At 33.8% G+C, this 230,686-nt stretch carries 198 protein-coding genes, 11 tRNA genes, 1 rRNA gene, 6 pseudogenes, 1 riboswitch and 1 other annotated feature (1 of these 218 cut by a window edge); of the genes and pseudogenes, 177 read left to right on the forward strand and 39 right to left on the reverse strand.

Annotation, left to right across the window (positions count from 1 at the left end):
- Window positions 1-11 precede the first annotated feature (11 nt).
- From rrf to BN2667_RS00070, 13 genes are all read left to right on the forward strand, one after another.
- Window positions 12-129: ribosomal RNA gene (gene rrf / locus BN2667_RS00010) — 5S ribosomal RNA — on the forward strand.
- Between the two features lie 35 nt (window positions 130-164).
- Window positions 165-239, forward strand: a tRNA-Asn gene (locus BN2667_RS00015).
- 8 nt (window positions 240-247) lie between these two features.
- Window positions 248-336, forward strand: a tRNA-Leu gene (locus tag BN2667_RS00020).
- A gap of 3 nt (window positions 337-339) precedes the next feature.
- Window positions 340-416: transfer RNA gene (locus BN2667_RS00025), tRNA-Met, on the forward strand.
- 150 nt (window positions 417-566) lie between these two features.
- A tRNA-Met gene (locus BN2667_RS00030) sits at window positions 567-643 on the forward strand.
- Window positions 644-647: 4 nt separating this feature from the next.
- Window positions 648-722 (forward strand) — tRNA-Glu (locus tag BN2667_RS00035).
- 4 nt (window positions 723-726) lie between these two features.
- Window positions 727-802, forward strand: a tRNA-Val gene (locus BN2667_RS00040).
- Between the two features lie 14 nt (window positions 803-816).
- Window positions 817-893 (forward strand) — tRNA-Asp (locus tag BN2667_RS00045).
- Between the two features lie 96 nt (window positions 894-989).
- Window positions 990-1,065, forward strand: a tRNA-Thr gene (locus BN2667_RS00050).
- Between the two features lie 5 nt (window positions 1,066-1,070).
- Window positions 1,071-1,145: transfer RNA gene (locus BN2667_RS00055), tRNA-Gly, on the forward strand.
- 91 nt (window positions 1,146-1,236) lie between these two features.
- Window positions 1,237-1,313, forward strand: a tRNA-Arg gene (locus tag BN2667_RS00060).
- 122 nt (window positions 1,314-1,435) lie between these two features.
- A complete protein-coding gene (locus tag BN2667_RS00065; protein WP_054251319.1) occupies window positions 1,436-4,633 on the forward strand; it encodes an InlB B-repeat-containing protein in 3,198 nt (1,065 codons plus the stop codon).
- Between the two features lie 200 nt (window positions 4,634-4,833).
- Entirely contained in the window at window positions 4,834-6,288 is a 1,455-nt protein-coding gene (locus BN2667_RS00070) for a stalk domain-containing protein (RefSeq protein ID WP_054251320.1), read from the forward strand.
- A gap of 57 nt (window positions 6,289-6,345) precedes the next feature.
- On the opposite strand, the gene BN2667_RS00075 is transcribed toward BN2667_RS00070, so the two are convergent.
- On the reverse strand, window positions 6,346-6,939 hold the full coding sequence (locus tag BN2667_RS00075) for a hypothetical protein (protein WP_054251321.1): 594 nt from the start codon (window positions 6,937-6,939) through the stop codon (window positions 6,346-6,348).
- A 197-nt stretch (window positions 6,940-7,136) separates the two neighbouring features.
- On the opposite strand from BN2667_RS00075, the gene fusA reads away from it, so the two are divergent.
- Both fusA and BN2667_RS00085 read left to right on the forward strand, forming a co-directional pair.
- On the forward strand, window positions 7,137-9,197 hold the full coding sequence (gene fusA / locus BN2667_RS00080; RefSeq protein WP_054251322.1) for an elongation factor G: 2,061 nt from the start codon (window positions 7,137-7,139) through the stop codon (window positions 9,195-9,197).
- Window positions 9,198-9,311: 114 nt separating this feature from the next.
- Entirely contained in the window at window positions 9,312-9,935 is a 624-nt protein-coding gene (locus BN2667_RS00085; protein ID WP_054251323.1) for a formate/nitrite transporter family protein, read from the forward strand.
- A gap of 77 nt (window positions 9,936-10,012) precedes the next feature.
- Here the strand turns inward: BN2667_RS00085 and BN2667_RS09060 are convergent, their stop codons facing one another.
- From BN2667_RS09060 to BN2667_RS00095, 3 genes are read right to left on the reverse strand one after another with little or no spacing between them, the layout of a single operon-like run.
- Window positions 10,013-10,174, reverse strand: coding sequence for a FeoB-associated Cys-rich membrane protein (locus tag BN2667_RS09060; RefSeq protein WP_082380129.1), 162 nt, complete (start codon window positions 10,172-10,174; stop codon window positions 10,013-10,015).
- A gap of 9 nt (window positions 10,175-10,183) precedes the next feature.
- On the reverse strand, window positions 10,184-12,301 hold the full coding sequence (feoB, locus tag BN2667_RS00090; protein ID WP_054251324.1) for a ferrous iron transport protein B: 2,118 nt from the start codon (window positions 12,299-12,301) through the stop codon (window positions 10,184-10,186).
- On the reverse strand, window positions 12,298-12,534 hold the full coding sequence (locus tag BN2667_RS00095; protein WP_054251325.1) for a FeoA family protein: 237 nt from the start codon (window positions 12,532-12,534) through the stop codon (window positions 12,298-12,300). The genes feoB and BN2667_RS00095 overlap by 4 nt, the downstream gene beginning before the upstream one ends.
- A 238-nt stretch (window positions 12,535-12,772) precedes the next feature.
- Here BN2667_RS00095 and BN2667_RS00100 point away from each other — a divergent pair, with 238 nt between their 5' ends.
- The 55 genes and pseudogenes from BN2667_RS00100 (at window position 12,773) to BN2667_RS00335 (ending at window position 79,772) form a co-directional block, all read left to right on the forward strand.
- Window positions 12,773-14,398 carry an exo-beta-N-acetylmuramidase NamZ domain-containing protein gene (locus tag BN2667_RS00100; protein WP_054251326.1) on the forward strand — a complete coding sequence of 542 codons (1,626 nt, stop codon included), beginning with the start codon at window positions 12,773-12,775 and terminating at the stop codon, window positions 14,396-14,398.
- A gap of 222 nt (window positions 14,399-14,620) precedes the next feature.
- Window positions 14,621-16,246, forward strand: a complete 1,626-nt coding sequence (locus BN2667_RS00105; RefSeq protein ID WP_054251327.1) for a potassium/proton antiporter — start codon at window positions 14,621-14,623, stop codon at window positions 16,244-16,246.
- A 29-nt stretch (window positions 16,247-16,275) separates the two neighbouring features.
- A complete protein-coding gene (gene pheS / locus BN2667_RS00110; protein ID WP_054251328.1) occupies window positions 16,276-17,298 on the forward strand; it encodes a phenylalanine--tRNA ligase subunit alpha in 1,023 nt (340 codons plus the stop codon).
- A 9-nt stretch (window positions 17,299-17,307) separates the two neighbouring features.
- Window positions 17,308-19,698: a phenylalanine--tRNA ligase subunit beta gene (gene pheT, locus BN2667_RS00115; RefSeq protein ID WP_054251329.1), complete on the forward strand. Its 2,391-nt coding sequence runs from the start codon at window positions 17,308-17,310 to the stop codon at window positions 19,696-19,698.
- A gap of 48 nt (window positions 19,699-19,746) precedes the next feature.
- A complete protein-coding gene (locus BN2667_RS00120; RefSeq protein WP_054251330.1) occupies window positions 19,747-20,331 on the forward strand; it encodes a cell division protein ZapA in 585 nt (194 codons plus the stop codon).
- Entirely contained in the window at window positions 20,321-22,660 is a 2,340-nt protein-coding gene (locus BN2667_RS00125) for a U32 family peptidase (RefSeq protein ID WP_054251331.1), read from the forward strand. The genes BN2667_RS00120 and BN2667_RS00125 overlap by 11 nt, the downstream gene beginning before the upstream one ends.
- Window positions 22,660-25,038, forward strand: a complete 2,379-nt coding sequence (locus BN2667_RS00130; RefSeq protein WP_054251332.1) for an endonuclease MutS2 — start codon at window positions 22,660-22,662, stop codon at window positions 25,036-25,038. Before BN2667_RS00125 ends, BN2667_RS00130 begins: the two co-directional genes overlap by 1 nt.
- 9 nt (window positions 25,039-25,047) lie before the next feature.
- Complete coding sequence (locus tag BN2667_RS00135; protein WP_054251333.1) at window positions 25,048-25,875, forward strand: CvfB family protein; 828 nt, start codon at window positions 25,048-25,050, stop codon at window positions 25,873-25,875.
- A 105-nt stretch (window positions 25,876-25,980) separates the two neighbouring features.
- Window positions 25,981-26,841, forward strand: coding sequence for a L,D-transpeptidase family protein (locus tag BN2667_RS00140; RefSeq protein ID WP_054251334.1), 861 nt, complete (start codon window positions 25,981-25,983; stop codon window positions 26,839-26,841).
- A gap of 289 nt (window positions 26,842-27,130) precedes the next feature.
- Window positions 27,131-28,438 carry a 23S rRNA (uracil(1939)-C(5))-methyltransferase RlmD gene (gene rlmD, locus BN2667_RS00145; RefSeq protein WP_278308128.1) on the forward strand — a complete coding sequence of 436 codons (1,308 nt, stop codon included), beginning with the start codon at window positions 27,131-27,133 and terminating at the stop codon, window positions 28,436-28,438.
- 228 nt (window positions 28,439-28,666) lie between these two features.
- Window positions 28,667-29,440 (forward strand): replication initiator protein A, encoded by a 774-nt coding sequence (locus BN2667_RS00150; RefSeq protein ID WP_054251336.1) that lies wholly within the window; start codon window positions 28,667-28,669, stop codon window positions 29,438-29,440.
- Entirely contained in the window at window positions 29,437-30,264 is an 828-nt protein-coding gene (locus tag BN2667_RS00155) for an ATP-binding protein (protein WP_054251337.1), read from the forward strand. Before BN2667_RS00150 ends, BN2667_RS00155 begins: the two co-directional genes overlap by 4 nt.
- A complete protein-coding gene (locus tag BN2667_RS00160; protein ID WP_054251338.1) occupies window positions 30,257-30,742 on the forward strand; it encodes a PcfB family protein in 486 nt (161 codons plus the stop codon). Before BN2667_RS00155 ends, BN2667_RS00160 begins: the two co-directional genes overlap by 8 nt.
- On the forward strand, window positions 30,739-31,473 hold the full coding sequence (locus BN2667_RS00165; RefSeq protein WP_054251339.1) for a phage antirepressor KilAC domain-containing protein: 735 nt from the start codon (window positions 30,739-30,741) through the stop codon (window positions 31,471-31,473). The genes BN2667_RS00160 and BN2667_RS00165 overlap by 4 nt, the downstream gene beginning before the upstream one ends.
- Complete coding sequence (locus tag BN2667_RS00170; RefSeq protein ID WP_054251340.1) at window positions 31,466-33,262, forward strand: VirD4-like conjugal transfer protein, CD1115 family; 1,797 nt, start codon at window positions 31,466-31,468, stop codon at window positions 33,260-33,262. Before BN2667_RS00165 ends, BN2667_RS00170 begins: the two co-directional genes overlap by 8 nt.
- Before the next feature lie 18 nt (window positions 33,263-33,280).
- On the forward strand, window positions 33,281-33,556 hold the full coding sequence (locus BN2667_RS00175; RefSeq protein WP_054251341.1) for a hypothetical protein: 276 nt from the start codon (window positions 33,281-33,283) through the stop codon (window positions 33,554-33,556).
- 189 nt (window positions 33,557-33,745) lie between these two features.
- The gene (locus tag BN2667_RS00180; protein WP_004827261.1) at window positions 33,746-34,057 is read left to right on the forward strand and encodes a hypothetical protein; all 312 of its coding nucleotides are present in this window, start codon (window positions 33,746-33,748) and stop codon (window positions 34,055-34,057) included.
- A gap of 1 nt (window position 34,058) precedes the next feature.
- Window positions 34,059-34,187: pseudogene (locus tag BN2667_RS09065) on the forward strand (Maff2 family mobile element protein); the annotation flags it as partial.
- A gap of 716 nt (window positions 34,188-34,903) precedes the next feature.
- A complete protein-coding gene (ltrA, locus tag BN2667_RS00185; RefSeq protein ID WP_461786636.1) occupies window positions 34,904-36,772 on the forward strand; it encodes a group II intron reverse transcriptase/maturase in 1,869 nt (622 codons plus the stop codon).
- A gap of 151 nt (window positions 36,773-36,923) precedes the next feature.
- Window positions 36,924-37,022: pseudogene (locus tag BN2667_RS09070) on the forward strand (Maff2 family mobile element protein); the annotation flags it as partial.
- A gap of 187 nt (window positions 37,023-37,209) precedes the next feature.
- Entirely contained in the window at window positions 37,210-37,896 is a 687-nt protein-coding gene (locus tag BN2667_RS00190; RefSeq protein WP_461786638.1) for a VirB6/TrbL-like conjugal transfer protein, CD1112 family, read from the forward strand.
- Window positions 37,897-37,905: 9 nt separating this feature from the next.
- Window positions 37,906-38,196 carry a hypothetical protein gene (locus tag BN2667_RS00195; protein WP_047211601.1) on the forward strand — a complete coding sequence of 97 codons (291 nt, stop codon included), beginning with the start codon at window positions 37,906-37,908 and terminating at the stop codon, window positions 38,194-38,196.
- 1 nt (window position 38,197) lies between these two features.
- Entirely contained in the window at window positions 38,198-38,608 is a 411-nt protein-coding gene (locus BN2667_RS00200) for a PrgI family protein (protein WP_053308424.1), read from the forward strand.
- Window positions 38,520-40,922, forward strand: a complete 2,403-nt coding sequence (locus BN2667_RS00205) for a VirB4-like conjugal transfer ATPase, CD1110 family (protein ID WP_461786639.1) — start codon at window positions 38,520-38,522, stop codon at window positions 40,920-40,922. The genes BN2667_RS00200 and BN2667_RS00205 overlap by 89 nt, the downstream gene beginning before the upstream one ends.
- A 7-nt stretch (window positions 40,923-40,929) precedes the next feature.
- On the forward strand, window positions 40,930-43,509 hold the full coding sequence (locus tag BN2667_RS00210) for a C40 family peptidase (protein ID WP_054251343.1): 2,580 nt from the start codon (window positions 40,930-40,932) through the stop codon (window positions 43,507-43,509).
- 14 nt (window positions 43,510-43,523) lie between these two features.
- Complete coding sequence (locus BN2667_RS00215; protein ID WP_054251344.1) at window positions 43,524-43,763, forward strand: hypothetical protein; 240 nt, start codon at window positions 43,524-43,526, stop codon at window positions 43,761-43,763.
- Window positions 43,750-45,333: a copper amine oxidase N-terminal domain-containing protein gene (locus BN2667_RS00220; RefSeq protein ID WP_054251345.1), complete on the forward strand. Its 1,584-nt coding sequence runs from the start codon at window positions 43,750-43,752 to the stop codon at window positions 45,331-45,333. The genes BN2667_RS00215 and BN2667_RS00220 overlap by 14 nt, the downstream gene beginning before the upstream one ends.
- Window positions 45,334-45,347: 14 nt before the next feature.
- Window positions 45,348-46,211 (forward strand): CD1107 family mobile element protein, encoded by an 864-nt coding sequence (locus BN2667_RS00225; RefSeq protein WP_054251346.1) that lies wholly within the window; start codon window positions 45,348-45,350, stop codon window positions 46,209-46,211.
- A 73-nt stretch (window positions 46,212-46,284) separates the two neighbouring features.
- The gene (locus BN2667_RS00230; RefSeq protein ID WP_054251347.1) at window positions 46,285-46,896 is read left to right on the forward strand and encodes a DUF6088 family protein; all 612 of its coding nucleotides are present in this window, start codon (window positions 46,285-46,287) and stop codon (window positions 46,894-46,896) included.
- Complete coding sequence (locus tag BN2667_RS00235; RefSeq protein ID WP_002841134.1) at window positions 46,889-47,872, forward strand: nucleotidyl transferase AbiEii/AbiGii toxin family protein; 984 nt, start codon at window positions 46,889-46,891, stop codon at window positions 47,870-47,872. The genes BN2667_RS00230 and BN2667_RS00235 overlap by 8 nt, the downstream gene beginning before the upstream one ends.
- Before the next feature lie 91 nt (window positions 47,873-47,963).
- Window positions 47,964-49,685 (forward strand): DNA topoisomerase III, encoded by a 1,722-nt coding sequence (gene topB / locus BN2667_RS00240; RefSeq protein ID WP_054251348.1) that lies wholly within the window; start codon window positions 47,964-47,966, stop codon window positions 49,683-49,685.
- Window positions 49,678-50,643 carry a DNA cytosine methyltransferase gene (locus BN2667_RS00245; protein WP_054251349.1) on the forward strand — a complete coding sequence of 322 codons (966 nt, stop codon included), beginning with the start codon at window positions 49,678-49,680 and terminating at the stop codon, window positions 50,641-50,643. Before topB ends, BN2667_RS00245 begins: the two co-directional genes overlap by 8 nt.
- Window positions 50,630-56,926 (forward strand): helicase-related protein, encoded by a 6,297-nt coding sequence (locus BN2667_RS09490; RefSeq protein WP_054251350.1) that lies wholly within the window; start codon window positions 50,630-50,632, stop codon window positions 56,924-56,926. The genes BN2667_RS00245 and BN2667_RS09490 overlap by 14 nt, the downstream gene beginning before the upstream one ends.
- A gap of 556 nt (window positions 56,927-57,482) precedes the next feature.
- Entirely contained in the window at window positions 57,483-57,752 is a 270-nt protein-coding gene (locus BN2667_RS09645; protein ID WP_461786637.1) for a reverse transcriptase N-terminal domain-containing protein, read from the forward strand.
- Between the two features lie 6 nt (window positions 57,753-57,758).
- Window positions 57,759-59,153, forward strand: a complete 1,395-nt coding sequence (gene ltrA / locus BN2667_RS00255) for a group II intron reverse transcriptase/maturase (protein WP_461786640.1) — start codon at window positions 57,759-57,761, stop codon at window positions 59,151-59,153.
- Window positions 59,154-59,286: 133 nt separating this feature from the next.
- On the forward strand, window positions 59,287-60,615 hold the full coding sequence (locus BN2667_RS00260) for a hypothetical protein (protein WP_054251351.1): 1,329 nt from the start codon (window positions 59,287-59,289) through the stop codon (window positions 60,613-60,615).
- 43 nt (window positions 60,616-60,658) lie between these two features.
- Window positions 60,659-61,315, forward strand: coding sequence for a hypothetical protein (locus tag BN2667_RS00265; protein ID WP_054251352.1), 657 nt, complete (start codon window positions 60,659-60,661; stop codon window positions 61,313-61,315).
- 117 nt (window positions 61,316-61,432) lie between these two features.
- Entirely contained in the window at window positions 61,433-61,558 is a 126-nt protein-coding gene (locus BN2667_RS09080) for a hypothetical protein (protein WP_341436196.1), read from the forward strand.
- A gap of 121 nt (window positions 61,559-61,679) precedes the next feature.
- On the forward strand, window positions 61,680-61,871 hold the full coding sequence (locus tag BN2667_RS00270) for a helix-turn-helix transcriptional regulator (RefSeq protein WP_054251353.1): 192 nt from the start codon (window positions 61,680-61,682) through the stop codon (window positions 61,869-61,871).
- Window positions 61,872-62,370: 499 nt separating this feature from the next.
- A complete protein-coding gene (locus tag BN2667_RS00275) occupies window positions 62,371-62,556 on the forward strand; it encodes a hypothetical protein (protein WP_054251354.1) in 186 nt (61 codons plus the stop codon).
- Window positions 62,557-62,730: 174 nt separating this feature from the next.
- Window positions 62,731-62,898, forward strand: coding sequence for a hypothetical protein (locus tag BN2667_RS09280; RefSeq protein WP_154664281.1), 168 nt, complete (start codon window positions 62,731-62,733; stop codon window positions 62,896-62,898).
- Between the two features lie 113 nt (window positions 62,899-63,011).
- Window positions 63,012-64,361 carry a PapB family radical SAM/SPASM ranthipeptide maturase gene (papB, locus tag BN2667_RS00280; protein WP_054251355.1) on the forward strand — a complete coding sequence of 450 codons (1,350 nt, stop codon included), beginning with the start codon at window positions 63,012-63,014 and terminating at the stop codon, window positions 64,359-64,361.
- 402 nt (window positions 64,362-64,763) lie between these two features.
- On the forward strand, window positions 64,764-64,937 hold the full coding sequence (locus tag BN2667_RS09085) for a S41 family peptidase (protein ID WP_082380134.1): 174 nt from the start codon (window positions 64,764-64,766) through the stop codon (window positions 64,935-64,937).
- Between the two features lie 224 nt (window positions 64,938-65,161).
- The gene (locus tag BN2667_RS00285) at window positions 65,162-65,866 is read left to right on the forward strand and encodes an ABC transporter ATP-binding protein (protein WP_054251356.1); all 705 of its coding nucleotides are present in this window, start codon (window positions 65,162-65,164) and stop codon (window positions 65,864-65,866) included.
- A gap of 1 nt (window position 65,867) precedes the next feature.
- Complete coding sequence (locus BN2667_RS00290) at window positions 65,868-67,787, forward strand: ABC transporter permease (RefSeq protein WP_062551387.1); 1,920 nt, start codon at window positions 65,868-65,870, stop codon at window positions 67,785-67,787.
- Window positions 67,788-67,802: 15 nt separating this feature from the next.
- Window positions 67,803-69,443: an ATP-binding cassette domain-containing protein gene (locus BN2667_RS00295; RefSeq protein WP_054251358.1), complete on the forward strand. Its 1,641-nt coding sequence runs from the start codon at window positions 67,803-67,805 to the stop codon at window positions 69,441-69,443.
- A gap of 248 nt (window positions 69,444-69,691) precedes the next feature.
- Window positions 69,692-69,814: a hypothetical protein gene (locus BN2667_RS09530; protein ID WP_268258892.1), complete on the forward strand. Its 123-nt coding sequence runs from the start codon at window positions 69,692-69,694 to the stop codon at window positions 69,812-69,814.
- Between the two features lie 344 nt (window positions 69,815-70,158).
- Window positions 70,159-71,799, forward strand: a complete 1,641-nt coding sequence (locus BN2667_RS00305) for an ABC transporter ATP-binding protein (RefSeq protein WP_054251359.1) — start codon at window positions 70,159-70,161, stop codon at window positions 71,797-71,799.
- Between the two features lie 16 nt (window positions 71,800-71,815).
- The gene (locus BN2667_RS00310) at window positions 71,816-72,826 is read left to right on the forward strand and encodes a radical SAM/SPASM domain-containing protein (RefSeq protein WP_054251360.1); all 1,011 of its coding nucleotides are present in this window, start codon (window positions 71,816-71,818) and stop codon (window positions 72,824-72,826) included.
- Window positions 72,823-74,022 carry a radical SAM/SPASM domain-containing protein gene (locus BN2667_RS00315; RefSeq protein WP_054251361.1) on the forward strand — a complete coding sequence of 400 codons (1,200 nt, stop codon included), beginning with the start codon at window positions 72,823-72,825 and terminating at the stop codon, window positions 74,020-74,022. Before BN2667_RS00310 ends, BN2667_RS00315 begins: the two co-directional genes overlap by 4 nt.
- 65 nt (window positions 74,023-74,087) lie before the next feature.
- Complete coding sequence (locus BN2667_RS09285; protein ID WP_154664279.1) at window positions 74,088-74,252, forward strand: hypothetical protein; 165 nt, start codon at window positions 74,088-74,090, stop codon at window positions 74,250-74,252.
- A 71-nt stretch (window positions 74,253-74,323) separates the two neighbouring features.
- A complete protein-coding gene (locus BN2667_RS00320; protein ID WP_054251362.1) occupies window positions 74,324-75,265 on the forward strand; it encodes a S8/S53 family peptidase in 942 nt (313 codons plus the stop codon).
- Window positions 75,258-76,481 carry a radical SAM/SPASM domain-containing protein gene (locus BN2667_RS00325; RefSeq protein ID WP_054251363.1) on the forward strand — a complete coding sequence of 408 codons (1,224 nt, stop codon included), beginning with the start codon at window positions 75,258-75,260 and terminating at the stop codon, window positions 76,479-76,481. The genes BN2667_RS00320 and BN2667_RS00325 overlap by 8 nt, the downstream gene beginning before the upstream one ends.
- 111 nt (window positions 76,482-76,592) lie before the next feature.
- The gene (locus BN2667_RS00330) at window positions 76,593-77,258 is read left to right on the forward strand and encodes an ABC transporter ATP-binding protein (protein WP_054251364.1); all 666 of its coding nucleotides are present in this window, start codon (window positions 76,593-76,595) and stop codon (window positions 77,256-77,258) included.
- Between the two features lie 12 nt (window positions 77,259-77,270).
- The gene (locus tag BN2667_RS00335; protein ID WP_054251365.1) at window positions 77,271-79,772 is read left to right on the forward strand and encodes an ABC transporter permease; all 2,502 of its coding nucleotides are present in this window, start codon (window positions 77,271-77,273) and stop codon (window positions 79,770-79,772) included.
- Between the two features lie 240 nt (window positions 79,773-80,012).
- On the opposite strand, the gene BN2667_RS00340 is transcribed toward BN2667_RS00335, so the two are convergent.
- The 6 genes from BN2667_RS00340 to BN2667_RS00365 all read right to left on the reverse strand — a co-directional run bounded on the left by BN2667_RS00340 (window position 80,013) and on the right by BN2667_RS00365 (window position 84,396).
- Window positions 80,013-81,344, reverse strand: a complete 1,332-nt coding sequence (locus BN2667_RS00340; RefSeq protein WP_054252129.1) for a relaxase/mobilization nuclease domain-containing protein — start codon at window positions 81,342-81,344, stop codon at window positions 80,013-80,015.
- Window position 81,345: 1 nt separating this feature from the next.
- A complete protein-coding gene (locus tag BN2667_RS00345; protein WP_054251366.1) occupies window positions 81,346-81,702 on the reverse strand; it encodes a plasmid mobilization protein in 357 nt (118 codons plus the stop codon).
- A gap of 169 nt (window positions 81,703-81,871) precedes the next feature.
- A complete protein-coding gene (locus BN2667_RS00350) occupies window positions 81,872-82,954 on the reverse strand; it encodes a virulence RhuM family protein (protein WP_054251367.1) in 1,083 nt (360 codons plus the stop codon).
- Window positions 82,947-83,429, reverse strand: coding sequence for a ligand-gated ion channel (locus tag BN2667_RS00355; RefSeq protein ID WP_054251368.1), 483 nt, complete (start codon window positions 83,427-83,429; stop codon window positions 82,947-82,949). The genes BN2667_RS00350 and BN2667_RS00355 overlap by 8 nt, the downstream gene beginning before the upstream one ends.
- 8 nt (window positions 83,430-83,437) lie before the next feature.
- A complete protein-coding gene (locus BN2667_RS00360) occupies window positions 83,438-83,986 on the reverse strand; it encodes an ImmA/IrrE family metallo-endopeptidase (RefSeq protein ID WP_054251369.1) in 549 nt (182 codons plus the stop codon).
- Between the two features lie 8 nt (window positions 83,987-83,994).
- Window positions 83,995-84,396, reverse strand: coding sequence for a helix-turn-helix domain-containing protein (locus BN2667_RS00365; protein WP_004026815.1), 402 nt, complete (start codon window positions 84,394-84,396; stop codon window positions 83,995-83,997).
- A gap of 158 nt (window positions 84,397-84,554) precedes the next feature.
- Here BN2667_RS00365 and BN2667_RS00370 point away from each other — a divergent pair, with 158 nt between their 5' ends.
- From BN2667_RS00370 to BN2667_RS00450, 16 genes and pseudogenes are all read left to right on the forward strand, one after another.
- Window positions 84,555-85,106, forward strand: a complete 552-nt coding sequence (locus BN2667_RS00370) for a hypothetical protein (RefSeq protein WP_242848700.1) — start codon at window positions 84,555-84,557, stop codon at window positions 85,104-85,106.
- Between the two features lie 269 nt (window positions 85,107-85,375).
- Entirely contained in the window at window positions 85,376-85,786 is a 411-nt protein-coding gene (locus BN2667_RS00375) for a sigma-70 family RNA polymerase sigma factor (protein WP_054251370.1), read from the forward strand.
- 736 nt (window positions 85,787-86,522) lie between these two features.
- On the forward strand, window positions 86,523-88,343 hold the full coding sequence (locus BN2667_RS00380) for a recombinase family protein (protein WP_054251371.1): 1,821 nt from the start codon (window positions 86,523-86,525) through the stop codon (window positions 88,341-88,343).
- Window positions 88,291-88,581 carry a hypothetical protein gene (locus BN2667_RS00385; protein WP_002846220.1) on the forward strand — a complete coding sequence of 97 codons (291 nt, stop codon included), beginning with the start codon at window positions 88,291-88,293 and terminating at the stop codon, window positions 88,579-88,581. The genes BN2667_RS00380 and BN2667_RS00385 overlap by 53 nt, the downstream gene beginning before the upstream one ends.
- A gap of 357 nt (window positions 88,582-88,938) precedes the next feature.
- Window positions 88,939-89,886 (forward strand): annotated as a pseudogene (locus tag BN2667_RS09495) (IS3 family transposase); the annotation flags it as partial.
- Between the two features lie 383 nt (window positions 89,887-90,269).
- The gene (locus BN2667_RS00400; RefSeq protein WP_002846217.1) at window positions 90,270-90,764 is read left to right on the forward strand and encodes a Csac_0668 family 2Fe-2S cluster-binding (seleno)protein; all 495 of its coding nucleotides are present in this window, start codon (window positions 90,270-90,272) and stop codon (window positions 90,762-90,764) included.
- Between the two features lie 231 nt (window positions 90,765-90,995).
- On the forward strand, window positions 90,996-91,655 hold the full coding sequence (locus tag BN2667_RS00405; protein ID WP_054251372.1) for an SIMPL domain-containing protein: 660 nt from the start codon (window positions 90,996-90,998) through the stop codon (window positions 91,653-91,655).
- A 481-nt stretch (window positions 91,656-92,136) separates the two neighbouring features.
- A complete protein-coding gene (locus BN2667_RS00410) occupies window positions 92,137-92,418 on the forward strand; it encodes an ArsR/SmtB family transcription factor (RefSeq protein WP_054251373.1) in 282 nt (93 codons plus the stop codon).
- A 96-nt stretch (window positions 92,419-92,514) separates the two neighbouring features.
- Window positions 92,515-92,883: an arsenite efflux transporter metallochaperone ArsD gene (arsD, locus tag BN2667_RS00415; protein ID WP_054251374.1), complete on the forward strand. Its 369-nt coding sequence runs from the start codon at window positions 92,515-92,517 to the stop codon at window positions 92,881-92,883.
- Between the two features lie 12 nt (window positions 92,884-92,895).
- Window positions 92,896-94,626, forward strand: a complete 1,731-nt coding sequence (gene arsA, locus BN2667_RS00420) for an arsenical pump-driving ATPase (protein WP_054251375.1) — start codon at window positions 92,896-92,898, stop codon at window positions 94,624-94,626.
- An 8-nt stretch (window positions 94,627-94,634) separates the two neighbouring features.
- Window positions 94,635-95,038 (forward strand): annotated as a pseudogene (locus BN2667_RS00425) (arsenate reductase ArsC).
- Window positions 95,039-95,040: 2 nt separating this feature from the next.
- Window positions 95,041-96,081 (forward strand): ACR3 family arsenite efflux transporter, encoded by a 1,041-nt coding sequence (gene arsB, locus BN2667_RS00430; RefSeq protein ID WP_054251376.1) that lies wholly within the window; start codon window positions 95,041-95,043, stop codon window positions 96,079-96,081.
- A gap of 523 nt (window positions 96,082-96,604) precedes the next feature.
- The gene (locus tag BN2667_RS00435) at window positions 96,605-97,501 is read left to right on the forward strand and encodes a DNA-binding protein (RefSeq protein ID WP_054251377.1); all 897 of its coding nucleotides are present in this window, start codon (window positions 96,605-96,607) and stop codon (window positions 97,499-97,501) included.
- A gap of 626 nt (window positions 97,502-98,127) precedes the next feature.
- Complete coding sequence (locus tag BN2667_RS00440; protein ID WP_054251378.1) at window positions 98,128-98,814, forward strand: Crp/Fnr family transcriptional regulator; 687 nt, start codon at window positions 98,128-98,130, stop codon at window positions 98,812-98,814.
- A gap of 76 nt (window positions 98,815-98,890) precedes the next feature.
- Window positions 98,891-99,592, forward strand: coding sequence for a DUF542 domain-containing protein (locus tag BN2667_RS00445; RefSeq protein WP_054251379.1), 702 nt, complete (start codon window positions 98,891-98,893; stop codon window positions 99,590-99,592).
- Window positions 99,592-100,803, forward strand: coding sequence for an oxygen-binding di-iron domain-containing protein (locus tag BN2667_RS00450; RefSeq protein ID WP_054251380.1), 1,212 nt, complete (start codon window positions 99,592-99,594; stop codon window positions 100,801-100,803). The genes BN2667_RS00445 and BN2667_RS00450 overlap by 1 nt, the downstream gene beginning before the upstream one ends.
- A gap of 230 nt (window positions 100,804-101,033) precedes the next feature.
- Here the strand turns inward: BN2667_RS00450 and BN2667_RS00455 are convergent, their stop codons facing one another.
- The 4 genes from BN2667_RS00455 to BN2667_RS00470 form a co-directional block, all read right to left on the reverse strand.
- A complete protein-coding gene (locus BN2667_RS00455) occupies window positions 101,034-102,467 on the reverse strand; it encodes a M20/M25/M40 family metallo-hydrolase (protein WP_054251381.1) in 1,434 nt (477 codons plus the stop codon).
- Between the two features lie 9 nt (window positions 102,468-102,476).
- A complete protein-coding gene (locus tag BN2667_RS00460; protein ID WP_054251382.1) occupies window positions 102,477-103,130 on the reverse strand; it encodes a hypothetical protein in 654 nt (217 codons plus the stop codon).
- Between the two features lies 1 nt (window position 103,131).
- Complete coding sequence (locus BN2667_RS00465) at window positions 103,132-103,857, reverse strand: DUF5058 family protein (protein WP_054251383.1); 726 nt, start codon at window positions 103,855-103,857, stop codon at window positions 103,132-103,134.
- A 164-nt stretch (window positions 103,858-104,021) separates the two neighbouring features.
- Window positions 104,022-104,384 carry a DUF488 domain-containing protein gene (locus BN2667_RS00470; protein ID WP_054251384.1) on the reverse strand — a complete coding sequence of 121 codons (363 nt, stop codon included), beginning with the start codon at window positions 104,382-104,384 and terminating at the stop codon, window positions 104,022-104,024.
- Between the two features lie 143 nt (window positions 104,385-104,527).
- On the opposite strand from BN2667_RS00470, the gene BN2667_RS00475 reads away from it, so the two are divergent.
- The 15 genes from BN2667_RS00475 (at window position 104,528) to BN2667_RS00540 (ending at window position 119,390) form a co-directional block, all read left to right on the forward strand.
- Window positions 104,528-105,181, forward strand: coding sequence for a cupin domain-containing protein (locus tag BN2667_RS00475; RefSeq protein ID WP_054251385.1), 654 nt, complete (start codon window positions 104,528-104,530; stop codon window positions 105,179-105,181).
- 15 nt (window positions 105,182-105,196) lie between these two features.
- A complete protein-coding gene (locus tag BN2667_RS00480) occupies window positions 105,197-105,388 on the forward strand; it encodes a ferredoxin (RefSeq protein ID WP_411913846.1) in 192 nt (63 codons plus the stop codon).
- A 182-nt stretch (window positions 105,389-105,570) separates the two neighbouring features.
- Window positions 105,571-106,125 carry an RNA polymerase sigma factor gene (locus tag BN2667_RS00485; RefSeq protein WP_054251386.1) on the forward strand — a complete coding sequence of 185 codons (555 nt, stop codon included), beginning with the start codon at window positions 105,571-105,573 and terminating at the stop codon, window positions 106,123-106,125.
- The gene (locus BN2667_RS00490) at window positions 106,118-107,203 is read left to right on the forward strand and encodes a DUF4367 domain-containing protein (protein WP_054251387.1); all 1,086 of its coding nucleotides are present in this window, start codon (window positions 106,118-106,120) and stop codon (window positions 107,201-107,203) included. Before BN2667_RS00485 ends, BN2667_RS00490 begins: the two co-directional genes overlap by 8 nt.
- A 66-nt stretch (window positions 107,204-107,269) precedes the next feature.
- On the forward strand, window positions 107,270-107,458 hold the full coding sequence (locus tag BN2667_RS00495; RefSeq protein ID WP_054251388.1) for a hypothetical protein: 189 nt from the start codon (window positions 107,270-107,272) through the stop codon (window positions 107,456-107,458).
- Between the two features lie 84 nt (window positions 107,459-107,542).
- Window positions 107,543-108,571 carry a hypothetical protein gene (locus BN2667_RS00500; RefSeq protein WP_054251389.1) on the forward strand — a complete coding sequence of 343 codons (1,029 nt, stop codon included), beginning with the start codon at window positions 107,543-107,545 and terminating at the stop codon, window positions 108,569-108,571.
- 365 nt (window positions 108,572-108,936) lie between these two features.
- Window positions 108,937-110,352 carry an ABC-2 transporter permease gene (locus BN2667_RS00505; RefSeq protein WP_162200272.1) on the forward strand — a complete coding sequence of 472 codons (1,416 nt, stop codon included), beginning with the start codon at window positions 108,937-108,939 and terminating at the stop codon, window positions 110,350-110,352.
- 17 nt (window positions 110,353-110,369) lie between these two features.
- Window positions 110,370-111,029, forward strand: a complete 660-nt coding sequence (locus BN2667_RS00510) for an ABC transporter ATP-binding protein (protein ID WP_054251391.1) — start codon at window positions 110,370-110,372, stop codon at window positions 111,027-111,029.
- A gap of 4 nt (window positions 111,030-111,033) precedes the next feature.
- Window positions 111,034-111,744 (forward strand): hypothetical protein, encoded by a 711-nt coding sequence (locus BN2667_RS00515; protein WP_054251392.1) that lies wholly within the window; start codon window positions 111,034-111,036, stop codon window positions 111,742-111,744.
- Window positions 111,745-112,053: 309 nt separating this feature from the next.
- Window positions 112,054-113,685, forward strand: a complete 1,632-nt coding sequence (locus BN2667_RS00520) for a DNA/RNA helicase domain-containing protein (RefSeq protein WP_054251393.1) — start codon at window positions 112,054-112,056, stop codon at window positions 113,683-113,685.
- Between the two features lie 252 nt (window positions 113,686-113,937).
- Window positions 113,938-114,126 (forward strand): hypothetical protein, encoded by a 189-nt coding sequence (locus BN2667_RS09290; RefSeq protein ID WP_154865129.1) that lies wholly within the window; start codon window positions 113,938-113,940, stop codon window positions 114,124-114,126.
- Between the two features lie 32 nt (window positions 114,127-114,158).
- Complete coding sequence (locus BN2667_RS00525; protein ID WP_054251394.1) at window positions 114,159-114,779, forward strand: hypothetical protein; 621 nt, start codon at window positions 114,159-114,161, stop codon at window positions 114,777-114,779.
- 78 nt (window positions 114,780-114,857) lie between these two features.
- A complete protein-coding gene (locus BN2667_RS00530) occupies window positions 114,858-115,886 on the forward strand; it encodes a hypothetical protein (protein ID WP_054251395.1) in 1,029 nt (342 codons plus the stop codon).
- 250 nt (window positions 115,887-116,136) lie between these two features.
- Window positions 116,137-117,735 (forward strand): ribosomal protection-like ABC-F family protein, encoded by a 1,599-nt coding sequence (gene abc-f / locus BN2667_RS00535; RefSeq protein ID WP_054251396.1) that lies wholly within the window; start codon window positions 116,137-116,139, stop codon window positions 117,733-117,735.
- A 134-nt stretch (window positions 117,736-117,869) separates the two neighbouring features.
- Window positions 117,870-119,390 carry a hypothetical protein gene (locus tag BN2667_RS00540; RefSeq protein ID WP_054251397.1) on the forward strand — a complete coding sequence of 507 codons (1,521 nt, stop codon included), beginning with the start codon at window positions 117,870-117,872 and terminating at the stop codon, window positions 119,388-119,390.
- Between the two features lie 166 nt (window positions 119,391-119,556).
- Here BN2667_RS00540 and BN2667_RS00545 read toward each other — a convergent pair whose 3' ends face one another.
- Window positions 119,557-121,572 (reverse strand): S-layer homology domain-containing protein, encoded by a 2,016-nt coding sequence (locus tag BN2667_RS00545; RefSeq protein ID WP_054251398.1) that lies wholly within the window; start codon window positions 121,570-121,572, stop codon window positions 119,557-119,559.
- A 286-nt stretch (window positions 121,573-121,858) separates the two neighbouring features.
- On the opposite strand from BN2667_RS00545, the gene BN2667_RS00550 reads away from it, so the two are divergent.
- From BN2667_RS00550 to BN2667_RS00595, 10 genes are all read left to right on the forward strand, one after another.
- A complete protein-coding gene (locus BN2667_RS00550) occupies window positions 121,859-122,074 on the forward strand; it encodes a cation transporter (protein ID WP_054251399.1) in 216 nt (71 codons plus the stop codon).
- A gap of 34 nt (window positions 122,075-122,108) precedes the next feature.
- A complete protein-coding gene (locus BN2667_RS00555) occupies window positions 122,109-123,917 on the forward strand; it encodes a heavy metal translocating P-type ATPase (RefSeq protein ID WP_242848701.1) in 1,809 nt (602 codons plus the stop codon).
- Window positions 123,918-124,010: 93 nt separating this feature from the next.
- Window positions 124,011-124,430, forward strand: coding sequence for a PPC domain-containing DNA-binding protein (locus BN2667_RS00560; protein ID WP_054251400.1), 420 nt, complete (start codon window positions 124,011-124,013; stop codon window positions 124,428-124,430).
- Between the two features lies 1 nt (window position 124,431).
- Window positions 124,432-125,526, forward strand: a complete 1,095-nt coding sequence (msrB, locus tag BN2667_RS00565; RefSeq protein ID WP_082380145.1) for a peptide-methionine (R)-S-oxide reductase MsrB — start codon at window positions 124,432-124,434, stop codon at window positions 125,524-125,526.
- 115 nt (window positions 125,527-125,641) lie between these two features.
- Entirely contained in the window at window positions 125,642-126,619 is a 978-nt protein-coding gene (locus tag BN2667_RS00570; RefSeq protein ID WP_054251401.1) for an AIR synthase family protein, read from the forward strand.
- 92 nt (window positions 126,620-126,711) lie between these two features.
- Window positions 126,712-128,619 carry an N-acetylmuramoyl-L-alanine amidase family protein gene (locus BN2667_RS00575; protein WP_054251402.1) on the forward strand — a complete coding sequence of 636 codons (1,908 nt, stop codon included), beginning with the start codon at window positions 126,712-126,714 and terminating at the stop codon, window positions 128,617-128,619.
- 107 nt (window positions 128,620-128,726) lie between these two features.
- A riboswitch (FMN riboswitch) is annotated at window positions 128,727-128,849 on the forward strand.
- Window positions 128,850-128,918: 69 nt separating this feature from the next.
- A complete protein-coding gene (locus tag BN2667_RS00580; protein ID WP_054251403.1) occupies window positions 128,919-129,515 on the forward strand; it encodes an ECF transporter S component in 597 nt (198 codons plus the stop codon).
- A gap of 132 nt (window positions 129,516-129,647) precedes the next feature.
- Window positions 129,648-129,872 carry a Veg family protein gene (locus tag BN2667_RS00585; RefSeq protein ID WP_054251404.1) on the forward strand — a complete coding sequence of 75 codons (225 nt, stop codon included), beginning with the start codon at window positions 129,648-129,650 and terminating at the stop codon, window positions 129,870-129,872.
- Between the two features lie 197 nt (window positions 129,873-130,069).
- Window positions 130,070-131,449, forward strand: a complete 1,380-nt coding sequence (mgtE, locus tag BN2667_RS00590; protein ID WP_054251405.1) for a magnesium transporter — start codon at window positions 130,070-130,072, stop codon at window positions 131,447-131,449.
- 149 nt (window positions 131,450-131,598) lie between these two features.
- Window positions 131,599-133,371 carry an LTA synthase family protein gene (locus tag BN2667_RS00595; RefSeq protein ID WP_054251406.1) on the forward strand — a complete coding sequence of 591 codons (1,773 nt, stop codon included), beginning with the start codon at window positions 131,599-131,601 and terminating at the stop codon, window positions 133,369-133,371.
- 93 nt (window positions 133,372-133,464) lie between these two features.
- Here BN2667_RS00595 and BN2667_RS00600 read toward each other — a convergent pair whose 3' ends face one another.
- Together BN2667_RS00600 and BN2667_RS00605 are read right to left on the reverse strand one after the other, a co-directional pair.
- On the reverse strand, window positions 133,465-134,193 hold the full coding sequence (locus BN2667_RS00600; RefSeq protein WP_054251407.1) for a TIGR03915 family putative DNA repair protein: 729 nt from the start codon (window positions 134,191-134,193) through the stop codon (window positions 133,465-133,467).
- 1 nt (window position 134,194) lies between these two features.
- A complete protein-coding gene (locus tag BN2667_RS00605) occupies window positions 134,195-135,430 on the reverse strand; it encodes a putative DNA modification/repair radical SAM protein (protein WP_054251408.1) in 1,236 nt (411 codons plus the stop codon).
- A 137-nt stretch (window positions 135,431-135,567) separates the two neighbouring features.
- On the opposite strand from BN2667_RS00605, the gene BN2667_RS00610 reads away from it, so the two are divergent.
- The 4 genes from BN2667_RS00610 to BN2667_RS00625 are packed head-to-tail and all read left to right on the forward strand — an operon-like array spanning window position 135,568 to window position 139,767.
- Window positions 135,568-136,539, forward strand: coding sequence for a 5-bromo-4-chloroindolyl phosphate hydrolysis family protein (locus BN2667_RS00610; protein WP_054251409.1), 972 nt, complete (start codon window positions 135,568-135,570; stop codon window positions 136,537-136,539).
- Window positions 136,540-136,548: 9 nt separating this feature from the next.
- Window positions 136,549-137,739, forward strand: coding sequence for a toxic anion resistance protein (locus tag BN2667_RS00615; RefSeq protein WP_054251410.1), 1,191 nt, complete (start codon window positions 136,549-136,551; stop codon window positions 137,737-137,739).
- A 1-nt stretch (window position 137,740) separates the two neighbouring features.
- Window positions 137,741-138,385, forward strand: coding sequence for a phosphatase PAP2 family protein (locus BN2667_RS00620; RefSeq protein WP_054251411.1), 645 nt, complete (start codon window positions 137,741-137,743; stop codon window positions 138,383-138,385).
- Window positions 138,386-138,405: 20 nt separating this feature from the next.
- A complete protein-coding gene (locus tag BN2667_RS00625) occupies window positions 138,406-139,767 on the forward strand; it encodes a hemolysin family protein (RefSeq protein ID WP_054251412.1) in 1,362 nt (453 codons plus the stop codon).
- A gap of 63 nt (window positions 139,768-139,830) precedes the next feature.
- Here the strand turns inward: BN2667_RS00625 and BN2667_RS00630 are convergent, their stop codons facing one another.
- Together BN2667_RS00630 and BN2667_RS00635 are read right to left on the reverse strand one after the other, a co-directional pair.
- Window positions 139,831-141,024, reverse strand: a complete 1,194-nt coding sequence (locus BN2667_RS00630) for a carboxylate--amine ligase (protein ID WP_054251413.1) — start codon at window positions 141,022-141,024, stop codon at window positions 139,831-139,833.
- Window positions 141,025-141,035: 11 nt separating this feature from the next.
- Window positions 141,036-141,668, reverse strand: a complete 633-nt coding sequence (locus tag BN2667_RS00635; RefSeq protein WP_054251414.1) for a M48 family metallopeptidase — start codon at window positions 141,666-141,668, stop codon at window positions 141,036-141,038.
- 217 nt (window positions 141,669-141,885) lie between these two features.
- Between BN2667_RS00635 and BN2667_RS00640 the strand changes: the two genes are divergently transcribed.
- The 8 genes and pseudogenes from BN2667_RS00640 to pflA all read left to right on the forward strand — a co-directional run bounded on the left by BN2667_RS00640 (window position 141,886) and on the right by pflA (window position 151,443).
- Complete coding sequence (locus BN2667_RS00640) at window positions 141,886-142,242, forward strand: DUF2089 domain-containing protein (RefSeq protein ID WP_054251415.1); 357 nt, start codon at window positions 141,886-141,888, stop codon at window positions 142,240-142,242.
- A 14-nt stretch (window positions 142,243-142,256) separates the two neighbouring features.
- Window positions 142,257-142,547, forward strand: a complete 291-nt coding sequence (locus BN2667_RS00645) for an SHOCT-like domain-containing protein (RefSeq protein ID WP_054251416.1) — start codon at window positions 142,257-142,259, stop codon at window positions 142,545-142,547.
- Window positions 142,548-142,556: 9 nt separating this feature from the next.
- A complete protein-coding gene (locus tag BN2667_RS00650) occupies window positions 142,557-143,624 on the forward strand; it encodes a DUF4097 family beta strand repeat-containing protein (protein ID WP_054251417.1) in 1,068 nt (355 codons plus the stop codon).
- Window positions 143,625-144,019: 395 nt separating this feature from the next.
- Window positions 144,020-144,502, forward strand: a pseudogene (tnpA, locus tag BN2667_RS00655) (IS200/IS605 family transposase).
- 224 nt (window positions 144,503-144,726) lie between these two features.
- A complete protein-coding gene (locus BN2667_RS00660; protein WP_054251418.1) occupies window positions 144,727-146,322 on the forward strand; it encodes a serpin family protein in 1,596 nt (531 codons plus the stop codon).
- Between the two features lie 90 nt (window positions 146,323-146,412).
- A complete protein-coding gene (glsA, locus tag BN2667_RS00665) occupies window positions 146,413-147,333 on the forward strand; it encodes a glutaminase A (protein ID WP_054251419.1) in 921 nt (306 codons plus the stop codon).
- Between the two features lie 220 nt (window positions 147,334-147,553).
- Window positions 147,554-149,830, forward strand: coding sequence for a formate C-acetyltransferase (gene pflB, locus BN2667_RS00670; RefSeq protein WP_082380147.1), 2,277 nt, complete (start codon window positions 147,554-147,556; stop codon window positions 149,828-149,830).
- A gap of 98 nt (window positions 149,831-149,928) precedes the next feature.
- Window positions 149,929-151,443, forward strand: coding sequence for a pyruvate formate-lyase-activating protein (pflA, locus tag BN2667_RS00675; protein ID WP_054251420.1), 1,515 nt, complete (start codon window positions 149,929-149,931; stop codon window positions 151,441-151,443).
- Between the two features lie 135 nt (window positions 151,444-151,578).
- On the opposite strand, the gene BN2667_RS00680 is transcribed toward pflA, so the two are convergent.
- Window positions 151,579-152,646: an S-layer homology domain-containing protein gene (locus tag BN2667_RS00680; protein WP_054251421.1), complete on the reverse strand. Its 1,068-nt coding sequence runs from the start codon at window positions 152,644-152,646 to the stop codon at window positions 151,579-151,581.
- 233 nt (window positions 152,647-152,879) lie between these two features.
- Between BN2667_RS00680 and BN2667_RS00685 the strand changes: the two genes are divergently transcribed.
- Window positions 152,880-153,131, forward strand: a complete 252-nt coding sequence (locus BN2667_RS00685; RefSeq protein WP_054251422.1) for a hypothetical protein — start codon at window positions 152,880-152,882, stop codon at window positions 153,129-153,131.
- A gap of 123 nt (window positions 153,132-153,254) precedes the next feature.
- Here BN2667_RS00685 and BN2667_RS00690 read toward each other — a convergent pair whose 3' ends face one another.
- The 6 genes from BN2667_RS00690 to BN2667_RS00715 form a co-directional block, all read right to left on the reverse strand.
- Window positions 153,255-154,541, reverse strand: coding sequence for a bifunctional folylpolyglutamate synthase/dihydrofolate synthase (locus BN2667_RS00690; RefSeq protein ID WP_054251423.1), 1,287 nt, complete (start codon window positions 154,539-154,541; stop codon window positions 153,255-153,257).
- A gap of 62 nt (window positions 154,542-154,603) precedes the next feature.
- Window positions 154,604-155,110 carry a M15 family metallopeptidase gene (locus BN2667_RS00695; RefSeq protein WP_054251424.1) on the reverse strand — a complete coding sequence of 169 codons (507 nt, stop codon included), beginning with the start codon at window positions 155,108-155,110 and terminating at the stop codon, window positions 154,604-154,606.
- A gap of 59 nt (window positions 155,111-155,169) precedes the next feature.
- Window positions 155,170-157,716: an ABC transporter permease gene (locus BN2667_RS00700; RefSeq protein ID WP_054251425.1), complete on the reverse strand. Its 2,547-nt coding sequence runs from the start codon at window positions 157,714-157,716 to the stop codon at window positions 155,170-155,172.
- Complete coding sequence (locus tag BN2667_RS00705) at window positions 157,713-158,393, reverse strand: ABC transporter ATP-binding protein (protein ID WP_054251426.1); 681 nt, start codon at window positions 158,391-158,393, stop codon at window positions 157,713-157,715. Before BN2667_RS00705 ends, BN2667_RS00700 begins: the two co-directional genes overlap by 4 nt.
- Window positions 158,394-158,473: 80 nt before the next feature.
- Window positions 158,474-159,511, reverse strand: a complete 1,038-nt coding sequence (locus BN2667_RS00710) for a sensor histidine kinase (RefSeq protein ID WP_054251427.1) — start codon at window positions 159,509-159,511, stop codon at window positions 158,474-158,476.
- Window positions 159,501-160,166, reverse strand: coding sequence for a response regulator transcription factor (locus BN2667_RS00715; RefSeq protein ID WP_054251428.1), 666 nt, complete (start codon window positions 160,164-160,166; stop codon window positions 159,501-159,503). The genes BN2667_RS00710 and BN2667_RS00715 overlap by 11 nt, the downstream gene beginning before the upstream one ends.
- Before the next feature lie 184 nt (window positions 160,167-160,350).
- On the opposite strand from BN2667_RS00715, the gene BN2667_RS00720 reads away from it, so the two are divergent.
- The 7 genes from BN2667_RS00720 to BN2667_RS00750 all read left to right on the forward strand — a co-directional run bounded on the left by BN2667_RS00720 (window position 160,351) and on the right by BN2667_RS00750 (window position 167,376).
- Window positions 160,351-160,665: a hypothetical protein gene (locus BN2667_RS00720; protein ID WP_054251429.1), complete on the forward strand. Its 315-nt coding sequence runs from the start codon at window positions 160,351-160,353 to the stop codon at window positions 160,663-160,665.
- The gene (locus BN2667_RS00725) at window positions 160,665-160,910 is read left to right on the forward strand and encodes a hypothetical protein (protein WP_054251430.1); all 246 of its coding nucleotides are present in this window, start codon (window positions 160,665-160,667) and stop codon (window positions 160,908-160,910) included. Before BN2667_RS00720 ends, BN2667_RS00725 begins: the two co-directional genes overlap by 1 nt.
- A 55-nt stretch (window positions 160,911-160,965) precedes the next feature.
- Window positions 160,966-161,439 carry a VanZ family protein gene (locus BN2667_RS00730; RefSeq protein ID WP_278308117.1) on the forward strand — a complete coding sequence of 158 codons (474 nt, stop codon included), beginning with the start codon at window positions 160,966-160,968 and terminating at the stop codon, window positions 161,437-161,439.
- A gap of 170 nt (window positions 161,440-161,609) precedes the next feature.
- On the forward strand, window positions 161,610-162,800 hold the full coding sequence (locus BN2667_RS00735) for an ArsR/SmtB family transcription factor (protein WP_054251432.1): 1,191 nt from the start codon (window positions 161,610-161,612) through the stop codon (window positions 162,798-162,800).
- Window positions 162,793-164,673, forward strand: a complete 1,881-nt coding sequence (locus BN2667_RS00740; protein WP_054251433.1) for an ABC transporter ATP-binding protein — start codon at window positions 162,793-162,795, stop codon at window positions 164,671-164,673. Before BN2667_RS00735 ends, BN2667_RS00740 begins: the two co-directional genes overlap by 8 nt.
- Window positions 164,663-166,450: an ABC transporter ATP-binding protein gene (locus BN2667_RS00745; protein WP_054251434.1), complete on the forward strand. Its 1,788-nt coding sequence runs from the start codon at window positions 164,663-164,665 to the stop codon at window positions 166,448-166,450. Before BN2667_RS00740 ends, BN2667_RS00745 begins: the two co-directional genes overlap by 11 nt.
- A 44-nt stretch (window positions 166,451-166,494) precedes the next feature.
- Window positions 166,495-167,376 (forward strand): hypothetical protein, encoded by an 882-nt coding sequence (locus tag BN2667_RS00750; RefSeq protein WP_054251435.1) that lies wholly within the window; start codon window positions 166,495-166,497, stop codon window positions 167,374-167,376.
- An 89-nt stretch (window positions 167,377-167,465) separates the two neighbouring features.
- Here BN2667_RS00750 and BN2667_RS00755 read toward each other — a convergent pair whose 3' ends face one another.
- From BN2667_RS00755 to BN2667_RS00765, 3 genes are all read right to left on the reverse strand, one after another.
- Window positions 167,466-168,158: an RDD family protein gene (locus tag BN2667_RS00755; RefSeq protein ID WP_054251436.1), complete on the reverse strand. Its 693-nt coding sequence runs from the start codon at window positions 168,156-168,158 to the stop codon at window positions 167,466-167,468.
- The gene (gene sppA / locus BN2667_RS00760) at window positions 168,158-169,177 is read right to left on the reverse strand and encodes a signal peptide peptidase SppA (protein ID WP_054251437.1); all 1,020 of its coding nucleotides are present in this window, start codon (window positions 169,175-169,177) and stop codon (window positions 168,158-168,160) included. Before sppA ends, BN2667_RS00755 begins: the two co-directional genes overlap by 1 nt.
- A 63-nt stretch (window positions 169,178-169,240) precedes the next feature.
- On the reverse strand, window positions 169,241-170,470 hold the full coding sequence (locus tag BN2667_RS00765; protein WP_054251438.1) for an MFS transporter: 1,230 nt from the start codon (window positions 170,468-170,470) through the stop codon (window positions 169,241-169,243).
- Between the two features lie 90 nt (window positions 170,471-170,560).
- Between BN2667_RS00765 and BN2667_RS00770 the strand changes: the two genes are divergently transcribed.
- From BN2667_RS00770 to BN2667_RS00810, 9 genes are all read left to right on the forward strand, one after another.
- A complete protein-coding gene (locus tag BN2667_RS00770) occupies window positions 170,561-171,265 on the forward strand; it encodes a response regulator (RefSeq protein ID WP_054251439.1) in 705 nt (234 codons plus the stop codon).
- Window positions 171,266-171,267: 2 nt separating this feature from the next.
- Complete coding sequence (locus tag BN2667_RS00775) at window positions 171,268-173,073, forward strand: sensor histidine kinase (RefSeq protein WP_054251440.1); 1,806 nt, start codon at window positions 171,268-171,270, stop codon at window positions 173,071-173,073.
- A complete protein-coding gene (locus BN2667_RS00780; protein ID WP_054251441.1) occupies window positions 173,063-174,436 on the forward strand; it encodes a hypothetical protein in 1,374 nt (457 codons plus the stop codon). The genes BN2667_RS00775 and BN2667_RS00780 overlap by 11 nt, the downstream gene beginning before the upstream one ends.
- 511 nt (window positions 174,437-174,947) lie before the next feature.
- Complete coding sequence (locus BN2667_RS00785) at window positions 174,948-175,151, forward strand: type II toxin-antitoxin system HicA family toxin (protein ID WP_054251442.1); 204 nt, start codon at window positions 174,948-174,950, stop codon at window positions 175,149-175,151.
- A gap of 28 nt (window positions 175,152-175,179) precedes the next feature.
- On the forward strand, window positions 175,180-175,578 hold the full coding sequence (locus BN2667_RS00790) for a type II toxin-antitoxin system HicB family antitoxin (protein ID WP_054251443.1): 399 nt from the start codon (window positions 175,180-175,182) through the stop codon (window positions 175,576-175,578).
- Between the two features lie 59 nt (window positions 175,579-175,637).
- Complete coding sequence (gene yycI / locus BN2667_RS00795; RefSeq protein ID WP_054251444.1) at window positions 175,638-176,471, forward strand: two-component system regulatory protein YycI; 834 nt, start codon at window positions 175,638-175,640, stop codon at window positions 176,469-176,471.
- Window positions 176,472-177,013: 542 nt separating this feature from the next.
- Window positions 177,014-177,469 (forward strand): type III toxin-antitoxin system TenpIN family toxin, encoded by a 456-nt coding sequence (tenpIN, locus tag BN2667_RS00800; RefSeq protein WP_054251445.1) that lies wholly within the window; start codon window positions 177,014-177,016, stop codon window positions 177,467-177,469.
- Between the two features lie 776 nt (window positions 177,470-178,245).
- On the forward strand, window positions 178,246-180,453 hold the full coding sequence (locus BN2667_RS00805; protein WP_054251446.1) for a hypothetical protein: 2,208 nt from the start codon (window positions 178,246-178,248) through the stop codon (window positions 180,451-180,453).
- 1,121 nt (window positions 180,454-181,574) lie between these two features.
- Complete coding sequence (locus BN2667_RS00810; protein ID WP_054251447.1) at window positions 181,575-181,853, forward strand: hypothetical protein; 279 nt, start codon at window positions 181,575-181,577, stop codon at window positions 181,851-181,853.
- 122 nt (window positions 181,854-181,975) lie between these two features.
- Here BN2667_RS00810 and BN2667_RS00815 read toward each other — a convergent pair whose 3' ends face one another.
- Window positions 181,976-182,446: a peptidoglycan recognition protein family protein gene (locus BN2667_RS00815; protein WP_054251448.1), complete on the reverse strand. Its 471-nt coding sequence runs from the start codon at window positions 182,444-182,446 to the stop codon at window positions 181,976-181,978.
- Window positions 182,447-183,519: 1,073 nt separating this feature from the next.
- Window positions 183,520-184,038 carry a sigma-70 family RNA polymerase sigma factor gene (locus BN2667_RS00820; protein ID WP_054251449.1) on the reverse strand — a complete coding sequence of 173 codons (519 nt, stop codon included), beginning with the start codon at window positions 184,036-184,038 and terminating at the stop codon, window positions 183,520-183,522.
- A gap of 843 nt (window positions 184,039-184,881) precedes the next feature.
- Here BN2667_RS00820 and BN2667_RS00825 point away from each other — a divergent pair.
- The 7 genes from BN2667_RS00825 to aac(6') all read left to right on the forward strand — a co-directional run bounded on the left by BN2667_RS00825 (window position 184,882) and on the right by aac(6') (window position 193,276).
- Window positions 184,882-185,100: a DUF1659 domain-containing protein gene (locus BN2667_RS00825; protein WP_054251450.1), complete on the forward strand. Its 219-nt coding sequence runs from the start codon at window positions 184,882-184,884 to the stop codon at window positions 185,098-185,100.
- A 32-nt stretch (window positions 185,101-185,132) separates the two neighbouring features.
- A complete protein-coding gene (locus BN2667_RS00830; RefSeq protein WP_054251451.1) occupies window positions 185,133-185,345 on the forward strand; it encodes a DUF2922 domain-containing protein in 213 nt (70 codons plus the stop codon).
- Between the two features lie 11 nt (window positions 185,346-185,356).
- Window positions 185,357-185,503, forward strand: a complete 147-nt coding sequence (locus BN2667_RS09105; protein ID WP_082380150.1) for a YvrJ family protein — start codon at window positions 185,357-185,359, stop codon at window positions 185,501-185,503.
- Between the two features lie 159 nt (window positions 185,504-185,662).
- Window positions 185,663-186,112, forward strand: coding sequence for an IS200/IS605 family transposase (gene tnpA, locus BN2667_RS00835; protein WP_154865147.1), 450 nt, complete (start codon window positions 185,663-185,665; stop codon window positions 186,110-186,112).
- 1,072 nt (window positions 186,113-187,184) lie between these two features.
- Window positions 187,185-187,664, forward strand: coding sequence for a hypothetical protein (locus BN2667_RS00840; protein ID WP_054251453.1), 480 nt, complete (start codon window positions 187,185-187,187; stop codon window positions 187,662-187,664).
- A gap of 1,329 nt (window positions 187,665-188,993) precedes the next feature.
- Window positions 188,994-192,707, forward strand: a complete 3,714-nt coding sequence (locus BN2667_RS00845; RefSeq protein WP_054251454.1) for an InlB B-repeat-containing protein — start codon at window positions 188,994-188,996, stop codon at window positions 192,705-192,707.
- A gap of 131 nt (window positions 192,708-192,838) precedes the next feature.
- Window positions 192,839-193,276, forward strand: a complete 438-nt coding sequence (gene aac(6'), locus BN2667_RS00850; protein ID WP_054251455.1) for an aminoglycoside 6'-N-acetyltransferase — start codon at window positions 192,839-192,841, stop codon at window positions 193,274-193,276.
- 36 nt (window positions 193,277-193,312) lie between these two features.
- Here aac(6') and BN2667_RS00855 read toward each other — a convergent pair whose 3' ends face one another.
- Window positions 193,313-193,876 carry a TetR/AcrR family transcriptional regulator gene (locus BN2667_RS00855; RefSeq protein ID WP_054251456.1) on the reverse strand — a complete coding sequence of 188 codons (564 nt, stop codon included), beginning with the start codon at window positions 193,874-193,876 and terminating at the stop codon, window positions 193,313-193,315.
- A gap of 148 nt (window positions 193,877-194,024) precedes the next feature.
- Between BN2667_RS00855 and BN2667_RS00860 the strand changes: the two genes are divergently transcribed.
- Window positions 194,025-194,930 carry a DMT family transporter gene (locus tag BN2667_RS00860; RefSeq protein WP_054251457.1) on the forward strand — a complete coding sequence of 302 codons (906 nt, stop codon included), beginning with the start codon at window positions 194,025-194,027 and terminating at the stop codon, window positions 194,928-194,930.
- 244 nt (window positions 194,931-195,174) lie between these two features.
- Window positions 195,175-195,702: an NADH-quinone oxidoreductase subunit NuoE family protein gene (locus tag BN2667_RS00865; RefSeq protein WP_202903546.1), complete on the forward strand. Its 528-nt coding sequence runs from the start codon at window positions 195,175-195,177 to the stop codon at window positions 195,700-195,702.
- Window positions 195,703-195,743: 41 nt separating this feature from the next.
- Here BN2667_RS00865 and BN2667_RS00870 read toward each other — a convergent pair whose 3' ends face one another.
- Together BN2667_RS00870 and BN2667_RS00875 are read right to left on the reverse strand one after the other, a co-directional pair.
- Window positions 195,744-197,114: an NAD(P)/FAD-dependent oxidoreductase gene (locus BN2667_RS00870; RefSeq protein WP_054251459.1), complete on the reverse strand. Its 1,371-nt coding sequence runs from the start codon at window positions 197,112-197,114 to the stop codon at window positions 195,744-195,746.
- Window positions 197,115-197,211: 97 nt separating this feature from the next.
- A complete protein-coding gene (locus tag BN2667_RS00875; RefSeq protein WP_054251460.1) occupies window positions 197,212-198,165 on the reverse strand; it encodes an NAD(P)-dependent oxidoreductase in 954 nt (317 codons plus the stop codon).
- Between the two features lie 105 nt (window positions 198,166-198,270).
- Between BN2667_RS00875 and BN2667_RS00880 the strand changes: the two genes are divergently transcribed.
- The 3 genes from BN2667_RS00880 (at window position 198,271) to BN2667_RS00890 (ending at window position 201,637) form a co-directional block, all read left to right on the forward strand.
- Window positions 198,271-199,242, forward strand: coding sequence for a CYTH domain-containing protein (locus BN2667_RS00880; protein WP_082380151.1), 972 nt, complete (start codon window positions 198,271-198,273; stop codon window positions 199,240-199,242).
- A 105-nt stretch (window positions 199,243-199,347) separates the two neighbouring features.
- Window positions 199,348-199,570, forward strand: a binding site (T-box leader).
- Between the two features lie 74 nt (window positions 199,571-199,644).
- A complete protein-coding gene (gene brnQ, locus BN2667_RS00885) occupies window positions 199,645-200,982 on the forward strand; it encodes a branched-chain amino acid transport system II carrier protein (protein WP_054251462.1) in 1,338 nt (445 codons plus the stop codon).
- 70 nt (window positions 200,983-201,052) lie between these two features.
- Window positions 201,053-201,637, forward strand: a complete 585-nt coding sequence (locus BN2667_RS00890; RefSeq protein WP_054251463.1) for a histidine phosphatase family protein — start codon at window positions 201,053-201,055, stop codon at window positions 201,635-201,637.
- Between the two features lie 59 nt (window positions 201,638-201,696).
- Here the strand turns inward: BN2667_RS00890 and BN2667_RS00895 are convergent, their stop codons facing one another.
- Together BN2667_RS00895 and BN2667_RS00900 are read right to left on the reverse strand one after the other, a co-directional pair.
- Window positions 201,697-203,040 (reverse strand): sodium-dependent transporter, encoded by a 1,344-nt coding sequence (locus tag BN2667_RS00895; RefSeq protein ID WP_054251464.1) that lies wholly within the window; start codon window positions 203,038-203,040, stop codon window positions 201,697-201,699.
- A gap of 81 nt (window positions 203,041-203,121) precedes the next feature.
- Window positions 203,122-204,768, reverse strand: coding sequence for a tryptophanase (locus tag BN2667_RS00900; protein WP_054251465.1), 1,647 nt, complete (start codon window positions 204,766-204,768; stop codon window positions 203,122-203,124).
- 365 nt (window positions 204,769-205,133) lie between these two features.
- On the opposite strand from BN2667_RS00900, the gene BN2667_RS00905 reads away from it, so the two are divergent.
- The 11 genes from BN2667_RS00905 to BN2667_RS00950 all read left to right on the forward strand — a co-directional run bounded on the left by BN2667_RS00905 (window position 205,134) and on the right by BN2667_RS00950 (window position 213,782).
- Complete coding sequence (locus BN2667_RS00905; protein ID WP_054251466.1) at window positions 205,134-206,252, forward strand: ABC transporter substrate-binding protein; 1,119 nt, start codon at window positions 205,134-205,136, stop codon at window positions 206,250-206,252.
- A 110-nt stretch (window positions 206,253-206,362) separates the two neighbouring features.
- Window positions 206,363-208,015, forward strand: coding sequence for an ABC transporter permease (locus BN2667_RS00910; RefSeq protein WP_054251467.1), 1,653 nt, complete (start codon window positions 206,363-206,365; stop codon window positions 208,013-208,015).
- Window positions 208,005-208,967: an ABC transporter ATP-binding protein gene (locus BN2667_RS00915; RefSeq protein ID WP_054251468.1), complete on the forward strand. Its 963-nt coding sequence runs from the start codon at window positions 208,005-208,007 to the stop codon at window positions 208,965-208,967. The genes BN2667_RS00910 and BN2667_RS00915 overlap by 11 nt, the downstream gene beginning before the upstream one ends.
- Window positions 208,930-210,132: a glycosyltransferase family 4 protein gene (locus BN2667_RS00920; RefSeq protein WP_054251469.1), complete on the forward strand. Its 1,203-nt coding sequence runs from the start codon at window positions 208,930-208,932 to the stop codon at window positions 210,130-210,132. The genes BN2667_RS00915 and BN2667_RS00920 overlap by 38 nt, the downstream gene beginning before the upstream one ends.
- 258 nt (window positions 210,133-210,390) lie before the next feature.
- Window positions 210,391-211,545, forward strand: a complete 1,155-nt coding sequence (locus BN2667_RS00925; RefSeq protein ID WP_054251470.1) for an aminotransferase class V-fold PLP-dependent enzyme — start codon at window positions 210,391-210,393, stop codon at window positions 211,543-211,545.
- Complete coding sequence (gene yedE, locus BN2667_RS00930; protein WP_054251471.1) at window positions 211,546-212,646, forward strand: YedE family putative selenium transporter; 1,101 nt, start codon at window positions 211,546-211,548, stop codon at window positions 212,644-212,646.
- A gap of 12 nt (window positions 212,647-212,658) precedes the next feature.
- Window positions 212,659-212,862, forward strand: coding sequence for a sulfurtransferase TusA family protein (locus tag BN2667_RS00935; RefSeq protein ID WP_054251472.1), 204 nt, complete (start codon window positions 212,659-212,661; stop codon window positions 212,860-212,862).
- Entirely contained in the window at window positions 212,862-213,083 is a 222-nt protein-coding gene (locus BN2667_RS00940) for a putative Se/S carrier protein (RefSeq protein WP_054251473.1), read from the forward strand. The genes BN2667_RS00935 and BN2667_RS00940 overlap by 1 nt, the downstream gene beginning before the upstream one ends.
- Window positions 213,084-213,230: 147 nt before the next feature.
- The gene (locus BN2667_RS09535; protein WP_278308119.1) at window positions 213,231-213,356 is read left to right on the forward strand and encodes a hypothetical protein; all 126 of its coding nucleotides are present in this window, start codon (window positions 213,231-213,233) and stop codon (window positions 213,354-213,356) included.
- Between the two features lies 1 nt (window position 213,357).
- The gene (locus BN2667_RS00945) at window positions 213,358-213,552 is read left to right on the forward strand and encodes a hypothetical protein (RefSeq protein ID WP_054251474.1); all 195 of its coding nucleotides are present in this window, start codon (window positions 213,358-213,360) and stop codon (window positions 213,550-213,552) included.
- A 23-nt stretch (window positions 213,553-213,575) separates the two neighbouring features.
- Window positions 213,576-213,782, forward strand: coding sequence for a hypothetical protein (locus tag BN2667_RS00950; protein ID WP_054251475.1), 207 nt, complete (start codon window positions 213,576-213,578; stop codon window positions 213,780-213,782).
- A gap of 109 nt (window positions 213,783-213,891) precedes the next feature.
- On the opposite strand, the gene BN2667_RS00955 is transcribed toward BN2667_RS00950, so the two are convergent.
- Window positions 213,892-213,968 (reverse strand) — tRNA-Arg (locus BN2667_RS00955).
- 157 nt (window positions 213,969-214,125) lie between these two features.
- On the opposite strand from BN2667_RS00955, the gene BN2667_RS00960 reads away from it, so the two are divergent.
- Entirely contained in the window at window positions 214,126-215,937 is a 1,812-nt protein-coding gene (locus BN2667_RS00960; protein WP_054251476.1) for a DUF2207 domain-containing protein, read from the forward strand.
- Between the two features lie 18 nt (window positions 215,938-215,955).
- A complete protein-coding gene (locus BN2667_RS00965; RefSeq protein WP_054251477.1) occupies window positions 215,956-216,495 on the forward strand; it encodes a LemA family protein in 540 nt (179 codons plus the stop codon).
- Window positions 216,496-216,539: 44 nt separating this feature from the next.
- Here BN2667_RS00965 and BN2667_RS00970 read toward each other — a convergent pair whose 3' ends face one another.
- Complete coding sequence (locus BN2667_RS00970) at window positions 216,540-217,532, reverse strand: copper amine oxidase N-terminal domain-containing protein (RefSeq protein ID WP_054251478.1); 993 nt, start codon at window positions 217,530-217,532, stop codon at window positions 216,540-216,542.
- A 160-nt stretch (window positions 217,533-217,692) separates the two neighbouring features.
- On the opposite strand from BN2667_RS00970, the gene BN2667_RS00975 reads away from it, so the two are divergent.
- From BN2667_RS00975 to BN2667_RS01020, 11 genes and pseudogenes are all read left to right on the forward strand, one after another.
- On the forward strand, window positions 217,693-219,888 hold the full coding sequence (locus BN2667_RS00975) for an S-layer homology domain-containing protein (RefSeq protein ID WP_054251479.1): 2,196 nt from the start codon (window positions 217,693-217,695) through the stop codon (window positions 219,886-219,888).
- Between the two features lie 27 nt (window positions 219,889-219,915).
- Window positions 219,916-220,734 (forward strand): energy-coupling factor transporter ATPase, encoded by an 819-nt coding sequence (locus tag BN2667_RS00980; protein ID WP_054251480.1) that lies wholly within the window; start codon window positions 219,916-219,918, stop codon window positions 220,732-220,734.
- Window positions 220,728-221,591, forward strand: a complete 864-nt coding sequence (locus BN2667_RS00985) for an energy-coupling factor transporter ATPase (RefSeq protein ID WP_202903547.1) — start codon at window positions 220,728-220,730, stop codon at window positions 221,589-221,591. The genes BN2667_RS00980 and BN2667_RS00985 overlap by 7 nt, the downstream gene beginning before the upstream one ends.
- Window positions 221,584-222,384 carry an energy-coupling factor transporter transmembrane component T family protein gene (locus BN2667_RS00990; RefSeq protein ID WP_054251482.1) on the forward strand — a complete coding sequence of 267 codons (801 nt, stop codon included), beginning with the start codon at window positions 221,584-221,586 and terminating at the stop codon, window positions 222,382-222,384. The genes BN2667_RS00985 and BN2667_RS00990 overlap by 8 nt, the downstream gene beginning before the upstream one ends.
- The gene (gene truA, locus BN2667_RS00995) at window positions 222,381-223,145 is read left to right on the forward strand and encodes a tRNA pseudouridine(38-40) synthase TruA (protein WP_202903548.1); all 765 of its coding nucleotides are present in this window, start codon (window positions 222,381-222,383) and stop codon (window positions 223,143-223,145) included. Before BN2667_RS00990 ends, truA begins: the two co-directional genes overlap by 4 nt.
- Window positions 223,146-223,175: 30 nt before the next feature.
- On the forward strand, window positions 223,176-224,084 hold the full coding sequence (locus tag BN2667_RS01000) for a TMEM165/GDT1 family protein (RefSeq protein ID WP_054251483.1): 909 nt from the start codon (window positions 223,176-223,178) through the stop codon (window positions 224,082-224,084).
- Window positions 224,081-224,518: an HAD hydrolase-like protein gene (locus BN2667_RS01005; RefSeq protein ID WP_054251484.1), complete on the forward strand. Its 438-nt coding sequence runs from the start codon at window positions 224,081-224,083 to the stop codon at window positions 224,516-224,518. The genes BN2667_RS01000 and BN2667_RS01005 overlap by 4 nt, the downstream gene beginning before the upstream one ends.
- 11 nt (window positions 224,519-224,529) lie before the next feature.
- Window positions 224,530-224,811 (forward strand): annotated as a pseudogene (locus BN2667_RS09540) (HAD-IA family hydrolase); the annotation flags it as partial.
- Window positions 224,804-225,235: a PaaI family thioesterase gene (locus BN2667_RS01010; protein ID WP_054251485.1), complete on the forward strand. Its 432-nt coding sequence runs from the start codon at window positions 224,804-224,806 to the stop codon at window positions 225,233-225,235. The pseudogene BN2667_RS09540 and the gene BN2667_RS01010, both read left to right, overlap by 8 nt.
- A gap of 147 nt (window positions 225,236-225,382) precedes the next feature.
- Entirely contained in the window at window positions 225,383-225,745 is a 363-nt protein-coding gene (locus tag BN2667_RS01015; protein WP_054251486.1) for a BlaI/MecI/CopY family transcriptional regulator, read from the forward strand.
- Window position 225,746: 1 nt separating this feature from the next.
- Window positions 225,747-228,263, forward strand: a complete 2,517-nt coding sequence (locus tag BN2667_RS01020) for a M56 family metallopeptidase (protein WP_054251487.1) — start codon at window positions 225,747-225,749, stop codon at window positions 228,261-228,263.
- Between the two features lie 63 nt (window positions 228,264-228,326).
- On the opposite strand, the gene hcp is transcribed toward BN2667_RS01020, so the two are convergent.
- Window positions 228,327-229,913, reverse strand: a complete 1,587-nt coding sequence (hcp, locus tag BN2667_RS01025; RefSeq protein WP_202903549.1) for a hydroxylamine reductase — start codon at window positions 229,911-229,913, stop codon at window positions 228,327-228,329.
- 107 nt (window positions 229,914-230,020) lie between these two features.
- Here hcp and BN2667_RS01030 point away from each other — a divergent pair, with 107 nt between their 5' ends.
- Window positions 230,021-230,686, forward strand: partial view of a Crp/Fnr family transcriptional regulator gene (locus BN2667_RS01030; protein ID WP_054251488.1) — the 5' portion only. Its footprint extends 12 nt past the window's final position; the window shows 666 of its 678 coding nt (coding positions 1-666); its start codon is at window positions 230,021-230,023; the stop codon falls past the right edge of the window.

Here is a 230,686-nt window from a genome sequence, read left to right on the forward strand (position 1 = left end):
TAGCAAGGTAAAGTGGTGATAAAAGAAAAAGGGAAAGACCTGTATCCATACCGAAAACAGAAGTTGAAGCCTTTTAACGCTGAAAGTACTAGTTTGGAGACGAACTGGGAGGATAGGAAGTTGCCAGTAAAGGCTTTTAAGAAAGACTTAAAAGCCTACATAATTCTTAGGTAGCTCAACGGTGGAGCAACCGGCTGTTAACCGGTAGGTTGTGGGTTCGAGTCCCACCCTGAGAGCCATAAAAGAGGCCGGGGTGGCGGAACTGGCAGACGCACAGGACTTAAAATCCTGCGGTGGTAAAACATCGTGCCGGTTCGATTCCGGCCCTCGGCACCAAATCGCGGGATGGAGCAGTTTGGAAGCTCGTCGGGCTCATAACCCGGAGGTCGTAGGTTCAAATCCTACTCCCGCATCCATTTAAATCAGAAGATCCTCAGGCGTAAGTCTGGGAATTTATTTGATATAGGAGTAAATTTGGTTTTACCTAATAACTAGTTGGAGTTAGAACTTTGACTATTAGACTAAAAAGACTATGAGACCAAAATAAACTAATTAATAATAAATATGGCGGTGTAGCTCAGTTGGCTAGAGCATGCGGTTCATACCCGCAGTGTCAGCAGTTCAAATCTGTTCACCGCTACCATAAAGGCCCCATGGTCAAGCGGTTAAGACACCACCCTTTCACGGTGGTATCTCGGGTTCGAATCCCGATGGGGTCACCAAGAGGGGAGTATAGCTCAGTTGGGAGAGCGCCTGCCTTACAAGCAGGATGTCATAGGTTCGAGTCCTATTACTCCCACCATAAGATTTATTAATGGCCTGGTAGTTCAGCTGGTTAGAATGCTAGCCTGTCACGCTAGAGGTCGAGGGTTCGAGTCCCTTCCAGGTCGCCAATTTTATTAAACAAAATAATAATGGTATCGAACGAAGTTCGATTATAAAAACAGAATATATTACTTAAACAAAAATAATTTCAATTAACTACATAAGCTGGTGTAGCTCAATTGGTAGAGCAACTGACTTGTAATCAGTAGGTTGGGGGTTCAAGTCCTCTCACCAGCTCCAAAGATGCGGAAATGGCTCAGTGGTAGAGCATCGCCTTGCCAAGGCGAGGGTCGCGAGTTCGAATCTCGTTTTCCGCTCCAAATAAAGAAAAAGACTTAAAGTATTTTAAGTCTTTTTTCTTTTTAAAAAGCCTCACTTATGATATAATATCTTTACAAAATCTTAATATGTGTACCTTTAGCTCAGCTGGATAGAGCGTTTGGCTACGGACCAAAAAGTCGGGGGTTCGAATCCTCTAAGGTACGCCACTAATAGACCATTCATTTGGTCTATTTTTTTATCTAATCTTTACATAAAACAAATGGTCCTTAAAAATAAAGTGTTATACTAGTTTTGTCAGAAAAAATAAAAAATTTTAGGAGGAAAAAAATTGAACAAAAAACTTATTTCATTTTTGCTAGCTTTTATAATTTTATTTACTAGCTTACAACCAGTTATGGCCTTAAGCTCAGACAATTATAAAATAAAATGGCTAGTAGACAATAATTACGTAGAAGGAAGAGGAGAAGAGGGCTTAGAATTAGATAAAGCCATTACCAGGGCAGAAATAACAAAAATGCTAGTAGTAATGGAAGGTCAAAGAGCAAAAGCAAAAGACTTAGAAAAAACTCCATCTAATTTTACAGATGTAAAAATAGACCACTGGGCTAACGGCTATATAAACCTTGCCTATGACAAGGGCTATATTAAAGGCTATGAAGACCAAAGCTTTAGACCAGAAAACCAAATTACTTACGAAGAAATAATAACCATTTTAGCCAGACTACACCCAAAATTCAAGGAAAGTTTTAGCCTAGGAGATGACTGGTCAAAAGACTTTATTAACTTTGCAAGAGAAAATGGAATTTTAAGAGACATAGATCTGGAAGGGGCCTATAAGGAAATTGCTATAAGACAAAAGGCCTTTGAATTAATATACAACCTTTATCACAGTATAGACCAAGAAAACAAAATAGTTGTTGAAAATAAAAAACCAGCAAAGTCTACAGATAATAGCTGGTGGGATTGGGGCTTATTTTTAATTCCACCAATTAAAGAAGAAGAGACAAGACCAGTAGAGTCAACAACTTATTATGAAGTTAGATTTTATACAGACGGGAACCTTTATGCAAGAAGATCTGTAAAAGAAGGAGACCAAGTAAATAAGCCGTCAAATCCATCTAAAACAGGATATAGTTTTATAGGATGGATAGATGACCAAGGTAGAGCCTTTGATTTTTCTACTAAAATATATAGGGATCAAAAGCTTTATGGCCAATTTATAGAAGATAAAATTGAAGAACCAAGTGAACCAAGAAATATTTCAATAGACCCAATAGGTCCAAGGACCTTTGAAGATGGATCTGAAGTTACCATCCCTCTATTTGTAAGAGATAAAAACGGCTTAAAAGTAAAGGCAGAACTAGAAGTAGAAGGCCAGCCACAAGGCCTAAACCTAGAAGGCGAAGCCTTAAGAGGAACCCTAGCTCCACTAACTTGGGAAGAAGGCGAAAGTGAAAGAGTCTTCAATATAAAAGTTACAGCAACTTATGAAGGAGCTGAAACTAGTGAAGAATTTACCCTTACAATTACAAGAGCAGAAGAAAGCGAACCTCAAGTCACAAAACTAAAGTTTCAACTTGACTCATATGAGCTTCCGCTAGTAGATTCAAAAACAGCCATAGTATTTGTAGAGCCAACAGATATAGAAGTTACCTTTGAGTTAGAAAATAAAGAATTAGCAAAATTAGAAGAAATAACAAGTGGCAATATTGGACGAAGGATTCTGCCACTAAAATCAGGAACAACAAAACTAGTAGCCAAGGCGGGAGATAAGATTTCTGAAGCAACTATAATAATAAATCCAGTGAGAGTACACTTTCAAGCAAATGGTGGTGTTTTTGCAGATGGAAGTGACAAGTTAATAGTAAATTCAGACTTTGAAAAAATAAATGCACCAGAAGAGCCAACAAGAGAAGGATATAAATTTGCAGGCTGGTATTTAGATGATAAATTCCAAAAAGAATTTGATCTAAATGTAAGTAAGGATATGCAATTTTACAAAGATGCAAAAAAGGCCTTTACCTATGTCTATGCAAAATGGGAAGAAGCTAAGAATGATAAAATTACTGGAAAAGTTAGTTTCTTTGTAAAAAATGAAAACCCTGATGAAAAATTAGTAAGTTCAATAAAACTAGTTGCTACAGCGGACAATAAGGAATATATATTTACAGAAAACCCTTATAACGAGCACTCTAAAAATAACCCTTTCACCTATAAGAAAGAAGGAGATAATGCTCTTCAATCAGGTCAGTATAACTTAATAATTGAGGGATTAAAAGAAAACGACAAAGTCAGTTTTAAAAATGTATCTAACAACAATAAGTCAACAATAGAAATTAATCCAAATCCAGGAAAAGGGTCTGACCAATTTTTAGTGACAATTAACTTTGATCAAAAAGGAGACAGAATTACTAGATTTATTGAAATTGAAAGAGCAGAAGATCCAGTAGAAGAAGGCCTAGTAAGTGGAAAGTATGTTTTAGTAGATGAAAAAGGCCAAGTGCCAGGAACTTTAGAAGGAACTTGGGTTACTAGGTCAACTGCAGATCCAGACCCAAGTACAATGACTTCATCTATTATGACCCTAGAAATAAGTGGAGACCAAGTAAAAATAAAGGACTCAAAGGGAAATTATTTGGCTCCAAAGGGCGGAAATAAAAATGGAATTAAGGCTGGAGACTACAGCTGGAAACTTGTAAAAAATGAAGATGACACAATTTCCTTCCTTGGCCAAGGCGCTGACACTGTAGTATTTGCCAATAATACAGGAGACAATGGCAGTGGTTATAGGGCCTACAAGACTAGTACAGTAAATAACTATCCTGATACCTATCCAAGCAAATTTAATTTATATAAAATAGGTGGAGCTTCAGGCGAGGAAGATCCAAAACCAGATCCAGAAGAAGAAAATCCAAGTGAACCAACTACTAGCGTAGACCCACTAATAGATGAAAACTTAGACTTAAGCATAAATCCAGCTGATGTAAAATTTGAAAATGGCAAGCTAACAATTTATAATCAAGAAGAAGGAATGAACTTGGCTGTAGAGCTACCAACAGGAAAGATCTTAACAAAAAATGTTCCTTCCCATGGAAGATGGTCACCACTTCAAGGAACCTTCCCAATTTATCCAGGAGACAAAATAAAAGTCTTTAGATATGAAGGAAATGTTAGAGGTCCAGAAGTTGAAATTACTGTAGAAGGTCAAGGAGATAAGAGACCAGCAGACCAAGTTTTAAGATATGGCAGACAACACTTCGCCTTTATACCAACAGCTAGGGACACAAGAATAGCCTACAGTACAGAGCCTTTCTTTACAGTAGAACTAGAAAAACCAGATGGAAGCTTTATAAATGTAGTTGCAACCACTCTAGGTCAAGCAAATTTTGACGGCCTAGTCCTAAAGGCAGGAGACACTTATAAGGTAAGGATTTTTGATAGAAATGGAAAACTAGTAGACCTAGCTGATTCAAATTTATTTATAGATCCTAGCAAAAATCAAAGTTCAATTAGAGTTTATAAATAATTAAATACAAGAAAAAGATGGATTAGAGAAAGTTCTAGTCCATTTTTTTATAAAAGACTTATAAAATCCTTTCAGAAAAATTTTATAAAAATTTTGTAAAAAAATCACTTTTTTTAAAATAATGGTTAAAAGTAACAACTTTGTGATATAATTATTTTAATGAAAGCTGTTGCTTAGAAAATCATTTTAGGAGGGAGCATATGAAAAAAAGAGTTTTTGTTTATCTTTTAGCTATTTTAATGGTACTTACTGTTTTTAACGGCTTTGCTTATGCTGAAGAAGTTAATGAAGAAGAAGTTCCAGTAGTTGAAGATAACAGTGAAGAAGTAGAAGGCCTTGAGCTTTCTGATGAAAACATTGAAGATGCTGTTGAAGCTAGATATTATTATGGGAGAGAATTTTCTAATATTTCTGTTAGCAGATATTATGTAAGTGGTTATACTGATCCAAACGCAACAGTAAATCTTTACTGTTCAGCTGGAAATTATATAGCTTCTGCTCAAGCTGATAGTGATGGATATTTCTCTATCTATTATCCTAATGATCTTTATTATAATTACTATGATCTTGAAGGTGCATATTTAACTTCAACAAATGGAACTAGCAGGTCTATATATTCATCAGACCTTGACTGGGATTATTGGGATGGTAGATACTATGATTGGTATGACTGGAGATACAGAGATTCTGATTATGGTTACTACGATTCTTATGGCAACTGGCACTACTATGACTGGTATTTAAATGATAGATATGGATGCTGGAAGGATGGATCTTGGTGCTGGTATGACAGGTACAATAATCCAGACTTTGGTTATTGGGAAAATGGCAAATGGTACTACTATGACTGGTATTACAATAGCGACTATGGTTACTGGAAAGACGGAACTTGGTATTGGTATAACTGGTACAATGATGATGACTACGGCTACTGGAGAGATGGCAGATGGTATTGGTACGACAGATACATCTACAATCCAGTTGCAAGTGAAGCCGCTGGCGGAACAGACTATGTAAGAGGCTACGGAGCTGGACCTTATGGGGATGTAATTGTACGTGACTATAATGACAACTTCCTTGGTTCAACTACTGCAAACTCTGATGGAACTTTCTTTGTAGAAACAAACAGGTCCCTTGTTCCTGGCGAAACTTTAAAAGTAACAACATCTTATAGAAATAGACTTAACGACTATACAACTATAACCGTTTCAGGTTCTTCTAGAACATTTACAAACAATAATTACACAAATGTATTTACAATAGGTTCAAAAACTTATACAAGTGTAGTTAATGGCGTAAAAGAAACTAAGACTATGGATGTTTCGCCTTATACTGAAAATGGAAAGACCATGCTCCCACTAAGGTACATTGCAGATTCACTAGGCTATGAAGTAACCTATGACAATAATACTAAAAATGCTGTATTTATCAAAGGTTCATCAGCTATAGTAATAAATCTTTATTCTAAAGACTTTACAGTTGATGGAAAAACCTATAGCCTATCAACTGAACCTAAGACAGTAAACGGAAGAATTATGCTTCCTGTTTCTGAAATAGCTAAGGCCCTAGAACTTGATTCTGGAAATCTTGGATCAGGCAAGGCAATAGAATGGGATAATTTAAACAAACAAGTTATAATTTCTACAAGAAGATAAATTTAGACAAAAAAATATCCTTAAGGCATTTAAGTCCTTGAGGATATTTTTTTGCTTTTATTCACCAGTTCTATCAAAAATTTCTGCACCGTCAGAAATAAGTAAGATTACTGTTGTGTTGTCACTTGGATCTAAAATCTGAAGTTCGATTCCAGGCTCTAAAAATTCTGTCAAACTTAAAGAACTTTCTTTTAATTTGTACTTAAAGTTTTCCCAAAACTGATTAAAGTCTTCCTTAACTTCTTCGCTTTCTCTGTCTAAAACAAGGTTTTTATAGTCTTCCTTTAAGCTAAAAGAATAGGCCTTATTGTCTTTGTCAAGAGAAACTACTGCATAGGTTTCGTAGTCTTTTTGAAGTTTTTCTTCTTCATCAAGTAAGCGCTTGTTAAGGTCATCTTCTTGGCTTTGGTTTAGGCCAGGGCCACTTTCAAGAGCAGGATCTGCTACATTTCCAACAACTTGGTTTTCGCCGACAGTTTGGTTCTCGATTTGGACATTTGAGCCAGTTTCTGTTTCTTTATCGTTAGTTTTCTTCTTGCTGCACCTAGTAATAATTATTGTGACAAGCAAAACTAAGATTAAAAGGGCTATTAGTCTTCTCATCATATAAACTCTTTTCATTTCAGCTCTGGATCTTCTTTTGTTAGGCATAGTGATGACCTCCTTATTAAAATTTATTATACCATAGATTAGGGAAAATTTGGCCTTCCAAAAAAACATTTCAGTATTTATTCAAATAAATTTCTAAAAAGATAAAAGTTTAAAAAAATCGTTTTCATAAATCTAGAAAATATGTTATACTTAAAGCAGTATTAATTTTTAAATAAGAAATGAAAGGTGGAAGTAATATGAAAGTTTATACAACTGACAAAATTAGAAACGTCGCTTTAGTTGGCCATAGTGGATGTGGTAAAACCAACCTAACAGAAGCTATGCTTTATCAAACTGGAGCAACTAAGAGAATGGGAAATGTCAGTTCAAAAAACACTATGTCTGACTTCTCTAAAGAAGAGATTCAAAGACAATCATCTATAGGAACATCAGTTATACCAATAGAATGGAGAGACAAAAAATTAAATATTATCGACGCTCCAGGCTATTTAGACTTTGTTGGAGAAGTGTATGCATCTTTAAGAGCAGCTGAATCTGCAATTTTAGTAATAGATGCAACTAGCGGAGTTGAAGTAGGTACTGAACTTGTTTGGAAGTACTGTGAAGAAATCGGCCTACCAAGAATGATCTTCGTCAACAAAATAGATGGTGAAAACGTAAACTTTAGAAAGCTAATGGAATCAATTGAAGAAAACTTCGGTAAGAAAGTTGTTCCATTTGCTACACCAATTGGCGAAGGCGAAAGTTTTGAAGGTGTTACAGATATTATTTTCCAAAAGGGCTACAAGTACGAAAACGGATCTCCTGTAGAAATCGAATTAAATCACGACCAATTAAAGGCTACTGAAAGAATTTATGAAGAAATTACAGAAATCATAGCTGAATCTGACGAAGACCTATTAAATAAATTCTTTGAAGGAGAAACCTTTACTAGAGAAGAAATCCTAAGAGGTGTAACTCTTGCAGTAACCCAAGGTGATGCTGTTCCTCTAATAGTTGGATCAGGAGAAAAAGCTATAGGAATTGATATCTTATTAAATATGATTTCTAACTTCCTACCAGCCCCTAACCATCCAGAAGCCCACTTAGGCTTTAGGGTAGAATCAGGAGAAGCTAGAAAAGTTGACGCAAACGAAGCATTTTCAGCAGTTGTCTTTAAGACTATAACTGACCCATTTGTTGGCAAGATTTCAATTTTTAAAGTAACTTCTGGAAAAATTACTAAGGACACAGAATTTTATAACTCAAGCAAGGACGCAGTAGAAAAAATGGGCGGACTTTTTGTCCTTAGAGGTAAAGAACAACTTCCAGTTGACGAAATCCTAGCAGGAGATATTGGAGCAACAACAAAACTTGTAAAGACCCAAACTGGAGATACAATTTCTGACAAGAATAACAAGATTGTCTACAAGAGATTAAAATACCCACAAGCAAATCTCTTCTATGCAATTGAACCAGTCTCTAAGGGAGACGAAGAAAAAATTTCATCTTCACTTACAAAACTTCAAGAAGAAGACCCATCTTTTGTTATAAACAGAAATTCAGAAACCAAACAGCTTACAATTGGTGGTCAAGGATCAGTTCAACTTCAAGTTATTCTTGACAAACTTAAAAATAACTTTGGCGTAGAAGTAAAAGTTGTGCCATTTATAGTTCCATACAGGGAAACAATTACTAAGACTGTAGAAGTTCAAGGTAAGCACAAGAAACAATCTGGTGGAGCAGGCCAATACGGCGATGTTTGGATTAGATTTGAACCAGCAACAGAAGAATTTATCTTTGACGAAGAAGTGTTTGGTGGATCAGTTCCTAAAAACTACTTCCCAGCAGTTGAAAAAGGTCTAGAAGAAGCTAAAGAACACGGAATCCTAGCAGGCTTCCCAGTTGTAAACTTTAAGGCAGTTTTATACGATGGATCCTACCACGATGTAGACTCAAACGAAATGTCCTTTAAACTAGCATCTCACCTTGCCTTTAAAAACGGTATGGAACAAGCAAACCCAGTTTTACTTGAACCAATAATGAAGGTTGAAATTTCTATTCCTGATTCATATCTTGGAGATGTAATGGGAGATATAAACAAGAGAAGAGGAAGAATCCTAGGCATGGACCAACAAGCTGATGGATCTCAACTAATTTTTGCTGAAGCACCACAAGCAGAAATGTTTGAATACTCAATTGACCTAAGGGCTATGACCCAAGGTAGAGGAAACTTCTCTATGGAATTTGCTAGATATGAACAAGTTCCACACGAAGTTCAAGATGATATAATAGCAGAAGCAAAAAAAGAAGCATAGTATAAAAATAACCCTGGAAGGAAAAATCTTTTCAGGGTTTATTTTTTATAAGTTTAAATTATTTATAAAATTTGATACAATAGAATCCAGTGTAAAAAGATTGGAGAATTTAAAATGAAAAAATACAAGGACTTTATTTATTCAATTATGGCAGGCACCTTTATTGCCCTAGGAGGAGTTGTCTTTTTAATGATAGATAATAAATACCTAGGATCATTAATGTTTGCCGTTGGACTTTTTGGAGTTTGTACTCTAGGTTATAACCTCTTTACAGGCAAAGTCGGCTATTTCTTTTATAATGAGAAAAAGTCTTATACAAAATTTCTACTAAAGGTCCTTATAGGAAACGCCCTTGGAGCAATACTAATAGCCTTCCTTTTATCCTTAAGTAGAAATGGAGAATTTTTACAAGAAAAGGCCCTGACTTTAGTAAATACAAAATTAAACGACACTTATTTAAGTTTATTTGTCCTAGGAATAATGTGTAACATCTTCGTCGTCTTTGGAGTAGAAGAATACAAGACAAACCCCCACGACCTTGGAAAATATTTAGGCATAATTTTTGCAGTAATGGTCTTTATCCTAGCAGGCTTTGAACACTCTGTTGCAGATATTTTTTATTTCGCCATGGCAGGAGTTTGGACCCTAGATGGATTTTTGAGAATTTTAGTTATAGTTTTAGGAAATGCAGTTGGCGGCCTTTTAGTCCCAAGTGTAAGATTATTAGAAAGAGAATAGAAAGAATCAAACTTATCAGCTAAAAATCAACACAAGACCAAAAAAAACCAGAGACATTAAAATCTCTGGTTTTATTTTTATTTACATGCACTTCCTTCCTTGTAGCTGTGACATGTCCCTGCTGATGGGCAGGATCCACAGCCGCAAGGGCTTACGCCTTTTTTCTTATTTTTTCTAATTTTCAAATATGCCAAAATGGCAACTAGGACAACTAGTCCAATTACTATATAATCTCCCATTTTTCACCTCTACTTTTTATACTTTGACGGTTTAAAAATCAGATACAGGTAAATAACTAAAATTACTCCAGCTACTCCTGTCCAAAAATTTGGTGCTTGGCCGTCTATTAGAACTCTAGCAAACTGATAAATCATTAGGCTCATAGTATAGGAAAATACTAAAATGTAGCCTAGGGCAAAGCGAGTCCATTTTCTATCATTCATTTCTTGTCTAATTGCTCCAACTGCAGCAAAACATGGAATTGTCAATTGGTTAAAAAACATAAAGGCAAGCATTGAAGCTGTTGTGAAATAGTCTTTTACAAAGTCAGTAAGAGCGCCAGTGTTAGTTTCAATATCTCCAAGCTTTGCTATAATTCCAAAGGTTGAAACTACAACTTCCTTGGCGACAAGGCCTAAAATTGTAGCGACTGCAGCCAGCCAATCTCCAAAACCAAGAGGGCTAAAGAACCACTGAATTTTTTTGCCAACAAAGGCTAAAATTGAGTCAGTTTCAGATGACCCAAAGGGCTCGAATTTAAAGTTTATTGTAATATTAGTAGTTAGCCAAACAAAAATTGAGGCTAAAAGTATTATTGTTCCAGCATTAAAGACAAAGGCCTTGACCCTGGTCCAAGTTGATCTAAAGACATTATAGGCTGAAGGCAGGTGATATTCTGGTAGCTCCATTATAAAAGGTGCTTCATCTCCTTGAAATCTTTCAGTCTTTTTTAAAATCAGGCCAGTAATAATTACTGCAACAATTCCGCCGAAATACCAAACAGGTCCAAACCACCAGGCTCCGCCCCAAATTGCTGCAAACATGGCGATAATATCTGTTTTAGCTCCACATGGCATCATTGATGCAACTGTTATAGTCATCCTTCTATCGGCGTCATTTTCTATAGTTCTAGTTGCCATAATTCCAGGAACTGAACAACCTGTTCCAACTAAAATTGGAATAAAGGATTTACCTGACAGACCAAATTTTCTAAAAACTCTATCTAGGATAAAGGCAATTCTAGACATATAGCCAATATCTTCAAGGATTGCAATAAAGATAAATAATGAAGCAATAACTGGTAGGAAACCTAAAACTCCAGCAACACCAGCAAAAACTCCATCCATAACTAGGGAGTGAACCATTTCAGAAGTCCCAAGATTAGTTAGAAGTTCATCTAATTTTCCGCCAATAATTTCTCCAAAGAGGACGTCATTAGTCCAGTCAGTTACATCTCCACCGACAACAGAAATTGCCAGATAATAAACTAGGGTCATAACTACTAAGAAAATTGGAATTGAAAATATTTTACTGGTAACTATCTTGTCTACTTTGTCAGAAAAAGTTAGGCCCTGGCGGCCTTTTTTTACAGACGAAGATGTAAGCCTAGTTACAAAATCATACCTGCCATCTGTTATAATTCCTTCAACGTCGTCATCGAAAAATTTTTCAGCATCAGCCCTAAGCTTGTCAATTTTAGATTTCTGTTCAGGACTTAGCTTTAATTCTTCAATTACTTGTTTGTCATTTTCAAAAACTTTTACAGCCTTCCACCTTCTGGCCCTGTCTTCGTTAAGACTTGGAATTAGGTCTTCAACTTTTTGTATATAGGTTTCAAGATCTTTAGGGAAGGATTTGATTTCTGGGAAAATCTTGTTTTCTAAGGCAGCATTTTTAGAAATTTCTACTAGCAGGTCTATGTTTTCGTTTTTTAAGGCAGAAACTTCTACAACCTTACAATTTAATTCTTTTTCAATTTTTTCTATGTCAATGTAGTCTTTGTTTTTCCTAACTAAGTCCATCATGTTAAGGGCAATAATTAGGGGAATCCCAAGTTCTGACAACTGGGTAGATAAGTACAAATTTCTTTCGATATTAGATCCGTCAACGACATTTATAATTGCATCAGGCTTGTCGTGGACTAAAAAATCTCTGGCCACAACTTCTTCTAAGGTATAAGGAGACAGGGAATAAATTCCAGGAAGGTCTGTTAGAACAACCTCGCCATCTTTTTTACATCTTCCTTCTTTCTTTTCAACTGTAACTCCAGGCCAGTTTCCAACGTATTGGTGGCTGCCTGTTAGGGCGTTGAAAAGTGTAGTTTTGCCAGAGTTTGGATTTCCAGCTAAGGCAATATTAATTGTCATTGGGCCTTCACCTCTTCGACTTCAATATTCATAGCATCAGCTCTACGCATACTAAGTTCGTAGTTTCTAACATTTATTTGAATTGGGTCGCCAAAGGGAGCAGACTTTCTTACAAAAACTTCAACTCTCTTTGTTAGGCCCATGTCCATAATCCTTCTCTTCAAAGGACCAGAACCGTGAATCTTTACGATTCTATAGGTTTTTCCAACCTTGCCATCTTTTAATGTATTCATAAAAGCTCCTTTATTTAAAATATATTTGATAAATATCGACCAAAATTTTAGCCAAATACTAAATGATTATCTCTATCAATTATTTTAAATTATACAGTAGGTAAGGAAGGATTTCAATAATTATTATCAAAAACTTTGTGAAATTTTTGTAAAGACTTCCTTACCAACAAAAATGTCTTGTAATAGGAACTTAATTAAAAATCCATCAGCCTCTGCTATAATAAAAACAGGTGATACTATGAAAAAGAAAATTTTAATTTTACTAATGATTTTGATGAGTCTAATGCCGACAAAAACTTTTGCCAAGGGGGAGGTCCAAGGACTAAAAAGTCCCCAAGACCTTTATATAAACAAGCAAAGGACAGATTTAAAAGGCTACAACATTAAGGACCATAACTACTACAGGCTAAGAGACCTGGCAAGTCTATTAAAAATCCACGACCTAAACTTTTCTCTTTGGGGAGATGATAAGAGAATAATTATAAGCTTAGACGAAACTTATGAAGACGCTAAAAACCAAGGAATAATTTTAAAGGAAGACAAGGCTCAGGCCCTAGAAAAGGAAATGACCTTAAAGTTAATTAAAAACGGCAAGGCAGAAAACTACCAGGTCAAGGCCTATAACATTGACGGCTACAATTACTTTAAGCTTAGGGACATAGGAAAATATCTAAACTACGATGTAGACTATGACGAGAAAAATAACTTGGCCATGATCTTTACAAATGTAATTACAGTAAAGGTTCCATCTAACAAGAAGATTGTCTTAGGAAATGAAAGATTATTAGAAGAATATTCTCATCTCATTGACGGAAAAAACCTAGGCCTAATTACCAACCAAACAGGCCTAGATTCAAAAAACGTAAGAACAGTAGACAAACTCTATAACTATGACAAGGCCAAACTTCTTGCGATTTATTCTCCAGAACACGGCCTTGATGGCAAGCACCAAGCAGGCAAGTATGTAGAATCTTATATAGATGAAGACTTAAATCTGCCAGTTTATTCTCTTTATGGAAAAACTAGAAAACCAAGTCCAGAAATGCTAGCAGGCATTGACGTACTTATCTTCGACATTCAAGACATTGGATCTAGGACCTACACCTATATTTCAACTTTAAACTATGCTATGAAGGCAGCCAAAGAAGCAGGCATCCCTCTTTTAGTCTTAGACAGACCAAACCCTGTCGGTGGACAAATTGTAGAAGGCTTTGTCCTAAAAGAAGACTATGAGACCTTTGTAGGAGTAGACGAACTGCCAATGGCCCATGGAATGACAGTTGGAGAACTGGCAAAATTTTTTAACAGAAAGATTTCTGCCGATATTAAAGTTATTGAAATGCAAGGCTACAAGAGGTCAATGATCTGGAAGGATACAGGTCTTCCTTTTGCCCAAACTAGTCCAAACATTCCAAATTTAGAATCTGCCTTTAACTATATGGCAGCAGGAATTGGTGACGGAACTGGCCTAGGCCAAGGAGACAAGTTTACTTGGGTTGGAGCCAAGGGCTTAGACTCAAATGACTTTGCTAGGATTTTAAATTCTTATGACCTTCCAGGAATTAGATTTGTTGGAGAAGATAAAAAGGACAAGGGTGGAGTTAGATTAGTAATTACTGATTACTACACTTATAATCCACAAAAAACTGGAACTTATATTCTAGCAACAGCCAATCTTCTTGGAGCTATAAATATTCCAGAAGAAGTAAATGGCAAGGTCCCAATGTTTGAAAAAATCCACGGAGGAAAAATGATGGGTCAGGCCCTAAAAGACAAACTAAGGCCTCAAGAAATAGTAGACCTTTATCAAAAGGACCTAAGAGACTTTATGGTTGAAAGAGAAAAATATTTAATTTATAAATAAAATTCAAGGCAGGGGGGACCCTGTCTTTTTTTAATTCAACTTGCTAGTGACATAAGTCTTAAAAAAACTTTTTATATTAAAGGAAAAAAATTCTACTGAAAAAGTTTTTATTATATTTAAAATTCTTTAAGACTTTTTACTAGAACTTTATTATTAGACTAACTATTTGGCCCGTTTTCTGTTATAATAATAAGGATATCAGTCTTAGAAAAAGGATATTTTATGGATTTATTTATTGTAGGCTTAATTTTATTTTTGGCAATTTTCGCCATTAAATTTTCAAACAAATCGGGGATTCCAGCCTTACTTATTTTTATTGTATTTGGAATTACCTTTTCCTTTTTAGGTTTTGACTTTAACAACTACTATATAGCAGACAAGTTTGCGTCCCTTTCCCTAATGGTTATAATTTTCCAAGGGGGCTTTTCTACTAAGTGGAAGATGGCAAGACCAGTAGCAAGAGAAGCTATAATAATGAGCTTTGCAGGTACAATTGTAACAGCTCTTTTAACTGGACTTTTTTGCCACTATGTATTTAAGTTTTCTATGCTAGAGGCCATGCTTTTAGGATCAGTTATTGCATCAACAGACTTTGCCTCTGTTTCAAATATTTTAAGGTCGCAAAATCTAAACTTAAAGTATTCAACAGCTCCACTTTTAGAGCTAGAATCAGGATCAAACGACCCGACAGCCTATACTTTAACTATGATTTTTCTCTCCCTACTTTTAGGAGATAATATTTCTGTGCCTATAACAATTTTGGCCCAAATTATTTTAGGTCTTTTAGTTGGCTTTGGCATTGCCTTTGCCTTTATGAAAATTGTTAGAGTCACTAAATTTGACGGCGATGGACTTTTTATAATATTTCTAGCAGCTACAGCCCTTTTTACTTTTTCTTTTGCAAATCTAATTAAGGGCAACGGCTACCTGGCAGTTTATGTCTTTGGGATTTATGTTGGCAACCAACAATTTAAAGGAAAGAGAGAGTCGGTGTTTTTCTTAGACGGCATAACAAGTCTACTGCAAATTGGCCTTTTCTTTATGCTAGGCCTACTTTCAAATGTAGACGACCTTATAGCAAATCTTCCAATGGCCTTGGCAGTTTGTCTCTTTATGTTATTTGTTGCCAGACCTCTTGCAACCTTTGGCCTTCTAGCTCCTTTTAAGGGACCGAAAAGCCAAAAGCTTATGATTTCTCTGGCAGGCATTAGAGGAGCTGCGGCAATTGCCTTTGCAATTTTAGTTATAAATTCTGGTGTAGATTTAAATATGGACATCTACCATATAGTCTTTGGAGTTTGTGTAATTTCTGCCCTTATTCAAGGCTCAGTTATGCCAACTGTTTCCAGAAAATTAGATATACTTGATCCAAATGACACAGTCTTTAAAAACTTTAACGACTACCAAGATAAAAGCGAAATTGGCTTTATCCAAACAGTAATTAAACCTGGATCTAAGTGGATTAACCAACCAGTTTCTACCTTGAACCTAGCCTTTAACGTTATCGTTGCAAAAATTGTCAGAGACGGTAAGACCATTGTTCCTAGAGGGTCAACAGTTTTAAAAGAGCACGACTTAGTTGTAATTGGCGGTGAGGTTTACTTTGATAAGGCATCAGACGAGTTAGTTGAGCTGACTCTGGCCAACTCTCATCCTTGGGTAGACAAGTTAGTCAAAGACATTGACCTGGCAGACGACCAGCTAATAATTATGGTCCAAACCAAGGACAATGAAATTATTGTTCCTACAGGAAACACTAGGCTTTCTGAAGGAGACACCCTAGTTACTATAAAATCCCACGAGGAAACCAGACGACTTAAAAAATTAGAAAAGATAAAAAACAAATAGATTTAGTCTAGATAAATATTGGAGGGACTATGAAAGAGCTATTAAATCAGTTGAGAAGTGAATTTATTGAAAGATTAAATGCCATTGAAGATACTGAGGACCTAGAAGAACTTAGGGTCAAGTATCTAGGCAAAAAAGGCCTAATGACAGAGGCCTTAAAGGGCATGGGCAAACTTTCTAAGGAAGAAAGACCTGTTATTGGAAAATTGGCCAACGAAATTTCAGATGAAATGAAAGAGGCCCTTGTTGAGAGAAAGGAAAAATTCCAAGAAGCCCTTTTAAGAGAAAGGCTTAAGAGAGAAATTATTGACATTTCCCTAGAAAAAGAAGACATTGACCTAGGCCACGACCATCCTCTTATTAAGACCATGGACGAGCTAGAAGATCTTTTTGTGTCTATGGGCTTTAAAATTATTGCAGGACCTGAAATTGAATCAGTTGAAAATAACTTCGACCTATTAAATTCACCTGAAGACCACCCATCAAGAGACATGAGCGACACCTTTTATATAGACGAAAAAACCCTACTTAGGACCCACACATCTCCAGTACAAATTCGTACAATGAAGGAGTACGGGGCGCCAATAAAAATGGTTTCAGCTGGAAGGACCTTTAGGTTTGATGATGTAGACGACACCCACTCACCAATGTTCCACCAAATGGAAGGCCTAGTTGTTGGAGAAAATATTTCCATGGCCGACCTTATTGGAACCCTAGAAATTTTTATCAAGGAATTTTTAGGAGCAGATATGAAAACCAGGTACAGGCCTCACTACTTCCCATTTACTGAACCATCAGTTGAAGTAGACGTTACCTGCCACTCTTGTCACGGCAAGGGCTGTCCTGCCTGTGGAGGAACTGGCTGGTCTATGGAGCTTTTAGGAGCTGGCATGGTCCATCCAAAAGTTTTAGAAAATTGTGGTATTGACTCTGAAAAGTACACAGGTTTTGCCTTTGGCTTTGGAGTAGACAGAATTACAATGGTAAAATATGGAATTCCAAATATTAGATTGTTATTTGAAAATGACAATAGGTTTTTAGAACAGTTTTAGGAGGCAAAAATGTTACTGGCAATTAATTGGCTAAAAGATTATGTAGATATAGATGTAGACTCAAGAGAGCTAGCTGACAAACTTACAGACTCTGGCTCCCATGTTGAGTCAATAGTAAATAGGGCAGAAGGACTTTCTGGCCTAGTAACAGGAAAAATTTTAGAGATAAATCCTCATCCCAATGCTGACAAATTAGTAATTTGTAAAATCGACACAGGCTTTATGGAAGAAACTATAGTAACTGGAGCCCCAAATGTAGCAGAGGGCCAAGTTGTTATAGTGGCAAAAGTTGGAGCCAAACTTCCTGGCGGCATGGAAATTAAACCAACAGACTTTAGAGGCGTGACTTCCTACGGCATGCTTTGTTCCCTAGGCGAATTGGGCTTTGAAAATTCTGTAATTCCAAAAGAATATAGGGATGGTATCTTCGTCTTTGATGAGGGAACTGAGGTTGGCCAAGATGTTATAAAACTTCTAGGCCTTGATGGCGACGTCTTAGATATAGAAATTACACCAAACAGACCAGACTGTCTGTCAGTTGTTGGTATGGCTAGAGAAGCAAAGGCTGCTCTAAAGAAAGACTTAAAAGACCCATCAATTGAAATTAAATCAGAAGAAGGACAAATCTCAGACTATTTAAAAAACGTGACTATAGAATCAGACAAGTGCAAGAGATACTATTCTAGAGTTTTAAAAGATGTAAAAATTGGCCCATCACCCCAATGGATGCAAAACAATTTAATGGCAGCAGGAGTTAGACCAATAAACAACATGGTAGACATAACCAACTACGTAATGTTAGAACTGGGAATTCCAATGCACGCCTTTGACCTAGCAGATTTAAGGGGCAGAGAAATTATAGTTAAAGATGCCAAGGACGGAGAAGAATTTACAAGCCTAGACGGCCAAGTTAGAAAACTAAACTCAGACGACTTAGTTATAGCTGACGGAGAGGGAACCATTGGCATAGCTGGAGTTATGGGCGGCCTTGACTCAGAAGTTAAAGAGTCAACTGAAGTTGTTGTCCTAGAAGGGGCAAACTTTTCAGGTCCATCAATTAGGCACACATCAAAAAGACTAGGCCTAAGAACAGAAGCATCTTCAAGGTTTGAAAAAGGCCTAGACCCAGAACTTGCAAGATTCGCAGTTGAAAGAGCCTGTAAACTAGCAGAAGAAATTGGCGCAGCAAAAGTTGTTGCTGGCCACTATGATGTATACGAGGACCAAGTAGAAGAAAAGTTCATAACTTTAAGAGTAGACAGGTGCCAAAAACTTTTAGGCGTCGACATCTCTAAGGAAAAGATGATTGAATACTTAGCGGCTTTAGACCTAGAAGTAGAGGACCAAGGAGACAAGTTAGTCTGCAAGGTTCCATCTTTTAGAAATGACCTAAACATTGAAGCTGACCTAATAGAAGAAGTCGGCAGACTTTATGGCCTAAATAACATTAAGCCAACAGAAATTTATACAACAATGACCAGAGGCTCAAAACCTCACTTTATGGAAGTTTCTTCTAAGGTAAAAGAAGCATTAAAGGCCTTTGGCTACAACGAAATCTTAACCTACTCCTTTATTTCACCAAGGACCTACGACAGGTTAATGATTCCAGAAAAGGACCCAAGAAGAGACAATGTAAAAATTCTAAATCCCCTAGGCGAAGAATTTTCTGTAATGAGGACAACCCTACTTGGAAATATTTTAGATGTAATTTCTAGAAATCAAAATAGAAATATTGAAGCTATGAAGGCCTACGAAATAGGAAACACCTTCTCTAAAAAATTAGACAAGGACAAGATTCCAACAGAAGGACTAAAGTTAGTTATGGCCCTTTATGGCAAGGAAGACTTTTACTACTTTAAAGAGTCTTTAGAAAAGGCCCTAAGAGCAGTAGGAATTCATGACTTTAGCTTTAAGAGAGAGACAGAAAACACCATTTACCACCCAGGTAGGTGTGCAAATATTTATATAGGCGAAGACTTCCTAGGAACTTTTGGAGAAATCCACCCACAAGTTATGAAAAACTTTGAAATTAAGGGTAGAACTGTAGCTGGAGAATTTGATTTTGAGCTTATTGTTAAAAACTCTAAAGATAAAATTACCTTTAAGCCTCTGCCAAAATTCCCAACATCTGACAGGGACCTAGCAATAATTGTTGACGAAGCTGTTATGGTTTCTGAAATTAAAGACCTGGCTGTAAAAAACGCAGGAGACTTACTAGAGTCCTTCCAAGTCTTTGATATTTACACAGGATCTCAAATTGACCCAGGCAAAAAATCAATAGCCTTTAACTTGAAATTTAGGTCCTATGAGAGAACCTTAACTGACAAAGAAGTAAATGAAAAAATGGAAAAAATTGTTCAAGCATTAGAGTCTGAACTTAATGCTACATTGAGAGATTAGAACTGAGGCAGGCTTTATAGTCTGCCTTTTTTACAAGGAGCTGATTCCATGGTTGAAAATAATAAAATTCGCGTAGAAATTGACGGCATAAACTTTACCGTATCTGGCAACGCTGACGAAAAATATGTAAGAGGCCTAGCTGACTTTATAAACAATGCCATAGCAGAAAATGAAAAATCAAAACCTTATCTTTCTAAGTTAGAAGGAATAATACTACTTTCATTAAACTTAAAAGACCAGCTAGAAAAAGAAAAGGCCAAGTATGTGGACCTAGAAAGCTCAATGGACTCGTCTTATCAGGCGGAAAATCTGAAAAAAATATCAATCCTAGAAAGTCAAATTGAAAGTCTCAAGAAGGACCTTAGAGACAGGGACATTGATATAAAAGACTATAAGAGCCAGGCCCAAACCTTTGATAGAAGGCTGGCAGGCAAGGACAAAATCATTGAAGATTTAGAAGGAAAACTTGCAGAGCAAAAAGAAAAATACGATTCATATATTGAAGACTATGACCTGATGAAAAACAAGTTGGAAATCCAAGAATCACTAAACTACGACAGAAACAAGGAAATTATTACCCTAAAAAACAACATTAGGGCCTTAAAGGAGGAAATTTCAAGGCTTGAAAAATAAAATGGAATTACTAGCGCCTGCAGGATCGATGGAGGCCTTTATAGCAGCAGTACAAAATGGAGCAGACGGAGTTTATCTAGGAGGCAAGGCTTTTTCAGCCAGGGCCTCAGCTAGCAACTTTTCTAAGGAAGACTTGGAAGAGGTAGTTTCTTATGGCCATTTTCGTGGAGTAAAAATTTATCTGACCTTAAACACCCTTCTGGACCAAGTTGAAGTTAAAGAGGCCTTAGACTATGTTTCTTTTGTCTACTCTATAGGCATTGACGGCCTAATTGTCCAAGACTTGGGACTTGCCAAGTTAGTGATAGAAAACTTTCCAGACTTTGACCTTCACGCCTCAACTCAAATGACAATAAACTCCCTTGAAGGGGCCAAACTTTTAGAAGACTTAGGCTTTAAGAGAATTGTCTTAGCTAGAGAAACTCCCCTTGAAGAAATAAAATTAATAAAAGAGAAAACCCAAGTTGAAATTGAAGTCTTCGGCCACGGAGCCCTTTGTGTCGCCTATTCAGGCCAGTGCTATATGTCATCAATGATAGGGGGCAGGTCAGGCAACAGAGGCAGGTGCGCCCAACCTTGTCGCAAGGCCTATAAGGTCATCAGACCAGATGGAAAAATTTTAAAAGACCAAAGGACCTACCTCCTTTCGCCAAAAGACCTTTACACTTTAGAAGACGTTGGGGAACTTATGGAAATTGGTGTGGACTCTTTAAAGCTAGAAGGCAGAATGAAAAGACCAGACTATGTTGCCAGTGTGACTAAGGCCTATCGCAAGGCCATTGACGGAAAGTCTATAAAAGGCGAGAAAGAAAAACTTAGTCAAGCCTTTAACAGGGGCTTTACTAGAGGAAGACTTTTTGACGACTTTGGCAGAGACTTTGCCGACGACTCAAGGCCAGACAACAGAGGCATTGAAGTTGGAAGAGTTTTAAGGGCCAAGAAAAATTCAGTTGACCTAGACCTTTACGATGACTTAGACTCAGAAGACCTATTAGAATTTATGACAAAGTCTGGCAGAAAGACTTTGACCCTAGGAGACTCTTATAAAAAAGGCAAGGCCAGCCTAAGGACTAACTTTACTGCCTTAGAAAATACAGAAGTTAGAAGAATTATAAAAGCCAAAGACGTTGAAGCAGCAAAAGCATCCTACCAAGTAGACAGCTACCAAAAGCCAATAGATTTTTATTTTCAAGGCAAAGTTGGAGAATTTCCAATCTTAAAGGCAACCTGCGAGAACTATGAGGCGAAAGTCCAAGGGGACAAGGAAATCCAAGGAGCGAAAAACGCCCCATTAAGCCAAGAAGCTCTTATAGATCAATTAGAAAAACTTGGAGAAACAGATTTTTATTTAGGAGCAGTTTCCATAGACATAGACGATAATATTTTTATGCCCCTAAGCCAAATTAATAGCTTAAGAAGGGAAGTTGCTAAAAACCTTAGGGAGCAAATAGACGCAAGTTTAAAAAGACCAGTGAGGAAAATTTCTTTAGAAGAAAAAACTTTTCAAAGACCTGATGAAGAAATAAAATTTGCCCTTGGCTTTGAAGATAAAAATACTTTTGAAAAATTAAAATCCTGGGATCAAATCGACAGGTTTTATTTGAGATTTTTAGACGAAAAAATATATAAGGCCATAAGAGATGCAGGCAAGGAAGTTTATTTTAGGCCAGGAAAAATTCTCTACCATGGGGACCTTGAAAGATTAAAAGACCAAGTAAATCAACTTCCTTTGACAGGTATTTTAGCTGACAACCTAGGTCATATTGAAGCCTTTAAGTCCCATAAAATAATTGGAGATCTTGGTTTAAATATTTTTAACTCCTACGGCCTAGACTTTTTAAAGGACTTAAAAATTGACGATTGTATTGTCTCTTCAGAATTGACCTTGGACCAAATTTCTGCTATTAGAAAACATACAGATGCAAAAATCCAAGGCCTAGCCTATGGATTTCCAAGGGTTATGACCATGGACCACTGCCCTTTTTCTCTTATAAAAAATTGTGGCAAAGATAGGAAGTGCCAGACTTGTAATTTTAGGGCAGGCTATAAAATTCGCGACCAAATTAACGTAGACTTTAGGACTAAGAGAGAATCCGACAAGTCAATAATTTATAATTCCTATCCAATTTCTATGGTAGACCAGCTTCCAGCTATGAAAAAGGCAGGCCTAGATTATTTAGTCTTAGACTTTTCCTTTGAAGAAAATCCAAATGAAATAGTCGATGCCTTTGTTCAGGCTAGAGACGGAAAGACCACAGACTTAAACGAGAAACTAAAAGACCAGTGGACCAATATAACTTATGGCCACTATTTTAGAGGAGTAGAATAATGTACGACAAATCCTTAAAGACACTAGAATATGAAAAGATAATTGACCTTTTAGCAGAAGAAGCTGAGGCCAGTTTGACTAAAGATTTTATAAAATCCATAAAGCCTTCATCTTCCTTTGACCAAGTTGTAGACTGGATTGAAGAAACAGACGAGGCCTTTAGGCTTTTAATAAAAATGGGCAATCCACCACTTTATGGAGTAAAAGACATTCACAATGAAGTGAAAAGAGCCCAAATGGGAGGCAGCCTTAGTCCAGAGGGACTTTTAAAAATCGCCGAGACCCTAAGGTGCGCCCACGGCCTTCAGGAGTATTTTCTAGACACAGAAGAAAATGACGAAGACTCCTATCCTTTAGTCAAAGATCTTATTTACAATCTTTCATATTTTGAATATATAGAAAAAGATATTTACAAGGCCATAATTTCAGAAGACGAAATTTCTGACGACGCCTCGCCAAAACTTAGGACTATTAGAATAGAAAAAAAGAGAAAGGCTGAAGGCATAAAGTCAAAATTAAACTCAATGATAACTTCAGAGACCAACAAGCGCTATCTTCAAGACTCAATTTATACTATGAGAGACGGCCGCTATGTTGTGCCAGTAAAGAGAGAGTTTAAGGCAGAAGTTCCAGGGATGGTCCACGACATGTCCTCGTCTGGAGCCACACTTTTTGTAGAGCCAATGGCCATAGTTGAACTCAACAACCAAATTAGAGAACTAGACCTAGATGAACAAAGAGAAATCGAGAGAATCCTAAGAGTTCTTTCAGAAAAAGTTGCTGACAAGGGTAGGGAACTTTCTAAAAATGAAGGCATCTTAAAGAAAATGGACTTTATCTTTGCCAAAGGCAAACTCGCCCTTAGACAAAATGCCTCAAAGCCACTTTTAAATGCTGAAGGAATCATAAATTTAAAAAAGGCCAGACACCCACTTTTAGATCCTCAAAGTGTTGTGCCAATTGATATTTTTATAGGCGAAGACTTTGACACCCTAGTTGTAACTGGACCAAACACTGGAGGAAAGACAGTTTCTTTAAAGACTGTAGGTCTTTTAACAGCCATGGCCCAAAGTGGACTCTTCATTCCAGCAGGAGAAAACTCCCAGCTGGCAGTTTTTAAAAATATTTACGCAGACATTGGAGACGAGCAGTCAATTGAACAGTCTCTGTCTACATTTTCATCCCACATGGTAAATATTGTAGACATTTTAGACCGCTTTGAAGACAACTCACTTTTATTATTTGACGAACTTGGTGCAGGAACAGACCCAACAGAAGGATCGGTTTTAGCCATAGCAATTTTAGAAAATCTTAGAAGAAAAGACGTAAGAACTATAGCAACAACCCACTACAACCAACTAAAGGTTTACGCAATGACAACTCCAGGAGTCCAAAATGCCTCTATGGAATTTGATATAGAAAGCCTAAGCCCAACCTTTAGACTTTTAATTGGCATTCCTGGAAAATCAAATGCCTTTGAAATTTCTAGACGTCTAGGACTTGGTGAAGAAATAATTTCATCAGCCAAGGACCTAGTTGAAGCAGAAAACATTCAATTTGAAGACATGCTTGGAGAAATTGAAAAGAATAAGGAGATTATCGAAAGAGAAAGACAAGAAGTAGAAATCTCCAGGGCTGAAACAAAGAGACTAGAAGAAAAAGCCCAGGCCTACAAGGACAAAACTGAAGACATGAGAGAGGATCTTTTAGACCAGGCAAGGCGCGAAGCCAGAGAAATAATTAGGCAGGCCAAAGACGAGGCTAAACTTGTAATAGACGAGATCAAAGAAATATCTAAAAACCTAGACTCAGACTCAGCCAGACGCCTAGGCCAGGCCACAGAAATGCTAAGGCAAAGCGAGAAAAAATTAAACGAAAAAATTGGCTCAGACTTTTTAAAACTAGAAGATGAAAAAACTTCCCAGGACTTAAAGGTCGGCGACTCAGTTGCCATTCCGTCTTTGAGACAAGAAGGAGTTATCCTAACAGACGAAGATGCAGATGGAAAAGTCATGGTCCAAGTTGGCATAATGAAAATGTCTCTACCAAAGGCAACCCTTGTCCCAATTCAAGGCCAGGCCAAGTCAACTTCTGAAGAAAAGACCAAAAAAATCTATTCAGCCAAGGCCAAATATATAAAAAAAGAAATTGACCTTAGGGGCATGAATGTAGAAGACGCCATCTTTAAATTAGACAAGTACCTAGACGATGCCTATCTTTCAGGCTTAAAAACAGTAGAAGTAATTCACGGTAAAGGAACAGGAGCCTTGAGAGAAGGCTTGCAGCCGTATTTTAAAAAGCACAGGCACATAAAGAAAACCAGGTACGGCAACCTTGATGAAGGTGGAGACGGAGTAACCATAGTAGAATTAAAATAGGAGAAGATAATGATACAAATCGGACAAAGACAAAAGCTAAGGGTCCACCACTTTACCAGTGAGGGAGCTTATCTTTATGACGGCAAGGACCCAAACACTCTGGCACTTTTAGAAGAAAACTTAGACAAGTCTATAAAAAAAGAAGACACAGTCCTCGCCTTTGTATACAAGGACAAGGGCAGGCTTTGGGCCAGCAGAAAAAAACCATATTTAGAGCTGGGACAAATTGGCCTATTAAGAGTAGTAGCCAAGACAAAAATCGGAGCCTTTATGGACCTAGGTTTAGATAAAGACGTCTTACTTCCTTTTTCAGAAACTCTGGGCCAAGTTCACGAAGGCCAGTACTATTTAGTTAGACTTTATTTAGACAAGACTAATAGACTTGCGCTAACAATGAAGATTAAAGACTATTTAGAAAAGTCAGCTCCCTATAAAAAAGACGACTTAGTAGAGGGAACAATTTATTCCATCCACAAGGACCATGGAATTTTCATAGCAGTAGACGAAAAGTACGATTCCCTTGTTCCAAAAGAAGAAGCTAAGGGTATCTACCAAGTAGGCGAAACTCTTGCAGCCAAAGTTAGATCAGTAAATGCAGACGGCAGACTAGTCCTTAGCTTTGATAATGAGGCCCACTTTCAAATTGACGAAGATGCAGAAAGACTTTTAGACCTTTTAGAAGACAATGATGGGATTTTAGAAATTGGAGACAAGTCAAGGCCAGATGAAATAAAAAAACTTACAGGCATGTCCAAGTCAGAATTTAAAAGGGCAGCAGGCAAACTTTACAAGGAAAGAGAAATCAAAATCTATCCAGAAAAAATTGTCTTAATTTAAAATTTATAACAATTATTAATTTTAAAATTTAACTAAATTGTAACTGTTTTTAATGGGGCATTTGTTATTATAGACTAAGACAATAAAAATTTTGGGGGGGAAAAGATGATAAAAAAGTTAAGAAAAATATTAATTTTAGCCATGGCTTTTACCATCTTGATTTTTAATAAACCAGTCAAAGCAGAAAAGTTTCAAAGAGAAAACAGCTTTGTAAATGCCAAGGGAGCAGAAAGAGTTGCAGAAATTAAGAGGTTCCAAGCCAAACACAATATAGCAGTCACAGGAAAATTAGACAAGCTAACAAAAAATATGTTAAATGATCCTGACTACCAAGAATACGACAATGTAAAAAACCCACCAACCAAGGGCAAGTGGATAGTGGTAAACAAAAGTAAGAAAATCCTAACTCTTTATAATGGAGACAAAGTGGTAAATAAATACCCAGTAGCCCTAGGAACATCAAAAACCCCAACTCCATCAGCCAAGGCAACTATAACAAATCTTACAAAAAATCCAGCTTGGGGAGGAATGGGTGGAAAATATACACCAAGGGTAGCAGATGATCCATTAAATCCCCTTGGAGAAAGATGGATGGGCCTAAAAATTCCTGGAATGACAGGCTATGGCATCCACGGAACCATTAGACCTTGGGAAATTGGTGGCTATGTATCAAATGGCTGTATTAGAATGTTTAACTACGACATTGAAACCTATGTATTTCCACTAATGAAAAAGGGAAGCCCAGTTTGGTTGGGAACAGATGCAGAACTAAAAGAATGGGGAGTTTCCCAATATGTAGACAAAATTTCCAATAACCAAACAAAAGAAAAGCCAGCTGCAGACAAGGGCCAAGCAAAAGTTGAAATTACACCAACTACACAAGGAGCCCAAACAGACGAAGAAGTAAAGAAAATAATAGAAAACTTTGTACCAAGTCCAGGATCAATAATAATTCCAGGCAGGTAAAAGCAATTTAGACTCAGGAGAAAAACTTCTGAGTCTTTTTTTATTTTTGAGATGTGGAAGATTGGGGATATTCGAAGCCCTAGTTCAAATCGCCACCTTGAGCCGCAAAGTGTGGGGACATTGCTTTAGCCGTGTCCCCTTTTATCGCGAAAGACTGAAGATTGATTGGCAAGAATTCGACGACCTCTTTAGCTGTGTCCCCGTTGAAATGACTTAGCAAAAAACTTAAGGGTCTGTCCCTTGTGGACTGCCCCTATTTTATCAGCAAAAACTTTTTTTAAAAGAAAAAATAAGCTATAATAAACAAAAAGCAAGAGAAAATGGAGATAAAATGAAAACAAGAATAACAGACCTAAGCCACGACGGCAGAGGCATAGGCCAAGTAGACGGAAAAATAATCTTTGTCCAAGGAGCCTATCCAGGAGAAGAGGTAGAGGTTAAAATCACAAAAACTAAAAAAAATTACCTAGAAGGAAGGGCCACAGAGATTTTAAAAAAATCAGCTGACAGAATAGAATCAGTCTGCCCAGACTTCTACCACTGTAACGGCTGTCAATATTGCGACTACACCTACCAGGCCCAGCTAGACTCAAAAGTAGCTAGACTAAAGACAAACCTAAAAAAATTTGCAGGTCTAGAAGTAGAAGATATAAAAATCCATCCAATGGAAAATTATAAGAACTACAGAAATCACGTCCAACTAAAAGTCAAAGACGGAAAAATTGGCTATGTAGACAAGGAAAACTTTTCAGTCTTTGAAGCAAAGGCCTGCCTAGTTTGGCCAGAAAAAACTCCTGAACTTATAGAAGTTTTAAAAACTCTGCCAGACCTTGATAGAATTAATTTAATAGGCCTAAGAGAAAATTATAAAGGCGACCTAATGGTAATTTTAGTAAGTAAAGACGAGAAAAAAATAAAGATTGAAGACCAGCTTGCAGACCTAAAAGCCCTAGGAGTCAGCCACATTTACCAAAACATAAACTCAAACCCAAGATTCCACTACGGCAGAAAATCAAAAGTCCTCTACGGCGACGGCCCTTTTAAAGAAGAAATATTAAAAAACACCTTTAACCTATCTCCAACATCCTTTTTCCAAGTAAACAGGACCCAGGCAGAAGTCCTTTACAAAATCGGCATAGAAAATTTAGATCTAAAATCCACAGACAAGGTCCTAGAACTTTACTCAGGCATAGGAACAATATCTATGGGACTTGCAAAAGAAGCAGCCTACGTTCTCGGAATAGAATACAACCCTGAGGCAGTGAAAGATGCAAAAACAAACGCAAAACTTAACGGCCTAGACAACTTAGACTTTAAATCAGGAAGAGCAGAAGACTTATTAGATAAAGTATCATCTGACTTTAATAAAACTCTCCTAGACCCAGCCCGAGCAGGCGCCGACAAAAAAGTCCTAGAAAAAATTTTAGAAATCGCCCCAGAAAAAATCTCCTACATCTCCTGCGATCCAGCAACCTTGTGTCGTGATTTAGGAATTTTAATAAAAGACGGATCATATAAAGTCGATAAGGTGGAAATTGTGGATATGTTTCCTTTAAGTAGCCATGTGGAGACTATAGCGTTGATACAAAAGATGTAAATTTAGAAATCCTGCATTTTAAGCAGTTTTATAAGCATTTTGTCTTCGATAAAGATGAAGAAGGATACGTCAAAAAGACCCAAAAAAACTACATGGACGTAAGAGTAGTTTTACAACTGGTATGAGGAGACACAAAGAAAATATAATAAGAGAAAACCCATTTTACACTTTCTACAAGAGTAGCTTAAATAAGGCTGCTCTTTTTTATTTTAAAGAAAGGAGGTAGGGATGAATTTTGATTATTTTTATAATAGGCAATCTGAAATGTATAACTTCATTAGGTTACCTATGGTATTAATGGAAGATGAGATTTTTGAGAGCATTTCTATTGAAGCTAAAGTTTTGTATTCATATATGCTTAATCGAATGGGTATTTCATATAAAAATGGCTGGATAGATGAAGATGGAAAAGTCTTTATTTACTACACAATTGAAAGTATAAAAGATCAATTTAATTGTGCGAGTGAAAAAGCAAATAAATTAATAGCTGAGCTTGATATTAAATCAGGGATAGGACTGATTGAAAAGAAAAGACAAGGACTTGGAAAGCCTAACAGAATCTATGTTAAAGACTTTATGAGCATATTTAATAATACGAAATTTAAAAATCAAGAAGTTCGAAAAACAAAATTCCAGAAGTTCGATAATCGAAATTCAAGAGATTCGAATAACGAAAGTCAAGATTTTCGAAAATCGGAAGGTAACTATAACAATATTAGTAATAATGAGTTAAGAAATAATGATTTTAGTAAGGGACAAAAGCCTTATGGAATATATAAAAATATATTTTTGACTGATGAAGAATACAAGGACTTAACAAATGAGTTAGGAAGCAGAATTAGTGAGTACATTGATAGATTATCATCTTACATGAAAGCAAATAACAGAGTTTATCAAGATCACAAGGCAACGATAATCAATTGGTATCTTAATGATCAGGCAAAAAATATTAATGACAAATCAACAAGAAAAATGAATTACGATATAGGAGAGAGTTTATGATAAGCTTAAAAGATTTTGTATTAAGAGAAAATGATATTGAAAGGAATGGACATATTTATTGTAAGGAATGTGGTAAAAGAGTCGATGGAGAATTACTTGACATTGGATTTACAAAGTTTATTCCAAGAATTAAATGTGAATGTGAAATAAAAAGAGATAAGGAAAATGAAGAAAGAGAAATATTAACGAGAATATCATCGCTAAAAAGAGATTGTTTTTCATCGCCAAACCAACACCAATATACTTTTGAGAGATTCTTAAATGAAGAAGGTCAATCTTACAAGGTTGCCTATAATTATGCTAAAAATTTTGAGCAAATGAAGGAAGACAATGTTGGACTTTTATTTTATGGAGATGTTGGCAGTGGAAAGACTTATCTTGCTTGTTCTATTGCAAATGAATTAATTGAAAGAGAACAAGTTAAAGTTAAGATTATGAATTTATCTCAGGTTATAAATCAAATACAAAAATCTGCATTTAAGCTAGATTCAAATGAAATTATAAATAAGCTATCTAATATTCCTTTGTTAATATTAGATGATCTTGGAATTGAAAGGGATACATCTTATGCAAGAGAACAAGTATATAACATTATAAACTCAAGATACTTAAAGGGTAGGCCGACAATTTTTACTACAAACTTATCATTGGAAATTATTCAAAATCCAAACATTGACCTTGAGTATCAGAGAATATATTCAAGAATACTTGAAATGACAATACCAGTTAAAGTTACGGGAGAAGATTTTAGAAGAAAAATCCATCAAGAGAAGTTAAGAAAATACAAAGAGTTACTTTTATATGGAGGTGGAATAGATGATTAATGAAGAAGTATCTAGGTCGAGTCTTAATCTTGAAGTAAGGCTTGCAAAAGCAACAAGTAAAACAATTCTTGATGCCTTAAAGAAAGTACACAAGCAAATAGAAGAACAAGGAGGCTTGAAAAATGTAATAAAAAATAATGGAGAAGAAGTAAAGCTAAAGGATATGGTTAAAAAGGGACAGTTAGAAGAAATTAATCTAAAGGATTCTGAGTTAAAAGAACTAAAGAAAATTTTAAATAAACACGGAGTGAAGTTTTCTGTTATGAAAGATAAGGAAACTGGTAACCACTCTGTGTTTTTTCAATCTAAGGATATAAAAGTAATGGAACATGCCTTTAAAAAAGCAGTTAAGACTTCTGAAAGAAAAGCCGATAGAAAAGATTCAATAACGAAGACTATAAATAAGTTTAAAGATATGGCTAAGGACAACATTAGTAAAGATAAAGTTAAAAATAAACATAAGGAGCAAAGCTTATGATAAGTAATTTAAAAACATTTGAAAATAAGAATTTTGGGAAACTCACTGTTATAGAAAAAGACGGTGAGTTTTTCTTTATAGCAAATGAAGTAGCAACTATGCTAGGATATGTCAATCCAAGAAAAGCTGTTTATGACCATGTAGATGAAGAAGATAAGGGTGTAACGAAATGGAACACCCCTGGAGGAATACAGAATATTTCAATAATTAACGAATCAGGATTGTATTCACTTATCCTCTCATCAAAACTACCACAAGCAAAAATATTCAAAGCTTGGGTAACTAGAGAAGTCTTACCAAGTATTAGAAAGAATGGAGGATATATATTAGGGCAAGAAAAGAAAACTAATGAAGATCTACTTGCAGATGCAATTCTGGTAGCCAATAGAATTATTGCCGAAAGAGAAGAAGAGATTGAAGAATTAAGACCAAAAGCAGATTATTATGACAAATTAGTAGATTATAACCTACTTACAAACTTTAGAAATACTGCCAAGGAGTTAGGAATACCACAAAATCAGTTTATAAGTTTTTTAATGGATAAGGGATTAATTTATAGAGATAAGAAAAAGAAACTCTTACCTTATGCAGATAAGAACAAGGGATATTTTGAAGTAAAAGAATGGGTTGATCCACTAGGTACACTTGTAGGCATACAAACATTTATAACACCAAAAGGAAGACACTACCTACTAATTTTATTAGATAGCGAAGGTTTCTACGATGAATAAGGTATTAGAAGCCATTCTTTCTGATATTAAAAACTTAATTAAAATAGACAACCCAAAGAAATTTATATTATCAAACATTCCCTATTTATCCTTTTTCTACATTGGAAATATTTTTTCTAAGCACATCAATTCTTATGTAGGAGGAGATATTATTGATAGAATAATGGTGGGAATTTCTGACATAGGAACTTTATCTTATATACCAAGCCTTAATCCAAGGGACTTATTAGTAGGTATTTCAGTTGCTGCCATTGTTAAGCTAATAGTATATAGCAAAGGTAAAAACAAAAAGAAATATAGGCAAGGCAAGGAATATGGATCTGCAAGATGGGGAGAAAGTAAGGATATTGCTCCATACATTGACCCTAAGTTTGAAAACAATGTTCTTATAACTAATACCGAAAGACTAACAATGAACTCAAGACCTAAAAACCCTAAATATGCTAGAAATAAAAATGTATTAGTAATAGGTGGTTCTGGATCAGGTAAAACAAGATTTTATGTAAAGCCAAATCTAATGCAAATGCACTCTTCCTATGTAGTAACAGACCCTAAAGGCACGCTTGTGTTAGAGTGTGGGAAAATGCTTTATGAAAATGGATATGACATAAAGATATTAAACACAATAAACTTTAAAAAATCTATGAAATACAATCCATTTGCTTATTTGAGAAGTGAAAAAGATATTTTAAAGCTTGTCAAAACTATAATTGCTAACACCAAGGGAGATGGAGAAAAGGCAGGAGAAGATTTCTGGGTAAAGGCTGAAAAGTTATATTACACTGCCCTCATCGGTTATATCTATTATGAAGCACCAGAAGAAGAAAAGAACTTTAAGACACTTTTGGATATGATTGACGCAAGTGAGGTTAGAGAAGATGACGAAACCTATATGAACCCAATTGATAGGCTTTTTGAAGCTCTTGAAAAGAAAGACCCAAGTCATTTTGCAGTTAAGCAATATAAGAAATATAAGCTGGCAGCAGGAAAAACTGCTAAGTCAATTCTAATATCTTGTGGAGCAAGACTTGCACCTTTTGATATAAGAGAGCTTAGAGAACTAATGAGCGAAGATGAATTAGAACTCGATAAAATTGGAGATAGGAAAACTGCTCTATTCGTAATAATATCAGATACTGACGATACTTTTAACTTTGTAGTTTCAATAATGTATTCTCAATTATTTAACCTACTATGTGATAAGGCAGATGATGTGTATGGTGGAAGACTTCCAGTTCATGTAAGATGTCTACTTGATGAGTTTGCAAATATAGGCTTAATTCCTAAATTTGAAAAATTAATAGCGACAATTCGTTCAAGAGAAATATCAGCAAGTATAATACTGCAAGCACAATCTCAATTAAAAGCAATTTATAAAGACCATGCAGATACAATAGTTGGTAACTGTGACTCTACACTCTTTCTAGGAGGAAAAGAAAAAACAACAGTAAAAGAATTATCAGAAACCTTAGGAAAAGAAACCATAGACCTATATAACACATCAGAAACAAGATCCAACCAAAAATCTTTTGGTCTAAATTACCAAAAAACTGGTAAGGAACTTATGAGCCAAGATGAAATAACTGTAATGGATGGTGGTAAGTGTATATACCAACTAAGAGGAGTAAGACCTTTCTTATCTGATAAATTTGATATTACAAAGCATAAGAATTATAAGTTATTAGAAGATTATGATAAGAAAAACTTGTTTGATGTTGAAGAGTATCTAACAAATAGAGATAAGGTAAAGTTAAAATCAAGTTATAAGATAAATAGGTTAAACATTTGAGTTTATGGAGAAAGCAAAATGTGCGAAAATAGAAAATCATCTTTAATTATATTAAATATAAATGGTGAGCAGTTTATTTTAGAAAGTGATACAGAACTCACAAGGGATAAGAAAAATTATATTGAAGCAATATGTGAGACAATGTACGATGAAAGTAATGAATGGTATGAAGATATATATGATATGTCCCCATATGATATAGCTGAGCTATTTGAAAAAACAGTAAAAGAAGAAGTAGGAATAACTGTTACATTTAAAGCGATAGACCTTGAAGTATCGATTTTAGAAGAATAGAAATAAAGTGTTGATAGGCGATAGAAATTAAAAACTCTATCGTCTTTTTTATACTCAAAATCAGGAGGTTAAGATGGTAAGGATAAGAAGTCCTACTTAAAAAAATTTAATATATAGGACATTTAGCGATTGAAATATAAGTTCAGTCGCTTTTTTAATTGAAATTTTTAGATTAAGGAGAAGAAATTAATGGATAGAGAAATGATAAATATTAATGCAAATTTAGTTAAGGAAGCTGAATTTTCAGAATTTGAAAAGGATGGAGAAAATGTTCAAGTAGCAAATTTTGCTCTTGTTAAAAATTATGGAAAGGGCAAAGAATATACAAATTGCTCAGTATATGGAGAAAAGGTAGAAATTGTAAAAGAATTTGAAAAAGGGGATCTAATCCATGTCTTTGGATATTTCAAAGAAAACAAAAAAGGAGATAAGGTCTACAAGAATTTTATAGTTAAATCACTAAACAAAATAGAAAATAAGAAAGAAAACGAGGAGGAATAATATGGAATTTTTTACAGCTGGAGTTGGAGTTTTAAAGACACTTGTAACTGCAATTGGTGCAGGTTTAGGAGCATGGGGAGTTATTAACTTAATGGAAGGTTATGGTAATGATAACCGTGCGACACGTTCATAAGTGAAAAGCTTATGCACTAAGTCGAAGGACTGAAAGTTCAAAACTTAGGAGAACTGGCAATCTGATAGGTAGAATGACGGGGTAACGCCCTGAAATGCCTACACTGATACTCCGATTGGCAATGAATATTAGACTATTTCATTGTCAAAAGCTCGGTGAAGTCGGCAGAGAGTAGCCGTAAGACTGATATTAACATCAGACACGAAAGCTGTTCAGAGGTGGACGGTGCTACCTATATGTCGGGTGTCGAATACGCATGGTGAGAATGTGTATACCAAAGTACTGACGTACTTCCGAATGTAAGGGTCTAAACGTTTGAATTTGCCTAACGGCAATTCCCATCAAAGATGGGGTGTTTGTGGATGAGTAAGAATGGTTGTTATGAAAATCCATATATCGTTACAGGCGATATGGTGAAAACTAAACACAGGCTTAGAGGAAGAACCTAAACGTATTCAAAGATAAGATTGTCGGAACGTGGTAAGCCAAGAGCATGGAAGCAGTCTAATGCTAATGAAGTGTTGAATGGGAAAATGACTGAAAAAAACAGCATATAACTATTCTTTATCTCGGTGAAAGTGGTGGCACAGTACCTATGAAGCGAAAATAATAAGTTCGTGGAGGGATAGCCACCAGTCACAGGAAAGTACAAGAACTGAAATTAAGACAAACACAGCTTCGAGTATGACAAAGAAAATCAAATCCGAAAGGAGATGGTGACTGTGTCCACTTCGAAACAAACACTGAAACAAAACAAAATCCGTTATACGGAATACTATGACTTGCAAAAAGTCCTTGATGATTTATATGAAGATAGCGGTAATAATAAAGTATTTTCAAATTTAATGGAGTTGATAACTTCAAGAGAAAATATTAAACTTGCCTATCGTAGTATAAAAGGGAACAAAGGAAGTCATACGGCTGGGGTAGATGGCAGAACAATAAAACATCTATCAAGGCTAAATGAAGAAGAATACATTTCTCTCATACAAAAACAGTTTCATTGGTATAAGCCACGCCCTGTAAAGAGAGTGGAAATGCGAAAGCCTAATGGGAAAATTAGACCTTTAGGAATACCAACTATTGTAGATAGAATTGTACAACAATGTATCTTGCAAATATTAGAGCCGATATGTGAAGCCAAGTTTCATGACAGTTCCTATGGGTTTCGACCTAACAGGAGTACGGAACACGCTATTGCAGAATGTGCAAGACTAATGCAGATACAGCACTTACACTATGTAGTCGATATTGATATACAAGGATTTTTCGATAACGTATATCATGCAAAGCTCATAAGGCAGCTTTGGAATTTAGGAATCCATGACAAAAAGTTACTTTGTATCATTAAGGAAATGCTTAAAGCAGACATAGTTATGCCCGATAAAAAGGTAATTACACCAACAAAGGGAACACCACAAGGCGGAATATTATCACCGCTACTATCTAATGTAGTCTTGAACGAATTAGATTGGTGGGTTTCATCTCAATGGCTGACAATGCCTACGCATTATCCATATAAACAGAGAACGAACAGTCAAGGAACAGAGATAAAAAGCCATACTTACAGAGCTTTAAGAACAAGCAACCTAAAAGAAATATACATTGTAAGGTATGCTGATGATTTTAAGATATTTTGCCGTAATTACTACGATGCAAAAAGAACCTATCAGGCAGTTACAAAATGGTTGCAAGACCGATTAAAACTAAATGTGAGTGAAGAAAAATCTAAAATAACAAATCTAAAACAAAGGTATTCGGAGTTCTTAGGATTTAAGCTTAAGGTTAAACCAAAAGGCAAAAAGTTTGTTGTACAGTCGCATATAAGTGATAAGGCACTGAAAAATGCAAAAGAAAATATTTCTAAATGTGTTGCGGATATAAAAAGACCTGCAAACAAAAAGGAACAGTACAAAGCAATAGCCAAGTATAATGCCACTGTTTCAGGCTTGCATAATTACTACCAAATAGCAACAAATGTAAGTTTGGACTTTGCTAAAATAGCCTTTCACATTAAAAAGCAGATGAACAACAGACTTGATATTAAAACCAGTGGAACGCTAAACAAAGGATTTATCAAAGAAAAATATGGAAAAAGTAAACAAATTCGCTTCCTTAATGGACATCCGCTAATTCCAGCTGGATATATTAGGACAAAGGACGCAAAACACAAGAAAAAGGTTGTAAATAAATACACTGTAAAGGGCAGAGCTTTTATTCATAAAAATCTGCAAATTGATGTAGATACACTTGTTTGGTTGATGAGACATCCTGTACTTGATAAGAGTATAGAGTTTGCAGACAACAGAATCTCGCTCTTTGCAGCTCAATATGGCAGATGTGAGGTAACAGGTGTAAAACTTACACCAAACGATATACATTGCCATCACAAGATACCGCTTGAACAAGGCGGTACAGACAGTTATAGCAACTTAATTCTTGTTACAGAAGCAGTTCATATACTTATCCATGCAACAAAAGAAGATACAATCCAAAAATATATAAAAGAGCTTGGCTTAACGGTCAAGCAGATCGAGAAATGTAATAAGCTTAGAAAAATGGCAGGATTGCCACTAATTTAGAAAAAAATAATTTGTTACGAAGTGTGTAAGTCTTAGTTAAAACGTGAAAATCTTTCTTGTGATGGAACGCCGTGTGCGGTGAAAGTCGCATGCACGGTGTGAAGTGGGGGAAAATCCGGAGATAACATCAAAGGATTACCTATCACTATCTGGTGCTAAATCCCAAGGTATTAAGCAGCTTATGGCTGGTGGAGGAATTGTACTAATCGGTATTAAATTAATTCCACTACTTGCAAATGTTTTAAATTAGGAGAAAGTCTATGTTTGGTATCTTTGACAAGCTAACTGAATTTTTTAAGGATATGCTACTCGGAGGTATCAAAGCAAATCTTGAGTCCATGTTCTTAGATAGAACAGACTAGGTATGAGTGAGTGCAACTGATGTTGTTAAGCAGCCAATGGGGTAGAATGTAGAAGTATAAAACTTCATAAAAACCATTAATGAGAGTGTTATTGTTCCAATAGCAGGTCTTATTATAACAGCAGTATTATGTATTGAACTCATAAATATGGTTATGCAAAAAAATAATATGCATGATACAGATACTTTTGAGTTTTTCAAATACATTATAAAGATGTTTATAGCAGTCTACCTTGCAAGCCATGCCTTTGAATTTTCAATGGCAGTCTTTGATGTGGCACAAAATCTTGTAAACAAAGCGGCAGGGGTAATCACTACTTCTGCCACTGTTTCAGGAGATCAGATAGTTGCAATGGTTGATACATTAAAAGAAAAAGAAATAGGTGAGCTTTTAATGATATTAGTTGAAACAAGCCTAGTGAGGATTGCAATTCAATGTATATCTTTAACTATTACCTTAATAGTATATGGGCGTATGTTTGAAATATATGTCTACTCATCAGTATCATCCATACCATTTGCGACTATGGGAAATAAAGAATGGGGTCAGATTGGAACAAATTATATCAAGGGACTTTTTGCCTTGGGACTACAAGGTTTGTTTTTGATGATATGTTTAGGTATCTACACCGTTTTAATAAGAACGGTACAGGTTACAGATATCCACGCAAGCTTGTTTAGTATATTAGGATATGCTCTATTACTTGGACTTATGATGTTTAAGAGTGGAACAGTTGCAAAAAGTATTATGAATACGCACTAGGAGGAATAAATGTTAAAAAAGAAAAATTGTGCTTTATTGGGACTTGGGATTTTATTGGGAGGAACTTATGAAATCTTAAAAGAGAAAAAAAGAAATGAAGAGATTAGAAACTTAAAGAAGAGAATAAACAGACTCGGAAGATGTCACAATGAATTTGTTATGTATCAAGGAGAATACAATGACAGAAATGAAGAAAAACAAGAAGAATTAGAAGAAAGAATTAGCTACCTAGAAGAAGAAACAACATCTAATTATGACCATATACTTGAACTTTCCAAAGAAGAAGTAGAGGGAGATTAAAATGGCGTATGTACCAATACCAAAAGATTTGGACAAGATTAAAACAAAGGTTGCCTTTAACTTAACTAAAAGACAACTTATAGGTTTTTCTGTGGCAGGACTAATTGGCATACCAACCTATTTATTTATGAAGAAATATCTACCTAATGATGTTTCAATCATTGTAATGCTAATAGTAACCCTGCCGATCTTTTTTATAACCTTATATGAAAAAGACACTTTAACTTTTGAAAAGTATTTTAGATTTTTCTATCTTCATAAGTTTTATCAACCAACTAAGAGAATAAGAAAGGAGGCATACCTTGAAGCAAAGAAAAAAGCAAATCAGCGACTTAAATCTAAGGGAAAAACAATTAAAAAAAGACAGAAAGGAAGTAAGAAGGCTAAAAACAAAGAAAGAACCAACAAATAGTCTACTAAGTGTACTTTTAAAGAAAGAGAAAAAGAGATTTACTGTTGAGGATACAATTCCCTATATAAGAATGTTACCAGAGGGCATTTGCCAGTTAGATGAAAAAAATTATTCAAAGACAATTTCATTTCAAGATATAAATTACCAGTTGGCATTGGAAGAAGACAGAGATTTAATCTTTAACCAATTTGCCAACTTTTTAAATTCTTTTGATCCAAGTGTCCACATTGAACTTTCATATGTAAATCAATTAGGAAGAAATAGAGACCTACAAGATGCAATTAAAATTGCTGATAAGGGAGACTTCTATGACGATGTAAGAAAAGAGTTTAGGGAGATGTTAAAGCTTCAACTTGCAAAGGGCAATAACGGACTTAAAAAGATGAAGTATATAACCTTTACCACAGAAGCCGATAACCTAGAGCAAGCAAGAGCAAAGTTAAATAGACTTGAAGTAGATATTTTATCTAACTTTAAATCTATGGGAGTAAGAGCAGAAAGCCTTGATGGCGAAGAAAGATTAAGACTTGTTCACGATATGTTAAATCCAGACAAAAACTTTAATTTTTCATATAAAGATTTGAAGAAGAAAGAGTCTACAAAATCACATATAACTCCCAATATATTTAATTTTGCACCAGCAAATAATTTAAAATTTGGGAAATTCATCGGAGCAGTAAGCCATTTTCAAATACTTGCGAGTGAGTTATCAGATAGAATGTTATCTGAGTTTTTAGATATTGATGACAATATTTATGTAGCTTTTCATATAGATGTAGTTGAACAAGCAGAAGCTATTAAACTCATTAAGAGAAAAAACACAGACCTAGACAGAATGAAAATTGAAGAACAAAAGAAAGCAGTACGTGCTGGATATGATATGGATATTATTCCATCAGATATAAATACTTTTGGAGCTGATGTTAAGTCCATGTTATCTGACTTACAAAATAGAGATGAAAGGCTCTTTGTAGTTACCATAGTAATGATGAATTTTGCTAGGACTAATCAAAAATTAGAAAACACTATTGCACAAATCTCATCGATTGCAAACAGACATAATTGTCAGGTGAAAAGATTATCTCATCAACAAGAGCAAGGACTTGTTTCTGTCTTACCTTTAGGAGTTAATCAAGTCGAAATAAAAAGATTTTTAACTTCATCATCAACGGCAGTCTTTATGCCTTTTACAACAGAAGAATTATTTATTGATTCAGCAAATTCCTTGTATTATGGCTTAAACGCTCTTAGCCAAAACTTGATTATGGCAGATAGGAAGAAACTAAAGAACCCTAACGGACTAATATTAGGTACACCAGGTTCTGGTAAATCTTTCTCGGCAAAGAGAGAGATGGCAAATGCAATTCTTGTAACAGATGATGATGTAATTATTTGTGATCCTGAAGGCGAGTATTCAAATCTTGTAAAACAGTTTAATGGAGAAGTTATTAAAGTTTCAGCAAAATCAAAGGACTACCTAAATCCACTAGATATTAATATGAACTATGGAGATGGGGACGCGCCTTTAAAGGATAAGGCAAACTTCATAATGTCCATGCTTGAACTTGTAGTAGGAGGATCTGGTCTTACTGCTGCAGAAAAATCTGTTATAGATAGGTGTTTACCAAAGATATATCAAAAATATTTTGAAGACCCAAAACCAGAAAATATGCCAATATTAGGAGATTTATACGATATGCTCCTATCTCAAGAAGAGGGAGTTGGTAGGAAGCTCGCAACAGAAATGGAAATTTATGTTAAAGGAAGTCTTAATGTCTTTAATAATAGGTCAAATGTTGATCTAAATAGGCAATTGCTCTGCTTTGATATAAAAGAGCTAGGAACACAACTTAAAAAAATAGGTATGCTTGTAATTCAAGACCAGGTTTGGAACAAGGTTTCCTTAAATAGAGGAAGCAAGTCCACAAGATACTATATAGACGAGTTCCACCTTTTATTAAAAGATCCACAAACTGCTTCATATTCAGTAGAAATCTGGAAAAGATTTAGAAAATGGGGTGGTATTCCAACAGGCATAACTCAAAACGTAAAAGACCTTTTAACAAGTCAGGAAATTGAAAATATCTTTGATAATACAGACTTTGTTCTAATGTTAAATCAAGCATCTGGAGATAGAGATATTCTTGCTAAGAAATTAAAAATATCGCCTTATCAGTTAAACTATATTACTAATTCAAACGCAGGGGAGGGACTATTATTCTTTGGAAATACTATTGTTCCCTTTATAGATAAATTCCCTAAAGACACTATGCTATATAAGCTAATGACAACTAAACCAGAAGAAGCTAAGTAGGTGTGATATGGATAAAAAACTAAAAAAAGATTTTCAAAAGAAAATTATACGAAATAGGGACGCTCCTGAAAAGAATATTGATAGTAAACTTGTTCATTCAGATGATTATACCAATAAGATAATTAAAACTAAGGATAGGTTCGGAGATAAAATTTCAGAAAAAGAATCTAAACTTATTCATGAGAATGTATTAGCTAAAGATCAAAAACAAGATAAACTAAAAGATTTTCAGAAGGCTAAAAACAAGGAAAGAATTAGAAAAGAAGTTTTAGATAATAAGGATACGGCTGAAGAAACAAAACAAGCTAATCTTGAAATAAGGACAGATGAAAGCTTTAAACTTGATGCAGAGTTAGATGTAGACTTCAAAAAAGTAAATTTTGACAGTGAAAACAGTAGAAATATTAATTCTAATAAACTAACAACAGATGATATTTCAGCTAACGCTCAACCAATAAGCAATAAGAAGCCATCAAGTAAAAGACAAGTTCTTAAAAATTATGAGGATAAACTTATCCATAGTAAGGATAAATTCCAAGACAAAATCAACGATAAAGAGTCTAAGCGAATCCATACAAGCGAAGATAAACCTATCGAAGCAAAGAAAAGCAATAGAATATATAGAAAAGATAAGCTTGTTAAAGATGAAGTAAGCAAGAACGAGAGTAATACTAATATCGATAAAAAGCAAAAGCAGAAACTTTATCAAGAAAAAAAGTTTAGAGATAAGGAAAAAATTTCTAATGAAATAGATATAGAAAAAAAGCTAAGTGAAGTTAATACAGATAAGAATTTTGATAATCCTGATCTTAAAGACAATAATCAAGAATTTATAAAAGATGAAAAGGAAACAAGCCTTAAATCTTCAGAACAAAAGAAAGTTAACAAAAAGAAGACTTACTACAAAAGAAAAAATTATGAAAGTGATAAATTCACTCGAAAGAAAATTGATGACTTAAAAAATGAATCTAAGAAAGGTACAAAGAAAGATTCTAAGAAAGCACAAGATGTTAAAGACTTTATCTCAGATAAAAAGATTGGAGAGCTTGAAAAGTCTAAAAGCAAGCTAAAGGATAATATCCTAAAAAACAAAACTAAAGGAAGTCTATCTTCTGGGGTTTTATTATCTGGAGCTAAGTCTTCAGAGTTAGTGAGAGATTATCTAAGTTCAGGATCTGACAATACTGGTGTAGAATCTGGAGAAAAGGCCGCTAATGTAAGTTCTAAACTCCAGCATGGAATAAGGAAGTATAAGTTAGACAAAAAGAAAAAGTCCTTAAAAAGGCTATCTAAACTCGATAAGAAAATAAAAAAGAGAAAAAGCAAGTTGGAGTTTAAAAGTGGCTTGGAAGATCTAAAAAAGTCAGAATCATATATAAAGAAAAATAGATTTAAGAAGTTTTACCAGAGAAAACAAATGAAGAGCATGATAGCTAAAAAGCACGAAACAAGACTGGTCGATAGAGTTAAAAAAGCTATTTTAAGTTTAGGTAAGGCTTCTAAAGAGCTAATAGTAAGAAAAAGCAAGATGGTTCTATTTCTAGTAATAGGACTAGGTCTTATGCTATCAATCATGATTGGTGGTGGAAGTGTTGGTATGAGTGGACTAAGCAACTCAGTAAACTCAGTAATGACAACAACATACCTATCACAAGATACAGTTTTAAGTGAAGTTAATCAAGAGTTTTCATCAATGGAGTATGACCTACAATCACAGATCGAAAGTGTAAAAGCAAGTCATCCTGGATATGACGAATATATCATAAATAAAGAAGGAGAAATTGGTCATAATACCCATGAACTTTTATCCTATATAACTTCAAGATGTGGAGAAGTAAAATCAGCATCTGAAGTAAAAGGAATTTTAAAGGAACTTTTCGATAAGATGTATAAGCTTGATTTTAAGGAAGAAATTGAAATTAGAACAAGAACAGTAGCAAGAACAAGATATGATAGTCGTGGTAATCCTTATACTAGCTATGAAAAAGAAGAGTACGAATATAAAAAGTTAATTGTAACTTTAAAGAAAAAAGAAATGGATGAAGTTGTTAGGGAAATATTTAAAGATTATCCAGACAATGTAGTTCATTATGAAGCTCTTCTTGAAGCTAAGGGGAATATGGGAGATGTTTTTGGATCAGGTAATGGCGACTTAGGAGAAATAGTAGACAATCCAAACTTTGGAAATCCTGGTCTTGCTTTTGATTCTGAAACTGCCAAAGCTTTATTTAATGAAGCAGAAAAACATATAGGCAAAAGATATGTGTTTGGAGCAAGTGGACCATCTAACTTTGACTGTTCAGGTTTTGTATGTTGGTCATTTACAAAGTCTGGTGTAAAGAGTATGCCAAGAACAACTGCATGGAGAATATACAAAGACTATTGTAATCCAGTAAGTCCAAGTGAAGCTCAACCTGGAGATATTATATTTTTTCACTCAACATATAACAGTGGAACACCAATATCTCACGTAGGAATATACGCAGGTAATGGAATGATGATTCACGCAGGAGATCCAATTCAATACACATCAATAAATTCAAAATATTGGAAATCACACTTTTATGGTTTTGGAAGACCAAGATAGAAAGGAGATATTATGTGAATAGAAAACTTATTAGTATTAGGAACAAAAAGAAAAAAATAGAAGAGAAATTAAACGATTTAAATGCAAAATATAAGGAAATTTGCGATGAAGAAATACAAGTTGAAAATGAAGAAATCATTGTAACTCTTAGGAGGAACAATATTAGCTTGGAAGAATTAATGGAGAAAATTAATGATAGAAAAAGAGAAGAAAAATTAAAAGAAAAGGAGAACATTCATAATGAAGAAATTTAATACGAACAGACTAAGAGCCTTTTTTATGGCTCTTTTATTAGTTTTAACATCAACCTCAACTACTAATGTACTAGCTAAAGCTGATGATACAGATGGCAGTAAAAAAGTGATAGAAAGTTCTATTAGTAAAATTAGTGATTTAGAAAATCAGATCAAAGACTTAAATGATAAGAAACAAGAAGACCAATCAAAGATAGATGAATTAAAGGAAAAGTTAGAATCTTGCAAAGATAATGGGGAGAAACTAAAACAAGAAAAAGCTAAGCTAGAAGAAGAGATTAGAGATAAAGACAATAAGATAGCTCAATTGAATAAAGAAATTGAGGATCTTAAAAACTCTAACAATGATGAACTAGTAGCAGAAATTACTCAGCTTAAAGATGAATTAAAAAGATTACAAGATGAAAATGAAAAACTAAAAGAAGATTATTCATCTACAAAATGGGAGTTAGAAGCTGAGAAAGAGAATACCGATAAAAACGAAAATAAAATCAAAGAAATGCAAGAAAAGCTCGAGTCTTTAGAAGGAGAACTTGCAAAGAAGACTAAAGAAATTGAGGATAAAGACAATAGAATTAAGGACTTAGAAAAAGCCCTTGATGAAAAAGATACTAAGATAAAAGACCTAGAGTCTAAAAAGAAAGAGATAGAAAAGACTAAGTCAGAATGCTGTAAGAAAATTGAAGAGCTTCAAAAGGCTATTGATAGTTTAAAAGAATCTTCTGAAAAGACTAAAAAAGAATTAGAAGATAAGATTAAAGAACTAGAAGAAAAACAAAAATCTTCTGATGAAGAAATTAAAAAGCTAAAAAAAGAGTTAGATAAGAAAATTGAAGAAGCAAAGAAGTTAATCGAGGAAGCAAATAAAAAATCGAAAGAAGAACTTGAAAAGCAAGCTAAAGATGAAAAAGATAAAAATCTAAATCAAGACTTATCTAAAAAATTAGATGAACTTCTAAAACTCCAAAAAGAAAACAAAGAAAAGAAAGAAGATAAGAAATCTCAAGATAAGAAGTGGGATGAACTTTTGAAAGCTGATGACAAGAATATCCTAAATCAATTTGATCTTAACAAGATGAAAGAGCAAGAGGAACAACATGACAAAAAACAAGTTAAAGATGAAAAAGAATTTGCAGTTTTTCAAGTAGACAAAAACTTCTATAACATTATCAACAAAGATGGTAAGACAACAGTCTATATGGATGTAAAAGCTTATGTAGATCAAGGAAGAACTATGATTCCAGTAAGATATATTGCTTATACTCTAGGTTTTAATGTTGAGTATGACAACTCTACTCGTGAAGCTATTTTCTCAAATAAAGAGAATAATATCTTAGCTAAAAAGACATTAAGACTAAATATTGATACTGGTATTATGAAAGATTCAGATGGAAAGGTCTACAACTCAGATGTTAAGCCAGTGATTATAAATGGAAGAATTCATGCTTCAATTTCAAATATTGCTAAAGCTTTTGGAGCAAGTCATGGAGATATTAAAGATGGTAAAAACCAAACAATAGAATGGGATAATGCTAGAAAAGCAGTCTATGTATTTAAAAATGTAAAATAAGAAAGGATAGAAAAATGAATAAGAGCATTAAACGAGGAGTAGCCATAGCGTTACTCCTTTTTACATTTACAGTACCAGCAACTACATTTGCGATGACAAATGAAGGACAAATAGAGAATCAAAAGGAATCAATCTATGAACCACAAAAAGAAGAATTTGAAAAAATATTGAAAGATGATGTTTTTACACCGTCAAAAGAAGAAATTCCTTATCAAGATGTTCCAAGAATACCAGGAAATACAAGTGAAGCAAATAAGCCTTCAAATAATCCTCCTAAGAAAACACCACTTGTAAAAGGTGGTAATACTAAGGCAGTAAATAATCTTGCGACTGGGGAAAATAAGGCAAGAGGTTCAGTAATTGAAAATGTAGATAGGAATGGAAAAGATATTACACCAAGTGGAGATACAGAAAAAGATAAAGAAAATCCAGTAGATGTTAGACAATTTTTAACATTTCAAACTAAAAGTGGAAAAACTATGCACCTAATAGTGGATCACTCATCAAATCAAGATAATGTAAGATTATTAACAGAAGTAGGAGAGCAAGACCTACTTAATATGATTGAATCAGAAGATAAAAATACTATAAAGGTTGAAGAGCCTAAGAAAGAAGAAGTAAAAAAAGAAGAACCTAAAACTGTTCCAGTAAAAGAAGAAAAGAAAAGCGGGATAGGCTCATTTTTAATTGTTGCACTTGTAATTGGAGGAGTTATAGGAGCAGGATATTATTTTAAGGTAGTCAAAGCCAAGGAAGATAAAATGTTGGAAGACTTTGAAGAAGATGATGAGGATTATATTAGTGAGTCAGAAGATGAATCTGATGATGAAGAAAGTCATGAAGAATCTTTAGATGATGAAGACGATGAACTATTATAAGGATATTAAATTTAAGTACAATTGAATTTTTGTCACGGATATGATACAATATCCGTGACAAAGGAGAATTGTAATGAGTTCATATATGGAAATAATATCAGATAAAATAAATGATTTTGACTCACATAAAGTGTTTTTTGCAAATGACTTTTTAGATATTGCATCTAATGCTACGGTTAGACAGATATTAAAAAGATTAGCAGATGAAAGAAAAATTCAGCGTATCATTGATGGTTTCTATTACAATCCAAGATACAGTGAATTAATTGGAGAGTACGAAGCAGTATCAATTCACGAGTTAGCACTTGCCATAGCAAGAAAATACAATTGGAATATTGCACCATATAATAGTACAGCCTTAAACTTATTAGGACTTTCTACACAAGTTCCAACTCACTATAAATATATATCTAGTGGAAGATACAAAGAATATAAAATCGGAGATACCATTTTAGAGTTTAAAAAAGTAAATCCAGGAGAAATTGCCAATATGTCTTTGAAGACAGCGACAGTTATTCAAGCAATTAAGTCTTTAGGTAAAGAAAATATAACCAACGAAGTTATACAAAAGATAAGAGAAAACTTAAGTGAAAAAGAAAGAAAAGACTTAATGAATGAGTCAAAATCAGTTCCATCATGGATATATGAAGTGATAAGAGAAATTTCTGAGGGCAAAAATGAATAAGTTTTATATAGAAAACAAAGAAGACTTAAGAGTTTTAATAGTCAATACTGCAAGAAAGAAAAATATATCTGAAGCAGTCATTGAAAAAGACTATTGGGTTACTTTTATCTTAGATTATCTATTTAATGAAAATAAATGGAAAGAATATTTAACCTTTAAGGGTGGCACATCACTTTCAAAATGTTTTGGACTCATTGAAAGATTTTCTGAAGATATAGATCTAATCTTAGATTGGCGATTATTAGGATATGAAGAAAGAGAACCATGGATTGAAAGGTCAAATACCAAGCAAGATAAATTCAATAAAGAAGTTAACGAAAATACAGAACTGTTTTTAAGAGATGAATTTTTGAAAATTTTAGAACAAGATTTAAAGAGCGTAGACTTTGAATTTTCAATAGATAAAATAGATCCACAAACAATTCTGTGTAAATATCCTAAAATCTTTGAATCTAATTATTTGACACAAAATATAAGGCTTGAAATAGGAAGCCTTGCAGCATGGACACCTGCAATCGATGTTGAAATATTACCAATAATTAGTGAAGCATATCCAAATGTATTTAAAGAAAAAACTAATATAAGAACAGTCTCAGCAGAGAGAACCTTTTGGGAAAAGGCAACTATACTTCATCATGAAGCGAATAGACCAGAAGCTTCTCCTATGCCCCATAGGTATGCAAGACACTTTTATGACTTATATAAAATAGCAAATTCAGATTTTAAAAACAAAGCCTTAGAGGATAAAGAATTACTAAAGAAAGTGACTGAATTTAAAATGAAATTCTACCCTAGAAAGTGGGCAAGGTATGAAGATGCATTAAATGGTAGATTGAAGTTAGTTCCAAGAGAGTTTCGATTTTCTGAAATAGAAAAAGATTATAAGGCTATGGAAGAAATGATATATGGAGAATATCCAAAATTTGATGAAATTATAAAAGTTCTTAAAGAACTAGAAAAAGAAATTAATAAGTAATAGAATTCTCCCGAAAATAATACGATATTCGGGAGAAATACTTTGAGCGAGAGATAAATCTTTCGCTCTTTTTTTATTTATGGAGGTATTAATGAAGTTAGTAATAGCAGAGAAACCAAGTGTAGCAGTTACAATTGCAAAAGTAATTGGAGCAAGAACAAGAAAAAACGGATATTATGAGGGAGGTGGATACATTGTTTCCTGGTGTGTAGGTCATTTAATTCAAATGGCAAGTCCAGAAAGACACGACGAAAAATGGAAGAAATGGACAATAGACACTCTTCCTATAATTCCAGAAGAATATATTTATGAAGTATCTAAAAGCACTAAGAAACAATATGGAGTTTTAAAGAAACTTTTAAACGATAAGAACATCGACACAGTTATAAATGCTTGTGATGCTGGAAGAGAGGGAGAACTTATGTTTAGGCTCGTATATAAACAAGCTAAAAGTAAGAAGAAGATTCAAAGACTTAGGATATCTTCAATGGAAAACAAGGCTATTGAAGATGGATTTAGAAATCTTAAAGACGGAGAAAACTTTGAAGAATTATATAGATCAGGAAGTGCAAGAGCAATTCCGTATTGGCTGGTGGGAGTGACTCTAACTCGGCTTTATTCTTGCATTTACAAGGAAACACATTCAGTTGGTAGAGTACAAACACCAACTTTATATCTAATAGCTAAAAGGGATAGTGAAATAAACCTATTTAAGAAGCAAAAATATTATACAGTTGACCTATCTTATGGAGAATTAAAACTTGTATCTGATAGGATTGATAAAATTGAAGTTGCAGAGCAACTTTTAAATCTACTAGAAGATGAAATAGTTATTACAGAGGTAGAAGATAAAGAAATAAGCACAAAACCAGATAAGCCTTATGATCTCACTACCTTACAAAGAGAAGCAAATAAATATTTTGGATATTCAGCAAAAGATACTTTAAACCTGGCACAAAGTTTGTATGAAAAGAAGCTAATCACATACCCAAGAACAGATAGTAGGTATTTAACCGATGATATGGTTACTACTATGAAAGAATTATTGGAAGGACTTGAAGAAGATTTTAAAATCAATGAATCAAACTTTAAGTCTATTTTTAATTCATCTAAAGTTACAGACCACTATGCAATTATTCCTACTATATCAGGTATTGGAAAAGCCAAAGATTTAACTGATAAAGAAAGTAAAATCTATAATCTAATTAAGGATAAATTACTTGCTTCATGTTCGGATAACTTAAAGGAATCTAGTAGAAAAATCAGATATGAATATGATAAATTTAACTTCAATGCAAGTGGCAAGACTATAATCGATGAAGGTTATACCAAGTATCTAAAGAGCTATGGAAAAGAAAAACAAAAAAATGAATTACCAGATATAAAGACTGGAGATAAAATTAAGCTAACTTCTAAAAATATATCGGAGAAATTCACCAAAGCCCCAAGTCATTATAATGAAGATACACTTTTAAAGACTATGGAGAATGCAGGAGTAGAATCTTTGGATAAAGCTATAGAAGTAGAAAGAAAAGGCTTAGGAACACCAGCTACAAGAGCAGGAATTATCGAAAATCTTATCCATAAGGATCTTATAAGAAGAGATAAGAAAAATCTACTTGTAACAGAAAAAGGCAATAGACTTGTATCGATTGTAGAGGATAAGTTTAAATCAGCAGAAACAACATCTGAATGGGAAATGAAACTTGCAAAGATTAGCTCTGGCGAAGTTGATAAAGAAGACTTTTTAAGAGAAATAGAAGATAGTATAAAGGAGCTTGTAGATAGGTACAAGAATAATCTAAATGAATAAGGTAAAAATATTAGAGCTTTTCGGCGGCATAGGTGCTATTAGAAAGGCTTTTATTAATTTAAAGATACCTTATGAAGTTGTTGATTATGTAGAAATAGATAAGGCTTGTGTTAAATCATATAATGAACTTTATGGAGAAGATTATAAGCCAAAATCAGTAGTAGGATATAAAGTACCTAATGAGAATATAGACTTAATAATGCATGGAAGTCCTTGCCAAGACTTTTCAAGAATTGGAAAAAAGCAGGGAGGAGTGAAAAACTCAGGCACTAGATCAAGCTTACTATTTGAAACAATTAGAATAATCAAAGAAATGAAAGATAAACCTAAATGGATAATTTGGGAAAATGTAAAGGGAGTCCTTGATAGAAATATGAGGGACTCCTTTTTTATTTATCTAAAAGAGCTAGAAAACCTTGGATATGAAAGCAAATATGAAATCTTAAATGCAATGGACTTTGGGATACCTCAAAAAAGAGAAAGGATATTTGTTGTTTCATGTCTTGGAGCAAATAACTTTTCTTTTAATAAATTGGAGAGGAAAGAAACTAGACCACTAAGTGAATTTTTAGAAAAGGATGTAAGTGAACTTTACACAATGACTCAACCTTATATGCTCAAATTTTTAAATAAAGGCATAGATAATACTTTTAGAGGGCGACTCAAAGTAATTAAAGATTTTTCTTATACTATTTCTACAAAACAAATGAGAGTACCCAATTCTGGAATAATAGATATTGGAAATGGTCAGTATAGGTATTTAACAGAAAGAGAATGCCTAAGACTAATGGGTTTTGATGATAGTGATATTAACAAACTAGAAGAAGCACATCCAAGAAGAAAAAATTGTGCCTCAAGCAAACTATATAAGCAGGCCGGCAATTCTATTGTGGTTGATGTTTTAATGGCTATTATAAAAGAAATTCATAGAATGGAGGTAGAAAATGCAAGTAAATGATTTTAAGAATATACAAGAAACTATAAAGTATGAAGTTTTGCAAGATGAAAAAGAATATTTAAAACTCTTAAAAGCTATAGGTAATAATCAGAAATATGATTTTTCCAGCCAACTAAGTATATACAACAAAGAACCTGAAGCTAGAGCTTGTGCGACATTTGATATGTGGAAGAAATATTTTGGCAGAGTTGTTATGAGAAGTCAAAAGGGTATTCCAATTTTAGTTGGAAGTGATGTAAATCAAAGAATTTCATATATTTTTGATATTAGTCAGACCACATCAATGGATAGGAATATTAATGAGGTTAGCTTATGGCAGTTTGACCATGAAAACCATAACGAGGCTTTAAAAGAAATAATAAGAGATTCTTCATTTGAGGCTAGTGATTCACTAAACGAAAACATATTTTCTTTAAGTCGAATTTATGGAGATGAATATATTAACTTGGCTCTTGCTGATTTGAGAATAGATATAGAGGATAGACTTAGTTTTGAAAAGTTTATGAGAGACTCAATATCCTATGCGGTAGCTAATAGGTTTAATACAGTCTATCCTATGGATATGGAAAATTTAAAAAATAATTTTTCTAGGATTAATACAATTTCTTTAGAACAGATAGGTCTTGTAATATCAAGGGTTAGCGAAGATATTATAGATAGAACAATAGAAAAATCTAAGGAAATGGATCGAGCTAGGCTGCTGACAGAAAGGGCCGGTGGCGACTATAATAGAGATATAGAAAATATAAATGAAGATAGAGGAGGTCAAGATGATTTATATAGACGAGATGATAGGTCAACAAGTAGAGATGGACGAGTTTTCACAGATGGAAGCGACAGAGGAAATAGCAATGAAGATCGAAGAGAAAACCTTGGACATGATGGAGAAGGATCTGGAATTTATGGAGAAATTTCCGAATCCGACATACGCAGTTCTAAGACTATCTTATCTAGTAGGGAGCGAGGACATGGAGAACTGGAAGAAACTGCAGGAAATGTACGAGGAGAAAACACTTTTGAACCATATGAAGGAAATTCAGAATCAGGCAGTGGACTTTATCAAGAGAGAAAAAGTCAAAATGATGAAAGCACAAGGATTGACAGAGAAGATGATGAGAGAGAATCCACAGGAATACCAAGGACAGATGAACAACTTGATGGCAACAGTGAAGAGAATAGCAATCAAGGAATACGTGGAAGCTTAGAAAATGAAATAAGCCAAGAAAAGGAAGCTGATGAAGCTTCTTTTTTTGATGGCAACGACATTGAAAAAAGAAAAGACTACTGGATTGTAGAATTTAATGAAAACCACGAATTAGTTCCCGATTATAGTGGGCAGATAGTAACTAAAGACTTAATCAATATCCTAAGACAAAAGGATATAGATGTTAAAGACCATAATCAAACTCATGGAGAAAATGAATTTGGAGAAATGACTGATGATTATATCGGATATTTCAAATTCTATTTTGACCACTATGTAGACGGAGAAGTTGTCGAGCATTATAGGATTGACCTTGGTGATGGTGAAGAAGTAAATGAGCGTGAATTTTCATATTTAGAAGAACAAGTTGCACTAAGCGAGGAAAAATCTTTACAAGAAGAAGTTAAGGAAAATATAGAGCCTAAATTTAAGATAGGTGATCAGGTTAGATATAAAGGTAAGGACTTTACTATTACAGATTTTGATGAACTAAGTGGAGGACTTAAAACTGTCACTATCAGAGATAATATGGAATATATGGGAGGTATGATTAGGGGTTCGGAAGTAATTCCATATAGAAACGATTCATACCTTGAAGAAATCTTTGAAAATCTAAGTCAAACATCAGAAAAACTAGCAGTAAAAGTTGGAAAAGAATTTATTTTAGAAGATGAGAATACCTTTGATGGAATTAACTTAATTGAAACTGGAACTAAAGTAGAAGTTAATGGAGAACAATATCCTTTATTTAAGGGTGAAACATTTGAAGAAAGTAGGAAAATTGATGACCTTTTAGATAGTGGAAATTATGAGATATACAAATTATCTGAACATGAAAATCAAATTGGAACAGAAGTAGAGCAAGAAAGCTTTATTGATAACTACAATCCTGAAATTGACCAAATGATGGATAGGTATGATGTCCCAAGGGAAGCAGCCGAAAACTTATTGAGGGGTAAAGAGGATTTAAAAAATCTAGGCTATGAACCTAATAAGGAAAGGCTAAGCTTTGCTAGAAATTATGACTTGAAAAATCATATCTACTCAGAATACCTAACACCATCAGAAAAGCTAGATAAAAATATAAAAGCTATTAAAATGCTAAAAAGACTTGAAAATGAAAACAGGAGTCCAAGAGAGTATGAACAAGCCTATCTTGCTGACTATCTAGGTTGGGGAGGTCTTGCCGATGTCTTTGATGAAGAAAAGGGAGGTCAATGGCTCGAAGCAAGAAATATTTTAAAAGAAAATCTAACAAATGAAGAGTATTTGAATGCTAAAGAGTCTACTTTAACATCCTTTTATACACATAGAGAGGTAATGGATGGAATATATAAGACTCTAACAGATATGGGTTTTAAGATTGGGAATATCCTTGAACCATCTGCAGGGGTCGGTAATTTTATTGGTAATATGCCAAGTGAAATAAAAGGCTCTAAAGTATATGGAGTAGAAAAAGATAGTCTAAGCGGAAGAATAGCAAGAGAACTTTATCCTGAAGCTAATATTCAAATTAAAGGCTTTGAAGAAACAAACTTCTCAAATAACTTTTTCGATTTAGTTATAGGAAATGTTCCCTTTGGAGATTTTAAAGTTAACGATCGTGAATATAACAGAAATAACTTTCTGATTCACGATTATTTTTTTGCAAAGTCAATAGATAAGGTTAGGAATGGAGGAATTATTGCCTTCATAACTTCATCTGGAACTATGGATAAAAAAGATGAATCTGTTAGAAAATATATTAATGCAAGATGTGAGTTTTTAGGAGCTATGAGGCTTCCTAATACAACATTTAAAGGACTTGCTGGTACAGAAGTTACTTCAGATATTATTTTTCTAAAGAAGAGAGACTCAGTTATAGAAAGAGATGACGATTGGATTCATCTAGGAACTGATAAAAAGGGTTTAACTTACAATAAATATTTTGTAGATAATCCTCAAATGGTATTAGGGGATATGAAAGAAGTATCTGGAAGATTTGGAAATACAATTACTTGTGATGAAAAAGAAGACGAAAAGTTAAAAGATTTAATGGATCTTGCAAGTAAGGAAATATCTTCAAATTCAAAATATGAAGAGGTCGAACTATTGGAAGATGAAGAATTAAGTCTTCCAGCGACAGATGATGTTAAGAATTTTTCCTATACCATTATTGATGAAGAGGTCTACCTAAGAGAAAACTCAGTCTTAATTAAGCAGAATATATCAGATAAAAATAAAGAAAAGATAAAAGATTATCTTGATGTAATGAATGCTTTGAAAGATGTAATAGAAAAACAAAAGGACGATTTTTCTGATGAAGAAATAAAAGAGTCACAAGCAAAGTTAAATGAAGTCTATGATAACTTTTCAAAGAAACATGGCTTTATTAACTCCTTATCAAACACTAGAGCCTTAAAGGAAGACTCAAACTTTCCTTTGGTATCATCAATAGAAATACTTGATGATGAGGATAATTTCAAAGCTAAGAGTGATATATTTTCAAAAAGAACAATAACAAAGGCAAAAGTAGTAGACCATGTAGATACTTCCCTTGAAGCCTTAGTCTTATCAGTTTCACAAAAGGGATATGTAGACTTTGAATATATGGAATCTATAACAAGTAAAGATAGGAACACCTTAATTGGTGAGCTTGAGGGCGAGATATTTTTAGATATTAAGGATACAGACCTAATAAATAACAGAATGCCCTTTGAAAACTTTAACAATGATGATCCCTTTCATTTTTCATATGTATCAGCTGATGAATATTTAAGTGGCAATATTAGAGAAAAGATTGGTTACCTCAATTCATATATCGGAGAAATTGAAAATGTAATAGATTTAGCACCTTCTGAAAAGAAAGACACATTATTAAACGAGTTAGGCAAACTCAAATATCAAAGAGAAAAATTACAAGAAGTTATGCCTGAAGAACTCACTGCTTCTGATATAAATGTAAGGTTAGGAGCAACCTGGATACCTCAAAAAGATATAGAAGACTTTACTTTTAACCTTTTAAAAACACCAGGTTATGATAGGTGGAATATAAATGTTAGGTTCTCGCCACACTCAAGTGAATGGAATATTGAGGGTAAAAGTGTTGACTCAACTAATGACCTTGCTAACATGACTTATGGTACAAGTAGAGTGAATGCCTATAAGCTAATTGAAAATGCCCTTAATCTAAAAGATACAAAGGTATTTGACCAAGTAATAAATGATGATGGTTCTAAGACTTCTGTATTAAACAAAAAAGAAACTATGCTTGCAAGTCAAAAGCAAGAACTGATTAAAGAAGAATTTAAGAATTGGATATTTGAAGATCCTGATAGAAGATATAGGCTAGAAAAGATTTATAATGAAAAATTCAACTCAATTAGAAATAGAGAATTTGATGGTTCTAACTTAACATTTGATGGAATGAATACAGAAATCAGACTTCGAGAGCATCAAAAAAACGCCATAGCAAGAACTCTTTATGGTGGAAATACACTACTTGCCCATGTAGTAGGAGCAGGAAAAACTTTTGAAATGGTAGCTTCTGCTATGGAATCTAAAAAGTTAGGACTTGCAAGTAAATCATTATTTGTAGTTCCTAACCATCTAACTACTCAAATTGGTAGGGAGTTTATGCAATTATATCCGTCAGCAAACATTATGGTGGCCGATAAAAAAGACTTTCAACCGAAAAATAGAAAAAGATTTATTGGAAGGATTGCAACAGGAGAATATGACGCAGTCATCATAGGACACTCTCAATTTGAAAAAATACCAATGTCTAAGGAATACCAAGTTAGACATATACAAGACCAAATAGACGATATAGTTTCCTTTATTGATGAGAACAAAAGAAATAGAGGGGAAAATTTCACAGTAAAACAACTGGAAAAGACAAAGAAGAAACTCTTGGTAAGACTTGAAAAACTAACTGATGACTTTAAAAAAGATGATGTAATAACCTTTGAAGAACTAGGAGTAGATAAGTTATTTATAGACGAAGCTCATAATTACAAAAACCTATTTTTGCATACAAAGATGAGAAATGTTGCGGGTATCGGTCAGAGTGAAGCCTTTAAGTCTTCGGATATGTATATGAAATGTAGGTATATGGATGAAATGACAGATGGAAAGGGAGTTGTATTTGCTACTGGTACACCAATATCAAATTCAATGACAGAGCTTTATACCATGCAAAGATACCTTCAATATGACGATTTAAAGGCAAGAGGATTAGAACATTTTGACGCTTGGGCTTCTACTTTTGGAGAAACAGAAAACACCTTTGAGTTATCTCCAGAAGGTACTGGATATAGGCAAAAGACAAGATTTTCAAAGTTTTATAATTTGCCAGAGTTGATGTCTATGTTTAAAGAAGTAGCAGATATAAAGACTTCAGATATGTTAAATTTGCCAGTACCAGAAGCAAATTTTGAAGTTATTAAAACAAAACCTACTGAGGAACAAAAAGAAATATTAGAAGCCATTTCAGAAAGAGCTGATGCGGTTAGAAATAACCAAGTAGAGCCAACAGAAGATAATATGCTAAAGATTACAAATGATGGCAAAAAACTTGCCCTAGACCAAAGATTAATAAACCCACTACTTCCCGATGATCCTAATTCAAAGGTTAATGTATGCGTTAAAAATATCTTTTCGATCTGGGATAAGACAAAAGAAAATTCATCGACCCAATTAGTATTTTCGGATATGTCCACACCAAAAGGAGATGGAGAATTTAATATCTATGATGATATTAGAAATAAGCTAGTGAATATGGGAATACCTAAAGAAGAAATAGCCTTTATTCACGAAGCAGATACAGACAAACAAAAAGATGAATTGTTCTCTAAGGTAAGAAGAGGAGAAGTAAGAGTATTATTAGGCTCTACTCAAAAAATGGGAGCAGGTACAAATGTACAAAATAAGCTAATAGCCTTACACGATTTAGACGTCCCTTGGAGACCGTCTGACCTAGAGCAAAGAAGTGGTAGAATTGTTCGTCAAGGTAATGAAAATGATAAAGTCAATATCTTTAGATATGTAACAGAGAATACATTTGATTCTTATTTGTGGGTGCGACATGAAGTCGCTTAATTTAACTGTTTGGCAAAATGACCAAACCAACTGTTCCGTTAGTTGAGCCGAGTATCGACTGCACTTAGGTGTGGTAAGCCGATATTAAAGTAGCCCTACTTGAGGTAAAACCGTGAGGGAATACCGAAACTGCTAGCAACAAGGTGGTTAGGGAGCGAGGCTTGATAATATGGCTAACATATGTGAACTACTGATAAATGTCGTTAAGGCGAACAGGCTAAAGTTGCTGATAAGCCTGAACAAAATGGTGTGTAGTCGGATAATTCTTTCCACAGTGGGATTACACGGACAAAAAGACACAGGCTGAGAGGAAGAACCTAAACGTATTCAAAGATAAGATTGTCGAAACATGGTAAGCCTGGACTATTGACATACGGCAATGCAAATAGGAAGAGATGCTGATAATGGTGCAGGAAAAGGAGAATGGAAAAAGCGAATGCCATCTTGTAATGAGATGGATAGGGGTTCAAAATTTGCCCTAACTTGAAAGAGTGCAGACTTCCATTTGGTTTTTAATCACAAGAGAACTTGTAGAATTTTTGAAAGGAGAAAGCAAATGAACAGTAAAATGTGTGCTACTACTAACAGAGCTAAAAACTGGGAAAGTATAGATTTTTCTCTAGCAGAAAGCTATGTTAAAAAACTACAAATGCGTATTGTGAAAGCGTGGAAAATGAGTAAATATGGAAAGGTAAAATCTTTACAACATTTACTCACAACTTCATTTTATGCAAAAGCCTTGGCTATTAAGAGGGTAACTGAAAATCAAGGCAAGAAAACAAGTGGTGTAGATGGCGAATTATGGCTAACACCACAGGACAGGTAGAAGGCGATAGAAAAGTTAAAGTTAAGAGGATATAAACCTAAGCCTCTTAAAAGAGTGTATATACCAAAGAAAAATGGCAAGAAAAGACCTCTCAGCATTCCTACAATGACAGATAGAGCAATGCAAACCCTATATAAATTTGCACTTGAACCCATAGCAGAAACTACTGCTGACCCTAATTCTTATGGATTTAGGGCAAAAAGATGTACACAAGATGCTATCGAGCAGTGTTTTACATCACTTAATAAAAAGAAATCTGCAAAATGGGTACTTGAGGGAGATATAAAAGGTTGTTTTGATAATATAAGTCATGAATGGATATTAAATAATATCCCAATGAACAAGAAATTATTAAAACTTTGGCTTGAGTGTGGATATATAGAAAAACAAAAACTATTTCCAACAGAAACAGGAAGTCCCCAAGGCTCTCCAATATCACCTATTATTTCCAATATGGTATTAGATGGTTTAGAAAAAGCAATCAAAGAGAAATACCATAGAAGAACAGTAAATAAGAAAACATATTTCCCAAAGGTTAACTTTGTTAGATATGCAGATGATTTCATCGTTACAGGGGAAAGTGCAGAATTACTTGAAAATGGTGTAAAGCCAATCATTGTAAAATTCTTGGCTGAAAGAGGTTTAGAATTATCAGAGGAAAAGACACTCATAACACACATAAATGACGGTTTTGATTTTCTTGGAGTTAATATTAGGATGTATAAAGATAAGTTGCTTACAAAACCATCTGATAAGAACTTTAAGGCTATTGTCGATAAAATCAGACGAATCATAAAAGATAATCCGTCAATGAAACAAGAAATTTTGATTAGAAAATTAAATCCAATCATTATAGGTTGGGTAAACTATCAGAAATATAATGTTTCATCTAAAACCTTTGAAAAACTTGATTATGAAATATATAAAAGCTTGTGGACCTGGTGCGTTCGTAGACACCCAAAGAAAGGTAGAAAATGGATAGCTAAGAAATACTTCCATACCATTGGAAATAGAACCTGGACTTTCAGTGTAGCAACTGGCGACAGAATGGAAAATGGCGAGAAATACTATCTTCGTCTTAAATATGCTACAGACACTGATATTAAAAGATTTACCAAAATACAAGCTGAAGCAAATCCATTTGATGAAAATTGGCAAATATACTTTGAAGAAAGAGAAGAGTTAAAAATACGAAACGAACTTAAAGGACGTACAGTTATAAATAGACTGTATAAAACGCAAAATGGAATATGCCCTGTTTGTGGAGAGAAAATAACTATTGATACAGACTTTAGAGTACATCAAACAATTCAAAATAATATTACTCTTAAAACTTTAGTACACCCTTGGTGTCATAGAAAATTGCATATAGATGATGAAGAAAACACGCTGGCTCTTTAATTAGGGCTTATAAAAACTTGAGCCGTGTGAGGGGAAACTCTCATGCACGGTTCTTAGAGGGGAAAGGGATAGTAATATCCCCGACCTACTCGACCAGACAATAGAGAATAAGCAGAAATTCATATCCCAAATTATGACAAGCAAGACGCCTGTGCGTGTTGCAGAAGATGTTGATGAAGCAAGCCTATCTTATTCAGAAATTAAGGCTTTAGCCACTGGAAATCCTTTAATTAAAGAAAAAATGGATTTAGATAACGAAGTTACAAAACTAAAAATGCTGGAAGCAAACTACAAGTCTAATAAATATAAGCTTGAAGATAAGGTAAATAAAATTTATCCTCAAAGTATTTTAAAAACTGAAATGGAAATACAAGCAGTTAAAGAAGATATTGCAAGTGTTGAGAAATTAGGAGAAGGAGATAGTAAATTTACTTCAATCAGTCTTGGTGCAGATAAAATTTTAGATAAGAAAGAAGCTGGAGAGAAGCTATTAGAAGAAATAAAAAAAGTAAAGATAAATGATAGCAAGGTCATTGGTAAATATAGAAATTTAGACTTACAAGTTTCATATAACTTTATGACTAATACTCATACCTTTAAACTCCTAGGAAAAGCAGAATATTTCGGAGAGCTTTCAAACTCTACTGATGGTAATATAACAAGACTTGATAATGCCATTGAAAAAATGCCTTCAAGACTTGAAAGATTAAATCAAAACCTTGAAAACTATAAAGAATCTTTAGAAAATGCCAAAGTAGAATTGCCAAAACCATTTGAAAAAGCAGATGAGTTAAGAGATAAGACACTAAGACTAGCTGAGATTAATAAACTTTTAGATATGGGAGAAGTCGAAGAATTAGAAAACCACTCACCATTATTAGAAGATTTAAAGAGGGCGATAGTCGATTATTCTAACTATGAGTTTTCAGAATCTAATAGCTATGAAGACTTCAACAAACTATACCCTGATTTAAGCCATATAGGACTTGCCTATACAGAAACACCAGATGGTAAGCACTCTATTCAATATGAGGTGAATTTGGAAGAAAAAACATGGACTCAGTATGTAGATAATGTTGCTATTAGAACAGAATCTTTTGTAGAAGAAGATATATCTAATTCACAAGCTCTTAAAGATATGACTGAAGCCATAAAGATGTCAAGTTTTGATGATTTGGTATCAGTAGATGAAGAAGATTTAAAACAAGCCTTAGGCTTAGAAATAGATGATGACGGAAACTTCTATGATCCACTAGCAAAAGATCTTGACAATGATGGAATACCAGATAGGTATGACAATGATTTTAAAGATAGTGATTACTTTGAATCAACTTATGATGTAGAGGATAATCTTCACGCAAGGGAAGAAAAACCATCAATATTGGGACAAATATCAAAATTTAAATCAGAAGAAGAAAAAGATAAAAATCAAGAAAAAAGTGAAAAAGGACAAGAACGATAAAGGAGGGCGAAAGGCTCTCCTTATTTAGTACAAGGAGGAAATTATGGAATACAAAGATATTAGAGAAAATTTAGAAGAAATGATGAATGATAACTACAAGGATTTTATAAAAGCACTTGTGAGCATAGAAAAAGGTGTTACTGATGAAAAGGCACTTGAAGAAGTCTACGTTTTATATATGAACAATGACACAACAGGTCTACTAAGTGATGACTTTGACTATATGATTGATGATATGAAAGAACAAGGCAAGATTATTGAAAATGTCAGTGATATTGAAGAAAAAGACGATCTTATAAATCTCGTGGGTAATATAGCTGGAAAAGTAGAAAATCTAGAAAGAGAAAATGCTAATGGAGAAAAGTTCAAGGTAAGCAACTTTTCAATTGTTTCAAAAGATGACGATGGGAATAAAATTTATACCAATTGTTCAGCATATGGAGATAAGACAAAAGATTTAGAGAATCTAAAAAAAGGAGATTTTGTTAAAATATTTGGTCAAGTAAAAACAAGCATTGACAACAACGGAAAGGAACATAAAAATGTCCGTATTTTATCTTCTAAGCTCTTAAAAGCAAAAGAACAAGTAAAGAGTCAAGACAAGGATAAAAAGTCCATATTAGGGCAAATAAAAAGCTTTAAGACAGATGACAAAACTAAGTCAACTAAGAAAGAACATAGCAAAGGTGAAGAGAGGTAAATATCGGCAGTTTTGATCTGAACCCATCCATCCTTATTCCGGATTTTTGGGTTCAGGTCATTTGGACTAAAAGTATTTGATGAGAATGGAAAGATTGTTTTTCCAGTTGGAAAAACAATCGATGAGTTAGCTAGAGAAGTTATCCGAGGTGATTGGGGTAATGGAGAAGAAAGGAAAAAAAGACCCACAAATGCTGGATATGATTATCATGCTGTTCAGAGAAGATTGAATCAACTATTATAATTCTATAGATAATAAGAAATCTATATGATAATTAAGAAATCAAAGAAACTATTATTGACATTATCGATAATAAAAGTTATACTACAGTATCATAACTTTTAATTAAAAAGAGGTATTATTTATGGGTAATAACATAAAAACTATAAGAAAACAGAAAAATATGACACAAAATGATTTAGCAAAAGCAGTTGGAGTAACTAGACAATATATAGGTGATATTGAAAATTTCAAAAAAACCCCCACTATAAAAGTTGCTTTTGATTGTGCAAAGGTTCTAGATGTTGAAGTTAAAGACTTATTTTATTATTTATAATTCCAATTGTTATTATATAATAAAATTAATATTGATGTATAGAAATTTTAATGAAAATGTAATTAATGCTATCTGATATGCAAGCTTGTATAATTCACTTTCTTTACTTGAAAATAAATCGTGACCCTTGATTCGTGTATGATTCAAGGGTTTTTAACATGCAAAAAAAGATTTTTAAATTTAACTGAAAACATAGAGAAAAGCAGGGGAAAAAGATTCTTTATACTTAAATGCAACTATAGTTGCATTATGCTAAGAAGTATTATATAATAATCATAGAGGAGTGGAAGTGACTAGATAAAATCAGACGTTTGTATTGAAAGTTTTATTTTGATATATCTATTTTTATTAGTGTAGTTGATTATATTTAAATTTAATTTATTTTAAGCTGATGTAGGAAAGGTTAATTTGATATATTCTAGTTATGATAACGTCATTAGGGGTGATATTAATCACGAAAATATGATTTTCTTGAAGATTATATTATTGAGAACAAGTATTGAAAAAGACTTGGAAAACTTTTGCTATAGATGGAAGATATTTTTTCTATGGCTTAGAAACTGGAAAAATTTTAGAATGTTTTCTAGATGAATATAAAATGCTAAAAGATTTGCCAAGCCTCAAAGATTTAAATCAGCTGGAGTCTTTATTTTCAAAGTATGAAAATGAAAAATACAGTACATAAGTAAGTTAGAACGATGGATTTCAATTTCATCGTTGCAAGAGACAGTATAATGAACCGAAGAATTAGACGAATGTTGTAGTAAAGTTTTTTAAAAAAGCAAGGTTTAGTATTAGCGGGATATTGAGGTCTTATCAAAAGACTTTAATATAAATCAAACAAAAAGGAGGAACGGAAATGATTAAAGCAATTAATGAAGTAGCAGAAAAAGGTTATTGGGCAGATGCGAATGCTGGAAACTCAAATATTGATTCAAAGGATATATGTGAATTCTGTGACACTCGTGACAGTTGCACTCTGTGTGATTCAGAATGGTGTTGGCCTTTAGTTAAAGACTGGGTGTAAACAATAATTAGCATTATGAAACTAATTATTTGAGTAACCGAATATAGGAGAGAAATCCTCTCCTATATTTTTATGTTCTATTCTAATAAATTAAACTATATAGGAGTTATGATATGAAAACATTAAAAGTAAAAACTCATAGACTCATTAAAAATAACGGTAAAAATTATATTTTTATATCTGATACAGCATCTCTGTTTGAAATAGATGACTATGTTAAGAATATGATTAATGAGTCAGATGCATTATTTGCTTATGATAGCGATTCTGAAAAAGATCAGGAAATTATGCAAATTTTGGATAAAGCAGGATTTTTTACTGATTCTTTTAAAGAGCCAGATTGGAAATCTAAAATTAATAAGTCACAACCTTCAGCATTAGTTTTAATGTTATCTCAGGATTGCAATCTGAGATGTAATTATTGTTATGCAGGTGATGGAGAATATTGCAACAAAGGTCTAATGAAAGAATCTACTGCTAAAATGGCGATTGATTATGCTTTTGATAACTTTACCACAGACAGAATATCAATCATTTTGTTTGGAGGAGAACCTCTTTTAAACAAAAATTTATTTAAATTTTGCGTGGAGTATTCTAAGAAAAAAGCTGAGAAGTTAGGGAAGGAAGTAGGTTTTAGTACTACTACAAATGCAACTCTTTTAAATACGGAGATCGCTAAATTTATAATCGAGAATAAATTCAGTGTAACCATCAGCATAGATGGTGATGCAAAAACACATAATCGAAATAGATTCTATGCTAATAAAGAGGGAACATATGATGATGTAGTGTATAATGTAAAAAACTATTTGGGATTTAAAAATGTAGCTGCAAGAGCGACTCTTACAAAATACAATCCAAAAATAAAAGATGTATACGAGCATCTTTATGGATTGGGATTTAGATCGATTCATATCTCCCCATCCATTGAATTTATGGATAAAGATGCTTATGATAAGTTAATTATTAGTTACTTGGAACTTATTGATACCTTTGAGAAGAAACTTAAGTCAAAAGACTATGATTATTGCTTAAGGATGTCTAATATTATGGCATTTCTTAACAGATTGAATAGAGGTGGACTTAGAAGAAAGTTTTGTGGGGCATGCAATAATATGCTGACAGTCGATATTGACGGATCATTCCATGGATGCCATAGATTTGTTGCTGCACCAGAATTGAGTTACGGAAATATTATGAATCATAATGTTATTGAAGATGATAGAAAAAATGGAATGATTGAAGCTCTGATACAAACTCATGATACGGTTTGCCGAGAGTGTTGGATATCAAGTATATGTGGAGGCGGATGTCCTGCAGAGAATATGTCTTCGAATAAAGATTTAAAAAGACCTTATGATTTAACGTGCAATTATTTGAAAAGTATTATGCCTAAAATAATAGAACTATATATCGGATTAAGTAGTGAGGAGAAGCGAATTTTCTTTTATTATGAAAAATAGTAGGTGTTCTAATATGTATAGCACAATATTAAAAACGATAAAATGAAATTGGCTGTATAGTGATGAGTATGATTATGAAACAGATATATCTGCAATATTTTATGGCATAAATAGAAGAGATAAATATGCAATAATCATTAAAGTACATAAGTATGATAATGAAAGTAATAGAACTAATGTAAAATTTAATATAGTGAATAATTCACTATATAATAGAATTAAATATATAAACCAGAGTTATATTGATGAACTAAGTGAAAATATAGAAAACCATAATAGTATATCCAGTATAATTCTAGATTCAAGGAATTGTATAGGTGGCAATTTCATGCAAACAATTTGCATGATGGATATTTTTTATGGAAGATATAAATTTAGTCTTATAAAAAAGAGGGTACAGACTTGCCTTCTAAAAATCATGATAGCAAATTTTCTAGAATTGTATTATTAGTTGGAAAAGGAATTATTTCTGCAGCTGATCCTGTAACAGGAATAAGAGTGAACAATAATAAAAAAGTTGTTATAGGTACTGAAAGCACCTTTGGTAAAAATACTGTTCAAAAAACTTTGCATTAGGAATATAATGCTATATATGAACTTAGCGTTTCAAAATTTGAATTTGAGAGCATCATATCTAGTGGAAACGGTTTTAACCTAAATATAATAGGTAATAGATTTATTCAGGGAGACTATATAGAATTAAACAATATTTCAAATTATTGTATTTCTGACATTAGTATTAACATTATAAAAAATATGTGGAGTTAAATTTTATAACTACGGGATTTGGAGGAAGAAATATGATTCGATTAGAAAACGTAAGCAAATCATACGCCGATAAGATGATTTTGGAAAATATTAATTTCGAGGTTGAACAAGGAGATCGAGTAGTTATCTTAGGGAAGAGCGGTAGTGGTAAGACAACGCTTTTAAATATTATAGCAACGATAGATTCTAATTATTCCGGGAATGTTTATCTTTTTAATAACTATTTGAGAAAATTAAAAAATTCTGATATAGCTGAGTTGCGTAGAGATCAATTAGGGTTTATCTTTCAAGATTTTGGACTATTGGAGAATTTTAATATTGAAGAAAACATATTATTACCAAGTAGAAGTGCTGGAAAGGATATTAAAAAAGATGAATATTTTAACAAACTTATAGATGTGTTAAATATCGAGAATTTATTAAAAAGGTATCCATCAGAATTATCTGGTGGAGAAAAGCAGAGAGCTGCTATTGCAAGAGCGATTATAAAAAAACCAAAATTAGTGGTAGCTGATGAAATTACATCTGCACTTGATATTTATACATCTAAGGAGCTCATTATCTATCTAGATGATGTCGTTACAAAATTTAATATAACTTTATTAATGGTAACACATGATCTTGAAGTTGCTAGAGTATGTAATAAAGTATATTTTATTAGACATGGACATCTTATAGAATTAGATAATTTAAACAGTGCAGAAAAACTATTTTATCAAGAGAGTAATGAGGGATAATATGATAGGGCAAGGAGGTAATAAAAATTATCATTATATGTTTAGTATGTCGTTAATTTTTATGTTCTTTTATGCTGTCTTAATTTTGAGCAATAGTGAAGGAATATACGAATTGGCAGAAAATATGGAAAATATGAAAGTATTCTTTTCAGTTATATTTGTTGTTTCATTTCTTGTAACAATTAAATTTGCCATTGATGGAATAACACAAGTCATTATAAGGGAAAGAGAAAAATTAGGTATATATTCTTTAGCCGGAAATAGAATTGCCTTTTTGGCTCGTATGATAAACGTCAACTTATTAGAAAGTTTTTTTATTGCATCAATTATCGGTGTGATTTTAGGTACTATATATAGTCATTGTATTGTCATACTTTTAGAATTAATATTTGAAATATCTAATATAGAGATAGATATAATAGGATTTAAAACTTTTACGGAGTATATTTTACTGCTGCTTATGATTTTGTGTACTAACTATTTGGTTGCATATATTATTTTAAAGAGAAAGGATGTTAAGGATTTAATATATTATGAAAATATTTTAAAGGTTGAAGATTCGATTTTAAGAGACAACAATCTTTTTAGATACTCCGTTATTACAGCTGGAATACTAGCTTTAACAGTTTTTTTTATTTTTTTAATTACAAAAAATATACAATATGATATTACAATATATTATATTATGGCGAGCTTAATATCTTGTTCTTTTCTTATATATAGATTAACCAAGATGATTATTTTAACAAGATTAAATAAAAATGTAAAATTTTCATCTAAAAATTTTTTTAAATATGTTTTTTCGCAAGAAGTTATACGAAATTGGAAAAAATATTACAGGAATCAGTGCTTATCAACGACGATTCTTTGTTTATCGTGCTTATTTTTATTTGGTTCATTGACGATTGGATATTCATATAAAGAAAATATAGCTAAAGAAGCCCCATTTGATCTGGCTGTATCAGTAGATGCCAAGAGTGTCGACTTTAGTAATGTGAAAGATAAAATTGATTTTAATAACGTAAATTATAAGATTGAATACAAGGTATACTCAAACGAAGATTTAAAAAAATATAATTTACCTACACAGTGTATAAAATTAAGCGATTATAATTATTTACGTAAAATGTTGAATAAAGACCCAATCAATTTATCTGATTATCAATACTTAGTGCAAGTAGAGGATATGATTATTGAAAAAAGGATAAAGGATGAAGTTAAAAATAATCAAATTAGCATCAATAACAAAGACTTTTATATGGCTGAAAGTATTCAAAATTTTCCATTTCTACAATGTAATATAAATGGAAAATTTGAGTTATTAGTATTTAATGATGAAGTAATTAATGACATGCAACTTCCTGTAAAGAGGAATGTTATGATGGTAAGTTTCAAAAATCAGCCGAAAGCTCAATTAAAAAATGAACTATATAAGACTTTAAATTCTTCAACTAATTTAGTCATGGATAATGAAAAAGAGCATATAACAATTAAAGTTGTCTTGAAAGAGTGGAGTAGACTAAATGGTCTGGTTGGGTTATCGATATTAACTATTTTTGGAGTTTTTATGGCGTCGATTTTGATATTGATCGCTATTAATAATATCGCTTTTTATAGCATTAAAAATTTAGACAAAATCTATATAGAAAATAAAATATATTTTGATTTAGGATGGAGTCTTGAACAGATTAGTCAATATAATGCGTTTAGGAACAAGGCGTTCTTTATAAATGCTACCGAAATGATATTGCTAAGTTTGGTTACTGGGACTGTATCAATGTATTATTTTACAAATCAATATTTAGATAATGATATGTACATATTTGCATTTGCTACGATTTCATTGTTATTATATTTGTTAATCATGTTTGTATATAATATAAGTCTAAATAGAATTTTATGTAACAAAATATATGAGTAGAGTAGGGAGTAGCTAATGTTTGTTGATATAATAAAAGAATTTAAAAAATTTAAAAAAGAGCAAATATTATGCTTTTTGTTTTCCTTTATAAATATCGCATTAATGTTATTGCTCCCATATACCTTAAAAATGATAGTTGATAAAGGTATAGCTGCTAAAAATCAAGAGGTCTTATTAACTTGGACTGCTTTGTATATTATTATGGTCTTTTTTCAACATATTTTTGAGTATTTAGCTAATATAAATAGGGTTAAATTAAAGAAAGAGTATTTGATAAATAAAAGAACGCTTATACTAAACAGAATTAAGAATATTCAAGGGAACGTTCTAAAAGACTACAGCACGGGTAAGATAGTTAATATCATTAGTGATGATTTAGAACAAATAGGTGCATCATTTACAACTATCTTTTTTGAACTTTTTAAAAATGTTTTAATGGGTTCTATAGCGGCTATATTTTTATTTAGAATGAACACTCTACTTTTTATGGCTGTTATACTATTACAGCTTGTGATAGTATCTATTAACAATAAGCTATCTCGTAAAGTGCAAGATAAGACAAAAGTTTTTATTAAACAAAAAGATACAAATAAACAGGTTTTATATGATTTTATTAGCGATATTGAAAATATTGTATTATCAAATGAATGTGAATATTATGCTAAGCGTTCATTGAAAGAGGAGATATGTACACAAAATAAATTTATTGATGCTATGAATTTATCATTTTTAAATGCGTTTTCTGGAAAATTTGTTAGTGCTATTTCACAGATTATTATTTGGTTTATTGGTGGGATTCTCGTTATAAAATCACTTATGTCATTTGGAGAAATTATAGCTTTTATGTCGTATTCTTCTATGCTTTTAGGACCTATTTTAGGATTAACTAATATGAATTATGAAATTAGGTCTACTCTCATTTCTTTAGAGAGAGTAAACAATTTTGAACTTGCACTAGATAATTCCATAAATGCAAAAGAACAAATTCATACTGTTGAAACAATTGATTATAATAGTGTTAAGTTCAACTATGGTGAGTCAAAAAATATACTAAATAATATAAACTTACATTTTCAAAAAGGAAAAAAATACGGTATCATTGGGAAAAGTGGTACAGGAAAAACTACTCTATTGAAGCTTCTATTAGGGTTCTGGAATGCAGAAGATGGAGAACTTAGAGTGAATAATATAAATATAAAATATATAGATAAATTTTCGATAAGAGATAGAATTTCACTTGTCACACAAGAAATTATTATCCCTAAAGTCAGCATTAAATCATATCTAACGCTTGATAATAATGTTGAAGAAAGAATAATCTATAAAGTTTTGGATGATGTTAATTTACTCAGTAAAATAAATCAATTAGATAACGGAATTAATTCGGTTATAGGATCAGAGTTTTCTATGTCAGTTGGAGAAAAACAAAGATTATGTTTGGCAAAGGCATTACTTAAAGATAAGGATGTATTGATATTAGACGAGTTTACATCTAATATGGATATGGTTAATGAAGAAGAAATTATTAAGAATATTGTTACTAAATTCAATAACAAAATAATCATAGTAATTACACATAGATTTAAAGTTTTAGAATATTGCGATATTGTTTATGAAAGTAAAGGAGATTATTTTGATATGATTTCATATAAATAATAAATTAATAGGAGATGTTCATCCTATGTGTAAGATTATTTTTAGTTAAAACTTGGATAATAAAATTAAGCTAGACATATTTAAATGATAAAAATTAAAGATTTAAGTAAGCATACAAGCATATCAGAATCTTGTATGCTTATTTATTTTACTCAAAATTACCCAACTTGTCCTAAGGAATATAGAGGAAAGAAAATTAAGGTAAAAAATAGATCTGATTTCTTTGCCTGTGATATAGGAGGTGGAGTATGAAAGTAAAAAAGCTTGAAGGTAGACAAGAAATTATAAAGACTGAATATTTGGAAAGAGATTTAAAGGCAGAGCTTAATTTCTATCTATCGGATAAATTCATTCAAGATCTCTTTTTTTAGATGAAATTAGCCTTGAAGAATATAGGAAAATTAGAAGAGAAAACAATAAAAAATTCAGACCGATTCTAAATCTATATAATAAAATATGTAAGATTTACCTGAATAAGATTTTTTATAGCATCTTAAACTAGGTTACATAATTTATAATATTATTACTAAAAGTCGTATCTTTTTAATTTACAATAGAAATTAATATTTGCATGTTTACGGGGAAAAGTGATAAACTAATAGTAACAAAGTATGTTTAAAGCTATGTTAAAGATTTGAAAAATTAAATTTGATTTATTAAGTTTTGGTGGATATAGGCTCTATATGTAAATATGTTTTGTAAGGAGGGTATTTATTTGAGAACTTTTATAAAAAAAATATCAAAAATTGTAAATATAGATAAAAAGGAGTACTTATATAATCAATTATTATGTTTTTTTTGTCTTATAACGTATACTGCTTCTTCTATTATTTTCCCGAGTTTTTTAAGTAAAATTGTTGATATTGGTATTGCTAAAAACGATTTTCATGCTATTTTAAAATATTCTTTAGAAATGTTGTTATGTGGTGTTATCATGGTAATTTTTTATTACTATCAGAGAGTATTTTTTTTCAGATTTGGAAATAAAATTGTTTTAGATACAAGAAAAAAAATATATGAAAAATTATGTAATGTGAACATTTTTTTTTGGAACAAACATAAAGTCGGTGATATTTTAACTATTCTTGATAGTGATTTAGATAAATTACAGGAACTTTTGACTTCAAATATAAGTGAGTTAATTGTAAACTTGATTTTGGCGATAGGAATAGCTTCATATATAATAATATTAAATATAAAAATAGGTGTATTTGTTATTGCTTTAGCTGTAATTTTTGCTATAATTCAGAAATTGATTTCCAATAAAAGTAAAGAAGAAATGAGAATCTTTAGAGAAATAATAGGGGATTTCAACTCATATAGTACTGAAACCATTAATAATATGATGTCTTTACAGATGACTGGTAAAGTAAGCTATATAAAAAAAACATATTCTAATAAGTGTAATATATTATCATTGAGAGGGTTACGACTTACAAAAATTTTAAGTATGGTAAGTGTTACTGGGACATCTTTTAATATACTAGCTATTATTTTAGTATTATTTATTGGCGCTTTAGATGTTTCTGATGGCTTACTTTCTGTTGGTTTGCTTTTCAGTATGACAATATATGTCCAACGATTATATTCTCCGATTGTAACTCTTGGGAATCTCTTTGTCAAAATTAGAAATTTTTCTCCGATTCTTGAAAACATATACGATTTGGTTTCTAATGAGAACATAATTGTTCAAGGTTCTTATAAATCGCAACTTCCTTTAACAGGGAAAATCGAATTTAAAAAAGTATCGTTTTCATATAACGGTGAAGATTATGTTATTAAAAATTTTTCTGAGCATTTGAACCCAGGAGATATAGTTGGAATTGTAGGAGAGAATGGAAGCGGAAAGACAACAATATGCAGACTTTTAACCAAGTTATGTGATGTTACTGAAGGTTCAATTGAACTAGATGGTATAAACTTAAATGATATAGAAACTGATTATTTACGAACACAAATAGGAGTCATGACTCAAGATAGTTTCATACTAACTGAGGAATTCAATGAATTTTTAAATAATAAACAAAATGCAATTTTACTTCAAAAATATATAAACTCAATGAACTTTTCTAACTCAGGTATTAATATAACAGAGTCTGGATTTGAGATCAAAGAGAATAAGTTAAACATATCTGGTGGAGAGGCAAAAAAATTAGCTTTATATAAATTGTATTTAGAGAACAAACCTATCTGTATATTGGATGAACCTACAGCTTTTCTAGATTCTGTCAGTGAAGAGATTATGATTGATTTTATAAATAACTATTTCAAGGGAAAGACTCTTATTATAATAACACATAAACCAGAGATTTTACGTTTATGTACGAAGATTTTAAAGTTAACTGAAAAATCATGAGTGGAGGTATAAGTCTATGAAATTAAGTATTTGGGTAACAAGATCTTGCAATATGGATTGTGATTATTGCTATGAACAAGATAATTTACGAGATGATATATTTATTAATGAGTATGAGTATATTGAAAAATGTATTGATTTCATTAATACAACATGCCACAAGACAAATAGTAATAAATTATTTATTAAATTTTTTGGTGGAGAACCTTTACTTAAATATCCATTTATATATAAATTTATTAAAAAATTAGATAATGAAATATTACCAGGTATTAGGATTTTTTACTCAATTACGACCAATGGTACTTTAATGACAAATGAGATCATTGCTTGGTTTAAAGATAATGACATAGAGTGTGCTTTAAGTATAGACGGAAATAAATCGGTATATGAGTCCAATAGACATTATAAAAATGGAAAATCTTCATGGGGAACTGTTGATGAACTAATACCCAAGGTTGTGGATAATGGTCTAAAATTATCTGCACGCATGACTTATAATTCTAAAACCGTTGATTCATTATATAGTAGTTTGATGTACTTAATTAATCGAGGATTTACAGTATTAAAAGCCATACCTGATTACTTTGATGATAATTGGGATGATAATCAAATACCAATACTTGAGGAACAAATTAGATTGATTTATAAATTTAAATATGAGAATCAACATATACGTATTAATTTGGATGACGATGACTTATTTATTGGTAGAAAGGGTTGTGCTGGCGGATATAGTATGTTTAGCTTAGATAGAAATGGTGACATTTATCCATGTACATATATTGTAGGTACTCCTAAATTTATTATTGGAAACATTTTTGATAATTGTGAAATCCCATTAAATTATACAGATGGAACACAAATTCATAGAAAAGGTTGTGATGGATGTAAGTATTACAAATGTTGTAAAAGTTCCGGTTGTTTGTATGGGAATTATAAGCTTTCAGGTCAATTCGATAAAGTTAATAACTTTTTTTGTTCATATAGAAAAATATTGTATAGCATAAAGGAGAGAGGAGTATGATCAATTATGATAATTTAGTAATTTCGAAATATGCAAAGACTTTATATTGGAAAAATTTATGTATTATTGGTAATATAGCGGTGGATGGGCGTTGGATAAAGATTCCAAAGTCAGTATTGATAGACAGTATTAACAAATTAGAATTTACGGATTCTTCCCAATCACTTGATGAAGTAACTAGAAAAGTCTTTGATAAATTATATGAAATTCATGTTCTTATAGAAAAAAATAAAATTGAAGATGAAGAAAAGAATTTACTTAGACCTCAAAATGTAACTATTGAATTGACAACACTATGTAATCTAAAATGTAAACATTGTTCTTACAGCTTTGGTGGAAATAATTATAAAGAGATGTGCATTAGTACAGTTATTGGTTTGGCTAAATGGTGTTCAGAAAATGGTGTCCAGCGTATAATTTTAACTGGTGGAGAGCCTTTTTGTAGAACTGATATATTTGAAATATTGGAAGGTATTCGCTCTTTTTATAGTGGTTCACTAGAAATAATGACAAATGGAACATTGATAGATAAGTCTGATATTCCATTTATTATAGAAAATGTAAATCGATTACATATAAGTTTGGATGGATATGATGAAGTAAGTGTATCTTCTATTAGAGGTCAATATGTTTTTGAAAAAATTATTACTCTAATTAATAATTTACATTCAAATAACTTTAAGGATATTTCCTTATCGTGTGTAGATACTGGTGATCAAGAGAAAATAACACATTTTTATGAACTAACTAAACGATTAAATGTTCATCCAGTGGTTCGTAAACTAAATTTAAAGGGGAAAGCTAATGAGAACTTCAAATATAAAAACGCTGAGTCAATCGAGTTAAGTTCTTTAAATGGAACTAATATGAAGTCTATATGTCATCATAGTTACTCTTCATTATTTGTGAATACAAATGGCGAAGTGTTTCCATGTGCTGCATTGAGAGAAATCGAATATATCATTGGGAAGTTTTTAGTAAGAGAAAATAAGTTCGAATTTATGTTAGATTCATTAGTTCCGATTATCGACACTATAGAAGATTGTTCATCGTGTCCTGTCAGATATTTTTGCTCTACCCCTTGTATTTCACAAAATGATGTGATATACTTAAATAAAGAATATAGAATGGAACGTTGCAAAAAATTATATGAAAAATTAATTACCATTGTATGGGATAATGTTGATGTGAGATAGCAGTTGGTCGCTATTTTACATAGATTCGTAGTATGTTTTGAAAATATCTTTAAGGAGGTTTATTTATGAAAGAACAAAACACTAATACTAAGGATACTTGTAAGGTTGAAGAACTTGACATCGAGATTAAAGGATATGGCTGTGACGATGATTGTCAAGAATTCTTTGAAAAGACAGCTGGATATAATTGTGGATGGAAACCAACAGATAACACAAGTCCATTATGGTAAAATTGGGAAAACAATAAAAGGGAGGATGGATTATCCTCCCTTTTATTGTATTATTAAACAGGATTAAATTCATGAATAAATTAAAAATAGCTGTGTTAGATAGTGGATTTGATTTTCACAGACAATTGCAAAATCCAATAGTTTATAGTAATAGTTTTTCGAGCGAATTATCACCTATAGATAAAAATGGACATGGAACATGCATTATAACATTAATTGATTCGATTGGGACTAATATAGAAATCTATAATATGGCAATTTTAGACAAAAATAGGGAAGGTAATCTTTGTTCGCTTAAGGGTGCATTAAAAGAATCTATTAAAAAGGATGTTAATATAGTAAATCTAAGTTTAGGAATAGAGAATATGTCCGTTGATTCGGAATTAGAAGGTATTCTATTAGAATGTTGCAGAAAGAAAATAATTCTTGTAACAACCACTTCTAATCGTGGAAAGTTCAACTATTTAGCACAATACAAAGATATACTTAGTATTCAAAGAAGAAATCATAACCGTGTAAATAATGATCTACTTAAATTAAACCCTGCGGCTTTTTTTGTAGATAATATACCAAGGGTTGTTCCGTGGATAAATGGAACTTATAAATTAAGTGGTGCAAATAGTTTTTTGACACCATTCCTTATAAAAAATTTATATCAAATTAATAAATCAAAAAATGATCTAGAAGAAAGTTACAAAGTGTTACTAAAGTTGCAACCATCAAGTATTTTAAGACTCTCACCTAAACAGTTAGAAATCAAAAGGGATTGTTTAATTGATAAATCACTTTATAAAAGAATGATATCCAATTCGATTATTACAGATATGTATAATAGTGATGGTAAATTGATTATCGAAAATGCTACAAGTGAAAATGTCACAAGGTTAGTTAAGCTTATCAATTCTATAACCAAATTAAATTATATTAATAATTTAATTTGGTTATCAGATATTATGTTTATAGAAAATTTAACAAACAAATTATTGAGTATAAAGGAGGATAGTTATGGATGATAAAATTCGACTTGATGACGTAGCATTTTCTGACTATACGAGGATCATTATTAAGAATGACTATATTGTTATAGGAGATATACTTAGAAGTGGGCTTTGGATTAAAATACCTGTTGAAGATTATTACTATATAAAGCCATATATAGGAATAGTTGATGGGTATAAAAAATTGATGAATAGTTTGGAATCAGTAGAATACAAAGTTTATTATACGAAACTATTGAGGGTTCTTGCAAAGATAAAGGTTTTGGTAAATAAAGAATTTAAAAAAAGAGAAGTTTTTATTAAGGACTTGTCATTAGAATTAACAACGGCATGCAATTTGAGGTGCAAACATTGTTCTGGAATGTATGGGAGTAAAGAAAATGAATTTTTATCTAATTCTCATTTAAAAAGCATAATAAATTGGGCAAATACTAAGCAAATAAATTCGCTAACGCTTACAGGAGGGGAAATTTTTTGTATTGAAGATATATATGAAAAATTGAAATACATTCGTAATAATTTTAATGGGAATATAAGTATTATTACTAATGCGACATTATTCTCGGAAGAAAAAGTAAGTGTTTTAACAGAATGTGTCGATGAAATAAATATAAGTTTAGATGGATATGACAAGCAAAGCGTAGATTTTATACGTGGAAAAGGTACTTTTACCAAAGTTATGGGTTCTATAAAACAATTACAGTTAAATAGTTTTTATAACATTACATTGTCTATGATTTTGACAAGTGATAATAGTATTCACATAGATAAATTTAAAAAACTATGCAAAAAAATGAATGTAAGACCTATAACTAGAATATTAGCTATTAAAGGTCGTGCTATAGAAAATTATGATTTTTTAATTTCGGAAAGCAATAAAGGTGCAGAAGATAATATCTTAAAGCATATAAATATGTTATCAATGTGTAATGCAGGATTTTCTATGATTTCTATTACTGCAAGTGGCGCTGTAACGTTATGTGCATCTACTGAAGATAGCAATATAGTTTTAGGAAATTATAATGATTTAGATATGATTTCAAAGAATATTAGTCATATACAACAAACTTGTATTGTTGATAAAATTTCACCATGTAAGTTTTGTGATGTGCGTTATTTTTGTTCTTCTAAATGTTATTCAACAAATATTAATATTTTTACTAATCCCTATTTACGAAAACAAAGATGTATAAAATATAGAGAAAAGTTACAAAAATATGTTTGGGGATGATTTAATTCTATTTGGAATATGAAAATAAATATTTTATAATAATGTGTCATTAATAACTTTTAAATAGATTTAATTTATAGTGTTTGTATATTAGAAGGGAGAGATTTTAATATGAGCATATTGGAAACTATAAATTTAAAAAAATATTTTGGAAAGGAACCCAATATTACAAAGGCATTAGATGGGATTTCTCTTTCAGTAGGAGAAGGTGAATTTGTTGCTATTATTGGAACTTCTGGAAGTGGAAAATCCACTTTTTTGAATATGATGGGTGGTTTAGACAAACCAACTTCTGGAAAAGTACTGGTAGATGGAAAAGACCTTTCTACACTAAAAGATGAAGAGTTGACTATTTTTCGCAGAAAGAATATTGGATTTATCTTTCAAAATTATAATCTTGTTCCGGTTCTAAATGTATATGAAAATATTGTTTTACCAGTAGAATTAGATGGAAAAGCAGTAGATAGTAATTTTATGGACGAAGTAATAGAAATGCTAGGTTTAAAAAACAAACTTCAAAATATGCCAAATAACCTTTCAGGAGGTCAGCAACAAAGAGTTGCAATAGCTAGAGCTCTTGTAACAAATCCTAAAATTATCTTGGCGGATGAACCTACTGGAAATCTTGATAGCAAGACTAGTAATGATTTTTTAGAACTTTTAAAACTATCGAGTAGAAAATTTCATCAAACTATAGTTATGATTACACATGATATGGATATTTCAGAGCTAGCGGATCGAACTATTCGTATTGAAGATGGAAAAATTTCTAGTTAAGGAGAATTGTATATGAAAAACTTTTTTTCTGATAATAATTCTTATATTAAACTTCTAGCTAAAAAAAGTTACAATGCTAATAAGAAGAGGAATTTATTTGTAGTATTAGCTTTGATGCTGACAACTTTTATGATTACTTCTATATTCAGTTTGGGATTTAGTTATTTTGAAACATTAAAGAAGCAACAAATTAGATATATGGGGACAACTGCAGATGCAGCTATAACCAATATTACAAAAACACAAGAAGAAGAATTAAATAGTTCAGGATTGATATCTATAATGGGAATTAGTCAGAGATTAGGAAATATTGATGCGACAGAAAATAAAGATATAAAACTTGGACTTACGTATATAGATAAAGAAGAATGGGAGAAACATAGAAAACCCACAGTTTCCAATATTACTGGTTCATATCCAGAGGAAGAGAATGAGGTTATGTGTCCTATTTGGGCATTAAATGAATTGGGAATTAATAATCCTAAGATAGGAATGAAGATTACCTTACCATATAGGATATCAAAAATTAATAAAGTTTTTAATAAAGATTTTATACTTTCAGGCTATTATAATGATTATACAACTACTCGTGTGGGGAAACGTGGTTCAGTATATGTATCAAAAATTTTCGCTGACAAAATTGACCTACCTTTTGAAGATAGAACTAGTGCAATGATTACTTTTAATGGAGACGAGAAAGCTGAGCATTCTCTTGAAAAATTAAAATCTGAAATTGATTTTTCAGAAAAACAATCTTTTCAAATTGTACCATCAAAACAAGGAGATAATTTTTCTATAGTTCTTTCCTGTGTTGCTTTAATATTTATCATAATGGTAAGTGGATATTTATTAATATACAATATACTCTATATTTCAATTTCAAGGGATACAAGATTTTATGGACAACTTAAAACAATTGGCTTTACTAAAAAACAAATAAAAAAGGTTGTAAAATGGCAAATATTAAGATTGTCCAGTATTGGTATCCCCATAGGTCTTTTATTAGGATGTTTTGTTTCGCTATTTGTAGTTCCATTTGCTATGAGGATGCTGTCTTCTAGCAATGCTGAATTAGGAACAAAAATCTCTTTTTCTCCTATTATATTTATTGGAGCTGGAATATTTGCGTTGTTAACTGCAATAATTGGAAGTATGAAACCAGCTAGAGTTGCTGGGAAAGTGTCTCCTATAACTGCGTCTCGATATATAGACAAGACTATAAAGACACCTGATAAAAGAAGGAGTCATCAAATAAAATTATCTAGAATGGCATTTAGAAATATTTTTAGGAATCCTAAAAGTGCAATGCTTACTTTTGGATCATTGTTTTTAGGTTTGACAATGTTTCTAATATCCACTGGACTTTTATCAAGCTTAAATCCTAAAAACTTTGTAAGTGAATGGGGAGAAAGTGATTATGCATTGACCTACAGTATTCATGAAGAGAGTGAGCTACTAACATCTGAAATGGCAGAAAAAATAAAAGAAATTAAGGGTGTTAAAAATGTCAGATTGACATATGCATCTTCAAAAATAAAAATTCCTGTTATATATGACCAAAAGGTTTTTGGAAAATATATTGAATCTTTAGATAGTGTATCTGGACTTGACTTTTCAGATCCAAAAAATGTAAAGAAATATACTGATAATTTTTTCAGTGGCGTTTATGGCATTGATGAGAAATATGTTAAAGAGCTTAATGAAACACTTAAGAACCCAATTGATCTAAAAGCATTTGAAAATGGTGAAATTGTTTTATTATCTTCTATGACAGATAATAATGGCAATCCACTAATCTCTCAAGGGGAATCAATAACTATAGTTGGAGAAGATGATAAAAAGCATACTCTAACTGTTGCTAATGGATTTTTGGATGCAGATTTTCAAAGTGGAAGGGGGATTGAAAGAGGAACTGCCCCAAATTTATATATTAGCCAGCAGGCACTAAAAAAATTTTTTCCTAATACAAAAATATTTAGGATAGCATTTGATATAGACGAAGGAGTTGATAATAAGCAAATTGATGATAAACTACAAAAAATCATATCTTCATCTCAAGTTAATATTCAATCCAGATATGAAAAGTATAAAGAAATTGAACAATATTTATTCACTTCACGAGTTTTGGCAACTGGAACAGCTATTGTGTTCTTGATAATTGGGATTATGAATTTTATAAATACAATGGTTGTGAGTGTAGATACACGTAAGCAAGAATTTGCTACTCTTGAAAGCATTGGTATGTCAAAAAAACAAATAAAAACTGTTTTACTATATGAAGGTTGGTATTACTGGATTATCTCGTTTTTATTGCTTGGAACAATTGGAACAGGGATATATATACCTATCTATATGAGTTTTAAGAAAATAGCATACTATTCAGTTTTTAGCTACCCAATTTATCATCTATTGATAGTTGGAATAATTACTTTAATATTATGTTTAACAGTACCTATAATTATTTTTAATATAGATCTCAAAAAAACTATTATTGAGAGATTGCGTCAAAATTGAATTGGGAACCATATTTAGCAATTTTACCTATAATATCTGTTTGAGAAAAAATCTTAACAGATATTATAGATACCTAAACCTTTAATAAGATAGTATATCTATAAAAGGATATCTTTAATATTACTATAACATTGCTATTTTTAAATTTAATTATAAGATGTTATCCAAATTACTCTGAATTTATTTGTGGAGTATTGTTTTGACAATTGGAATATAAAACATATATTTTAGTATAATGATTTATCTTTCAATTTCTTCTTTATAATAATTTTCATAGTTTTTCCTATACTGAACAAGGTCGGAAAATTGCTCTTTATTCAAAGAATACTCTTGCATAAGGGTGTTCTTTTTTTCTTGCAATTTATTGAGATTTGATAGTATTTCTTTTGTATTTGGAGGCTTTTTATAGTTAACTAAAATTTCTTTAGCGGCTATTTTATAGACGGAAATTTCACTATAATATTCTTCTGCAAATTGCTTGTCCTCAGGATTTTTCTTGTGGTATTTATAGATTTCACGATACTTATTTATAGTATTAATATTTTCCATATCTTGAGATAAACTCTTCATTTCAGTTTCAAATTTCTTTATTTTATCTAACAAGTCTTGTCTATCATCAGCAGATTTTTTGATCAGGTCATCGAGTTGAGTAATTGAATTAATTCCTTGCTCTCTAAGTTTAATTATTGAATCTGCCATTGTTTTTATATTATGTTTCCTTGCCCAAACTTCATAACCTTTAGAGGATAGAGCTTTTTTATTAGTAGAGATATCAATAACATTTCCTACTCGTTTTTTAATAGGATTAGCTTTGTTTTTAATAGCTAAATCTATTCTTTCTTTGATTTTTTCTTCGGTATAATCTTCTCCGATAGTCTTAGCTCTTGTAAATCTTTGTTTGTCTTTATGGCGAAAAGCTATGTGTTTACCAAACTTAATTTCATAATCAAGAGATTTCATATTTTCTAAAAACTCTTCCCACGAGTTAGACTTATTAATCATTCTATCTATATCAAATTGCAGTTTAGATTTCCAAGAATTTCCTTTCTTATTTTGGTCATATTCGTACCAAGATTTACCTGCAGTTTTATATTTTCTTTTGTAAGCTTCATAATATTCATCAATGACTGAAAGCTTATTTTCATTACATAATTCGTCACTTTGATACCTAATTTTATGGTAAGTTTTTTTGTTGGATTGATAGCATTTGCCAGTCTTGTAATTGACATTATTAAAAATAATATGGTTGTGGATATGCCCTCTATCTATATGTGTTGCAAGAACAAATTCATAATCTTCTTTTAAAATTTTCTTGCATAATTCCATTCCAATTTCGTGAGCTTTTATAGGATCAACCTCTCCTGGTAGAAAAGATTGAATTAAATGTCTAGCCAAAACTGTACCTTTAGTATCATTGTCTTCTCGTGTTCTCATAAATTGAATATGAGCAGTAGATGGATGACATTTGAATGAAGATACTAAGATTTTTTCATCAGTTTTTTCACTCTTAGTTATATAATCTATTGCCAAATTTAGAGTTGATTTTATAGGATGTATTTTTGTAATTGCCATATTATTCATCAGAACTTTCTTTTGATTTATTAAGAAGTAGGGAATGGATCTGCCATATTTCTCTTGATAATTTTTCTATCTGATTATTCATAGATTCAATTTCATTTTTGTAAATAACACCAGTTGTATTAGTAGCTTTTGCAATCTGGTTTATATTATTTGTTGCATTTGAAAGCAGCCATTGTAGGTTTCTAAATGGTTCTAAATCTACAACATATATCTCTTTTTCCAATACACATTTTCTAAGAAAGTGGGACATTGTTTTGCAATTTGCAAGTTTCATTTTCTTTTCAAAAACTTCCTTTTCTTCCTTAGTTAATTTTATTTCTATTCTTTCATTTCTAAATCTATTTGCCATTTTATTCTCCTTTATAAAATATATTTCGGGGTCTTAGGGTTCTCCCTAACAAGGTAAAAATTAAAAAAATGGAGCATTCCGTAAAGGTCTGCTCCATTAATTTTTTCGTAAGTGTCCGTACACTTACTGTGCTTGCTATTAAAGTTATAAGCGTTAAGCGTGTATTAAGTTATTCTTCTAATTTTTTAGCATCATCTTCTAGTTCCAAGAATTTATCAAAATCACTCTTGTAGAGTCTATCTTGTATAATTCTATATTTTTCAAACTCACTCTCTGCGTGTTTTTTAGCAAGGGCTGCAGATACTTTTCCTGCATCGTTTAGAATTTCTTTATCCCATAATTGTAAAAATCCATTTAATCTTTTTTCCCAATCTTCCATAGTCATAGGGATATGTCTTTCTGCTTGTAGTTCTGCCATGTCCAAATAAGATGAAACAATTCTTTGCATTTGATTTAATTCTTCTTCGTTTAGATAATTTTTTGCAACGACTACATCATATTTATGAATTTTTGAATCTGGAGAGCCTTCCCAAGTTGTCAGTCCCATATTTTTAGTTTTGTGATTGGCTCTATCTACAATTAATTCGGCTGCAGTTTTTCCATGAATGGCATAGTGTAATTTGTTTTGAATAGCTGCAAAAAACCTTCTTGTTGCTTTTGCAGATGGGTCATAGTCTAAAGATGTGGCATAAATATCTGTGATTTTTTGATAGAATCTTCTTTCAGATAATCGAATCTCACGAATTTTTACAAGTAATTTTTCGAAATAATCCTTGGTAAGTTTTGTGCCAGAATTTTTTAATCTTTCATCATCCATTGCCCAACCTTTAATTGTAAAATCTTTTACAATTTGGTTTGCCCACTTTCTAAATTGGACTGCACGTTCGTTATTTACTTTAAAGCCTACTGCAATAATTGCTTGCAGATTATAGTGTTTTGTTTCCCTTGAAACATTTCTAGAACCTTCTTTTTGAACTATTAGGAAATTCCTAATAGTTGCTTCTTCTTGTAATTCACTATCGGCATAGATTTTTTTAAGATGTTCATTTATTGTGGCGACACTAACATCATAAAGAGCTGCCATCATCTTTTGAGTTAGCCAAATATTCTCATCTTCATATCTAATTTCGATAGCTTCTTGATCATCACCATTTGCTGCAATAAAGGTCAAGTATTCAGCAGCAGATGACCTAATTTGAAGTTCTTTTTTTTTCTGATTTTCGTCTTTATTTTTATCCATTTCTTTACTCATAATTTCCTCCAAATATAAATTTCATTCTACCTTTAAACACTGGAATACTAATCAAGAATACAATTACATAATGTATAAAGGAATTTATCATCATACTGTTTGTTATTGGTAATTGATGATAAGTTTGACCTATTATTTTAAAAGCGGCTAGAGTGTTTGTTATAAAATCTAGTGCCAACCATAAGGCAACTGCTGATCCTATAAAAGCAATTATATAGTTTAAAAACTTGCTAACTTTTGGTAGCTTTTGATTTATTAAAACTAGCAATATTCCATAAACTATTACTACTGTAATTGAGAGGGGAATAGCCAATTTGTTATCTAGTTTATCTTTTATGGATATATAAAATCCTAAACCTACAACTATAAAATCAATCAAAAATGCTGAGATTTTTACAGAGTAGGTAGTGATGAGATAGTAGAAAACTATTCCAGAAAGGATTAATAAAAAATATCCTGTAATAAAAATTCCCATAGAGTCTCCTAATAATAATCATCATGTTCAGGGCGATAGTTTTTAAGAAAATCTCCCTGAGGTATATTAACATTAATTGGTTTATTAAACTTGCCCATTTTTGCTAACTCAGAAATTTTTAGATTTAGTAAATTTATATCAACACCTAATTTTCCAGCGATTTCATAATCACAAACTTGATCATTGATATTATCTAGGACATCTTCATCACTTATTAATAAGTGAGCCGCAAAAATATTAGCTTCAGTTTCAAATTTGTTTGTTGGGTTTAATACTGTTTGGTCATGAAAAGCTCCACCTCTCATACAATAATCTCTGTGAAGTTGATCGTGACCTAATTCGTGTGCTAATATCGTCTTTCTATTAAAATTTGTGTTGCTACTGATAAAAATAAATCTATTCCTTTGAATATAATGGTACATTCCTAAAAGTATTTTTGTTTCAGGTAGATATACCAGGTTAATATTCAAAGCTTCTATTAATTCGATAGGATCTCGTGTCTTATATTTTTTTATAAGTCGATTAACCTTATCATATATATGGCGATTCATGCTCATAAAATCACCTAATCTTTTTTCTTACGACCGTATTTCTTGTTTTCTCTTTTAGCCTCCCAATAAGCACGAGTAATAGCTTCAAAAGCAGCATCTTTATCTTCGTCAGAAATTTCTCCACCTGCAAATAAAGAGCTTAGACCTTCTGTTAATGCTCTAGCTTTTTCTAATTCTCTTTTGCCACCCATGTTATAAACTCGATTTAAAAATTCGTCACTTTCTTCTAGAAGATAATTGTAATCACAGTCCATAACTTCAGCTATTTTTTTGTAAACCTCGACATCTCTTGGGTATCTTTCTCCGTCTTCATAATGTACAAGAGTTCTTGTACTTATTCCTATCATTTTTGCAAAGTCTGCTTGACTTAACTTTTCTTTTTCACGAAATTCCTTTAATCTATCCGCAAAAGCCATAATTTTAACCTCCTGTACTAATGTGCATTTATAACTTTTAATACGAACAATAGTGCTTGAATTATTTTTCGATTTGAGATATAATACAAACTGAACTTATATTCATATTATAGCACAAACATTCAAGTTTGTAAATAAGTTGTATTGGGGTGATTAGATTGAGAATAAGTAAAACTTTAAAGAATATAATGAACATGTATGCAGATAGCAACTTGAAATTTGAAGAAATTAGTTCAGCTGCAAAACTTATTTTAAGTTTATATAGACAAGTTACCTGGGCAGTAGATAGCAGGGCAAATTTTATGATGTTTGAGAGTAAAGAAAACTATGGGTCAACTTCAGAATCTGCTTACTTGTATCTTTCTACATTTGCTCCAGAAAGAGTTGAAGAAAAGTTCAATAATAGAGTTTCCAATGTAATGGATAGTAAGCTTATGCTTTTAATAATTTATGATGCCTGTGTTAGATTAAAAGTTTATCCAGAGTATGGAGAAATCTATCATAAGATTATTTATAACTACTACATTTCTGAAAAAAAGATTACTGATGAAGCTTGTATGAGAAGTGTATCTTTAGAGAGAACTGTTTATTACCAAAGAAAAAAGGAAGCAATTGCATTGGTTGGTGTAATAATTTGGGGATATACTTTACCGACTGCTATTAGCCAACTTAAAGACGGTCGCAGCATTGAAGAAATAATGAACATCTAGGAAATTAATTTATGACGAACTTATTGCGTACTATTTCCGGATGAAAAAAGTACCATATACGAATTTTATGTGTACTTAAGTGCATATATAATATCCATGATAGGTGATTTGCACCTAAATTTAATATTGGCATTTATTGACTGAAAGAATTTATTTTCTTTCGGTCTTTTTTTATGCCCAGGAGAATATATGCAAAGAATTAGAAGCCCTCCTTGTGTGAATTTCATTTTCAAACAAAAGAAATTCATGTCAACAAGGAGGAAAAATTAATGGACAAAGAATATTATTTATTTGTAGAAGGGAAGAAAGTAGTTGTTAGCAAAGAGGTATATCTTGCTTATCATAGTGAATTGAATAAAGAGAAATATCAAATGAGAAGAGACAGGTTAAATAACTGTTTCTTTTTTTGTTCCTATGATCATGATGGTAATTTTGAAGAAAATTTAGAAGATCTGGAATTTGATGTTGAAAAAATTATCGAAACAAAGGAAATGATTGAAGAAGTAAGAAGAGCTATTTCTAAACTCAACCCTGTTGAAAGGGATTTGATAGAAAGTCTTTTTTATAAAGAAGAAACAATTAGAGAAGTAGCTGCTAAACTGAATATTTCTCATCCAGCCGTTATTAAAAGGCGTAATAAAGTCTTAGAAAAACTAAAGGAAATGTTGGAAAACTTTTAGATGACAGTTGCCAAGAGGGTCTAATTTTCACTGTAACTTATACAGTGGGAATTGGACCTTTTTATATACCAAAATTTATTTTTGAAAATTGGTTACCAAGAAAGAATTCTTTTCACTGTTAAGTATAAGAGGGTAATTTTAAACAATTTTGTTTCATCAAGATAAGTATTTTCTGATGGTCAAATTTTAAAAAGATTAATAACTCTCGATAAATTTTGAACCTTAACAATTGAATAGACCAAGACAAGACGTTAATCATTTTTGGAGCGTAATAACCTATCCGCCAAGATCTTTCTGCTGAATAATTCGGCAAAACAAGTACTGCTAAGCTAAAAGCAAGGGAAGAAGAAAGGGAGCGATAAGTAAGAGTTTGAATATAGGGAGGGATACCCTATTCGCTATGAAGAAAATGAGGATAATGATACTTCTAAGGTTGAAGCCGGCTCATCCTGAACAGAGGCGGAGGTGAGATTCCTATGTTGCTAATCCAAGGCACTTGTCAATGTCAAAAAACTTAAATTTACATAGGAGGTTATTATGAAAGCAATAAAAGTTTATAGCATGAGAGTTGCTATGTTATGTAGACTTTATGATCTTAAATTAATTAATGATAAGGAATATACAAAAATAAAAAATAGATGTGGATAAGAGAAAGATTATAAAAAGAGAGATAGAAAGTAGTTAATCTTGTGATATAATAACACTGTAGAAAGATACAAAATGGGAAGGAGGTAAAATGAATACTAAAGTAAAATTAATAAAAGCTTCAAATACAGGAGCTAGAAATAGAAATGCACTACATTTAGATTTAAAACGAGTTGCAGCATATTGTCGAGTAAGTACAGATAGTAAAGACCAACTTGAATCATATAAATCGCAAGTTGATTATTACACAAATCTAATAAAAAATAATAAGAACTGGACTTTGGCTGGTATATATGCAGATGAAGCAACCACAGGAACAACTGCTAGTAAGAGAGCTGATTTCATGAGACTAATAAGCGATTGTCAAAATGGAGATATAGACATGATAATTACTAAATCTATATCGAGATTTGCTAGAAACACATTAGATACTTTGAAATATGTAAGACTATTAAAGGAAAATAATGTTGGTGTAGTATTTGAAGAAGAAAATATAGATACTTTGACAATGGATGGAGAGCTATTACTAACAATATTAAGTTCAGTAGCTCAACAAGAAGTAGAAAATACCTCAGCCCATGTAAAAAAAGGACTGAAAATGAAAATGGAAAAAGGGGAGCTTATTGGTTTTCAAGGTTGCCTTGGCTACGACTATGACCCTATAAAAAAAAGTATCTCTATAAATGAAGAGGAAGCCAAAATTGTTAGATACATCTTTAAAAGATATCTAGAGGGCAATGGTGGCTCAGTCATTGGTAGAGAACTAGAAGAGCAAGGATATCTCACCCCGAGAGGTAAAACAAAATGGTCTGATACTACAGTGTTAGGAATAATTAAGAATGAAAAGTATATTGGAGATATACTAATGGGAAAGACCTTCACAGTTGATCCCATAACAAAAAGAAGACTAGCAAACTTTGGTGAATCTGATAAATATCACATTGAAAATCATCACGAGCCAATTATATCAAAAGAAGATTTTGAAAAGGCACAAGAGATTAGACTCAGAAGAGCACAAAACAGAAACACTATTGCTAACAAGGATAGAAAAAGAGAAAAACTATCAAGGCAATACGCTTTTTCAAGTATGCTTGAATGTGGATTTTGTGGCGAAATACTGTCAAGAAGAACTTGGCACACAAGTTCAATTTACAAAAAAATTAACTGGCAATGTGTAAAATCAACAAAAAAAGGTAAAAAATATTGCCCTCATTCAAAAGGAATACAAGAAGCAGCAATAGAAAAAGCATTTGTTGAAAGCTATAGGCAATTATGCCATGCAGATTCAACAGTAATAGATGACTTTTTAAAAATTGTAGAAGAAGAAATAAATGATAATACTTTAGTCAAAGATTTGAAAAAGTTAGAAAACCAATTAAACAGAATCATTAGTCAAGAAAGAAAGTTAGTTGATCTTCATTTAGAAGATAGTATAGACGAAGAAGTTTATGCTAAAAAGTATAAAAAACTTACAAAACAAAAAGAAGAATTACTTGATGAAAAGAAAACACTAGAGCTAACTATCAAAGATGAAAACTCTATTAAAGAAAGACTAAAGCAATTTAAAAAGATCTTAGAAAACAAAGAAATAATAGAGGAATTTAACAGAACAGTATTTGAAAGTATAGTTGATAAAGTTGTGGTGGGCAGAATTGACAAAGACGGAACAGTCCACCCATATGACTTAATATTCTATTTCAAAACAGGAGTTAAAGATAGTCAAGATTCTAATAACTTTAAAGATAAAAGAAAAAATGCCAAAGACAATGACATTGATAAATTGTGTTCCTACAAGAATGACGAGGATAAAAAATTATGTTCCCAATCAAAAGACAACGCATGTGGAGACGGTAGCTCTGTTGTCCAAACTAAATACAGAACATCATTTAGATATAGAAATAGGGGAAGATGAATTATCTGAAATTGACTTTTCAAAAGACGCAACTTATGGAGAAATTAAAAAGTATGTGTTAGATAAATACGGACTAAAAGTTTCAAGCCTATATATTGCACAAATAAAAAGGAAACATGGTCTAATAGAGAGAGAAAATTATAATTTTAGTAAGAAAGAAAATCAAAGAGTGCCAAATTGCCCAGAAGAAAAAGAAAAAGCAATCGAAGATGCTTTAGAGCATTTTGGAATGATTTAAATAATATCTAAGATTGAAAATTTTAAAATTAAGACTTAAAAACTTTAAGATTAAAAAGATATGTACTTCTTATATAACCTAAAAAGATTAATTGAAAATCAGGGGAACGATGATGGTAAAATAAAAAATTTTAACAACTAAAGAAGAATTAGGCATTATTGCCAAAGAGGTTTTTATGAAGTTAAAAATACTGAAAAAGACTTGTTAGAATTGAAAATTTTAGATCATTGTGCAGGATTTCGTGTCATAATAGTGATAGAGGCAAATAGTTATGTAAATATAAAGAGTTCAAGACTTCTACCAAAGTTTAAAACTCAAAAAATAAATAGTTGGTGTGCTGCTTAGAGTAACCATTTTGATAATGTGGATGCGAAACAAAAAGAGATAATCAGACTTCGTAAAAAATTGAAACAGGTTGAAATGGAGAATGATATTTTAAAGCAAGCTGCACTACTGTTAGGCAAAAAATAGACCTCATTATCTCGAACCGAGATAAATATAGCATTAGTGCAATGTGTAGACTACTTGGGGTCACAAGAAGTTTAGTCTATTATCATTTGAACAAAGAAAAAGATGTGAAATTAGATGAAGATGAAAAACTAATAGAAGAAATAAAAGAAATATTAAGAAGAAGTAGAAACAACTATGGAACACGCAAAATAAAAAAAACTAGGGAAAATTGGATATAAAATATCGAGAAGAAAAATAGGCCGAATAATGAAGAAAAATGGCCTAGTCTCAAACTATACAGTAGCACAATATAAAGTAATAAGATCCAAATACAACGAAGAAGACATCCCTAACCTTTTAAATAGATAATTTGACAATAGAGACTATTTAGAAGTAATAGTAAGCGACCTAACATATGTAAGAGTAGGAAAAACATGGAATTATATATGTTTAATAATAGACTTAAACAGCCGTGAAATAATAGGATACTCATCAGGTAAAAACAAAGATGCAAATCTAGTAGCAGAAGCATTTTACTCAATAAGGCAGCCACTAAATCGTATAAAAATATTTCACACAGACAGAGGAAGAGAATTTAAAAATATAAAAATAGAAGAAATATTAAAGGTATTTGGGATAAAAAGATCGCTAAGTAAAAAAGGAAGCCCATATGATAACGCAGTAAGCGAAGCAGTCAATAAAGTAATGAAGACAGAATTCATATATCAGGAGAACTTTACTAATTTCCAAGAACTTAATCTAAAATTAGCAGAATACGTATATTGGTATAATAACCTAAGAATTCATGGATCTTTAGGATATAAAACACCAGTAGAATATAGAAAAGCAGAATAAAAAGCTCTGGAAGTTTCATAAATTAAATAAAATATATGAACAGACTGTCAAGGGCAAATTTCAACGAAATTTGGGCGAAGCCTTTACCCTTGATTGTCTGAGAATATATTTTATAATCTAAAGAAACTTTCAAGCTTGATAATGTTCGGTTATAAATTGTCTAAAAAAGGGTTGCCATTCCATGTATTTGGGTTCATTAGAAGAATGCCGAGCAATGGGTAACATGACGCTGATGTGTTTATACACAAAAAAGCTACACGTGCGTTGGCTGACAACAGGGAGCTAAGTAAATTAACACCAGCTAAAATGTTTGACGCTATTAATAAATGACAAGTATATGAAATTGGTTTTACCTAGTTTAAAAAAGAAATTATAATGAAAATATGGAGGCTAAGAATATGAAGATTAATAATGAATGTTGTTGTGGATGCAAAACAGAAAAGCCGGATCAAATTAAAGACAATTGTCCTGTATGTAATAATGAAGGGATTTCCGTTAGTAAAGTAACTGTTGAACATCTAGTGGTAGATGATTATCGTAATGCTGTTAACGGAGATCAATATAAGATTTGCATGAACGAGGACTGCGACGTTGTTTACTATAACTTAGATAATGAAATAAAATTCTTGAAAGACCAAGTTAGAGTTCCTATCTGGTTTAAGAAAGATGCAGATCCTAAGTATGCTTGTTATTGTAGCGAAGTCACAGAAAATCAGGTAATTGAAGCAGTTGTAAAGCATGGCGCGAAATCCGTAAAAGAAGTAAATGCCATCACTGGGGCAATGAAAAATTCTAATTGTAAAGAAAACAATCCGTTGGGAGTTTGTTGTCATAAGATTATTCAGGAAGCTATCGATAAAGGCTTGAAAATGAAATAATTACAGTCGATATGTTCCTACAAACGAGAGCCAATCTTTGATATGTTTCCATCTACGAGCGTGGATATGTTCCCCATAACCATAGGGGTTGAGACGGTAGCACTTTTGTCCAAAAAATAAGAATTATAAATTAAAAAAAGAAAACAAGTGATTTAACAAAACTCATATTTCAATAAGTGTGATAATGAGAAGTAAGTAATTTTAAGGAAGAAAAGCTAAGGAGGAAAAGCTATGGAAAGAAATATTAGAGTTACTGGAAAAGGCAAACTTTCCGTTAAACCGGATACCATTTGTCTGGCCATCGAGGCTGAAGATGGGTATTTAGATTATGAAAAAACCATCAAAGAATCTGCTAATCAGACAAAAATACTAAGGAAAGCATTAGAAAAATCAGGGCTTTCAGGCAAGGATCTCAAAACCAAACATTTTTCTATTCAAGCTGCATATGAAAGTTATCGAGACGAGAATGATGATTACAAGAGTAGATTTGTTGGTTATAAATTTAAGCATAATACTGAAATCAGATTTCCCAATGATAACGACCAGTTAGGACGCACACTGTATGAACTCTCCAAATGTTCAGTTGATGTGGAATTTAGGATATATTACACGGTTTCAAATCTAGAAGAGGTAAAAAATGAGCTTCTTAAGAAAGCCGTTGAAGATTCCAAAAGGAAAGCAGAAATTTTAGCAAAGTCTGCTGGCGTAAATCTAGGAGAGATTAAACGCATTGATTATTCATGGGGAGAACTAGAAATTTTTTCACACCCTATTGATGATTTTATGGCTAGACCTATGTTATCAGAATTCAAAGCGTCTTATGATATCGATATTGAAGCAGATGATATTGATGTTGACGACACAGTAACCATCGAATGGGAACTCCTATAAATACGACCATAACTTTAGAAGGTTATAAGGAATTAGAACTTTAGAAATGGGATGAAAAAGTTAGTGATAAGAGAAAAAAGTAAAAATACCAATGGGAATCTCAAAAAAAAAAGAATTTGACATTGATCTTATGAATATAGTTTTTGAAGCACTAGACTTTAAGTATAAAATGAATAATAGTAACCAAGGTTAGAAAATGTGTCAGAAAATATAGTTTTTATGGATATGCTTCTATTAAGTAGTCGATTATAAAGCGTAGTATTGATGTCAAGAAAATATAATGATAGTTTATAAGACTGTTAAAATAGGTGGCTTTTAGGGTTTTAAAAGAAATCTTAAAAGCTATTTTTTTGAAAAATACTTTGCTGGAATTTTTTAGATCTTCATATAAATTTTTGATATCTCACGAAATAAGACTTGACAAGAAAAACAGCTAGTAATATAATAAATACATCAAAAGAAATTGATGTGAGAGATTTTTATGAATAGAGATTTAGAAAAAACTGCAAATATATTTAAAGCCTTTTCAGTGGCGATTCGTCTAGAGATATTAGATTTATTAAAAAATGGGGAACAATGTGCCTGTGTTTTACTAGAAAAACTAGATTTAACACAATCAGGCTTGTCCTACCATATGAAAATATTGATAGAGTCAGGAATTGTTACAGCAAGAAAAGATGGCAAGTGGGTTTACTACACTATATCTGAACAAGGAAGAGAAAAAATAATAGAGATGTTTATAGAAGCTACAACAAGAAATTAGTTACCTTTAGGGGTAACTAAAAAAATACTCTTCATATCAAAAAAACTTGATGTATTAAAAAATTTAATTTAAAAAATTGAAGAAAGGGTGTAAAAAATGAAAAGAATGTCAATTTATGAACCAGCTATGTGTTGTGATACAGGTGTTTGTGGAGTTAATGTAGATCCTGAACTCGTACGTATTTCAAGAGTAATTAACATCTTGAAGAAAAATGGTATCACTATTGAAAGATACAATTTATCAAGTGAACCAATGGCATTTGTCAATAATGACGTGGTAAAAGAGGCTTTGGATAAAAATGGAACTGATAGGCTGCCATTAATCCTTGTGGACGACGAGATAGTCATAGAAGGCAGATATCCAAAAAATAAAGAAATAATGGAACTTTTACAAATCTCTAAAGATTATTTAAAAAATAGTGAGCAAGATCAAGGATGCTGTGGAGGTAACAGCTCTTGTTGCTAAGGGGGATTTATTATGAAAGAATTTAATATTGAAGATATTAAACTAACTAAATATCTATTTTTCACAGGTAAGGGTGGTGTTGGTAAAACATCTACAGCTTGTGCAACAGCAGTTAATTTAGCAGATGAAGGAAAGAAAGTACTACTTATTAGTACAGACCCTGCTTCAAATCTGCAAGATGTTTTTGAAACAGAATTAGACGGTAATGCAAAACCAATTAAAGGAGTAGATAATCTAGAAGTAATCAACCTAGATCCATTGGAAGCGGCACATAACTATAAAGAAAGTGTAGTAGGACCTTTTAGGGGCAAGATGCCTGATTCTGTTATTGAGAATATGGAAGAGCAGCTATCTGGATCTTGTACAGTTGAGATTGCTGCCTTTAATGAGTTTTCTAACTTCATTACAAATTCTGAGCTAAATTCTAACTATGACCATATTATATTTGATACAGCACCTACAGGTCATACCCTTAGAATGTTACAGCTTCCTTCTGCTTGGACTGATTTTATAAGTGAAAGTACACATGGAGCATCTTGTTTAGGACAGTTATCAGGATTAGAGGCTAAAAAAGAAACCTATAAACAGGCAGTTGAAAATTTAGCAGATGAGAATTTAACAACCCTAGTATTAGTTACAAGGCCTGATAAAACACCACTTAATGAGGTAGCCAGAGCATCAAAGGAGTTATCTGAGCTTGGAATAAAAAATCAAATATTAGTGATTAACGGTGTTTTAGAAAACTATGATGATGACTTATCTGAAAGTATATTTAAAAAACAAAAGTTAGCCCTTGAAAATATGCCAGATATGTTACATGACTTTGATACCTATACAATTGCCTTAAGATCATATAACATTACTGGAATTGACTCTATAAGAAATCTTCTTAAGAAAGATCAAATAAATGAACAAAAAGTTGAAGTAAAAGGCAAACTCTTTAATTTAGATGATGTTGTTAATGATCTTGTAAGAAACAATAGAAAAGTAATCTTTACTATGGGCAAAGGCGGTGTAGGAAAGACTACTATTGCATCTTCTATTGCCCTCAAGCTAAGCAAACTTGGTAAAAAGGTACACCTAGCTACAACAGATCCCGCTGACCATATAAAATATATGATAGATAGTTCAAGTGGAATATCTATGAGTCATATTGATGAAAAAGAAGAATTAAAAAAATATCAAGATGAAGTACTTGAAAATGCAAGAAAAACAATGAGTGATGATGATGTAGCTTATATTGAAGAAGATTTAAGATCACCATGTACACAGGAAATAGCTGTATTTAGAGCTTTTGCAGAGCTAGTGGAAAAAGCAGACGATGAAATAGTAGTTATCGATACTGCTCCTACAGGTCATACCTTGTTACTCTTAGACTCAACTTTAAGATATCATAAAGAAGTTGAAAGAACACAAGGACAGATACCTGAATCTGTAAAAAACTTGTTACCTAGATTAAGAGGAGAGGAAACAGAAGTTTTAATCGTTAGCTTGGCAGAGGCTACTCCATATTATGAGGCATATCGCTTGGAAGAAGATCTAAAAAGGGCATCAATTCATACCAATTGGTGGATTGTTAATTCATCCCTTTACAAAGCAAATCCAAGTAACAAGATGTTATCTGCCAAAGCAAATGAAGAAGTTAAGTGGATTAACAAGATATTAGATCATACTTCAGGAAAACTAGCTGTCGTTGAATGGACAAAAGAAGACCTTCGTGGTGATAAACTTTATCAGATATAGGAGAAAAAATGGAGAAAACTAAAGTTGCCTTTGTCTGTGTTCACAATTCATGCAGAAGTCAAATCGCTGAAGCACTGACAAAAAAATTCGCTGGAGATTCTATAGAGGTATATTCTGCAGGGACAGAATTGAAGAATCAAATCAATCAGGATGCAGTAAGGCTTGTTAAAGAAATCTATGGAATTGATATGGAAGAGACTCAAAAGCCAAAACTTCTAGATGATATTCCTGAAGTTGATTACCTAATTACAATGGGATGTAATGTCGTTTGTCCAATTCTGCCTTACACTGTTAAAAAGCTGATTGGGGCCTTGAAGATCCTAGTGGAAAAAGTGATGAAGAGTTTATAAAAACCATTAAGGAGATTGAAAGTAAGGTTCATAAATTAATTGAGGAAGTTGAGGCAAATTAAGAATGAAGAAAACAAATGATATTGGTTTTTTTGAGAAAAACCTGACTTTTTGGGTGTTAATTTGTATGGTAATAGGCATACTTATTGGAAACTATTTTCCTTCTATTCCAGATTGGTTAGGAAAATTTGAGTTCTACAACGTGTCTATACCAACAACAATTTTACTTTGGATAATGATTTATCCAATGATGTTGAAAATTGATTTTAAGAGTATAAAAGACATAGGAAAAAATCCTAAGGGTCTATTTATTACATGGTTTGTAAATTGGATCATTAAGCCACTCACTATGTATTTAATCGCGTCCTTATTTTTCTTTATTGTTTATAAAGGATTTATTAATAAGGAATTGGCATCAGAATATTTAGCAGGAGCGGTTTTACTGGGAGCTGCACCATGTACAGCAATGGTATTTGTATGGAGCAAGTTAACAAGAGGAGATAGTGCCTATACCTTAGTACAGGTAGCTAGTAACGACTTAATTATTTTGCTTGCATATATACCAATTGTGAGCTTCTTATTAAAGGTTGGAAATGTAAATATTCCATGGGAAACACTTTTATTGTCCATTGTATTATTTATTGTCGTTCCTCTTGTTTTAAGCGTGATAACTAGAAGTATAATAATTAAAAATAAAGGCGAGGACTACCTAAATAATACTTTTATCCCTGCATTTGATAAATACACTATGGTGGGATTATTGTTGACCCTGATTATAATATTTTCATTTCAAGGACAGAAGATATTGGATCAGCCACTAAATATTATCCTTATTGCAATTCCTTTGATAATTCAAACATTGTTTATATTTGCAATAACATTTTTTATGGCATATTTAGCAAAGCTACCATATTCAATTGCAGCTCCATGTGCCATGATTGGTGCATCAAACTTTTTTGAGTTGTCCGTTGCAGTTGCTATATCCCTATTTGGGCTATCATCAGGAGCTACCTTAGCAACTGTAGTAGGTGTTTTGGTAGAAGTTCCCGTTATGTTAGCCTTAGTAAATATTGCTAATTCTATGGAAAATAAATTTAATCGCTGAATATAAGTTAAAACTGCTAACAACAATTAAGTAGTGTTAATTTATAAAATGCTAGATAAGATATATGTCCTAAATGTCCTAGGATGTCCAACTATAATCAGCAAGAAATATATATAAGCCTTGGAGGGAAAACTTCAGGGCTTTTCTTATATCCATTAGGAGCTAGAAAGATTTCAAAAAAAACCAAAGCGACCTTGATCTTATCAAAGATGCACAACCTAACAGATGTTAGGCTTTGTACAGAACACAAAAAAGAAGAGAACAAACGCTAGTTAATTATTTTAAATAGAATATGCAAGTCGAGAGACCAAGTCAAAGGCGGGGAGAGAATTTCTTCTTGGGCTTTTTTGTTTGAGAGAAGATCAGTTTTAAGAAATGTCGATGAATTTACAGCATTACAAAGGCTATGTCATATATTTTTTATTAGCTACTAGCATTATTCCTAAAACTCATATATTTTATTCCGATAATCTTGACATTGTTCCGATGGAATAATATTATAAATTATAAAAGGAGGCAGAGTATGTTTACGAACGTAAGGGAAATTGCAAAAAAATGGGGCATATCAGAAAGAAGAGTTAGAATTTTATGCAGTGAAGGAAGAATTCCCAATGCTTATAAAGAAGGCAAGATATGGAAAATTCCATCTAATGCAAGAAAGCCTATAGATGAAAGACTTACAAAGCCTAAAACTCTTTTGCCAATGATTGATGAAAAGTTAAAAAAACTAAGTAGCCTAAGACCTCTTACAGAGGGAGAAGTTGCAAGGCTAACAGAAGATTTCATGATTGAATACACCTACAATACCAATGCTATTGAAGGAAACACCCTTACTTTAAGAGAAACAGATATGGTCCTTAGAGGGCTTACTATTGATAAGAAACCATTAAAAGATCATATAGAAGCAGTTTCTCATAAAGAAGCCTTTTATTTTGTTGTAGATTTGGTCAAAGAAAATAGAGAATTGACAGAAAGTTTAATAAAGCAAATTCACTATCTTGTATTGGGAGACAAAAAAGAAGATAGGGGAGTCTATAGAAAAGTTCCTGTCCGTATAGTAGGTGCAAGTCATGAACCTGTACAACCATATTTAATTGAGCCTAAAATGGAAGAGCTTCTAATAAATTACAAAAAATCAAGTGACCATATCATAAGAAAACTTGCAAAATTTCATATAGAATTCGAGGGAATCCATCCATTTATTGATGGAAATGGAAGAACTGGCAGACTTTTAGTCAACCTCGAACTTATGAAGGCAGGCATTCCACCTATAGATATAAAATTTACAGACAGAATAAAATATTATAATGCCTTTGATGAATATCATGTAAAAAATAACTTAAATGAAATGGAAAGCCTGTTTGCCTCTTATGTCAATGAAAGACTAGATGAGTATTTAGGAATACTTGAAATAAAATAAATTGGATTTATTAGCCTTTTAAACATTTTTCTAAATTTTAAAGACGCTAGTAAAACATTTTAAATAGAATATTCATGTCGAGAGACCTAGCCAAAGTCTGGGAGAGAATTTCTTCTTGGGCTTTTTTGTTTTTAAAAAAGAAAAAAAGATAATCTAGTCTAATATAGCTTTATAGAAAAATCTACTAAAAACAGTTTTGGCCCTTGATAGGGCAATAAGGTGGAGGAATGATACAAGTAAATCTGTTTATGATCACAGGGGACTTCTAGTAATATAAACTTAAATTCATCATCAAATGTCAAAAGAATTTGACGTTAGGAGCTTATAATATAAATATTTTAAATTTATATTAATTAGATAGCAAAACCCAAAAGCTAACCGTAAACCCAAGGCGTAAATTCTCCAAGTAAATGATGAAAGTATTGGAACCTATCCTGCCATATGTCAAGGGGCACACAAGGGTTGTGATAGGGGCTGCATATCAGACCTTACTCGATTGAAAAATTAAATTTAATTCGGGTATATATAAAATAATAATTTATGGACCTACAGAAAAGTTATAAAAATAACTATTATTGAAAACAACTAAGAGGGGTGGAAGTCCTCTTGAAACAATAGGAGGCTTTATGGAAACTTGTAAGCTGTGCAAGGCTAATGGTAGATGTTTATCAAAGATTAAGCTTTTTGAAGAGCTAGGAATAGATCAAACAAAAATTATTTATCTCTCTGCAGTCCACAAGGATTATAATCGAGGGGCAAGTATTTTTTTTGATGGAGATCCTATTGATAAAATAATTGTTCTTAGATATGGAAAAATAAAAATTTCTAATTATGACGAAGAAGGAAGGGAAAATATTAAGAAAATCTATGCTGAAGGAGATATTATAGGTGATGATTCTATATTTATAGACAAATATTTTGAGTCAAATGGTATAGCTATAGAGAAAACTGGAATTTGTCAAATTGACAAGTCTGTGTTGAGAAGCATTTTAGTTAAAGACCATGATTTTTCCTTAAATATGATAAAATCATTAAGCGAAAAAGTTTATGAGACTGAAAAATTGTTGGAAATTCTATCAATAAGAGATGCCTATACAAGACTGGCTGCTTTTTTGGCTTACAGGGCTAGAATAATAAAAGACGACACTATAAATCTTAATCAAGAAACAATAGGTCAAACAATAAATATGTCTAGAGAAACTGTATCTAGAAAGTTATCTCAGTTGGAAGAAGATGGCTATATTGAAAATCAAGCATATAAAAAAATAAAGATAAAAAACCTTCCTGGTCTAATTAACTTAAGTATTTTTTAAAATGTGTGACATAGGACACGGAAAAGAATTCTTTCCTTGGATAAAATAGGATTAAGAAAATTAGAGGAGGCGAAAAATGATAAATATTAACACTAAGATTGAAGATATTGTAAAACTTGATAACGCCATAATGGAATTTTTTAATAGGGAAAGGATTGACTTTTGTTGTAATGGCCACATGACAATTGAAGAAGTTGCTGGCGAGAAAAATATCAGGCCCCAGGATCTTCTTGAAAAAATAGAAAAAAATTTTAACCCTTCTTATTCTAAAGAAGCACAAGGCATAGAATTAGAAAAATTTAAGGACCTTAGTCTAAAAGAAATGGTAGCGTCTCTAATTGTAGACCATCACAATAAGGAGAGAGATTTATTATTTGAAATAGATCCTCTATTAAATAAAATTCTATCTGTCCACTATAAGCATCATGGTAAAGAATTAATGAAACTTCATTCACTGTTTGCTAATCTAAAAAAAGATTTAGAAGAACATTTTATTACGGAAGAGGAAGTGACCTTTCCTCTAATGCTTGAAAATGAAAACCCAAGTCCAGAAATAATAAAAAAAGTTGAAGATTTAGAAGTAGACCACGAAAGAGCTGGATCTTTAATAAAGGAAATGATAGATTTAACATCTTGGTTTAAAGTGCCAGAAGATGGATGTAATACTTATAGGTACACCTTTAACTTGTTAGAGAAATTAGTAAAGGATATCTTTGTCCATATCTTCAAAGAAAACTCTATTATGTTTGCGAAGTATATAGAAAGTGAGGAAAAATAATGAAAAAGCAAATTAAAAATAATGTTTATTGGGTAGGAAAAATTGATTGGGAACTTCAGGAATTTCATGGGACAGAATACTCTGTTCATAACGGATCTAGTCAAAATGCCTATTTGATTATGGAGGAAAAGACGGTATTAATAGATACTGTATGGACTCCTCACAAGGAAGAGTTTGTAAAGAATTTAAAAAGTGAAATCGACCTAGATAAAATTGACTATATAGTTATAAATCATGGAGAGCCTGATCATTCAGGTTCCTTGTTAGAAATTATGGAAGAAATTCCAAATACTCCAATTTTCTGTACTGCCAATGGTAAAAAATCTCTTATTGGCCAATACCACCATCCAGAATGGGACTACAGGGTTGTAAAAACCGGAGACTCTATAGACATAGGAAATGGCAAGCAATTGGTGTTTGTAGAAATGAAAATGCTCCATTGGCCGGACTCAATGGCAACTTATATGACAGGAGATAACATTTTATTTTCTAACGATGCCTTTGGCCAACACTATGCATTAAGTGAATTATTCAACGACAAAGCAGATCCAACTATTCTTTGGAATGAAGCTATGAAGTATTATGCCAATATATTAACTCCTTTCTCATCTTTTGCAAAAAAGAAAATTGAAGAAATTGTAGCTATGAACTTGCCAATAGATATTATAGCAACAAGTCACGGTAGTATTTGGAGAGAAAATGCTCTTGAGATAGTTAATAAATATGCTGAATGGGCAGATGCCTATAAAGAAGATCAAGTAACTATAATTTATGACTCTATGTGGGGAGCAACTAAGAAAATCGCCCATAAAATTGCAGATGATATAAGAGAGCTTTCTCCATCAACTAGGACAAAAGTTTTGTCTGTAGCTGAAATGGATAGAAACGATATTATGACAGAAGTGTTTAAATCCAAGGCCATAGCAGTAGGCTCACCTACAGTTGGAAACTCTACAATCACTACTATGTCAGGTTGGCTACACTTTCTTCAAGAATTAAAATTCAAAGATAAAGTAGCAGGAGTTTTTGGATCCTATGGCTGGTCTGGAGAAGGGAACAAGGTATTGAAAACAGAACTTGAAAAAGCAGGCTTTAAAGTTATAGACGAAGAGCTAAAGGCCTCTTGGATGCCAGATGATGAATTTTTAAAGGAAACTAAAAAATTCACTAAGGCCTTACTTGCTGCATCAACTTGTGCTGATAAACAATAAGAAAGGCGTAGAGCCGTTAAAGATAACCTCTATAATTTAAAACTAATCCAAAAACCTGAGTTAGATATACTAACCTAGTTAAAAAAAGAAAGACTATATACTAAATAGTGTCAATGAATATTTCTACCAGCACTACTTTGTATAGAAGCAAAATTTAAAAGGCCTTTAGATTTGAATCTTATAATCTAAAGGCCTTTTTTATGAAAATTTTTATTCCAAAAATAAGAATCTTACATTCTCTTCATTATCCTATAATAAAATCTCAAGGTGTTTTTCCATTCTTCTAGTCTAATTTTTTCATCTTCGCCGTGAATTAGGCCTCTTTCTTCCTTGGTCATTTCCATGGCTGAGAAGCGGTAAACCCTGTCTGAAAATTTTGAATAGTACCTGCTGTCTGATGCGGCGATCATTAGATAGGGACTTACTATTGCATCTTCCCAGGTTTCGTTTATAGATTTTTCTAAAAGTTTGTAGCCATCAACATCGGTTTTAGAATAATTGCTAGCTCCTTCATAAAATGGAACTTCTAGGTCTAAGTTTTCGATTTTTGAAACTTTTTTAATGTGATTTAAAATATCATCTTTTGAATCTTCTTTTAGGCAGCGAATGTTTATTCCTGCTTCAACTGAAGGTGGCATTACATTTATTTGTTTTGAGCCTTCTAAGGTAGTAAAGGCAAAGCTAGTTCTCATAAGGGCATTAAGCTCGCCACCTAGTTTTTTTCCTGCAAGATTTAAAATCGGCTTAAATATTTTTAAATTTGCAAGGACTATTCGAATTGGAAAAGACGCATACCTGCCTACCTTGTCAATAAGTTTTACAAATGGCGGGTTTAGGTGGACGGGCATTGGATTGTTTTCTATGTTCACAAGCCCCTTAGATAATTTTCCTATTAGAGACTTTGCTGGTGGTTGGGAAGCGTGGCCTCCTTTGCCGCCAACTTTTAGCTTCAAATCCATTACTCCCTTTTCTCCAATACCAATTACTGCAATGCGGTTATCAGTTCCAGGAAAAATATTTTCAACAACTGCTCCACCTTCGTCTAGGACAAATTTAATCTCATGATTTTTTCCGTGAATTTTTTGAGCCATAAGGTCAGCGCTAGGACCATGAGGTTCTTCTTCGCCAGAAAAGGCCAGATAAATATCATCTTCAGGAACAAAACCTTCTTCTAAAAGTTTTTCAGCAGTTTCTAAAACAGCTACAAAGGTTCCCTTAGTATCTAAAGTTCCACGACCAAATAAATATCCATCCTTAATTTCACCTGAAAAAGGATCAAAGGTCCATTTAGCTTCATCAACTGGAACTACATCATAGTGGGCCATAAAAACACTTGGATTTGTTTCTCTTTGTCCCTTCCAGTGGAAAAGAAAACCTCTGCGACCTACTTTTTCAAAAGTAGTTTTTTCAAAAACTCTAGGATAAAGCTCCTTTATAGTAGCAAGCATTTTATCAAAGACCTCTTCATCTTCGCCAACTCCATCAGTGTGGGAAACTGTTGGAATTTTAATTATTTCAGAAAAATTGGAGATGGCCTGGTCAAAGTCCAAGTCCACTTCAGTTTTTTCTATAGGCTCTCTTTTTTCAGGGACAAACTTATATGCTCGATAGACTAAAAAGCCTATAAAGAGCAGAATAGCTATTAATAAAAATTTCCAAAACATAAAATCACCTTAAATTAATCCTTTCTTGTACAAAATTCGAGAAACGAGTATAGTAAAGCAAGCACCTACTGGAACCATTAAACTTACAGCAGAAGCTAGAGAAGGAATAAAAACAAAAAGTAAAATCATTAGCAGGCAGGGAGCAATTGCGATTTTGTAGTTTTTAGAAAAGAAAACTACAGCCAGACCACCAAAAAGGGCTGGCAGAATATTGTCAAAGGCAGGCTTTAGACTTGGAGATTCTAAAAGCGGCCTAATCCTAGTAAGCAAAAGCATACCTAAAAAAATTATTATTATAGTGACAATAGAAGATAGGGCAATGGCCATAGTAGAAACAACTTCGCCTTCTTCAGATTGGGCGTCTACCTTCATAGCTTCCATAGCATTAATAGCAGCAGGCACCTTTAAGCTAGTTACATTTCCAGTAACAAAACCAAGATAGCTGCCAGCAGTTCCAAGCATTGGCGCAAAAGTAAAAACTTCAATAACAGCAACTGTCCAAAAAATAGGAATAATTCCTAAAAGCCCTTTAATAAAAGGTCCAAAACTTGGCCAGGCCTTATAGAAAAAAGAAAATAAAAGAGGATAGGAAATAAACAAAAGCATGGCTATAGAATTAGTAACTTTGCCATAAAAATGTACCTTGTCCTTGTAGTCTTTCATTTTAAACACCTCCCATAAGATGAGTAATTGGAATTGATAAAAGCATAGAAGATATCATACTAATAGGCAGGGCATAATTTTCAAGCCAAGCCTGGTTTTTAAATTTAATAAAATATCCACAAACTAGCATAATAAGAGAACTAACTAACATAACCACAACAGGAATAAATCCAACCATTCCCAAATGAACATCAGAAAAAATCATGCCCAAGAAGGCTGAGATCATACCTAAAAAGAGAGAATCCATAAAAATATCTCCCCACTTTTGGTCAGTTCCCTTAATTTTAATTAACCCTGACTCAATTTTTTTTAGCCAAAAAGTAATAATAAAGATTCCTGCCATAATTCCTAAAGTCATAACCCAGGCAATAGTAGAATAAACCACTGGATCAGTAATAGTTTCATTAAGACTAACTCCCATAGCACTGGCAGCAGTTGTAGCAGCAGGTAGCTCGTAAGTAAGAGCCCCAACTACAGAAAGCCTTAGCCAAGGCAGAGGCAGTCCTAAAAACTTAGAAAGAGAAATTAGGCCTATGAGAATTGAAATCGCAGGAGCAATAGTAAAAATTCCCGTTCCGATGAGAACAGACCTAAGCTTTTTCATATCCATATTAAGCTCTTTTGCCCTTCTATAGGCAATAAGAAAAAAGAGAACAGATTGGCCTAGCACAAATAAGATGACAAGGCCTGCTAGAACAAATAAGACTTTATCATTGACATCAAACATAAAAACAACCCCTTTCTTAAGAATATTTTACCATAAAACAAAAAATGATAGAAATTTTTTCTTAGCTAAAAAACTTAAGTTTGAGAGTTTTTTATATTAAATATTACCTAGCCTAATTCTTGAGCTTTCTTACTAAAATACATATATCTTAGCAAATAATTACTCTACATTTGTTCTTCCAGCCAGGTTTTTAAAACAAGGGCATGGTTATATTTTTCATCTTTTGCTCCATAAAGCAGGGTTACTCTTTGGTCCTTTATTTTTTCTAGGCAAAGGTCTTTAAAATTTTCTGCTGCAGGGTTGTCTGTCAATTCCTCCCTATAAGCCTTTTTAAAGCTGACGTATTTTTTAGGATCATGGGCGAAGAATTTTCTAAGATCTGTTGATGGAGCAATATCCTTGGCCCATAAATCAATTTTAGCATCTTCTTTTTTTATACCTCGTGGCCACAGCCTATCTACAAGAATACGAAAGCCGTCTGCTTGATTAGCTGGTTCATAAATTCTCTTGCATTGCAGTTCATACATATTTTAATATCCTCCTTAAGATAAATTATTTTTTTAAAAGCTATTTCGTTGTTAAAACAACATACATCTTTCTTTAATTGTAGGATAATCTAAATAGAAAATCAACAAAGACAAAATTTTTTATTATACAAGGAGCTGATAAGATGAAAGAAAAAATAGGCCAAGTTTTTTCTATAGCAAAAGATAATCCACCCCTTAAAGGCTGTACTGTATCAAAAGAAATTCACAGCGGAGAAAATTCAATTAGCTATTTTTCTCTGGCCAAGGATACAGACATTAGCCCAGAGATTTATCCCTCCTACAAACTAATAATTCCCCTAAGTGGATCTTTAGAAGTTTATGGAAGTGATGGATTTTTAAAAAACTTGGATCTTGGAGAAAGTATTTTAACAGCTATTAAGAAGCCAGTTGGCTTTAAAAGTAAGGAAGACAGTGTATATATAGAAGTAAATTTAAGAAAGGAGACGAAAATGAACGAAATAATTAAAGCAGGAGAAGTTTTTAAACTAAAAGATCTTATTTCCTATGGAGAAGACAGAATTGTAAACATGGACCTGATGTCCAATGACAAGATGAAATTTGTCCTTATGGCCTTTGATAAGGGGACAGGACTTTCTGAACACGCCGCCCCAGGCTCTGCCCTTATACTTGCCTTAGACGGCGAGGCAATAATTGGCTATGAGGGCAAAGACCATCTAATTCGTGCAGGAGAAAATTTTCACTTTGCCAAAGGTGGCCTTCACTCAATAAAGGCTACAGAAAACTTTAAGATGGCACTGATTTTAACATTAGAATAAAAGAAAGAGAGGCTTATGATAATGAAATATAGAGTAAATGACGGCTGTATAGGATGCGGACTTTGTGCTGACACCTGTCCCCAAGTATTTTCTATGACAGATGAAGGTACAGCAAAGGCCATTGAAACAGAAGTAGCTGAAGCAGATAAAGCTGCAGCAGCAGAAGCCAAAGACCTTTGTCCAGTTTCAGTTATAGAAGAAATATAAATATTAGTTTTGAACCAGAGTTAGAAATCCTAGCCCTGGTTTTTTTAATGAAAATATAAAGCTCTCTAGCCTCTTTAAACTTTATAGCTTACAATAAAAATAGAAAAATAAAAAAATTTTTGTAGGGTTTTCCCACTTTCATACGATATATATATGAAGGGATAAAATCTCAGGGAGATAAAATGTTATTTCTATACCTATCAAGCCTTGAAAGAGAAGAAGAAAAAATAAAGCTAGAGGCAGTTTATGAAGAGTACATAGACTACTTTATTAGCTACTCAATGACATTTGTAAAAGACCTTTCCAAAGCCGAAGAAGCAGTTCACGAGGCTTTCCTTTATGTGCTTGAAAAAAAGAGGTCCTATCTAAAAATTGAAGAGGAAGAATTTATAAAGATAATGCTTACAATAATAAGAGGAAAATCTATAGACCAACTAAGAAGAGAAAGTAGGTTTGTAGATGCAAGTATAGAAGAAGTAGAAAAACATACAGTTTTAAAAAATCCAATAGAAGACCAGTACGAAGAAAGAGAGACCATAGAACTTTTAAAAAAATATCTAAAGACCCTGGACCAAATATCCTACCAAATCCTAATCTTTAGATACAAGGACAAGATGACCTATAGAGAAATTGGAGCCCTATTAAATATGCAAACAAAGACAGTAGAAATGAGACTCTACAGGGCCAAGGAAAAAATTAGAAATAAAATGAAGGAGGAGGGAATAATTTATGAATAAAATAAAAGAAGAAAACTTCGATAGCTTACTAGAAAAAGCCCTAGAAGAAAACTTTAAAGAAGAACTTGCAAGTGTAAAAGTAGAAAAATTCCCCTTATCAAAATCCTTTCAAAATAAGATGATAAGCTTAATAAAAAAAGAAGATAAGAGAAAGAGAAATCTCCTAAAAAAAGTTGCCATCTACCTATTAATATTTGCAGGAGCGACCAGCCTTTTAGTTAATAACAACCAAGGAGCCAAGGCAGCCTTCCAAAGCCTTTGGGACTGGGCCAATGAATATAGAAAAATAACCTGGCTAGACGACCATATTGCCATAGATGTAAAGAGAAAAGACGAGGATAATATTAGAGTAGAGTTTAAACAAGAGTTTATACCTGATGGATATAAGGTGGAAAAAACATTTGACTCTGAGTATATGAAATCGTATGACATTTATAATAGAAGTAATAAAAAGGCAACTCTAAATCTAAATTCAACTAAAGGAACAGGATCTATTGGAATAGATAATGAGCACAACACTTTCCGATATGAGAAAAAAGGAGAATTGGAGTTTTTAATAATAGAAGATATAGATCAAGGTGATAAAAATATGGTCGTCAGCGAATACAAAGGCTATAGATATACATTTTCTAGTTTTGAAATGCCTGCAGATGAGTTAGTAGACTTAGCAGAAAAAATATTTGAAAAAATGGAAAAATCTTTTAATGAGGATAATGTTAGATTAGAATTTAAAGAAGAGTTTATACCTGATAGATATAAGGTTACTGAGTTTGAAGATTTAAATAAAGTTAAAGCAATTGAGTTAATTAATAGAAAAAATACTTTATTCTATATAACACTTACATCTACAGAATTAACAGGAAGTATTGGATTAGACAATGAACATATAAAGTATGAAAGAAAAACAATTAACAACAGAGATTATTTAATAGGCATAGGAGAAAATGATAGATTTGGTAACTTAGCGATTACTGAATATAAAGGATACTATTATGAATTCCATAGTTATGTATCTAACATAGATGAAATTTTAGATCTAGCAGAAAAAATATTTGAAAAAATGGAAAAATCTTTGTAGGGTTTTTGCTAGTTCAAACGATATATAAGTGAGAGGTAAAAATTTAAATTAGGAGGAAATAAGAAGATGAAAAAGCATTTAAAGTATTGGATTTTACTATTGATATTGGTGTATCCAGGTTTGGTTTATAAAACCCTACTTTATCCAATTTTAGACACCAACTTATTGATGTTTACAGAAATGGTAATAGTATTTTCATTTACTGGCGTTCTTGCCCTATATCTTTTGTATAAAGATTTAGACAAAGAAGATTAAAATTTTAAGCAGGTTTTTACCTGCTTTTTATACATAGGACTTTAATTATTTAAAAAATTTCACTTTTGAAAGGACGGTATTATTATGAATTTTAATTTTACAATAAAGAAAATAAGGAGAAATATTCCTATTATTTTTCTTATAAGCAGTATTTGTCTAATACTAATATCTTGTAAGTCAGCCGACCAGGCTCCAGTTGAGAAAGATAATAGACAATATATTTCTATTACAGAAACACATAAAAACGAAGAGGGACAATTGATAGTTTCCCTCTTCACATTTTTTACTGAAAATAATGAGGTGGAAAAAGCGATAGATTTTCCATTTACAGCACAATACTCTTTAGGTGCATGTGATTTAGCAGATAATATAGCTTATTTATCAAAAGATGTAAATAATACGGGAGATCAAATTTTTTCTTATAACTTGGAAACAAAAGAAGAAGAGCAAATCACCGATAATTTATTTGCAGTAAATTATATTATTCCTACTAAGGATAAGGTGTTTTTTGCTGCCTGCAAATTAGGCCAGGCAAATGTTTGTTTAGGAGCCTATGATAAAAATACCAAGGAAATAAAATACTGGGGCGATGATGGAGATACAAACATTGAAAACATCTGCGTAGATGAAGAGACTGCAAGTATTTATATTAGCACATATTCAGAAAAAGAGGATAGATATAATTTGCAACATCAGACAAGTGACGACTTTGTAATTCCTGATCACTCTATATGGAAAATAAGCTTTGACTTTGAAGACGAGACAAAGTTATTTACGATACCTGAAAAGTGGGCCCGTATGTTACTTATAAACGATTCAAAACTATTAGTTATTTACGACCACAAATACAACGACTCTGCAACTCCATCTGAATGTATTTATTATGATCTAGAAGAAAACAAGAAGCTAGACTTTGACCTTCCGCCTTATAGAATAGAAAAGGGCAACGCTTCATTTTCTGAAGATGGCAAGTCCTTATACGTCCTTTCAGAGTTAGAAAATGATGAAAATAGAAAACTCTATAAGTACAACCTAGAAGATAAATCCTATGAATTATTATTTGAACCGACAGAAAATGGCTTTATTAATAACTACCAATTGATAGGGCACTAGATAATAGAAGATCAAAAATAGATTATGAAAAATAGAACGAAAATTTCAAGCAGGTCTTGTACCTGCTTTTAATAACTGCTAATATAAAAGTAAAGATCGTTCAAGTTATTGCAAGGAAAAAACCAAGTGGATATTTGCAAGATAATTAATTGAAAATAAAGGGAGCTTATAGAAATCTAAGTTCCCTATTTCTTAAGGAGCTTTATATGTTGGATAAAATAAAAATTAATTTTTTGGACCTGTTTAGGAGCAAGTGGAAGTTTATTTTCTTTGTGCCTATTTGTCTTTTTTATGGTTATTTATTTTTTAATTTTGGATTTTTTAAGGCTTTTAATTTTGGGTCCTGGAATAGAAATTTTCATTTTGTGGAAATTCTCACAATGGGCTTGTGCTTTTTTGTTGGCGTATATTCTATCCAATCTTTAGACGATATGGACTTGACCCTGCCTCTTAGTAGGGAAAAAACTATTTTAGCTCTTTATTTTTCTAATTTACTTTTTGTAGGTATTTACCTAGTTGTTACTTTTATTTTCTTATTTCTTTCAGCTTTATTTCTAGGCTATAGCCTGGGATATATTTTCAATGTTATTTTTAATGTTATTTTCATAGATATTTTGGCCTTTAATTTTAGTCTTGTTTTGGGAATGTTAGTAGGTAGACTTATAAAATACAAGCTTGCCTATCTTTTTGTCTTCATTCCTGTTTTGTTTTTCACTCCACTATTTTCTATGAGATTTTTATTTATGATCTTTCCTGAGAAGATGGATTTTTGGAAGGGGCTTAGTTTTTTAGAAGACAATGTACAACTTACCTTCTTAACATCTCTTGGAAATGTCTATGACAGAGTCTACTTTTTTGACAAGGCTATTCCCCTTGTCTTTGCTATTCTTTTATTAGTAATTTTACTTGCTACATTTGCTTCTAAGAAGGGAATACATTTTGTTAGTATTGTTTTTCTTCTGGCCCTTAGCAGTTTTGTCTTAACTAAGTCGGCAGATGTAAATTATGAAGAATATTCGTCTGTATATAGTTTGTCTACAATGGAAAAGAGAGAAGCTTTTTTGGAAGACTATAATAGCGATGTAGAAGTGACCTCTTATAAAATGGATATAGCCTTAGGCGAAAATTTTAAAAATATTTGCGAAATTGAGCTAGTAAATAATGGAGAAGACCTAGTAGAGGATTTTTCTATGGCCTTTAGTTCTAGCCTTTATATTGATGAGCTCCTCTTAGATGGAAAAGATTTCTCTTATAGTAGGGATGGTGAAAGTCTATTATTTAAGGGGATTTTATTAGAGCCAGGTGAGAAGAAAAAACTTTTTATTAGCTATGGTGGCACCTTAAAAGATCTCCTAAACCCAGGTATTTTATTAAATTATTCTTCCAAATCTTCTTCAAATCTTTTGCCAGCAATGAATTGGTATCCTATAATAAAGACCAATAGTGAAGTCGACTTTGACCTTCAAATATCTTATAACAACAAGCTAATTACAAATTTGAATGATTTTGAGATTTTAGACTCAGGATCAAGCCATATAAGTGGCAGGAGCAAATACTTGTATTTATCAGATGGATACTATGCTGAGACAGATAGAGACGGAGTTCGTTATGTAAGCTCAGAAGAAATTATAAAGAATTATTTGGCTGACTATGATAAAACAATTGAGTATTGTATTGAAAATGGTCTTGCCAGGAAAAACCCAAGACAAATTGTTATTTTCCCTAGTGGCCACGGAGATTACTTTGAACTAGATGACAGCTTAATGCTTAGTGAGTACTAATTATGTTAGGTGATAAGATGACTAAAAATATTTTAAGCATAAAAGACTTAAGTTTTTCTTATAGGAGAAAAAACTTTATAGAAAATATGACCTTAGACTTGGAAGAGGGAATCAATGTCCTAATTGGTCACAATGGCTCTGGAAAAACTACTTTAATAAAAATCCTGGCAACAATATACAAGGTTAAAGCAGGAGAAATTTTTCTTAATGACATTAGTTATAAAAACCTTGACCAAATAAAAAAGCTTATAGCCTATGTACCTCAGAAATTTAATTCCTACGACAACATAAAAGTAAAAGAGTATATAGATTTTATGAGTGGCTTTAAATCTTCTAATCCAGATGAATATCTAAATTTATTTGGCATAAATGAATATAAAGACAAAAAATTAAAGGCCCTATCAGAGGGGATGAAAAAAAGAGTAATAATTGCTGGAGCCTTGTCCCTAAAACCAAAACTTATTCTCTTAGATGAGCCTTCTTCAGGCCTTGACAAAGAAGGCAGAGAAGAACTTAGAAAAATTTATGAGCACATAAAAATAAATTATCCACAGGTAATAATTTTATATTCAACTCATTTAGAAGAAGATATTTTTCAATGCGTCGATATAATTATTGAAGTCAAAGAAGGAAAAATTATTTTTAATGGAGATTTAGAATCTTATAAGGAAAGATAGGAAAATGCTGGGAATTTTAAAAGTAGATATAAAAAACAACAAGATAATATTTGCAAGCCTATTATTAGCTATTAGTATTTTTACTCTATGCCTATATTTTGGCCTTTATGAAATTCGCTTTTTTAATGATGCCTTAGAGGCCAAGAAATTAAGCAGCCAAAATACAAATTTTTTAAAATGGATCGAGCTTATTTATCCTTTAATTTTTACAAGTTTTATAATAAAAATATTTTCAGATAGTCACTCAAGAGAAACTATAGCCTTTAGTCTAAGCCTGCCTATATCAAATTTTAAATTTCTCATATGCAGATTTTTCCTATGGACTTTAATATTTTTCTTATTATTTTATCCATCAATTAGTTTTTTTAAAGGAGCTGTAATAAATGAACTAGGTTATGATTTTCTACCAGTTTGGGGCTTTCATACTTATACTTTAATCAATATGGTGGTCTTATCAACCTATGTCTTATTTATTCAAATAATATTAGGACAATATTACTACGCCCTTGGCTGCCTATTTTTATATGTCTTATTTGATTATTTTTCAGAAGGAAGATTTTTAAAAAATTTCACCCTTCACCCTCTTTCCTTTAAAGCCTTTAGCGACTATGAATTTATACAAAATAGAATAACACTAATAGCAATAGCCCTTGTCCTAATAATCCTAATTTATTTATTACTTGAAAAAAGTAATATGTTTAGAAAAAACATTTGATAAATTGTAATTATTCTCAGACTTTTGTGAATTAATAAGATTTATATTATTAATGGCGAGAATAAACGGATATTTATTTAATATTTTCCATTTATATAGCTATATATAAATTTGTTTTTTATTTTGATACTATATATAATGATATTTATACGAGCTTAATAATAGGTTAAAACAATTAAGTATATAATTAATGGTTTAATATAAATGTCAACCGAAAAAATGCACACTCTTATAATTGAACTCAACGAGAATTAGTATAAAAAAGTATTCAAGAAAACAAGAAGATTAAGATTTTGATGAGGTGATAAAATGAGTAGAAGTATTAATTTAGATTCTTTATATCAGATTATAAATAATCCTATGATCTATAAAAATAAAAATATAATGAAAAATTTTTTAGCAACACTAGATGACGAGGTTTCAAACATTTCAAATATTCAAATAAAATACAGAGAATTAGAAACATTTAAATCCTTGTATGAAAAGATAGGAAATAAATTGAAACCCGAACAGAAAGAAGCTTTTTATTATGGATATAAAAACAGTAAAGCTATTAATCAGGAATTTGATTTATTGAGATTTAATAAAGATACGACTTTAAATATTGAGTTAAAGTCTGAGTATCCAAATGGTGGTAAGGAAAGAATTGAAGAGACCTTAAGAAGACAAAATCATATTTTATTAAATTGCACAAAAAATGTAATAAATTATGCATATGTCTTAAGCGATGAAAAATTATACTTATTAGCTCCAACTAATGATTGCTCAAGTGAAGATTATAAATTTTCAGAAGTAGATTTTTCTAGATTAATTCAGGACATATCAAGTGACTATGTCGAATGTAATAAGCTTGAAACAATAAAAGCAGAAGATTTAATAATATCACCTTATAGTGAACCTGAAAAATTTATAGCGAACTCATATTACTTAAATCAGGAACAAAAGGAAATAGTTGATAAAATATTAGAAACTGAATCTCAATATTATTGCATATCAGGCGGGGCAGGCACTGGAAAATCACTTGTACTATTTCATTTAGCTAAACAGTTTAAAAAACAAGATAAAAGTGTAATCTTAGTTTTTTGTGGTAAATTAGAAAACTATAGAGAATTAAGTGAGACTCATAACTTTGATATTATTGATATAAAATCAATAAGTTTTGATTTTTCACAGCTTAAAGAGTATGATGTTGTTTTATTTGATGAATTTCAAAGGGTTAGAAAAGAACAATATAATATCTTAATAAATTTAGACTTAAAGTTAGTTGTTTATAGCGTTGATAAAAAACAAACATTGCATCCAAGTGAGAAAACATTAAATATAGAAGACAGGCTAAATGAAAAAATAGAAATTATTAATTATCATTTAGGTGATAAAATTCGACAAAATAATGAAATGTCGTGGTTTATTAGAAAATTATTGCAACCTAATGATAGAGAAAGTCAACCAGCTGATTATAAAAAAGTAACGGTTAAATACTTTGACGATAGAAAAATAGCATCAGAATATATCAAAAATAAGTGTAATCACGATCAATTTGTACCTATTGAATTAACGGAATATAATACAAAGATCACAGGGAAGAAGCAAAGGGAAAGTCTTTTAAATTTTTCAAAAAATATTCACGATGTAATAGGAAAAGAATACAATAATGTAATTGTTATATTTGATGAATATATATATTACGATGTTGAGACTGCTAAATTAACATCTAATTATAAAGAAAGTAATAATTATATTAACTACCCATATGATGAGTTTAGTTGTTATTTTGAAGCCTTAACTAGAGTTAGAGACAAGCTAGAAATAGTAATCATTAATAATCCTGATTTATATGAGACGGTATTGGAGATACTTAACTGGAGGAAAAACATCAATGAAGAACTAAAAAACGAAAATGAGAATTTAAAAGAGGAAATCAGGGCTCTAAGACAAAAATAAGTTTTAAATATAAACTATTAAACATTTATAATGAGATGACTATGAGTTTTTAGAGTTTAAGAAAAGTTCGTAAATGACGCAATAAATCCCAAACCCAGTGTTAACAAAAAAAGTTAAAAACTAAATAAATAATATTCTTTCAAAATTAAAAGATAGAGCAATGATAGATTAGTAATGGTTAGGGGCTTGATTATGAAAATACAATAGACATTAATTATATATCAGAAAAAGTATCGTTCTAATATTATTTTTATGAAAAAGCATTTGAAGTATTGGATTTTACTGTTGATATTAGTGTATCCAGGTTTGGTTTATAAAACCCTCCTTTATCCAATTTTAGATACTAACTTATTGATGTTTAGAGAAATGGTAATAGTAATGTCATTTACTGGTGTTCTTGCCCTATATCTTTTGTATAAAGATTTAGACAAAGAAGAATAAAATTTTAAGATGAGCTAAAGAGGACGGAAACAATGAAAAATAAAGTAAAATATTTTATATTGGCGACTTTGCTATTGATAATTAATGTCTCTTGCAAGTCTGAGACATCTAGCAACATTGCCTACGATTATTGGCAAAGCCAAGCAAAACTATGTATGGTCAGAGAAGAAACTTCTATGGAAGATGTTTTTCATTATGAGGAAATATTCCTAGACGATGGCTCTTATGCTATAAAAAAAGTTAAAAACCAGGGAAAAATGGACCTAATAAAAAATGAAATTGTAGCCTATAGATTGACATCAGACGGAAAGGTTCTTATAACAGTTTTTGACGAAACCTATAGTACAGGATTTATAAGCAAAAAAGACTTTGAGACAAAATTTTCAACAGACGTAGCTGAAATGACAGAGTTTGGAGATATGGCCTTTGTAAAAAATGAAACTAAAATTTATGACGAAGACTTTAATGTAATAAGAACAATAGAAGGTTCAAATCTTGCATCTATCCCTCTTGGTAAAATTTTAGAAAGAGGAGACGAATACTATAAAATTTCCTTTAATCCTGATGGTAGCTGGCAGGTTTTTGTAAAAATAGAAGATTTGAAATATGATGGCCTATTTGAAGCAGATAATTCTTACAGCTTTAAACTTTAAGATGAGGCTTCTTGCTACTTTTATGCCATAGGACTTTAATTATTTAAGAAATTCTACTTTTGAAAGGACGGTATTATTATGAATTTTAATTTTACAATAAAGAAAATAAGGAGAAATATTCCTATTATTTTTCTTATAAGCAGTATTTGTCTAATACTAATATCTTGTAAGTCAGCCGACCAGGCTCCAGTTGAGAAAGATAATAGACAATATATTTCTATTACAGAAACACATAAAAACGAAGAGGGACAATTGATAGTTTCCCTCTTCACATTTTTTACTGAAAATAATGAGGTGGAAAAAGCGATAGATTTTCCATTTACAGCACAATACTCTTTAGGTGCATGTGATTTAGCAGATAATATAGCTTATTTATCAAAAGATGTAAATAATACGGGAGATCAAATTTTTTCTTATAACTTGGAAACAAAAGAAGAAGAGCAAATCACCGATAATTTATTTGCAGTAAATTATATTATTCCTACTAAGGATAAGGTGTTTTTTGCTGCCTGCAAATTAGGCCAGGCAAATGTTTGTTTAGGAGCCTATGATAAAAATACCAAGGAAATAAAATACTGGGGCGATGATGGAGATACAAACATTGAAAACATCTGCGTAGATGAAGAGACTGCAAGTATTTATATTAGCACATATTCAGAAAAAGAGGATAGATATAATTTGCAACATCAGACAAGTGACGACTTTGTAATTCCTGATCACTCTATATGGAAAATAAGCTTTGACTTTGAAGACGAGACAAAGTTATTTACGATACCTGAAAAGTGGGCCCGTATGTTACTTATAAACGATTCAAAACTATTAGTTATTTACGACCACAAATACAACGACTCTGCAACTCCATCTGAATGTATTTATTATGATCTAGAAGAAAACAAGAAGCTAGACTTTGACCTTCCGCCTTATAGAATAGAAAAGGGCAACGCTTCATTTTCTGAAGATGGCAAGTCCTTATACGTCCTTTCAGAGTTAGAAAATGATGAAAATAGAAAACTCTATAAGTACAACCTAGAAGATAAATCCTATGAATTATTATTTGAACCGACAGAAAATGGCTTTATTAATAACTGCCAATTGATAGGGCACTAGATATTAGAAAGTCAATACAAACTGTTGGAAAAACTTTGAGTAATAAAAAACCCTTAAAAATTAATTTAAAACCCTAACCAGAGTTAAAAATCCTAGCTCTGGTTTTTTAATGAAAATGTAAAGGCATCACACCTTAATTTCGGGTATATATAAAATAATATTTTAAGGAGGTATAGAAAAATGAAAATTACAACTATTATTTCAAACAACTAAGAGGGGAAGAAGTCCTCTCGAAATTCTAGGAGGATTTATGATATATATAGAAAATTTAAAAAAGACCTTGGCTGACAGGGACTTATTTGAAATTGAAGACTTGGCCATTTCTGAAAATGATAAGGTAGCCTTAATTGGCGACAATGGTGTAGGGAAGACGACTTTTTTTCGTTTGATTTTAGGCCTTGATAGGGAATATTCTGGCAGGGTTAGTGTTGATAGATCAATGGATTATTTATTAAATGTAGACACCGAAGATAAAAATTTTTCTAGGGAAATTTATTCTAAGGCCCAGCTTAAGGAAAATGAAAGCTACAGTCCTGGAGAGTACAGGAGACTAAAACTTTTAGACCTGCTAGTTGATGAGTTAAGCTTTCTCTTGTTAGATGAGCCGACATCTCATTTGGACATGGACCAAAAAGAAGAATTAATTGAGAGGTTAAAGGCTAGAAGGCTAGGCTATTTAATAATTTCCCACGATCGTGACTTTATTAATAAAACTTGCACAAAGATTTTAGAACTTGCAAATGGAAAAATCGAAGTCTACAATGGAGACTACAAATTTTATCTGGCTGAAAGAGAAAAAAGACGCAAGTTCCAAGAAAGAGAATACGAAAATTATGCGAGGGAAAAGGCCAGGCTGGAAAATTTGGCTATAAGTATTAAGGATCAGTCTGCAAAAGTTAAAACTGCGCCAAAGAGAATGGGAAACTCAGAAGCCAGACTCCACAAAATGGGCGGACAAGGCAACAAGAAAAAATTAGACAAGCAAGTTAAGGCAGTTGAATCTAGGCTAAGACAACTTGACGTTAAGGAAAGGCCCAAGGAAGCAAGCCAGATAAAATTAAAAGCCCCAGCTAGTGGAAAAATTCATTCCCAAGTTTTAATAAGAGCAGAAAAACTAAACAAGTCCTTTAAAGATAAAATTCTATTTGATCAAGCTAACTTTATAATAGAAAATAATTCTAAAGTGGCCCTGCTTGGTGAAAATGGGTGTGGAAAGACTACACTTTTAAAAATGATTTTAGATGAAGAACAGGTTTGGGTCCATCCTAATTTAAAAATAGGTTACTTTAGTCAAATGAACGATACACTTGAAGATAAAAAGACTATTTTAGAAAATATTTTAGCCACATCTATTTACGATCAGACTCTAAGCAGAATTGTTCTTGGCAGACTAGGCTTTAAAAATGACGATGTCAACAAGGTTGTCGAGCTTTTAAGCGATGGAGAAAAGGCTAAGGTAAAGCTGGCGAAAATTTTGACAGCTGACTTTAACTTTTTAATTTTCGACGAGCCGACAAACTTTTTAGACCTAAGGGCTATTGAAAGTCTAGAAGAACTTTTAAAATCCTACGATAGGCCCATAATATTTGTAAGCCATGACGAAGAATTTATCAATAATCTTGCAGACAGGCTATTAATTATTGAAAACAAAAAACTTGTAAGATTTAAAGGAAGTCTAGTCCAATATAAAAACAGAAAACAGCAGGCGAAGGAAAATAATGACGAAGACAAACTTCTCCTTGACTTTAGACTTTCATCTATAAATTCAAGGCTGGCCATGGATATATCAAAAGAAGAAAGAGAAAGCTTAGAAGAAGAATATAAAAATTTGCTTGAGAAAAAAATATAGAAAAATAAAAGCGGTCTAAGATAAAATTAGGCCGTTTTTATTTTTCAAAACTTTCTTGTAAACTTTTATTAAACTCTAAAAAGATTTTTGTATTATAATTAAATTAATAAACTCGAAACACAAGGAGGGATTTTATGAAGAGAAAATTTAAGTTTTTACTTATTTTTATCTTGGCTACAAGTCTTCTTAGTGGCTGTAAGAAAGTAGACACTTCCAACAAAGTTGCAGAAGAAGAGTCTAAGCCGAAAACTACAAGTATAGCAGATGATAAAAATTTAGAATCTAAAGAGAAAACTTCTGAAAAGGAAAAACCTGTTCCTGAAGAAAAAATCGATCAGGAAAAGAAAATAGAAAAATTATCCTACGTCAATGGAGGAAATACAGGCTCTATGTCTTCTTATGTTGAAGACAGGGAACTTTGGAAGGATTTTACAGATGAAAAACATATAGCTGCTGCAAAGAAAATTTCTTACGGCCTCCACCTGCCTAGAATTCTTTTAGATTCCGAAGATGCTAAAGAAGCCAACAAAGACCTTGACGACCTTGCTAAAAATATCTTGGGCCTATATGAAAGTTATAGGGACCAATTTCAAAGTGAAGAACTTGGAGTTTTTGCTTCTTTTTCTGCCTATCAAGATGAAAATATCCTCAGCCTTATGGTTGAAACTTTTGACTGGCAAGAAGCTTATCCACTTTATAGGATCTATAATTTTTCACTGCCAGATGGAAGGCTTATTAAGGACCAAGAGCTTATGAAAAATTTTGGCTTAGATGAGGATGATTTACTTAGAACAATCGAAAGTTCATTAAAGGACTACCAAGACCTAACGAGAAAAATTTATTATAGCGATGACTTCGAATATTTTTATGAATCCAATCCATCAAATTATACTGGGAAAATCTTAGACGACCTTTGGGACCAAAGATCTACCAAGGAAAATCAAATTTACATTAATCAAGTAGCTAGGCCTAATTTTGTTTTTTCAAGCTATCCTAGTTTAGAAAGTGGATTTGGACCTCAAATTTTAGAATTAAAGAGAAACACCTTTGATACCAGCCCTCTTTCTGATGAGTATATAAAAATGGCGAGAAAGCTTGGTATAGATCCAGATGATAATAAGTACAAGGCCTTTATTATTTTCTTAGGCGCTGCCTATGACGAAGATAGCTTGAAAGCAAGTCTTGAAAAACTTCAACCTTGGATTAACGCCTTTAATAACTATGAAGACCCAAACCTACTAGCCACCATAAAAGAAAATAAAGAAGGACAAAGGCCTTACTTAATTGGCCAAGAATGTTATCTACTTATTCCTAAGTACAAAAACGCTTCAGTCTCCTTAAAGGAGTTAGAACTAGCTGAAGATGGAAACTTAAAAGAAGTAGACAATAACTACCTAGACTACGCATCTTGTGCAGGAACAACTCTTATCTGCCAAAACATTAGCGATATTGTTCCAAATGCAAAAATCACCCTTAGGTATAGGGACGATATTTTAGAATTTTCGCCTAGTATTAGCCTAAAAGACGGCAGCTTAATTCTTCCAGATGAAGTTTTTGATGCAGAAGATATTTATGACTATGAAAATCCAATAAAAGAAGATAGCTACTCACTAGACCTTTTTGAAAAATTTAAATTTCTATTGGGACAAGGTTAATAACTGTTAGTTTCCATTTTAAATTTATCTATTAATAAAAATATCAGTAGAAAGCCTTAAACCAGAGTTAGTAAACCTAGTTCTGGTTTTTTGATGCAAACAAAAAAAAGAGAGACTAAAGTTAAAGTCTCTCCTTAAAATCTTATAAAATCTTTAAGCTATTTAATTAAATAGATCCGCCAATAAGTCTTTGCCATTCTTCACTGCCATTTTCATTTTCAATAGCTTGGTGGGATTCAAAGGCTTCGACTAATTCGTAATAGCCCCAATGACTGGAATCTAAGTCTTTAAACTTAGTTATCAAGTCTTGGTTCTTACTAATAAAGGACTTGTCAGCTTGTCTATTATAAAGACGGTTTAGCATAGTGGCAACTTCAACACGTTTTATGTTTCCATCTGGACGGAAAGTATTATCTTCGTAGCCTTTTATACGGCCGTTGGCATAGGCTTGGTTAATTGCAGCCTTAAAAGGATGGCCTTCTATATCTGTAAAAGGAGCTGGCTCAGAGATTTTATTATCTACATAGCTAATTAGTTGAGCTAGTTCTGCTCTTGTAATTGGACGGTCTGGATAAAACATTTGTCCCTTACTTTCTTCTAACCAACCTTGAGCGTAGGCATAGTCAATATATTTTTTGTACCAAATACCAGCTTCAACATCAGAATAAATAGGTTCACTATTTTCTTTTAGATCTCTAGCGTCCTTGCCCTTATATCTTTCTAGTCGAACGAGAGTTGTTACAGCTTCGGCTCTAGTCATATTTCCCTCTGGCATAATAGTTTTTTCGGGATAGCCCTTTAAATATGCCATATCTAAACGGGTAGTCTTATAGACAGTTTTTACATCAGTAAAGGTCATAGGTATTGTTTGGTATATCACTTCTGGACCATTTATCTTTTTCCAAACAGCATTGAGATAGGCGCCTTTAGGCCAAATAACAGGAATCTTAACTGTCGTTCTTTTACTGTTAGGATGTTCAATTATAAAGCCTTTTGATTCCCAATGATCGAAGACGTAGATATTTTGGTCTACTGGTTGAGAATCTGCATCTATTTCAAAAGACTTTAAGTCAGGTTCGATTCTTACATATTTAAATGTATCTCTTAGGTCATTCATATCAGGAGACCCTAATTTTTCTTTGTCTTTTTGATTTTTAATAGGGTATAAGATCTTTTCATTTTTTAGGTCTTTTTTTATATAGACCTTATTAACGGCTTCCTTAAATCGGACATTGCCAGAAATAGCAGCTGTATTTCCCTGGGCTTCAAATATAGATCCGGATACATTAATATAGCTAGAATATTGTGGGCCATCAAGAGAAACACCTAAAGCTAACGATTCTGAAGCATCAGAAGGATCTTTATTGATCTTAGAATTCAAATAAACTTCTGAATTTAGCACATCTAAAACAAGTTCACCACCTGATGTAGACATATATATAGGAAACGATACATCGTTTGTACCTTCTACATCAATTGTTACATAAGAATCGTTAAACTTTACATGTTGTGTTGAAAACAAGCCGTAAGGTAGTTCTCCTTTTTGCTTTATCGATAGCATACTATCAATAAACTCTATGTCACCTGATTTAATACCGTAAACACCGTAATCTTTTAAAAGAGCTGTATCTAAACTTTGAATATCAATTGTAGAGTTAACAACTTCCACACCAAAAGTCCCACTACAATCTAGTCCAGTTTCAGTATTTTGAAGTTTGATTTTTGTATCTAAAATTTCCCAATTGCTTTGATAAAGTGTAAGACAAGGATTGGAAGTGTAACTTGTAATATCAAGACTTCCATCTCCAGTTAAGGTAGCTGAATCTTTAATAGCAGCATCTAATAAGAGTGAACCTTTAATTATATTATCTCCAACTAGATTAAATGTTAGACTATCATTGCTTTCATAATCTACTGCTGATATGGAAATATCTAATAAGTATTTACTATCTTCATTATTAACGTTGACAATGGAGATAGTATTTGAAGCTTTATCGTAAACTAGATTTCCACTTACACCAAGACCACTAAAATCATCTGAAAAATCTATCAGAACACTTTCATCTGACAAGGTATCTAAATAGAATTTCTTTTCAAAAGATTTAAATTCATCATAACTACTATCTGATTTTTCTAGAAACTTAATAGAAATTTCAAAATGGCGATTAGATCCTTCTGCCATAACATTTCTAGGAACTAAAGAAATTAAAAGCAGTAGAAATACTCCAACAACAAGTCTAAAATACTTTTTTTATTCACTTGTACATCCTCCTTTATAAGCGCTCTAAATTTTAAAATTTCGCTTAAAACATTAACAATATTATATAAGAAAATTTAATATTTGTAAACTCCTTTAGCTAAGAATAAAATCTATAAAAAACATATTGACAGGACTTTATATTTTTGTTATCATATGAACAAAGAAACAAATGAATGAACAGTCATTTATAAAAAACACGGAGGTTATTATGAAAAAGACTTATAAATTAGAAGATTTAGAATGTGCAGCTTGTGCAAACAAAATGGAAGATGCTATTAATAAATTAGACGAGGTTGCTACTGCGTCTATTAACTTTATGACTTCAAAGTTAAAACTTGAGGCTGAAAATATTGACGATGGCCTTCTTGATAAAATCCAAGGGGAAATTTCTAAAATAGAAAGGGACTGCAAAATTGTTCGATAAGTTTAAGGACTTGAGCAAAAAACAAAAGAGAGATTTGAAGAAACTCTTTTTGGCAGCAGGTCTTTTAATTTTAGGCGTGGTCTTTAAAGGCTATAAGTATTTTTCCCTTGGTGCCTTGTTAATAGCCTATCTTATTGCAGGTTTAGATGTTTTAAAACTTTCTGCCTACAATATTAAAAACGGCCAGGTCTTTGATGAAAACTTTTTAATGTCTATAGCAACTCTTGGGGCTATTGGCCTTGGCGATTATTCTGAGGCAGTTTTTGTAATGATCTTTTACAAGACTGGTGAGTTTTTTGAAGATTTAGCAGTTGGTAAGTCGAGAAAGTCTATCCAAAGTTTACTTGAATACGCACCTGATGAAGTTAGGGTTATAAGAGATGGCGAAGAAGAAATTGTAGACCCAGACGAAGTTGAAATTGGCGAAATTATTTCTGTTCTTCCTGGAGAAAAAATCGCCTTAGATGGAGAGGTCACAAATGGATCATCTTCTCTCAACCTAGCTTTTTTAACTGGTGAGTCTCTTCCTGTTGATGTAGAGATTGGGGACCAAGTTCACAGTGGAGCCATTAATCTTTCAGGCCATTTGGAAATTAAAGTTTCAAAGACCTTTGACGATTCTACTGTTTCAAAAATCCTTGAACTAATTGAAGAGTCAAGTGAGAAGAAATCTGTTTTAGAAAATTTCATTAACAGGTTCTCCAGATATTATACGCCAATAGTTGTCTTCTCAGCGCTTTTCCTAGGCCTGGTCTTCCCACTTATTATTAGGGACGCCTTTGGTCCTTGGATAAAGAGGGCGCTAATCTTCTTAGTTGTGTCTTGTCCTTGCGCTTTAGTGTTATCTGTGCCACTGGCATTTTTTGCAGGTGTTGGCAAGGCATCAAGAGAGGGAATTTTAGTTAAGGGCTCAAATTATTTAGAAGCCTTGGCCAGAGTTGAGACTATGGTCTTTGACAAAACTGGAACCTTAACTGAAGGGAACTTTTCTATTATTGAAGAAAATTCTTATTCAAGTGACTTTGATTTTAAAATTTTAGCAGGATCTCTTGAATCTTATTCAAATCATCCAATTGCCGATTCTATTAGATTAAAATACGGCAGCGACCTTAAAGACGAAATTTCTAATGTTCAAGATGTTCATGGCAAGGGCCTAGTTGGAACTTATAAGGACAAGGTGCTGGCAGTTGGTAATGAAAAACTACTAGCTGACTACAACATTGAAGCTCCTGAAACGAAAAACATTGGAACAAAGGTCTATGTAGCCTATGATGGAAAACTTCTTGGCTCCTTAGTAATTGCAGATGTTATTAAGGACCACAGCAAGGAAGCCCTTTCTTCCTTAAAGGACGAGGGCATCAAGTCCTTAGTTTTATTAACTGGTGACAAGGATGAGGTTGCCGACCAAGTTGGGAATTATTTGGGCATAGACAAAATTTATTCTCAGCTCCTTCCTGACGACAAGCTAAAAATCCTAGAGAACCTTCTTGACAAGGAAGGCAAGTCTATGGTTGCCTTTGTTGGCGATGGAATAAACGACGCGCCATCAATTGTAAGAGCTGATGTTGGCATAGCCATGGGAGCTCTTGGAACTGATGCGGCCATTGAGGCGGCAGATATTGTTCTTATGGATGACAACTTAAATAAATTACCTAGGGCAATAAAGATTGCTAGACAGACCCTAGGAACTGCAAGATTTAATGTTATATTTTCTCTGGCAGTAAAGATTTTAGTTTTAATCCTTTCAGTTTTTGGCCTGGCGACAATGTGGATGGCAATTTTTGCAGACGTTGGAGTTATGCTAATAGCTGTTTTAAATTCAATGCGACTTATGAAAAATTAATTTTAATCCTCTGAGATTTTGTCTTGGAGGATTTTTTGTGAAAATTTTTAAGGAGAAAAAATTTGGCTATAATAATGATAAGGAGTTGATGACATGGAATTTAAAAAATTTAAAGATAGATATTTAGTGAGACTTGAAAAAGGCGAAGACATAGTTCAAAGCCTTTTAAGTCTTGCGAAAAGTGAAAATATAAGGCTGGCTAGCATTAACGGCCTAGGTGCTGTTTCCTATGCAGAAATTGGCCTTTATAAGTTAGATGAGAAAAAGTATTATTCAAATACTTATGAAGGCGACTTTGAAATTGCCAACCTTCACGGCAACTTGTCAACTATGGACGGAGAAGAATATATCCACCTCCACATTATTGTTGCTGACGGCGACCAAAGATGTTTTGGTGGCCACTTAAACAAGGGGATCATTTCTGCAACTGGAGAAATCTTTGTCGATGTTCTTGACGGAGAAGTTGACAGGTTTAAAGGAGAAAATGGTATAAATCTCTTGGATTTAAAATAAAATGAAAGCTAAGAAGATGATTATTTTAATTTTGGCAGTTCTTGCCCTGGTCTTTGTGCTTGTAAAAATGAGAGACTTAAGACCAAGATACAAAGAAAATAAAAATTACAAAGAAGGAGACAATATGGAGATAAAAATTTCTGTAAATGATTTAGGCAATAAAGACCCTAGGGTCCTCTACCTAGCAGGTGGATGTTTTTGGGGAGTTGAAGGATATTTTTCTAGACTAAATGGCGTAATCGACACTGAAGTTGGTTATATAAATGGGAAAACTGATAAAACTTCTTATCAAGATTTAAAAATCACCGACCACGCAGAGGCAATAAAGTTAACTTACGATGCCAACAAAATTTCCCTAGAAGAACTTTTAGACCACTATTTTAGAATAATTGACCCAACCTCTGTAGACAAACAAGGCAACGACAGGGGCAGACAGTATAGGACTGGAATTTATTCAGATGATGAAGAAGTTTTAGAAAAAGCTAAGACCTATCTTGACCAAAGACAAAAAGACTATGACAAAAAAATTGTAGTTGAAGTTGAAAGAGTTAATAACTATATTCTTGCAGAAGACTACCACCAAGACTATTTAGAAAAAAATCCTGGCGGCTACTGTCATGTGGACCTTAGCCTGGCAGACAAACCTCTTTACAAGTCCTATGAGAAAAAATCTCAAGAAGAATTAAAAAGCCAGCTAACTGACCTTGAGTACCAAGTGACCCAAGAAGCAGCAACTGAAAGACCATTTTCATCAGAATACGATGACTTTAATAAGAAGGGAATTTATGTAGACAAAACAACAGGCCAGGCTCTCTTTTCATCAAGGGACAAGTATGACGCAGGTTGTGGCTGGCCATCTTTTACCAGACCAATTTCATCCTACGCCCTTGACTACAAGGAAGACTTATCCCACGGTATGAACCGAGTAGAAGTAAAATCAACTGACGGTGACGCCCACCTTGGCCACGTCTTTGAAGATGGACCAAGAGATGAGGGAGGCCTTAGATATTGTATTAACGGAGCGGCCTTAAAATTTATTCCTTACGAAGAAATGGACGAAAAAGGCTACGGTGAATTTAAAAAATTTGTAGAATAAAAAATTGCAAAAGGAAATTGAAAAATCTCTGGCTATTAGGCTGGGGATTTTTTATTGGCCTCTTCAATCTTTTATAAGTTTCTCTCCTATGGTAAAATTAGCCTAGGTGATAAAAATGCAAATAGGAAAAGTAGCAAATTCTCTTTTAGAAGAGTTAATAAGTGATATAGAAAAAAGACCAGAAGTTTTAATTGGATCAAAAATAGGCAGGGATACTTCTATTTTAGATTTGGGAGATGACCTTTTAGTTGTTTCAACTGATCCAATAACTGGAGCTAGCAAAAACATCGGCTCTCTTGCAATAAATGTTGCAGTAAACGATCTAACAACAGAAGGGGCAGAGCCTGTGGCAGCACTTTTAACAGTTTTACTTCCATCAAAGACCAGTGAAGAAGACTTAAAAAAGCTAATGGCAGATGCCAAAGAAGCAGCGAGAAAAATTAATTTAACTATAATTGGCGGCCACACAGAAATTACTGATGCAGTAAAGAGGCCAGTAGTCTCTACAACAGTTTTAGGAAAAATTTCTGGCCCTTACGAAGAAAAGAAAATTGAAGTTAACGATCTTTTAATAGTTACTAAGTCTTTAGGCTTAGAAGGCACGGCGATTTTAGCAGCAGAAAGGGAAGACCAAGTAAGAAAAATCTTAACAGCAGATGAATATAAAGAAGCTTTAGCCTACAAGGACTTAACTTCAGTTGTAAAAGAAGGAAAGATTTTAAAGTCCTTTGGCGCCAAATACATGCACGATGTAACAGAAGGTGGTCTTCTTGGAGCAGCCTGGGAGGCAGCAAAAGCTAATGAAGCTGGCCTAGTTGTCTTTGACGACAGCCTGCCAGTAACTAAGGCTACAGAAAAAATTGCTAATGCCTTTGACATTGATTATAGAAAATTAATTTCATCTGGGTCAATGCTTGCTATAATTTCTCAAAAAGATTTTATTAAGGCCCTAGAAGAATTAGCAGATGAAAACATTAAGGCCACAATAATTGGTAGAGTAACTGACTACGAAGGAGTATTTTTAAGAGAAAATGGCAAAATGATTCCTCTTGGTCAGCCAAAGGCAGATGATCTTTATAAGGCCTTAAAATAAAAAAATATATTAAATTACGATTACAATTTTGTGAAAAATCTTGTATTCAGCCTTTTGTGAACTATAATATTTTTAGACACAGGAGGAATTTTATGAAAAAAACCTTAAGATTTTTATTAGTTTTCTTAAGCCTAATATTTATAATCACTTCCAGAGCCTATGCAAGTCCAGGCTCTGCTTTTAATGTAAAAATAGATGGATCAAAAACCCAAGTCTACGATGTAAACCTAGAATTAGGAGGCAAAAAAGTCTCTCCAGAATTTAAACCCTACATCTACAAAGACAGGACCTATGTTCCAGTAAGACTAGTGGCAGAAAGCTTTAATTCCCAAGTCCAATGGAATCAGGCTACAAAGTCTGCAATAATTAGCAAGGGCCCAGATGTAATTGTCCTATCAATTGGTAAAAACGAAGCCATAAAAAACGGAGAGCCAATAAGTCTGCCAGCTGACCAAGTTCCCTATTTAGTTGAATACTCAAATGGCCAGGCAAAAACTATGGTTCCTTTGAGAATTGTTTCAGAACTTTTAGGCTACAAAATTTCTTGGAATGGACCTGAAAGACTAGTTAGTATTTTAGAAGACCAAGTGCCTGTACAGGTTCAAACGAAAAACCAAATTACTGCCATAGAAAAAATAAATGGCTCATCAAAAAACGAGCAAATAAAAATTTCCTCAACAGGAAATCTTGATTATTATTCCAGATTTGAAGAAGAGAAAAACTCTCTTTTACTGACAATTAAAGATTCATCTATAAATATAAAAGGCAAGACTTCGGGAAAAATTTCCATAGGAGGCCAGATGATAGACTCAGTAGAATATTCTTCAGATTTAAAGACCAAAACATCAGCAATAAGAATTCAACTAAAAACCTATGCCAAAGCAAATGTAAAAAAAGTAAACAAGGGCCAGGGCCTAAATATTTCCTTTACTAACGAAATTACTGGAATAAGACCAGTAGATTACAAGGGCCAAAAGGCTATTTTAATTGAAAATGTGCAAAACAGTGAATACAACATTATAAAACTGAATAACCCTTTTAGATACGTTATTGACATAAAGGATGCCAGTCTTTTAGGAGACAAGAAGGCAGGAAAGTTTGATATTTCAACAGGTTTTGTTGCTGGTATTAGAGCCAACCAGTTTGTTCCAGATGGCAACTATTCAAAAAACGACAACATAGTAAGAGTTGTTTTAGATAGCAAGGAAGGAGTAAATGACGGCAAGGTCCAAATAATTAAAGAAGGCTTTGACCTAATTTTAATACCAGAACAAGGATCAGGATCTAACAAGACCCTAACGGACCCAAATGAAGTTCCCAAAAATCCAATAAATGATGAGGACCAAATAGACAAAGAAGATTCCTTTGACAATGTTGAAGAAATAGAAATTGTCGAAAGAAAACCTAGGATAAAACCTAATTCAAAGGCAGAAGTAGTAATAGTTATTGACCCAGGTCACGGCGGCAAAGACCCAGGAGCCCTTGCGACAAATGGCACTGAAGAAAAATCTTTAAACTTGGATATAGCCCTTAGGGCAGAAGAGATTTTATCTTCCTATGGCTATACAGTAAAAATGACTAGAGATTCTGACTCGTCAGTAAATATCTATCAAAGGCCAAAGTTTGCCAACGAAGAAAACGCCCACGCCTTTGTATCAATTCACGCAAACTCTTCTACAAACTCTGAAGCAAGTGGAATAGAAACTCTTTATGCCCCAAGAGATAAAACTAGTGTAAAATACGACGCCCAATATCCATTGGCCCAAAAAATTCACTATGAGCTAACAAAAGAAACTTCTATGCAATCTAGGGGAATAAAACAAAGGCCAGATTTAATAGTTTTAAATCAAACAGAAATGTCAGCAGTTTTAGTTGAGCTAGGATTTATTTCTAACGAAATGGATTTGGCTTTAATGGAAACTGACTTTTTCAAAGACGCCTGTGCCAAGGCAATAGCAAATGGATTAATTTCCTATATGCAAGAAACTTATGGCTACTAAAATTAAAATAATTTTTTAAGACCAAGAAGACTTAGATGAAAAACTCTAAGTCTTTTTTTAGAATCAAAATATAAATTTGACAATACTACTTAAAGGTAGTACAATTAAAATATCTTCAGGGCGAGGTGAAATTCCTCACCGGTGGTTACAGTCCGCGATTTCCTATAAGAGGAAGATGATTTGGTGAAATTCCAAAACCGACAGTAAAGTCTGGATGAAAGAAGATTAAATATTTCTAATCTTTTTTGCCTGAGATAAATTTAGGCAATTTTTTTATGCCAAGATTATCGGAGGTTATTATGAATAATAATGTAGCAGCAAGAGGAATTAAGACGAGAAACCTAGTAAGGGTTGGAATTTTAGGAGCAGTTGGATTTTTGCTAATGTTTTTAAGTATGCCCCTAAGTTTTATTGCACCGCCATTTATGAAACTAGACCTATCAGACGTGCCAGCACTAGTAGCAGGCTTTGCTATGGGACCTAGCTATGGGATTATGGTTCAACTAGTTAAGAACCTTTTAAACGTAACAAAGACAATAACTGGTGGAGTTGGAGAATTTTCAAACTTTATTGTAGGTTCAACTTATGTATTTGTAGCTTCAATTATTTATAAGAAAAACAAGTCTATGAAGTCAGCTCTAATTGGTATAGTAGTAGGAATTTTAGCTATGACAACTTTGGCCATGGCCTCAAACTACTTTGTTGTCTTCCCACTTTATGCAAAATTAATGATTCCTATGGAAACAATTATCGGCATGGGAACAGCAATTAATCCAGCAATTAACTCCCTAGGCAAGATGATGCTTTTATCAGTTCTTCCATTTAATCTAGTAAAGGGATCCATAAACGGCCTAGTTACATTTTTAGTTTATAAAAGAGTTAGACAATACCTATAAAAAAATAAAAAAAGTTGTTGACAAGAAAGACTTTTTGATTTAAAATATAAATTTTACTTGACAAATTCCTAGTATTTTGCTATAATATGACCAGTATTTATTATAAGCGAAAGGCGTGATAATTTGACTTCGATGAATGTTATTAAGAAGGAATTAGAGAGCCAGATAGGAAAACAAGTCTATCTGAAGGCCGACAGAGGACGAAAGAGATATATAAAGAGAAAGGGCAGACTTGATGCAGTTTATCCTTCTCTTTTTGTAGTAGATCTTGAATTTGAAGATTCACCAAGTAGAAAAATGACCTTCACTTATTCAGACCTACTTACAAACACAGTGGAGTTATTAATTTTAGATTAACTTTTAAAACAAACCTTGAAAAACAGGTTTGTTTTTTTATGAAAAAAATTTTGAATTTATAAAAATCATTTTATTAAAAAGTTTTTTAAGCAGAGATGAAAAAATTTACTAGGCCTTTTAAAAGAACTTATAATTTTAATATTTATATGTTACACTTAGAGAAGAAAAACAAATACAAGCAAAGGAAGGTGAAGACAATGGAGCTAAAAGTAGACAAACAAGCTTATTATGAAGATATATACAAGGCTGTAAAGAGAAAAGACAGAGAGTTATTTAGGTCTTTATTTTTAAAACTTCATGGCAATGACCAAGTAGAGGTGTTTTATGAACTTTACCCCGAAAACAAGGCCAAGATAACAGAATTACTTTCTCCAGAAGAGTTTGCAGAGATTTTTGACGTTATGGAATTTTCTCAACAAGAAGAAACCTATACAGTAATGCCAGACTCTTATATGAAAGAAGTTTTTTCTTATGTGTCAGATGACAACCTAGTTAACTTCTTAAAAAGTCTAGAAGAAGACAAGGCCAAGGAAATAATTTCTAAGATGAACTTAGAAGACAGGACAATTATAGAATCCCTACTAAAACACACTGAGGAAACAGCTGGATCTATAATGACTACTGAGCTAGTTAAGGTTTCAATTCACGACAAGCCTAACGAAGTTATTGAAACTATGAGAAGGGTTGGCCGCCAGGCAGAACTTATTTATTATATCTATGTAGTTGACGATAATGGACGACTAGACGGGGTCCTTTCTCTAAGGGACTTAATTCTTGCACCGCCTGGAGAAGAAATCCAAGCCATTATGAATTCTCAAACTGTTTCAGTAACAACAGATACAGACCAAGAAGAAGTAGCCGGCCTTATTCAAGAATACGACTTGTTGGCAGTGCCAGTTGTAGATGCAAATAATGTCCTGGTAGGTCTAGTAACAGTAGACGACGTTATGGACGTCATTGAACAAGAGGCTACAGAAGACTTCTACAAAATGGGGGGTATTGCAGGCGAAGTTGACGACTCTGGCGAAGGAACTGAAACAACAGTTTTAGGTATGACCAAGGCCAGACTTCCATGGATAGTAATTCTTTTATTTATGGGTCTAATTTCAGCTAACTTAATTAATGCCTTTGAAGAAACTCTAGCCAAGGTAGTTCAACTTGCAGTTTTTATTCCAATCCTAACAGATACAGCAGGTAACGTAGGAACCCAAGCCCTGGCAGTATCAGTAAGAAGATTAACTATTGACGAAGAAGGGGAAGGCTTTTGGTCCTTGTTCTTTAAAGAACTAGGAGTAGGTATGATAATGGGACTGGTATCATCTCTTGTTATAGCATCCATTGCCTTTGTATTATTTAGATCAACTCACCTATCAATAGTTGTAGGAGCGGCCCTTTTATTTACAGTGAGTCTTTCAACTATTGTTGGTTACACAGTGCCAGTAATCTTTAATAAATTTAACATTGACCCTGCAGTAGCATCAGGACCATTTATTACAACAATAAATGATATGCTTGCACTGTTCTCATATTTTTCAATAGCAACGCTTTTACTTGAAAAAATATTTGCAGGCATTTAAAGATAAAATAAGCTGACCTTTAAGGAGGTCGCTTTTTTTATTTTTAAAAATCATTGGAAGAAAAATTTAAAATTTGTACTTTTAAAAGCTTAGATCTTTTACTTTGACATTCAAGTTTACTTGTATATAATATTATCTAAGGTGATTATATGAAAGAAAATAAACTGTTTCCAAGATTTATAAGGTTGTTATTTATTCTATTAGGAAGCTTGTTTTTAACCCTACTAAGTTTTTTGGCAACAGATGAAAATATTAGCAAGACTTTATTCCTAGGTTACTTTAGCCAGGTCCAAGTCTTTTTTATAAACTACTTATTAATTTTGACCCTGGTTTTAATTTTTTCTTTTTTAACAAAGAGAATTGACCTAGGTTTTCTTATATCCTTTGTACTTATATTTGCCCTTGGCCTTGCAAATGTTACTAAACTTACTTATAGGTCTCAAATGCTTAGGTTGTCAGATCTTTTATTAGTAGGCGAGGCAGATCAAATGACTGATGCTGGTTATAAGTTAGTCTTCTTTAGGTTTTTTTGGCTGGCCCTAGGATCTGGACTTATTTTAGCTATATTATTTTTCCTATCTTCTTATAAAAAAGCTTCAAGTAGAAAAGTTCTAGGAATTTTTGCAATAACGGCCCTGGCCTTGTCTATATTTTTTATTAGATCTAGTACCTTTGACAACTATTTTAACCAAGAGTTTAATCCCTGGGTCCAAGTTGAAAAGGAAAAGGCCTTTGGTTTAGTTCATAATTTTACTAGGACCTATAGGGAGCTTATTGTTCCCAAACCAAATGGCTATGACAAATACTTTGCTGGAGAAAGTTTTGAAGCCTATCCAGACCAAGTCATGGATGAAGATGAAAAAATCAATATGGTCTTTTTAATGTTAGAGTCCTACAACGACTTTGACAGCCTAGGAGTTGACTTTGAAATTGACCCCTATGATGACATGGAATATTTGAGAAATAATTCTATTTCTGGGAGACTCTTTGTTCCAGTTTTTGGCGGAGGAACTGTCCAATCAGAAAGGTCTTTTATAACATCTAGCCACGCCCAGCCCTATAACTTTAGGAAGAGAAATTCCCTGGCCCACTTTCTAAACGACCAAGGCTATACAACTGTGGCCATGCATCCAAATACTTGGAAGTTTTATGACCGTCTAAACTTTAATAAGAATTTAGGTTTTCAATATTTTTATGCCGATGAAAATCTCTTTGAAAGTTTAAGAAAACCTGGAACTTATATGGAAGACAAGGATCTTTTGCCTTTGGTCTACAAGGACTTTAAGGAAAAATCCAAGGCAGGACCCTACTTTAATTTTACAGTTACTATCCAAAACCACGGCCCTTATCCAACTGGCGAAGTTGGAGTGGACTATGTAAAATATGACGGGACCTATGACCGTGAAGATTATAATTCTATCAACCAATACTTTCATGGCATAAAGGCAACAAGTCAAGAGCTGACAAAATTTTTAAAGGATTTTGAAAATGACGAGCCGACACTTTTTATAATTTTTGGTGACCACAATCCTAGCCTGGGAAAAAACAACTCTGGTTTTGCCTACTTAGGTTTAGACATTGAATCAGATAGCCTAGAGGCTTACACAAACAAGTACACCACCCCCTACTATATTCACGCCAACCAAAGCCTAAAGGACTTGTGGGGAAAAGACTTTGTTGGGAAGGGACCAAACTTAAGCACGGAGTTTTTAATTTCCTATGCCTTTGACTACCTAGGCCTAGGAGGATCATCTATGGTCAGAGTTCAAAATAAAGTTTTCCCAGGCCTAGAAGCCTACAATGATTCAATAATCCAAGTCAATGAAAACTTAAGTTTTACTGGATCCTACAAGGACCAAGACTTCCTTAACCGCTATAGGTTCATAGAATATTTTTACAATACCCATTACTTTTATGACTAAGAGATCAAAAAAAGAGATAAGTGATTGCACTGACCACCGAAAGTTGGATTTAAAAATTCAACTTTTTGGGATCGGTCTAATTCTTATCTCTTTTTATTTTAAATTTTTTTCAGTTAAAAATTCCCACCTATACTTGGGCATATTAGATGCCATTAGTTTTTTGTTTTCTCTCTCATCAATTTTAATGGCCTGATAAAATTTTTTCCAGGCTCTAGAAAAATACTCTTCTTCCTTTGTTATCTCATAGGAAAAGTCATCTACTTCCATCATATCAACTAGGCCGTACTTATAAAAAATTGCAAGACTTCTGCCAAGGTCGTGGATAATAAATTTTTCATGAGGCATCCTGTCAACAAAGTGGGAGTAAATCAAGTCGATAATGTCATTTTTTGGACGAAACCTGGCATAAAAAGTTCCGTCTGCTAATTCTTCAAAGCGAAGGAGGCCCTTGTAGTCGTGGTTTTCTCCTAAAACATTTTTTACATAGGCGTTAAATTTTACTGGGGCATCATTTGGAGATTTTAAGTAAGAAAAACCTTCTCTGTACATGCCCTTTATAGTTCTTGCAATAACTTCTTCCTTATCTACTTCAAAAGACCTAAAGCAAAGGGAGACAGAGCGAAAAAATCTAGGAGAAAATTTATTGCTTAGCCCTATTTCAACTCTTTTAGCTAACTTGTAGTCGGTTTTTATTTTAATCGAGTCAGTAAAGAGATTTTCCTGTTTTGATTCTGTCTTTATAGAAATATTTTCTAAGTCCTTGTAGGCCAGAAAAATTATAGTCAAAAGTCCAGAAAAACTTCCGTCATAAATATAGTCCATATCAATCTCCTAAAAACGACAATTGAATTTTATTGTCTGCATCAGAATTTGCCATAAAGTTCCTAAGGTCGTCAGGGTCCTTGTAGTTAAAACCCTGGTACTTGCCGCCAACTAGGATAAAGTTTTTGGCCCTCTTAGTTGAAATTTTTAGTTGGGCAAGTGAATCAAAGCTAAGATTTGCATATTTTCTAGCCTGGATAATTCTATTTGCATAAACTTTGCCAATACCTGGAACTCTAATTAGCTCATCATAAGTGGCCTTGTTGATTTCAAGAGGGAAGATGTCTAAATTATTTATTGCCCAAGAGGCCTTAGGATCGATTTTTAAATCTAAATTTGGATTCGTCTCATTTAAAATATCTTCAGTCCTAAAACCATAAAAGCGAAGGAGCCAGTCGGCTTGGTAGATTCTATGCTCTCTTAAAAGAGGAGGAGAAACAATTCCTTCAGTTAATTTTGATTTTACTGCTGGCACAAAGGCAGAATAATAAACTCTCTTTAAAGAGTAGTCATCATAAAGGCCTTGGGCCCTGGTCATAATGTCTAGGTCATTTTCCCTAGCTGCACCAATAATCATTTGACTAGTTTGACCTGCAGGAACAAATTTTGGACTGGACTTGTACTTCTTTTTGTCTTCTCGATTTTCTAAAATAAAATCATCCACCTTTTTCATTGGCCTGTAAATATCCTTATAGGATTTTTCTGGGGCCAAAAGTTTTAATGACCTTTCTGTTGGCAGTTCAATATTTATACTCATCCTGTCAATTAAGGATCCAAGTTTTTTTATTAAAAGATCGTCAGCTCCAGGAATTGCCTTCATGTGAATGTAGCCGTAAAAGTTTTTTTCAAAGCGAAGGATCTCAGCAACTTTAATTAAAAGCTCCATTGTGTAGTCAGGAGATTTAATAACTGCCGAAGACAAAAAGAGGCCTTCAATATAATTTCTCTTATAAAAATTTACTGTCAGGTCTGCAATTTCCTCTGGAGTAAAAATCGCCTTTTTATTTTGAGAGCTGGCCCGATTAACACAGTACTCACAGTTGTAAATACAAATATTAGTCATTAGGATTTTTAAAAGGGAGATACACCTGCCATCTTCTGACCAAGAATGACAAATGCCTGCCATGTGGCCAGAGCCAAGGCCGCCCTTGTTTTTTCTACTTGAATTTGATGACGAACAAGACACGTCGTACTTTGCTGCGTCAGTTAGGATTTGAATTTTTTCTACTAGGTCCATATAATCACCAAGTTAATTATAAAATAAAGCTAGAAAAAAGTAAACAAATGTTCGAACAGAAAATCTCTTTAATAACTTTTTCTCAAGGGCAGAATGGGGTATAATAAAAGCAAATAGGTAAAAAAGGATGGGACAAGATGACCAAAGAAGATCTAGAAAAAACTGGACTTTATAATAGAGACGACGACGAAAAATTAAAACAACTTGAAAGGGATCTAGAAAAATATCGCAAGGACCAAAGAGACCAAGAGATAAAAGATTCTCTTAAAGAAATTGGAGATGCAACTCTCTCTAGCCTTGTTTCTATTTCTACCTTTACTGCTGACGCCTTAGACAAAATCGTAAGCGAGTCTATGGCCGCCAACAAAAAAGCCAGCTCATCAGACCTGGCTCGCAGGCAAATGAAAGCAGACTTAGAAGTAAAAAAGAAAAATTACTTAGAAGAACAGAAAAAAGTTAAAAAGGCTATTAGGAAAAAGAAGAAAAAAGTTGCAAATACAGTTTGGTTAATTTCTTTTCTTACACTTTTTCTAATTTTTTCAATAGGAGTTTTTAAATCTTTAATCTTAGCATATCTTGCATCCTATGCAGTAAAAAGATTTTACCAACCAAAACTAGACGACTATGAAAAAATGAGCCTAGGTGGAGAAGAAACTAAGCCACTAGAAAAGTCTGAGAAGAAAGAATTATCTGAATATGAAAAACTAATAAAAGACGCCAATAAAAAGCTAGACATTATCTATTCTTGCTTTAACCAAACAAAAGACGGTGAAGTCCAGGTCCAAGCTGGCAAGCTTTACGAAAGAGGCCTAGAAATCCTCTCTTACTTAAAAGACCATCCTGATAAAATATCCAAGGCATCAAGATTTTTATCCTACTACTTAGACACGGCGGCAAATATTTGCGACAAGTACAGGGAAATAGAAAAGAGAGGCCTAGTAAACGAAGACACAGAAAAAGCTACAGAAAATGCCAAAAGGGCCATGGTGCTTTTGGAGAAAGCCTTTGACAATGAATTTATGAAATTAATAGAAGACGACATAATTGACATAGAAACAGACATGAAGGTTTTAGAAAACTCAATGAAGTGGGATAACTATATTGACTAGGAGGATCAAATGGATTACAAAGACATTAGCCTAAAGGACTTGGCCAAGGCCAAGGAAGCAAGTGCAGAAAATGAAATTATAAATGAAGAAATTGATATAAAAGAAGAGTCAGAGATAATCGAAAGAAAGGTAATGACCCTAAGTCCTGAAGACAGAGAAAAAGTTGATAAAATAAAAAGTGAAATTAATCTAATGGACTCAAGCCTTTCTATTAATTACGGAGTTGGAGCCCAAAAGGCCCTGTCAGAATTTTCTGGGTCAATTCTCACTAACGTTAGAAATAAAGACTCTGGAGAAGTTGGAAAACTTTTAACTGAACTAATGGTTGAAGTAAAATCTTTAGAAATTAATGAGTTAGGAGAAAAGAAGGGGATTTTCTCAAATCTGCCTTTTGTCAAAGATGGCAAAAAGAAAATGGACGTCCTACTTGCAAAATACGACAGCGTTGACGGGTCTATAGAAAAAATTCAAGATAGACTTGATACTGCAAGGACAGACCTAGTAAGAGACATTACAGTCTTTGACCAACTTTATGAAAAGAACTTTCTCTACTTTAAAGACATCCAAGCCTATATTGTAGCTGGAGAAGAAGTTATTGCAGATACAAAAGACAATGTCCTACCTAGACTTAGGAATGAAGCAGCTGAATCTGGCGACCAAATGGATGCCCAACTAGTGAAGGACTTTGAAGACACCCTAAATCGTTTTGAAAAAAAGGTCTACGACCTAAAACTTTCTAAGGCTATGGCCATTCAAGCAGCGCCACAAATAAGACTAATTCAAAACAACGATAAACTTCTAGTAGACAAGATCCAAACAGCAATGTTAAACACAATTCCCCTATGGAAGAGCCAGGTCCTAATAGCTATTGGATTGCAAAATCAAGACCAGGCTTTGAAACTACAAAGGGAAATTTCAGATACAACTAACGAGCTCCTAAGAAAAAACTCGAAAATGCTAAGAGAAAACACCAAGGAAGTTCTAAAAGAATCTGAAAGAGGAATTGTAGACTTAGAAACCCTAAAAGTTGTTAATCAAGACCTAATTAAAACCCTAGAAGAGGGAATTTTAATCCAAAGAGACGGCCGTAAAAAGAGATTAGAAGCAGAAAGAGACCTGGCCCAACTTGAGGACCAACTAAGGGCAGCTCTTTTAAAAAACTACAGCCTAGACTCAGGCTCAGGTGGAGAAGACAAATAGAGTGAGTAAAAATTTAAAACAAGCGACGAGAAACTTATATATAGGAATATTTTGCTTGGCCTTAGTTTTAATCTTAGGCTATATGACCACCCAAGTTTCAGGAGGGCTTTTTTACGAAGAAATTCTTTACCATATCCTAGACGGCCTTAGGTCCAACAAAAATTTCTTTGGCCTAATGAAAATTTTTCACCATATAGGGTCGCCAAAGTTTTTAATTCCACTAGTTGGCCTAGTTTTAGCCTACAGCCTTTATAAAAAGAAAAAGACTTTTGCCCTGGGACTGTTCTTAGCAACAGCAGGGTCGGCAATTTTTAATTTTCTTACAAAAATTACTTTTAAAAGACTTAGGCCCCTTGATTATATGCTAATAAAAGAAGTTACACCTTCCTTCCCATCAGGGCACGCAATGACTAATACCTGCCTTTACTTGTTTTTGGCCTACTATTATAGTAGGAAGGTAAATCCAGAAAAAAAGAAAGAGGCCTACACTTTGGCGATAATATTTTCTGCAATAATGGGCTTTTCTAGAATTTATATGGGAGTCCATTATCCAACAGATGTTCTAGCAGGATTTTTGTCAGGCTATTTCTTTTATGGCCTTATAGTTTATATTTTAGAAAAGAAAAAAATTGAAAATAGAAGATAAAATAATTACGGAGGTAATTCATGGACGATTATGGTTCGGATAGTATCTGGCCTAAATTATTATTAATAGCAGTACTAACATTTTTAAATGCCTTGCTTTCAGCAACGGAAATGGCAGTTATATCTCTAAACAAATCAAGTATAGAGGCTCAAGCAGAAGAAGGGGACAAGAGGGCGAAAAATCTTTTGACTCTCATTAACGACCAAACTAGGTTTTTATCTATTATCCAAGTAGGCATAACCCTAGCAGGATTTTTATCTTCTGCATCGGCATCAAGTTCTATGTCATCAGGTCTTAGTCAAAGACTTTACAGCCTTGGCCTGCCATATTCTACAGCCAATACCCTGGCAGTAGTTTTAATAACCCTACTTATATCTTATATATCCTTGGTTTTTGGAGAATTAGTTCCAAAGAGAATTGCCCTACAAAATTCTGAAAAAGTTGCCCTAAATCTCTCAGGCTTTATTGGATTTTTAGCAAAAGCTCTAGGCCCCTTTGCAGCTTTTTTATCCTTTTCCACAAAAATTGTTCTAAAACTAATGGGCAAGTACTCAGACGATATTGAAGAAAAAATTTCTGAAGAAGAATTAAAGTCTTATATTTCAGTCTCCCAGCAACAAGGAGTTATTAATGCCCAAGGCAAGGACATGATGATAAATATTTTTGAATTTGACGACTCTGCCTCTTACGAAATTATGACTCCAAGAACTGAACTTTTTATGGTTCCCTATGAAGATTTTTCCAGCGACACAGTCAAGGAAATTCTATCCCAAGGTCATTCGAGAATTCCAGTTTATGGCGAAAATAAAGACGACATCCTTGGCATAGTCTATGTCAAAGACCTCTTTCAAGAATTTCAAAAAAACAACTACCAGTATATTGATTTAGACCAAGTTATGAAGGCTCCATACTTTGTTCCAGAGTCAAAGAAAATCGACCAGCTACTTTTTGAACTTCAATCTACAAAAAACTATCTGGCCCTTTTAGTTGACGAGTACGGAGGAATTTCCGGTCTAGTTACAATAGAAGACATAGTCGAAGAAATTGTTGGAGAAATTGAAGACGAATACGATGAGGATACTGATAGAATTGAAAAAGTTTCTGACGGAGTTTATCTAATAGATGGCCATGTTGAACTAAAGGCCATTAACGAAGAGTTAGACACAGACTTAGACAGCGAAAACAACGAAACCATTGGAGGTTTTGCAGTTGAACACCTAGGTTACTTTCCAGAAGAAATTAGTGACCAGCCAGCTAGAGTTAGGGTGGGCCATTATATAATTGAAGTGACCAAGGTCTCTGACAAGAGGATTGCAGAAGTTAGACTTACAATCCTAGAAGAAGATGAAGACGACCAAGAAGAAAATTTAGAAGATGAGTAAAGAAAAAAGACTTGAGTTTAAAAGCTCAAGTCTCTTTTAATGGGATTTTAAAATTTGAAAAACCTATCTGCCTCTGAAAATTCTAAAGACCCTATCGACAAAGTGTTTAAAGACAAATACAATTCCAGGAACAGGATCGTCCCAGGCCCAAGTTGATGGCACAATATTTGGATGCTTGTTTTCTTCAATAATTTCTTCTCTGGTCATTTGGCCACTTCTTACATAGCCTCTCATGGCAGGAATATCCTCCCAAAGATAACGCCACCTCTTGCCTGTGTCGTAATTAATTATTTTAGATCCTATGTCTTGGCCAGTTGAGTCTAGGTAGTGAAGATAGGGGGTGTCCATGCCTATGGCAACGTGGAGCTGGGTAAAGTTTACAAAGCGAACATTAATTTCTATCAAATAAATATTGCCAGACTTCTCGTCTTTTTTCATTTCCATTTCAATAAAGCCCCTGTAATTTAGAGCTTCAATAAAGGGAATGGCAAAATCAGCAGCTTCTTGGATCCACCTCTGGTCGGCAACAGTTGAGGCGCCAATGTTGTTAGGCCACTGACGGATTTTTTGTTCAGTTGTATAGTAGGCCAGCCTTCCATTTCTATCTACATAGGCGTCAAAGTTGTAATTATTTTTTTCAGGTCCAGGAATAATTCTTTGGATAAAGACCTTGTGGCCATCTCTTTGAGTCATTGAAAGAAGTTTTTTAAGTTCTCTTTCAGACTCAACAGTAAAGGCCTTTTGCCTATATCTTTCAACAAAGCTTGGTGAGTCTGCAGGTTTTAAAAGTAGGGGATAGCCAATTTGGTCCATGACCTTGTCGTAAAGATTTTCTTCGCCTATGTCTAAGGTTTCAGGAACTCTAATATTGTATTTTTTTGCATACTCAACTAGGGTGGTCTTGTCCATTAAATCTGTTAAAAGACCCTTTCTGTCCATAGGAAATAAATAGTATTCCTTAAGCTCGTAAAAATATTTATCGATAAATTCTACATAGGGGTCAGCAGATGGAAACAAAACTGGTTTTTCGTCTTGGTTCCTGCCATAGGCCAGTAAAAATTCTAAATAGGCCTTTTCCTCATCTTGAAAGTGAGGGGCAATTAAAGCTTCCTTTATATACCTAGACCTGCCATAAAAGTTTTTTCTCTTGTGGTTGACGCTGACAACGTGAATGCCTTTTTTTCCCAGGCTCCTACAAATTGCCAGGCCGATATAATAATTGGTCCCCAATACTAGGGCCTTGTTTGTGTGTTTCATTATTTTCCTCCTTACAAGGTCATAAAGGCGCCGAAATTTTTTAAATAGTCTTCCTTGTCCTTGTAGTCCTTCATATATTTGCCGACATGCTTCCAAAAAGACCGATCGTGGTTCATGTGCTTCAGGTGAGACAGCTCGTGGATGACAACATACTCAATGACAGAGGCAGGAGCCATAGCCAGGCGGAGATTAAAAGTAAGCTTCCCATCAGATGAACAAGTTCCCCAGTTGGATTTGACTTCATTAATCCTATAAGACTTGTAAGTCACCTTCATTTTCTTTGCATAAGTTTCTAAATAAAGATCTAAAAGCTCAGACAATTTTTTTGTGTAAAGACGTCTCAAGTCTTCTTTACTTTCTATGCCATAGTCATCTAGCCTATAGTCTACGCCAAAGAGTTTAAAAGATTCATTTCTATTAAAAGATCCAGCCTCATAAAGTTCTCTATTTTCTGCTAGTTTGTCTAGGCCTTTTTCAATTCTTGGAACAAGACCTTGGACTGCCTGTCTTAATTTTTCGTCAGAAATATCTTTTGGCGCCCTAACTGTTATAAAACCTTCAGGGCTAACAAAGACAGAAATATTCTTTTTCTTTTTGTATTCAATATACAAGTCTCTTTCTTCGCCGTTAATTATAAATTTCATAAGCCACCTTTTCTATCCTATATTATAGCTTAAAAGCTGCAAATAAAAAAATAAATTCTTTTAGGGGAAGAGTTTATAAAAATCAAAGGCGAATTAAAATAAATTAAAATAAAAATTAAAAAACTTAAGAAAACACTTTACAAAATTAAAGAATGTGTTATAATAACTTTAGAAAGACGAAGAAAATAAGTAATATTTAATATAAGAGAGGTAAGCAATGAAAAATTATTTAGACAGGTGTCCAGTATGTGACGGCAAACTTTATATAACATCTTATACTTGTGAAGATTGTGGCAGCGAAATTAATGGCTACTTTGAAGGCAACAAATTTTCAAAACTGTCAGCAGAAGACCTAGAATTTATAGAAATCTTTGTAATGAATAGAGGATCTATAAAGGAAATCGAAAAAGTTATGGGCCTATCTTATCCAACAGTTAGAAACAAGTTAGATAGTGTCATTAAGGCCCTAGGCCACAAGGTCAGCCCTGACAAGTCAAGGTTAGAGATTTTAGAAATGTTAGACCAAGGCCTTATTAGTGCAGAAGAAGCAACAGAAATGATGAAAAACCTTTAATAGGAGGACAAAAAATGAAAGACTCAAAGACAATAATACTTGAAATGTTAAAAGACGGCCGTATAGACGTAGAAGAAGCCAGAGCCCTTTTAAATTCAATTGAAGACACTAAAGAAAAAAAGTATTCATCCTTTGAAGATGAAATGGCAAGCATATTAAAAAACCTATCTGAGACTTCAAAAGATTTGGCCATGAAACTAAAGACCTATCTAGAAGGCTTAGACTATGACGATATAAAATCTAAAGCAAGTTCAGCTATCGACACAGTAATTAAAGCAATAAAAGATATAAGAATAAACTTATAGGAGGTAAAAATGAGCGACGAAAAAAAATTAATTCTTAAAATGTTACAAGAAGGAAAGATTACAGAAGACGAAGCAATCACCTTACTCGACTCAATAAAAGACAAGAAAAAAGCTACAAGAACTAATACAGACTTTGATAGCCTTATAAATAAAATATCTGAAACTGCTAGTAAAATTGGAAAGAAATCCCAAGAAATGGTTTCAAACTTTGACTTTGAAGACTTTACTAATATGTTTACAGTTACAGACCAAAAAAATAAGGCAGAAAGACTGGCCAGCGAAAACATCATTGGCCTAGAAGAGCCTAGCCTTTATGTAGAAAACCAAAGTGGGAAAATAAAAATCTACTCTTGGGACAACGAAGAGATCCAAGTTACTGCAGACGTGTCCTATGACGACAGGTTTATAGCAGACACCTACGACTTTATTTCTATTAGAAGAGAAGACGACAAGGTCTATATTGAACCAAACTACGACTCAGTTTCTGGCAGGTACTTTTCAATTAACTTAAGTATAGCTCTTCCAGAAAAACACTTTAAAGAAATTTCTCTAAAGTCAACTAATGCCAATCTTGAAATAGAAGACGTAAAAGCAGACAGCCTTTTAGTAAAGACTATAAATGCAAAGATCTCTGGAAAGAACATTGAAGCAAAAGAAGGGGAAGTTTCTTCAACTAATGCAAGAATCTCCCTAGAAAACCTAAGTGGAGACAAGCTTCAAATAAAAACAACCAACGGCAAAATTGACATCAAGGACATAGACTACCTAGACCTAGAAATGAAGACAACTAACGGCTCTCTAGTAGTAGCCAACCTTGGTGCAAGAACTGAATCAATTTATGCAAAAACATCTAACGGCAACATTTCCATAGCCTTAAAAAATATCTTTAAGCCAATTAAGGCCAAGATGAAAAACAACTTTAAGGGCCTAGAAGCTTCTTACTTTGCAGATTCAATTTTCACAAACTTTGTAACAGAAGACAAGGTAATGGTAGCCTACACAGACGGCTATGACGAAAACGCAGACAGGCTAGACATAGAAGCAACAACAACTATGGGAAATATAAATATAAAATAAAATAAATTTTCTTTTTTGGGACCTGGGATAAAACTCAGGTCCTATTTTTTGTTTGCGAAGAAGGGGGACAGACCTAAAGGACTGTCCCCACGTTGTGTTGAAGCCTTGTTTTGTTTTGTGGAACAAGGGGACGTTCCTTTAGGTGCGTCACCATTCAAAGATTGTGTGCTTTCACCGGGGACAGGCCCAAAGGGACAGTCCCCTGACGTTAGAAGCATCCTTTAGCCGCGTCCACCTTTTAATTTTTCTGGGGACATTGCTTCAGCTGTGTCCCCATTTTCTTGTGGGTTTACCACAATAAATACCCCCAGCTATGCTGGGGGAATAATTAGCTTTAGCTTCAAGTAAAAAAACTCCAATCATGTTAAAATAGATTTGTCTATCAATCTAATTAAATGAAAGGAGTTACCCACGTGGATAATAATAGTTTATCACATACAAAATGAAATTGTAAATATCATATAGTATTTGCACCAAAATACAGAAGACAAATAATTTATGGAAGAATAAAAACAGATATAGGAAAAATTTTAAGAGATTTGCTGACTAGAAAAGGAATAAAAATAATAGAGTCAGAGTTATGCATAGACCACGTTCATATGTTACTAGAGATACCACCAAAATATAGCGTGTCAGAAATAATGGGATACTTAAAAGGAAAAAGTAGCTTAATGATATTTGACCGCCATGCCCATTTAAAATATAAGTATGGAAATAGAAACTTTTGGTGTAGAGGTTATTATGTAGATACAGCAGGAAAGAACACGAAGAAAATTCAAGAATATATCCAAAATCAGTTAAAAGAAGATTTTACAAAAGACCAAATAAGTATAAAGGAATATATGGATCCATTTACTGGAGAAAAAACAAAAATGTAAAAAATGGAATGAGGCGCTTTAGCGCTAGTTGAGAAAGTAGTGCGATTGATAGACATTCAGTGTGCACAAGGTGCACAGCAGGTAAAAGCCCCTTATAGGGGCAGAGCAAACCACCGGCTACGCCGGTGGTTATGATTGTTGAAACTTTAATTTTAAAACTTTCAATACTTTGTAACTTATTCATCAAATAAATTCTCTATAATAAAACCAAGGAGGACCAGACCATGAAAAGAAAAATCCTAAGCCTACTAATGGCGACTTTAATACTTACTAGCCTTAGTGCATGTAAGATGAATTCTACTAAAGTAAAAAATTGGACAGCAGATATAAAGGCTGACCCAGTTGAAAACAAAGAAGAACAACTTAATGAAACAAACAACAAGACCTACTTAGACCTTGGCCTAAGACTTTTTAAGGCGGGCACAAGTGACGAGGACAACTCTTTAATTTCTCCTCTGTCAATTTACTCAGCCCTGGCCCTAGTTGAAAACGCAGCTCAAGGCCAAACCCTAGACGAATTTAAAAAGACCTTTGGCCTAAGTGTCGACGAAACCAATGCCTACCTAAAGGGCTTAGTGGACCAGCTAGAAAAAGAAGACGAGGATGCCTTTAAACTTGCAAACTCTCTTTGGCTAAATGAAAGTGAAGCCTTACAGCCAAATGAAGAATATTTAAAGACTATAAAGACCTACTATGACAGCGAAGTTTTTTCTCTAGCCTTTGACGACCAAGGTGAAAAGGCCATTAACAAATGGATTTCAGAAAAAACTGACCAGATGATAAAAAAAGGTCTAGACCAAATCGATCCAGCTGCTAGGGCCTATCTTTTTAACGCCCTTGCCTTTAATAAAAAATGGGAAGAGCCCTATAAAAAACACCAACTTGGAACAAATACCTTTATAAAAGAAGATGGGACAGAAGTAGAAGGAGACTATTTATTCAAGACCCTTGACGGCTATATAGAAGGGGATAGGGAAACAGGTTTTAGACAAAACTACCAAGGTGGTAAGTACTCCTTTGTGGCCTTACTTCCAAAAGAAGACACTTCTTTAAGTGCTTATATTGCAGACTTAAATACAGATAGACTTTATGAACTTTTAAAAGAAGAATCTTATGTAGAAGTAAAAACTGCCCTACCAAAATTTGAATCTTCTTACGACCTAAAATTAATCGAGGTCTTAAAGTCCCTAGGTATAGAAACAGCCTTTTCTGATGAGAGTGACTTATCGAAACTTGGAGACAGAGGGCTTTATATTTCTGATGCCTTTCACAAGACCTATATAAAAGTTGACGAAAATGGCACCAAGGCTGCAGCCTTAACTGGCATGCAAGTTAACAAGGCGGCCCTGCCTGTAGATGAAAAAGAAGTTTATCTAACCAGGCCCTTTGTCTATATGATAGTAGACAACGACACCGACCTGCCAATTTTTATGGGAGCAGTAAGGGACATAAGTCAAAAGTCTGCCTCCTATGAAGGCCAAGTAGCCAGGGGAGAAAAATTTCCAGATGAAAACTTACAAGTATATCTAGGCCAAGACCAAAATCCTTTAAGCCTTAATAAGGACCAAGAAGTGGAAATCATGGACCAGTTAGCTAAATTAAAAAAATCAGACTCAAAAGACTTTTTTAAATCAGACTATGACGACGATACTATAGTAATAAAATTTTCTGAAGATTCTTATTTAGAGATGATAGAGTCTAAGCCAGCAAGAAAAGATGGCCTTTACTATTACAACTACTTTAAAGATGGAGAACTTTCAGCCTTGCTAACAGGACAAGAGAACATAAGAGAAAACATTAGGGCAATAATAGAAAGATAAAAAAGTAGAATTCTATTTTTTCAAAAATCTCCCCAAAACTTATCTTTGTGATACAATATAAGTAAGAAATTTTAAAAAGTGGGTGGAAAAATGAAAGAAATATTAGAAAGAGCCTATGAGGAAGGGCTAAAATACACAGACCAAGGCCAAGTTGCGACCTATATTCCTCAACTGGCCAAGGAAGACGGATCTAAAGTTGCCATTGCAGCCTATGACGTTGATGGATCATATTTTGAAAAGGGAGAGGTAGACAAGAGATTTTCTATCCAATCAGTTTCAAAAGTAATTACTTATATCCTTTGCCTAGAAGAAATTCCAGCAGGAAAAATTCAAAAGGCCATTGGAGTAAAGCCAACAGCCCTACCATTTAATTCAGTTTTAGACCTAGAACTAGGAGACGGCAAGCCAAGAAATCCATTGGTAAATGCAGGGGCCATAGCAGCAACTGCCCTTTTATACGAAAAATTTGGCGAAGACACCTTTGATGTGGTCTTAAATAAAATCAGAGACTTAGCTGACGATGAAGACATTGTCTTAGACAAATCGATTTATGAGTCAGAAAGGTCATCAGCCTTTACTAACTTTGCCCTATTTAATCTAATGGTTTCTAGGGGCAATCTTTCAGCAGACATTCCAATTCAAAAAGTAGCAGACGCCTACTTTAAAGCCTGCTCTGTTTTAGTAAATGTAAAAGACCTGGCTAGAATTGGTTACGTTATTGCTAACGACGGCTTTGATAAAATCTCCAATGAAGAAAAATTCTCTAAGGATATTGCAAGAAGAGTTAGAACTGTAATGGCCATGGCTGGCATGTACGACTACTGCGGCGAGTTTGCCCAACTTATTGGCCTACCAGCAAAGTCTGGAGTTGGCGGCGGCATAATGACAGCTTCAAAGACAGGCCTAGCTATTGCAACTTATTGTCCAGGCCTTGACTCCTATGGCAACTCACTAGTTGGTATAAAAATGTTAGAGTACATGGCCAAGGAAATGGACCTATCAATTTATTAATTTGAAAACGAGAAGAGACTGCGAGCCTGCAGTCTTTTTTTATTTTGCAAAAATTTTTAAGCCAAGATAAACAAAAGTAATCTTTGAGTAAAAAATAAAAAGATTTAGACAAGTTTTTTCTTTTAAGTGATTCTAATCACTGATAAAAATCTATTCCTCCCCTATAATAAAGACAAGATAAGAAATAACACAGGTTAAGATAAATTTTTAGGAGGAAAAAATGACTAAGCTATTTGAAAAAGAAGAAATGAAGACAGCCTGGCAAGGATTTAATCAAGGATCTTGGTCTGAAGGCATAGACGTAAGAGACTTTATCCAAAAAAACTACACTCCATACGAGGGAGACGATGAGTTTTTAGTTGGCAAGTCTGAAAAAACTGAAAAAGTTTGGCAAGAAGCTTCAAGACTAATCCAAGAAGAAGTAAAAAACAAGACTATTTCAGTTGACCTAGAAAGATTTTCTGGCATTGACAACTTTGATCCAGGATATATTGACAAGGACAACGAAGTGATTTTTGGTTTGCAAACAGACGCCCCACTAAAGAGAATTATGAATCCTTATGGTGGCTTTAGAATGGTAGAAAATTCATTAAATGCCTATGACCTTGAAGTTGATGAAAGACTAAAAGGAGATTTTAGAGAATTTAGAAAGACCCACAACGACGGAGTCTTTGATGCCTATACTAAGGAAATGAGAAAGGTTAGAACAGTTGGACTATTAACTGGCCTACCTGATGCCTACGGCAGGGGCAGAATTATTGGCGACTACAGAAGAGTTGCCCTTTATGGAACAGCCTTCCTTAAAGAAATGAGAATTTTAGATAAGGAAAACTGCAAGGGACCAGCTACTGAAGAGAGAATTAGACAAAGAGAAGAATTTTCAGAACAAATTAAGGCCCTAGACGAAATCACTTCAATGGCAGCTAAATATGGTTTTGATATTTCCAGACCAGCGACAAATGCCAAAGAAGCAGTTCAATGGGTATACCTTGCCTATCTGGCAGCAGTAAAAGAAAATAACGGAGCAGCCATGTCCTTTGGAAGGACAACAGCCTTCTTAGACATTTATATAAAAAGAGACATGGACGCAGGAATTTTAACAGAAGAAGAAGCCCAAGAACTTATTGACCAACTAGTAATAAAACTAAGACTAGTTAGACACCTAAGAACTCCAGAATATGACGAGCTCTTTGCAGGTGATCCAACTTGGGTAACAGAATCAATTGGCGGCATGGGAGAAGACGGCAGAACCCTAGTTACAAAAACTTCTTATAGGTTTATGCACACACTAATAAACTTAGACACATCTCCAGAGCCAAATATGACAGTTCTTTGGTCAGACGACCTGCCAAGAAACTTTAAAGACTTCTGCTCAAAGATGTCTATAGAAACAGCTTCTATCCAATACGAAAACGACGATGTCATGAGAGAAATTTATGGCGACGACTATGCCATAGCTTGTTGTGTATCTGCAATGAGAGTTGGAAAAGACATGCAATACTTTGGCGCCAGAGCCAACCTTGCAAAATCACTACTATATGCCCTAAATGGCGGCTATGATGAAATAAAAATCGACAAGACCACAGGCAAGAACATGCTAGTCCTTGAAGGTCTAGAAAAAAATACAGAAGAAGTGTTAACCTATGACAGAGTTTTAGCCGACTACAAAAAAGTTATGGACAAACTTGCAGAAATTTATGTAGATACAATGAACACCATCCACTTCATGCACGACAAATACGCCTACGAAAGTGGACAAATGGCCTTACACGACCCATACGTTCACAGATACATTGCCTTTGGTATAGCAGGAATTGCCATAGCAGCAGATTCACTTTCAGCTATAAAATATGCCAAGGTAAAACCAATAAGAGACGACTTTGGAATTACAGTAGACTTTGAAACAGAAGGAGACTTTCCAAGATACGGTAACGACGACGACAGAGTAGACCAAATTGCCGTAGATATTTCTAAGTACTTTATTGAAGCCCTTAGAAAGCATGAGTCTTATAGAAATTCTGAACACACTCTTTCTCTACTGACAATAACTTCAAACGTAACCTATGGAAAGAAAACTGGAACAACACCAGACGGCAGAAAGAAAGGTGAGCCTTTCGCCCCAGGTGCAAATCCAATGAACGGAGCAGACAAGTCAGGAGCCCTAGCTTCCTTAAACTCTGTAGCAAAAATTCCATACAAAGACGTTAACCAAGATGGAATTTCCAACACCTTTACAATTGTGCCAAAGGTCTTAGGGAAAAATGAAGAAGAGAGAATAATAAATCTTACAAATATAATGGACGGCTACTTTAACCAAGATGCCTTCCACTTAAATGTAAACGTCCTTGATAAGGAACTTTTAATGGATGCCATGGACAATCCAGAAAAATATCCAAACCTTACAATTAGAGTTTCAGGTTATGCAGTTAGGTTTAACCAACTAGATAGAGAACACCAACTAGATGTTATAAACAGAACCTTCCACGAAAGTATGTAAGAAGAAAAACTAGGGCAGCTTGACGGCTGCTCTTTTTTTAAAAGACAAAGAAGATAAGATGTGATAAAATCAAATGAGAATAAAAGGAGGAGGAAATCATGGAAGAAAAGAAAATACTTGGCAACCTTCATTCAATAGAATCAATGGGAACCTTAGACGGGCCAGGCAACAGGACAATATTTTTCCTCCAAGGCTGTCCCCTAAGGTGCCTTTACTGCCACAACCCAGACAGCCAAACTACAAAAACAAATGAACAAATTAGTCCAGAAGAAGTTCTAAGTATAGCAATGAGATATAAGCCCTACCACGGCCAAGAAGGAGGAGTTACCTTTTCAGGTGGCGAACCACTTTTGCAAGGAGCCTTCCTCTACGAATCACTAAAACTTTTAAAATCCAAGGGCTTTAACACTTGCATAGACACATCAGGCATAGGAGACAAGGAATACTACAAGAGGATCATGCCCCTAGTAGACACAATTCTCTTAGACGTCAAGGCCTTTGACCAAAAATCATTTAGAGAACTGACTAAGGGAAATTTTAAATCCTTTGAAAGATTTGTAAAAAAATTAAAAGACTATGGCTTTGCAGGTCAAATTTGGGTCAGACATGTAATGCTTCCAGGCTATACAGATGACAAGGAGTCAATGGAAAAACTAATCCAAGTTATCCAGCCAGTAAAAAACTTTGTTGAGAGAATAGAAATCCTTCCCTACCACACAGCAGGAGTTTCAAAGTACGAAGAGCTAGGCATGGACTACCAGCTTAAGGGCCTAGAGCCAATGGATGCAAAAATCGCCAAGGACTTAGAAATCTACGCCAACCAAGTTTTTGCTGACTCCCTAAAGAAAAGCAAGGAGTTAGACGAAAACAGGCAAAGAGAAAAACTCAGAGAAATTTCTGAAAGAGAAATAAAAATCCAAGGAGACCAAGAAGCCCTTTACCAAAAACTAAAAGACCTAAGCCTAATAGCTGGCCTCAAAGAAGAAGTGAAAAGGGAAATAATCTCAAAGATCAAAGTTCTAAAAATAAAGTCCAACGAATTTGTCTTTAAGTCAGGCGACATGGCAGACTATATGTATGTAATTATAAAAGGCAGGGTAAAGATCTACCAGTACACCATAGATGGCAAGGAGCAAATTTTCTACATTTACAGAAAAGACGACTATATAGGCGGCCTAAACCTAATGGACTACACTTCCTATCTTTACACAGGCCAGGCCATCCAAGATTCAGAAGTTGTAGCAGTGCCTAGGGATATATTTATGAAATACATTTACACCTCTCCAGTTGCCCTCCAACAAATGCTAAAAAAATCCTTTGAGAGAATAAGGTGGGCAGAAGAGCTAATAGAAAGACTGGCAGTTTCGAACGCAACAATGAAGACAGCAGGCCTATTAATAAGACTTTCTAGAGAAATTGGCGTAAAAACAAAAGAAGGCATTAGATTAGAACTGGCTTTAAATAGAGAAGAGTTAGGATCTTACACAGGCTTAACAAGAGAATCAATAACCAGAAAATTAGGCGAATTTAAAGACCTAGGCTATATAGATTTAGTTGGAAATAGGATAATTTTAATCAAAGACCTAGACGCCTTAGAAAATCTAGCCTTTTAAAAAATATGTGATAAAGAGGACGCAGAAGAAAATAAAAAGGGGACAGGCCCAAAGGGACAGTCCCCTAACTCTTTTCCGAGAAAGTGTGGGGACTGACCCTTGTGGTCTGTCCCCTTTGTTATCTCAAAATTAATCTTATTGAATATCATCTCCAGCAACAAAGGAAATCTTCACTGGATAATTTTCTCCAGCAGATAAAACATCAACTAGGCCATTTAATTTAACAATTAACTTGCCAGTTTGTGGATCAAAACTAGTTGGGAGATTTTGGCCCCTATAAGAAGCTTGGAAATATGATCCAGCTAACTTAGAAGTAGTTTCACTTGAATAAATTAAGCTAATTTCAGAAAAGTCATCATTAAGAGCCATAGATCCTGGCTTTAAAAGAGACTTTGGAGCAGAAATTTTCGCTTCAGCAAAGAGACTGTCTCTATCTTTCTTGCCAGTAATATCCAAGATCATATCAAGAGCCTGACCCTTTTTAATAGAGGCAGAGCCAAAGACATCTTTAATTCTATCCTTAACATCTTTCGAGTGGTCCACTTTTCCTAACTTGTCCATGGCATTGTAAATCCATTCAAAAGATTGGTCCCTAGAAGCAGGATCAAATTCAGAAAATTCTTTACTTTCAGAATTTTCTTCTAAAGCCAAAACGGCCATAGCATTATAAAGCATTTCAAAGGCAGTTTGTCTGCTGGCCTTATCTTTAACATCTTTAATATCTAGACCTTGGAAGAGATTAAGTTCATTGGCCCAGACAATATAAGAATCTGGCCAAAGAGCATTTAGTCTATCTTCTTTGCTTAAGTCTTTTTTACAAGCCTTGACAAGCATGGCAGCAAGTTCGGCGTTAGTAATATTGTTGTCTGGTTTAAAGGACCCATCCTCATAACCTTGAAGGATGCCCCTTGGGTCGTTAGACAACTGGTCAATGTAGACTTTGGCCCAATGGTCCATAGTATCAATAAAGGTAAAGTCAGGAATTTCTTCAGAAAGCTTAATTCCCATAGTCGTTATCTTGGCAAATTCAGCACGAGTAATAGGCTGGTCTAGGGCCAAGTCGATTTTGCCATCTTCTAAAATCCTACCTGCAACAATATTTTTATCCTGTAAATATGAAATCTTTCCGTTAACATTTGCAAAAGCCAGGCCACTTGTAAAAATAAAAACCAGGGCCAAGGCCAAAGATAATTTTTTCTTCATAAGAAACCTCCTCATTTTCTTTAAGTATAACACAATGAAAGCAGGGAAGAGTGAAGAAAAGATGACAAAACTTATGTAAAAAACGGGGATGCACCTAAAGGAGCGTCCCCATTATATTGAGAGAGTGTGGGGGTCTGTCCCTTGTGGACTGACCCTATTTATCAGCAACTATTCTAGCTTAAATAAAAAAATCAGGGGAATAATATAAATAGAAAAAACACCAGGAGGACATTATGGATAAAAAACTTTACAAGTATATTTTAGATATAGTAATGGCAACAATTGGCAAGGCTCTTAGTCTAGCAAGTTTTAAAAAGAGTAAATGGTCTGAAGCTGAAATCAAGGCAGCTATTAAAGACATGGTAGACCAAGGCTATTTATTAGCAGTTGTTTACGACACTCAAGGTCCAGACGGCCAAGTGGTTTTAGTCAACAACGTAACAGAAAAGGGCCTCAAGTTAGCAGAAGAACTAAGAGGGGAATAAAATATTTTAGAATAATAGAAAAATAAAACGAAAATAAAACGGGGACACAGCTAAAGCAATGTCCCCATTATCTTGAGAGAGTGTGGGGGTCTGTCCCTTGTGGACTGACCCTATTTATCAAAATTAAATTTTATTCTTCTCAAAGTCCCTAATATCCCTAACCAAATACAAGGACCCGCACCAAAGAACTAGGTCAGATGATCCAGCAAGGGACTTAGAAAATTCATAGGCCTCTTTTCTATCTTCAATTACATAAACTTGGTCGCGAAACTTTTGGACTTCAGCCTTTAATTCATCCATAGCAAAGGCCCTTTTTGGATTGTCAACAGAAGTTACAATCATTTCATCTGCAATTTCTGCAAGTTCTCTGATGGTATAATTATAGTCCTTGTCCTTTAAAATTGAAAAGCCAACAATAAGTTTGTCGTAGGAAAAGACCTTTAAAGACTCCTTCATGGCGGCGATGGCCTCGGCATTGTGGCTGCCATCAACTAAAACCCTTGGATTTGATGAAATTAATTCCAGTCTACCAGGATTTGCTGAGGCGAAAATTCCATCTACAATATCCTCTGAACTTAGGGAAAAATAATCCTTAAAATAATCTAAAAACATTACAGCCAGCGAGGCATTATAAAGTTGGTGGATGCCAATTAATTTAGTTTTTAAATCCCCATAGGCCCTAAAGGCAAATTCATTGTAGCCTTCATTCATCTCAATAATTTTCACTTCATCTTTAGCAAAAGTATAGAGAGGAGACTTTAACTCCTTGGCTCTATCTTTAAAAACTTTTAAGACTTTCTCATTTTGAGGGTAAACAAAAACTGGCCTGTCTTTTTTTATAATCCCAGCTTTTTTCTCAGCAATTTCCAAAACATTGGACCCTAAAATTCCAAGATGGTCCAAAGATATTGTTGCAATTAAAGAGGCCAGTGGTGAACTTATAACATTTGTGGCATCATTAAGACCGCCAAGGCCAACTTCAACAACAGCAACGTCAACTTCTTGGTCATAAAAATACAAATACATAATAGCAGTTTGGGCCTCGAAATAAGTTATTGGATGACCTGCATTTCGAAGCTCTTCAACAATAGGTTTTAGCCTGTCAATATAGGCACAAAAATCATCATTAGAAATAGCCTGGCCGTTAATTTTCATTGACTCAGTCATTAGGCCCATATAAGGGGAGACGAAAATCCCGCACCTGACCTTCTTAGACAAAACCGAATAAATAAAATTACAAGTTGACCCCTTGCCGTTAGTTCCAGCAACGTGGATGACTTTAATTTTATCTTGGGGATTTCCCAGTCTGTCCATGAGGACTTTCATATTTCTAAGACTACGGTCTTCATTTCTTGGACCAAGATCGTAAACCCAATCTATATAGGCATTTAATTTTTTTAAATCTTCCATTTTAATCTCCAAAAATTTCTTTTCTTAATCTTAGCAAAGGAAAGATTTTTGGTCAATGAAAATTAATGGTTCCACCAAGTGTCTAATTGAAAGTGGGCCATGTCCTGGCAGCCAGTCCAAAAATAGCCAGCATTGAGGCCAAGGTCTCTGCCAATTTCAGCGCAGGATTTAAAAAACTTTTCATCGCCATAAGGATCGGCTCCAGCCTTACAAATGTCAAAGGCGTAGCGGTCAGTGTGGCGAGAATTCCTGGTCCAAGTTACAACATTTCCATCTCTAGAGCGCCCTTGGTCATAAAGCCAGTCTTGTCTTGCCTGGGTCCTATAAGTTTCAGTAATCCTAACATCTAAACCCTGGACCTGGCAGGCGTATAAAAACTTTTCGGCAACTTCCTTAGTCTTTGGCGTAAGTTGGTCCAAGTCAGAAATAATTTCATCTGGTGGTGGGTCAATTTTTTCATAAGGTCCCCTGTCAAAGATAAAAGTATAAAGGCCGATTCTTGGAAAGATTTTAAAAATCATCAGGCCAAGTAAGATTAAAATTAAAATAGCTTTAAAAAATTTTTTCATAAACAATCTCCTTGCCTATAATTATAGAGAGTAAATCTTAAAAAATTTCAAAGATTATCTTAAATAATTCTTGAGTTATTTTTCATACTCAAATCATCTAAAGTATTTAAATAGTAGCGTCTTAGAATTAAGAAAACTGCTAATAAATATAAGAATATAGGTATAAAATTTATTTTTAAGAAAATATCTAAGAGGCTAAAGCTATCATAAGCCTTGTGGGTCATAAATAATGAAAAGAACAAGCCTATAAAACTGAAGCACAAAATAGTTTTCATATTTTCTTTTACTTCTTTTAAAGCGATTTGTCTCAAAGTTGGCTTATCCATTCCTATTATCATTAAAAGAGTATATTCTTGTTTTCTACTTTCTTTTAAAGTTATTGAAGTGGAATAGGCTTGACTTAGACCTAATATTCCTGCCACAAGAGATATTGCTAGTAATAGGGTGTATAAAATTCTATTTGAGTAATATTCAAAATTATTTGCTGATTCTTTACTAATTATTTCTAAATCTCTAGTAGAAATATTTTTTCTCAAAAGATCTTTTATAGCATCTATATTATCAGAAGAATTAAAATAAATCTCTTCAGTGAACATACCAGTGTGGTCTTGGTCAGAATCTTCTATTAACTTAAAATAATTATCCATTGATGTTATAAAGGTCAGCTGATTTTTCTTTTGGGGAACATTAATTAAGTTAGGATCATAAGAATACTTTAGTATATTAACCTTAAATTTTCTATTTTCAACGTCATAGGCCTTGGCAAAATCTGAAGTATAGTCAGCTAGAACTAAAGAATTAATATTTTCCTTTAAGGCCCTAGTAGATTCTTGGAGATTTATTGCCTTAGTATAATCTTGACTAAGAAGATTAATAAGAATTCCTGAATTTTCTAAATCTTCATCTTTAAAGCTAATATTTTCATTTTCTAAAAGTTCTTTATACTTGTCATCCTCTAGACCTATAATATTAAATTTGATTTCTGGGCCATATTCATTTACATAGGAATCATAAAAATCATTGTAGTAAGTCTTATCTAAAATATCACTGTAATTATTGTCCTCTAATAATGAAAAAGAGTTTTGCCTGTAACTAACATAATCATTTTTATAATTATCTGTAAGTTTTTCAATTATAGACCTAGGAAAAACCTTAGGATTAATATAAGAAACACAGTAATCATAGTTTTCCATTTTATCTAAATAATTATATTTAATTTCTAAATTTAATCCAGCAAGTAAAGCAAGCATTAAAGATAAAAACAGAAAACCTAATGAAATTGACAAAGAAGAAAATAAAGTCTTTAACTTTTGGCTAGCAAGGTTAATTTTAGAAAAATCTTTTAAAAACGAATCTTTTCTTAAAGGTTTAAATTTTTTCTTATTCTTTTTTGTTTTGTACAACTTCATCGACTCAATAATATTTACTTTTCCAATTTTTCTAATAGGTCCCAAGGATGCAAAAGCTAAAATAAAAACAGTTAAAACTATAATAAGAAGGAATACTAACAGGCTTGGCCTAAAGTAAAAACCTCCTTGTCTAAATTTAACTAAGTCTTGACTAGCTAAGAAATAATATTTAGTCATTATTTTTAAAATGATAATAGAAAATATACTTCCTGATAAAACACCTAAAATTATTGGAACTATACTAAGTTTATACATTCTCTTAAAAATCAATTTTTTAAGATCAGATTTTTTTGCGCCAATAGAAAGCAAAAGACCATATTGTCTAATTTGTGTATTTTCCCAAGCCATAAAAATACTTTTAATAACAACTATAAAAAATCCTACAATTAAAGTAGAACCAAGAGCTAAGATTTTAGGGTATTTTTCCGTTAAAGAATCATTATAAAAGTCTTTAGAGTTTATAAAATTAGCAGATAAGTATAGATAATTGTACTTAATAAAACCCTGGCCTATGTCTCCACCAGCTAAGGCTTTTTGATAATCAATTCCCAAGCTTTCAGCTAACTGAGGAGTAACTTTATAAGCGTCCCTAATATTTTTATACCAAATGGCAATTTGATTTGCGGAATTTTTTATTTCTTCTTGGTCTCTATAAGTATAGGCTATAGTTTCTTTTTCCCAAGACAAGGTATCAAAATCTACAAGACCTACTAAAGTATTAGAAAACTCTTTTCCATCAGAATCAATAACTACAAGCTTGTCCCCAAGTTTAAAGCCATAATCTCTAGCTGTATCAACAGGCAACAATATTTCATCAGATTTTTCAGCTACTCTTCCATCTACTAAAGTCTTTTTTACAATTTCATTATAATTACTGTCAGCTGCTGTAAGTTCAATATCCATATCAGTATTTTTTATATGAAAGTTATCTTTTCTACTAGCAAAGGCCAGTTTCTCTATGTTGACATTATTTTCCAAAATTTTTACCTTGGCAGAATTTAAGTCGTTAAATATTAAAACCTGAAAGTCTCCATACATATCCAAAGCAGCTTCTTGGTCATTTTTAACAAAGGAAGAAAAAATAAATAAAAAAATACTTAAACTTAAAACAGCAATAAAGATGCTAATTTTTAAGGCCTTAATAGATTCTTTATCTCTTTTTAAAGACGAGTATATATATAAGTCATAAATTTTCATTTTAAAACCACGTCCCTAATAATTTTTCCATCTTCCATGTGAAAAACTCTATTAGTAGCATTAACTAAGTCCTCATCATGGCTAACTATTAGCATAGTTTGTTTAAAAGCTTGGTTAGAAAACTTTAAAAGCTCTAAGACCTTGTCTCTATTTTTCCTATCAAGATTTCCAGTAGGCTCATCGAGAAGAACAATTGAAGGCTTGTTAACTAAAGCTCTAGCAATAGCAACTCTTTGTTGTTCTCCACCTGAAAGTTCTTCTGGAAAAGATTTTTCCCTATCTTCCATAGATATAAGTTCCATAATTTTTTTATAAAAGTCTAAATCCACATCCCTTCCATCCATAAGCAAAGGAAGTTTAATGTTTTGTTCCACATTTAAATTTGATATTAAATTATAAAATTGATAAACTATGCCAACCCTTCTTCTCCTATACAAGGCCAGGTCAGATTGACTTAGAATATCTGTTCTCTGTCCTTCTATATAAACTTCACCAGCAGTGGGCCTATCTAAACCTCCTAAAAGATTTAATAAAGTAGACTTACCTGAACCGCTAGGGCCAAAAATTCCTATAAAATCTCCTCTTTCAACATTAATATTGATGTTGTCTAAGGCAATCTTTTTCTCTCTTCCATCAATATAAGTTTTTGTTAAATTAACAGTTTTTAAAATTTCCATTTTTTCACCTCAGCCTTATTGTATAAGGTCAATCTTACATAAAAGTTACAAAAGGCAAAGAAATTAATCTTTGCCCTTCCTTAATAAAATTTAATTATAAATACTCCACCCTTATTATTAGTAACACTAATAGTTGCATTATGCTTATTTAATATTGTCTTGGCAAGGTTTAATCCAATACCAACACCAGGAGAATCTTCATCTGCCTTATAAAATCGATTAAAAACCTTTGAAAGGTCTTCTTCTTTAAAGCCTGGACCATTATCTTCAACTCTAACTTCCTTATAAACCTTAGTAGTATTATAAGTAATCTTTATCTCTCCTTTAGAATAAGCAAGAGAGTTTTTTATTATATTAATCATAGCTTCAACTAACCAAGAATAATCACCATAGATACAAAAACTTTGGCCAGCCTTTATAATTTTTACATTAGAGTCTTCAATTAAACTATCTAAAGATTCCAAGCTAGATGAAATCAAATCATCAATATTAATTTTTTCATTTTTAAGACTAACTTCATTTACATCAAACCTAGCTAAGGCTAAAAGAGAGGAGACCAAGTAGTTCATCTTATCTAATTCATTTTCAATCTTTTCTAAATTAGAACTTGGTCTAGCTATTTTTTCTAAAGCTATTAAAATTTCCATAGAAGCTATAGGAGTTTTTAATTGATGAGAAATATCTTCTATATAATTTTTTATAGCAACTTTATCTTTAAAATTTTTTTCAGAATTTTCTCTTAGCTCTAAGATAATTTTATAAAGATCATCATATAGGTCTTCTAATTTTTCAATTTCAGAAATGTCAATTGAGTAATTCCCAGTAGAAATTTTTTCTAATCTTTCTTTAACAAGACTTAAATAAGTATTAAATGCTCTTTCTTTCTTTGCAAGTAAATAATAGAAAAAACTAGCAATTAAAACTGCTATAAGAAAAAGACTAAGAATCAAAATTCGTCTATCTTTAAATACTATAAGAGAATTCTCATAACCTAAAACTTTTAAATCTATTAATTTGGAAATTTGTAAAAAATAAAAATAATCTATAAGCTTGTAGACTAAAAAAATTATGGCTAGAGCAAAGGATAATATGACAAAGAAATCTTTTTTATTTTTCATAGTCAAACCTATACCCTAGACCTCTTACAGTTTTTAGGTTTTTACTATAAGGGCCAATTTTTTCTCTCAACCTATTTATTGAAACAGAAAGCGTATTATCATTGACATAATCTCCTAAATTATCCCAAAAATTTTCTATAAGAAAGTCTCTTGAAATAGTTTTGCCAATATTTTCTAAAAAAATTTTCATAAGTTGGTATTCCCTATAGGAAATATTAATTTTTTCTTGGTCAATATATAGGGAAGTTCCATCAATATCCAAAAGTAAAGTATTAAAAGTTAGCATATTGGACTTATCCTTATATCTTCTAAGGACACTTTCTATTCGAGCCTTTAAAATATCTGGCTTAAAAGGTTTTGTAATATAATCATCTCCTCCAAGATTTAGCCCTTTAATAATATCCTCATCAGAATTTTTTACAGTTAAAAATATTATTGGCTTATCAAAATCTTTAATCTCAGAAGCCAAATTATAAGCAGACCCATCAGGGAGGTTAATGTCTAATAGAAAAAGACTGTACTTATCTATTGAAATATTTTTAAACTCACTTAATTTAGATATAGTCTCAACCTTATAAGCATAAGCTTCTAAATAAGCTTTAATTCCTTCACGAATTATTTTATTATCTTCTAAAAGCAAAATAGGCTTTTCCATATGCAACTCCTTTTATATTTTATAGAAAAAAATAAATAAGATACTGATTTAAAACTAACTATAGACACTCCTTTCTAATATATTAACCTTTATTTAAAGTAAATTCTAGTTCTTAAAAATTTTTCCTTAACCAATCTAAGATCTTATGGTATTATTTATAAGTAAGAAAACAAAGGAAGAACTTATGGATAAAGAAAAATTTGGAGCTAATATAAATAAATACTTTAAATACAGCCTGGGCCTGGCCCTTTTTGTCTTTGCAATTTTTTCCTATATCCTCTTTGGAGATGTAGGTGGGTCTGACCTTGTCATTGTATTTACCATGTTTAAAATTTTTGCAGGCCTTTTAGCCTTAAGCTGGATAGGCTTATTTTGTGCAGAAATTTATTATGTAAAAAAATTTAAAGACAGGTCAAGACTAGCAAACTTTATTTTAATGGTCATAATATTTTTAATCTTTGCCTATATTTCCTACAAGGCCTACAAGGGAGAAGTTTAATGAGCGAAAAAGAACTTTTAAAGCTATATGATATTTTTGAATGCATAGTTATTGTAGCCACTGTGGGAATTTTAATTTTCTTTGCCATAATTTATTTCGCTGACCTTGCCTACCCACAAATTCTCTTTAGGATTTTAACATTTTCAATTTTCGGCTTTCTTATAGCCAGCCTAATTGGTATAGTTGGAAAAATTGTAATTAACGTTAAGGTCAACAAGATGAGAAGGGAAAGAAGCAAGAAGTAAGATTATTTAGAATGAAGGTTTATTTAATTTGAAAGAAAAAAGAGCAACACGCTTTGTGTTTTTTATATATTTTTTAGTCCTAGTTTGGATTGTCATGTTTAAAATGAAATTTTCTCTAGCTGACCTGCCTCACTACAGGGCCTTAAACTTAGATCCCTTTCACGATGCCCTCAACCATCCAATAAGGACTAGGGAAATAATTGACAACGTAATAATTTTTATTCCTTATGGGATTTTAATGGCCATGATGAGGGACAAGAGATCATTTTTTTCAAAGATCTTTCCCATATTTTTAACATCACTTTGCTTTGAGACTCTTCAATATGTCTTTGCTATTGGGTCAACAGATGTAAATGACGTCATCACCAACACCCTAGGTGGCCTCCTTGGCATCTTTATATTTTGGATTTTTAAAAAAGTCTTTAGGAGAAATGCAGAAAAGGTGGTCATAACCTTGGCCCTAATTTTAATTCTCCTTTTAGTAATTTTTATAGCCTTTTACTATATCCTAACTGGAACAGTAATTTAAAATATTTCCTAGAAGAATCGATTTTGATTTTTCTAGGATTTTTTATTTGCTTATATTAGATAAACATCGAATATAAAAGCTATTGATTTTAGATGAAAAGCTAATATAATAAAATTAAATCAAAGATAAAGAGATGAGTCTTAGATGACTATCGAAAGGAAAAAGTAATTATGGAAACTCAAAATTTTAAACTAGACAAAAATATAAATTATATAGGAGAAGCTGCAGGTCTTTTAAGGTCTTATTCCTTCTGGATCCAAGGTATAAATAAAAGACAAGTTCCCTGGGATCAGGCCAGGTTAACTGAAGAATTTTTTTCTACAGGCCTTCTTGAAAATATGGAAAACTATTTGCCAATAGAAGATTTTTCTGACTATTTAGAATTTTTAAAAGCTGTTAAAAGCTTAAGCCAGCCTATCTTAGAAGAATTTTTCTCTGCAGACAATGAAGATATTTTAGATTTAATTTATATCTACAAGAACAATGACAAAAACCAATACGGATTTTTAATTGACCTCTTGTCGTCTTCAGACCAGCTGGAAGTAGAAGCTTATTCACTAGAAGATTTTCACCTAGATCTTTACAAGACCTTTGGAGAATTTTTTGACCTAGACGATGAAGTAGACCAAGGAGTCGGCCTATCAGATTCTGAAGAAATTTTTAAGTTAGTAAAGACCTGTGATTATATAGAAGTCTTATCCAAATCAAATTTTTCTCCAGAGGATATTTTAAAGTTGATCAAGGCCTTAGATGGCTATGAAAAACTATACATCAGATTAAAACCACTACTCAAGGCCCTGGAAGAAGTAATTAAAGAAAAGATCTACTTGCTAGCAGGTAGAATAGAAAATTCTTTCAAAGACCTTGAGACAAGTGACTTTGCCTTTGCAAGGTCAATTTTAAAGGACGTTGGCTTTGAAAAATATCCTGAAAAAATAGACCATACCATTAAAGTAAGCCTAAGACTTGTTGACTACAATGTAATCACTTTAATGTTTTCTAGTCTAAGGCTAAATGGACTAAATATTTGCTTAGGATTTTTGACCCAAGATCTAATAAAATTTAAGGAGTCAGCCTACAAGGAAACAGTTTTTCAAAGGAAGCTAAAGGCCCTAGGAGACCCGACGAGATTTTCAATAATAAATCTCTTGAGAAAGAGGCCTTATTATCTTCAAGAACTGGCTCAAGAACTTCATTTAAGTCCAGCAACTCTTTCTTATCACATTAACCAGCTACAAATGGACGGCTTTTTATCCTATAGCACCCAAGGCCGCAGGTCCTACTATTCACTTAGAAAAGAAGGCTTTGAAGACCTAGAAAAAAGCTTTGAATATTTTTTACAAGGAGGCCACTATGACTAAGCAAATAAAAACAGATTTAGCTAGGTCATTGGCAGATGAAAAAATCAGACAGACCTATCTGCATCCAAAAAACCAATCTCTTTTTCAAATTTATAAGTATGCCTATGGGCCAATTAAAAGAGATAAAAAACTTAAAGTTTCCAGCTTTTTTTACAGCCTAGCCACAGGCCTTAGCCCAATTTTATCGGCCTTTATTTTATCCTACCTAGTTTGGTTTTTATCTGGACCAAATCCAGACATAAAGGCTGGCCTAAAATATATTGGCTTTTACTGCCTGGCATATTTAATTTTAACTGTTATGGAAAAACAACTTTACTACAGGACCTACAATGATTTTTCTAAAATAAGAATAAATTTCATCCATGAATTTTTAAAAAAGATGATGACCATGGACTATGGCCTTTATGAAAACTCTGATTTTTTAGACCATATTTCCAGAGGCCTTAACGTCTTTTCAGGTAACAGTTATGGCCTAGAAGGGTCTTACCACAAACTCTTTGACCTAGGCGGCCAAACCTTAGCCCTTATTCTCTTAGGAGTAATTTTGTCCTTCCTATCTCCATGGATTTTCTTAGGAGGCCTGGTCATGATCTTTATCTTTATAAAACTAAAGGACCTGTCAGCTGCCTACCAACACAAGAGGGCCGACCAGCTAAATACTTATGACAGAAAACTAAGTTCCTTTGCCCAAACTACAGCAGATTTTAAAAAAGGCAAGGACCTAAGACTATATTTTTTCAAAGACTTAATTTCTCACAAGCTAGAAGAATTTTCTAAGGATTATTCTTCAGCCTACAAGGACTTTAAAAAAGTTGATCGTCTACTTTCGCCTCTCTTGGCCCTAATAGTTGTTGCAGTTGAAGGTCTGGCCTACTATCTTATTTATGGAAAAATTTTAGCAGGCGACCTTTCAATATTTAATTTAAGCTTATTTATCAGCGCCCTAAGTCTTTTTATAGTCTATGTAAATAAAATTGCAGATTCCATTTCCTTTGTAAACAAAGAGTTACTTTACTTAGGAGATGCCATGGACTTTTTCGCAGTTGACTTAAATTCAAAAAGGGGAGAGGCAGACCTTGATTCTAGCTCAGGTCTTGAAATTGAATTTAAAAACGTGACCTTCTCCTATCCTAATACAGAAAGGAAAGTCTTAGATAACTTGTCCTTTAAAGTTGAAAAAGGCCAAAGACTGGCTTTAGTTGGAGTAAACGGGGCGGGAAAATCTACTCTTGCAAAACTCCTCCTTGGCCTTTACAAGCCAACAGGCGGCCAAATACTTTTAAACGGCCTAGACATAGAAGATATAAGTCTAGCCAGTCTCAATAGGGCAATGACTGGAGTCTTCCAAGAAGTTGAACCCCTGGCAATGACTATTGGAGAAAATCTTGTGGCGAAAAATGAAGCCGTTGACGAAGAAAAAGCCTGGAAGGTCTTAGACCAAGTTGGCCTTGGCGACAAGGTTAGAGCCTATGACAAAAAACTTGATACTTCACTTACAAAAATTATCCACGACAATGGGACTCTTTTATCAGGTGGAGAAAATCAAAAGCTGGCCATAGCCAGGGCCCTTTACAAGGACTCGGCTCAATTAATTATAATGGACGAGCCAACAGCATCCCTAGACGCCCTTGCAGAAGAAAAAATTTATCGAGACTTGGACCAACTAATTGGGGACAAGAGCCTAATCTTTATTTCTCACAGGCTGGCTTCAACAAGATTTTGTGACAAGATCCTCCTTTTAGACGGCGGATCAATTGCAGAATGTGGGACCCACAAAGAACTTTTAGCAAAAAACGGCCTTTACAAAAAGATGTTTGCTACCCAAGGCAAATATTATTTAGATGGAGAGGAGGGAAGGCCAGATGAAAGATAAAAATATCAAGACCTGGACCAATATAAAATTACTTTTTACAACCATAGCCAGGTCTAACAAGTTTTACTTTCCAAGCTTAATTTTATTTGCCCTAGTAGATGCAGGCAACAACTTAATAAATATTTTCGTCCCAATGATTTTCATTAAGGGCCTAAACAGAACTTGGGACCTGGCCTACTTCGGAAAAATTCTCCTTTACCTCTTAGGCGTAAAACTTCTCTTAGCTTATTTGGTCAAGAGATTAAAAGTCGCCTTAGATATCCAAGAAGAAAAATTAAAAGTTGCCTTCCCAAGAAAAATTGGCGAAAAGGCCATGGCTTTAAAATATTCTGCCCTAGAAGAAAGTAGGATTTTAGACTTAAAAGAAAGGGCTTCCTTTGCAGTTTCTGGCTTTAATGCCCAAGGAATCATTTTAAATGCCTTGGCCATATCCCTTAGTTTAGGCTTTAGCCTCTTAGGAGCAGGAACTTTAATTGCCTCCTTTAGCCCAGTCCTACTTGGCCTGACAATACTTTTGTGTCTGCTAATTGCCTACACAGACTATAAAATGTCAGCCTACACCAGGCAGATAACCCAAGACATGATACCGATAAACAGAAAATATAATTATTATTTTAGCCTGGCCTTTGCTCCAAGCTATCAAAAAGAAATTAGACTATTTGCCATGGACGACTTAATTATGGATAAGACTGAGACCTATATATATGACGTTTTTGACAAGTTAAATGAAATGTATATCAAACAAGGGTCAGCCAACTCCCTTACTGGAGCCTTGCAAGTCTTAATTAGATTTTTATCTTATTCCTACGCTCTTTTAAGAGTCGCTGGCGAAAAATTTGGCCCAAGAATTTCTCTTGAACAATTTACAGTTTTACTAGGAGGAGTTGAGTCCTTTATCACTTCCTTCAAGGCTATATTTTCTTCCATCTTCAATATAAAAATGGCCCTCTTCCACCTTGAACCATTTTCAGAATTTTTACTTTTAGAAGAAGATGGTTATGGAAATGATGGCAACCAAGTTCAAGATTTTAAGTCTTTAAAGTTTGACCATGTGACCTTTGCCTATCCAGGATCAGACAGAAAAATCCTAGACGACATTTCCTTTGAAATTAAAAAAGGAGAGAAAATTTCCATAGTCGGCATAAATAACGCAGGGAAGACCACAATTGTAAAATTAATTTGCGGCTTCTTTAGTCCAGACTCAGGCAGGATTTTATTAAACGACAAAGAAATTTCTACTTATGACAAGGGATCCTATTTAAAATCTCTGGCCTGTGTCTTCCAAGACTTTTCTCTCTTCCCACTGACCATAGAAGAAAATATTTATTCGCAAGATAAGCAAGATGAAGAAAAATTAGAAAATATTTTAGCTGACTTGGATATGAAAGAAAAAGTTTTCGCCCTTGACCAAGGAACAAAAAGTAAATTTGACAAATCAATTTACTCAGACGCCATAGACCTATCAGGTGGAGAAAAACAAAAACTTGCCATAGCCAGGGCCCTTTACAGAGATGGAAGTCTAATAATTTTAGACGAGCCAACAGCTGCCCTTGACCCACTAGCTGAAGCAGAAATTTATGAGAACTTTAACCAGCTAACTCATGGCAAGACTGCAATATTTATTTCCCACAGGATGTCATCTACAAAATTTACTGACAAGGTTTTAGTCCTAGACGGCGGAAAAGTTGTGGCATTTGACAGCCACCAAAGGCTTTTAAAGATGAACACAATTTACAAGGACCTCTTCCAAGCCCAGGCCCAATACTTTAAAGAGTGAAATTAAAAAATCTAGATGATATAATAAGGCCAAGGAGGAATCTTATGAAAACACTAAATAAAATTTTAATCCTTAGCCTACTTATTGTCATTTGCCTTGGACCCACCAAGGCCTTTGCAGATGTTGGACCAAAGCCATCAGTAAATATTGAAATTGAAAACTTGCCAGTAGACAGGGACTTTTATATAACCCTGCTAGCCAAGGAAAAATCAACAGGTCCATATTCTGTCGGCAATGACCTATCAGCCTATAATGAAGATGACCTTCGTCCAGGCTATGAAAAATTTAAAGAGATCAAAGACAAAGACGGCTATAATTTTTTGGCCTATTTAGAAAAACACAAGGGGCCAGGGACCTTTTCTTGGTCCTACTATCCGCCTAAGGACTTTAAAGTCGCCATTTACGATCCAGAAAAAAATTTACTTTTAATTTCTGAACCTGCTCAGGCCTATGCCTTTAATTCAAATTTTAAAATGGAATATCTTGACTTTGACCTAAGAGACCAGGTCTACTATTTTGAAAATCAAATGACTTTTGAAAAGAACGCTGACTATTTAGGAGAAATAAAGGCCTTTGCCTTGAGGCTGGCGTTGACTATTGTAATTGAATATTTAGTGGCCCTGATTTTATTTAGGCCAACAGCCTACCAAAGAAAGCTTATAATAAAGACCAATGTTCTTACCCAAGGTCTTTTAAATTTAGGGATAAGTTTTATTTTATACTACCTAGGCTTCCTTGCCTTTTTCTTAATTTTCATTCCTCTAGAGTTAATTGTTTTTATTATTGAAGGAATGATTTATAAGAAAAAATTAAATCAAAATCTGCCAGCAGGAAAGAAAGAAGTGCCAGCTTATCTCTACGCTTTTTTAGCCAACTTGGCTTCAGGCCTTGGCGGTTATTACCTAGTGAGGTATTTGACATTTTAATCCTAAAATAAATTTTAGAGGCCAGCAGCCTCTAATTTTTTTGCAAACAAACAAAACAAAAAAAGGTCTGGAAATCCAGACCTAAAATTTTATTCATAAATATAAGACTCTCTATCAATTTGTCCTACCATATAGGCTTTTTCTTTTGACAAGTCTAAAACAGTAGTGTCTGCGAAAATATCTGAAAGACTTTGCTTCCTTTCTGTAAAGGCAATAAGCAAGTACAATAAAAACAAAATCCCATAAGTGTGGATAAACCTGCCGAAAAATTCTCTAGTTACAACTTGGGGCAGGGTCAAATCATTTCCATCTAGGGAAACTACCTTTAAATTAAAAACCATTTTTCCCAAACTTTGACCGCCAGTAAAATAAGTTGTCAAAGTAAAATATAAAAGATAGAAAAAAGTTGAAAGGCCAGCATAAAGTCCCTGAGACTTAAGGTCAAATAAGTTGAAAATTAAGTTGACAACTATGCCAGCAGCGGCAGTGGTAATTATAGAGTCAAAGACAAAGGCGAAAAATCTTCTAAAGAACCCTGCATAAAGTTCCTTAGGATAAAAGTCCTTGCCTTGGTCGTTTTCAAAATAAAGCGGATAGTTTTCCTTGACCTTGTCTCTAACTTTTTCTCTCTTTAAAAAGTCGTCAATGTCTTCTTTATGCTCTTCATCTTTAAAGACAAAGGCCCCACGGCTGGTCTCAAAATCTTCAGCTGTCTTATCTAATTCTTCAATATGATCTTTTTTCTCTTCTAAGTCCTCATTAAAATTAAAATCCTTGTTCATTAGAAACCTCCATAAAGGTAGTAGGCCCTAGGATGTGCTTGCTCTTGCTTTTCAATAAAATACTTAAGGTCGCCAAGTTCAGACTTAGAACTTAAGAAAGAAGAAAAAGGTCCAAAGATTTCTGATAGAGAATCAGTTGGCAGACTGTATCTAAAAACACTTGGATAGATAATATTGTTGTCTTCTATCAAGGCTTCAAGGGCGTCGTTAGTATTTCCAATTTTGTCAACTAAACCATTGTCAAGAGCCTGTTTAGCAGAATAAATTCTACCATCTGCAATTTCGCGGACTCTTTCTTCAGGAATGTCCCTACCTTCAGCAACTATTTTTACAAAACGGTCATAAGACTCGTTAATTAAACTCATCCAAATAGCAACTTCTTCTTCAGATGGTTCCTTATAAGGAGAGCCCATGGCCTTGTTTCTACCAGAAGCGTAGATGTGAGACTTCACTCCATATTTTTCCATAAGGCCAGCATAGTCCATAGTTTGAGAAATTACACCAATAGACCCAGTCCAAGTTTCAGGATTTGCAAAAATCTTGTCAGCATCAGCAGCAACATAGTAGCCACCAGAAGCAGCCAAGTTTTTCATATAAACATAAATTGGAATGCCTGAGTCCTTGATCTTAAGTAACTTTTCTCTAATTTCAGCAGACTCATAAACTCCACCACCAGGTGAATTAATTGTAAACAAAATCCCCTTAATAGTAGGATCGTCTAAAACCTTGTCTAACTGCTTTAAAAAGAAGTCGTGGTTGTAACCTCCGCCAGCAAAACTGTAGCCTGACCCAGCCATAATAGCTCCATCTAAGTTCAGGACCAAGACCCTTTCGTTTTTAGATCCAGCTTGGATTTCTTTTTCCTTAATGCTCTTAAGCGATTCGCCTAAAAACTTTTCATAAAAACCAGAAAGCTCTTCAGAGTTTAATTCTTCCTTGGTCTTAAATTTTGGCACAGAAATCGAAATTACTAAAATAATAAAGGAAATTCCTGCAGCCAACCAGCGTTTTTTGTTCATAATGTTTTCTCCCTTTAAAAAAATTTATTAATTACACTTATTTAATACCCGAAAAGACTTTTCTTATTCTAAAGATTCTTTCCTGTGACCAGCCATCTTCAAATAGAAAAAGGAATTTAAGAAAACGGCAACCACAATAGAAAAGAAAAATATTAAAAGGGCAGTTGAAAAAGTTTCAGGACTAGACCCTCTAGCATCGAAAAACTTTCCTAGGCCTTGCATATAAAAAGCCGATCCAAAAAAGTTAAAGGCATTAAAGACGCCAACAAAAACTGACGTAAAGGCCACAGGTGCATAGTCAGTAAGAGTTGTAAAGGCATTTGAAATTGTCGTAATATTTAAAGCACCAATAATAAGAGCCAGTAACAAAACTAAAATAAATGGAGTGTCTTTAGGAAGAAAGGCTGACAATAACCAAAGAAGGGCAATTAAAAGCGATTGAATAACCAGAGCCTTGTGCCTGCCGATTTTGTCAGCAACTTTTCCAGAAATAGGCGAGTAGACAATGCCGCCAATAGACATAACCATCATCAAAAACGAAGCACGAGTGAGATCTAAGCCAAGATAGTCAGTATAATAAAGGGGACCCCACAAAGAGAAAAATGCCTGCCTGGCCCCATAAGAAGTTAGGCCATAAAACAAGAGGGAAATAAAAAACCAAGTAAAATATGGATTCTTCTCTTCGTTTTCATTATTAACGGCAACCTTTTTGCCAGAAATTTTTTCGTCCTCTAAAAACAGTGACGCAATAAGTAAAATAAAAGTAAAGACAATAAAGCCCCAGTAAATACTAGAAATTGAAAAATTATTTAAAAGAATTTCATAAGGCGAAGTAGAAAGAAGGGATCCAACATTACCAATGGCCAAATAAATTCCCAGATAAAAAGAAAGACTTCTAACATCAAACCACTGGCGAATAAGGTGGAGGCCAGGAACATAATAACCAGAAACAGCCAGGCCAATTAAAAACCTACCAAGTAGTAGCTCTGAAAAAGTTTTTGCCCTGCCGAAAAAGAAAGAACCGACAATTAATAAAACCAGGCAGACTTGAATAATTTTTCTGCCTCCATACTTAGAAGTTAAAAATCCCAGGGGAATTTGAGTCAGCCCATAAATATAAAAGACGATGGCCCCTAAAAGTCCAATTTGACTATTAGAAATATTTAAAGACTCAACTAGAAAAGGAGCCATAATTGCCATGGACTGCCTGTGAAAATTCGCCAATAAATACGAAAGGCCAATAACAATCAAAGAAAAAATCGATTTTTTATAAGAAACTTCATAAGCTCTCAAAACATTCCCCTCCTGTGATCCAAGAAATCATCTAACATTTGTGATATAATATATTTTAACACAAAAGCTTGAAAAAGACGGAGGTAAATAATGGATTTACAAAAAAACAACCAAATTGAAATACTAGTTGCAGACGACGAAAACGCAATAGCAGATATAATAAAATTCAACCTAGAAAAACAAGGCTTTAAGCTTAGAACAGCCAACGACGGAGAAGAAACATTAGAAAAAATTTCTCAAAAAGCACCAGACCTTCTAATCCTCGACATAATGATGCCAAAGAAAAACGGCTTCGAAGTTTTAGAAACCCTTAGACAAAAATATAAATTCCCAGTAATAATCCTAACAGCCAAAGAAGAAGAATCAGATAAGATTCACGGCCTAGAATTAGGAGCAGACGACTACATGGTAAAACCATTTTCAATAAACGAACTAATAGCCAGAGTAAAGGCAAATCTTCGCCGCCTTGACTTCCAAAACCCAGAACACAACGTAGACCAAATAACTTACAAGGACCTATCCCTTGACCTAGGAAAATACGAACTAAAAAAACGTGGTGAAGTTATCGACCTAACAGTAAGAGAATTTGAACTCTTAAAATACCTGGCCCTTAGACAAGACCAAGTAGTCTCAAGAGAAACACTTTTAACAGACGTTTGGGGCTACGAACACTTTGGCGACATAAGAACAGTAGACGTAACAGTCAGACGTCTAAGAGAAAAAGTCGAAGACAAAGACGGCGAACCAAAGTACATTAAAACAAAAAGAGGACTCGGCTACTACTTCGGAGGTTAAACTTGTTAAAAAGTATAAGAGTAAGATTAATAGCCATCTACTTCACCCTAGTTTTAGTAGCTATGATGATAGTTGGTATATTCATCGTAAACAAACTAGAAAACACCCAGGTCCTATCAATGGAAAAAGACATGCTGACAACGGCATCGACAATGGTATCATCATCAGAGAAATTTTCCTCCCTAGATTGGATAGCAAAAAAAGGCCAAATCCAAAAACTCCTAGAAGACTGGAAAATAAACTCGACCTATCAGCTCTACGCAATATTTGATCCCAAAGACCCAAAGATAGTCGCCTCAGTAAACGTAAACTCAAAAATAGAAGACTTAGCCCCAGCCCTATCCTATAAGGGTCTAGAACCAGATTTAATATTCTCAGCCTTCCAAGGGCAGACAGAAAAACTAACCAGGTCCAACCAAGAAAACAGACTAGGAGACCTGCATCTTGCCTACCCAATTTATAACTACGAAGGCCAAGTAAACGCAATCTTCTATATGATAGGAAATCTAGAATCCATAAACAACTTGCTCTTTGATTCGAAAAAAATAATCCTATCAGCAGGCCTAGTTGCCCTTGTGGCATCAATAATCCTAGGCCTTATTTTGTCGTCTACAATTACAAACCCAATAAGAGACCTGACAAAAAAAGTAGCAGTAGTAGCAAAAGGCGACTACTCCCAAAAAGTAGCAGTAAAATCTGACGACGAAATCGGAAAACTAGCCCAGATTTTTAACTTCTTCACCGACCAGCTCCAAGACACAATGTCAACAATGGAAGTAGAAAGAGCAAAATTAAACACCATATTCGAATATATGGCAGAAGGAGTATTGGCAATAGATACAAACAACAAACTCATTCACGTAAACCAAGTCGCCAAAGAAATATTAAAAATAGAAGACCTAGACATAAAATACCACAAACTAAACTTACAAAAACTAAACATCTACAACATCGACTACAAAAACAGACAAACCCTAGAAGGAGTCGTCTCCACAACCATAGACGGCAGACACTATAACCTAATTTACGGTCCCTACCTAGACGACCTAGGCCTAGTCTCAGGAATAATAATCGTCTTCCAAGACGTCTCAAAAGAACACAGACTAGACCAAATGCGAAAAGACTTTGTAGCAAATGTTTCCCACGAACTAAAAACTCCACTAACCACAATAAAAACCTATACAGAAACCCTAATGGAATCCGACATGGATAAAGACGTAGAGAAAAACTTCTTAGGAATAATAGACAAAGAAACAAACAGAATGACCAGACTAGTCCAAGACCTATTAGAACTATCAAACATAGACTCAGACGCTTGGAAAATAGACCTAGAAAAAATAAACCTAAACACCCTAATCGACTCCTGCGTAAAATCCTTAGAAACCCTAAGAGCAGAAAAATCAATAATCCTAGAAAAGAAAATCCACACCGACAACCTTATAATCACAAACCACAGAGACTCCCTAGAGAAGATCTTTATGAATATACTCTCAAACGCCTATAAGTACACCGAGTACCAAGGCGCAGTCCAAATAGAACTAATGGACTACAAAGACTCCTTTAAACTAACAGTAAAAGACAACGGCATCGGCATTCCATACGCCGACCAAAAACACATCTTCGAAAGATTTTATAGAGTAGAAAAAGGAAGATCTAGAAAAGCAGGCGGAACAGGCCTAGGCCTATCAATAGCAAAAGAATTAGTCGAAAAACTAGGCGGCACAATAATATTAAAATCAAAACCAAACATAGGAACAGAAATCAGTCTGATCTTTAAAAAAGAATTGGAGGGCCTAAATGAAAGATAAACTACAAACCCTAACCATCTTCATCCTCCTACTAAGCTCAGTCTATTTACTATTTTTAAACTTTGGCATGAAACCCAAAGACTTATTACAAAGCACAAAACTAGAAGCAGAAGAAGACCAAGTACGCCCAGCCCAAGACCTAATGGAAGACGCAATAAAACCAGAAAGCCTGGCCATAAACTTTGGATCAGGCCACCACACTCTAATAGACAACCCCCTAAAAGACGGCTACTGGGACGACATAAAAGAAATAATAAAACAAATCTTCCAAGAAAAAGGCAAAAGCACCATGGCCCTAGACTCAATATCAGAAGATTTATACAGCCAACTCTTAGACCAAAGATCCATCTACATGGAATTTAACGAAGGCCTAACAACCCTAACGATCCTAAACGCCCTCAAAGCAGAAAACAATAGTCAGCTAGTAGAAAAATTCCCAAAAATACAGAGCCTCTATATATCCCTAGAAAAACCCTTTGTAGTAATAAAAAACGAAGACAACATAAAACTACTAACCTTTGACGACCTAAAAACAGAAAACCTAAACATAAAAGTAGCAAATCTTTTCTTAGACGGCTACAATCCCTACGACTTAAGTGGAGAAATCTTAGAAAACAAAAACACAAACTATATAGGAAGAATATCCGAACATAAGATAGAAAAAATAACCTATCAAAATTTATTACAAACCCTAGACGACCAACAAATAGAAAACATAATAAAAAAATTCTTCAAAAAAGACCTAAACCTAATAAGAGAAATAAAAGAAGAAGGCATCCAAACCATCTACGTCGACGGAGACAAAATCCTAAAAATCACAAACCAAGGAAGAATCTCCTACTACGACCCCCAAATACCAAAAATAAAAGAACGAAACCTATACATCTCCCTAGAAACAGCCCTCTCTTTTATATCAGACACCCTAGGCATCGACGACAGCCTGTACTTAAAAGAAATAAAAGAAGTCGAACAAAAAGGCCGCCCAGGCTTTAAAATAATCTTCGGCAAATCCGCAGGAAACTACAAAGTAGAAATCGCAGACGAAAACATAAAAGACTACCTAGAAGTAGACGTCTACAACAACCACATAAACAGAATATCCAAATACTTTAGAGGCCATGCAGAAGAAAGAAAAACCTATATAAAAGTAGGAGAAGACCAAAACCTAGAAGCAGTCATAAGAAGAAATATAAAACAAATAAACCAAAACCTAAAACGCGGCCCCCTAAACCAAGACCAAATCCTAAAACAAATACAAGAAGCCAACATAATCTACAAAGACAAAGGCGACCAAACCCCCCTAGACCTCTACTGGCAAATCAAAATCCAAGACCAGATAATAGAACTAAAAATAGAAAATTAATTTTTGTTAGGAGAGTAAAGAAAGCGAAGAAAGGGGACAGTCCCTTCGGGTGCGAAAGTTAGGGGACATTCCTTTAGGTGTGTCCCCGTTTAATCAAAACAAACTCAGCATACGGCGAAGCTAGCGCTAGCTCCAATTATTTTAAAAGAAAGAAAGATTAACGAGCAGAAAAAACCTTGCCAACAGCGAAGCAGCCTTCCGCAGGAACAGTTTAGGGTGAAAGGGGAGGAGGGTCTCGGGAGGAGGCGATGAGGGAGAATCTGACTCCCTTAGCCTCCTCCTGAGTTACTGAGAATTATTTTGTTAAAGAGAAAGATTATGCGTCATAGTAAAGTGAGACAACAGCGAAGCCTAAACCCAAACTCGTTCGTTAACAAAAACAACTAAGAAAAGAAACTGTCTCACTCAAACGGCGAAGCTAATCACAAATAACTAAAATAAAAATTAAAAATCAAAACTTGACAACACGTATAAAGATACGTACAATAAAAATGTAAGGAGAAAACTTCTTATGAAAAATTACAACTCAAGAGAAATAATTAGAATACTAAAAAATCATGGTTGTATAGAAAAGGGAGATGCAAAAGGCAGTCATGTATTAATGATAAATCCATCTAATCCCAGCCTAGGAAAAGTTACAATTCCACACCCTAGGAAGAGCTTTCCAATAAAAACATTAAAAAGCATTTCAAAACAAACAGGGATAGAACTTTAGTCCCAAGTTAAAACTAAGAGGTGAAAAAATGAAAGACAGATATATATATCCAGCAATCTTTGATTATGCAGAAGATGGAATCAGCATAGAATTTCCAGACTTGCCAGGATGCTTATCCTGTGCAGACACAGACGAAGAAGCCCTTTACATGGCTAAAGACGTACTAGGCTTATGGATGGATAATCTAGAAAGAGACAAAGAACTAATCCCGCAAGCAAGTAGATTAGAAGACATACAACTAGAGTCTAACCAAAGATCGGTATTAATAGAAGTCTGGATGCCAACAATTAGAAAAGCAATAGACAACAAATCAATTAAGAAAACTCTAACAATACCACAATGGCTAGACATAAGAGCTAGAGAAGAAGACATTAACTTTTCATTCATCTTACAAGAAGCCTTAAAAAAAGAATTAAACATAAAATAATAATTAAAGGGGACATTGATTAAATCAAGTCCCCTTATCACTACATAAAGGAGAAAAAAATGGACTGGAAAAAAACAAAAAACCAAATAATACTAATCCTACTAATCCTAAACCTAAGCCTCCTAGGCCTCTACCTAAAAAAAGAAAAAGACCTAAGGCCCTACAAAAACCCAGAAGGCACAATAAAAAACCTAGAAGAAAACCTAAAAGAAAAAGGAATAAAACTAAAAACCGAGATCCCAACCAACCCAGTAAAAGAAAAACCCCTAATCGTAAAATACCAAGAAGAAAACATAAAAACCATAAATGAAAAATACTTCGGCGGCACAGGAGACATTGACATAAGAGAAAACATAACAACAATCTCAAAAGACCAAGAAGAAATCACGATCATAAACAACAGAAGATTCCTCTACGAAAACTATAAAAAAGAAAACAAAAAGTACGAAAACACCAAAGAAAAAGCCCTGGCCTTCCTAGAAGAAAAAAAGATCGACACAAGCGACATGCTACTATCAAAAATAACAGAAGAAAAAACCGTCACCACCTACGAATTCTTAAAAACCTACAAAGACAAAATCCTAGAAACATCCTACCTAAGACTAACCCTAGAAGGCGGTACAGTCACAAAAATGGATAGCCTCTGGATCGAAGTCATCCAAGAAGAAAAAGACAAAATCCAAATCGAGCCAGCCTACAAAGCCCTCTTCGCCCTCACAAACACAGACGAAAACAAAGGAAAGACGATTGAGGAAATAAAAGTCTGCTACTACTTCAACCCAGAAGAACAAGGCCTCCTAGAAGACAACACCAAAGCAGAACAAGGAAGAGCCATACCCGCCTGGAGAATAAAATTCACAGACGGCACAATAAAAATCCTAGACAACTTTTAAAAAAAATAAGGGGACAGTCCTTCACCTGTGTCCCCATTGAAATTGACAAAACCATTAACTTATGATATATTTAAATTGAAGAAAAAGTGGTGTACGCAGCCATTAAATGCGAATGAAAAAAGCGGTGTACGCAGCCACCAAATGCGAATGAAAAATAAGTTAATTTAATTTAAGTTTTATTTATTCATAGCCTTTATAAGACTAATTACTAGGTTCAATAAGGTTAGTAGAATCATGATTGATTCGATAGCGGGGACAGTCCTTTAGGTCTGTCCCCGTTGTCAATGAGTCTGATTGTATATAATCTAGCCGCAAAACTTTCTTTTCCAAAAACCAAGCAACTTGACAATAGTTTCAAATATGATAAAATAAAAATACAAAGATGACAGGTGTGACGGTTCCGACACCTCAAGAAAAAATAAAAATTGACCGAGCGATGACAGGTGTGACGGTTCTGACACCTCAAGAAAAAATAAAAATTGACCGAGAGAAGAAAAATGAGGGAGGCAACTCCCTCATTTTAAATTATAAAGAGGCTTATAATGGATTATATACAAGAAATATATAAACTCAGTACAAAGTTTTATAAAGACTATAGCTCATATAAAGAAATATTGACCAACGATAAAAGAAGTTACAATTGTTTAATATTAAAAAGCAAAGAAGATTATTTCATATGCGTTCCATTTAGAAGTGAAATTACACATAAAAATGCTTACCTATTTAAAAATACAAAACGCTCACAAACTCATAAGTCAGGCTTAGACTACACAAAGATTATATTAATTAAAGACATAGACTATATTGGAACAAATGGACTAGTTGATAATGATGAATATGTTGAAATGATGCAAAACATTAAACAAATATGTCAAGAAGTAAATGAGTATATCGATGGGTATATAAATCATATAGAAAACAATAATGATACAAAACAAAATACAAAAAAATATAAATATACAACACTAAAATATTTTCATGAGATACTAAAAATCTAACAAAAGACAACACACAAGCACTATTATAGCTATGTGTGTTTTTTATTATTTATACAAACAAAAGGGGACATTGCTTCAGCTGTGTCCCCGTTATCAACAAATCGGCTATCGCCATTGGAAAAAAACTTTCTAATACAAAGATTAATGACTTAACGAACACATCGTGGTTAATGCTTCGCTATTAGCAAGCAGAGTTTAAGTAAAATAATCTTTTTCTTGACTTAAAGAGTTCCAGCTCTTAGGGAGGAGAACGAAGGGAAGCTCAAACTCCCTCATGTTCTCCTCCCCAAACCTCTCCTCTTTTTACACCCTGTAGAGCTCTTGCAGAGGGCTGATCGTTGAGTTAGCAGAAATAACTTCAGCTCAATATACAATTGCATTAAAAAAAGTTACTGGAGCTATCGCTTATATATAAAGGAAAAACATTTTTTCTAAAAAACTTTTGCCAACAACGAAGCAGACCACAAACAGCTATTTAACAAGAAAGAATAACGAACAGAAAAAACTCATTCAAACGGCGATAGCCTTCCCCCATATATAATAGAAAACAAAAAACAATCCCAAAACAAAAAACCAAACAAAAACCATAAAAAAACCCTAATTGTAACAATGTTGTAATACTAAAAATAAAAAACCAATATATAATATAAACAAGACGAGAGGGAAAGCCCCACTCGTTTTCACGAACTTTGACAATTAAATATTGGAAAAAGAACTCGTGAATGTTATAATTCTATTGGGGTAAACCCAAAATATTTAAGGAGGTCGGACACGACATGAACAAAAGAATACTTTCACTAGTACTTGCACTTGTAATGGTACTAGGAACATTCGCAGTTGTTTCAGCCGAAGAAGCTAAAGTTGAAAACATTTCACAAGCTAACAAAATCCAATGGCTAGTAGACAACAAAATCGTAGAAGGTCATAAGGTTAACAAAGATGGAGAAAAAGACCTTGATCTTGAAGGAACACTTACAAGAGAACAAGCTACTAAACTAATTGTTTACACAGTAGGCAAAGAAAAATTAGCAGAAGTTCTTCAAGGTGTAATGAAACCATTCCCAGACGTTGACACAGACAGATGGTCAAACGGATTCGTTTCAGTTGCAAGAACTGAAAAGAACGCTAAGACTAACCAACCAATCGTTATTGGTTTCGAAGATGGTAACTTCAAACCTGAAAAAGAATTATCTTATGCAGAACTAGCTACAATGTTAGTAAGAATCGTAAAAAATGACCTAACTAACAAAATGGTAGAAAACGCTGTATGGGCTACTTCTTGGATGAGATGGGCAGAAGAACTTGGAATCCTTGACGGAATAAAAGTTGTTAACTCTGATGCACCTATTTCTAGAAGAGACGCTTTCGAAATGATCTACAACACTAAAGTTGCTCTAGGCGATACTAGATACAACAAAGTTGACTTTGGCGACAAGATGGGTATCATTTCTAAGCTACAAGCTGGAAAAGTTGAAATCAACCAAGATAAAGACATGACATACAACATCACTTATGAAACAGTCTTTACTGATGGAACTAACATTTTTGCATTAGCACAAAACGCTGCAAGACCAGGATCATTAGTAAGATTAATTACTGATAAAGACAACAACGTTCTTTATATGATCGAACTTGGAAACTATACTGATGGTGCTAAAGCTAGAAGATGGGATACAGTTGCAGATTACACAATTTCTTCAATGAGAGCTAACAAAGCAAGATTTGCAGGACATGATGTTCTAGAATTCCACGAAGGAACTAAAGTTAACTTAATGAGCGACACTAGATATTTCGTAGCAGATCCAGCTAACAATTTCTTAAAGGAAATTGATTCATTAACTGATGCTATGAAATATTATGGAGCTTATGATAAGGCTACTAACACATGGGCAAATAAAGAAATTGAAAATGTTTATGCTGGTTATAACAAGACTAAATGGGGTAGAGAAGCTAAAGTTGTAGTATTCAACACTACTCATAAATCTAACACTAAATATAACCTATTAAGAGTTTACACTGACGGAGTTAACTCTCTACACAATGTAACTCTTCAAGATACTGACGGAACATATGTAACTTCTAACTCTTCAAAATACTTCCCAGGAATCTGGTTCCCAGGAAACTGGACATATGATTACATGGATGTAGTAGAATTCAGAACAGTAAAAGAAGGAAATAACGTATTTACTAAACCAGTAAAAGTTATTGACTACAGCGAAGCTAATGTATATGAAGTTGTTAAGTTCAACAGATCTAACAGAGAAATTGAATTAATAGACAAATACAACAGAAAAGCTACTTTCGCAGTTAACCCAGATACAGCTGAATTCCTAGAAGGTCAAACTAGACCAGGAAACCACGTTCAAGTTTCTTTCGCTGATAAAGCTATGAAAGAAATTGATGTTATCTCTAATGTTAACCTTGCTTTAAGAGGAGCTTTAGTTAAAGGTGTAAACACTGAATTAACTAAGAAAGTTAAATTAGATAGAGTTTATGCAGATAATAACTCATACTATGTAGTAGTTAGAGATTTCTTTGATAACGGTGTTTACGGAGCAGCTAGAACTTACAAAGTAACTGCAGATGACTATGAAAAACTTGAAAAATTAGCAAAAGAAGCAAAAGATGTAATTCTAAAAATCACTCTTTCAACTAACGATAACGGATACCAAACTCCAGTAGTTGTTGAATTTGAAGAAGTTTCTAGAAGAGCTAATTCTGAAACTTTCAAGAAGACTATAGAAGGTCTTGTATGGACAAAAGACATGACTGAAGCTAATTACGGAACTCAAGAAAAAGCTGAAGAACTAAGAGAAGAATTAGTAGATGCTATTAATGAGTATAACGGATTAGAAAAATCTGAAAAGAAATCTGTTTCAAAAGAAGCTGGTGATTTAAACACTAAAATTGAAGCTTTCAACAAATTAGAACAAGTTAAAGATGGTTATGTTGAAAAACTTGAAAAAGTTGAAATCGCTAAATAATAAAAGTGCGAAACGTAATTCTATAAGCTAACATTAGCGAAAAGAATTGGGATAAAGCCCTTATACTCAAAAAGTATAGGGGTTTTATTTTTAACTATTTGTATTTATGATAGGTGAAAGTCCTATTTTATGACAATAGTCTTTTAGTCATAAAGCTTAATATCCTGCGCGATGCTTACAGTTTACTTTAGATAAGCACGTGAAGCCAGGTGAAGTCGTAGCCGGTGCAAGTCCGAGCGCGGAGCTCCTAAAAAATGACTATGATTAAGAAAATGAATCCACTAAAGATTAAGAAAGCTAGCTTATATTATCTCTTTAGCTTAGTATAAGCCCCTATAACTGAGATGTTATAGATGATTTGGAAAAAATTTAGACTATTAAATCCAAATTTCTTCTTAATTTTGTGGAAATCTAAGGTCATATAACAAAGGAAAATACAAATGGAACGTTTGAGAGTCTATAAAGGGAGAGAAAGTAAGCTCTGTGATCTTTATAGAAAGTCAGCGGGCTCGTAGTAGCTATGAATACTTGCCGTTAGGATTTTATTGGTAACAATAAAAGAGGATAAAACAAGTAGGAGCCAAGGAGCCTAGTCGGGAAAAATCTCGAGGAATCGCCGTATGCGATGAAAGTCGCACGTGCGGTGAGGACCGGTCGAAATCAAAAGATAGACACGGAATGAACCAGAAAAACCAGTTGAAAAAGACTATACAGAATTAGAAAACAAAGCTAAAGCAGAAACAACAGAAGCTGAAGAAGCAGTTGCAAAAGCTGAAGAAGATCCAACAGCTGAAAACATCGCAGCAGCTGAAGAAGCAGTTGCAAAAGCTTTAGAAGCAGCAAGAAAACTTCCAGAAGATAATACTGTTAGAAAACAATTAGGAAATAAAATTCATAATGAACTAGAACCAGCAGTAAAAGAGCTTAAAGAAGAACAAGCTAAAGAAGAAAAAGTTAAAAAAGAACTTTCTGATGCTATAGCTGAACAAATCAAAGAAGCTACAAAAGCAGAAAATGACTATGTAGATGTTTCTTATGATCCTGAAACAAAAACTACTACAGTAACAGTAAAAGAAGGAAAAGAAGAAACTTTAATCAAAGATGTTAAAAATACTGGTGCTATGGTAGCACTTGATGCTTTAATTAATAATGAAGGTGTAAAAGCTTTTAAAATTAAAGGTTTATTAATTGAAGGCAAAGAAATGGAAATGAAGGACATTTCTGAATTAGATGCTACTACTAGAAAAACATTAATTACTACTTTAATGTATAGTTATCTAGATATGGATGCAACTAAAGCAACCTTAAATGATCTTAAAGGAGTAACAGTTGAAGTTGTTGCAAATATCGAAAAAGACGGTATATCTACAACAGACACTTATACACTAGAATTCAAATAATTAAATTAACATTTAATTAGAACAGAAAAAGAGACTCGCAAGGGTCTCTTTTTTGTGATTTAGGGTACGTTTCTTCAAACAAAACGGGGACACAGCTAAAGCAATGTCCCCGTTTTTATATATCAAATACTTTCCCAAAACTCCTTCCACTCCTTCCAATTATCCTTCGCCATTCTTCCAGGACAGTTCTTCCTAGACGCGTCATAGTGCCTAATAACATTTTTCTTCGGGATCCTATACGTCTGACACAAAAACCTTATTAGCTCTCTCGCTTGGGCCTTGGCTTTTTCAAAATCTGAATCTTCATTTATACATATTTCTATGCCAATTGAATTTGAGTTTGTTATTCCATATCTTCCTTTCCCATCTCCACAATGCCAGGAAACTAAATGTGGGTCTACAGTCTCAACAACATTCCTATCGTCGACGAAGTAGTGGGCAGACGCCGCCCTGTAGCCACCATTAAAATACCTATAATGACTAAGAGCCCCAGCACCCCTTCTAGGATTTCCCGTATCGTGAACGACAATATATCTCATTTCATTAATTCTTCTACTATAATTGTACCTAATTGGTAATTTGTTTATAATCATTTTTCCTCCTTGATATAAATTCTAAGGGCAAAGCCCTTTTTTGTTTTTTTCTTTTTTCTTTTCAAAATTCTTTTCCATTTCAACGAGGACAGGCCCGAAGGGACAGTCCCCTTACATTTTGGCCTTTGCTCCACATATCATAGTTAGGGGACATTCCTTTAGGTGTGTCCCCGGTGAAAACCATCTTACATTCCCTTGTCGGGTATAATTGCTTCGCCATATTCTAAAATACTCTTCTTCATTGTTTGTTCTCTTAGCTAAATTAATTGTGGTTTGCTATCGCCATGTGCTAAGTTTATTCTTGTTCTTATTCATTTTATTTTCTGACAAGTTGTGGTAGCTATCGCCGCTTTCTTTCTTTATTATTGTTTAATTGCTCTTTCTAATAGCCTAAATAATCTCAGCTCTTGGGGAAGGGAACGAAGGGAGTTGAAGCCCTAGCCAAAATCTCTGATTTTGTAGCAGGTCTCATGCCAAGAATTCCCAAGAGACCGACCAAAGGGAGAGTCGATTGGCTAGAATTCGACGGCCTAGTATTCTCCCTCAACGCCTCCTCCCGAGACCCTCCTCCCCTTACACCCTAAACTGTTCCTGCGGAAAGCTGCTTCGCCGTTTGCTAAAAGAAATTTGGGTTTTTAATCTTTCTCTTAATCTGTGGACTGTGGTTACTCTTTTATTTTTGAAAATATTTTTGTAGATATAAAAAGCGATAGCTCCAGTAAAGTTAAATAACATAATTAAATTATGAGCTGATTTGTTTTTGATACCACGAAGATCAGCCCTCTGCAAGAGCTCTACAGGGTGTAAAAAGGGGTGGGGACTGGGGAGGGGAACATGAGGGAGTTTGAGCTTCCCTTCGTTCCCCTCCCCACTTTACCTAAATTATTTTAAAAGAAAGAAAGAATTTTTTCCTTTAATTAATTTTGCTAACAGCGAAGCTTTAACCACAAATTGTTAGTTAACGAAATATACTTTGCTTGACAATAACTTTAATAAACGGCGAAGCAATTTACTTTTGTTCTAACGGGGACACACCTAAAGGTATGTCCCCATTAATTGGAACATTTTGTTAGTTAAAAGAAAGTTGTTTTTTTAAAACACTTTCTCAGCTTTTTTATTGCTTTTTTGTGAATTCTACTTACACTTGTAGGGGAAAGATCCATTTCCTTTGCTAGATCTTTTAAAGGGATATTTTTAAAATAATATCCTTTTATAACGAAAGCCTCGTCTTCTTCTAATACTTTTAATTTTTCTCTTATAAAATCTCTTCTCTCTATTTCTTCATAAGTTTTTTCTAAGTCTTCATCTGCTGGGACCTTGTCTTTTAGTTCAAAGCCGTCTTCGTCTTTTTCTTCTAAACTTAGATGATTTTTAAAGGCCTTGGCCTGGTCTAGGCAGTACCAGGTGCAAAGCTTTTTTATATAATAGGGAAGTCTGGCTTCGCTTTCTTCATAAGTCTTTAGTGCCTCAAGGGTTAGGACAATGAGATCTTGGTTAAGATCCTCAGCGCCGAGATAATAAAATTTCCTACAAAGAGATTTTCTAAGCGGCTCGTAGTCTTTTATTATTTTTATTTTTTCTTCCTCGTCCATAAGACAACTCCTTTCTTTTTTTGTTAAATCAGGAACGTTGTTGGTTCAACGGGGACAGGCCACAAGGGACAGTCCCCTTAAAAATTGACCCTTGCTCCACACAGTGTGGGGACATTGCTTCAGCTGTGTCCCCTTTTTCTCGACAACTCGGCTTCGCCATTTGCTAAAATTATTTTCTGTTCTTAAATCCTTCTCTTAGATTTTTTTAATTAGAGCTAACGCTAGCTTCGCCGTTTTCTTAAATTACTTTGATTTAAAAATTTTTTGTTAGCTTACTGATTGTGGTGGCTGTCGCCGTATTCTGGCTATGTTTTTGTGTAATTACTTTTTCCTTTTAACATAATGACTTCCAGCTCTTGGGGAGGAGAACGAAGGGAAGCTCAAACTCCCTCATGTTCTCCTCCCCAAACCCTACCTCTTTTTACACCCTGTAGAGCTCTTGCAGAGGGCTGGCCGTTGTGTTAGCAAAAATTATTGTCACTCATTAACTTTTTGTATTTGCCAAAGTTGTTGGAGCTAGCGCTAGCTTCGCCGTTTGAAGTAGTTTTTTCTCTTCTTTGCTCTACTTAATAATAGAAATAATTGGAGCTATCGCTTTTTTATTTTGAACAACATCAAACCATTTTCATCATCTCCTTTCGATCCCTATATTAATAGAAGATAAAATAATTTCCTAAGTCTGCCTTTGGCGGAAGTTTGCTTCTCTTTAGAAACTTTTTAAAGATTCCTCTGACTTCTTCTTACTTTTTAATTTCTCCTAAAATTTTTCCCGACTTTTTAAAAAGTCCTTGTGAAAGTTTTTCTCTCTTTTTTCTATTTATCTAGTGTAAGGAGGTGATAAGAATGGCAACTGCAACTATTACTAAAAATCAGCTTAGGCTAGAGTTTGATAACGGCACAACTGCTGACGGTAAACAAAAGTTTAAGGCTAAAACTTTTTCTAATGTCAACACTAGTGCTACTGATGACAATCTTCTTGTTGCTGCTAGGGCTATTGATGGTCTTACTGCTAAGGAACTAGTGAAAACTAAGAAGGTTGTTACTAGCGAAATTAATGAGTAGGTGATTGAAAATTTTTTTGAGGAGGTGATTAGATGTCTAAGGTTTTATATCTAGAGTTTGCAAATGAAGGCGGAGATGCCTTTCGTATGTCTCTTAATGATCCTAAAGATGACCTTAACGAAGATCTTGTTAAGGAAAAGATGGGTCTTATTATCCAGGCAGATGTTTTTGCAAGCAAGGGAGAAAAAATCTCTGTGGCCAAAAAGGCCTATGTTGTTGAAAGACAAGTTACTGATATATTTTAAGGAGGGGTTAGATGGAAATGTGGTTGAGTTTAATTACTGACTTAGGATTTCCAATTGCCATTACCTTGTTTCAACTTTTTAAACTTGACAAGTCTTTGCAAGATTTAAAGGACGAAATTAGTAAGTTGTCTATGGAAATAAGAGACGCTGGAAAATAATCCAGCGTCTTTTTAGTAAGAAGAAAACCCCCAGTTAGACTGGGGGTTCAGTATAGCTTTAGCGATGAAAAACCAACAAAAAACCTCCTATGATATATAATTAAATTGTAGTTCGCCAACTGCAATAAAAAATATCAAGGAGGTAAGAAAATGTCATCAATAAATGACAAACATAGTTTATCACATACAAAATGGAACTGTAAATACCATATAGTATTTGCACCAAAATATAGGAGAAAAGAATTTTACGGAAGTAAAAGATTAGAAATAGGACAAATACTTCGAGAATTATGTAGCTGGAAAGAAGTAAACATAATAGAAGCGGAAGTATGCCCAGATCATATTCATATGTTAGTAGAAATACCACCAAAACTATCAGTATCAAGTGTTATGGGAATTATAAAAGGAAAGAGTAGCATAATGATATATGAAAGATGGGGAAATTTAAAATATAAATACAGAGGAAGACAGTTTTGGTGTAGAGGATATTATGTAGACACAGCAGGTAAAAATGCAAAAGCAATCCAAGAATATATCCAAAACCAATTAAAACAAGATCAGTTAAGCGAACAACTAACATTTGATGTAGTTGACCCTTTTAAAGGGTAGCAAGTAGAAGTTGCAAGTGGCGGACTAACCAACGCCATTGAGGCGTGGCTGGTAATACAGGCCCTTTGGGCCGCATGAGAAAAACCCCCGGCTACGCCGGGGGATGATTATTAATTTGTGTTTATTGTTTTTATTAGTTTATTTTTTTAAGTTTCAAAGGGGACACAGCTAAAACGTAATGGGACTGTCCCTTGTGGCCTGTCCCCGTGGGAACCAAGGTAATTCTTGCTAGCAAAATTATTGTTGTTAAAGCTTCGCCGTATGCTTAAGTTTTTTTGATGCTAAGTCTTTTTTGTTAGCTTATTGATTGTGGTGGCTGTCGCCGTATTCTGACTATGTTTTTGTGTAATTACTTTTTCTTTTTAACATAATGACTTCCAGCTCTTGGGGAGGAGAACGAAGGGAAGCTCAAACTCCCTCATGTTCTCCTCCCCAAACCCCTCCTCTTTTTACACCCTGTAGAGCTCTTGCAGAGGGCTGATCGTTGTGTTAGCAAAAATTATTGTTACTCGTTAACTTTTTGTATTTGGCAAAGTTGTTGGAGCTAACGCTAGCTTCGCCGTTTGAAGTAGTTTTTTTCTTCTTTGCTCTATTTAATAATAAAATAATTAGAGCTATCGCTTTTTTATTTTTCAAATTTTAATCTTTTTATAAAATGTCACCACAACTCGCTAGTTAAGATACAGAAATTCTTTCCTAAACGGATTATGCCAATGGCGACAGCAAGCTTTCCGCAGGAACAGTTTAGGGTGAAAGGGGAGGAGGGTCTCGGGAGGAGGCGATGAGGGAGAATCTGACTCCCTTAGCCTCCTCCTGAGGGAGAGAGAATTATTTTTTTAAGAGAAAGACTATGCGTCACAATAAAGTTACAATATAGCGAAGCTAACCACGATTAGCTAGTTAAGAGAAAAATTTTTGCTTATCAAAAACTTTTTTAACGGTGATAGTAATTTGAAAGGGGACAGTCCCCTTACGAGATGCTGGAAAATAATCCAGCGTCTTTTTTATTTTGACCTTGTAATAGAACAAATGTTCTGATACAATATATTTATCTTAACAAGGAGGACGATTTATGAATTTTAATTTTGATCTTTTTAATGAAGACTTTCAGTACATTATTCCAAAATACGATGATTATGGCGACGGAACTTTGATCTACACTTTTTCGTCTAAGGATGTTTATATTCCTAAAACTCTTTCTACTGTTTTGAAGAAGTTTTATTTTTTCCAATCTTTAGACAGAAAGGCCATTAACAAAAAGTTTAAAGATTTTGGTATTAAGGAAAACGGCCCGATTTTTATTAAGTCTAGTGTCTTTGTAAAGGCAAAAGTGAGAAAGCCTAAGACTAAATCTGATGGCGCCTACGGTTATGTAAATTTAAAGGCCATTAAGTTTTTAAATGAAAAAGGCGGCAGGGTCATTATCGGCCTAGATGACGGAAAGGAACTTGAGATTCTAGATAGGCTAGAGACGATTTCTAAAAACATATTCCTCGCCAAGGCCATGAAAGGTGCTTTTTCATCTGACGAAAGTGCTTTAGAGGTGGTCTAAGTGAAAGTAAAAAAGTTTATAAGTGATTAAAAACCTGGAGACGACATTTCGCCCCAGGTTTTTTTGTGTTTTTATTTTTTAGCTTCGCTGTATGCTAAGTTTATTCTTACTCATTATTCTTTTTCTTAACTAAATGATTTGTGGTAGCTTCGCCATTTTCTTAAACTACTTTAACGCAAACTCTTTTTCTTTGACTAACGAATCAACAACCTCAGGAGGGGAACGAAGGGAGTTGAAGCCCTAGTCCAAATCTTTGATTTGGCTAACAGGTCTCATGCCAAGAATTCCCAATAGACCGACCAAAGGGAGAGTCGATTGGCTAGAATTCGACGGCCTAGTATTCTCCCTCATGTTCCCCTCCTGAGACCCTCCCTTTCTTACACCCTAAACTGTTCCTGCGGAAAGCTGCTTCGCCGTTTGCAAAATTTAATTAGGAAAAAAGTTCAATTTTTTAACTTGCGAGTTGTGGTGCTTCGCCGTTTGCGAAAGTTATTGTGACGCAAAGTCTTTTTTATTAGCTAGTGAGTTGGGGTAGCTGTCGCTGTTGGCATATTTTATTTTCGTTCTTAACTTATTTTTTTTAGCCTGCGACTTGTGGTAGCTTTGCCGTATTTGAAATTAATTCTGAAACAAAGTTTTGTGAATATAAAAAAAGGAGACAACCTTTTAGGGTTATCTCTTTTAGTGATTACTTATATTAGAAGTTAAAATTTTTATTGCACTTTGTCCAAACTACATTTATAATGAAGTTGATAAAGATAACTTGTGAGGGGTAAACACTGGGTCCCAAAATGGGGTAGATGTTAATACACTCTACATTCCTACGTGCCTGGGGTTATCTTTTTTTATTTCATCTATTATAAATTGATTTGGTCAATTATTCACTTATTAAGCAAAACTTAATATCTCAAAGATTTTGAACTATTAGGAATTTCCTAAGAGTTGATTTTGAACTCTTAAGTAAAACTTAATAGTTGATTTTTGAATGGAGACGTTTCTTTAGCTGTGTCCCCGTTTTAAACAAAAAATTTCAATTTCACAAAAAAAAAAAGAAAACTTAAATGATAATTTAAAACTGGTCTACTATTTTATAATAATATTTAGAAATGAGAGGCTATCATTTTTTCTAACTTTTTTCTCCAGACATTTCTATTTTGTATCTACTAATTTAAAATAACTTTTTTATGGCATAGTTAAATTTTTTCCCTTATTTTAATTTTGTCCAAGACTAAAAAACTTTTATAATTTAACTGTTGCAAAATGGTATGATTAGGAGTAAAATGAAAAATGTAAACGTTTATCGCGAATAGAATTAGGAGGTTTGGAAGAATGAAAAGAAGATTATCATTAGTTTTAGCATTACTTATGATTTTCTCAAGTGTAGTTCCAGTTTTAGCTAAGACCACAGATGAAAAAATTCAGTGGCTTGTTGATAGGAATTACGTAGAAGGATATGAAGATGGCAGTTTAAAACTTGAAAACAAAATAACTAGGGCAGAAATGGCCAAGATGGTTATTAAAATCAAAGACAAAAAGGACTTAGCCGATCAATTAAAAGACATAAAGTCTAAATTTAATGATGTAGACCTTGATCATTGGGCTAATGGTTATATTAATGCTGCCGTAAAAGAAGGCTATATTAAAGGTTACGAGGATGGAAGCTTTAGACCAGATAGTTTTATTACTAATGAAGAAGTTATAACAATTATTGCAAGGCTTCATCCTGATTTTATAGAAGACAAAATTTTAGGCACAGATTGGTCTAAACAATTTGTAGACTTTGCTGGCAAATCTAATTTATTAGATGGAGTAGTTATAGGAGATTCTTTAAAAGATTATGCCCTAAGAAGGACAACGTTTGAAATTTTCTATAATTATTTACATGAACTTATTAATAGGATGGATAGGATAGCAAAAGCTGAAAGAGAAAAAGAAAAATCTTCTAACAATGGCTTTTTCGATTTTCTATTTCCTTATATAGGTGGAAATTATTGGAATCCAGATCCTAGACCAGATAGGCCATCTAGACCAAGTGAACCAACAGAACCAAGTGAACCAACTGATCCAACTGATCCAACTGAACCAGTTAAAAAGGTTAAAGTAACTTTTGACTCAAACGGTGGAAGCAAAGTTGAAGCTGTAGAAGTTGAAAAGGGAAAGACTGTAGAAAAGCCAGCAGATCCGACAAGAGAAGGATTTGAATTTGTTGGTTGGTATTTAGGAAATGAAAAATTTGATTTTGCAAGTCCAGTAAATGAAAATATTACACTTAAAGCAGTTTGGTCTCAAATTGAACCAGCTGAAGAACTTATTTTTAAACCAGCATTAGGCACAAGATCTTTTGTAGATGAAGCTGAAGTTGAAATTTCTTTAGGAGTTGTAAACAAGGAAGGCGAAGACCTAACTTCTGAAACAGAATTTACAGCAGAAAATCTTCCAGAAGGCCTAGAAATTGCAGGCAATCATATAATAGGAACATTAGAACCATTAACATGGGAAGAAAATGAAACTGAAAGAGAATTTAAAGTTTCTGTAACTGCTAAATCAAATGGCTTAGAAGTTACAGAAGAAATTACAATTGTTATTAGAAAAGCAGCAGACAAAACCGAATTAGAAAAGGCTTTAGAAAAAGCTAAAGCACTAACACCAGCTGATACAACAAGTGAAGATGGCACAGATGTTCCTACAGATGAAACATGGGTAACACAAGATGTCCAAGATATTTTAGATAGTAAAATAAAATCTGCTGAAAATGCAATGAAAGACAAAAGCGCTACACAAAAACAAGTAGACGATGCAACTAAAGCACTAAATGACGCAATTGAAGCTTATAATCCACAAAAAGGAACAAAAGCTCCAGAAATGCTAACAGTAACTTTCGACTCAAATGGTGGTAGTGAAGTAGAAGCTATTGAAGTTGAAAAGGGAAAGACTGTAGAAAAACCAGATGATCCAACAAAAGACGACTTAACATTTGAAGGTTGGTTCTTGGAAGGCGTAGAATTTGACTTTACAAAACCAATAGATGAAAATATCACTTTAAAAGCTAGATGGTCAACAGACTTGACACCAATTGAACCAATTCTAACAATTGCAATTGATGAAATTGGACCAAGAGTTTTTGACGAAAAAGCGGAAGTAATAATTCCACTTACAGTTAGAAATGACGAAAAAGAAATTGTACAAGCAGATTTAACTGCTCAAGGACTTCCACAAGGTTTAGAGCTTAAAGATGGAAAAATTCAAGGAACACTTGAAGCTTTTGACTGGAAAGATGGCGAAACTGAAAGACCATTTACTGTTAAAGTTACAGCTAAATTAGATAGCGCAGAAGCCAGCCAAGAATTTGTTCTAACAGTAAAGAGAGAATTAAAAGACTTTAATATAACTTACAAATTTGTAAGTGGCACTGAAGGAAAAGAATTACCTGACCAAGTAAAAGCTCTTCTTCCAGAAAGTGGAACAGCCAAAGAAGGAAGCAATGTTAGTCCTGCAAGTCTTGAAAAAACAGAAGTTATAATAGAAACTGAAACAGAAGTAGGCAAGTGGACCTTTAAAGGTTTTGAACCAGCTCAAGTAGATTCGATAGAAGCTAATACAGAATTTATAGGAACTTGGGAATACGAAAAGATTCCAATGAGTGAATACTATAAACCTGTCGGCGGAAAAATGACTTGGGTAAAGAGAAAAGACCAATTTGACCATAATAAACCTAGAATATCGATAGTTGATGTTACTAATTCTATTATTTATAACTCTCCAAGTATTGTTAGACGTGGATCTAATTATCCTTCTAAACTAATTAATTGGATTAATGATGGTAAGTACTCAAAAGGAACTATAGTAGAAATACCAATAACAATTAATTATAAGGATGGATCAAGTGAAGATGTTATTGTAAAAGTAAAAATAGTTTCTAGGGTAGGAGATCCATTTTACGATCAAGCATTAAATGAAAAATATACTGCAGAAGCTAGTGAGTTGATAAAGAAAGTTGGCGAAGATTTAGATATAGCAGATATTTACAAGTCAATTAAATTTAATTCACCAGAAGATGATAGAATAGACAATCAAGGGAAAACAGAGGTTAAAGCTGAAGACCTTGATGCAGTTAATAAAGCTACAGAGCCTGGAGATTATTTTGTAACTTATACTATAACTTACGCAGATAAGACAACTCAAGAAGTAAAAGTTAAGGTAAAAGTTGTTGATGACATAGAGTACAAGATTGAATACAGCTTCCAAGCTGCTGATGGAAGCAACTTACCAGACCAAGTAAAAGCTTTAGTTCCAGCAAGTAAAGTTATTGAAAAAGGGGAAAAAATTCAAGCCCAACAACCATCACAAACAGAATATTTAGTAGAAACATTAACTGAAGTAGGAAAATGGATCTTTACAGGATATAAATTAGATGAAGCAAATTCAACTGAAGATAATTTTAAGTTTATAGGAACCTGGGTCTATAAAAATATTCCAATGAATGAATTTTATAAACCTGAGGGAATGAAAATTACTTCAAAAGACCTATTTGATATGGGCAATGGAGAGTACAATTCTCATAATTTTAGAAAATTAATAAGCTATAACTCTCCTCAATCATCATTTACTACTGTGTCAGAAATTAGCTGTAGTAGAGTAATAAAAAGGTTGAAAGCTGGAAAAGAAAAAATCGGTACTGAATTAAAGGCGGAAATTACTCTAAAATATAAAGATGGAACTGAGACAACAGTTCCAATAATAGTTAAAGTGTCTAATGAAAACACTAAATATACTAGTCCACTAAGTGAACAATTCAAACCTTATTCAATTATAGTTGAAAAGAAAACTACTGATGAATTTACAAATCATACTTTCCGTAATGCTATAAACTTTAACTCTCCTGAATATCTAAGAATAGATAGACAAGGATTTGAAATAACAGATCAACCAGGTTATAAAAATATAAAATCAAAAAAACCAGGTGACTACACTGTAAACTATAAAATCACTTATATTGATAATTCTTTTACCGAAATAGATGTTACAATCAGAGTTGTTGAATAATTAAAGTAAAAAACTAAAACTAGAAAAGATAGGTGCAAAATGTGCCTATCTTTTTTATCTTTAAATCACCACAAAATTGGGTAGATTTTAAATAGAAATTTATTTGAACTTGAAATTTAAGGAGAGTTAAGTTGATAAGAAAAGCTGACAAAGATGATGCAAAAGTTTTGGCGGATTTGGCTTTGAATATTTTCGATGGAGCTAGTAGAGATGAGCTTATAAAAGAGTTTGAAGATTTTGCTGGTGATGAAAATATTGTTTCTTTTATAAAATTTATTGGAGACGAAGTTGTTGGTTTTGCCCAGTGTGGTCTGCGCTTTGACTATGTTGAAGGCTGCGAAAATTCTCCTGTTGCATATCTAGAGGGAATTTATGTCAAAGAAGCCTTTAGAAAGAAAAACATTGGAAGAGATTTAGTTATGGCTTGCGAAAAATGGGCCAGAGATAAAGGTGTTTACGAATTTGCCAGTGACTGTCAGTTTGATAATATTTCTAGCTACAATTTTCACTTAGCCCTTGGCTTTAAAGAAGTTGGGAGAATTATTGCTTTTAAAAAAGATTTAAAATAAAAAAAGGCTGGAACTTTAATTCCATGCCTTATTTTTTTATAAGATTGGATCTATAACTGCTTTAAAATATTTGTCTAGGTCTTTTGCTGGGTATTTTTTTCCATCTTTTATCCACCACAAAATCATTTCTACAAAGCTTGTGGAGATGTGGTTGATTAGAAAGTCTTCTGGGACATTTTTATTTTTTCTTTCTTGAAGATTTATATATTGGGATTTTATTAGGTTTTTGAGGCTGTCTTTAAAGTAGCGGAGAAATATTTCATTACTTTCGCAGGCTAGGAGGGATAAAATTTTGTGGTCGTTTTTTTCTAGGTGTTGCAAGAGATGAGAAAAGACTGACTTAGGGGCGGACTTCTGCGAGTAAAGGCCAGTGACTGAATTTTTGTCTACTGCAGTTTCTAGAACATGAGAAAATAGTTCTTGGCAGATTTCGCTTAGGAGTTGGTCCTTGGTTTCAAAATGGGCATAAAATGTGGACCTGCCAATATTTGCCTTGTCAATTATTTCTTGGACTGTTATTTTGTTATAATTTTTTTCTTCTAAAAGAAAACTAAAGGCTGTAAAAATTGCCTGTCTGGTTTTTTCTTGGCGTCTATCCATTTTAATCTCCAATCAATTTTTAAGATTTGTTCAGTATAATACATTTTCAAAGATTTACTTATTATTTTAATAATTTTTTCATGATACAATCGAACAAAGTGTACGATATTATACAAATATTACATCTTTATTTTAGGAGTGTCAAGAAATGATAGATAATAAGAAAATAAATGAAGGAATAACTTTGGCTATTTTGGCAGCTGGTCTTTATGCAATAAGTGCCCCTTTTTCAAAAATCCTTTTGGCCTATATGGAGCCAACTTTAATGGCGGGATTTTTATATTTGGGTGCAGGTTTGGGAATGGTATTTTTAACTTTTTTTAGGAAGATGAGGGTCAAGGACCAAGTAGAGGCAAGGCTTACTAAGAGAGAACTTCCCTTTACTATAGCCATGGTTCTTTTAGATATTATTGCACCAATTTGTCTGCTTATTGGTCTAAGTTCTTCAAGTGCTGCTAGTGCGTCTCTGCTTAATAATTTTGAAATTGTAGCTACTGCCTTAATTGCCCTAGGAGTTTTTAAGGAAAAGATCAGCCTAAGACTTTGGTTGGGAATTATTTTTATCAGTTTGTCTTGTATGATTTTGTCTTTTGAGGATTTTTCGTCTTTGAAATTTTCTTACGGATCTTTATTTGTCTTACTTGCTGCTGTTTGTTGGGGCTTTGAAAATAATTGTACTAGAAAAATTTCTTCTAAGGATCCTCTTGAAATTGTTTTGATTAAGGGAATTTTTTCTGGTCTAGGTTCTCTTATTATTGGCCTAGTTATTGGTGAAAGGGTTCAAAATCTTTGGAGCGTTTTTGCAGTTTTGCTTTTAGGTTTTGTGGCCTATGGGCTTAGTATTTATTTTTATGTTTATGCTCAAAGGTATTTGGGTGCTGCTAGGACTAGTGCCTATTATGCAGTGGCTCCTTTTATTGCAACTTTTTTGTCTTTGATAATTTTTAAAGAAATGCCAGGGGCAAATTATTTTCTTGCCTTGGCTTTAATGGCTATTGGAGCCTTTGTTTCTTCTAATGACAAACCCTTGTTTAAAAAGTCTAAGGATATTTGAGAAGTTTTAATAAAGAGTTTGGAGTTATTTATAACAAATAGAAAGGGGACACAGCTAAATAGGCCGTCGAATTCTAGCCAATCGACCTTCTCTTTCGGTCGGCAGTAATATGGTAAAGGGGGACAGACCACAAGGGTCAGTCCCCACGATATTGCAATCAAAGGGGAGATTTGGACTAGGGCTTTGAATGTCTCTTAATGTTTTGTAGGCTGAGAAAATTTTCTATCTTTAAATCTATTTTAAATTGGGTAGATTTAAAGATAGAAAAATAAAAATACTAGGAGAAGACATGGAAGAAAACAAAGACTTATTTTTTAGAGAAGATTTAGAGGACCTTAGCCACAGTTTTGGAAAAGGAAACCAAGAAGGTGTTAAGGCTGCTCTTAGGGTCTGCCAGGATTATTTTGACCAGGTTTCTGAAAGTCATATTAGTGAAATTGCTTCAGCCTTTGAAGTTGATGAAAAGATTATTAACACTCTCCTTAGGTTTATGCCTGGAATAAAAAAGTCAGCCCTAGTTTACGACATAGTTTGTTGTACTGGACCAAGGTGTGCCAAGAGAAATTCAGCTGAGGTCATTAAAGTTATAAGGTCGGAATTGGGTTTTGATTTTAATCAAACTAGTTGTGATGGGAAGGTTCGCCTAAGAAGTCAAAACTGTTTTAGGCACTGCACCAAGGGGCCTAATGTTTTAGTAAACGACAAGTTTTTCCACAATATGGACGCCGAAAAGGCCAAGGACTTAATGAAAAAGATAAAAGAAGATTTGTAGATAAAATAAGACCAGGAAATTTAGATCCTGGTCTTTTCATTTTATAAATCATTTAAAATTCTTGCGATTTGGACTCCTGATGCTGAGGCTTGGGATAGGGAGTGAGTTAGACCTGAGCCGTCGCCTACTGCATAAAGGCCCTTCTTTTCAGTTTGGAAGTTTTGGTCAATGCTAACTTGGGAGTTATAAAATTTTACTTCAACTCCATATAGAAGGGTGTCTTCGTTGGCAGTTCCTGGGGCGATTTTATCTAGCTGGTAGATCATTTCTATTATTGTGTCCAGCTGTCTTTTTGGAATTACTAGAGAAAGATCGCCAGGGGTAGCTTGAAGGGTTGGCTTAGTAAAGCACTTTCTCATTCTTCTTTCTGAAGACCTTCTGCCTTTGACCAGGTCGCCGAACCTTTGCATAAGAACTCCGCCACCTAACATATTTGAAAGTCTGGCTATGGACTCGCCGTATTCGTTTGAGTCTCTAAAGGGTTCAGTAAAAGTGTTAGAAACCAAAAGGGCAAAGTTAGTGTTTGGAGAGAGTTTGTTCTTGTCAGCATAGGCATGGCCATTTACTGTAATTAGGCCGCCTGTATTTTCTGCAACTACATTGCCATAAGGGTTCATACAAAAAGTTCTAACCATGTCGTTGTACTTGTCTGACTTAAAGACGATTTTTGCTTCATAAACTTCGTCTGTTAGGTGTTTGAAAATTTCTCCTGGAAGTTCAACTCTAACTCCAATGTCAACCTTGTTAGATTTTGTCTCTATGGAAAACCTGTCAAAGATTTTGCTCATCCATTTTGATCCAGACCTGCCAGAGGCAAGGACTAAGTTGTCACAAGTAAAAATTCCCTTGTCTGTATGGACCAAGTATTTGCCATTTTCGTAGTCTATTTCCCTGGCGATGGTGTTAAACATATAGCTTACTGAGTCTTTGGTATAGGCATAAACTTTCTTTAGAATTTCTTGGTTCCTATCTGTGCCAAAGTGTCTGACCTTGGCATCAAGTAGGTGGAGATTGTTTTTTAGACAAAGGGTCTTTAAGTTGGTAGAAGTTGTTTCGTAGAGTTTTGATTCTCCCTTATCAAAGCTGACCATGGCCTTGTCTACATATTCCATTAGCTCTAGCGCCTTTTTTTCGCCAAGAACCCTGTGAAGGTCGCCGCCAAATTCTGTGGTAATGTTGTATTTTCCATCTGACAAAGTTCCTGCTCCGCCAAAGCCTTGCATAATATTACATGGCTTGCAGTTTATACAAGTTTCAACTTTTCCAGCAGTTATTGGACAAGACCTTTTATAAATGTCGTTGCCTCCATCTATTATGAGAATTGATTTTTTTGTTTGTAATTTTGTAAATTCGTAGGCAGCAAAAACTCCGGCAGCTCCTGAGCCTACAAAGATTATGTCATAAGATTTCATTTTATCAGCTAAGCCTCCTAGGATAATTTTACCAAGAAAGATAAAAAATTCAAAGTAAAAAAAGGACCCAGATCTTGGGCCCTTAAAAAATCTCTTTTTAGATTCTAGTTTTTATGTCTCTTCCCTTTAAAAAATCTTCAGCATTTGCAAAGACGATTTCCGCTCTCTTATCCATTGATTCTCTAGTGAAAAATCCTATGTGGGGAGTGAGTAAGGCCAGGTCTTGGTCTAGGATTTCTTCGCCAGCTGTAAATGGTGGCTCTGTATCAAAGACGTCAATGCCTGCTCCTGCAAGTTTTTTATTTTTAAGGGCGTGGACTAGGGCCTTTGTGTTTACAATTGGACCTCTGGCGCAGTTAATTAATATTGCAGATTCTTTCATCAAGGCAAGTTCTCTTTCAGAAATTGTGTCTCTTGTTGAATCGTTTAGAGGCAAGTGGACTGTTACTATGTCAGAGATTTTTAAAAGTTCGTCTAGGTCTAGGAATTTTACTCCAAGGTCTAGGGCTTCTTTGGACTGAGATCTGTTGTAGCCGTAAAGGTCTGCTCCAAAGGCCTTAAAGAGTTCTGCTGTTCGAAGGCCGATTTTTCCAACTCCAATTATGCCAACTTTTTTCCCTGCAATTTCTTGGCCAAGAAAGTCAGAGGTTTTCATTTTATTTCTTGTTCCCCAGTCGGCTTTTTTTATGTCTCTAAGTAGGTTTATTGTCATGCCAATGGCCAGTTCTGCAACTGCTTGGTCTGAATAGCCTGCAGCATTTGAAACGATTATGCCCTTGGACTTGGCTAGGTCAACTGGCACGTGGTCAGTTCCTGTAAAGGCAATGTTGATGTATTTTAGATTTTTGTTTTCTTCAATAACTGCTTCTGGCATTTTTGTGTTGGCGAGAATTATTTGGTCGGCGTCTTTAGTTCTTTCTAGCCATTCTTCTGTGCTTGTTGGCTTTGTGTCATAAAAGGCAAAGTCATTGCCGGCAGTTTTTAAATTTTTCCCGTAGTTTTCTAAAGCTTCTTTACTAATTGTTAGTGGTTCAACTAATACTGTTTTCATATTTTATCCGTCCTCTCTTTTTCTTTTCGTATTTATCCTATACCCTTCTTCTCTAGTCTTAAGATAGGAATTTTTAGGGTATAAGCGATAATAAGAGGAGGCTAGATGATGAACAAGAACGATATTAAAAAAACTTATGTCCTTTTAAGGGGAAGTGAAAGTGATTGGGAAAAAATAGAAGCAGGAAAGAGCCTGTATTTTTATTTAGATAAAAGAGTAGAAGGGGACCTTGTTGGATTTTTATTTGACCCAGATGAGAAAATTCTCTACGGCCAAATTAATTTTTCAGAAAGTGTCTGCCTGCCTGGAGATGACATGGTAGACTTTTCAAATGAATACGACTTTGGAAACTTTTCTGTGGCTGGTGAGGGAGAAACTTGTGCCTGGGCCATTGAGTCTTTTATAAAAATTCATCAAGTCTACATTGAAGGCCTAGATGACTTTGAAAATGGAAAAGTCTTAGACGAAGAAGAGGCAAAGAACTTTTTAGCCTTAGTAAATGAAAACTATTTAGTTAAGGAAGATTTTGAACAGGAAATAAAATTTCTTCTAGCCAAGGAGACTTTTGAAAAAATTTATAAGGACTTTGTAAAAGATAAAAATCCAAAGAGACAGGTTAATTATTATTTCGACCCAAAAGCTTTAGTAAAAGACAAGTCGACTACTATTAGAATTAGAGAAAAAGCAGGCAAGTACACCTTGACAGTTAAAGAAAAAAAGATAGATGCTAAAGATCTTTCAACAGAAAAGTCTGCAACTATTTCTAAAGATGATTTTGATAAAATTATGGCAGCAGGATCTTTAAAACTTGAAGACTATCTTGAAAATTCTCTAAAAGGATCTGTGCCATTTTTAGGATCTCTTGAAACTATAAGAGATGAAGTAAAATATAAAAACATAGCCCTGGCCTTTGATAAGTCTAGCTATTTTAATAAGGTCGACTATGAAATAGAAATGGAAGGTCCACAAAATAATATTTCTGAACTTAGAAAGACCCTAGGCCTTGATGAAGTTAAAGTCAATGACTTGTCTAAATTTGGAAGATTTTTAAGAGCCTTGGAGGAAAGACAAGGTTAATATTTAAGCTAGACTGAAATTCTTTATAAAAATTTAAATTTAACTTGACAGACCTTGGCCCAAGTCTTATAATACTTTTAATAATAAAAAAATCTTAGAAATTAAATTTATGAAAAAACGAGTAGTCTTTTTGAAACTTCCAGAGAGTAGGCAGTTGGTGGGAGCTTATAGTTGAAATTAGATGAAAATCATTTTTCTTATAAAGCAGTCTGAATAAAGTAAGACTTGCCGTAGTGGTTTTTCGTTATCAAAACCCAACATTGTTAGATGTTTGAGTGCTTAATTTTTAAGAAAAAAGGTGGTACCGCGGAAATTATTCGTCCTTTGTAAAATAGACAAGGGACTTTTTTTTATAGGTAATTTGTCAATTTATTTTTCTAAGGTTTTAAGGGAGGAAGTTTTATGAAAAAATTATCGAGAAGTGAATTTTCACAAGTAAGTGTTATGCTATTTGCTATGTTTTTTGGTGCAGGAAATTTAATTTTTCCACCACTACTAGGCAACCAAGCAGGGACATTTTTGTGGCCAGCACTTTTAAGTTTTTCTATTACTGCAGTTTTGTTTCCTGTTCTTGGTTCTATTGCAGTTGGAAAAACTCGAGGACTTACAAATTTAGCTAATAGGGTTGGGCCAAAGTTTTCTATAGTTTTTACTTTAATCACTTTTTTTTCTATAGGACCAGGTCTTGGAATTCCTAGGGCAGGAAGTGTTCCTTTTGAACTTGCAATTGCCCCTTATATTCCTGCAAACATTAATTTAAATGCTGCTAGATTTATTTATACTCTAATATTTTTTGCTTTTGCCTTACTTGTTAGTTTAAAACCAAATGAACTAGTGGACAAAATGGGAAAATATTTAAGCCCTCTTCTACTTATATTAATAGCCTTTATGTTTTTTAGACTTTTATTTTTGCCAGCTAGTGTTGCAGATCCTGTTGGCGCCTACAAAACTAGTCCTATCGCCCAAGGATTTTTAAAAGGCTACGAAACTTTAGATGCAATAGCTGCTTTAAATTTTGGTTTGGTTATAGCTATGTCTATTTCTCAGCTTGGTATAGAAGATCAAAATGAAGTAACAAAATATACAGCTAAGGCTGGAATTGGCGCTGGAGCCTTATTATTTATTGTCTATGCCATGTTGTCTTTTTTAGGCCAAAGATCTTCAGCTACTTTAGTTGGCGTTGAAAATGGAGCTATAATTTTATCAGAAGCTGTAAGTTTGGCCTTAGGAAATTTTGGTATAGTTTTACTTGCAGTAATTTTTACTCTTGCTTGTTTAACAACTTGTATAGGTCTTATTACTTCAGGAGGAGATTACTTTTATAGACTTTTTAAAGAAAAAATTTCTTATAAAAGTTGGGTTATTATTTGGACCTTGTTCTCCTTTGTATTTGCAAACTTTGGTCTAAATAATTTGCTTGCTTATTCTGTTCCGTTACTGACTTTAATTTATCCTGTGTCTCTTTTATTAATTGTACTTGGAATAAGCCAAGACTATATAAAGTACCCAAGGCTTTCTTACCAAGTCGGAGCATTTTTAGCAGTGATTTTGCCTTTTATTAACTTGGCCAACTCTTATAATATAAAATTGCCGTTTTTAACTGCCTTTGAACAAGGCTTAAAGTTTTCCGATGTAGGCTTAAGTTGGATTTTGCCAACGACTTTTGCAGTTATTTTAGTTACTTTAATATATAAAGTCTTTTCTAGACAAGGCTCTAAGGTAAAAAGTGATTTGATATAAGTAGCTTAAAAAATTTGCTTTTGTCTATTAAGGGTATTAAGATAGAAGTAAAACTATATTAGGTGATTAAATGAAATTGTGGCTTGTTAGACATGGACAAACTGATTTAAATAAAGAAAAATTAATGCAGGGCCTAGTGGACCAACCTCTAAATGACTTTGGCAGAGACCAGGCGAGAAGAGTTGGAAGGCTTAAAGGCGACTTAGTCTTTGATGGAGTTTATGCATCTCCATTAAGTAGGGCAAAAGAAACAGCTTCGATTATTGCAGGCATTCCCATAGATGAAGTTAAAGTCGATCAGAGAATAATTGAAGTTGACTTTGGTCTTTATGACAAAAAGCCTTTTAAGAAACTCGGCCTAAAGATGTGGGCCTACTGGCTGCTTCCAGAAGTTTTTCCAAATCCAAAAACAGTTGAATCAATTAACTCGATGACTGAGAGAGCAGGAAGTTTTTTAAAAGATTTAGAAAAAAAGTCTTATGACAATGTACTAGTTGTCTGCCACGGAGGAATTATTCGCGCCTTGGCTGGTTATTTGGAAAACAAAAAAAATAAAATCAAGTGGCGCCCAAAACCAAAAAACTGCGAACTAAAAGTCTATAATTTCGAAAATGGCAAATGGACCTTTGAAAAATCAATTGTTGATGACAAATAAATATGGACACGAAAAAAGACCCAAGATCTGGGTCTTTTGTTTTGTGAGAAAGTTTTAAATTAACCGATACCACCTAAAATTGCTCCTAAAATTAAAGCAACTATACAAAGTGGTACGTAAACAAATTTTCCTAGGTTGTAGAAATAATTTCCAATTGGTTTGCCATCTTTTCTTCCTTGGTTAACTGCATTTAGGGCAAAGTCCTTGTCAGCAACCCAGAAGAACATAGCTCCTGCTAGGAAGGCTCCTAGTGGACAAATATAAATTGAAACAAAGTCCATCCACTCGCCAGTTATCTTTTGGATAAGAATTGCAACAACGCAACCTATGGCAAGTATTATGGCTGTAGATTTTATACGAGACATTCTAAATTCGTCTTGAAGAGTTGCAACTGATGCTTCGTATAGGTTTATAATTGAGCTTACTCCTGCAAATAAAACACAGACAAAGAAAATTATTCCAATTAGTGTTCCAGCAGGCATGCCGTTAATTACATTTACTAACCAAACAAACATTAGACCAGGGCCACCTTTTTCAAGGGGAGCTCCACCAGCTGCCATAGCAGGAATTATTACAAAGGCTGCAAGTAAGGCTGCCATAGTATCAAAGACTGCAACGTTTAAGGCAGACCTTGGAAGGTCTTCGTCTTTTGGCAAATATGATCCATAAATTACTGAGCCGTGGCCTGCAACTGAAAGTGAGAAGAAGGCTTGGCCAAAGGCAAAGATCCAAAGCATTGGGTCAGATAGCCTTGATGGGTCTAGGGTAAAGATATATTTGTATCCATTAGCTGCTCCAGGTAGGGTTGCTATATAAATAGCTAGACCTACAAAGAGGAAGAATAAAATAGGCATCATAATCTTATTGGCCTTTTCAATTCCATTAGAAACTCCCATTGACATTATTATAAAGGTAACGACAATGGCAACAATGATCCAAGGAACATTATCTACTGCAACTTGGTCAAAGGTTCCGCCAATTACGTTCATGTCTTGGCCCATGGCTATAAGTTTTCCTGTAAAGGACATGGCTGTGTATTTAAAAATCCATCCCATTACAACTGTGTAGCCAATTGCTAGGGCAAGGGAGCCTAAAATTGGAATGGCACCAATTAACTCTCCAGGTCTACTTTTTCCAGATCTTACTGCTGTACAAGTTCCAAAGGCACCAATTGGGCCAGCGCCAGTTGATCTTCCTAGGGCAAATTCTTCTATAACTCCTGTTGATCCAATTAAAATTACACATAGGAAATAAGGAATTAAAAAGTCCATGCCTCCCCAAAGGGAAACCATTATTGGGAACCTCCAAATATTTCCCATACCAACTGCTGAGCCTATACAGGCAAGGATAAAGCCCCACTTACTAGTAAAGCCATCACGGTTTTGTATATTATTATTTTCCATAAGCATCCTCCGTTATGGTTTTTTAAAAATAAGGACAACTCAAATTGCGAATTGTCCTTATTCAAAATTTTATTTTTTAATTTATTTGTCTTCGTTTGGATATGGCTCTAAGAAAGCGTGGAAGTGACGCATTGGTAAATTGTGTCCCCAAACAATTCTCATGTTTGGAATATTTTCACGGTCTTCATAAAGAGCTTTTACAGCAGCTATTACATAGTCAAGGTGCTCTTGAGTAAGTCTACTTCTATCAAGGGCAAAACGAACTACGTTAGCAGTTTCAGCTTGTTGTTCTGGAGTCTTTAGGTCGTATTCCATAGAATAATTTCCTAGTTCTGCTGTTCTAATTCCATATCTTCTTAGTAATTCAATTGAGAAACCTTGGCCAGCAAAAGTAAGTGGTCCACGTTTGTTGTCAAAGAATTCGTCCATGTTAATATAAACGGCGTGGCCACCTGCAGGAAGAACAACTCCCTTTACTCCAGCTTTGTAGAAACCTTGGGCTAGGTATTCGCATTGACTTACACGATTGTGCATATAGTTAAAGTCACAAGATTCATATAGGCCAACAGCTAAGGCCATAATGTCTCTACCTGACATTCCACCATAAGAGTCGTTACCATAGCAAGAAATTTGTTTAACTTTAAGTCTAACACCTACGTCCATTTTCATTGAACCGTCTTCGTTAAAGTCAGAGAATTTTTGCCAGAATAGACCCTTGTCACGGAAGGCAAGCATACCGCCCATGTTAGAGTGGCCGTCTTTTTTAGCTGACATACAGAAGCCGTCACAGTAGGAGAACATTTCTGTAGCAATTTCTGCAATTGATTTATCTTCGTAACCTTCTTCGTTCATCTTAATAAAGTAGGCGTTTTCTGCCCATCTAGCTACGTCAAAAATTAGTGGTATTTCATATTTGTGGGCAACTCTATTTATTTCTCTAAGATTTCCCATAGAAACTGGTTGGCCACAAATTGTGTTGTTAGTAATTGTTGTAAAAACTAGAGGAACATTTTCTGGTCCAAGTTTTGTAATAAGTTCTTCTAATTTTTCTATATCCATATTTCCTTTAAATGGATTCTTTTCGTATTTTCCACCTTCAGGAATTTCATAAAGTAGTTCTTTGTTATAAAGATTTCTTGGGATAGATCCCATTTGTTTAATGTTTCCTTCAGTTGTGTCAAAGTGTCCGTTAGATGGAATTGTAAATACTTTTCCTGGATGACGTTCGTTTAAAATGTTTCTAACAATTTCCATTAAAACAGATTCAGCTGCACGGCCTTGTTGGATAATAAAGGCATTAGGTCTTTCCATTTGAGCAGCTCCGCCATTAAATAGGCCACCTTCGTATTCGCATAGGTACATTTCGTCCATCATTTTTTCAACATCTCTACAGTCAGTGCGAACTAGGTCAATAACTTTTTTCCAATTCTTTTCGCCACCACGTTCGAAAATGTCTCTAAAAGTATCAAGTAGTACATAATAACCAGTGTTTCTACCATAGGCTTCGTCGCCATAGAATAGGGCAGCCCATTGGGTGTTGGTCATTGCAGTTGTACCAGAGTCAGAAAGCATATCAACAGTTAACATAGCTGCTGGGAAGGCAAACTCGTTGTAGTGAGTAGCCTTAAGTGCTCTTTCTCTTTGTTCCAAACTTACACTTGGTAAATCTCTTACGGCAAATGTAAAATGGGTTGGTGCGGGAACGTTTAATTTGTATTTTTCAGTCATACTATTACCTCCTTAAAGCTAAGCTTTGTGCATTTGAGATACCCCGGTTATCACAAATTGTTTCCCAGACAAAATGTGACTAGCGGACAGTAAAAACTATCAGGGCAAGGCAAAGAGGAAATCCTTTGCATATCGCCTAAAATTATTATAATTGTTAAAAAAGTAAAAGTCAATTATAGAAAAATACATTTGCTTTAGATTTTTAAAGGCTGAAACTTTAGAATTAAAAAATTATTTTAAAAGAGCGCAAAACTAAGGGGAATTATGAATAATAAAAGAAAATTTTATAAAAACTTCATTACTTCTTGTTTAAAATCTTAAATTGTGGTATAAATTACAATGTTAATAATTTTATGGAGGAAAGTATGAAAAAGAATTTTTACAAAGTGTTAGCACTTTTAATGGTTTTCATGGTAGTTTTAACTGCTTGTGGAACTAAAGATGCTAACGAAGCTGAAAAACCAGCTGAAACACCAGCTGAAGCAACTGAAGAAAAAGTTGAACAAGCTGAAGAACAAACAGAAGAAGAAGTTGAAGAAGCTAACTTCGATGGTAGAACATTAAATGTAGTAGCAACTAGCGAATCTTATGTTCCACTATTTGATAAGTTCACTGAAAAAACAGGAGCAAAGGTAGAATTTTTATCTATGTCTTCTGGTGAAGTTCTAGCTAGAACAGAAGCTGAAGGAAAATCAATGGCAGACCTATGGTTTGGCGGCGGTCTTGATGCTTTTATGGCAGCTAGGGACAAAGGACTTTTAGAAAACCACACATCTGAAATGACTGAAGTTGTTCCAGCTGACTACAAGGATGCTGATGGAGCATTTATTGCTAAGGGACTTACAGTTGTTGGTTTTATTGTAAACGACGAACTTATGAAAGAACAAAATCTTCCAATGCCAAAAACTTGGGAAGATTTAACTGACCCAGTTTACGAACACAACATCATTATGTCAAACCCAGCTATTTCAGGAACTAACTATGCAGCTCTTAAGGGCCTACTTGACCTTTATGGAGAAGAAAAAGGTTGGGAAATTTTTGAAGGCATTAATAAGAACATCGACTTCTATTCAAAACGTGGTAAGGACCCTCAAGAAAAAACAGCCCAAGGCGAATTTGCAATTGGTATTATTCCAGCTGACAAAAAAGCCTTTGACGTTGCAAAAGATAACGGTCTAACAGTTATCTATCCAGAAGATGGTATTCCATGGGTTCCAGAAGGAGTTGCAATTTTCAAGGGATCAGAAAATGCTGACATTGCTAAGGCCTTCATCGACTTTATGTTAACTGAAGAAGCCCAAGAAATGATCGCTGAAATTGACGGCAAAGATTCTGCTCAACTTATTGTACCAGGAGTTAATGGTTTTGACCTAGGCCTTCCAGCTGACAAGCTTGTAAAAGAAGACCTATCAACTTTCGGTTCTGATAGAGAAAGAATCCTAGAAAGATTTAACGAACTTTCATCAGGAAAAACTGTAGAATAAAATTTAAATTTTTAAAGTGGGGCCAAGGAGCTCCACTTTTTTTACATAATCAAAGAAATATTTATTCAAATAGGCTATAATTATATAAGAGAAATTTTAAGGATGATTTTATGAAGAAAGTTAAAGCAGTAAATATTTTAGATTTTTTTGTGGCCTTGTCGCTGGCGAGCCTAGTTATAATTTTTATCCTCCTACCTTTTTTAAGTGTCTTTAAGGAGAGTTTTTTTGTTGACGGATCTTTTAGTCTTAATTACTATAAGGAAATTTTAGCAAATAAGACTTTGCTTACTAATACTTTTAAGATGGGAATTTTAACTACGATTTTTGCCTGTATATCTGCTACCTGTGTTGCGATTTTTTATTTTTTATCAGGCAAGAAGACCCAGGCCTTTATAATTGGAATTTTGTCTCTCACTTTAATTAGCCCGCCTTTTGTTTCGTCACTTTCCTATATAAGTCTCTTTGGTCGTAGGGGATTAATTACTTACAGGCTTTTAGGTTTAAATATTTATCCCTATGGCATGTGGGGAGTTGTCTTTATGCAAGTCTTATCCGACCTTTCACTTAACAGTTTGCTTTTAATTGGATTTTTACAGGCTTTAGATTTAAATGTTATCAATTCAGCAAGAAGTCTTGGGGCTACAACTGACAATATTATTTTAGATATAATTATTCCATCGATGAGAAATGGTCTTAAGGCAGTTGGCCTTTTAAGTTTTTTTAGGTCTCTGTCAGATTTTGGAACTCCAGCTATAATTGGCGGAAGATTTTCCGTTCTCTCATTAGAATCTTATTTTGAAGTTATAGCAAATGGAAACTTATCCAAGGCGGCAGCAATGAATGTAGTAATTTTACTGCCAACTCTTTTAATTTATTTAATTTTTTCCAAGGACATAAATTCTACAAGCCTGGCCCAACACAACAGGTCCAGAAGCAATCAAGTTGATTTGAAAAAATCTGGTTTGGTCTACTATTTTGTTTCAATTCTGGCAATATTTTTTATTCTCTGGATCCTAAGTCTTTATGGGTCAATAATTTTAACAGCCTTTTCAAAAATGAAGCTGGGAAAACTTGTCTTTACCTTAGATAACTTTAGAGAAACTAAGTTTTTTATAGGCGATGTAGTTTATAGGTCAATAGCTTATTCGTTAATTTCAGCTGTTGGCGGATCTCTTCTTGGACTTTTAATTGGCTATTATTTAATTATTAGAAAAAATAAATTTATGAAGGTCATCGACCTTATTGCAAACCTACCCTATATAATTCCAGGAACTTTTTTTGGCCTAGGCTATCTGCTATTTTTTAGATCTCCACCAATAGCCATTACTGGAACTTCTGCCATTGTTGTTTTAAATGTGCTTTTTAAACAGCTGCCATTTTCAACTAGGGTCCAAAACGCAGCAATGAAAGATGTTGATAAAAATACTTTAAATTCAATTAGGGACCTAGGTGGATCTTATGTAAACGAGTTAGTTGACGGAGTTCTTCCAATGACTAAATCAGCTATAATGGTAACTATGATTAACGCCTTTACTACAACTATGACAACAGTTGGGACAATAATCTTTTTAGTCTATCCAGGCAGGAAGGTCCTAACCCTAGTTATGTTTGATGTTATCCAATCAGGCAAGTACAACATCGGTTCAGTAATTGCCTTTTATATAATTTTAATTTGTCTGGCCTTTAATATTCTATTGAGATTTTTAATGGGCGACTGGCTAGAAAAATTTAGAGGAAGAAAGAGGGATTTTAATGTTTCTTGAAATAAAAAATATGTCAAAAAAATACGGCGACAAATACGCCATAAGGGATATTAATTTTTCCCTAGAAGAAGGAAAATTTTTGTGCCTTCTTGGTCCATCTGGATCGGGAAAGTCCACTATCCTCCACTCAATTGGAGGTTTTATCCACCACGAGGGCCAGGTCTTCTTAGATGGCCAGGATATTACAAGACAGTCACCAGAAGACAGAGACGTTTCAACAGTCTTTCAATCTTACGGCCTCTTTCCCCATATGACAGTGGAAAAAAATGTGGCCTATGGCCTGAAATTTAAAAACAGGTCAGACTCAAAAGCAAAAAGACACAAAGAAGCCAGAGAAATTTTAGAAATTGTCGGCCTTAAGGGCTACGAAAACAGGTATCCAAGTGAACTGTCTGGAGGAGAAAAACAAAGGGTGGCCCTTGCTAGGTCTCTTATAGTTAAACCAAAACTCCTACTAATGGACGAGCCCCTTTCTGCTCTTGATGCAAAACTTAGGGACCAAATGCAGGTTGAAATTAGAAGGATTCAGAGGGAATTTAATATAACTACAATTTTTGTAACCCACGACCAAAAAGAGGCCTTTGTAATGGCAGATGAAATTATAATCTTAGACCAGGGAAGAATTGTAAACCAAGGCAGGCCAGACGAAATTTATAACCAGCCAAAAAATTCCTTTACCCTAGACTTTATTGGTCAAAAAAATTTCATTGGCGACTCCTACGTTAGACCAGAGAAAATTGAATTTGCAGATGATGGAGAAGACTTTGAAATTAAAGACCTGACCTTCTTTGGACCTACTATAGAATTAAAAATAGAAAACCAAGACAAGAAGTTAAAAATGTTAGTTTTAAACCAAGACTTTTCTTACAAGGTCGGAGACAAAGTTAAAGTAAAATACAAAGAGGAGCATATAAATGAAAATCCTACATGTACTGACCCAGCTTCCTGCTAAAACTGGATCGGGAGTTTATTTTAGCAACTTAATTGAATCGTTAAATAATTTAGGCGTAGAAAATGCGGCGATTTATGGCTACGAAGAAGGTCATGAAGTTAGGGTCAAGGCAGATTTAATTGATGAGGTTATCTACGATACAAAGGACCTTCCCTTTCATATTTGTGGCATGAGCGACCTAATGCCTTACGAGTCTACAATTTATTCAAAGATGACAGAAGCTGAGATTGACATGCTGTTAGGAGCCTTTGAAGAGAAACTTTTAAAGATGAAGGAGACCTTTAAACCTGATCTTGTTATTTCTCACCATTTATTTTTAGTAACTGACTTAGTTAGAAGGGTCTTTCCTAAGGCAAAAGTCGTTGGCATCTCTCACGGAACTGATATTCGCCAAATAAAAAAATGCCAGCACTTCCTTCACAGGTTAGAAAATTTAAAGGACTTGGATTTGGTTTTGACAGTAACTTCAGCTGAAGACCAGGCCATGGTAGAGCTTTTAAAAATTGATCCTTCAAAAATACGTTTGGTAGGCGGCGGCTATAATCAAAATGTCTTTTATCCATCTAAGGAGAAAAGAGCTTCTGACAAGATTATAATTATGTATGCAGGAAAAATTTCTCCATCTAAGGGAGTTTTTGAACTTGCATCAACTGTGCCCCTACTAGCTGAGGCCAATAAAAATATTGAAGTCCACCTAGTAGGAAATGCCAGCGAAGAAGACAAGAAAATCTTAAGAGCAAATGCTAAGAACTTAGAAAATTTAAAAATCTACGACGCAGAAAACCAAGTAATAATGGCCAATCACTTGAGATGCGCAGATATTTTTGTTCTGCCATCTTATTTTGAAGCTCTAGGCCTAATTGCAATTGAAGCCCTTGCCTGTCACAAATTTGCAGTGACTTCTCAAATTGAAGGACTAAAAACTCTCCTAGGACCAGACCTTTGTTCTAGTGGCATAATTGAATTTGTAGATCTGCCAAGAATTATAAATGTAGACCAGGCAGTGGAAGAGGACAAGCCAGCCTATGTTAAAAGACTGGTAGAAAAAATTCTCCTCCAAGTTTCAAGACTGGACAAAGAAATATTTACAGAAGAAATCAACCAGGCAATTTATTGCTATTCCTGGGACCACATTGGCAAGAGAATTTTTGAAATAATTAAATAGGAAAGCAAAGATGTTCAGAAGTGGACATCTTTTTTATTTTAATAGCAAGATTTTAAAATTTTAAGAAAGTTTAAAAATCAAAGTTTAAAAATTTGTAAAAATAAAAGTCGCCTTTTATTAGTTTTTTTAAAAGGAAACCAGGGATTTATAGAAAAATTAAATAGATAAGCCATATACTTAAATTAAATTTATATATATTGAGATTTATAGATTGTTATTATAAAATCAAAGTGAGATATTTATACTAGGAGGCCAAGGATGTATTACTTTGACAATGCTGCCACAACAAAGATAAAACCAGACTCAGTTATTGCTGCAGTTGTTGATGCTATGAAAAATTCTGGCAATGCCTCTAGGGGAGCGTCAGATGAAAGTCTGTCTGCTGATAGAATTGTTTTTTCCTGTAGAAGAAAGATAAACGCACTTTTTAATGGCGACGGACCTAAACAAGTTGCCTTTACAAAAAATTCTACTGAGGCTTTAAATGTAGCCTTACTTGGCCTAATAAAAGAAGACGACCATGTTATTACAACTGTGACAGACCACAATTCTGTTTTAAGGCCCTTAAACTTTTTAAAGATAAGTAGAAATATTAGCCTAGATTATCTTGGCATTGACCCAGAAGGTCACTTGCTTTTAGACCAATTAGAAGATTTGAAAAAAGCAAATACTAGGGTCCTAGTAGCAAATCACATTTCAAATGTAACTGGCAATATTAATGACTTGTACAGACTTGGAGACTTTTGTAAGAAAGAGGGAATTATTTTTATTGTAGATGGGTCTCAAAGTGCTGGCGCCTTTAATATTGACATGGAAGCTATGAATATTGACGTCTTTTGCTTTACTGGCCACAAGTCCTTGTACGGACCTCAAGGAACAGGAGGCCTTTGTGTGAAGAAAAATATAAGTATCGATCCACTTTTATATGGAGGTACAGGAGTTCAAACTTATTATGAACTTCAGCCAGAAGAAATGCCAACTAGACTTGAAGCTGGAACTTTAAATTCCCACGGCCTAGCTGGTCTCGAAGCAGGGCTTACTTATATTAAGGACCAAGGCATGGAAAAGTTAACAGAAAGAGCTCAAAAGATTGCTAAAAATTTTTATGAGGGGATCAAAGACCTTCCTTCCATAAAATTTTTTGGAGACTACTCAGATTTTTCAAAAAGAGCTCCAATTGTCAGCTTTAATCTTGGGAAAATAGATTCGGCCTATGTGTCTATGGTCCTTGCAGACAAGTATAAAATCTCTACCAGGCCAGGAGGTCACTGTGCGCCTTTATTGCACAAAAGTTTTAAAACTGTAGACCAGGGAATGGTTCGCTTTAGTTTTTCCCACTTTAATACTAAAGAAGAAGTTGAAATAGCCATCCAGGCTATAAGAGAAATCTCAAAAGAAGAAGTAGGTTTTTAAATGGATTTTTTTGAAAAGAAAAAAGGTTTATTTGTCATAGGTTTATTAGTTGGACTTGGAGCAGCAATCCTTGCATACTTTGGCAACCCAAAGAACATGGCATTTTGTATAGCTTGTTTTATTAGAGATACAGCAGGAGCCATGCATTTGCATTCAGCTGAAGCAGTCCAATACTTTAGACCAGAAATTGTTGGAATGATTTTAGGAGCCTTTTGTTTATCACTTGTAAACAAAGAATTTAGATCAATGGGAGGATCATCTCCTGTTATTAGATTTGTCCTAGGCTTTATAATGGTAGTGTGTGCCCTAGTATTTTTAGGCTGCCCACTTAGAATGGTACTTAGAATGTCAGCTGGAGATATTTCTGCTTATGTTGGCCTAATAGGATTTGCAGCAGGAGTTTATGTTGGAGTATTATTTTTGAAAAAAGGTTTTTCACTTGGAAGAGCTTATCCAACTAAACAAGGAAACGGCTATGCCTTTCCACTTATAACTCTATTTGCCTTTATCCTAGTTCTTGCCGTCCCACAATTATTTGCCTTTTCTGAAAAGGGACCAGGTAGCATGAGAGCACCAATGCTTGCATCACTTGTTATCGGACTAATAGTTGGAGCTTTAGCTCAAAAAAGCAGAATGTGTTTTGCAGGATCACTTAGAGACATATTTTTACTAAAAGACTTTAGCCTAATTTCAATAATCGGTGGAATCTTTGTTGTAATGACTATTTTCAATATTGCAACAGGTAACTTTAAGTTTGTAGCCTTTGGACCAGTTGCCCATGCCCAAACCCTTTGGAACATTTTATCAATGTTTGCAGTTGGTTTAGCTGCAGTATTATTAGGCGGCTGTCCACTAAGACAAATTATTTTAGCAGCATCAGGATCAGCTGACTCAGTTGTAACTTTCTTAGGAATGTTTGTTGGCGCAGCCTTTGCCCACAACTTCTCTCTAGCAGCATCACCAGCAGCTGCAGCAACTGCAGAAAAAGCAGCATCAATAGGTGGACCTGGACCTAATGGAAAGATTTTTGTAATTTTTTCAATTATAGTCCTACTAGCAATTGGCTTTTGGGGCCAAAAGAAAGAAAGCACAGAAGCTTAGAAGGAGAAGAAAATGAAAGAATTAGATGTTAGAGGCCTATCTTGCCCACAACCAGTTTTAATGGTAAAAGAAGCCCTTGAAGGCGGAAACGATGAGCTAAAAGTTTTAGTAAGCGAAGCTCATGTAGTAAAAAATATTAAGAAGGCTGTTGAGCCACTTGGAAAAAAAGTTGATCTTGTAGAAGATGGCTTAGACTTTGTTCTAACCATTAAATAATGGAAAAATATTTATACGTCGCCTTCCATGTCACAGCAGATGCCATAGCCACAGAAGCGATAATGGCAGAAAAAGATCTTTACGGCAAATTGGTCCCAGTACCAAGAAGCCTATCAGCAGGCTGCGGCACAGCATGGAGAGGAAGACCTTCAGACGAAGAAGTAACAAAAAAATTACTTGAAGCAAATGATATAGAGTGGGAACAAATTAAAGTTTTATAATAAAATGGCACTAGTTGAGAAGCTAGTGTCATTTTTTAGTTGGATTGAGGAAAGAATGGTATAATAGAAATATAAAAGGGAAGGGTAAAAGTGAAGATTAAGTTATTCGATAGAGTAAAATTAAAAGATGGCCGTGAAGGAGACATAATGGAAATCTATGGAGACCAAGAAGCATTTGAGGTAACACTTGGTGATTTTGGTCGTTGGTACGATGAGACTATTGAATATGACCAGATAGAAAAAGTTATTTATCCAGGAAAAAAAGGAGAATAAAATGGTAAGTGAAAAAATAATGGCCAAGTGTGTTGGCAAGAAGATAAAAATAACATTACTTGATGACTCAACTGTGGAAACTTTTTGTGAACAATTTATTAGAAAAGAAGATGATGAAGATGAAGCTATGTTGTTTTTACCTAATAGTCTTGCTGCACTACAATCAGAAATAAAATCAATTAAAATACTTGAATAAGAACCGACTAAAGAGGAATTAAAATGACAGAATATGGCAGAAGTGGCCTTCCAATAGAATTTGAAGAGGAAGAAGCAAAAATAGTGGATGCGTATTTTGCAGATGACAATGAGCAAGGAAATCTTGAAGAGTATGTAATTAAACATGCATCTCCTGGGCTTTTAAAGGCCAGAAGTAAGAGAGATAAGTATTATGCCAAGATGAAGAAAAAAGGAGCGATTATAAATTAACATTGCTAACAAGCACCAACTAAAAATTAGTTAGGTGTTTTTATTTTGCAAATAATTTTAAATTAAATCCAAGAAAAAAAGAGATAACTTTATCAGTCATCTCTTAAAATGGTGTTCGTGGCGGGAGTCGAACCCACGGCCTTTCGCTTAGGAGGCGAACGCTCTATCCAGCTGAGCTACACAAACATATTTTGTTTTTATTACCTATTTATAATACTTAAAACTTAGTCCTTTGTCAAATGTAAATTCTAGGTAAAGGCTGGCTTATTTTAATAAGATCATCCATTTGTGGGTATATATTTAATAGAATTTATCTAAATGTTTTTGAGAGGAGGATTTGTTTTTGAAATTTTTTAAAGATAAGAAAAAATATTTACTGGGACTTTTGATCTTAAGTCTGTGCATACTTATTGTCAACCCAGTTTTTGCCAAAGAGTCTTATGGAGAAAATCTTTTTGAAAATGAAGGTACTTATGGGATCCAAGAGATTAAAACTCTGGCAGACATCGATTCAGATGGGACTATGACTTTGAAGCAGAGATGGGTTTTTAATGACAGCGGCTCAAGTGGAACTGAACACTACATTGTTTTTGACAAAGGATCTTTAAAAGGAGCAAAACTTAAAGACTTTCAAGTTTATCAAGATGGAGTCTTGTTAGAAGAAATTCCTTGGGATATTGATGCTAGCTTTGAAGAAAAAGTTGGAAAATTTGGCATCAATGAAACTGCTGACAGCTTGGAACTTTGTTTTGGCATTGGTAAGAGAGTTGACGAAAATGTCTTCGAAGTGACCTACAAGGTTGAAAATATTATGGAAAAAACCAGCGACGGAGCTTTTTTTCTCCACTGGAAGTTTATAAACGATAGTCTATCTGACCTAGTAGGCAAGGCCAGACTTGATTTAAGTTTTCCAAATGAAGTTAAAAAAATTTTTGCCTTTGGCTATGATGGCATTGTGGCCATGGCAGATGATGAGGAAAATACTGTCATCTTTGAAAATGCCAAGGACCAGCCCTTAGATGCCAACAATTATCTAGTTGCCTTAGTTGAAGTAAATGGGCCTTTTAATGCTTACAGGGACTTAGATTTTACGAGAGACGATCTTTATGAGGAGGCCTTTGCAGGAAGTTCATATAATTTAGCAGACTTAGACAAAGAGACAGACTTTTATACAGCCAGCCAAATTGTAGACCAAATTGAAAATGGCGGAGATTATAATACTCACGAAGGAGAAAATTATATTGTTTCAAATGATGATACGCCAGCGGGAATGATTATATTTTTTGTAATAATTTTTCCTATTATCCTTATGGGCATAATTCTCACAGCTGTTTTTAAAAAGAAAATTAAGGTTGATCTTTCTAGGGCAGAGAAAAAGGATGCTTATTTTCGCGACAATGTTACAACTGAACCTAACAAGATGCTAGGACTTTTGACCCAAGAAAGTCTGACAAGTCTTCAAGGAACTATTCTCTACTATTTTGTGAAATGGGTTAACGATGATTTAGTTGAACTTGGAAAAGAGGAAAAGGAAAGACTCTTTAGAAAAAATAAGGAGATTGACGTATTTTACTTTAAAGATCCAAGTAAACCAATGGCCTATATTGAAAAGATTTTTTATGATTTCTTTCTTGAGGAAGCAAGTTTTGACGGACCAAGTCATCTTATGAAACTTACAACTGATGACCTAAAGAAAATTAATTACCAAGACCTTGATAGAAAATTTTCTAAGTATTTAAAATCTGACAGGGCCTATGAGGGAATTGCTCAATTTATTGACCAGGTAAAGAAAAAGAAGTTTTTAAATGAAGAAGGAAAGAAGCACCTTCTCCAATACTATGGCATGAAAAACTTTTTAAAGGACTTTACTTTAATGGACGAAAGGGAGATCTGTGAAGTTAAACTTTGGTCCTATCATCTTGAACTGGCGGCCCTTTTAGGTCTGGCTGAAAAAGTTCAAGAACAATTAAAGGTTTATCCACAAGTTTATCAGGACACTGGAGTGAGGATGAACCCTTATACAGCATCGGTAATTTTACACTCAGTTAATTCCAGCTTGAACACTGCTATGGCATCTTCTGGCTCTGGTGGATTTTCATCTACTGGCGGTGGCGGAGGATTTTCTGGCGGCGGCTCTGGCGGTGGAACAAGATAAGAAAAGGAGAAGATAAAAATGATAATAGCAATAATTATTCTAGTCCTTGTTGGACTTTGGGGAGTGACAACTTACAACGGTTTTGTTTCCTTAATTGAAAGATTAAAAAATTCTAAGTCCCAAATTGCTGTGCAAATGGAATCTAGATGGGACGCTTTAACAAATTTAATTTCAGCTACAGAAAAGTATAGCGACTATGAAAAAGAAACTCTAGAAGAAGTTATAAAAAATAGAAAGCAAGTTACTATAAACTCATCTTTAGATGAAATTCAAAAGGCAGAAGACCAATTTGCAAGTGCCTTTGGAAAAATTGTCGCCTTGGCTGAAGCTTATCCAGACTTAAAGGCCAGCGAGGTTTACAAGAAAACTATGGATTCTGTAAACAAGTACGAAGACAATGTTCGCTACGCAAGAATGACCTACAACGACATGGCAACTAAGTACAACAGGGCCAGAAGGCAAGTGCCAAAAAACATTATTGCCTCTATAATGGGCCTTGAAGAAGAAAATTATTTTGTTTTAAGTGAAAATAAAAGTCAAATGCCATCTTGGAAATAAAAAATAAGCTGCTAGGATTTATGATCCTGCAGCTTTTTTCTTTATTAGTTTATTGATGAAAGTTTAAACTCTCTAAGTTCATTTAAGTCCTTGTCAAAAATTACAAATTTAGAATTTCCTAGGTTCTTAGTAGAAATTTCTAAAAAGACCAGGCCTTGAGGGTACTTTCCTAGAGAATAGGAAAAGTCTTCAAGGCTCTCTACCTTGTCTAAGATTTCTTTTTCTTCGTCTAGGGATGTGCTTTCTCCTTCTTTAAAGGAAAAACTTCCAGCATTTTCGTAGAACTTCATTTGATTTTTTGAAATATTGTATACATAGCCTTGGGTGCTTTGAGAATTTTTCTTTAGTAAAATAAAATCTTCTGCGCCTAAAATTTTTACATAGTCATCGCCTTGAAGCTGGTTATAGCCAAGGGCCCTGTTGTCAATGGCGCCTTTAAGTTTTCCTGTTTTGTTGTCTACAATTAAAATTCCATTGTAGTTTAAAATAACTGAGTAAGAAGAATTTACATAGGCAAGTCTTGGGCTAGAAGCACCAAAGGGCTCGTTAGTAAAATTTTTAAAGACGGTATCCTTATCTAAGTACTCGTCTAAAGCTGGGTCTCCTTGAAAGGCCTTGTCGTCAATAAATATTGTCTTGTCTTCATCCTTCCAGTTGACAACTTTTCCTAAAGCTTCTGCAACAAAGCGAACTGGAACATAGGTCCTGTCATTTTCAATAAAAGGGCTGACGTCTAAGTCTTTTTTTATATTATTTACTGTCATTTGCTTCTTGTCAATTTCCATGAGAATTTTTAAGGCATCTGTAGAAATTTTGACTCTTTTATTTTCTTGGTCCCAGTCGACCTTGCAGGCTAGATTTTCGCACACTAGTCTTAGGGGAATAAAATTTCTGTCGTCTTTAAATATAATTTTTTCCTCTCCTAGGTCTAAGCATTGGCCGTTAATAACTATGCTAGTTTGGCATTCTTGGGCGTAGGCTAGGCTACTTAGGCCAAGGACCAAGATTAAAATAAGTAAGAAAATTTTCTTTTTCATAAGCTCAACTCCTTGTATCCATTATACTTTATAAATATTTTCTCTAGGTTACAAAAAAGTTAAATATGAAAATCTTATTATAATTTTCTCAAAGCCTTTAAAATATCTTATTATCAAGTATAATAAGAGAGAATAAATAAGACGAAAAAAGGGTGGTTTTTTGAAAAAGAAGATATTTTGTTTTATCTTACTAGTCGTAAGTTTAATAAACTCTTCTGGCCTAGCTCAGGCTGAGGAAGTTAATATAAATAAATCCATGAAGGTCCAGTATCTAATTGACAACAAAATTGTCATTGGGAGGACGACTGAAGATGATTCTAAGGTGGACTATGCCCTTCACGAAAATATTACTAGGGCAGAGATTTCAAAACTCCTAGTAAATCTCTTAGACCTAGATCAAATTGCTGAATCCTTAAAGGGGACTGTCTTATCTTTTGCAGATGTTAAGGCAGACCACTGGGCATCAGGTTATATAAATGCCTTGACTACAGAAGATTTAGATAAAAATCTTAGAAGACGAGTTATTGTCGGCTTCCCAAATGGAAAATTTTTGCCAGAAAAAGATCTTTCCTACGAAGAACTGGCGACTATGTTAGTTAGAATTTGTAAAAGCGATTTGACTAAAGAAGATGAAGAGAAAGCTATTTGGGCGACATCTTATATGAAATGGGCTGCTGACCTTGGAATTCTCGATGATATTACTTTTGACGATTCAAGAAAGAGAATTTCTAGAGAAGATGCCTTTGTTATGGTCTACAATGCCAGAGAGATTCTCGGCATGAATAAAGAAAACTCTGTAGACTTTGGCGACAAGTTGGGTATTATTTCTAAGTTTCAAGCTGGATTTTTAGAGGTCAACCAAGACTCAGAAAATCTTTATACCATTGACGAAAATACAAGATTTGCCCAAGGGACAAATATATTTGACCTTTATAAAAATGCAGATAGGGTAGGGTCCCTAATTAGATTTATTGCAGATGAAAACAAGCATGTTGATATAATTATGGAACTTGGAAATCCTAGAGATTTAGCCATCGAAGGCAACTGGCAGGACCTTGCTGAAAAAGTAATATCGGCTAGAGAGGACACTTATTTTTCTTATGACTACACAGGGTCTTATGAAATTACTCTTGCTGGAGTCAAGGCAGAAATTACCAAGGACACAAAACTCTTTGCAGCAGATGAAAAGAATAATATTCTCGGGCCAATAAAAGACCCAGGCCAAGTTTTTGAACATTATGTCAAGTACAGAAGGCCTTTAAAAAATGTCTATATGGGCTACACATCTTATAGAACATACAATGAAGCCAATATTATAGTCTTTAATGACGTAGACCTTTTCCAAGGCAAGGAAGAACTTAGAAGAATTACCACTCCAATAACTTCAGACTTTAAATTTACAGCTGAGTCTATGATTGGTGGAGAAGAAAAAGTTTTTGATCTTAGAAATTCAGGAGTTTTTCCTGGCGACTTGGACCTAGACTTTATGGATGTCATCTTAATGAGATTTGATTCTTACGAAAATGCCAGACTGCTTCAAAGGCCAAAAAAACTTATTGACTATAAGACTGCGCCAGTTTATAGGGTCCACTCTTATGATGGAAGAGTTTTAGTTTTAAGAGACCAGTACAATAGAGAGCTACCACTTACAACTAGGCAGACGGCAATTTTTAAGCCAGGTCAGCTTAAAGTTGGAGACCATGTTCAAGTTTTAATCCTGCCGCCTCAAGTTATTGTTGACTTACTTGGACAGGACAAGTTAATGGATTTAGACCTAGAAGATTTTGATTTAGGAAAAATTGATTTTAAAGACCTGCTTAAGGATATAAGAATAGAAGATTTGATTATTGCTCTTGAGTCTATTCACTCAGCCTATGATCTTAGCCTGCAAGCAATGGCAGTTTCAATTGTGCCTGATGACTTGAGAGGAGCCTTGCCACTTTCTTTTAGAAATGGAGATAACAAGGCCTATGTAAGCGAAATTTATGACGACTATGTTGTCTTAGGAGAAAAAGTTGATGGGATTTTTGTAAACCAAAAGGCCTACAAGTACTTCCAAGCTGATAGGAAAAAGTTAGACCTAGCGAAAAACTTTTCTCTGCCAATAGTCTATGACCAAGCTTATATGGGATATTATGAACCTTATCTTACTAATGTAGATTTTTATTTTGACTATGAGGAATTTGCTAAACTTTCTAATGAGGCCCTAGAAAAAATTTTAGCAGCAAGTGATAAAAATAAGGTTGACTTAGACAGGCTAGTAGAACTTTACAGGCAAATAGAAAAGTCAAAGATAAGAGAAGACCTTAAAGACCAGGTAAAAAACTTTGGAACTTGGCTTTATTTAAATAATTAAAGATGGATACAAGGATGATTAAAGACAATGATAAAAATTTCAGATGTGTATTTTAAATACAACGAAGACGAAGATGAAAAATACGCCTTAAGGGGAATAAATTTAGATATTAAAGACGGAGAGTTTGTAGCTATAATTGGCCACAATGGATCTGGCAAGTCAACCCTTGCAAAACTTTTAAATGGCCTCTATCTACCAACTAAGGGAGATATTTTCATTAAGGATATGAACACCAAGGACGAAGACAAAATTTGGGACATAAGAAAGGCAGCAGGTATGGTCTTTCAAAATCCTGACAACCAAATTGTAACTACAATTGTCGAAGAGGAAATTGCCTTTGGGCCAGAAAATATTGGCCTGCCAAGGGAAGAAATTAGACAGAGAATTGACTATGCCCTTAAGGTTGTTGAAATGGAAAAATATCTCCACCACGCTCCTCATCTTCTCTCAGGTGGACAAAAGCAGCGTATAGCCATAGCTGGAATTCTCGCTATGAATCCATCTTGCATAATTTTAGATGAGCCAACGGCTATGCTTGACCCAACTGGGAGAAAAGAAGTTATTGATACAATTTATAAATTAAATGCAGTGGAAAAAAAGACTATCCTCTTAATTACCCACAATATGGAAGAAACTGTTAAGGCAGACAGGGTTGTAGTTATGAACAAGGGCCAAGTTTATTTAGAAGGAACTCCAAGGGAAATCTTTTCTAAAGTTGAGGAGCTAAAGGCAATTGGCCTAGATGTTCCTGCAGTAACTGAACTTGCCTACAAGTTAAACGCAGATGGTTATTTAGATGACTTCAAGGTTTTAAATATAGAGGAGCTAGTTGATAAATTATGTTAATTGAATTAAAAGATGTGTCACATTATTATAGCAAGGGCAGCCACTATGAAGTTAAGGCCTTGGACCAAGTAAACTTACAAATAAATGAAGGAGAGTTTGTCGCTATAATCGGCCACACAGGGTCAGGAAAGTCAACTTTGATCCAACACTTTAACGGCCTTATTGAACCTACTGAAGGGGAAGTTATAGTTGAAGGCCAGTCTCTTAAGGATCCAAAAACTGTTAAGGCAAAAATTCGTCAAAAGGTTGGCCTGGTCTTCCAATATCCAGAACACCAACTTTTTGAAGAAACTGTTTCTAAGGACATAGCCTTTGGGCCACTAAATTTAGGATATAGCAAGGAAGAAACTGAAAAGTTAGTTAGGGAAACTATGGAAAGAGTTGGTCTTTCTTACGAAAAATACAAGGACCAATCTCCAATGGCCTTATCAGGTGGAGAAAAGAGAAGGGTTGCCATAGCTGGAGTTTTAGTTATGCAGCCAAAGGTTTTAGTCTTAGATGAACCAACTGCTGGCCTAGACCCAATGGGACGAAATGAAATCTTAAATGAGATCAAAGAAATCTATGAGACCCTAGGCATAACAGTAATTTTAGTTTCTCACTCAATGGACGATGTAGCAGAGTTAGTTGATAGAATTATTGTTATGAAAGGCGGGAGGGTTTTTATGGACAATAAACCTAAAGAAGTTTTCCGCCACGAAGAAGAGCTTGTTTCCATCGGCCTAGGCGTTCCCCAAATCACTTCCTTTATGAAGGCAATGAAAGAAAAAGGCTGTGATGTAAATACAGATATTATAAATATAGAAGATGCAAAAGTTGAAATAGAAAATTATTTAAGGAGGAGAAAAGATGCTTAAGGACATAACAATTGGCCAGTATTATCCTGCAGATTCAATCGTCCACAAAACTGATCCTCGTGTAAAGATGATCCTAGGTTTTATCTATATAATTTTTCTATTTATTGTATCTAGTTTTGTTGGCTACGGCCTAGTTTTTCTCTGGATTTTATTGGCAACAAAAATTTCAAAAATTCCAGTAAAGTTAATTGTAAAAGGCCTAAAGCCCTTAAGATGGATTATTTTAATTACCTTTATAATAAATATGCTCTTTACCAAGGGAACAGTTCTCTATGCCCTTGGACCAATAAAAGTAACTGAAGAAGGCCTTTATAATGCATCGAGAATGGCAGTTAGGCTTTGTCTACTAGTAATGGGAACCTCCCTTACAACACTAACAACTTCACCTGTAGCCCTTACAGATGGAATTGAAGGACTTTTTTCTCCGCTTAAAAAAATTGGCTTTCCAGCCCACGAACTGGCAATGATGATTACTATTGCCTTGAGATTTGTGCCAACATTAATTGACGAGACAGACAAGATTATGAAGGCCCAAATGGCTAGGGGAGCAGACTTTGAATCTGGAAATGTAATTAAAAGGGCAAAAAACACAGTGCCACTTATTATTCCCCTACTTCTAAGTTCAATTAACAGGGCAGACGAACTTGCCATTGCTATGGAGGCTAGATGCTACCATGGAGATGAAGGCAGGACAAAATTAAATCCACTGAAAATTGATTCAAGAGATATAATGGTATTTGTCTTTACTATACTTTCCTTTGTAGCAATTTTCTTTGTGGAGAGACTAGTATGATAAACATCGCCCTTAAAGTTTCTTATAAGGGAAAGGCCTATGCAGGTTTTCAAATTCAACCAGACCAAGAAACTATCCAAGGGGTTTTAGAAGATGTCCTGTCTCAGACCTTTAAAGAAGAAGTAAAAGTCGTTGCAGCAGGGAGAACTGACGCAGGAGTTCATGCCCTAGGCCAGGTTATAAATTTTCAAGTTACTAAATGCCACATTGACATTGGCAACCTGCCTAAGGTTTTAAACTACAAACTGCCAGAAGATATTTCTATAATTGGAGCAGCCTTTGTAGATGAAAATTTTTCTGCCAGGTTTTCTGCCCAGTCAAAAATTTACAAGTATGTAATTTATAACAACCGTTACAGATCGGCGCTTTATGGAGATTATTCTTTTTGCTTTCCCCACTACTTAGATGTAGATAAAATGAGAGAGGCGGCAAAAGCCATTGTCGGCACTCACGACTTTCAGTCTTTTATGGGCCGCTATGCTCAGGTGAAGGATTCAATAAGGACTATTTATTCAGTTGATATAAAAAGAAAGGGGGACTTTGTTGAAATAGTATTTCACGGCCAGGCCTTTTTAAAGAACATGATTAGAATTTTAGTAGGGTCTCTGTGTGACATTGGGAGAGCAAAGCTCGCAGTTGACTTTATAGAACAAGCAATAAAAGCAAAAGACAGGACCAAGGCAGGCTTTACAGCTCCAGCTTGTGGCCTGTTTTTAATGGAAGTCATCTATGACCAGAAAATAAATTTTAGAGAATCATAAGATAGCAGAGAGGAAAAATTAGGAGATCTAATGAGTAGTTTTTTAGAAACATTTTTATTGGTATTTTTTGCAGAAATGGGAGACAAGTCTCAGTTTTTGGCCCTGGCCTTTGCATCTAAGTACAAGTTGTCGAAAGTGCTTTTAGGTGTTGGCCTAGGCATTGGCCTTAACCACGGCCTAGCTATAATTTTAGGATCTTTTTTAGGATCGGTAATTGACCTGAACTTGTTAAAATTTTTTGCCAGTATTTTATTTATTGTCTTTGGACTTTTGTCCCTGGTCTTTGACTATGGAGAGGAAGAAGACGAGGATCATAGATTTGAAAAATTTGGTCCAGTTGTTTTAATAGCTGGAACATTTTTCTTAGGAGAACTTGGCGACAAGACCCAAATTATTGCAATGACCATGGGAGCAGTTAGCGGAAATAAAATTCTAACCTTTCTAGCAACTTGGTCGTCAATGATGTTAGTTTCCTTAATTGGAATTCTCTTGGCCAAGGTTTTACAAAAACAGCTGCCAGAAGTTACAATGAAACTTATTGCTGCAGGACTTTTTATTTTCTTTGGTCTAACAGGTCTTTGGGAAGGCTTTAAGTACTTTGACCTTTCAAAAATTTATATGGTCTTAGTTTTAGCTCTCTTAGGTCTGGGACTTTATTTAATAATCAAGAAAAACCAAAAAGCCAAGGACGAATATTTTATAAAAGAGATTACAAAAAACCTAGACTCTTGTGTGGGCTGCACTGAAGAAGTTTGCAACTGCCAAACTAGGGACAACATAGAAGAGCTGACTAGGGAATATTTAGGCGGCGACCTAGCCTTTGTGGGAAATATTATAAACTATCTAGAAGGCCTAAAAAAGATTTCACCTAAGCACTACTACAAACTCTATCAGACAATTATTGACGAAAATTACAAGGACAAAATTATAAATAGATGAAAAATATAGAAATGGTCTACTTCGACTATGGAAACACTTTAATCTACGAAGAGATTTCCTATGGCCCTCAGACCCTAGAGAAAATTTATCAGACCCTTGAAGAAAAAACTCTTAGCCTAGAAGACTTTTACCAAAAGTTTTTAGAAAAAGTCATTTCTTACCAGGAGGAATATTTTTCAAAAGACAGAGACTTTCTCTATAGAAATATTTTTGCTGAAATTTTTAGGGAAGAAAATTTAAAATCAGATTTGACCTTTGAAGCCATGGACAAAATTTATTTTGACAGCCATGCAAGAGGCTATCCAATTGAAGGGGCCAAAGAGCTTTTAGCATATTTAGATGAGAAAAATATTTTCTACGGAGTTATTTCAAATCTTTCTCTTTCTGCAGATAATTTAAGGCAGAGGATCAAAGAAGTTTTAGAGTTCATGTAGACTTAGTTCTTACTTCAGGTGAATCTTATTATAGAAAACCAGATAAAAATCTCTTTGAACTTGCAGGAAGACAAGTAGAACTTCCACTTGAAAAAATTCTCTATATAGGAGATAATCCTCTTTGTGATTACAAGGGAGCAAGGGATGCAGGGATGAAGGCCATTTATTTTAATAGCCCTAGAAATTCTCCCTTTGTTTTAGAAGCAGATAAAATTCCCTTAGAGGAAGGTGCCCTAAGGGTTGACAAACTTATAGATATAATAAAAATTTTAGAAGGTGATAAAGATGTGTGAAGATGAAAAATTAGAAAGATTAAAAAATGCCAGAAACGAAGACAAGGGCTTTGCTAGATATATGAATATTGAAACCATAGCCTTAGACGAAGGTATGGCCCAGGCGAAAATTGAAATGAAATCAGAATACAACAATGCCCAAATGATAGTTCACGGCGGAGTCTTATTTGCCCTAGCAGACGACTGTGGAGGAACAGCTGCAAGGACCTACGGCCACAATGTAGTTACAGTTAATGCAAACATCGAATACCTAAACCCAGGCATTGGCGTTGAAACTCTTTATGCCAAGGCCACAGTTTTAAGTAGGGGCAGGAAGATTTTAAGATTTAAAGTTGAAGTAGAAGACCAAGTGAAAAATCTTCTTTGCATGGGGATTTTTACCTACGCAACAAAATCTAAAGTTCCAGAAATGCACGAAGGGTAAATAAATTTAAATCGATCTTGAGAGATGAGAAAAACTCGTCTCTTTTTTATTTTAACTTTTTTGTAAATATATTTTTCTTGACAAAGGAGTTGACAAGGCGTAAACTAAAATTAAATAGTTTACATGATGTAAAGCAGGAGGGATAAAATGAAAATAGAAAAGTTAAGCCAGGCAGAAGAAAATTTAGGAAGACTTATTTGGGACCTTGAACCAATAAAGTCAGCTGACCTAGTTGACATCTGCAAGGAAAAATATTCTTGGTCCAAGTCCACTACCTACACTCTCCTTAGACGAATTGAGAAAAAAGGAGTTTTTGAAAATAAAAATTCTACAGTGAGATCTAAAATGAGTTTTGATGATTATCAGGGAAAAATCAGCCAGGACTTTATAGAAGAAAACTATGCAGGGTCCCTGCCAAGATTTTTAACTGCCTTTACTAGAAAAAATAAGTTGACCGATGACGAAATTAAAGAATTAGAAGACCTAATTGCCAAACACAAGGAGGAATAAAATGACTGGATTTATAAACACCCTACTTGACCTTTCTCTAAAGGGATCACTTGTAATTGGAATTATCCTTGTCCTTAGGCTGGCCTTAAAAAAGGCGCCAAAGATTTTTTCCTACAGCCTTTGGGCCATTGCCTTTGTCAGTTTGATACTGCCATTTTCTATAAAAAGTCCCTTGGCCTTTACAAATTTCCTTCCAGGAGACCTTGTTATAAAAAATGAGGTTGAGACTAGAGATAATTTTATAAAAGACCAAGAGCCCCAAGGAGAAAATAATTTTATTGCAAAGACAAGTGACAGGAAAGAAAACTTTCAAGCCATAAGCCCAAGTGAAAACGGAAAGATTTTAGAAAATTCTTCTACAAATTCAAAGACCCTAGCAAAGGAAGAAATTTATTTTTACATCTGGTTAAGTGGAGTGAGCATATTAGTAATCACAAGTGCTCTTTCAACCTTTAAGCTTAAGAAAAAATTAAAAGACTCAAAACAAGTTGACGACAATGTCTACGAAAATGACAGAATCCCAACTGCCTTTGTCTTTGGCCTTATAAAACCGAAAATTTATTTGCCAAGAGGCTTAAGCTCTGAAGAAGAAAAATATATTAAAAAGCACGAACAAGTTCATATAGAAAGACTAGACCACCTTTGGAAATTTTTAGCCTTTGTAATAACCATCGTTCACTTTTTCAACCCCCTAGTTTGGCTGGCCTATTATTTAATGGGCCTAGACATGGAACTTTCCTGTGACGAAAAAGTTATTAAAGACCTAGGTCACGGAATTAAAAAAGACTATTCTCAGTCACTTTTGGCCTTTTCAACTGGCAGGAAAATTTTAACTGCCTCGCCTTTGGCCTTTGGTGAAAATAACACCAAGACCAGGATAAAAAACATTTTAGCCTACAGAAAACCGAAAAAATTTGTTCTAGCAGTATGCTTTATTTTAATCGCCTTAGTTGCAGTTGGCTGTTTGACAGAAAGAAAGGCAAAAGAGTCTGTAGAAAAACCTGTAGACCAAGAAGAATTCCAAGCAGAAAACTTTGATTCTAAAGAGATCTACTCAAGTCCTGAAGAATTTTTAAAGAGCCAAATAGAAAATCAAATAGCTTCTTTGTTTTCGTCCTTAGGTTATGAAATTTCTGACTATAGAATTGATGAATTAAAAAGTGTTTCTGAGGACCTAGAAATTGACGGCGAAAAAATTGAAGTCTATAAATACGATTACTCTTTAAAAACTGACCGAGCAGAGGACTTAGCAAAGACATTAAATGGAAAAGCAGCAGACGATTTTTGGGTAAGTGGTTTTAATAGAACTCCTTATCTGATTTTTGAAAAAGTTGCTGAAGGCTATAAACACAAGGGCTACATTGACGAAGATAAATTTTCAGCTGACTTAGACAGCTACTTGCAAGAACTTATGGTAAAGGCTGCCTTAGTTTTCCAAGACGAAAATGCAAGTGTAGAAGACTATGCCAAAAGTTATATTGGCGAGAGAATTTTAGCCTTATACTCAGCTGGAGCTAAAGTTTCGGACTATAAAATAGATAGCTTAGAAAAGTTTCTCTCCTATGATGACATCAGAGGAAAGGCCTATGAAGTTTATAAGCTAAACTACAGCCTGCAATTTGCTGATGAAAAATCCTACAATAACTACGATGGCTTTATTGGCCAGGGAAAAGGTGATAGGTGGATTGGTGAATTTTATGGAGACAATTATATGATTTTCCAACTTAGGTCATCAGGCAAGGTTTATATTGATACGACCAGAGGCGTCGGAAGCTTTTTAAACGATGGATCCAAGGAAGCAAATGAAAATGCTTTAAGAGAAATCTTAGAGAGAAAAAATATTATTCCTAGAGAAACTTATGCCTCTGACCACTATGTGGCCTCTTATAGGGACTTTGTCGGCAGGGCCAATAAAGTTTTACTTTCTCAAGAAGGCCAAGAAGACCTTTGGCTAGTAGAAAGGTGGATGGACGAAAACGGCACCGTCTACTATGAAGAAAAACCTTCTATAAGCAAGGACGAAAACTGGAGAAAGGATCCTCAAGCTGTTGCCTTAGATTTTATAAACTCAATGACAACTGTGAAATTATCTGCAGACAAGGTCCAAGTTGAAAAATTAGAAAACTTAGATGACTTTTATAAGCTGCCAGAATCTATCTACCTTGGCTACATTGAAGAAGTAAAAACAGACCAAGATAATATGAGCGACCTTATCCATGTAACTTTAGTTGAATGGCTGACTCAAGATGATGAAGAAAGAGCCAAGGCCTTGGGACTTGATATAAACGAGGACATGCCATCTGGTTTTTATGTAAACAAGACCCAAATCCTTGAAACATTTTTCTTAGACGACGATACTAAATACTACATTGGCGATTACATTTTATCGTCTCAGGCTGATCCATCTGTTTCTAAAAAAGTCTTTATCGACTATGTAAAGGCAAACAAGGATGTCCTTTTTGAAATATATTCAATAGGTGGCAAGGCAATAAAAATTCAAGAAGCCTACTTGCCATAAAATTTTGCTAAAGAAAAAACCTGCTAGCTGTTAGCAGGTTTTTTTATGAAAATTTTCAAATTTTTAGTTTAAACAGTCTTTTAAATCTTCATCAACATCTCCAATTGGAGCGATATTGTAGTTTTCTACTAAATAGTCTAAAACATTTTTTGAAACAAAGGCTGGAAGAGTTGGTCCTAATTTAATATTTTTAATTCCTAAATAAAGAAGGGTTAGTAAGATACAAACTGCCTTTTGTTCATACCAAGACAGAACCATAGAAAGTGGTAGGTCGTTAACTCCACAGTCAAAGGCTTCAGCTAGGGCAAGGGCTATTTTAATGGCTCCAAAGGCGTCATTACATTGGCCAACGTCAAGAAGTCTTGGAATGCCGTTAATGTCTCCAAGGTCCAAGTCGTTAAAACGATACTTGCCACAGGCTACAGTTAAAATAACTGTGTCCTTTGGTGCTTTTTCAACAAAGTCAGTGTAGTAGTTTCTACCAGGTTTTGCTCCGTCACAACCACCAACTAGGAAGAAGTGAGAGATATTACCGCTTTTTACTTGGTCTACAATTTTATCAGCTAGACTAATAACAGTGTTGTGGCCAAAGCCTGTTGTAACAGTTTTTCCTCCATTAATTCCTGTAAAGCTTTGGTTTTCTTTATAACCGCCAAGTTCAAGGGCCTTATTAATTACAGGAGTGAAGTCCTTGTCTGGGCCGACGTGAACTAGGTCAGGGAAGGAAACAACTTCAGTTGTAAATACTCTGTCCTTGTAAGAAGTCTTTGGTGGCATTAGGCAGTTAGTTGTAAATAGAATTGGTCCAGGAATGTTGTCAAATTCTTTTTGTTGGTTTTGCCAAGCTGTTCCAAAATTTCCCTTTAGATGAGAATATTTTTTTAATTCAGGATAGCCGTGGGCTGGAAGCATTTCTCCGTGGGTGTAAATATTAATTCCCTTACCTTCAGTTTGGTCTAAAAGTAATTTTAGGTCATAAAGGTCGTGGCCAGTTACAACTATAAATGGTCCCTTTTCAACTTCTAATGAAACTTCATTTGGTTCAGGGTTGCCAAAGGTTTCTGTATTTGCTCTGTCAAGAAGTTCCATGCACTTTAGATTTATTTTTCCAACTTCTAATACTAGAGGTAGAAGTTCGTCCATGCCTAGACTTTCATCTCCTAAGGCAGCAAGGGCCTTGATAAAGAATTCGTCAACTTCATCATCTCTATAGTCTAAAACCATGGCGTGGTAAGCGTAGGCAGCCATACCTCTGATACCAAATAGAATTAAAGACTTTAAAGACCTAATATCTTCGTCTGTAGTCCATAGGTTTTTTAAATTGTAGTCTGAATACTTTCCAATAGTTTGGTCAGAAACATTAATAGCCTTAGTTTCTTCATGAATTTTTGCTGTAACTTCTGCTACAGTTTGGTCATTAAAGTTTACATTAGTAACTGTAGTGAAAAGTCCTTCTAAAATTAAATTATAAGTTTCCTTTCTTGCCTTACCAGTGTTAATAGCAGTTTGAGCAAGACCGATAAGAGCGCCTGTCAATTCATCTTGCAAGTTTGATACATCAGCAGTCTTTCCACAAACCCCCATGGCTCCTGTACAAGCATTTGAGCCAGCAGTTTGTTCACATTGAAAACAAAACATTTCCTTAGTCATTATTTACCTCCTAAAGTTTTTCTTTTAAATAACTTAGCTTTAGCATATAATTTATTTCAAGATAAGTAGGTTGTTATAACAACAAAAAATTAAAAAGGTGGAAAATTATGGAGCAGACAATTTTACAGGCAAAAATTTTTAAAGATATAAATGAAAGAGAAATAGAGGCCCTTCTTAAGTGTATAGATAATTATAGGAAGACTTTTGAAAAAGGTCAGATTATTTTTGGAGAAGGAGAGCCAACAGAATACATGGGCCTAGTAGTTACAGGTAGTGTCGTCATTGAAAGATCAGACCTTTGGGGTAACAATACAGTTTTAGGAATTGTTGGGGCCGGAGGAGTTTTTGCAGAGACCTATGCGATTTTGCCAGACGAGCCTTTAATGATTAACGTCTACGCCAACGAGCCTTGCGAAGTTTTATTTTTAAAAGCCAGGGACCTATTAACAACATGTGAAAAAGCCTGTAACTTTCACAACCAATTAATTATAAATTTAATTCAGCTGGCCTCTATGAAAAATTTAAACTTGTCTAGAAAAGTCCTTCACACTGGACCCAAGACTATAAGGGCTAGACTACTTTCATTTTTCTCCCAGTGGGTAAAAAAGGAAAAATCTCTTTCCTTTACTATTCCCTACAACCGCCAGCAAATGGCAGATTATTTATCAGTAGACAGGTCAGCTATGTCTAACGAACTTTCAAAAATGCAAGGGGAAGGGATAATAAGCTTTAAGAAAAATAAATTTAAGATTATCGATAAAAATATAGTTGAC

The organism is Neofamilia massiliensis (assembly GCF_001299475.1).
Lineage (GTDB): Bacteria > Bacillota > Clostridia > Tissierellales > Peptoniphilaceae > Neofamilia > Neofamilia massiliensis.

Bases quoted from the DNA above. Each gene is read 5' to 3' on its own strand.
- BN2667_RS00070 (WP_054251320.1), top strand. From the start codon at position 4,834: ATGAAAAAAAGAGTTTTTGTTTATCTTTTAGCTATTTTAATGGTACTT.
- BN2667_RS00075 (WP_054251321.1), bottom strand. From the start codon at position 6,939: ATGCCTAACAAAAGAAGATCCAGAGCTGAAATGAAAAGAGTTTATATG.
- fusA (WP_054251322.1), top strand. From the start codon at position 7,137: ATGAAAGTTTATACAACTGACAAAATTAGAAACGTCGCTTTAGTTGGC.
- BN2667_RS00085 (WP_054251323.1), top strand. From the start codon at position 9,312: ATGAAAAAATACAAGGACTTTATTTATTCAATTATGGCAGGCACCTTT.
- BN2667_RS09060 (WP_082380129.1), bottom strand. From the start codon at position 10,174: ATGGGAGATTATATAGTAATTGGACTAGTTGTCCTAGTTGCCATTTTG.
- feoB (WP_054251324.1), bottom strand. From the start codon at position 12,301: ATGACAATTAATATTGCCTTAGCTGGAAATCCAAACTCTGGCAAAACT.
- BN2667_RS00095 (WP_054251325.1), bottom strand. From the start codon at position 12,534: ATGAATACATTAAAAGATGGCAAGGTTGGAAAAACCTATAGAATCGTA.
- BN2667_RS00100 (WP_054251326.1), top strand. From the start codon at position 12,773: ATGAAAAAGAAAATTTTAATTTTACTAATGATTTTGATGAGTCTAATG.
- BN2667_RS00105 (WP_054251327.1), top strand. From the start codon at position 14,621: ATGGATTTATTTATTGTAGGCTTAATTTTATTTTTGGCAATTTTCGCC.
- pheS (WP_054251328.1), top strand. From the start codon at position 16,276: ATGAAAGAGCTATTAAATCAGTTGAGAAGTGAATTTATTGAAAGATTA.
- pheT (WP_054251329.1), top strand. From the start codon at position 17,308: ATGTTACTGGCAATTAATTGGCTAAAAGATTATGTAGATATAGATGTA.
- BN2667_RS00120 (WP_054251330.1), top strand. From the start codon at position 19,747: ATGGTTGAAAATAATAAAATTCGCGTAGAAATTGACGGCATAAACTTT.
- BN2667_RS00130 (WP_054251332.1), top strand. From the start codon at position 22,660: ATGTACGACAAATCCTTAAAGACACTAGAATATGAAAAGATAATTGAC.
- BN2667_RS00135 (WP_054251333.1), top strand. From the start codon at position 25,048: ATGATACAAATCGGACAAAGACAAAAGCTAAGGGTCCACCACTTTACC.
- BN2667_RS00140 (WP_054251334.1), top strand. From the start codon at position 25,981: ATGATAAAAAAGTTAAGAAAAATATTAATTTTAGCCATGGCTTTTACC.
- BN2667_RS00150 (WP_054251336.1), top strand. From the start codon at position 28,667: ATGAATTTTGATTATTTTTATAATAGGCAATCTGAAATGTATAACTTC.
- BN2667_RS00155 (WP_054251337.1), top strand. From the start codon at position 29,437: ATGATAAGCTTAAAAGATTTTGTATTAAGAGAAAATGATATTGAAAGG.
- BN2667_RS00160 (WP_054251338.1), top strand. From the start codon at position 30,257: ATGATTAATGAAGAAGTATCTAGGTCGAGTCTTAATCTTGAAGTAAGG.
- BN2667_RS00165 (WP_054251339.1), top strand. From the start codon at position 30,739: ATGATAAGTAATTTAAAAACATTTGAAAATAAGAATTTTGGGAAACTC.
- BN2667_RS00170 (WP_054251340.1), top strand. From the start codon at position 31,466: ATGAATAAGGTATTAGAAGCCATTCTTTCTGATATTAAAAACTTAATT.
- BN2667_RS00175 (WP_054251341.1), top strand. From the start codon at position 33,281: ATGTGCGAAAATAGAAAATCATCTTTAATTATATTAAATATAAATGGT.
- BN2667_RS00180 (WP_004827261.1), top strand. From the start codon at position 33,746: ATGGATAGAGAAATGATAAATATTAATGCAAATTTAGTTAAGGAAGCT.
- ltrA (WP_461786636.1), top strand. From the start codon at position 34,904: ATGGTGACTGTGTCCACTTCGAAACAAACACTGAAACAAAACAAAATC.
- BN2667_RS00195 (WP_047211601.1), top strand. From the start codon at position 37,906: ATGTTAAAAAAGAAAAATTGTGCTTTATTGGGACTTGGGATTTTATTG.
- BN2667_RS00200 (WP_053308424.1), top strand. From the start codon at position 38,198: ATGGCGTATGTACCAATACCAAAAGATTTGGACAAGATTAAAACAAAG.
- BN2667_RS00210 (WP_054251343.1), top strand. From the start codon at position 40,930: ATGGATAAAAAACTAAAAAAAGATTTTCAAAAGAAAATTATACGAAAT.
- BN2667_RS00220 (WP_054251345.1), top strand. From the start codon at position 43,750: ATGAAGAAATTTAATACGAACAGACTAAGAGCCTTTTTTATGGCTCTT.
- BN2667_RS00225 (WP_054251346.1), top strand. From the start codon at position 45,348: ATGAATAAGAGCATTAAACGAGGAGTAGCCATAGCGTTACTCCTTTTT.
- BN2667_RS00230 (WP_054251347.1), top strand. From the start codon at position 46,285: ATGAGTTCATATATGGAAATAATATCAGATAAAATAAATGATTTTGAC.
- BN2667_RS00235 (WP_002841134.1), top strand. From the start codon at position 46,889: ATGAATAAGTTTTATATAGAAAACAAAGAAGACTTAAGAGTTTTAATA.
- topB (WP_054251348.1), top strand. From the start codon at position 47,964: ATGAAGTTAGTAATAGCAGAGAAACCAAGTGTAGCAGTTACAATTGCA.
- BN2667_RS00245 (WP_054251349.1), top strand. From the start codon at position 49,678: ATGAATAAGGTAAAAATATTAGAGCTTTTCGGCGGCATAGGTGCTATT.
- BN2667_RS09490 (WP_054251350.1), top strand. From the start codon at position 50,630: ATGCAAGTAAATGATTTTAAGAATATACAAGAAACTATAAAGTATGAA.
- BN2667_RS09645 (WP_461786637.1), top strand. From the start codon at position 57,483: ATGAACAGTAAAATGTGTGCTACTACTAACAGAGCTAAAAACTGGGAA.
- BN2667_RS00260 (WP_054251351.1), top strand. From the start codon at position 59,287: ATGACAAGCAAGACGCCTGTGCGTGTTGCAGAAGATGTTGATGAAGCA.
- BN2667_RS00265 (WP_054251352.1), top strand. From the start codon at position 60,659: ATGGAATACAAAGATATTAGAGAAAATTTAGAAGAAATGATGAATGAT.
- BN2667_RS00270 (WP_054251353.1), top strand. From the start codon at position 61,680: ATGGGTAATAACATAAAAACTATAAGAAAACAGAAAAATATGACACAA.
- BN2667_RS09280 (WP_154664281.1), top strand. From the start codon at position 62,731: ATGATTAAAGCAATTAATGAAGTAGCAGAAAAAGGTTATTGGGCAGAT.
- papB (WP_054251355.1), top strand. From the start codon at position 63,012: ATGAAAACATTAAAAGTAAAAACTCATAGACTCATTAAAAATAACGGT.
- BN2667_RS00285 (WP_054251356.1), top strand. From the start codon at position 65,162: ATGATTCGATTAGAAAACGTAAGCAAATCATACGCCGATAAGATGATT.
- BN2667_RS00290 (WP_062551387.1), top strand. From the start codon at position 65,868: ATGATAGGGCAAGGAGGTAATAAAAATTATCATTATATGTTTAGTATG.
- BN2667_RS00295 (WP_054251358.1), top strand. From the start codon at position 67,803: ATGTTTGTTGATATAATAAAAGAATTTAAAAAATTTAAAAAAGAGCAA.
- BN2667_RS09530 (WP_268258892.1), top strand. From the start codon at position 69,692: ATGAAAGTAAAAAAGCTTGAAGGTAGACAAGAAATTATAAAGACTGAA.
- BN2667_RS00310 (WP_054251360.1), top strand. From the start codon at position 71,816: ATGAAATTAAGTATTTGGGTAACAAGATCTTGCAATATGGATTGTGAT.
- BN2667_RS00315 (WP_054251361.1), top strand. From the start codon at position 72,823: ATGATCAATTATGATAATTTAGTAATTTCGAAATATGCAAAGACTTTA.
- BN2667_RS09285 (WP_154664279.1), top strand. From the start codon at position 74,088: ATGAAAGAACAAAACACTAATACTAAGGATACTTGTAAGGTTGAAGAA.
- BN2667_RS00320 (WP_054251362.1), top strand. From the start codon at position 74,324: ATGAATAAATTAAAAATAGCTGTGTTAGATAGTGGATTTGATTTTCAC.
- BN2667_RS00325 (WP_054251363.1), top strand. From the start codon at position 75,258: ATGGATGATAAAATTCGACTTGATGACGTAGCATTTTCTGACTATACG.
- BN2667_RS00330 (WP_054251364.1), top strand. From the start codon at position 76,593: ATGAGCATATTGGAAACTATAAATTTAAAAAAATATTTTGGAAAGGAA.
- BN2667_RS00335 (WP_054251365.1), top strand. From the start codon at position 77,271: ATGAAAAACTTTTTTTCTGATAATAATTCTTATATTAAACTTCTAGCT.
- BN2667_RS00340 (WP_054252129.1), bottom strand. From the start codon at position 81,344: ATGGCAATTACAAAAATACATCCTATAAAATCAACTCTAAATTTGGCA.
- BN2667_RS00345 (WP_054251366.1), bottom strand. From the start codon at position 81,702: ATGGCAAATAGATTTAGAAATGAAAGAATAGAAATAAAATTAACTAAG.
- BN2667_RS00350 (WP_054251367.1), bottom strand. From the start codon at position 82,954: ATGAGTAAAGAAATGGATAAAAATAAAGACGAAAATCAGAAAAAAAAA.
- BN2667_RS00355 (WP_054251368.1), bottom strand. From the start codon at position 83,429: ATGGGAATTTTTATTACAGGATATTTTTTATTAATCCTTTCTGGAATA.
- BN2667_RS00360 (WP_054251369.1), bottom strand. From the start codon at position 83,986: ATGAGCATGAATCGCCATATATATGATAAGGTTAATCGACTTATAAAA.
- BN2667_RS00365 (WP_004026815.1), bottom strand. From the start codon at position 84,396: ATGGCTTTTGCGGATAGATTAAAGGAATTTCGTGAAAAAGAAAAGTTA.
- BN2667_RS00375 (WP_054251370.1), top strand. From the start codon at position 85,376: ATGGACAAAGAATATTATTTATTTGTAGAAGGGAAGAAAGTAGTTGTT.
- BN2667_RS00380 (WP_054251371.1), top strand. From the start codon at position 86,523: ATGAATACTAAAGTAAAATTAATAAAAGCTTCAAATACAGGAGCTAGA.
- BN2667_RS00400 (WP_002846217.1), top strand. From the start codon at position 90,270: ATGGAGGCTAAGAATATGAAGATTAATAATGAATGTTGTTGTGGATGC.
- BN2667_RS00405 (WP_054251372.1), top strand. From the start codon at position 90,996: ATGGAAAGAAATATTAGAGTTACTGGAAAAGGCAAACTTTCCGTTAAA.
- BN2667_RS00410 (WP_054251373.1), top strand. From the start codon at position 92,137: ATGAATAGAGATTTAGAAAAAACTGCAAATATATTTAAAGCCTTTTCA.
- arsD (WP_054251374.1), top strand. From the start codon at position 92,515: ATGAAAAGAATGTCAATTTATGAACCAGCTATGTGTTGTGATACAGGT.
- arsA (WP_054251375.1), top strand. From the start codon at position 92,896: ATGAAAGAATTTAATATTGAAGATATTAAACTAACTAAATATCTATTT.
- arsB (WP_054251376.1), top strand. From the start codon at position 95,041: ATGAAGAAAACAAATGATATTGGTTTTTTTGAGAAAAACCTGACTTTT.
- BN2667_RS00435 (WP_054251377.1), top strand. From the start codon at position 96,605: ATGTTTACGAACGTAAGGGAAATTGCAAAAAAATGGGGCATATCAGAA.
- BN2667_RS00440 (WP_054251378.1), top strand. From the start codon at position 98,128: ATGGAAACTTGTAAGCTGTGCAAGGCTAATGGTAGATGTTTATCAAAG.
- BN2667_RS00445 (WP_054251379.1), top strand. From the start codon at position 98,891: ATGATAAATATTAACACTAAGATTGAAGATATTGTAAAACTTGATAAC.
- BN2667_RS00450 (WP_054251380.1), top strand. From the start codon at position 99,592: ATGAAAAAGCAAATTAAAAATAATGTTTATTGGGTAGGAAAAATTGAT.
- BN2667_RS00455 (WP_054251381.1), bottom strand. From the start codon at position 102,467: ATGTTTTGGAAATTTTTATTAATAGCTATTCTGCTCTTTATAGGCTTT.
- BN2667_RS00460 (WP_054251382.1), bottom strand. From the start codon at position 103,130: ATGAAAGACTACAAGGACAAGGTACATTTTTATGGCAAAGTTACTAAT.
- BN2667_RS00465 (WP_054251383.1), bottom strand. From the start codon at position 103,857: ATGTTTGATGTCAATGATAAAGTCTTATTTGTTCTAGCAGGCCTTGTC.
- BN2667_RS00470 (WP_054251384.1), bottom strand. From the start codon at position 104,384: ATGTATGAACTGCAATGCAAGAGAATTTATGAACCAGCTAATCAAGCA.
- BN2667_RS00475 (WP_054251385.1), top strand. From the start codon at position 104,528: ATGAAAGAAAAAATAGGCCAAGTTTTTTCTATAGCAAAAGATAATCCA.
- BN2667_RS00480 (WP_411913846.1), top strand. From the start codon at position 105,197: ATGATAATGAAATATAGAGTAAATGACGGCTGTATAGGATGCGGACTT.
- BN2667_RS00485 (WP_054251386.1), top strand. From the start codon at position 105,571: ATGTTATTTCTATACCTATCAAGCCTTGAAAGAGAAGAAGAAAAAATA.
- BN2667_RS00490 (WP_054251387.1), top strand. From the start codon at position 106,118: ATGAATAAAATAAAAGAAGAAAACTTCGATAGCTTACTAGAAAAAGCC.
- BN2667_RS00495 (WP_054251388.1), top strand. From the start codon at position 107,270: ATGAAAAAGCATTTAAAGTATTGGATTTTACTATTGATATTGGTGTAT.
- BN2667_RS00500 (WP_054251389.1), top strand. From the start codon at position 107,543: ATGAATTTTAATTTTACAATAAAGAAAATAAGGAGAAATATTCCTATT.
- BN2667_RS00510 (WP_054251391.1), top strand. From the start codon at position 110,370: ATGACTAAAAATATTTTAAGCATAAAAGACTTAAGTTTTTCTTATAGG.
- BN2667_RS00515 (WP_054251392.1), top strand. From the start codon at position 111,034: ATGCTGGGAATTTTAAAAGTAGATATAAAAAACAACAAGATAATATTT.
- BN2667_RS00520 (WP_054251393.1), top strand. From the start codon at position 112,054: ATGAGTAGAAGTATTAATTTAGATTCTTTATATCAGATTATAAATAAT.
- BN2667_RS09290 (WP_154865129.1), top strand. From the start codon at position 113,938: ATGAAAAAGCATTTGAAGTATTGGATTTTACTGTTGATATTAGTGTAT.
- BN2667_RS00525 (WP_054251394.1), top strand. From the start codon at position 114,159: ATGAAAAATAAAGTAAAATATTTTATATTGGCGACTTTGCTATTGATA.
- BN2667_RS00530 (WP_054251395.1), top strand. From the start codon at position 114,858: ATGAATTTTAATTTTACAATAAAGAAAATAAGGAGAAATATTCCTATT.
- abc-f (WP_054251396.1), top strand. From the start codon at position 116,137: ATGATATATATAGAAAATTTAAAAAAGACCTTGGCTGACAGGGACTTA.
- BN2667_RS00540 (WP_054251397.1), top strand. From the start codon at position 117,870: ATGAAGAGAAAATTTAAGTTTTTACTTATTTTTATCTTGGCTACAAGT.
- BN2667_RS00545 (WP_054251398.1), bottom strand. From the start codon at position 121,572: ATGGCAGAAGGATCTAATCGCCATTTTGAAATTTCTATTAAGTTTCTA.
- BN2667_RS00550 (WP_054251399.1), top strand. From the start codon at position 121,859: ATGAAAAAGACTTATAAATTAGAAGATTTAGAATGTGCAGCTTGTGCA.
- BN2667_RS00560 (WP_054251400.1), top strand. From the start codon at position 124,011: ATGGAATTTAAAAAATTTAAAGATAGATATTTAGTGAGACTTGAAAAA.
- msrB (WP_082380145.1), top strand. From the start codon at position 124,432: ATGAAAGCTAAGAAGATGATTATTTTAATTTTGGCAGTTCTTGCCCTG.
- BN2667_RS00570 (WP_054251401.1), top strand. From the start codon at position 125,642: ATGCAAATAGGAAAAGTAGCAAATTCTCTTTTAGAAGAGTTAATAAGT.
- BN2667_RS00575 (WP_054251402.1), top strand. From the start codon at position 126,712: ATGAAAAAAACCTTAAGATTTTTATTAGTTTTCTTAAGCCTAATATTT.
- BN2667_RS00580 (WP_054251403.1), top strand. From the start codon at position 128,919: ATGAATAATAATGTAGCAGCAAGAGGAATTAAGACGAGAAACCTAGTA.
- BN2667_RS00585 (WP_054251404.1), top strand. From the start codon at position 129,648: ATGAATGTTATTAAGAAGGAATTAGAGAGCCAGATAGGAAAACAAGTC.
- mgtE (WP_054251405.1), top strand. From the start codon at position 130,070: ATGGAGCTAAAAGTAGACAAACAAGCTTATTATGAAGATATATACAAG.
- BN2667_RS00595 (WP_054251406.1), top strand. From the start codon at position 131,599: ATGAAAGAAAATAAACTGTTTCCAAGATTTATAAGGTTGTTATTTATT.
- BN2667_RS00600 (WP_054251407.1), bottom strand. From the start codon at position 134,193: ATGGACTATATTTATGACGGAAGTTTTTCTGGACTTTTGACTATAATT.
- BN2667_RS00605 (WP_054251408.1), bottom strand. From the start codon at position 135,430: ATGGACCTAGTAGAAAAAATTCAAATCCTAACTGACGCAGCAAAGTAC.
- BN2667_RS00610 (WP_054251409.1), top strand. From the start codon at position 135,568: ATGACCAAAGAAGATCTAGAAAAAACTGGACTTTATAATAGAGACGAC.
- BN2667_RS00615 (WP_054251410.1), top strand. From the start codon at position 136,549: ATGGATTACAAAGACATTAGCCTAAAGGACTTGGCCAAGGCCAAGGAA.
- BN2667_RS00625 (WP_054251412.1), top strand. From the start codon at position 138,406: ATGGACGATTATGGTTCGGATAGTATCTGGCCTAAATTATTATTAATA.
- BN2667_RS00630 (WP_054251413.1), bottom strand. From the start codon at position 141,024: ATGAAACACACAAACAAGGCCCTAGTATTGGGGACCAATTATTATATC.
- BN2667_RS00635 (WP_054251414.1), bottom strand. From the start codon at position 141,668: ATGAAATTTATAATTAACGGCGAAGAAAGAGACTTGTATATTGAATAC.
- BN2667_RS00640 (WP_054251415.1), top strand. From the start codon at position 141,886: ATGAAAAATTATTTAGACAGGTGTCCAGTATGTGACGGCAAACTTTAT.
- BN2667_RS00645 (WP_054251416.1), top strand. From the start codon at position 142,257: ATGAAAGACTCAAAGACAATAATACTTGAAATGTTAAAAGACGGCCGT.
- BN2667_RS00650 (WP_054251417.1), top strand. From the start codon at position 142,557: ATGAGCGACGAAAAAAAATTAATTCTTAAAATGTTACAAGAAGGAAAG.
- BN2667_RS00660 (WP_054251418.1), top strand. From the start codon at position 144,727: ATGAAAAGAAAAATCCTAAGCCTACTAATGGCGACTTTAATACTTACT.
- glsA (WP_054251419.1), top strand. From the start codon at position 146,413: ATGAAAGAAATATTAGAAAGAGCCTATGAGGAAGGGCTAAAATACACA.
- pflB (WP_082380147.1), top strand. From the start codon at position 147,554: ATGACTAAGCTATTTGAAAAAGAAGAAATGAAGACAGCCTGGCAAGGA.
- pflA (WP_054251420.1), top strand. From the start codon at position 149,929: ATGGAAGAAAAGAAAATACTTGGCAACCTTCATTCAATAGAATCAATG.
- BN2667_RS00680 (WP_054251421.1), bottom strand. From the start codon at position 152,646: ATGAAGAAAAAATTATCTTTGGCCTTGGCCCTGGTTTTTATTTTTACA.
- BN2667_RS00685 (WP_054251422.1), top strand. From the start codon at position 152,880: ATGGATAAAAAACTTTACAAGTATATTTTAGATATAGTAATGGCAACA.
- BN2667_RS00690 (WP_054251423.1), bottom strand. From the start codon at position 154,541: ATGGAAGATTTAAAAAAATTAAATGCCTATATAGATTGGGTTTACGAT.
- BN2667_RS00695 (WP_054251424.1), bottom strand. From the start codon at position 155,110: ATGAAAAAATTTTTTAAAGCTATTTTAATTTTAATCTTACTTGGCCTG.
- BN2667_RS00700 (WP_054251425.1), bottom strand. From the start codon at position 157,716: ATGAAAATTTATGACTTATATATATACTCGTCTTTAAAAAGAGATAAA.
- BN2667_RS00705 (WP_054251426.1), bottom strand. From the start codon at position 158,393: ATGGAAATTTTAAAAACTGTTAATTTAACAAAAACTTATATTGATGGA.
- BN2667_RS00710 (WP_054251427.1), bottom strand. From the start codon at position 159,511: ATGAAAAATAAAAAAGATTTCTTTGTCATATTATCCTTTGCTCTAGCC.
- BN2667_RS00715 (WP_054251428.1), bottom strand. From the start codon at position 160,166: ATGGAAAAGCCTATTTTGCTTTTAGAAGATAATAAAATAATTCGTGAA.
- BN2667_RS00720 (WP_054251429.1), top strand. From the start codon at position 160,351: ATGGATAAAGAAAAATTTGGAGCTAATATAAATAAATACTTTAAATAC.
- BN2667_RS00725 (WP_054251430.1), top strand. From the start codon at position 160,665: ATGAGCGAAAAAGAACTTTTAAAGCTATATGATATTTTTGAATGCATA.
- BN2667_RS00735 (WP_054251432.1), top strand. From the start codon at position 161,610: ATGGAAACTCAAAATTTTAAACTAGACAAAAATATAAATTATATAGGA.
- BN2667_RS00740 (WP_054251433.1), top strand. From the start codon at position 162,793: ATGACTAAGCAAATAAAAACAGATTTAGCTAGGTCATTGGCAGATGAA.
- BN2667_RS00745 (WP_054251434.1), top strand. From the start codon at position 164,663: ATGAAAGATAAAAATATCAAGACCTGGACCAATATAAAATTACTTTTT.
- BN2667_RS00750 (WP_054251435.1), top strand. From the start codon at position 166,495: ATGAAAACACTAAATAAAATTTTAATCCTTAGCCTACTTATTGTCATT.
- BN2667_RS00755 (WP_054251436.1), bottom strand. From the start codon at position 168,158: ATGAACAAGGATTTTAATTTTAATGAGGACTTAGAAGAGAAAAAAGAT.
- sppA (WP_054251437.1), bottom strand. From the start codon at position 169,177: ATGAACAAAAAACGCTGGTTGGCTGCAGGAATTTCCTTTATTATTTTA.
- BN2667_RS00770 (WP_054251439.1), top strand. From the start codon at position 170,561: ATGGATTTACAAAAAAACAACCAAATTGAAATACTAGTTGCAGACGAC.
- BN2667_RS00780 (WP_054251441.1), top strand. From the start codon at position 173,063: ATGAAAGATAAACTACAAACCCTAACCATCTTCATCCTCCTACTAAGC.
- BN2667_RS00785 (WP_054251442.1), top strand. From the start codon at position 174,948: ATGAAAAATTACAACTCAAGAGAAATAATTAGAATACTAAAAAATCAT.
- BN2667_RS00790 (WP_054251443.1), top strand. From the start codon at position 175,180: ATGAAAGACAGATATATATATCCAGCAATCTTTGATTATGCAGAAGAT.
- yycI (WP_054251444.1), top strand. From the start codon at position 175,638: ATGGACTGGAAAAAAACAAAAAACCAAATAATACTAATCCTACTAATC.
- tenpIN (WP_054251445.1), top strand. From the start codon at position 177,014: ATGGATTATATACAAGAAATATATAAACTCAGTACAAAGTTTTATAAA.
- BN2667_RS00805 (WP_054251446.1), top strand. From the start codon at position 178,246: ATGAACAAAAGAATACTTTCACTAGTACTTGCACTTGTAATGGTACTA.
- BN2667_RS00810 (WP_054251447.1), top strand. From the start codon at position 181,575: ATGGTAGCACTTGATGCTTTAATTAATAATGAAGGTGTAAAAGCTTTT.
- BN2667_RS00815 (WP_054251448.1), bottom strand. From the start codon at position 182,446: ATGATTATAAACAAATTACCAATTAGGTACAATTATAGTAGAAGAATT.
- BN2667_RS00820 (WP_054251449.1), bottom strand. From the start codon at position 184,038: ATGGACGAGGAAGAAAAAATAAAAATAATAAAAGACTACGAGCCGCTT.
- BN2667_RS00825 (WP_054251450.1), top strand. From the start codon at position 184,882: ATGGCAACTGCAACTATTACTAAAAATCAGCTTAGGCTAGAGTTTGAT.
- BN2667_RS00830 (WP_054251451.1), top strand. From the start codon at position 185,133: ATGTCTAAGGTTTTATATCTAGAGTTTGCAAATGAAGGCGGAGATGCC.
- BN2667_RS09105 (WP_082380150.1), top strand. From the start codon at position 185,357: ATGGAAATGTGGTTGAGTTTAATTACTGACTTAGGATTTCCAATTGCC.
- BN2667_RS00840 (WP_054251453.1), top strand. From the start codon at position 187,185: ATGAATTTTAATTTTGATCTTTTTAATGAAGACTTTCAGTACATTATT.
- BN2667_RS00845 (WP_054251454.1), top strand. From the start codon at position 188,994: ATGAAAAGAAGATTATCATTAGTTTTAGCATTACTTATGATTTTCTCA.
- BN2667_RS00855 (WP_054251456.1), bottom strand. From the start codon at position 193,876: ATGGATAGACGCCAAGAAAAAACCAGACAGGCAATTTTTACAGCCTTT.
- BN2667_RS00860 (WP_054251457.1), top strand. From the start codon at position 194,025: ATGATAGATAATAAGAAAATAAATGAAGGAATAACTTTGGCTATTTTG.
- BN2667_RS00870 (WP_054251459.1), bottom strand. From the start codon at position 197,114: ATGAAATCTTATGACATAATCTTTGTAGGCTCAGGAGCTGCCGGAGTT.
- BN2667_RS00875 (WP_054251460.1), bottom strand. From the start codon at position 198,165: ATGAAAACAGTATTAGTTGAACCACTAACAATTAGTAAAGAAGCTTTA.
- BN2667_RS00880 (WP_082380151.1), top strand. From the start codon at position 198,271: ATGATGAACAAGAACGATATTAAAAAAACTTATGTCCTTTTAAGGGGA.
- brnQ (WP_054251462.1), top strand. From the start codon at position 199,645: ATGAAAAAATTATCGAGAAGTGAATTTTCACAAGTAAGTGTTATGCTA.
- BN2667_RS00890 (WP_054251463.1), top strand. From the start codon at position 201,053: ATGAAATTGTGGCTTGTTAGACATGGACAAACTGATTTAAATAAAGAA.
- BN2667_RS00895 (WP_054251464.1), bottom strand. From the start codon at position 203,040: ATGGAAAATAATAATATACAAAACCGTGATGGCTTTACTAGTAAGTGG.
- BN2667_RS00900 (WP_054251465.1), bottom strand. From the start codon at position 204,768: ATGACTGAAAAATACAAATTAAACGTTCCCGCACCAACCCATTTTACA.
- BN2667_RS00905 (WP_054251466.1), top strand. From the start codon at position 205,134: ATGAAAAAGAATTTTTACAAAGTGTTAGCACTTTTAATGGTTTTCATG.
- BN2667_RS00910 (WP_054251467.1), top strand. From the start codon at position 206,363: ATGAAGAAAGTTAAAGCAGTAAATATTTTAGATTTTTTTGTGGCCTTG.
- BN2667_RS00915 (WP_054251468.1), top strand. From the start codon at position 208,005: ATGTTTCTTGAAATAAAAAATATGTCAAAAAAATACGGCGACAAATAC.
- BN2667_RS00920 (WP_054251469.1), top strand. From the start codon at position 208,930: ATGAAAATCCTACATGTACTGACCCAGCTTCCTGCTAAAACTGGATCG.
- BN2667_RS00925 (WP_054251470.1), top strand. From the start codon at position 210,391: ATGTATTACTTTGACAATGCTGCCACAACAAAGATAAAACCAGACTCA.
- yedE (WP_054251471.1), top strand. From the start codon at position 211,546: ATGGATTTTTTTGAAAAGAAAAAAGGTTTATTTGTCATAGGTTTATTA.
- BN2667_RS00935 (WP_054251472.1), top strand. From the start codon at position 212,659: ATGAAAGAATTAGATGTTAGAGGCCTATCTTGCCCACAACCAGTTTTA.
- BN2667_RS00940 (WP_054251473.1), top strand. From the start codon at position 212,862: ATGGAAAAATATTTATACGTCGCCTTCCATGTCACAGCAGATGCCATA.
- BN2667_RS09535 (WP_278308119.1), top strand. From the start codon at position 213,231: ATGGAAATCTATGGAGACCAAGAAGCATTTGAGGTAACACTTGGTGAT.
- BN2667_RS00945 (WP_054251474.1), top strand. From the start codon at position 213,358: ATGGTAAGTGAAAAAATAATGGCCAAGTGTGTTGGCAAGAAGATAAAA.
- BN2667_RS00950 (WP_054251475.1), top strand. From the start codon at position 213,576: ATGACAGAATATGGCAGAAGTGGCCTTCCAATAGAATTTGAAGAGGAA.
- BN2667_RS00965 (WP_054251477.1), top strand. From the start codon at position 215,956: ATGATAATAGCAATAATTATTCTAGTCCTTGTTGGACTTTGGGGAGTG.
- BN2667_RS00970 (WP_054251478.1), bottom strand. From the start codon at position 217,532: ATGAAAAAGAAAATTTTCTTACTTATTTTAATCTTGGTCCTTGGCCTA.
- BN2667_RS00980 (WP_054251480.1), top strand. From the start codon at position 219,916: ATGATAAAAATTTCAGATGTGTATTTTAAATACAACGAAGACGAAGAT.
- BN2667_RS00985 (WP_202903547.1), top strand. From the start codon at position 220,728: ATGTTAATTGAATTAAAAGATGTGTCACATTATTATAGCAAGGGCAGC.
- BN2667_RS00990 (WP_054251482.1), top strand. From the start codon at position 221,584: ATGCTTAAGGACATAACAATTGGCCAGTATTATCCTGCAGATTCAATC.
- truA (WP_202903548.1), top strand. From the start codon at position 222,381: ATGATAAACATCGCCCTTAAAGTTTCTTATAAGGGAAAGGCCTATGCA.
- BN2667_RS01000 (WP_054251483.1), top strand. From the start codon at position 223,176: ATGAGTAGTTTTTTAGAAACATTTTTATTGGTATTTTTTGCAGAAATG.
- BN2667_RS01005 (WP_054251484.1), top strand. From the start codon at position 224,081: ATGAAAAATATAGAAATGGTCTACTTCGACTATGGAAACACTTTAATC.
- BN2667_RS01010 (WP_054251485.1), top strand. From the start codon at position 224,804: ATGTGTGAAGATGAAAAATTAGAAAGATTAAAAAATGCCAGAAACGAA.
- BN2667_RS01015 (WP_054251486.1), top strand. From the start codon at position 225,383: ATGAAAATAGAAAAGTTAAGCCAGGCAGAAGAAAATTTAGGAAGACTT.
- BN2667_RS01020 (WP_054251487.1), top strand. From the start codon at position 225,747: ATGACTGGATTTATAAACACCCTACTTGACCTTTCTCTAAAGGGATCA.
- hcp (WP_202903549.1), bottom strand. From the start codon at position 229,913: ATGACTAAGGAAATGTTTTGTTTTCAATGTGAACAAACTGCTGGCTCA.